The 226664-nt window shown below is 73.1% G+C and carries 221 protein-coding genes, 4 tRNA genes, 2 pseudogenes and 1 riboswitch (2 of these 228 cut by a window edge); of the genes and pseudogenes, 164 read left to right on the forward strand and 63 right to left on the reverse strand.

Translation table 11 applies throughout. From position 1 onward, the window contains the following. A protein-coding gene (locus NFX44_RS08145; protein WP_262282891.1) for a UDP-N-acetylmuramate dehydrogenase crosses the window boundary here: on the forward strand, positions 1-772 show its 3' portion. 320 nt of this gene lie to the left of the window's left edge; 772 of the gene's 1092 nt are visible here — the last part of the coding sequence; its start codon lies beyond the left edge, outside the window; the stop codon is at positions 770-772. Positions 773-791: 19 nt separating this feature from the next. On the opposite strand, the gene NFX44_RS08150 is transcribed toward NFX44_RS08145, so the two are convergent. Continuing rightward, a complete protein-coding gene (locus tag NFX44_RS08150; protein WP_262282892.1) occupies positions 792-1574 on the reverse strand; it encodes a class I SAM-dependent methyltransferase in 783 nt (260 codons plus the stop codon). After that, positions 1574-2338 carry an SDR family NAD(P)-dependent oxidoreductase gene (locus tag NFX44_RS08155; protein WP_262282893.1) on the reverse strand — a complete coding sequence of 255 codons (765 nt, stop codon included), beginning with the start codon at positions 2336-2338 and terminating at the stop codon, positions 1574-1576. Before NFX44_RS08155 ends, NFX44_RS08150 begins: the two co-directional genes overlap by 1 nt. Before the next feature lie 171 nt (positions 2339-2509). On the opposite strand from NFX44_RS08155, the gene mshA reads away from it, so the two are divergent. The 3 genes from mshA to NFX44_RS33240 all read left to right on the forward strand — a co-directional run bounded on the left by mshA (position 2510) and on the right by NFX44_RS33240 (position 5573). Next, positions 2510-3871 (forward strand): D-inositol-3-phosphate glycosyltransferase, encoded by a 1362-nt coding sequence (gene mshA, locus NFX44_RS08160; RefSeq protein WP_262282894.1) that lies wholly within the window; start codon positions 2510-2512, stop codon positions 3869-3871. 49 nt (positions 3872-3920) lie between these two features. Beyond that, positions 3921-4454, forward strand: coding sequence for a YbjN domain-containing protein (locus tag NFX44_RS08165; protein WP_262282895.1), 534 nt, complete (start codon positions 3921-3923; stop codon positions 4452-4454). Between the two features lie 75 nt (positions 4455-4529). Beyond that, positions 4530-5573 (forward strand): hypothetical protein, encoded by a 1044-nt coding sequence (locus NFX44_RS33240; protein WP_315974579.1) that lies wholly within the window; start codon positions 4530-4532, stop codon positions 5571-5573. A gap of 380 nt (positions 5574-5953) precedes the next feature. Here NFX44_RS33240 and NFX44_RS08180 read toward each other — a convergent pair whose 3' ends face one another. Continuing rightward, the gene (locus NFX44_RS08180; protein ID WP_262282898.1) at positions 5954-7210 is read right to left on the reverse strand and encodes an MFS transporter; all 1257 of its coding nucleotides are present in this window, start codon (positions 7208-7210) and stop codon (positions 5954-5956) included. 104 nt (positions 7211-7314) lie between these two features. Beyond that, positions 7315-8640, reverse strand: coding sequence for an MFS transporter (locus tag NFX44_RS08185; protein ID WP_262282899.1), 1326 nt, complete (start codon positions 8638-8640; stop codon positions 7315-7317). A gap of 151 nt (positions 8641-8791) precedes the next feature. On the opposite strand from NFX44_RS08185, the gene NFX44_RS08190 reads away from it, so the two are divergent. Next, positions 8792-9559, forward strand: coding sequence for a phosphoglyceromutase (locus NFX44_RS08190; RefSeq protein WP_262282900.1), 768 nt, complete (start codon positions 8792-8794; stop codon positions 9557-9559). A gap of 50 nt (positions 9560-9609) precedes the next feature. Here the strand turns inward: NFX44_RS08190 and phoU are convergent, their stop codons facing one another. Further along, positions 9610-10263: a phosphate signaling complex protein PhoU gene (gene phoU, locus NFX44_RS08195; RefSeq protein ID WP_262282901.1), complete on the reverse strand. Its 654-nt coding sequence runs from the start codon at positions 10261-10263 to the stop codon at positions 9610-9612. Between the two features lie 210 nt (positions 10264-10473). Here phoU and NFX44_RS08200 point away from each other — a divergent pair, with 210 nt between their 5' ends. The 3 genes from NFX44_RS08200 (at position 10474) to NFX44_RS08210 (ending at position 13697) form a co-directional block, all read left to right on the forward strand. Beyond that, on the forward strand, positions 10474-11769 hold the full coding sequence (locus tag NFX44_RS08200; RefSeq protein WP_262282902.1) for a cell wall metabolism sensor histidine kinase WalK: 1296 nt from the start codon (positions 10474-10476) through the stop codon (positions 11767-11769). 22 nt (positions 11770-11791) lie between these two features. Continuing rightward, positions 11792-12475, forward strand: a complete 684-nt coding sequence (locus NFX44_RS08205; protein ID WP_262282903.1) for a response regulator transcription factor — start codon at positions 11792-11794, stop codon at positions 12473-12475. Positions 12476-13151: 676 nt separating this feature from the next. Next, positions 13152-13697, forward strand: coding sequence for a hypothetical protein (locus NFX44_RS08210; RefSeq protein ID WP_262282904.1), 546 nt, complete (start codon positions 13152-13154; stop codon positions 13695-13697). A gap of 245 nt (positions 13698-13942) precedes the next feature. Here the strand turns inward: NFX44_RS08210 and NFX44_RS08215 are convergent, their stop codons facing one another. Beyond that, on the reverse strand, positions 13943-14617 hold the full coding sequence (locus tag NFX44_RS08215; RefSeq protein ID WP_262282905.1) for a response regulator: 675 nt from the start codon (positions 14615-14617) through the stop codon (positions 13943-13945). After that, positions 14614-16260, reverse strand: a complete 1647-nt coding sequence (locus NFX44_RS08220) for an ATP-binding protein (RefSeq protein WP_262282906.1) — start codon at positions 16258-16260, stop codon at positions 14614-14616. Before NFX44_RS08220 ends, NFX44_RS08215 begins: the two co-directional genes overlap by 4 nt. A gap of 99 nt (positions 16261-16359) precedes the next feature. On the opposite strand from NFX44_RS08220, the gene NFX44_RS08225 reads away from it, so the two are divergent. The 6 genes from NFX44_RS08225 to rraA are packed head-to-tail and all read left to right on the forward strand — an operon-like array spanning position 16360 to position 21640. Beyond that, positions 16360-17367: a tripartite tricarboxylate transporter substrate binding protein gene (locus tag NFX44_RS08225; RefSeq protein ID WP_262282907.1), complete on the forward strand. Its 1008-nt coding sequence runs from the start codon at positions 16360-16362 to the stop codon at positions 17365-17367. A gap of 5 nt (positions 17368-17372) precedes the next feature. Next, positions 17373-18044, forward strand: a complete 672-nt coding sequence (locus NFX44_RS08230; RefSeq protein WP_262282908.1) for a tripartite tricarboxylate transporter TctB family protein — start codon at positions 17373-17375, stop codon at positions 18042-18044. Further along, the gene (locus NFX44_RS08235; RefSeq protein WP_262282909.1) at positions 18045-19547 is read left to right on the forward strand and encodes a tripartite tricarboxylate transporter permease; all 1503 of its coding nucleotides are present in this window, start codon (positions 18045-18047) and stop codon (positions 19545-19547) included. Then, complete coding sequence (locus NFX44_RS08240; RefSeq protein ID WP_262282910.1) at positions 19544-19936, forward strand: universal stress protein; 393 nt, start codon at positions 19544-19546, stop codon at positions 19934-19936. The genes NFX44_RS08235 and NFX44_RS08240 overlap by 4 nt, the downstream gene beginning before the upstream one ends. Next, on the forward strand, positions 19937-21139 hold the full coding sequence (locus NFX44_RS08245; protein ID WP_262282911.1) for an MFS transporter: 1203 nt from the start codon (positions 19937-19939) through the stop codon (positions 21137-21139). A gap of 15 nt (positions 21140-21154) precedes the next feature. Further along, positions 21155-21640, forward strand: coding sequence for a ribonuclease E activity regulator RraA (rraA, locus tag NFX44_RS08250; RefSeq protein WP_262282912.1), 486 nt, complete (start codon positions 21155-21157; stop codon positions 21638-21640). Here the strand turns inward: rraA and NFX44_RS08255 are convergent. Continuing rightward, positions 21637-22446, reverse strand: coding sequence for a hypothetical protein (locus NFX44_RS08255; protein WP_262282913.1), 810 nt, complete (start codon positions 22444-22446; stop codon positions 21637-21639). The two genes, rraA and NFX44_RS08255, sit on opposite strands and share 4 nt — an antisense overlap. A gap of 74 nt (positions 22447-22520) precedes the next feature. Between NFX44_RS08255 and NFX44_RS08260 the strand changes: the two genes are divergently transcribed. Together NFX44_RS08260 and NFX44_RS08265 are read left to right on the forward strand one after the other, a co-directional pair. Beyond that, a complete protein-coding gene (locus NFX44_RS08260; RefSeq protein WP_262282914.1) occupies positions 22521-23465 on the forward strand; it encodes a Ppx/GppA phosphatase family protein in 945 nt (314 codons plus the stop codon). Between the two features lie 130 nt (positions 23466-23595). After that, positions 23596-24402: a sugar phosphate isomerase/epimerase gene (locus tag NFX44_RS08265; RefSeq protein WP_262282915.1), complete on the forward strand. Its 807-nt coding sequence runs from the start codon at positions 23596-23598 to the stop codon at positions 24400-24402. A 16-nt stretch (positions 24403-24418) separates the two neighbouring features. On the opposite strand, the gene NFX44_RS08270 is transcribed toward NFX44_RS08265, so the two are convergent. From NFX44_RS08270 to NFX44_RS08280, 3 genes are read right to left on the reverse strand one after another with little or no spacing between them, the layout of a single operon-like run. Beyond that, positions 24419-24994 (reverse strand): CGNR zinc finger domain-containing protein, encoded by a 576-nt coding sequence (locus NFX44_RS08270; RefSeq protein WP_262282916.1) that lies wholly within the window; start codon positions 24992-24994, stop codon positions 24419-24421. Positions 24995-25013: 19 nt separating this feature from the next. Further along, positions 25014-26180: a glutathionylspermidine synthase family protein gene (locus NFX44_RS08275; RefSeq protein WP_262282917.1), complete on the reverse strand. Its 1167-nt coding sequence runs from the start codon at positions 26178-26180 to the stop codon at positions 25014-25016. Between the two features lies 1 nt (position 26181). Further along, complete coding sequence (locus NFX44_RS08280; protein ID WP_262282918.1) at positions 26182-26457, reverse strand: hypothetical protein; 276 nt, start codon at positions 26455-26457, stop codon at positions 26182-26184. A 118-nt stretch (positions 26458-26575) separates the two neighbouring features. Here NFX44_RS08280 and NFX44_RS08285 point away from each other — a divergent pair, with 118 nt between their 5' ends. Beyond that, positions 26576-27496: a proline dehydrogenase family protein gene (locus tag NFX44_RS08285; RefSeq protein WP_262282919.1), complete on the forward strand. Its 921-nt coding sequence runs from the start codon at positions 26576-26578 to the stop codon at positions 27494-27496. A gap of 1 nt (position 27497) precedes the next feature. On the opposite strand, the gene NFX44_RS08290 is transcribed toward NFX44_RS08285, so the two are convergent. Continuing rightward, the gene (locus NFX44_RS08290) at positions 27498-27902 is read right to left on the reverse strand and encodes a VOC family protein (protein ID WP_262282920.1); all 405 of its coding nucleotides are present in this window, start codon (positions 27900-27902) and stop codon (positions 27498-27500) included. A gap of 77 nt (positions 27903-27979) precedes the next feature. Here NFX44_RS08290 and NFX44_RS08295 point away from each other — a divergent pair, with 77 nt between their 5' ends. From NFX44_RS08295 to NFX44_RS08345, 11 genes are all read left to right on the forward strand, one after another. Next, positions 27980-28774, forward strand: a complete 795-nt coding sequence (locus NFX44_RS08295) for an alpha/beta fold hydrolase (protein ID WP_262282921.1) — start codon at positions 27980-27982, stop codon at positions 28772-28774. Beyond that, positions 28767-29336, forward strand: a complete 570-nt coding sequence (locus NFX44_RS08300) for a TetR-like C-terminal domain-containing protein (protein WP_262282922.1) — start codon at positions 28767-28769, stop codon at positions 29334-29336. Before NFX44_RS08295 ends, NFX44_RS08300 begins: the two co-directional genes overlap by 8 nt. After that, entirely contained in the window at positions 29333-29668 is a 336-nt protein-coding gene (locus NFX44_RS08305; protein WP_262282923.1) for a YrdB family protein, read from the forward strand. The genes NFX44_RS08300 and NFX44_RS08305 overlap by 4 nt, the downstream gene beginning before the upstream one ends. A 494-nt stretch (positions 29669-30162) precedes the next feature. After that, on the forward strand, positions 30163-31704 hold the full coding sequence (locus NFX44_RS08310; protein WP_262282924.1) for a hypothetical protein: 1542 nt from the start codon (positions 30163-30165) through the stop codon (positions 31702-31704). Positions 31705-31741: 37 nt separating this feature from the next. Continuing rightward, the gene (locus tag NFX44_RS08315) at positions 31742-33127 is read left to right on the forward strand and encodes an efflux RND transporter periplasmic adaptor subunit (protein WP_262282925.1); all 1386 of its coding nucleotides are present in this window, start codon (positions 31742-31744) and stop codon (positions 33125-33127) included. Further along, positions 33124-34005: an ABC transporter ATP-binding protein gene (locus NFX44_RS08320; protein ID WP_262282926.1), complete on the forward strand. Its 882-nt coding sequence runs from the start codon at positions 33124-33126 to the stop codon at positions 34003-34005. The genes NFX44_RS08315 and NFX44_RS08320 overlap by 4 nt, the downstream gene beginning before the upstream one ends. After that, a complete protein-coding gene (locus NFX44_RS08325; RefSeq protein WP_262282927.1) occupies positions 34002-35186 on the forward strand; it encodes an ABC transporter permease in 1185 nt (394 codons plus the stop codon). The genes NFX44_RS08320 and NFX44_RS08325 overlap by 4 nt, the downstream gene beginning before the upstream one ends. Positions 35187-35414: 228 nt before the next feature. Continuing rightward, positions 35415-35624: a helix-turn-helix domain-containing protein gene (locus NFX44_RS08330; RefSeq protein WP_046564428.1), complete on the forward strand. Its 210-nt coding sequence runs from the start codon at positions 35415-35417 to the stop codon at positions 35622-35624. Positions 35625-35843: 219 nt separating this feature from the next. Further along, positions 35844-35945, forward strand: a complete 102-nt coding sequence (locus tag NFX44_RS08335; protein ID WP_007465623.1) for an AURKAIP1/COX24 domain-containing protein — start codon at positions 35844-35846, stop codon at positions 35943-35945. A 120-nt stretch (positions 35946-36065) separates the two neighbouring features. Further along, the gene (locus NFX44_RS08340) at positions 36066-37139 is read left to right on the forward strand and encodes an NAD-dependent epimerase/dehydratase family protein (RefSeq protein ID WP_262282928.1); all 1074 of its coding nucleotides are present in this window, start codon (positions 36066-36068) and stop codon (positions 37137-37139) included. Between the two features lie 233 nt (positions 37140-37372). Continuing rightward, complete coding sequence (locus tag NFX44_RS08345; RefSeq protein ID WP_262283167.1) at positions 37373-38344, forward strand: lysophospholipid acyltransferase family protein; 972 nt, start codon at positions 37373-37375, stop codon at positions 38342-38344. A gap of 22 nt (positions 38345-38366) precedes the next feature. Here the strand turns inward: NFX44_RS08345 and NFX44_RS08350 are convergent, their stop codons facing one another. From NFX44_RS08350 to NFX44_RS08360, 3 genes are all read right to left on the reverse strand, one after another. Continuing rightward, on the reverse strand, positions 38367-39299 hold the full coding sequence (locus NFX44_RS08350; RefSeq protein ID WP_262283168.1) for an HAD family phosphatase: 933 nt from the start codon (positions 39297-39299) through the stop codon (positions 38367-38369). Positions 39300-39355: 56 nt separating this feature from the next. Beyond that, entirely contained in the window at positions 39356-40216 is an 861-nt protein-coding gene (locus NFX44_RS08355) for a DUF5667 domain-containing protein (RefSeq protein ID WP_262282929.1), read from the reverse strand. A 291-nt stretch (positions 40217-40507) separates the two neighbouring features. Next, complete coding sequence (locus NFX44_RS08360; RefSeq protein ID WP_262282930.1) at positions 40508-41488, reverse strand: ECF subfamily RNA polymerase sigma factor, BldN family; 981 nt, start codon at positions 41486-41488, stop codon at positions 40508-40510. Between the two features lie 615 nt (positions 41489-42103). Here NFX44_RS08360 and NFX44_RS08365 point away from each other — a divergent pair. The 3 genes from NFX44_RS08365 to NFX44_RS08375 are packed head-to-tail and all read left to right on the forward strand — an operon-like array spanning position 42104 to position 44648. After that, on the forward strand, positions 42104-43735 hold the full coding sequence (locus NFX44_RS08365; RefSeq protein ID WP_262282931.1) for an AMP-binding protein: 1632 nt from the start codon (positions 42104-42106) through the stop codon (positions 43733-43735). After that, the gene (locus tag NFX44_RS08370; RefSeq protein ID WP_262282932.1) at positions 43725-43979 is read left to right on the forward strand and encodes a glutaredoxin family protein; all 255 of its coding nucleotides are present in this window, start codon (positions 43725-43727) and stop codon (positions 43977-43979) included. Before NFX44_RS08365 ends, NFX44_RS08370 begins: the two co-directional genes overlap by 11 nt. A 21-nt stretch (positions 43980-44000) precedes the next feature. Then, entirely contained in the window at positions 44001-44648 is a 648-nt protein-coding gene (locus NFX44_RS08375) for an HAD family hydrolase (RefSeq protein WP_262282933.1), read from the forward strand. 12 nt (positions 44649-44660) lie between these two features. Here NFX44_RS08375 and NFX44_RS08380 read toward each other — a convergent pair whose 3' ends face one another. Next, positions 44661-45323 carry a response regulator transcription factor gene (locus NFX44_RS08380; protein WP_262283169.1) on the reverse strand — a complete coding sequence of 221 codons (663 nt, stop codon included), beginning with the start codon at positions 45321-45323 and terminating at the stop codon, positions 44661-44663. 110 nt (positions 45324-45433) lie between these two features. Further along, positions 45434-46738: a sensor histidine kinase gene (locus NFX44_RS08385; RefSeq protein ID WP_262282934.1), complete on the reverse strand. Its 1305-nt coding sequence runs from the start codon at positions 46736-46738 to the stop codon at positions 45434-45436. 412 nt (positions 46739-47150) lie between these two features. Here NFX44_RS08385 and NFX44_RS08390 point away from each other — a divergent pair, with 412 nt between their 5' ends. The 5 genes from NFX44_RS08390 to hemB are packed head-to-tail and all read left to right on the forward strand — an operon-like array spanning position 47151 to position 52785. Beyond that, positions 47151-47888 carry a redox-sensing transcriptional repressor Rex gene (locus NFX44_RS08390; protein ID WP_262282935.1) on the forward strand — a complete coding sequence of 246 codons (738 nt, stop codon included), beginning with the start codon at positions 47151-47153 and terminating at the stop codon, positions 47886-47888. Then, entirely contained in the window at positions 47885-49246 is a 1362-nt protein-coding gene (locus NFX44_RS08395) for a glutamyl-tRNA reductase (protein ID WP_262282936.1), read from the forward strand. The genes NFX44_RS08390 and NFX44_RS08395 overlap by 4 nt, the downstream gene beginning before the upstream one ends. Further along, on the forward strand, positions 49243-50211 hold the full coding sequence (hemC, locus tag NFX44_RS08400) for a hydroxymethylbilane synthase (protein ID WP_262282937.1): 969 nt from the start codon (positions 49243-49245) through the stop codon (positions 50209-50211). The genes NFX44_RS08395 and hemC overlap by 4 nt, the downstream gene beginning before the upstream one ends. Continuing rightward, positions 50208-51788: a bifunctional uroporphyrinogen-III C-methyltransferase/uroporphyrinogen-III synthase gene (locus NFX44_RS08405; protein ID WP_262282938.1), complete on the forward strand. Its 1581-nt coding sequence runs from the start codon at positions 50208-50210 to the stop codon at positions 51786-51788. Before hemC ends, NFX44_RS08405 begins: the two co-directional genes overlap by 4 nt. Before the next feature lie 13 nt (positions 51789-51801). Beyond that, entirely contained in the window at positions 51802-52785 is a 984-nt protein-coding gene (gene hemB / locus NFX44_RS08410; protein ID WP_262282939.1) for a porphobilinogen synthase, read from the forward strand. On the opposite strand, the gene NFX44_RS08415 is transcribed toward hemB, so the two are convergent. Next, on the reverse strand, positions 52779-53939 hold the full coding sequence (locus tag NFX44_RS08415; protein WP_262282940.1) for a hypothetical protein: 1161 nt from the start codon (positions 53937-53939) through the stop codon (positions 52779-52781). The two genes, hemB and NFX44_RS08415, sit on opposite strands and share 7 nt — an antisense overlap. A gap of 2 nt (positions 53940-53941) precedes the next feature. After that, positions 53942-54373 (reverse strand): sigma factor-like helix-turn-helix DNA-binding protein, encoded by a 432-nt coding sequence (locus NFX44_RS08420; protein WP_262282941.1) that lies wholly within the window; start codon positions 54371-54373, stop codon positions 53942-53944. 605 nt (positions 54374-54978) lie between these two features. Between NFX44_RS08420 and NFX44_RS08425 the strand changes: the two genes are divergently transcribed. Continuing rightward, positions 54979-55518, forward strand: a complete 540-nt coding sequence (locus NFX44_RS08425) for a helix-turn-helix transcriptional regulator (RefSeq protein WP_262282942.1) — start codon at positions 54979-54981, stop codon at positions 55516-55518. 32 nt (positions 55519-55550) lie between these two features. On the opposite strand, the gene NFX44_RS08430 is transcribed toward NFX44_RS08425, so the two are convergent. The 3 genes from NFX44_RS08430 to NFX44_RS08440 all read right to left on the reverse strand — a co-directional run bounded on the left by NFX44_RS08430 (position 55551) and on the right by NFX44_RS08440 (position 61281). Beyond that, positions 55551-58823, reverse strand: a complete 3273-nt coding sequence (locus NFX44_RS08430) for a lamin tail domain-containing protein (RefSeq protein WP_262282943.1) — start codon at positions 58821-58823, stop codon at positions 55551-55553. A gap of 94 nt (positions 58824-58917) precedes the next feature. Continuing rightward, positions 58918-59934 carry a GNAT family N-acetyltransferase gene (locus tag NFX44_RS08435; RefSeq protein ID WP_262283170.1) on the reverse strand — a complete coding sequence of 339 codons (1017 nt, stop codon included), beginning with the start codon at positions 59932-59934 and terminating at the stop codon, positions 58918-58920. Between the two features lie 72 nt (positions 59935-60006). Next, positions 60007-61281, reverse strand: a complete 1275-nt coding sequence (locus NFX44_RS08440) for a lytic transglycosylase domain-containing protein (RefSeq protein ID WP_262282944.1) — start codon at positions 61279-61281, stop codon at positions 60007-60009. A 55-nt stretch (positions 61282-61336) separates the two neighbouring features. Here NFX44_RS08440 and NFX44_RS08445 point away from each other — a divergent pair, with 55 nt between their 5' ends. Both NFX44_RS08445 and NFX44_RS08450 read left to right on the forward strand, forming a co-directional pair. Continuing rightward, entirely contained in the window at positions 61337-61558 is a 222-nt protein-coding gene (locus NFX44_RS08445; protein WP_262282945.1) for a zinc ribbon domain-containing protein, read from the forward strand. Between the two features lie 156 nt (positions 61559-61714). Then, the gene (locus NFX44_RS08450; protein ID WP_262282946.1) at positions 61715-64513 is read left to right on the forward strand and encodes an adenylate/guanylate cyclase domain-containing protein; all 2799 of its coding nucleotides are present in this window, start codon (positions 61715-61717) and stop codon (positions 64511-64513) included. A 63-nt stretch (positions 64514-64576) separates the two neighbouring features. Here the strand turns inward: NFX44_RS08450 and NFX44_RS08455 are convergent, their stop codons facing one another. Further along, positions 64577-65116, reverse strand: coding sequence for a phospholipase (locus tag NFX44_RS08455; protein WP_262282947.1), 540 nt, complete (start codon positions 65114-65116; stop codon positions 64577-64579). Between the two features lie 175 nt (positions 65117-65291). Between NFX44_RS08455 and NFX44_RS08460 the strand changes: the two genes are divergently transcribed. Further along, a complete protein-coding gene (locus tag NFX44_RS08460) occupies positions 65292-65939 on the forward strand; it encodes a PadR family transcriptional regulator (RefSeq protein WP_262282948.1) in 648 nt (215 codons plus the stop codon). Positions 65940-66102: 163 nt separating this feature from the next. After that, entirely contained in the window at positions 66103-66789 is a 687-nt protein-coding gene (locus tag NFX44_RS08465; RefSeq protein WP_262282949.1) for a class I SAM-dependent methyltransferase, read from the forward strand. Between the two features lie 53 nt (positions 66790-66842). On the opposite strand, the gene NFX44_RS08470 is transcribed toward NFX44_RS08465, so the two are convergent. Then, positions 66843-68504, reverse strand: a complete 1662-nt coding sequence (locus tag NFX44_RS08470) for a glycoside hydrolase family 10 protein (RefSeq protein WP_262282950.1) — start codon at positions 68502-68504, stop codon at positions 66843-66845. A gap of 305 nt (positions 68505-68809) precedes the next feature. Here NFX44_RS08470 and NFX44_RS08475 point away from each other — a divergent pair, with 305 nt between their 5' ends. Continuing rightward, positions 68810-70303 (forward strand): amino acid permease, encoded by a 1494-nt coding sequence (locus NFX44_RS08475; RefSeq protein WP_262282951.1) that lies wholly within the window; start codon positions 68810-68812, stop codon positions 70301-70303. A gap of 50 nt (positions 70304-70353) precedes the next feature. Here the strand turns inward: NFX44_RS08475 and NFX44_RS08480 are convergent, their stop codons facing one another. The 5 genes from NFX44_RS08480 to NFX44_RS08500 are packed head-to-tail and all read right to left on the reverse strand — an operon-like array spanning position 70354 to position 76048. Further along, positions 70354-71367, reverse strand: a complete 1014-nt coding sequence (locus NFX44_RS08480; protein ID WP_262282952.1) for a glycoside hydrolase family 43 protein — start codon at positions 71365-71367, stop codon at positions 70354-70356. Beyond that, a complete protein-coding gene (locus tag NFX44_RS08485; RefSeq protein ID WP_262282953.1) occupies positions 71364-72188 on the reverse strand; it encodes a carbohydrate ABC transporter permease in 825 nt (274 codons plus the stop codon). Before NFX44_RS08485 ends, NFX44_RS08480 begins: the two co-directional genes overlap by 4 nt. A gap of 10 nt (positions 72189-72198) precedes the next feature. Beyond that, positions 72199-73161, reverse strand: coding sequence for a carbohydrate ABC transporter permease (locus NFX44_RS08490; RefSeq protein WP_262282954.1), 963 nt, complete (start codon positions 73159-73161; stop codon positions 72199-72201). 6 nt (positions 73162-73167) lie between these two features. After that, positions 73168-74499, reverse strand: a complete 1332-nt coding sequence (locus tag NFX44_RS08495; protein WP_262282955.1) for an ABC transporter substrate-binding protein — start codon at positions 74497-74499, stop codon at positions 73168-73170. Between the two features lie 37 nt (positions 74500-74536). Then, positions 74537-76048, reverse strand: coding sequence for an alpha-N-arabinofuranosidase (locus tag NFX44_RS08500; protein WP_262282956.1), 1512 nt, complete (start codon positions 76046-76048; stop codon positions 74537-74539). A 149-nt stretch (positions 76049-76197) separates the two neighbouring features. Between NFX44_RS08500 and NFX44_RS08505 the strand changes: the two genes are divergently transcribed. Next, positions 76198-77199, forward strand: coding sequence for a LacI family DNA-binding transcriptional regulator (locus tag NFX44_RS08505; RefSeq protein ID WP_262282957.1), 1002 nt, complete (start codon positions 76198-76200; stop codon positions 77197-77199). Positions 77200-77204: 5 nt separating this feature from the next. On the opposite strand, the gene NFX44_RS08510 is transcribed toward NFX44_RS08505, so the two are convergent. The 3 genes from NFX44_RS08510 to NFX44_RS08520 form a co-directional block, all read right to left on the reverse strand. After that, positions 77205-77930 (reverse strand): BON domain-containing class I SAM-dependent methyltransferase, encoded by a 726-nt coding sequence (locus NFX44_RS08510; protein WP_262282958.1) that lies wholly within the window; start codon positions 77928-77930, stop codon positions 77205-77207. An 86-nt stretch (positions 77931-78016) separates the two neighbouring features. Beyond that, positions 78017-78334 (reverse strand): hypothetical protein, encoded by a 318-nt coding sequence (locus NFX44_RS08515; RefSeq protein WP_262282959.1) that lies wholly within the window; start codon positions 78332-78334, stop codon positions 78017-78019. Between the two features lie 38 nt (positions 78335-78372). After that, a complete protein-coding gene (locus tag NFX44_RS08520; RefSeq protein ID WP_262282960.1) occupies positions 78373-80010 on the reverse strand; it encodes an ABC-F family ATP-binding cassette domain-containing protein in 1638 nt (545 codons plus the stop codon). A gap of 78 nt (positions 80011-80088) precedes the next feature. Between NFX44_RS08520 and NFX44_RS08525 the strand changes: the two genes are divergently transcribed. The 4 genes from NFX44_RS08525 to NFX44_RS08540 all read left to right on the forward strand — a co-directional run bounded on the left by NFX44_RS08525 (position 80089) and on the right by NFX44_RS08540 (position 82850). Further along, on the forward strand, positions 80089-80859 hold the full coding sequence (locus NFX44_RS08525) for an ROK family protein (RefSeq protein ID WP_262282961.1): 771 nt from the start codon (positions 80089-80091) through the stop codon (positions 80857-80859). Positions 80860-80950: 91 nt separating this feature from the next. Continuing rightward, the gene (locus NFX44_RS08530) at positions 80951-81316 is read left to right on the forward strand and encodes a M48 family metallopeptidase (RefSeq protein ID WP_151465422.1); all 366 of its coding nucleotides are present in this window, start codon (positions 80951-80953) and stop codon (positions 81314-81316) included. Between the two features lie 59 nt (positions 81317-81375). Then, on the forward strand, positions 81376-81630 hold the full coding sequence (locus tag NFX44_RS08535; RefSeq protein ID WP_046564396.1) for a Smr/MutS family protein: 255 nt from the start codon (positions 81376-81378) through the stop codon (positions 81628-81630). A gap of 134 nt (positions 81631-81764) precedes the next feature. Beyond that, the gene (locus NFX44_RS08540) at positions 81765-82850 is read left to right on the forward strand and encodes an acyltransferase family protein (protein WP_262282962.1); all 1086 of its coding nucleotides are present in this window, start codon (positions 81765-81767) and stop codon (positions 82848-82850) included. Between the two features lie 480 nt (positions 82851-83330). Here NFX44_RS08540 and NFX44_RS08545 read toward each other — a convergent pair whose 3' ends face one another. Then, a complete protein-coding gene (locus NFX44_RS08545) occupies positions 83331-84038 on the reverse strand; it encodes a DUF4386 domain-containing protein (RefSeq protein ID WP_262282963.1) in 708 nt (235 codons plus the stop codon). A 212-nt stretch (positions 84039-84250) separates the two neighbouring features. Between NFX44_RS08545 and NFX44_RS08550 the strand changes: the two genes are divergently transcribed. Next, a complete protein-coding gene (locus tag NFX44_RS08550; RefSeq protein WP_262282964.1) occupies positions 84251-85426 on the forward strand; it encodes a low temperature requirement protein A in 1176 nt (391 codons plus the stop codon). Positions 85427-85445: 19 nt separating this feature from the next. On the opposite strand, the gene NFX44_RS08555 is transcribed toward NFX44_RS08550, so the two are convergent. Next, complete coding sequence (locus NFX44_RS08555) at positions 85446-86048, reverse strand: dihydrofolate reductase family protein (RefSeq protein ID WP_262282965.1); 603 nt, start codon at positions 86046-86048, stop codon at positions 85446-85448. An 85-nt stretch (positions 86049-86133) separates the two neighbouring features. After that, entirely contained in the window at positions 86134-88557 is a 2424-nt protein-coding gene (locus NFX44_RS08560; protein ID WP_262282966.1) for a M28 family peptidase, read from the reverse strand. A 269-nt stretch (positions 88558-88826) separates the two neighbouring features. Between NFX44_RS08560 and NFX44_RS08565 the strand changes: the two genes are divergently transcribed. The 7 genes from NFX44_RS08565 (at position 88827) to NFX44_RS08595 (ending at position 97616) form a co-directional block, all read left to right on the forward strand. Next, positions 88827-90065 (forward strand): PP2C family protein-serine/threonine phosphatase, encoded by a 1239-nt coding sequence (locus NFX44_RS08565; protein WP_262282967.1) that lies wholly within the window; start codon positions 88827-88829, stop codon positions 90063-90065. A gap of 55 nt (positions 90066-90120) precedes the next feature. After that, a complete protein-coding gene (locus NFX44_RS08570; RefSeq protein ID WP_262282968.1) occupies positions 90121-91851 on the forward strand; it encodes an ATP-binding protein in 1731 nt (576 codons plus the stop codon). Next, on the forward strand, positions 91848-92300 hold the full coding sequence (locus tag NFX44_RS08575) for a response regulator (protein WP_262282969.1): 453 nt from the start codon (positions 91848-91850) through the stop codon (positions 92298-92300). The genes NFX44_RS08570 and NFX44_RS08575 overlap by 4 nt, the downstream gene beginning before the upstream one ends. Then, positions 92293-93102 (forward strand): inositol monophosphatase family protein, encoded by an 810-nt coding sequence (locus tag NFX44_RS08580; protein WP_262282970.1) that lies wholly within the window; start codon positions 92293-92295, stop codon positions 93100-93102. The genes NFX44_RS08575 and NFX44_RS08580 overlap by 8 nt, the downstream gene beginning before the upstream one ends. A gap of 192 nt (positions 93103-93294) precedes the next feature. Then, complete coding sequence (locus tag NFX44_RS08585) at positions 93295-94335, forward strand: hypothetical protein (protein ID WP_262282971.1); 1041 nt, start codon at positions 93295-93297, stop codon at positions 94333-94335. A gap of 36 nt (positions 94336-94371) precedes the next feature. After that, entirely contained in the window at positions 94372-95925 is a 1554-nt protein-coding gene (locus NFX44_RS08590) for a fused MFS/spermidine synthase (RefSeq protein WP_262282972.1), read from the forward strand. Between the two features lie 71 nt (positions 95926-95996). Then, complete coding sequence (locus NFX44_RS08595; protein WP_262282973.1) at positions 95997-97616, forward strand: serine/threonine-protein kinase; 1620 nt, start codon at positions 95997-95999, stop codon at positions 97614-97616. 50 nt (positions 97617-97666) lie between these two features. Here NFX44_RS08595 and NFX44_RS08600 read toward each other — a convergent pair whose 3' ends face one another. The 3 genes from NFX44_RS08600 to NFX44_RS08610 all read right to left on the reverse strand — a co-directional run bounded on the left by NFX44_RS08600 (position 97667) and on the right by NFX44_RS08610 (position 100333). Further along, on the reverse strand, positions 97667-98335 hold the full coding sequence (locus tag NFX44_RS08600) for a TrkA family potassium uptake protein (RefSeq protein ID WP_262282974.1): 669 nt from the start codon (positions 98333-98335) through the stop codon (positions 97667-97669). Continuing rightward, a complete protein-coding gene (locus tag NFX44_RS08605; protein WP_262282975.1) occupies positions 98325-99659 on the reverse strand; it encodes a TrkH family potassium uptake protein in 1335 nt (444 codons plus the stop codon). Before NFX44_RS08605 ends, NFX44_RS08600 begins: the two co-directional genes overlap by 11 nt. A gap of 344 nt (positions 99660-100003) precedes the next feature. Beyond that, positions 100004-100333, reverse strand: a complete 330-nt coding sequence (locus NFX44_RS08610) for a winged helix-turn-helix domain-containing protein (protein ID WP_262282976.1) — start codon at positions 100331-100333, stop codon at positions 100004-100006. Between the two features lie 135 nt (positions 100334-100468). Between NFX44_RS08610 and NFX44_RS08615 the strand changes: the two genes are divergently transcribed. The 6 genes from NFX44_RS08615 (at position 100469) to NFX44_RS08640 (ending at position 106006) form a co-directional block, all read left to right on the forward strand. Next, positions 100469-101671: a substrate-binding domain-containing protein gene (locus tag NFX44_RS08615; RefSeq protein WP_262282977.1), complete on the forward strand. Its 1203-nt coding sequence runs from the start codon at positions 100469-100471 to the stop codon at positions 101669-101671. 3 nt (positions 101672-101674) lie between these two features. Continuing rightward, positions 101675-102418, forward strand: a complete 744-nt coding sequence (locus NFX44_RS08620; protein WP_262282978.1) for an ABC transporter ATP-binding protein — start codon at positions 101675-101677, stop codon at positions 102416-102418. Continuing rightward, entirely contained in the window at positions 102415-103143 is a 729-nt protein-coding gene (locus NFX44_RS08625) for an ABC transporter ATP-binding protein (RefSeq protein WP_262282979.1), read from the forward strand. Before NFX44_RS08620 ends, NFX44_RS08625 begins: the two co-directional genes overlap by 4 nt. Next, positions 103140-104030 (forward strand): branched-chain amino acid ABC transporter permease, encoded by an 891-nt coding sequence (locus NFX44_RS08630; RefSeq protein WP_262282980.1) that lies wholly within the window; start codon positions 103140-103142, stop codon positions 104028-104030. The genes NFX44_RS08625 and NFX44_RS08630 overlap by 4 nt, the downstream gene beginning before the upstream one ends. Then, positions 104027-105145, forward strand: a complete 1119-nt coding sequence (locus tag NFX44_RS08635; protein WP_262282981.1) for a branched-chain amino acid ABC transporter permease — start codon at positions 104027-104029, stop codon at positions 105143-105145. Before NFX44_RS08630 ends, NFX44_RS08635 begins: the two co-directional genes overlap by 4 nt. A gap of 111 nt (positions 105146-105256) precedes the next feature. Then, entirely contained in the window at positions 105257-106006 is a 750-nt protein-coding gene (locus tag NFX44_RS08640; protein ID WP_262282982.1) for an SDR family NAD(P)-dependent oxidoreductase, read from the forward strand. 60 nt (positions 106007-106066) lie between these two features. Here the strand turns inward: NFX44_RS08640 and NFX44_RS08645 are convergent, their stop codons facing one another. Beyond that, complete coding sequence (locus NFX44_RS08645; protein ID WP_262282983.1) at positions 106067-106885, reverse strand: hypothetical protein; 819 nt, start codon at positions 106883-106885, stop codon at positions 106067-106069. Positions 106886-107026: 141 nt separating this feature from the next. Between NFX44_RS08645 and NFX44_RS08650 the strand changes: the two genes are divergently transcribed. The 4 genes from NFX44_RS08650 (at position 107027) to NFX44_RS08665 (ending at position 112344) form a co-directional block, all read left to right on the forward strand. Next, positions 107027-108865, forward strand: coding sequence for an AfsR/SARP family transcriptional regulator (locus tag NFX44_RS08650; protein WP_262282984.1), 1839 nt, complete (start codon positions 107027-107029; stop codon positions 108863-108865). Between the two features lie 9 nt (positions 108866-108874). Continuing rightward, entirely contained in the window at positions 108875-110995 is a 2121-nt protein-coding gene (locus tag NFX44_RS08655; protein WP_262282985.1) for a RecQ family ATP-dependent DNA helicase, read from the forward strand. A 109-nt stretch (positions 110996-111104) separates the two neighbouring features. Beyond that, positions 111105-111335 carry a heavy-metal-associated domain-containing protein gene (locus NFX44_RS08660; protein WP_262282986.1) on the forward strand — a complete coding sequence of 77 codons (231 nt, stop codon included), beginning with the start codon at positions 111105-111107 and terminating at the stop codon, positions 111333-111335. Next, positions 111328-112344 carry a hypothetical protein gene (locus NFX44_RS08665; protein ID WP_262282987.1) on the forward strand — a complete coding sequence of 339 codons (1017 nt, stop codon included), beginning with the start codon at positions 111328-111330 and terminating at the stop codon, positions 112342-112344. Before NFX44_RS08660 ends, NFX44_RS08665 begins: the two co-directional genes overlap by 8 nt. A 4-nt stretch (positions 112345-112348) precedes the next feature. On the opposite strand, the gene NFX44_RS08670 is transcribed toward NFX44_RS08665, so the two are convergent. Then, positions 112349-112768 carry a helix-turn-helix domain-containing protein gene (locus NFX44_RS08670; RefSeq protein WP_262282988.1) on the reverse strand — a complete coding sequence of 140 codons (420 nt, stop codon included), beginning with the start codon at positions 112766-112768 and terminating at the stop codon, positions 112349-112351. A 193-nt stretch (positions 112769-112961) separates the two neighbouring features. On the opposite strand from NFX44_RS08670, the gene NFX44_RS08675 reads away from it, so the two are divergent. Beyond that, the gene (locus NFX44_RS08675; RefSeq protein ID WP_262282989.1) at positions 112962-113393 is read left to right on the forward strand and encodes a hypothetical protein; all 432 of its coding nucleotides are present in this window, start codon (positions 112962-112964) and stop codon (positions 113391-113393) included. Here NFX44_RS08675 and NFX44_RS08680 read toward each other — a convergent pair. Beyond that, positions 113390-114538, reverse strand: a complete 1149-nt coding sequence (locus NFX44_RS08680; protein WP_262282990.1) for an SAM-dependent methyltransferase — start codon at positions 114536-114538, stop codon at positions 113390-113392. The two genes, NFX44_RS08675 and NFX44_RS08680, sit on opposite strands and share 4 nt — an antisense overlap. A 259-nt stretch (positions 114539-114797) precedes the next feature. Next, a complete protein-coding gene (locus NFX44_RS08685; RefSeq protein WP_262282991.1) occupies positions 114798-116465 on the reverse strand; it encodes a DEAD/DEAH box helicase in 1668 nt (555 codons plus the stop codon). Between the two features lie 297 nt (positions 116466-116762). On the opposite strand from NFX44_RS08685, the gene NFX44_RS08690 reads away from it, so the two are divergent. Next, on the forward strand, positions 116763-117404 hold the full coding sequence (locus tag NFX44_RS08690; RefSeq protein WP_262282992.1) for a ferritin-like domain-containing protein: 642 nt from the start codon (positions 116763-116765) through the stop codon (positions 117402-117404). 81 nt (positions 117405-117485) lie between these two features. On the opposite strand, the gene NFX44_RS08695 is transcribed toward NFX44_RS08690, so the two are convergent. Then, positions 117486-117713 (reverse strand): DUF3107 domain-containing protein, encoded by a 228-nt coding sequence (locus tag NFX44_RS08695; protein WP_262282993.1) that lies wholly within the window; start codon positions 117711-117713, stop codon positions 117486-117488. 65 nt (positions 117714-117778) lie between these two features. Beyond that, positions 117779-118417 carry a TetR/AcrR family transcriptional regulator gene (locus NFX44_RS08700; protein ID WP_262282994.1) on the reverse strand — a complete coding sequence of 213 codons (639 nt, stop codon included), beginning with the start codon at positions 118415-118417 and terminating at the stop codon, positions 117779-117781. A 149-nt stretch (positions 118418-118566) separates the two neighbouring features. Between NFX44_RS08700 and NFX44_RS08705 the strand changes: the two genes are divergently transcribed. The 6 genes and pseudogenes from NFX44_RS08705 to NFX44_RS08730 all read left to right on the forward strand — a co-directional run. Continuing rightward, positions 118567-121584: a hypothetical protein gene (locus NFX44_RS08705; protein WP_262282995.1), complete on the forward strand. Its 3018-nt coding sequence runs from the start codon at positions 118567-118569 to the stop codon at positions 121582-121584. Between the two features lie 39 nt (positions 121585-121623). Further along, positions 121624-122667 carry an alpha/beta fold hydrolase gene (locus tag NFX44_RS08710; RefSeq protein WP_262282996.1) on the forward strand — a complete coding sequence of 348 codons (1044 nt, stop codon included), beginning with the start codon at positions 121624-121626 and terminating at the stop codon, positions 122665-122667. 5 nt (positions 122668-122672) lie between these two features. Continuing rightward, positions 122673-123551: a DUF3152 domain-containing protein gene (locus tag NFX44_RS08715; protein ID WP_262282997.1), complete on the forward strand. Its 879-nt coding sequence runs from the start codon at positions 122673-122675 to the stop codon at positions 123549-123551. An 87-nt stretch (positions 123552-123638) separates the two neighbouring features. After that, positions 123639-124523 carry a DUF3152 domain-containing protein gene (locus NFX44_RS08720; RefSeq protein WP_262282998.1) on the forward strand — a complete coding sequence of 295 codons (885 nt, stop codon included), beginning with the start codon at positions 123639-123641 and terminating at the stop codon, positions 124521-124523. Between the two features lie 41 nt (positions 124524-124564). After that, entirely contained in the window at positions 124565-125812 is a 1248-nt protein-coding gene (gene moeZ, locus NFX44_RS08725; protein WP_262283171.1) for an adenylyltransferase/sulfurtransferase MoeZ, read from the forward strand. Positions 125813-125885: 73 nt separating this feature from the next. Further along, positions 125886-126755, forward strand: a pseudogene (locus NFX44_RS08730) (hypothetical protein); the annotation flags it as partial. A 199-nt stretch (positions 126756-126954) separates the two neighbouring features. On the opposite strand, the gene NFX44_RS08735 reads toward NFX44_RS08730, so the two are convergent. Together NFX44_RS08735 and proB are read right to left on the reverse strand one after the other, a co-directional pair. Next, a complete protein-coding gene (locus NFX44_RS08735; protein WP_262282999.1) occupies positions 126955-128196 on the reverse strand; it encodes a glutamate-5-semialdehyde dehydrogenase in 1242 nt (413 codons plus the stop codon). 11 nt (positions 128197-128207) lie between these two features. Next, complete coding sequence (gene proB, locus NFX44_RS08740; RefSeq protein ID WP_262283000.1) at positions 128208-129365, reverse strand: glutamate 5-kinase; 1158 nt, start codon at positions 129363-129365, stop codon at positions 128208-128210. A gap of 13 nt (positions 129366-129378) precedes the next feature. Between proB and NFX44_RS08745 the strand changes: the two genes are divergently transcribed. From NFX44_RS08745 to NFX44_RS08760, 4 genes are all read left to right on the forward strand, one after another. Next, positions 129379-129690, forward strand: coding sequence for an MGMT family protein (locus tag NFX44_RS08745; protein ID WP_262283001.1), 312 nt, complete (start codon positions 129379-129381; stop codon positions 129688-129690). A gap of 32 nt (positions 129691-129722) precedes the next feature. Beyond that, the gene (locus tag NFX44_RS08750; RefSeq protein ID WP_262283002.1) at positions 129723-131093 is read left to right on the forward strand and encodes an MFS transporter; all 1371 of its coding nucleotides are present in this window, start codon (positions 129723-129725) and stop codon (positions 131091-131093) included. A 52-nt stretch (positions 131094-131145) separates the two neighbouring features. Next, on the forward strand, positions 131146-132621 hold the full coding sequence (locus NFX44_RS08755) for an aminotransferase class V-fold PLP-dependent enzyme (RefSeq protein ID WP_262283003.1): 1476 nt from the start codon (positions 131146-131148) through the stop codon (positions 132619-132621). Between the two features lie 180 nt (positions 132622-132801). After that, positions 132802-134187 carry a D-glucuronyl C5-epimerase family protein gene (locus NFX44_RS08760; protein WP_262283004.1) on the forward strand — a complete coding sequence of 462 codons (1386 nt, stop codon included), beginning with the start codon at positions 132802-132804 and terminating at the stop codon, positions 134185-134187. Positions 134188-134251: 64 nt separating this feature from the next. On the opposite strand, the gene NFX44_RS08765 is transcribed toward NFX44_RS08760, so the two are convergent. The 3 genes from NFX44_RS08765 to NFX44_RS08775 all read right to left on the reverse strand — a co-directional run bounded on the left by NFX44_RS08765 (position 134252) and on the right by NFX44_RS08775 (position 136954). After that, on the reverse strand, positions 134252-134884 hold the full coding sequence (locus NFX44_RS08765) for a hypothetical protein (protein ID WP_262283005.1): 633 nt from the start codon (positions 134882-134884) through the stop codon (positions 134252-134254). A 317-nt stretch (positions 134885-135201) separates the two neighbouring features. Then, entirely contained in the window at positions 135202-136401 is a 1200-nt protein-coding gene (locus NFX44_RS08770; RefSeq protein ID WP_262283006.1) for a hypothetical protein, read from the reverse strand. Continuing rightward, positions 136394-136954 carry a SigE family RNA polymerase sigma factor gene (locus tag NFX44_RS08775; protein ID WP_262283007.1) on the reverse strand — a complete coding sequence of 187 codons (561 nt, stop codon included), beginning with the start codon at positions 136952-136954 and terminating at the stop codon, positions 136394-136396. The genes NFX44_RS08770 and NFX44_RS08775 overlap by 8 nt, the downstream gene beginning before the upstream one ends. 139 nt (positions 136955-137093) lie before the next feature. Here NFX44_RS08775 and NFX44_RS08780 point away from each other — a divergent pair, with 139 nt between their 5' ends. Continuing rightward, positions 137094-137669, forward strand: a complete 576-nt coding sequence (locus NFX44_RS08780; RefSeq protein WP_091317803.1) for an NADH-quinone oxidoreductase subunit B — start codon at positions 137094-137096, stop codon at positions 137667-137669. A 35-nt stretch (positions 137670-137704) separates the two neighbouring features. After that, entirely contained in the window at positions 137705-139021 is a 1317-nt protein-coding gene (locus NFX44_RS08785) for a DUF2252 domain-containing protein (RefSeq protein WP_262283008.1), read from the forward strand. A gap of 38 nt (positions 139022-139059) precedes the next feature. Here the strand turns inward: NFX44_RS08785 and NFX44_RS08790 are convergent, their stop codons facing one another. Further along, positions 139060-140106: a glucose 1-dehydrogenase gene (locus NFX44_RS08790; protein WP_262283009.1), complete on the reverse strand. Its 1047-nt coding sequence runs from the start codon at positions 140104-140106 to the stop codon at positions 139060-139062. A 113-nt stretch (positions 140107-140219) separates the two neighbouring features. Here NFX44_RS08790 and NFX44_RS08795 point away from each other — a divergent pair. Both NFX44_RS08795 and nuoH read left to right on the forward strand, forming a co-directional pair. Continuing rightward, positions 140220-140786: pseudogene (locus NFX44_RS08795) on the forward strand (NADH-quinone oxidoreductase subunit C); the annotation flags it as partial. A 311-nt stretch (positions 140787-141097) separates the two neighbouring features. Beyond that, entirely contained in the window at positions 141098-142060 is a 963-nt protein-coding gene (nuoH, locus tag NFX44_RS08800; protein WP_262283010.1) for an NADH-quinone oxidoreductase subunit NuoH, read from the forward strand. Between the two features lie 12 nt (positions 142061-142072). Here the strand turns inward: nuoH and NFX44_RS08805 are convergent, their stop codons facing one another. Continuing rightward, positions 142073-143128: a glutathione S-transferase family protein gene (locus NFX44_RS08805; protein ID WP_262283011.1), complete on the reverse strand. Its 1056-nt coding sequence runs from the start codon at positions 143126-143128 to the stop codon at positions 142073-142075. A 96-nt stretch (positions 143129-143224) separates the two neighbouring features. On the opposite strand from NFX44_RS08805, the gene NFX44_RS08810 reads away from it, so the two are divergent. The 9 genes from NFX44_RS08810 (at position 143225) to NFX44_RS08850 (ending at position 152565) form a co-directional block, all read left to right on the forward strand. Continuing rightward, entirely contained in the window at positions 143225-143647 is a 423-nt protein-coding gene (locus NFX44_RS08810; RefSeq protein ID WP_262283012.1) for an ester cyclase, read from the forward strand. A 77-nt stretch (positions 143648-143724) separates the two neighbouring features. Further along, positions 143725-144309 (forward strand): NADH-quinone oxidoreductase subunit I, encoded by a 585-nt coding sequence (locus tag NFX44_RS08815; RefSeq protein WP_262283013.1) that lies wholly within the window; start codon positions 143725-143727, stop codon positions 144307-144309. Next, positions 144306-144905 (forward strand): NADH-quinone oxidoreductase subunit J, encoded by a 600-nt coding sequence (locus NFX44_RS08820; protein WP_262283014.1) that lies wholly within the window; start codon positions 144306-144308, stop codon positions 144903-144905. The genes NFX44_RS08815 and NFX44_RS08820 overlap by 4 nt, the downstream gene beginning before the upstream one ends. Continuing rightward, the gene (gene nuoK / locus NFX44_RS08825; RefSeq protein ID WP_262283015.1) at positions 144902-145258 is read left to right on the forward strand and encodes an NADH-quinone oxidoreductase subunit NuoK; all 357 of its coding nucleotides are present in this window, start codon (positions 144902-144904) and stop codon (positions 145256-145258) included. The genes NFX44_RS08820 and nuoK overlap by 4 nt, the downstream gene beginning before the upstream one ends. Further along, entirely contained in the window at positions 145255-147180 is a 1926-nt protein-coding gene (locus NFX44_RS08830; protein WP_262283016.1) for an NADH-quinone oxidoreductase subunit L, read from the forward strand. The genes nuoK and NFX44_RS08830 overlap by 4 nt, the downstream gene beginning before the upstream one ends. Next, positions 147177-148685, forward strand: a complete 1509-nt coding sequence (locus NFX44_RS08835) for a NuoM family protein (RefSeq protein ID WP_262283017.1) — start codon at positions 147177-147179, stop codon at positions 148683-148685. Before NFX44_RS08830 ends, NFX44_RS08835 begins: the two co-directional genes overlap by 4 nt. Then, positions 148682-150145: an NADH-quinone oxidoreductase subunit N gene (locus NFX44_RS08840; protein ID WP_262283018.1), complete on the forward strand. Its 1464-nt coding sequence runs from the start codon at positions 148682-148684 to the stop codon at positions 150143-150145. The genes NFX44_RS08835 and NFX44_RS08840 overlap by 4 nt, the downstream gene beginning before the upstream one ends. Positions 150146-150292: 147 nt before the next feature. After that, a complete protein-coding gene (gene htpX, locus NFX44_RS08845) occupies positions 150293-151171 on the forward strand; it encodes a zinc metalloprotease HtpX (RefSeq protein ID WP_262283019.1) in 879 nt (292 codons plus the stop codon). A gap of 134 nt (positions 151172-151305) precedes the next feature. After that, positions 151306-152565 (forward strand): MFS transporter, encoded by a 1260-nt coding sequence (locus NFX44_RS08850; RefSeq protein WP_262283020.1) that lies wholly within the window; start codon positions 151306-151308, stop codon positions 152563-152565. A 150-nt stretch (positions 152566-152715) separates the two neighbouring features. On the opposite strand, the gene NFX44_RS08855 is transcribed toward NFX44_RS08850, so the two are convergent. Together NFX44_RS08855 and NFX44_RS08860 are read right to left on the reverse strand one after the other, a co-directional pair. Then, positions 152716-153015 carry a putative quinol monooxygenase gene (locus NFX44_RS08855; RefSeq protein WP_262283021.1) on the reverse strand — a complete coding sequence of 100 codons (300 nt, stop codon included), beginning with the start codon at positions 153013-153015 and terminating at the stop codon, positions 152716-152718. A 70-nt stretch (positions 153016-153085) separates the two neighbouring features. Further along, positions 153086-153580, reverse strand: a complete 495-nt coding sequence (locus NFX44_RS08860; RefSeq protein WP_151462534.1) for a YajQ family cyclic di-GMP-binding protein — start codon at positions 153578-153580, stop codon at positions 153086-153088. Positions 153581-153726: 146 nt separating this feature from the next. Between NFX44_RS08860 and NFX44_RS08865 the strand changes: the two genes are divergently transcribed. After that, a tRNA-Tyr gene (locus NFX44_RS08865) sits at positions 153727-153810 on the forward strand. 82 nt (positions 153811-153892) lie between these two features. Then, complete coding sequence (locus NFX44_RS08870; RefSeq protein WP_262283022.1) at positions 153893-154546, forward strand: bifunctional 2-polyprenyl-6-hydroxyphenol methylase/3-demethylubiquinol 3-O-methyltransferase UbiG; 654 nt, start codon at positions 153893-153895, stop codon at positions 154544-154546. Positions 154547-154560: 14 nt separating this feature from the next. On the opposite strand, the gene NFX44_RS08875 is transcribed toward NFX44_RS08870, so the two are convergent. After that, the gene (locus NFX44_RS08875; protein WP_262283023.1) at positions 154561-154941 is read right to left on the reverse strand and encodes a VOC family protein; all 381 of its coding nucleotides are present in this window, start codon (positions 154939-154941) and stop codon (positions 154561-154563) included. A gap of 660 nt (positions 154942-155601) precedes the next feature. Between NFX44_RS08875 and NFX44_RS08880 the strand changes: the two genes are divergently transcribed. The 56 genes from NFX44_RS08880 to truA all read left to right on the forward strand — a co-directional run bounded on the left by NFX44_RS08880 (position 155602) and on the right by truA (position 198717). Beyond that, complete coding sequence (locus NFX44_RS08880; RefSeq protein ID WP_262283024.1) at positions 155602-158130, forward strand: bifunctional diguanylate cyclase/phosphodiesterase; 2529 nt, start codon at positions 155602-155604, stop codon at positions 158128-158130. Between the two features lie 96 nt (positions 158131-158226). Further along, a tRNA-Thr gene (locus NFX44_RS08885) sits at positions 158227-158299 on the forward strand. 25 nt (positions 158300-158324) lie between these two features. Continuing rightward, positions 158325-158397, forward strand: a tRNA-Met gene (locus NFX44_RS08890). 131 nt (positions 158398-158528) lie between these two features. Beyond that, positions 158529-158696: a 50S ribosomal protein L33 gene (gene rpmG, locus NFX44_RS08895; RefSeq protein WP_151462530.1), complete on the forward strand. Its 168-nt coding sequence runs from the start codon at positions 158529-158531 to the stop codon at positions 158694-158696. Between the two features lie 119 nt (positions 158697-158815). Next, complete coding sequence (locus tag NFX44_RS08900; protein WP_262283025.1) at positions 158816-159262, forward strand: MaoC family dehydratase N-terminal domain-containing protein; 447 nt, start codon at positions 158816-158818, stop codon at positions 159260-159262. A 3-nt stretch (positions 159263-159265) separates the two neighbouring features. Then, entirely contained in the window at positions 159266-159658 is a 393-nt protein-coding gene (locus NFX44_RS08905; RefSeq protein WP_262283026.1) for a MaoC/PaaZ C-terminal domain-containing protein, read from the forward strand. 127 nt (positions 159659-159785) lie between these two features. Then, positions 159786-159858, forward strand: a tRNA-Trp gene (locus NFX44_RS08910). Positions 159859-160072: 214 nt separating this feature from the next. After that, on the forward strand, positions 160073-160465 hold the full coding sequence (gene secE, locus NFX44_RS08915; RefSeq protein WP_262283027.1) for a preprotein translocase subunit SecE: 393 nt from the start codon (positions 160073-160075) through the stop codon (positions 160463-160465). 35 nt (positions 160466-160500) lie between these two features. Next, a complete protein-coding gene (nusG, locus tag NFX44_RS08920) occupies positions 160501-161223 on the forward strand; it encodes a transcription termination/antitermination protein NusG (RefSeq protein WP_151462526.1) in 723 nt (240 codons plus the stop codon). Between the two features lie 185 nt (positions 161224-161408). Further along, positions 161409-161840: a 50S ribosomal protein L11 gene (gene rplK, locus NFX44_RS08925; protein ID WP_212831294.1), complete on the forward strand. Its 432-nt coding sequence runs from the start codon at positions 161409-161411 to the stop codon at positions 161838-161840. Positions 161841-161925: 85 nt separating this feature from the next. After that, positions 161926-162642, forward strand: coding sequence for a 50S ribosomal protein L1 (gene rplA / locus NFX44_RS08930; RefSeq protein WP_262283028.1), 717 nt, complete (start codon positions 161926-161928; stop codon positions 162640-162642). Positions 162643-162721: 79 nt separating this feature from the next. After that, entirely contained in the window at positions 162722-163624 is a 903-nt protein-coding gene (locus tag NFX44_RS08935; protein WP_262283029.1) for an ATP-binding cassette domain-containing protein, read from the forward strand. Beyond that, on the forward strand, positions 163621-164310 hold the full coding sequence (locus tag NFX44_RS08940) for a hypothetical protein (protein ID WP_262283030.1): 690 nt from the start codon (positions 163621-163623) through the stop codon (positions 164308-164310). Before NFX44_RS08935 ends, NFX44_RS08940 begins: the two co-directional genes overlap by 4 nt. Before the next feature lie 311 nt (positions 164311-164621). Then, a complete protein-coding gene (rplJ, locus tag NFX44_RS08945; protein ID WP_091198320.1) occupies positions 164622-165167 on the forward strand; it encodes a 50S ribosomal protein L10 in 546 nt (181 codons plus the stop codon). Positions 165168-165221: 54 nt separating this feature from the next. Next, the gene (gene rplL, locus NFX44_RS08950) at positions 165222-165608 is read left to right on the forward strand and encodes a 50S ribosomal protein L7/L12 (protein WP_091317960.1); all 387 of its coding nucleotides are present in this window, start codon (positions 165222-165224) and stop codon (positions 165606-165608) included. Positions 165609-166182: 574 nt separating this feature from the next. Then, positions 166183-169614 (forward strand): DNA-directed RNA polymerase subunit beta, encoded by a 3432-nt coding sequence (locus NFX44_RS08955; protein WP_262283031.1) that lies wholly within the window; start codon positions 166183-166185, stop codon positions 169612-169614. A gap of 81 nt (positions 169615-169695) precedes the next feature. After that, on the forward strand, positions 169696-173583 hold the full coding sequence (locus tag NFX44_RS08960; RefSeq protein ID WP_262283032.1) for a DNA-directed RNA polymerase subunit beta': 3888 nt from the start codon (positions 169696-169698) through the stop codon (positions 173581-173583). A gap of 100 nt (positions 173584-173683) precedes the next feature. Beyond that, on the forward strand, positions 173684-174052 hold the full coding sequence (locus NFX44_RS08965; RefSeq protein ID WP_262283033.1) for a hypothetical protein: 369 nt from the start codon (positions 173684-173686) through the stop codon (positions 174050-174052). A gap of 521 nt (positions 174053-174573) precedes the next feature. Then, entirely contained in the window at positions 174574-174996 is a 423-nt protein-coding gene (locus NFX44_RS08970; protein ID WP_262283172.1) for a hypothetical protein, read from the forward strand. Positions 174997-175529: 533 nt separating this feature from the next. After that, the gene (gene rpsL, locus NFX44_RS08975) at positions 175530-175904 is read left to right on the forward strand and encodes a 30S ribosomal protein S12 (RefSeq protein WP_007465318.1); all 375 of its coding nucleotides are present in this window, start codon (positions 175530-175532) and stop codon (positions 175902-175904) included. Between the two features lies 1 nt (position 175905). After that, positions 175906-176376, forward strand: coding sequence for a 30S ribosomal protein S7 (gene rpsG, locus NFX44_RS08980; RefSeq protein WP_088647009.1), 471 nt, complete (start codon positions 175906-175908; stop codon positions 176374-176376). Positions 176377-176451: 75 nt separating this feature from the next. Continuing rightward, positions 176452-178548: an elongation factor G gene (fusA, locus tag NFX44_RS08985; protein WP_262283034.1), complete on the forward strand. Its 2097-nt coding sequence runs from the start codon at positions 176452-176454 to the stop codon at positions 178546-178548. Between the two features lie 222 nt (positions 178549-178770). After that, positions 178771-179964: an elongation factor Tu gene (gene tuf, locus NFX44_RS08990; RefSeq protein WP_262283035.1), complete on the forward strand. Its 1194-nt coding sequence runs from the start codon at positions 178771-178773 to the stop codon at positions 179962-179964. Between the two features lie 353 nt (positions 179965-180317). Then, the gene (gene rpsJ, locus NFX44_RS08995; RefSeq protein ID WP_007073037.1) at positions 180318-180626 is read left to right on the forward strand and encodes a 30S ribosomal protein S10; all 309 of its coding nucleotides are present in this window, start codon (positions 180318-180320) and stop codon (positions 180624-180626) included. An 11-nt stretch (positions 180627-180637) separates the two neighbouring features. Further along, positions 180638-181303, forward strand: a complete 666-nt coding sequence (rplC, locus tag NFX44_RS09000) for a 50S ribosomal protein L3 (protein ID WP_262283036.1) — start codon at positions 180638-180640, stop codon at positions 181301-181303. Continuing rightward, entirely contained in the window at positions 181300-181950 is a 651-nt protein-coding gene (gene rplD / locus NFX44_RS09005) for a 50S ribosomal protein L4 (RefSeq protein ID WP_151463675.1), read from the forward strand. The genes rplC and rplD overlap by 4 nt, the downstream gene beginning before the upstream one ends. Continuing rightward, positions 181947-182249: a 50S ribosomal protein L23 gene (gene rplW, locus NFX44_RS09010; RefSeq protein WP_091317975.1), complete on the forward strand. Its 303-nt coding sequence runs from the start codon at positions 181947-181949 to the stop codon at positions 182247-182249. Before rplD ends, rplW begins: the two co-directional genes overlap by 4 nt. 12 nt (positions 182250-182261) lie before the next feature. Continuing rightward, on the forward strand, positions 182262-183101 hold the full coding sequence (gene rplB, locus NFX44_RS09015; RefSeq protein WP_262283037.1) for a 50S ribosomal protein L2: 840 nt from the start codon (positions 182262-182264) through the stop codon (positions 183099-183101). Positions 183102-183113: 12 nt separating this feature from the next. Further along, positions 183114-183395 carry a 30S ribosomal protein S19 gene (gene rpsS / locus NFX44_RS09020; protein ID WP_007073032.1) on the forward strand — a complete coding sequence of 94 codons (282 nt, stop codon included), beginning with the start codon at positions 183114-183116 and terminating at the stop codon, positions 183393-183395. A gap of 40 nt (positions 183396-183435) precedes the next feature. After that, the gene (rplV, locus tag NFX44_RS09025; protein WP_073834929.1) at positions 183436-183891 is read left to right on the forward strand and encodes a 50S ribosomal protein L22; all 456 of its coding nucleotides are present in this window, start codon (positions 183436-183438) and stop codon (positions 183889-183891) included. Beyond that, positions 183891-184760: a 30S ribosomal protein S3 gene (gene rpsC / locus NFX44_RS09030; RefSeq protein ID WP_262283038.1), complete on the forward strand. Its 870-nt coding sequence runs from the start codon at positions 183891-183893 to the stop codon at positions 184758-184760. Before rplV ends, rpsC begins: the two co-directional genes overlap by 1 nt. A 3-nt stretch (positions 184761-184763) precedes the next feature. Then, positions 184764-185189: a 50S ribosomal protein L16 gene (gene rplP / locus NFX44_RS09035; RefSeq protein ID WP_007465292.1), complete on the forward strand. Its 426-nt coding sequence runs from the start codon at positions 184764-184766 to the stop codon at positions 185187-185189. After that, positions 185189-185425 carry a 50S ribosomal protein L29 gene (gene rpmC, locus NFX44_RS09040; RefSeq protein WP_007073028.1) on the forward strand — a complete coding sequence of 79 codons (237 nt, stop codon included), beginning with the start codon at positions 185189-185191 and terminating at the stop codon, positions 185423-185425. The genes rplP and rpmC overlap by 1 nt, the downstream gene beginning before the upstream one ends. Further along, positions 185422-185697 (forward strand): 30S ribosomal protein S17, encoded by a 276-nt coding sequence (gene rpsQ, locus NFX44_RS09045; protein ID WP_088991889.1) that lies wholly within the window; start codon positions 185422-185424, stop codon positions 185695-185697. Before rpmC ends, rpsQ begins: the two co-directional genes overlap by 4 nt. 97 nt (positions 185698-185794) lie before the next feature. After that, entirely contained in the window at positions 185795-186163 is a 369-nt protein-coding gene (rplN, locus tag NFX44_RS09050) for a 50S ribosomal protein L14 (protein ID WP_007465279.1), read from the forward strand. Beyond that, positions 186160-186480: a 50S ribosomal protein L24 gene (rplX, locus tag NFX44_RS09055; RefSeq protein ID WP_192579888.1), complete on the forward strand. Its 321-nt coding sequence runs from the start codon at positions 186160-186162 to the stop codon at positions 186478-186480. Before rplN ends, rplX begins: the two co-directional genes overlap by 4 nt. Next, positions 186480-187049 (forward strand): 50S ribosomal protein L5, encoded by a 570-nt coding sequence (rplE, locus tag NFX44_RS09060; protein ID WP_091317981.1) that lies wholly within the window; start codon positions 186480-186482, stop codon positions 187047-187049. Before rplX ends, rplE begins: the two co-directional genes overlap by 1 nt. 1 nt (position 187050) lies before the next feature. Continuing rightward, the gene (locus tag NFX44_RS09065) at positions 187051-187236 is read left to right on the forward strand and encodes a type Z 30S ribosomal protein S14 (protein ID WP_007073023.1); all 186 of its coding nucleotides are present in this window, start codon (positions 187051-187053) and stop codon (positions 187234-187236) included. 96 nt (positions 187237-187332) lie between these two features. After that, entirely contained in the window at positions 187333-187740 is a 408-nt protein-coding gene (gene rpsH / locus NFX44_RS09070) for a 30S ribosomal protein S8 (protein ID WP_262283039.1), read from the forward strand. Between the two features lie 16 nt (positions 187741-187756). Further along, a complete protein-coding gene (gene rplF, locus NFX44_RS09075) occupies positions 187757-188299 on the forward strand; it encodes a 50S ribosomal protein L6 (RefSeq protein ID WP_262283040.1) in 543 nt (180 codons plus the stop codon). Beyond that, positions 188296-188685 carry a 50S ribosomal protein L18 gene (gene rplR / locus NFX44_RS09080; RefSeq protein ID WP_151463669.1) on the forward strand — a complete coding sequence of 130 codons (390 nt, stop codon included), beginning with the start codon at positions 188296-188298 and terminating at the stop codon, positions 188683-188685. The genes rplF and rplR overlap by 4 nt, the downstream gene beginning before the upstream one ends. A 33-nt stretch (positions 188686-188718) precedes the next feature. After that, positions 188719-189333 carry a 30S ribosomal protein S5 gene (rpsE, locus tag NFX44_RS09085; RefSeq protein ID WP_091262790.1) on the forward strand — a complete coding sequence of 205 codons (615 nt, stop codon included), beginning with the start codon at positions 188719-188721 and terminating at the stop codon, positions 189331-189333. Further along, positions 189333-189515: a 50S ribosomal protein L30 gene (gene rpmD / locus NFX44_RS09090; RefSeq protein WP_013473693.1), complete on the forward strand. Its 183-nt coding sequence runs from the start codon at positions 189333-189335 to the stop codon at positions 189513-189515. The genes rpsE and rpmD overlap by 1 nt, the downstream gene beginning before the upstream one ends. Next, positions 189515-189958, forward strand: a complete 444-nt coding sequence (rplO, locus tag NFX44_RS09095; protein WP_262283041.1) for a 50S ribosomal protein L15 — start codon at positions 189515-189517, stop codon at positions 189956-189958. The genes rpmD and rplO overlap by 1 nt, the downstream gene beginning before the upstream one ends. Before the next feature lie 233 nt (positions 189959-190191). After that, a complete protein-coding gene (gene secY / locus NFX44_RS09100) occupies positions 190192-191517 on the forward strand; it encodes a preprotein translocase subunit SecY (RefSeq protein ID WP_262283042.1) in 1326 nt (441 codons plus the stop codon). Then, positions 191518-192171 carry an adenylate kinase gene (locus tag NFX44_RS09105; RefSeq protein WP_151463666.1) on the forward strand — a complete coding sequence of 218 codons (654 nt, stop codon included), beginning with the start codon at positions 191518-191520 and terminating at the stop codon, positions 192169-192171. An 89-nt stretch (positions 192172-192260) separates the two neighbouring features. Next, a complete protein-coding gene (map, locus tag NFX44_RS09110; RefSeq protein ID WP_262283043.1) occupies positions 192261-193112 on the forward strand; it encodes a type I methionyl aminopeptidase in 852 nt (283 codons plus the stop codon). A gap of 90 nt (positions 193113-193202) precedes the next feature. Continuing rightward, positions 193203-193703 (forward strand): DUF1707 domain-containing protein, encoded by a 501-nt coding sequence (locus NFX44_RS09115; RefSeq protein WP_262283044.1) that lies wholly within the window; start codon positions 193203-193205, stop codon positions 193701-193703. A gap of 257 nt (positions 193704-193960) precedes the next feature. After that, positions 193961-194182: a translation initiation factor IF-1 gene (gene infA, locus NFX44_RS09120; protein ID WP_007073013.1), complete on the forward strand. Its 222-nt coding sequence runs from the start codon at positions 193961-193963 to the stop codon at positions 194180-194182. Positions 194183-194273: 91 nt separating this feature from the next. Then, on the forward strand, positions 194274-194387 hold the full coding sequence (gene rpmJ, locus NFX44_RS09125; protein ID WP_088982067.1) for a 50S ribosomal protein L36: 114 nt from the start codon (positions 194274-194276) through the stop codon (positions 194385-194387). Between the two features lie 264 nt (positions 194388-194651). Continuing rightward, complete coding sequence (rpsM, locus tag NFX44_RS09130) at positions 194652-195032, forward strand: 30S ribosomal protein S13 (protein ID WP_262283045.1); 381 nt, start codon at positions 194652-194654, stop codon at positions 195030-195032. Positions 195033-195050: 18 nt separating this feature from the next. After that, positions 195051-195458, forward strand: coding sequence for a 30S ribosomal protein S11 (gene rpsK / locus NFX44_RS09135; RefSeq protein ID WP_148430066.1), 408 nt, complete (start codon positions 195051-195053; stop codon positions 195456-195458). A gap of 13 nt (positions 195459-195471) precedes the next feature. Continuing rightward, on the forward strand, positions 195472-196098 hold the full coding sequence (gene rpsD, locus NFX44_RS09140) for a 30S ribosomal protein S4 (RefSeq protein WP_262283046.1): 627 nt from the start codon (positions 195472-195474) through the stop codon (positions 196096-196098). 96 nt (positions 196099-196194) lie between these two features. After that, complete coding sequence (locus NFX44_RS09145) at positions 196195-197217, forward strand: DNA-directed RNA polymerase subunit alpha (protein ID WP_262283047.1); 1023 nt, start codon at positions 196195-196197, stop codon at positions 197215-197217. Positions 197218-197251: 34 nt separating this feature from the next. Next, positions 197252-197812 carry a 50S ribosomal protein L17 gene (rplQ, locus tag NFX44_RS09150; protein WP_262283048.1) on the forward strand — a complete coding sequence of 187 codons (561 nt, stop codon included), beginning with the start codon at positions 197252-197254 and terminating at the stop codon, positions 197810-197812. 71 nt (positions 197813-197883) lie between these two features. Further along, entirely contained in the window at positions 197884-198717 is an 834-nt protein-coding gene (gene truA / locus NFX44_RS09155; RefSeq protein WP_262283049.1) for a tRNA pseudouridine(38-40) synthase TruA, read from the forward strand. Positions 198718-198775: 58 nt separating this feature from the next. Here truA and NFX44_RS09160 read toward each other — a convergent pair whose 3' ends face one another. Then, complete coding sequence (locus NFX44_RS09160; RefSeq protein WP_262283050.1) at positions 198776-200008, reverse strand: hypothetical protein; 1233 nt, start codon at positions 200006-200008, stop codon at positions 198776-198778. A 126-nt stretch (positions 200009-200134) separates the two neighbouring features. On the opposite strand from NFX44_RS09160, the gene NFX44_RS09165 reads away from it, so the two are divergent. From NFX44_RS09165 to thiC, 10 genes are all read left to right on the forward strand, one after another. After that, on the forward strand, positions 200135-200740 hold the full coding sequence (locus tag NFX44_RS09165; protein ID WP_262283173.1) for a class I SAM-dependent methyltransferase: 606 nt from the start codon (positions 200135-200137) through the stop codon (positions 200738-200740). A gap of 41 nt (positions 200741-200781) precedes the next feature. After that, positions 200782-202458, forward strand: coding sequence for an ABC-F family ATP-binding cassette domain-containing protein (locus NFX44_RS09170; protein ID WP_262283051.1), 1677 nt, complete (start codon positions 200782-200784; stop codon positions 202456-202458). Positions 202459-202479: 21 nt separating this feature from the next. Further along, on the forward strand, positions 202480-203442 hold the full coding sequence (locus tag NFX44_RS09175) for an aldo/keto reductase (protein ID WP_262283052.1): 963 nt from the start codon (positions 202480-202482) through the stop codon (positions 203440-203442). A 198-nt stretch (positions 203443-203640) separates the two neighbouring features. After that, positions 203641-203750, forward strand: a riboswitch (TPP riboswitch). Then, positions 203745-204371 (forward strand): thiamine phosphate synthase, encoded by a 627-nt coding sequence (locus NFX44_RS09180; RefSeq protein ID WP_262283053.1) that lies wholly within the window; start codon positions 203745-203747, stop codon positions 204369-204371. It overlaps the preceding riboswitch by 6 nt. After that, positions 204365-205453, forward strand: a complete 1089-nt coding sequence (gene thiO, locus NFX44_RS09185) for a glycine oxidase ThiO (protein ID WP_262283054.1) — start codon at positions 204365-204367, stop codon at positions 205451-205453. The genes NFX44_RS09180 and thiO overlap by 7 nt, the downstream gene beginning before the upstream one ends. Continuing rightward, positions 205444-205644 carry a sulfur carrier protein ThiS gene (gene thiS, locus NFX44_RS09190; protein ID WP_262283055.1) on the forward strand — a complete coding sequence of 67 codons (201 nt, stop codon included), beginning with the start codon at positions 205444-205446 and terminating at the stop codon, positions 205642-205644. Before thiO ends, thiS begins: the two co-directional genes overlap by 10 nt. Before the next feature lie 4 nt (positions 205645-205648). Further along, positions 205649-206419 carry a thiazole synthase gene (locus tag NFX44_RS09195; RefSeq protein ID WP_262283056.1) on the forward strand — a complete coding sequence of 257 codons (771 nt, stop codon included), beginning with the start codon at positions 205649-205651 and terminating at the stop codon, positions 206417-206419. Beyond that, entirely contained in the window at positions 206416-207105 is a 690-nt protein-coding gene (locus NFX44_RS09200; RefSeq protein ID WP_262283057.1) for a thiamine phosphate synthase, read from the forward strand. Before NFX44_RS09195 ends, NFX44_RS09200 begins: the two co-directional genes overlap by 4 nt. Continuing rightward, the gene (gene thiD / locus NFX44_RS09205) at positions 207102-207890 is read left to right on the forward strand and encodes a bifunctional hydroxymethylpyrimidine kinase/phosphomethylpyrimidine kinase (RefSeq protein ID WP_262283058.1); all 789 of its coding nucleotides are present in this window, start codon (positions 207102-207104) and stop codon (positions 207888-207890) included. Before NFX44_RS09200 ends, thiD begins: the two co-directional genes overlap by 4 nt. 17 nt (positions 207891-207907) lie before the next feature. After that, a complete protein-coding gene (gene thiC, locus NFX44_RS09210; protein ID WP_262283059.1) occupies positions 207908-209500 on the forward strand; it encodes a phosphomethylpyrimidine synthase ThiC in 1593 nt (530 codons plus the stop codon). Between the two features lie 45 nt (positions 209501-209545). Here thiC and NFX44_RS09215 read toward each other — a convergent pair whose 3' ends face one another. The 4 genes from NFX44_RS09215 to NFX44_RS09230 form a co-directional block, all read right to left on the reverse strand. Further along, complete coding sequence (locus NFX44_RS09215) at positions 209546-212848, reverse strand: hypothetical protein (RefSeq protein WP_262283060.1); 3303 nt, start codon at positions 212846-212848, stop codon at positions 209546-209548. Between the two features lie 75 nt (positions 212849-212923). Continuing rightward, entirely contained in the window at positions 212924-213232 is a 309-nt protein-coding gene (locus NFX44_RS09220) for a cupin (RefSeq protein ID WP_262283061.1), read from the reverse strand. Continuing rightward, positions 213229-214179 carry an LLM class F420-dependent oxidoreductase gene (locus tag NFX44_RS09225; protein ID WP_262283062.1) on the reverse strand — a complete coding sequence of 317 codons (951 nt, stop codon included), beginning with the start codon at positions 214177-214179 and terminating at the stop codon, positions 213229-213231. Before NFX44_RS09225 ends, NFX44_RS09220 begins: the two co-directional genes overlap by 4 nt. 2 nt (positions 214180-214181) lie before the next feature. Next, entirely contained in the window at positions 214182-214967 is a 786-nt protein-coding gene (locus NFX44_RS09230; RefSeq protein ID WP_262283063.1) for an ABC transporter ATP-binding protein, read from the reverse strand. Between the two features lie 286 nt (positions 214968-215253). Here NFX44_RS09230 and NFX44_RS09235 point away from each other — a divergent pair, with 286 nt between their 5' ends. Then, the gene (locus tag NFX44_RS09235; RefSeq protein WP_262283064.1) at positions 215254-216282 is read left to right on the forward strand and encodes an ABC transporter substrate-binding protein; all 1029 of its coding nucleotides are present in this window, start codon (positions 215254-215256) and stop codon (positions 216280-216282) included. A 143-nt stretch (positions 216283-216425) separates the two neighbouring features. Further along, the gene (locus tag NFX44_RS09240; RefSeq protein ID WP_262283174.1) at positions 216426-217223 is read left to right on the forward strand and encodes an ABC transporter permease; all 798 of its coding nucleotides are present in this window, start codon (positions 216426-216428) and stop codon (positions 217221-217223) included. A 52-nt stretch (positions 217224-217275) separates the two neighbouring features. On the opposite strand, the gene NFX44_RS09245 is transcribed toward NFX44_RS09240, so the two are convergent. After that, entirely contained in the window at positions 217276-218457 is a 1182-nt protein-coding gene (locus NFX44_RS09245) for an ABC transporter substrate-binding protein (RefSeq protein ID WP_262283065.1), read from the reverse strand. 447 nt (positions 218458-218904) lie between these two features. Here NFX44_RS09245 and NFX44_RS09250 point away from each other — a divergent pair, with 447 nt between their 5' ends. From NFX44_RS09250 to NFX44_RS09265, 4 genes are all read left to right on the forward strand, one after another. Next, complete coding sequence (locus NFX44_RS09250) at positions 218905-221958, forward strand: sensor histidine kinase (protein ID WP_262283066.1); 3054 nt, start codon at positions 218905-218907, stop codon at positions 221956-221958. Continuing rightward, on the forward strand, positions 221955-222362 hold the full coding sequence (locus NFX44_RS09255) for a roadblock/LC7 domain-containing protein (RefSeq protein WP_151463699.1): 408 nt from the start codon (positions 221955-221957) through the stop codon (positions 222360-222362). The genes NFX44_RS09250 and NFX44_RS09255 overlap by 4 nt, the downstream gene beginning before the upstream one ends. Before the next feature lie 65 nt (positions 222363-222427). After that, on the forward strand, positions 222428-222790 hold the full coding sequence (locus tag NFX44_RS09260) for a DUF742 domain-containing protein (RefSeq protein ID WP_091262733.1): 363 nt from the start codon (positions 222428-222430) through the stop codon (positions 222788-222790). Continuing rightward, positions 222771-223388 carry an ATP/GTP-binding protein gene (locus NFX44_RS09265; RefSeq protein ID WP_151463698.1) on the forward strand — a complete coding sequence of 206 codons (618 nt, stop codon included), beginning with the start codon at positions 222771-222773 and terminating at the stop codon, positions 223386-223388. The genes NFX44_RS09260 and NFX44_RS09265 overlap by 20 nt, the downstream gene beginning before the upstream one ends. Positions 223389-223406: 18 nt before the next feature. Here NFX44_RS09265 and NFX44_RS09270 read toward each other — a convergent pair whose 3' ends face one another. The 3 genes in view from NFX44_RS09270 to nirB are tightly spaced (each overlapping or abutting the next) and all read right to left on the reverse strand, a layout consistent with a single transcriptional unit that may run on beyond the window. Continuing rightward, the gene (locus NFX44_RS09270) at positions 223407-224495 is read right to left on the reverse strand and encodes a uroporphyrinogen-III synthase (protein ID WP_262283067.1); all 1089 of its coding nucleotides are present in this window, start codon (positions 224493-224495) and stop codon (positions 223407-223409) included. Next, positions 224495-224833, reverse strand: coding sequence for a nitrite reductase small subunit NirD (gene nirD / locus NFX44_RS09275; RefSeq protein ID WP_262283068.1), 339 nt, complete (start codon positions 224831-224833; stop codon positions 224495-224497). The genes NFX44_RS09270 and nirD overlap by 1 nt, the downstream gene beginning before the upstream one ends. Continuing rightward, positions 224830-226664: the 3' portion of a nitrite reductase large subunit NirB gene (gene nirB / locus NFX44_RS09280; RefSeq protein WP_262283069.1), read on the reverse strand. It continues 688 nt past the right edge of the window; the window shows 1835 of its 2523 coding nt (coding positions 689-2523); its start codon lies off the right edge, out of view — the gene reads right to left on this strand; its stop codon occupies positions 224830-224832. The genes nirD and nirB overlap by 4 nt, the downstream gene beginning before the upstream one ends.

The following is a 226664-nucleotide window of genomic DNA, read 5'->3' on the forward strand; positions in this document are numbered from 1 at the left end:
CGACCTGGTCGCCGCCACCGTCGAGCGCGGCTGGTCGGGGCTGGAGTGCCTCTCCGGCATTCCCGGCTCGGCCGGCGCCACCCCGATCCAGAACGTCGGCGCGTACGGCCAGGAGGTGGCCGAGACGATCACCGCTGTGGCGGCGTACGACCGCACCCGGCGCACGGTGGTCCGCATCCCGGCGGCGGACTGCGGGTTCGCCTACCGGGGCAGCATCTTCAAGTACAGCGACCGCTGGGTGGTGCTCTCGGTCGACTTCCGGCTCACCCGTTCCCCGCTCTCCGGCCCGGTCCGCTACGCCGAGCTGGCCCGCGCGCTCGGCGTCGAGGTGGGCGACCGGGTGCCGCTGGCGGACGCCCGGGCCACCGTGCGGCGGCTGCGCGCCGGCAAGGGCATGGTGCTCGACCCGCAGGACCCGGACACCTGGTCGGTGGGCTCGTTCTTCACCAACCCCGTACTGGAGCCGGAGGCCTACGAGCGGCTCCGGGAGCGTGCCGCCGACCTGGGCGAGCCGCCGTCCTGGCCGTGCCCCGGGGACATGGTCAAGGTGAGTGCGGCCTGGCTGATCGACCGCGCCGGCTTCGGCAAGGGCCACACCGGCCCCGAGGGCGTCGCCATCTCCACCAAGCACACCCTCGCCCTCACGAACCGCACCGGTGCCGCCAGCACCGCCGCCCTGATCGCCCTGGCCCGCGAGATCCGCGACGGCGTGCAGACCCGCCTCGGCGTGACCCTCCACCCCGAACCCGTCCTGATCAACTGCGCCATCTGACCCCCGGGGTGCCCACGGGTCAGGTGGGGGCGATGGCGGGCCAGGGAACGGTGAGTTCGCCCAGGCGCCAGCGGCGGGGGCGGTCCAGGACCGGCCAGCCGGCCGCCCGCACCGCGGCGACCGTTCGGGTCCAGCGGTCGCGTGGGCCGAAGGGGGCGTAGCCGGCGGTGGAGTGCCAGGCGCTCTCCAGGGCCTGGATCAGGTCGTGGATCGGTTCGCCGGGAACGTTGCGGTGGATGAGCGCCTTGGGCAGCCGCTCGGCGAGCTGGGCCGGGCTCTCCAGGGTGGTGAGCCTCGCGGCCAGGGTCAGCGTGCGCGGGCCCGTGGCGTCGAGCAGCACCCAGGCGCCGAGCCGGCCCAACTCGTCACAGGTGCCCTCGACCAGCAGCCCGCCCGGGGCGAGCCGCCCGGTGACCGTACGCCAGGCGTCGGCCACCTCGCTCTCGTCGTACTGGCGCAGCACGTTGAACGCGCGCACCAGGGCGGGGCGCAGCCCGGCCAGCTCGAAGCCGCCCCGGGCGAAGGTGAGCCCGGGCGGGTCGGCGGCCGGCTGGGCGGCGGCCACGCGTACCGGATCGATCTCCAGCCCGACCACCCGGACGTCGGCGCGGACCGCGGCGGCGAGCCGGGCCCGCAGCTCGACGGCGGTCACCGGGGTGGCGCCGTAGCCCAGGTCGACGACGACCGGGTCGGCGGCGGCGCGCAGCGCGTCGCCGCAGGTCGCGGCGATCCAGTTGTCGACCCGCCGGAGCCGGTTCGGATTCGTCGTGCCCCGGGTGACGAACCCGAGCGGCCGGACCATCAGGTTGTCCGGTGCACCTTGTGCTGGGCGGCCTGGGCCAGCGGGCGGACCACGAGCTGGTCGATGTTGACGTGGTGCGGGCGGGTCGCGCACCAGGCGACGCAGTCGGCCACGTCCTCGGCCACCAGCGGCTCGGCCACCCCGGCGTAGACGGCAGCGGCCCGGTCGGCGTCGCCGCCGAAGCGGACCAGGCCGAACTCCTCGGTCTTCACCATGCCGGGGTCGATCTCGATGACCCGGACCGGCCGGCCGCACAGCTCCAGCCGCAGCGTGCCGGCGATCGCGGTCTGCGCGTGCTTGGCGGCCGTGTAGCCGCCGCCGCCCTCGTAGACGACGTGCCCGGCGGTGGAGCTGACGATCACGATCGTGCCGGCGCCGGAGGACTCCAGCGCGGGCAGCAGCGCCTTGGTGACCCGGAGCGTGCCCAGCACGTTGACGTCGTACATCCACTGCCAGTCGCCGACGTCCGCCGACTCCACCGGATCGAGGCCGCGCGCCCCACCGGCGTTGTTCACCAGCAGGGTGACCGGGCCGGGCGCGGCGGCGGCCGCGGCGGCGAGGCCGGCGACCGACCCGTCCGAGGTCACGTCGCACTCCACCGCGGTGGCCGCGCCGCCGGCCGCCTCGATTTCGGCGACCAGGCCGGCCAGCCGGTCGGTACGCCGCGCGGCGGCGAGCACGTGGAAACCCTCGGCGGCCAGCCGGCGGGCGGTGGCCGCGCCGATCCCGCTGGACGCCCCGGTGACGATGGCGACTGAGCTCATCCGGTCATTCTCACCCGGCGCCACGCCCGGCGCGGTGATGAGGTCCGTCACGCCGGGGACCCGCCGCGGCGCATTTCCGAAGCCCGATGGGGAAGATGACATCCGGCGCGGAGGTTGACCGAGAAGCGCCGGTCGTGCGCGACGGCATCAACCGTGACAGAGGGAGCGGACGTGGCGGATTTGCACACCGGTGTCGGTCGTCAGCGAGGTGCCCTGCCGTGGCCGCGGCCGCGCCGGATCGCCACCCTCTCCGTGCACACCTCGCCGCTGCACCAGCCCGGCACGGGCGACGCGGGCGGCATGAACGTCTACATCCTGGAGATCGCCCGACGGCTGGCGGAGGCCGACGTCGAGGTGGAGATCTTCACCCGGGCCACCTCCGGCGACCTGCCGCCGGTGGTCGAGATGGCGCCCGGGGTGAGCGTCCGGCACGTCACGGCCGGCCCCCTGGAGGGGCTGACCAAGGAGGAGCTGCCCGGCCAGCTCTGCGCCTTCACGGCCGGGGTGCTCCGCGCCGAGGCGGCCCGCCCGCCGGGCCACTACGACCTGATCCACTCGCACTACTGGCTCTCCGGTCAGGTGGGCTGGCTGGCCAAGGAGCGCTGGGGCGTGCCGCTGGTGCACACCGCGCACACCCTGGCCAAGGTCAAGAACGCCCAGCTCGCCGCCGGTGACCGGCCCGAGCCCAAGGCGCGCGTCATCGGCGAGGAGCAGGTGATCGCCGAGTCCGACCGGCTGGTCGCCAACACCCGGGTCGAGGCCCGCGACCTGATCGACAGGTACGACGCCGAGCCCACCCGGGTGGCCGTGGTGGAGCCCGGCGTGGACCTCGACCGCTTCCGCCCGGCCCCCGGCGACCGGGACGCGGCGATGCTGGCGGCCCGCCGCCGCCTCGGCCTGCCGGCCCGCGGCTACGTGGTGGCCTTCGTCGGCCGGATCCAGCCGCTCAAGGCCCCGGACGTGCTGATCCGGGCGGTCGCGGCACTGCGCGAGCGGGAGCCCGCGCTCGCCGACGAGGTGACCGTGGTGATCTGCGGGGGCCCGAGCGGCACCGGGCTGGACCGGCCCACCGCCCTCATCGAGCTGGCCGGCTCGCTCGGCGTCGCCGACCGGGTGCGGTTCCTCCCGCCGCAGACCGGCGACGACCTGCCCGCCCTCTACCGCGCGGCCGACCTGGTCGCGGTGCCCTCGCACAACGAGTCGTTCGGGCTGGTCGCGCTGGAGGCCCAGGCGTGCGGCACGCCGGTGCTGGCCGCCGCCGTGGGTGGGCTGGTGACCGCCGTCCGGGACGGCGTCAGCGGGGTGCTCATCGACGGCCACGACCCGGTCGACTGGGCCCGTACGCTGGCCCGCCTGCTGCCCGAGCGCCGGCGCCGGGCCGCCCTGGCGCGGGGCGCCGAGCGGCACGCCCGAGACTTCTCCTGGAACCGCACGGTCTCCGGCCTGCTCGCCGTCTACGGCGAGGCGATGGCCGAGCACCGGGTGCGGCTGGCCGGCCGGCTCGGCGACCCCGCTCTCACCTGTTCCTGGTGAGCGCCGCCGTGCCCGGCGGCCTCCGCTGGGCGGCCGTAGAGTGGGTGCGATGAGCCGCAGGAGTGAGGTCGCCGCGCTGATCGAGGCCGTCTGCGCCGAGCGCGAGCTGGAGTGGGAGTCCACCGGCGAGACGTCGTACGCGGTCACCCTGCCGGGCACCCACAAGCTCAAGACGATCTGCAACCTGATCGTCGGCGAGCACGCGTTGCGGGTCGAGGCGTTCGTGATGCGCCAGCCCGACGAGCGACGCGAGGAGCTGTGGGCCTGGCTGCTCCAGCGCAACGCCCGGATGTACGGGGTGTCGTTCTCCATCGACGCGGTCGGCGACGTCTACCTGACCGGGCGGGTCAACCTGGCCGGGGTGGACTCCGACGAGCTGGACCGGCTGCTCGGCTCCGTGCTGACCTACGCCGACGAGTCCTTCGACAGCATGCTGGAGATCGGCTTCGGCACCGCCATCCGCCGGGAGTGGGAGTGGCGGGTCAAGCGGGGCGAGTCGACGGCCAACCTGGCCGCGTTCGCGCACCTCTTCGAGCCCACGGCCCCGGCCGGATCGGCCGCCGGAGGTTCGGACCCCTCCTGACGGGTATGCCGCACCGCGCGGTGCGGCATTGGGACCCACCGCGTGCCGAGGACGGACTGTCGAGGAGCGTGTCCCATGGCTCAGCGCAACAGCTCAAGTCGCGGCACGACTGCGACCAAACGCAAGCCGGGCAACCAGACGGCGAACACCCCGGGCATCAACGAATCCGAGATCTCCCGGATGAAGGTCGACGACATCCGGGGCCAGCTGCGCCGGCGCGGGGTCTCGGGGATCTCGACCATGCGCAAGCCGGACCTGGTGAAGACCATGGTCCGGACGCTGCGGTCCGAGCAGGGCGGGGCGGCCCGGAAGAGCACCGGCCCGGCCGGCCGCCCGTCGGCGACCAAGAAGACGGCCGCGGCGAAGAAGACGACCGCGGCGCGCCGGACCGCGCCGTCGCGGGCCAAGGCCGCGCCGGCCGCGAAGGCCACCGGTGCCCGCGCGAAGGCGGCCCCGGCGAAGAAGGCCGCGGGCACCCGGGCGAAGGCCGCCCCCGCGCGGAAGACGGCGGGTGCCCGGGCGAAGGCCGCGCCCGCGAAGAAGACGGCGGGCGCTCGCGCCAAGGCGGCCCCGGCGAAGAAGGCCGCGGGCACCCGGGCGAAGGCCGCGCCCGCGCGGAAGGCCACGGGTGCCCGGGCGGTGCCGGCGAGGAAGGCGGCCGGCACCCGGGCGAAGGCGGCCCCGGCGCGGAAGGCGGCCGCCGCACCAGGGCCGGCCCTGGCACGGGGTACGGCCGCGACGACCACCCAGATCCGGAGCGGGCGGTCGGCGTCCCGGTCGGTGGGTTCGTCCCAGCAGATCATGTCTCTGGACGATCGCCCCGAACGTCCCGGGCGGAGCCTGGTGACGACCAACCACGAGGTCATCCAGCGGTGGGCCCGGGCCCGCAACGCCAAGCCCGCCACGATCGCGGGCACGGAGCGCGACGATCGCCCCGGCGTGCTGACGTTCAACATCCCCGGATACCGGGAGAGCAGCCGGATCCGCGAGGTCAGCTGGGACGACTGGTTCCGGACCTTCGACCTGCGCGGACTGAACCTGATCTACCAGGAGCAGATGCGGGACGGCCGGCAGAGCAACTTCTTCCGGACCGAGAACCCGAATCGCGAGGACGGCTGAGGTTTAGGGGAATGGCCGGCGGGGATTCGCTTGTTGGCCAGGGAAGAGACCGGAGCAGGGACAGCCGGGTTTCCGACACGGGTGCTGTGACGGGCAAGACAGCGATCCGGGTTGAATCCGGAATCCGGGCGAACTAACTTTATTGCACCGCGCCACGCTTGGAATCGTTCGGGGGAGCGGCGGATCGATCAGATCCGCGCAAGCGAGGTGCGAGGGATCGGGTGGAGTTCACCGTTGGGGGACGGTGCCACCCGTGGACCGGCGGCGCGAGCGGGCGACGCTTACGGGGGTGAGGGTCGCCCGCCGCCGCCGGGCGTACGGTCCGAGCGCCCATCACGACGGGGGTCGTGGTGGGCGCTCGAGCCGTTTCCGGGGACGTTTCAGTGCCCCGCCGACACCGTCTCCGACCGCTGTGCCGCGGCGCGCAGCGCGGCCACCCGGCGCTCCCGGGGCGGCCCGGCGAGCAGGTGACCGGCCGCCGCGACCAGGCCCAGGGCACCCACCACCAGCCAGTGCCGCTCACCGAGGTGCTGGAGGCTGAGCCCGCCCAGCGCCGGCGCCACGAAGGACGCGGCCGGGAAGGTCAGGTAGAACACCGACTGGTAGCGGGCCCGCAGCTCGGGCGGGGCGAGATCCGCGTTGATCTGCGCGTTCGGCGGCGCGGCGAGCATCTGGCCGACCGTCCACACGACCGCCGCGCCCAGGTAGAGCGGCAGTCCGTCGGCGACGGTCAGCGCCCCGAAGCCGAGCGCCATCAGCCCGGTGGAGACCGCCAGGACCGTCGACTTCCGGTAGGGCTCGATGAGCCGGGGCACGAAGAGCTGCCCGACCACGATCAGCGCGCCGCCGAGCGCCACCACCAGCCCGTACGCCGAGGGGCGCAGCCCGTCGCTCCGCATCGCCAGCGGCATGATCGTCGAGGTCTGCATGGTGAGCACGGCCAGCAGGAAGGTCAGCCCCACGAAGGTCAGGAAGGTGCGGTCGGTCAGCGCGGTGTGCAGCCCTGGCCGCCGGCCCGCCACCGCCCGCAGGGTGACCGCCGGGCGGCGGGTCAGGGTCTCCGGGACCTTCAGCGCGATGACCACGGCGGCCGCCAGGGTCGTCGCGGCGTCGACCAGGAACAGCGCCAGGAAGCTGGCCTCGGCGAGCACCCCGGCCAGCAGCGAGGCCACCGCCATGCCCAGGTTGAACGCCCAGAACTGCAGGTTGAACGCGCGTGAGCGGCGGGCCTCGGGCACCACGTCCACGATGGCGGCGACGAACGCCGGGCTGGGCATCGAGTGCACCACCCCGACGAGCGCGGCCAGCACGGCGATCACCGCCAGGTGCCGGCTGAACGCCAGCGCCACCATCAGGCCGGCCGCGGCCACATGGGCGGCGAGCAGGGTGGACCGCCGGCCCCACCGGTCGGCCAGCACCCCGCCGAGCAGCGTGCCGGCCGCGCCACCGGCCCCGTACGCCCCGACCACCAGGCCGGCGAGCGACGGCGAGGCGCCCCGCGAGGCGGTCAGGTAGAGCGACAGGAACAGCATGGCGAAGGCGCCGGCCCGGTTGATGAGCAGGCCGGACCAGAGGTACCAGAAGGTGGCGGGAAGTCCGCCGGCCGTGTCGTCCCACCAGCGCCGCAGGCCGCGCACCCGTCCTCCTGGGAAAGTTTGTTAACCGATCCGCTCTGCTGACCGTAGTGGCCCGTCCCGGCGTTCGCCTGGTGGCGCTGATCACGACCGCCGGACGGCGTACCTCAGGAGGCGGCGCGGACCGGCTCGGCCGGCGCGGTGGCCGCCGCCTCGGCCGCCTCCGGCACCGGGGTCCGGACCACGGTGACCGGCGTGACCAGGGCACCCGCGCCGCGGAGCCGGGCCGCGCGCCGCTCCCGGGCCGGGCCGGAGATCAGGTGGGCCACCGCCATCACGGCGCCGACCACGGCGCAGCCCAGCCAGAGGGCGGTGTTGCCGGCGTGCTCCCGGAGCAGGCCGCCGAGGACCGGCGCGGTCGCCCCGGCGAGCTGCCAGGAGAGCGAGAACGCGCCCTGGTACCGGCCGCGCAGCGCGGCGGGGGACAGCTCGGCGATGAGGGTGGCGTTGGACGGCGAGTTGAGCATCTCGCCGACCGTCCAGATGAGCACGGTCAGGCCGTAGAGCCAGGCGGTGTCGGCGAACGCGGTCAGCCCGAACCCGAGGCCCATGACCAGCGCGGCGAGCGCCAGCACGTGCGAGCGGCTCCGGCCCTTGATCAGCTTGGGCACGAAGAGCTGGCCGACCACGATGAGCACCCCGTTGAGCGCGATCACCGAGCCGTAGGTCGCCGGGCTCAGCCCGGAGTCGCCCATGGCGATCGGCAGCATCGAGATGTGCTGGAGGAAGACCAGCGCGCCGAACAGGTTGAGCGCCACGAAGCCCAGGAACACCCGGTCGCGGAGGATGGTCCGCAGGGCCCCCGCGGGGGCGGCCGCACCCTTGCTCACCGGGCCGGCGTGCGCCGACCGGGTCTCACCGACCCGGGTGAAGATGATCAGCGCGGTGATCAGCGTGGTCGCCGCGTCGACGAGGAAGAGCAGCAGGTAGCCGGACTGGGCGGCGACACCGGCCAGCACCGCGGCGCAGGCGAACCCCAGGTTGATCGCCCAGTAGTTCAGCGAGAAGGCGCGCAGCCGGTCCTTCTCCGGCACCACGTCGACCATCATGGCGCCGAACGCGGGACGGGCGGCCTCGGCGAAGGTGCCGAGCAGCAGCGCGCCAAGCGCCACCGCCCAGAGCGGCCGGGCCAGGCCGAGCGCGACCATCATGGTGGCCGCGCCGAGGTGCGCCGTGAGCAGGGTGGGTCGGCGTCCCCACCGGTCGGTCAGGGTGCCGCCGATCGTGGTGCCGACCGCGCCGCCCACGCCCCAGAGCCCGATGACCAGGCCGGCCTGCGAGGCGGAGAAGTCGCGCTCCTGGGTGAGGTAGATGGCCAGGAAGACCAGGACGAACGAGCCGAGCCGGTTGATCAGGGTGCCCGTCCAGAGGTACCAGAAGGTCCTCGGCAGCCCGCCTGTGGTGTCCCCGAACCAGCCCCGCACCGACCGCATCCCCGCGCCCCCGTTTTGGTAATGACCGAGCTATCCTCAGCGCCTTACAACCTAGTCCCGCCCCGGAACGCCGGTCATCAGCTTTTCCACGTGGTGGTCGTCACGACCCGTCCCCGCGTGTCCGCCGACGCGGTACGGCAGGATGATCCGCATGACTGCGAGCGAGGGGCCCACCGTCGGGACGCTGGTCCTGCTGCGGCACGGTGAGAGCGACTGGAACGCCAAGAACCTCTTCACCGGCTGGGTTGACGTCGACCTGACGGCCAAGGGCGAGACCGAGGCGCGGCGCGGCGGTGAGCTGCTCCGCGAGCACAACCTGCTGCCCGACGTGGTGCACACGAGCGTCATGCGCCGGGCCATCCGCACGGCCGAGCTGGCGCTGAACGCCGCCGACCGGCACTGGATCGCGGTGCGCCGGTCGTGGCGGCTCAACGAGCGGCACTACGGCGCCCTGCAGGGCAAGAACAAGAAGCAGACCCTGGACGAGTACGGCGAGGAGCAGTTCATGCTCTGGCGCCGGTCCTACGACACCCCGCCGCCGCCGATCGACGACGCCGACGAGTGGTCGCAGGTCGGCGACCCCCGCTACGCGCTGCTGCCGACCGAGCTGATGCCGCGTACGGAGTGCCTCAAGGACGTCGTCGAACGGATGCTGCCCTACTGGTACGACTCGATCGTGCCGGACATCCTGGCCGGCCGGACCGTGCTCGTGGCGGCGCACGGCAACTCGCTGCGCGCCCTGGTCAAGCACCTCGACGAGATCTCCGACGAGGCGATCGCCAAGCTGAACATCCCGACCGGCATCCCGCTGCGCTACGACCTGGACACGAACCTGCGCCCCCAGGTCCTCGGCGGGACCTACCTGGACCCGGACGCGGCCAAGGAGGCCGCCGCCGCGGTCGCCAACCAGGGCCGCTGACGCCGACGACGAAGGCCCCCGGGTGACCGGGGGCCTTCGTCGTGTCCGGCTCAGCTCGCCGAGGGCGCGGTCTCGCCGGTGATCAGGTAGACCACGTGCTCGCCGGCGTTCACCGCGTGGTCGGCGAAGCGCTCGTAGAAGCGGCCCAGCAGGGTCGCGTCGATCGCGGTCTCCACCCCGTACGGCCAGTCATCGCCGAGCAGCACGCCGAAGAGGCTCTTGTGCAGGTCGTCCATGGTGTCGTCGTCGCGGTCCAGCTCGGCGGCCAGGTCGGCGTCGGGCTTCGCCAGCACCGAGGCGATCTTCTCGGCCATCCGGTCGGCGATGGCGGCCATGTCGGTGAAGACCGGGCGCAGCTCGGCCGGCACCGCCGGCGACGGGTGCCGGCGCAGCGCCGTCTTGGCGACGTGGTCGGCGAGGTCGCCCATCCGCTCCAGATCGGCGGCCACGTGCAGGGCGGTGATCATGGCGCGCAGGTCGGAGGCGACCGGCGCCTGCCGGGCCAGCAGGTCGCAGACCCGCTCCTCCACGTGCCGGTACAGCTCGTCGATCTCGGCGTCCCGCGCGATCACCGTCTCGGACGCGGAGCGGTCCGCGGTGAGCAGGCCCCGGGTGGCCTGTCGCATGGCCGCCCGCACCCCCTCGGCCATGTCCACCAGCAGTTGGCTGACAATCTGCAGGTCGGCCCGGAACTCGTCGCGCATCGTCACTTCCTGGGGTCGGTGTTCGCCCTTCCGACCGGATGGCCGGATACGGCGTGAGCAGGTGCGCGACCCACGGTAGGCCCGGGGAGCCGGCGTCAAGATGAACGCGGGTGAACGACGCGGGGCCCGCGAGTGAACATTCCCGAAAGTGAGAGTGGTTCGTCCCGTTCTGCCCGATGGCCGGGTTAACAATGACCCTACGATCGCCGGGTGGAATGGGCGGTGGCGGTCGCGGTGGCCGTGGCGTTGGTGACCGGACTGGTCGCCGGCCTGCTGCTGTCCGGACCCGTCCAGGAATGGCGGCGGCGCCGGCCGGTGTCGCCGGGAGGCAGCGCCTCCCGCCGCAGCTCAGGGAGGCTCGCAATTCCCGACGACCAGCAGGGCGGGCTCTCCGGGCTCGGCCGCAAGACGGTCGACGCGCTGCGCGCCGGCGTGGTGGTGCTCGACGCGGACGACATGCCGGTGCTGGTGAACCCGGCCGCCCGGGCGATGGGCCTGCTCCGCACCGGGGCGACACCCGGCTCCATCGCCGCGCACCCCTTGATCCGTACCCTCGCCGGGCAGGTCCGCCGCACCGGCGTGCGCCGCGAGATCGAGCTGGACCTGCCCCGCGGTCGCGACAGCGCGGGGGACAACCCGCTCGGTGTGCACCTGCGCGCCATGGGGCTGGGCGCCGGTTACATCTCGATCGAGGCCGCCGACGTCACCGAGTCGCACCGACTGGCCCGGGTCCGGCGCGACTTCGTGGCCAACGTGAGCCACGAGCTGAAGACCCCGATCGGCGCCCTCCAACTGCTCGCCGAGGCGCTTGTCGACGCCACCGAGCCGACGGGCGACGGGCCGGCCGAGCTGTCCGAGGACATGGTCGCCGCCCGGCGGTTCGCCGAGCGCATCCAGCACGAGTCGACCCGGCTCGGCCGGCTCGTGCAGGAGCTGCTGGAGCTGACCCGCCTCCAGGGCGCCGAGCCGCAGCCCGCCCCCGAACCCGTCTCGCTGGACTGGGTGATCGCCGAGGTGATCGACCGGACCCGCACCGCGGCCACCGCCCGGCACGTGGAGATCGTCGTCGACGGGCAGCGGGGGCTCACCGCGTACGGGAGCGACAGCCAGCTCGCCACCGCCGTGGCGAACCTGGTGGAGAACGCCGTCAACTACTCGGGCGAGGACACCACGGTCCGGGTGACCGCCCAGGCCACCGACGAGCACGTCGAGGTCGCCGTCGCCGACCAGGGCATCGGCATCGCCCCGAACGAGGTCGACCGGATCTTCGAGCGGTTCTACCGGGCCGACCAGGCTCGCTCCCGGGCCACCGGGGGCACCGGCCTGGGCCTGGCCATCGTCAAACACATCGCCAGCAACCATGGCGGCCGGGTGGATGTGTCGAGCACTCTTGGTGGGGGGTCGACGTTCACCCTCCGGCTGCCCGCCCGCCCCCCGGACGACCTGGAGGCGACACTCTCCTCCGCTGAGATCGAGGCCGGCCCGGCCGAGCTCCGGCAGGTCTGACCACAGGAAAGGAAACACCCCGTTGAGCCGCGTACTGGTGGTGGAGGACGAGGAATCGTTCTCCGACGCCCTGTCCTACATGCTCCGCAAGGAGGGCTTCGAGGTCTCCGTCGCCGCGACGGGTCCCTCCGCCCTCACCGAGTTCGACCGGACCGGCGCCGACATCGTGCTGCTCGACCTGATGCTGCCGGAGATGTCGGGCACCGAGGTCTGCCGCCAGCTCCGGCAGCGGTCCCACGTGCCGATCATCATGGTCACCGCCCGGGACAGTGAGATCGACAAGGTGGTCGGCCTGGAGATCGGGGCCGACGACTACGTCACCAAGCCGTACTCGCCGCGCGAGCTGGTCGCCCGCATCCGGGCCGTCCTGCGCCGGCAGACCGCCGACGCGACCGAGTCCGGTGCGCCGACCCTGGCGGCCGGGCCGGTCCGGATGGACATCGAGCGGCACGTGGTGACCGTCGACGGCGCCGCCGTGCAGCTCCCGCTCAAGGAGTTCGAGCTGCTGGAGCTGCTGCTTCGCAACGCCGGCCGGGTGCTCACCCGCGGGCAGCTCATCGACCGGGTCTGGGGCGCCGACTACGTGGGCGACACCAAGACGCTGGACGTGCACGTCAAGCGGCTGCGCTCCAAGGTCGAGCCGGAGCCGTCCGCCCCGCGCTACATCGTCACGGTCCGGGGCCTGGGCTACAAGTTCGAGCCGTGACCGCCGCCCGCTGACCGATTGTCCGTTTGATCCGCACCGGCTCTGCCGGGCGGCAGGTGCGCCACCACCGCCTTCGCTCTGCAGCCATCCACGCAGCGGCTGCGGAGCGGAGGGTGGTGCGTGGATGGCTGCAGAGCAAAGCGGGCCGGGCTGGGTCGCCCGTGGTGGGGCTGGCGCGGACGCGCCGATCCGTCCACGTCGTCACGTTGCGCCGACGCGGGCAGTCAGCCTGGGCCGGATGTCCGGTTCATGCCCGGTCTCGGGTGGTGGGTGGAACGCCATGGGTGTCTCCGGGGCCCGGATGCACCCATGGCGTTCCACCGATCGTGCGCGGGTGGGCGGAGTGTCCGGTTCGCGGGGTGACCGGCGGCATCCCGGCGGCGGAATGGCCGGCCGGTGGGGGTCGTTATACCCGGTGAACGACCGAGGACCACGCCCCGCCCGACGGGGTGACCGGCCCCCCTACCCGCCCGTCGAGGCGGGTGCCCCAGCCGCCGGGAATGATGGTGGCCGGCCGGTCGTTGTACATGGTCCCGGCGCGACGAAGAGGCCCCCGCCCCGTCCGCCTGGATGATCCCCCCAAGACTTTCTTGAGCGCCTGACGTGGTGCTTGCGCACACCCCCAGCCGACCCCCGTCGGTGCGTGTGCGCCAACCCCCGAACGGAGCTACCCCTCATGAACACGATCTTCCGTAAGAGCGTGCTGGGTATTGCTGGTCTGGCCTTCACCGGTGGCGTCTTCGCCGGTCCCGTCGCCGCCCACGCCGCCGAGCCGGTGAACAGCACCAAGCCGGTCGCGGTGAGCGTGCAGGGCGCCCAGTCGCACATCGACCTGAACGACGAGCAGACCGCCAACGCCAAGGCGATCATCGCGGCGACGAAGAAGGCCGGCCTGCCCGAGCGGGCCGCGGTCATCTCCATCGCCACGAGCCTGCAGGAGTCGAAGCTGGAAAACCTCGGCCACCTCGGCGACGCCAACGACCACGACTCGCTGGGCCTGTTCCAGCAGCGCCCCTCCAGTGGTTGGGGTACGCCGGAGCAGATCACTAACCCCGAGTACGCGACCCTGGCGTTCGAGAAGGGCCTCAAGCAGGTCGACGGCTGGGAGACCATGCCGCTGACCGAGGCCGCGCAGACCGTGCAGGTGTCGGCCTACCCGGACGCCTACGCCCAGTGGGAGCAGCAGGCCACCGACATCGTCCACCAGCACTGGAACAGCTGACCCACACACAACCACCGCTGGCCGGCACCCCGAAACCCGGGGTGCCGGCCAGCGGCGTATCCGGACCTTGGACAGTTGCCGTTCCAGGCGAACGGCAACTCTCCAAGATCTCGGAGTGGGGCGCAGGAACCGTGACGTCGTGCCCCAGCTCCCGGCGGTCGCCGAGGCGGCCAAGCACACCGCCCGCGCCCAGGTCGACGCCGCCGCCGGCTAAGCCCGCACCGGCCCTGGTCGATGCGGACCGGTCAGGCCACCCAGGTGTAGCGGCGCTCGGGGCGGCCGGCGGCCCCGTATTTGAGGGTCACCTCAGCTCGGCCGGTGCCGGAGAAATGCTCCAGGTAGCGGCGGGCGCTGACCCGGGAGATGCCGACCTGGTCGGCGCACTCGCTGGCCGAGAGCGTCCCCTCATGCTCGCGCAGGGCGCGTTCCACCAGCTCGGCGGTCTCCGGGCTGAGGCCCCGGGGCATGGGCGCGGTGGCGGCGGGCGAGCCGCTGCGGGACAGCACCCGGTCGACGTCGGCCTGGTCGGCGACGACGGCCGCGCGCAGCGCGGTGCGGCGGGCGGCGTACTGCTCCAGCCGGCTGCGCAGCTCGTCGAAGCCGAACGGCTTGAGCAGGTAGTTGACGGCGCCGTAGCGGACCGCCCGGCGGACCGCCTCGGCCTCCCGGGCGGCGCTGATCACCAGTACGTCGCAGTCGTGCCCGGCGGCCCGGATCCGGGTCACCACGTCCAGGCCGAACATGTCGGGCAGGTAGAGGTCGAGCAGGACCAGGTCGGGGCGGAGCTGGTCCACCGCGGCCACGGCCTGCTCGCCGGTGCTGGCGGCGCCGACCACCCGGAAGCCGTCGATCCGCTCGACGAAGCCACGGTGGATCCGGGCCACCATGAAGTCGTCGTCGACGACGAGTACGTCGATCATCGCGCCTCCTGCCGCACGTTCGCGGGCACCGACATCCGCGCGGTGAACATCGCGCCCTCGTCGGTGTTCGCCACGGCCACCTCGCCGCCTCGGCGGTGGCAGACCAGCCGGGTGAGCGCGAGGCCGATGCCGCGCGCGCCGCCTTCGGCCGCCTTGGTGGTGAAGCCGTGGGTGAACACCTCCTGCGCCAGCTCCGGCGCGACCCCGGGGCCGGAGTCGCGGACCACGATCTCCACCGAGGCGGCGTCCTGGCGAAGCTCGACCTCCACCCAGGCGGGGCGGTCGGACGAGTCGCCGGCCACCGCCTCGACCGCGTTGTCCACCAGGTTGCCGAGCACGGTGGCCACGTCCGCCGCCAGCTCCGGCGGCAGCCGGTCCAGCCCGGTCCGGTCGGAGACCCGCAGCTCCACCCGGCGCTCGGCGGCCACCGCCGATTTCGCCATCAGCAGCGCCGCCACCGCCGTGTCGTGGATCCGGCTGGTCACCGTGAGGTCGAGCGAGGCGCGGTGCCGGCTCAGCGCGTCGACGTACCGGACCACCTCGTCGTGCTCGCCGATCTGGATCAGCCCGGAGATCGTGTGCAACTGGTTGGCGAACTCGTGGGTCTGCGCCCGGAGCAGCTCGGTGGTGCTGCGGAACGAGCCGATCTCCTGCTCCAGCCGGGTCAGCTCGGTCCGGTCCCGCAGCGTGGTGACGGAGCCGAGCCGGTGGCCGTCCTTGCGGACCGTCATCCGGTTCATCACCAGCACCCGGCCGCCCCGGACCACCACCTGATCCCGGGCCTCCGGGCCGCTACCCGCGCCGGCCAGGACGTCCCGCAGCCGGCCGTTGATCCGCAGCTCGGCGAGGCTGCGGCCGAGGCAGTGTTCGGGCAGGTCGAGCAGCCGTCGGCCGACCGCGTTGACCAGGGTGATCCGGTGCTGCGGGTCCAGCGCGATCACCCCCTCGGCGATGCCGTGCAGCAGCGCCTCCCGGTGCTCGGCCAGCCCGGCGATCTCCCGGGGCTCCAGGCCGAGGGTCTGCCGCTTGATCCGACGGGCCAGCAGCCACGATCCGACCACCCCGAGGCCGCAGGCGATGCCCAGGTAGGTGAGCAGGTAGGACGAGGCGCCGACGAGCCGCTCCGACCAGGTCGGCGCCGCCTCGCCGACCACCACCACGCCCAGGTACCGCCCGAGGTTCTTCTTCGTCTTCGGGTCGTCGCCGAGCACCGGCACCTGTGCCACCAGCTGCCGCGACCCGTCGATCTCCAGCTCGCCGAACCAGCTCCGGCCGTCCGCCACCCTTGGGTCGCCGAGCACCACCAGGCTGCCCACGAGCGTCGGGTTGGTCGAGGCGACCACCCGACCCCGGGCGTTCGCGACGGTCACCGAGGTGACGCCGTACTGGGTGAAGGTGTTCTGCACCAGCGGAGCGATGGCCTCGCCCGGCGCGGGCTGGTCGAGCTGGTCGCGGAGCAGGGGGCTGCCGCCGAGCCGTTCGCCGAGGGTGGCGACCCGGCGCCCCTCGACCCGGTTGAAGGTTGCCGCGGACTGGGCCAGCGAGACGGCGGCGACCGCCACCAGCACCACGACGATGATCGCGAGCTGGAGGATCAGCAGCTGCCCGGCGAGCGTGCGGCGCCGGGACGTGACCGCGACCACAAAGACCTCAACTTCCGCTGGTGACACAACGCAGACAAGCTGCCCGGGTGGAGGCCACCATCTTGCCGCTGGACTCATTCGAAACGGAAGAGAAACAAGATGGCAACTAGGAGAAACGTGCTGGTCATGGGGGTCGCCGCCGCCACGGCGCTGGCCCTGGCTGCCTGTGGCGCCACCGCCGACAAGAACGAGGGCGGCTCCAGCAACGACGGCAAGCCGGTCAGCGGACTGCGGATCATGGTCCCGAACACCCCCGGTGGCGGCTACGACACCACCGCCCGGACCGCCGCGAAGGTGATGGAGGACGCCAAGATCGCCACCGGCGTCCAGGTGTTCAACCTGCCCGGCGCGGGCGGCACGGTCGGCCTTCAGCGGACCGTGAACGAGAAGGGCAACGGCAAGCTGGCCATGCAGATGGGCCTGGGCGTGGTCGGTGCCTCGTACACCTCCAAGTCGGCGGCGACGCTGACCCAGACCACCCCGCTGGCCAAGATGATCGAGGAGGCCGGCGCCATCGTGGTGCCGAAGAACTCCCCGTATAAGACCATCAACGACCTGGTCGCGGCGTGGAAGGCCAACCCGAAGGGCATCGCGGTCGGCGGCGGCTCCTCGCCCGGCGGCCCGGACCACCTGCTGCCCATGCAGCTCGCGAAGACCGTCGGCATCGACCCCAAGCAGGTCAACTTCGTCTCGTACGACGGCGGCGGCGAACTGCTGCCCGCCGTGCTCGGCGGCAAGGTGGCCTTCGGCGCCAGCGGGTTCGGCGAGTTCCTCGACCAGGTCGAGGCCGGCCAGATCCGGGTCCTCGCGGTGACCAGCGAGGCCCCGATCGAGGCGCTCAAGGAGGTGCCGACCCTGAAGTCCGCCGGCATCGACCTGGTCTTCACCAACTGGCGGGGCATCGTGGCGCCGCCCGGCATCAGCGACGCCGACAAGAAGGTCTGGATCGACGTGCTGACGAAGATGCACGACTCCGAGGAGTGGAAGGCCGAGCTGACGAAGCGCGGCTGGACCGACGCGTTCGTCACCGGCGACGAGTTCGGCACCTTCCTCACCGAGCAGGACAAGGCAGTCGCCGACGTGCTCAAGCAGCTCGGGTTGGCATGAGCGGCATGACGACGCGACCGGACCGGGGCGGCGACCCGCCGCCCCGGCCCCCGGCCGTACCCGCCATCCCGGCGCAGCTCGGCCCGGAGGCCGCCGCAGCCGGACCGCCCCCGGCCGCGGCGACGGCGCCGGCAGCGGAGGAGCCGGCAGCCGCCGACCCGGCGGTGGACGCCGTAACGGAGCCGGCCCGGCGGCCCGACCGGGCGCAGTACGGCGTGGTGGCGTTTCTCGCCCTGGTCGGCGGGTTCGTCATCTTCGACGCGACGACCCGGATCGGGAGCGCGATCAACACGGCCGACCCGATCGGCCCGAAGCCGGTGCCGATCCTGCTCGGCGTGCTGCTGCTCGTCATCGCGGTGATCTACGCGGTGGACGTGGCCCGCGGCGGCGCGGGCGAGCCGGAGGCCGGCGAGGACGTCGACCTGAGCCTTCCGATCGACTGGCGCACCGTGCTGCTGCTGGTCGGCGCGTTCCTGGTCAACGCCGTGCTCATCGACCGGCTCGGCTGGGTGATCAGCGGGACGATCCTCTTCTGGGGTTCGGCCTACGCGCTGGGCAACCGCCACTACGTGCGCAACCTGCTGATCGCCGTCGCGCTGTCGTTGATCACGTTCTACACCTTCGCCATCGGGCTCGGCGTCGACCTGCCCGCCGGCGTGCTGCAAGGGATCCTGTAGATGGACAACTTCGCCAACCTGCTCGACGGGTTCGCCAACGTGCTGACCCCGATGAACCTGCTGTTCGCGCTGATCGGGGTCACCATCGGCACCGCCGTCGGCGTGCTGCCCGGCATCGGCCCGGCCATGACCGTGGCGCTGCTGCTGCCGGTCACCTACGGAATGGAGCCGGCCCAGGCCTTCATCATGTTCGCCGGCATCTTCTACGGCGGCATGTACGGCGGTTCGACCACCTCGATCCTGCTGAACACCCCCGGCGAGTCGTCGTCGGTGGTGACCGCCATCGAGGGCAACAAGATGGCGAAGGCGGGCCGGGCCGCCCAGGCGCTGGCCACCGCCGCGATCGGCTCGTTCGTCGCCGGCACCATCGCCACCGTGCTGCTGGTGGTGGTCACGCCGCCGGTGGTGCAGTTCGCGATCAGCCTCGGCGCACCCGACTACTTCGCGTTGATGCTGCTGGCGTTCGTGTCCGTCACCGCGGTGCTCGGCGCGTCCCGGGTACGTGGCTTCGCCGCGCTGCTGCTCGGCCTGGCGATCGGTGTGATCGGCATCGACCAGTCCGGCCAGCAGCGGCTCACCTTCGGGCTTCCGCAGCTCGCCGACGGCATCGACGTGGTCGTGGTGGCGGTCGGCATCTTCGCCGTGGGCGAGGCGCTCTGGATCGCCGCGCACCTGCGCCGAAAGTCCGGCGAGGTGATCCCGGTCGGCCAGCCGTGGCTCGGGAAGCAGGACTGGAAGCGGTCCTGGAAGCCGTGGCTGCGCGGCACGGCGCTAGGGTTCCCGTTCGGCGCGGTGCCGGCGGGCGGGGCGGAGATCCCCACCTTCCTGTCGTACGTCACCGAGAAGAAGCTGACGAAGCACCCGGAGGAGTTCGGCCGGGGCGCCATCGAGGGCGTCGCCGGGCCGGAGGCCGCGAACAACGCCTCGGCCGCCGGCACGCTGGTGCCGATGCTGGCGATCGGCCTGCCGACCAACGCGACCGCCGCCGTGATGCTGGCCGCCTTCGAGGGGTACGGCATCCAGCCCGGCCCGCTGCTCTTCACGCGGGAGTCCAGCCTGGTCTGGACGCTGATCGCGAGCCTCTTCGTGGGCAACCTGCTGCTGCTGGTGCTCAACCTGCCGCTCGCCCCGGCCTGGGCGCGGCTGCTGCGGATCCCGCGCCCCTACCTCTACGCCGGGATCCTCTTCTTCGCCTCGATGGGCGCGTACGCGGTCAACGCGCAGCCGTTCGACCTGTACCTGCTGCTCGCCCTCGGTCTGCTCGGCTTCGGCATGCGCCGCTTCGGGCTGCCGATCCTGCCGCTGATCGTCGGCGTCATCCTCGGCCCGCGTGCCGAGTTGCAGGGCCGGCGCGCGTTGCAGCTCTCCGGCGGTGAGCTGCACGGGCTGATCGGCGGCTGGGTGTCCTGGCTGATCTACGCCACGGTCGCCGTGGTGCTCCTCTGGCCGCTGATCGGCCGGTTCGTGGTCCGTCCGCTGCGCGGAAGGTCGGTGACGGCATGACGGTGCTGGTGGGGTACGTCCCCTCGCCGCTGGGCGAGGCGGCCCTGCGGGCCGCGATCGAGCAGGCCCGGTTCCGCGACGAGCCGGTGCTGGTGGTGAACACCTCGCGCGGCGACGCGTACGTCGACCCGCGCCTGGCCCAGGAGCCGGACCTGGACCGGGTGGTCCGCGAGCTGGTCGCCGCCGGGGTGCCGCACGACGTCCGGCAGCTCATGCGGGGGCGGGACGCGGCGGAGGAGATCGCCGAGATCGTCGACACGGAGGACGTGTCGCTGGTCGTGATCGGCATCCGGCACCGCACGCCGGTCGGCAAGCTGATCATGGGCTCGACCGCGCAGGAGATCCTGCTCCGGGTGCCCTGCCCGGTGCTCGCCGTGAAGGCCGACTGAGTGGCGCCCGGGGGCCCCGGGGTCCCCGGGCGCGCCCAGACCGGCCTGCTGCTCACGCACACCGTCGCGGTGCAGGCGGTCACCTTCATGCTCCGGCCGGCGTCCGCGTACCGGGCGTTGGAGCTGGACGTGCCGGGGGCCTGGCTGGGTGTGCTCGGGGCCAGTTTCGCCGTCGTACCCCTGGTGCTGGCCGTGCCTTCCGGGCACGCCGTGGACCGGCTCGGCGAGCGCCGCGTCGCGCTCGCCGGGTCGGCCCTGCTGGTCGCCGCCGGCCTCGGCTTCGTGCTGCTCGCCGGCTCGGTGATCGGCCTGGTCCTGGCCAGCATGGCGCTCGGCACCGCGCACCTCTGCGCGGTGGTCGCCCAGCAGGCGCTGGTCGCCAACCGCACCCCGGCCGACCGGTACGACGCCGCGTTCGGCTACTACACCTTCGCCGCCTCGCTGGGGCAGGCGCTCGGTCCCGGCCTGATCGTGCTCTTCGGCGGGGACCGCCCGATCCCCGACACCCGGGCCATCTTCCTCGGCGCCACGGTGGTGGCGCTGCCGTTGCTGGTCGTCGCACTGTTCCTGCGCCCGTCCGGACACCACCGGCGGGCCGCCGACGGTTCCGGCGCCGGGGGCCTGCGCGACCTGCTCCGCCGGCCCGGCGTGGTCCGCGCCCTCACGGTGAGCTGCGTCGTCCTGGCGGCGGTCGACATCACCCTGGTCTACCTGCCCGCGCTCGGCGCGGAACGCGGCATCGCCGCCGGTTCCATCGGCGTCCTGCTCGGGATCCGGGCGATCGCCTCGATGGCGTCCCGGCTGCTGCTCGGCCGGCTCGTGGCGGCCCTCGGCCGGCGGGTCGTGCTGGTCGGCACCGTGGTGCTCTCCGCCGTCGGGCTGGCCCTGCTGCTGCCACCGCTGCCGTTCGCGGTGCTGCTGGTGGTGGTCGCGGTGGCCGGGCTCGGGCTGGGTGCGGGCCAGCCGCTGACCATGTCGTTCCTGGCCGAGGTGGCCCCGCCCGGGCTGCGCGGCCGGGCGATGTCGCTGCGGCTCACCGGCAACCGGCTCGGTCAGGTGCTCATCCCCAGCGCGGCCGGCGCGCTCGCGGCCGGGACGGGCGCGGCCGGCGTCCTCGCCTGCACCGCGGCCGGCCTGGCCGGCGCGGCCGTCGCCGCCACCCGTCTGCACCGGTCATCGCCCGCGGACCCCTTCACCGAGTGAGAGAGAAGGACGACCATGGAGACCCTCACGACCGCCGACCTCTACGACCGGCACGGCGACGCCCTCGGCTCGTGCGACACCCAGTTGCGTCAGTTCGGCGGGGTCCGGGCCTTCGCCGGTCCGGCCGTCACGGTGCGCTGTTTTCAGGACAACGCCCTGGTCAAGTCGATCGTGGCCGAGCCGGGGGAGGGCCGGGTGCTGGTCGTGGACGGCGGCGGCTCGCTGCACACCGCCCTGATGGGTGACCTCATCGCGGGAACGGCGGTGGCGAACGGCTGGGCCGGCGTGGTGATCAACGGCGCGGTCCGCGACGTCGCCGCCCTTGGTGCCCTGCCGATCGGCATCAAGGCGCTCGGCACGAACCCGCGCAAGAGCGCCAAGACCGGCGCCGGCGAGCGGGACGTGCCGGTGTCGTTCGGCAACTGCGTCTTCGCGCCCGGTGCGGAGGTGCACAGCGACGACGACGGCGTCGTCGTGCTGCCGGCCGTCGGGCGGGACTAGCCTTCGGTGGCCGGGTGCGGGGCGACCTGGCCCTGGCGGAGCCGGGCGGCGCAGAGCTCGGCCAGCTTGGCGTACGCGGGGGCGCCGATCAGGGCGGTCAGCTCGGGACCGTAGGAGACGTACATGGGCTCGGTGCCGACGTGCGCGTCGGTGGAGGAGGTGCACCACCAGTCCAGGTCGTGACCGCCCGCGCCCCAGCCGCGCCGGTCGAACTCGGCGAGCGTGGAGACCAGCACCTTGGTGTTGTCCGGCCGCTTGTGCCAGTCCTGGTCGCGGCGGATCGGCAGCTGCCAGCAGACGTCCGGCTTGTATTCCAGCGGGTGCACCCCGTCGCGCAGCGCCTGGGCGTGCAGCGCGCAGCCGCCACCACCGGGGAAGTCGACGTCGTTGAGGAAGACGCAGGGCGCGTCGACGGCGCGGGTGGCCGTCCGGCGGGCCGGGTTCTTCCCGTCGATCGTGTCGTTCTCGGTCCAGTTCTTGAAGCCCCGGCGGAAATGCTGCCAGGTCTCCGGGGTGAGTCGCTTGACCGCCGCCCGGACCCGCTTCTCGTCGTCGCCGTCGGTGAAGAACGCGCCGTGCGAGCAGCAGCCGTCCGCGGCGCGGCCCGCCACGATGCCGTGGCAGCCCTGGCCGAAGATGCACGTCCAGCGGGAGAGCAGCCAGGTCAGGTCGGCGCGTACGACGTGCTTGGCGTCGGCCGGGTCGACGAACTCGATCCACTCCCGGGGGAAATCCAGCCCGACCTCCCGGCTACGGGGGTCGTCAGGGTCGTCCACCAGCACGTGAAGCTCGATCTGCCCAGTCACCCGGACCAGCGTACGCGCGGTGACCCCGCCCGGCTGGCGAGCCGGCGAAACGTGTTGGCCCTAGGGTCGTCACCATGCGACTGGGTGTCCTCGACGTCGGTTCCAACACGGTGCACCTGCTGGTGGTCGACGCCCATCACGGCGCACACCCCTGGCCGGCCCACTCGGAGAAGGTGGTGCTGCGGCTGGCCGAGCAGATCGGCCCGGACGGCGCGCTGACCGACGTGGGCGCCGACGGGCTGGTCAAGGCCGTCAGCATGGCCCGCGCGGCGGCGGACGGGCTGGACGTCGACGACCTGCTGGCGTTCGCCACCAGCGCGGTCCGCGACGCCACCAACGCCGGCGAGGTGCTGGCCCGGGTGCGGGACGAGACCGGCGTACGCCTGGAGGTGCTCTCCGGCGCGGACGAGGCGCGGATGACCTTCCTGGCGGTGCGGCGCTGGTTCGGGTGGTCCGCCGGCCGGCTGCTCGTCATGGACATCGGGGGCGGCTCGCTGGAGCTGGCCGCCGGCATCGACGAGGGCCCCGACGTGGCGGTCTCGCTGCCGTTGGGTGCGGGGCGGCTGAGCCGGGAGCGGCTGAAGGTCGACCCGTCCGGCGCCGTGCCGCCGTCGGCCGAGGCCGTGGAGGAGCTGCGGGAGTACGTCGACGCCCAGCTCGATCCGGTGGTCGAGCAGCTCACCGAGGTCGGCTGGGAGCGTCCGGTGGCCACCTCGAAGACGTTCCGGACGCTGGCCCGGCTGGCCGGCGCGGCGCCCTCCGGGGCCGGGCTGTGGGCGCGGCGCAGCCTGACCCGCACCGGCCTGCGGCAGGTGCTCGGGTTCATCCGGCACATCCCGCCGGCCCAGCTGCCCGAGCTGGAGGGGGTCAGCGCGCAGCGGGCCCACCAGCTCCTCGCCGGGGCGGTGGTGGCCGAGGCGGTGCTGCGCCGGCTCGACGTGGACAGCCTGGACATCTGCCCCTGGGCGCTGCGCGAGGGCGTCATCCTGCGCCGGCTGGACCAGCTCGCGCCGATGTGATCCCGGCCTGCGGTTCTCCGCGACGGCGCCGGGTCGTCGCGCGGCGTCGTGCGGGCCGAGCGGGAGTTGTCGTCCGCTTTGCGGATGCTCGTCCCGATGCGCCGTGGCGGGGGCGGCTACCCTGAGGGGCGTGACTTCCCGCGTTCCGGTGCTCCTGTCCACGTCCTCGGTCTTCCCTGAGCGGACCGCGGCGGCGTTCCAGCTGGCCTCGACGCTCGGTTACGACGGCATCGAGGTGATGGTCTGGACCGACCCGGTCAGCCAGGACCCGGGCGCGCTGCGCGGCCTCGCCGACCACTACGGCGTTCCGGTCCTGTCGGTGCACGCGCCCTGCCTGCTGGTCACCCAGCGGGTGTGGAGCCCCGACCCGTGGGAGCGGCTGCGGAAGGCCGCCGAGCTGGCCGAGACGCTGGAGGCGCCCACCGTCGTGGTGCACCCGCCGTTCACCTGGCAGCGCGACTACGCCCGCAACTTCGCCGACGGCCTCGACCAGATCGCCGGCCGCTTCGGCGGGCTGCGCTTCGCCGTGGAGAACATGTACCCGGTGCGGATGGCCGGCCGGCAGTTCGTCCCGTACGTGCCGGGCTGGGACCCGACCGACACCGGCTACGCCGCGTACACGCTGGACCTGTCGCACTGCGCGGCCTCGCACACCGACGCCCTGGCCATGGCCGACCGGATGGGGTCCGCCCTGGCCCACGTCCACCTGGGCGACGGCACCGGCGAGGGACGCGACGAGCACCTGGTGCCCGGGCGGGGCGGCCAGCCCTGCGCCGAGCTGCTCCGCTCGCTGGCCGGCCGGGGCTTCGCCGGCTCGGTGGCGGTCGAGGTCACCACCCGGGGCGCGAAGAGCCGCGCGGTCCGCGAGGCGGACCTGCGCGAGTCCCTCGAGTTCGCCCGGGCCAACCTGACCGCCCCCTCCCCGGTCGAGGCCTGACCAGGGGGCCGGCGGGTCAGCTGACCGGGGCGAGCGGTTCGGGCTGGGTCGGGACGGTCACCTGCTCGCCGACGGCGGCCCGCTTGCGGGCCCGGTGCGCGGCCACGTGCGAGCGGGTGGCGCAGCGCTCCGAGCAGAACCGCCGGCAGCAGTTCGACGAGGTGTCCAGGTAGACGTTGCCGCAGCGCTCGTCGGCGCACACCCCGAACCGGGCGCTGCCGTACTCGCAGAGCCAGACCGACAGGCCCCACACCGCGCCGGCCAGGTATTCGGCGCTGACCGAGGCGCCCCGGCTGGTCACGTGCATGTGCCAGTCGGAGGAGTCGTGGCCGGAGATGCGCGGCTGGACGGGGAACGCCTCCAGCAGCGTGTTCAGCTCGGTCACCGCCTCCGCGTCCCGGCCCGAGGTGCCGTACTCGAAGACGTCGCGCAGGCGCTTCTGCGCCCGCCGGAAGATCGCCAGGTCCCGATCGGCGACCTCGTCGCGCATCCACGCGTTGTCGTCCGGGAAGATGGCCCGCAGGTCGTCGAGGTCGTCCAGGCGGGCGTTGACGAGATCAACACCGGTCCGGGCGTACGCGTCGAAGTTCACGACCCCAACGGTAGACGACTCACGGGGTACGCGGCGCGTCGATGTAGTGGGGCAGGAACCGCGCGTATCCGTCCGTGATGAGGCTCTCGCTCTCCCGGAGGCCCGCCCCGGCCGATTCGCCGTCCACGATCCAGCTGCCCAGCACCATCCGGCTGCCCGCGAATTCGGGCAGCGCCCGGAACTCCTGGTAGCAGAAGCCCTCGTCGCCGTAGATCCCCGGACTGGTGATCTCGGTGCCGCCGGTGACGATGCGCACCGACCCGCCCTCCCGGCCGAGCAGCGGCTTGGCCACGTATTCGGTCATCCCGCGCGGCGAGTCCAGGTACGCGGGCAGCAGGTAGTCATGGCCCGGGTAGAGCTCCCAGAGCACCGCCAGCAGCGCCTTGTTCGACAGCAGCAGCTTCCAGGCCGGCTCGATCCACGTCGTCGGGGTGCCCGGCTCCAGCGCCGGCGGCCCGTACGGCTCGGCCAGCATCCACTCCCACGGGTAGAGCTTGAAGCAGGTGGTGATCGGCTGGTCGTCGGCGTCGACGAAGCGCCGCCCGTCCCAGCCGACCCGCTGGATCGGCAGGAGCGTGACGTCGAGCCCGGCCTGGCGGGCCGTCTCGGCCAGGTAGCCGGCGGTGATCTGGTCCTCGCCGGACTCCTCCTCGGCGGACCAGACCACGTGCACCCGCGGGTCGTGCAGGCCGGCGCCGATCTTGGCCCAGGCGCCGACCAGCCGCTCGTGCAGGCTGTTCCACTGGTCCGCGTCCGGCCGGGTGTGCTCCAGCCAGTACCACTGCACGATGCTCGCCTCGACCAGCGCGGTCGGGGTGTCGGCGTTGTACTCCAGCAGCTTCGGCGGCCAGCTGCCGTCGTACCAGAGGTCGAAGCGGCCGTAGAGGGTCGGCGGGCCCTCCCGCAGCGACCGGGCGACCGCCTCGGCGGCCCACTCCGGGATACCGAACTCGGCGTACCGGTTGCGGGCCACGACGTGCTCGGCGGCGGCCACCGACATCCGGTGCAGCTCCTCGGTCGCCTCCTCCAGCCGGAGCACCTCGTCCAGCTCGAAGGCGTACGCGGCGGTCTCGTCCCAGTACGACATGACGCCGCCGTCGGGCAGCTCGGTGTCGACGTACACCAGGCCCTGGGCCCGGACGGTGGCGTCCCAGTCCGGGCGCGGCGTGCTGGTCTCGCGGCGCACGTCAGCCGCCGCAGGAGGCGAGGTGGGTGCCGAAGCCGCCGCGCTCGGGCAGCGCAGCGGCGACCGGCGCCGGGGTGTCCCAGGCGGCGGCGGCCGGCGCGGGAAGCCGCAGGGCCACGGCGACCGTGTCGCCGCCCCCGCCGGCCGGACCCAACGCGCAGTCGTCATCGTCGTCGTCGTAACCGTTGTTGCAGCCGGACAGGGCGAGGGCCAGGGCGGTCAGGGCGCCGAGCTGCACGGTGGCCGACCGGAGCCGGCGTCGGGGGCGTCGTTCCACGTGATCGTTGTAGCGGATCCCCGCCAGCCGGGCCGCCCCGCGGTGCCCGCCGGAACGCTGCGTGACGTTGCCCGCCGCCCCCCGGCGGGGGCCCACCGCCGGGCGTTACGCTCGGCTCATGCTCCGTTCCGTCATCCTCGCCGCCTCCCGGTCATCCCAGGTCGAGCGGCTCGTCGCGACGGCCCCGTTCACCCGGGACGTCGTCCGCCGGTTCGTCGCCGGCGCCGGCACCGACGACGCGCTGCGCGCGACCCGCGCACTCGTCGCCGACGGTCAGGCCGTCACCCTCGACAACCTGGGTGAGGACACCGTCACCCCGGAGCAGGCGAACGCCACCCGGGACGAATACCTCAAGCTGCTGCGACTGCTGGGCGCCGCCGCGCTCACCCCGGCCGCCGAGGTCAGCGTCAAGCTCTCCGCGCTCGGGCAGATGTTCGACGAGCAGCTCGCGTACGACAACGCGCGGGCGATCTGCGCGGCGGCCGACGCGGCCGGCACCACGGTCACCCTGGACATGGAGGACCACACCACCACCGACTCGACCCTGGACATCCTGGCCAAGCTGCGCAAGGACTACCCGTCGACCGGCGCGGTGCTCCAGGCGTACCTGCGGCGGACCGAGTCGGACTGCCGCGAGCTGTCCGGCGCCGGGTCCCGGGTGCGGCTCTGCAAGGGCGCGTACAAGGAGCCCGAGTCGGTGGCGTACCAGTCCGCCCGCGAGGTCGACAAGTCGTACGTGCGCTGCCTGAACGTGCTCATGTCCGGCGACGGCTACCCGATGCTGGCGACCCACGACCCGCGCCTGATCGCCATCGGCGAGGACCGGGCCCGCTGGTTCGACCGCGGCCCGGACCGGTTCGAGTTCCAGATGCTCTTCGGCATCCGCCCCGAGGAGCAGAAGCGCCTCGTCGGCGACGGCTACACCGTGCGCACCTACGTCCCCTACGGCGACCAGTGGTACGGCTACCTCATGCGCCGGCTGGCCGAGCGCCCGGCCAACATGATGTTCTTCGGCCGCGCGCTGATGTCGAAGAAGTGAGTCAGGCGTTCGACCAGGTCCGGGTGCAGAGCACCAGCCGGTAGCCGTCCGGATCGGCGAACGTCACCCCCCAGTGGTCCCAGTACGGGCCGGCGGAGACCCTGGTCCCGCCGGCTCGTTCCAGTCGGGCGGCCAGTTCGTCGTCGACCGGCCCGTCGACGTAGAGCACGAACAGGTCCTCCGCGGTGGAGCTCGGCGTGACGGCCAACTGCGCGCCGCCGACCAGTTCCAGGTGCCAGCTCGCGCCCGGCCAGCCGAGCATGACCAGGTCGTGCTCGCCGGGCCCGTCGGCGGCGCCCCGGTAGAGCACGTCCAGGCCCAGGCCGTCGGCCCAGAACCGCTCGGCGGCGGCCAGGTCGCGGCTCGGGCGGGCCAGGCGTACGTGGGTGTCTGCGGTGAGCGGCATGTGCGGGATCCTCCGACCTCCACCCGACTTGAGGTCAACCCTTGACGGTTGAAGCTAAGGGCATTAGCTTTACGGCTATGACTGTTAGCCAGGTGGCACGGGACGGTGGGACCATCTCCTACGAGGTGCACGGGGAGGGGCCGCTCGTGGTCCTCTCGCACGGCATGGGGGAGAACCGGGGGAGCTTCCGGCACCTGGTGCCCCGGCTGGTGTCGGCCGGCTACCGGGTCGCGTCGGTCGACGTGCGCGGGCACGGCGACTCCAGCCCGCACTGGCCCGGCTATGCCCCCGCCGAGGTGGGCGGCGACCTGCTCGCCGTGGTCCGGGCGCTCGGCGGTGGCCCGGCCACCCTGGTCGGCAGCTCGTCCAGCGGCGCCGCCGTGGTCTTCGCCGCCGCCGACGCCCCCGAGCTGGTCAACGGCATCGTGCAGGTCAGCCCGTTCGTCACCCCGCCGAAGCCGAACCCGGTGCTGCGGGCCGCCCAGGCGGTCGTGCTGCGCAGCCCGCGGCTGTTCGGGATGTTCCACCGCTCCCTGTTCCCGTGCGGGCGGCCGGCCGACGACGCCGCGTACCGGAAGGAGCTGGTCGTCAAGCTGCGCGGCCGGATGGACGCGGTGCGCGGGGTGGTGGCCCCGGTCGACCCGCACTGGACCGCGCGGGCCCGGGAGGTGCGGCAGCCGGTCCTGGTGCTCATGGGCACGAAGGACCCGGACTTCCCGGACCCGGGCGCCGAGGCGCGGGCCGCCCGCCGGCACTTCGCCACCGCCGAGGCGCGCATGATCGCCGACTCCGGCCACTACCCGCACGCCGACCAGCCCGAGACCACCGCCGCCGACCTGCTGGAATTCCTGGCGGTGACCACCCGTGCCTAGGGCCGGCCTTACCCCGCAGACCGTGGTCCGCGAGGCGGCCGTGCTCGCCGACGAGGTCGGCCACGACCGGCTCACCCTGGCCGCGCTCGCCGCCCGGCTCGGCGTCGCGCTGCCCAGCCTCTACAAGCACGTCCGGGGCGCGGACGCGCTGCACCAGAAGCTGGCCGTGCTGGCCACCGCGGAGGTCGCCACCGAGCTGACCACCGCCGCCGCGGGCCGGGCCGGCGGCGACGCGCTGCGCGCCGCCGCCACCGCCTTCCGGGAGTACGCCCGCCGGCACCCCGGCCGCTACCCGGCCACCCAGCGAGCGCCGGACCCCGACGACCCCGAACACCTCGCCGCCGCCGAGCGGGCCGTCGGCGCCATCTACGCGATCCTGCGCGGGTACGACCTCAGCGGCGACGCGGCCGTCGACGCCACCCGGATGTTCCGGGCCGCCGTGCACGGGTTCATCACCCTCGAGGCGGCCGGCGGGTTCGGGCTGCCCCGGGACATCGACCGTTCCTTCGACGAGATGGTGGCCGCGCTGGACACCGCGTACCGAAACTGGGGGTCCCGGTGAAGGCAGCCCTGCTCACGCTCATCTTCCTGCTGGAGTTGGCCATGCTCGCGGCCGCCGGCTGGTGGGGGTTCACCCTCGACGCCGGCTGGCCGGTACGGCTGCTCGCCGGGCTCGGCGCGCCGCTCGCGATCGCCGTGGTCTGGGGGCTGTTCTGCTCGCCCCGGGCCAGCGTGGCACTGCCCGCACCGGCCAAGCTGGGCGTCCAGGCCGCCTGCTTCGTCACCGGTGGGCTGCTGCTCGCCCTGGCCGGGCGGCCGGTGCCCGGCGCGATCCTGGTGGGCCTATGGGCTCTCGACAAGGCCCTCCTCACCCTCTCCGGCGACAAGATCTAGCCCGGCCAGAGGTGCCCGCCGCCGTCCGGCCGGACGACTACCCGGTCGCCGCGGCCGACCTGTCGACCTGATGTCGCAGACGACTCACGCCCGGTCCGGACCCCTTTGCGGGTCGGACCGGCCCCGGCCCCAACCCGGCGGGTCGCGTCCGCCGACTGTCGACCTGATGTCGCAGGCGATTCACCACCCCGACCCTGCCGCCCGCCGTCTGCCGCCCGCCGAAGCCCAGTCCTGGATCTTGGACGATTCCGGCCCCTACAGGGGCCGTTTCCTACCAAGATCTCGTCGCGTGGGTCGCGGCTGTAGGCGGATGGCGGCGAACGGGGGCGGCCGAATCGGGGCGGCCGAATCGAGCTGGCCGGCGGCGGAACTGAGCTGGCGGGCGGGTCTCAGTCGTTGGTGACATCAGGTCGCGGAGTGACGGGGAGCGTGGGCCGGCTCGGATGGCGCGCGGGACGCTTCCCGGATCGCCCGATTGGTCGTACCCTTCGCCGGTGACCGACGGCGACGAGCAGCCCGCCGGGGCGGCGGCGAGCGGCGCCGGGCAGCCCGCCGAGCAGCCCGCCGGGCCGACGGCGTGCGGCGGCGAGCAGCCGCCTGCCGTGCCGCGCGACGGCGACCGTTCGGCGGAGCGGACGACCGCGGTCGAAGCCGACGAGATCGCCCCGGCGCCCGGGACGGGTCCGACCGGTCACCTGCCCACGGCTGCCGGCATCCCTTCGCCCGTCGCTCCCCACGGGCCGCCGCTAGAGGGCGCACCGCCGGAGGGCGCACCGCAGCGTCCGGCGGGGCGGCGGCGGTGGCGGCTCTGGGCCGCCTTCGGCCTCGTTCTCGTGCTGGTGGCGTGCGGCGTTCCCGGCGTACTCCTGCTCGGGCTGGTGCGCGACGCGGCCGGACGGCCGGCGGCGGAGCGGGGCGACCGGGGCACGCCGGCCGAGCAGCGTCTCGCCGAGCGGATGGTGGCCCAGCTCGACCGGCAGGCCGCGGCGCTGCTCGACGGTGACCGCACCGGCTTCCTCGCCGTCGCCGAGCCCGCCGCCCGGCCGGCGCTCACCCGGCGGTACGCGGCGCTGCGCGCGCTGCGGGTCACCGCCTGGCGGCCGGCGGCGGACGGGGTGCCGGTGGCGGTGGACGGGCGGCCGGGGGAGTGGCGGCTGGCGGTGACCGTCGGCTACTGCTTCGTGGTGCCGGGTTGCACGCCGGGCAGCGTCGGGATGGGCACCCGGTGGCGGGTCGCGGGCGACGGGGAACCCCGGCTGACCGCTGTCGAGGAGTCCCGGGCGACGCCGGCCGGCGCGCGGCCCTGGGAGGTCAGCGACCTGGCCGTGGCGGTCGGGAAGCGGGCCGTGGTCGCCACCACCCCGGCACTGCGGGGCAAGCTGCCCGGCCTGCTCGCCCAGGCCGAGGCCGCCGCGAAGGTCGCCGACCTGTACGCGGTGGCCGGCGCGCCGCCCGACCGCTATCTCGTCTACTACGCCGGGCGGGCCGAGTGGCAGCGCTGGTACGGCGGTGGCCGTCCGAAGTGGACCGCGGGGTACGCGGTCGGCGTCGGCGGCGGGCACCACGACGTCGTGCTCAACGCGCAGAGCCTGACCCCGACCGGTGTCGACGACCTGCTGCGGCACGAACTGACCCACGCGGCGTCGCTGCCGGACCGGGGCTACGCGGACCGGTCGAACTGGTGGCTGGTGGAGGGGCTGGCCGAGTACGCGGGCGCGGACGGCCAGCCGGTGGACCGCTACGAGGGCCTGGCCGAGGTGCGCAAGCTCGTCCGGGGCGGGTGGAACGGCCGGCTCGACGCGCTGGCCCCGGCCGACGACGCGGCCGACGACCGGGTCGGCGGGGCCTACGGCATCGGTTACCTGGCCGTGCGCCACCTGGTCGACCGGTACGGGGAGCAGCGGGTGCTGGACTTCTTCCGGGCCGTGGTGCACGAGCGGCGGCCGATGGCCGCGGCCGCCGACGAGGTGTTCGGTGACCCCTGGCCGGCGCTGCACGACGACTGTGTCGCGTACCTCCGGGCGGTCGCCGGCTGAGACGTCGACGCTGGTCGACGGGTCGTAGCATGGCCGGGTGGCCCGCACCCCCTCGCCGCGGCTGCCCGCGGCCCGCCGCCCGCGCCTCCTCGTCGCCCTGCTCGCCGTCGTCGCACTGACCGGCACCACGGCCGCCTCGTGCGGCGACGATCCGCCCGCCGTCACGGTGGCCGAGGCGGGCCGCTCCCCGGTGGCCGAGGTGATCGACGCGCCGGCCACGGTGACCGCCCGGGCCGCCGCCACCCTCACCGCCCCGGCCGACGGCACCCTGGCCAGCCTGCGCGTCCAGCCCGGGCAGCGGGTCGCCCGGGGGCAGGTGCTCGCCGTGATCGACTCGCCGTCCGCGCAGGACCGGCTCAAGCAGGCCCGTGAGGCGCTCCGCGCCGCGAAGCGGGCCGGCCGGGGCGTCGGCGCCGGTGACCTGGGCGGGAGCCGGCGGGACACCGACCGGGCCGCCGACGAGGCGTTCGCCGCCGCCCGCAAGGCCGCCGGGAAGATCGGCGATCCGCAGCTGCGGTCCGCGCTGCTGCTCCAGGTCGAGTCGGCGCAGCAGCAGTACGCGTCGGCCGCCCGCGCCGCCGACCGGGCGGTCAACGCCGTGCAGCGCGGGGTGGCCGGGCTGAACAGCGCCGTCGGCGCGCTGTCGACCGCGCAGCGCCTCCAGGCCCAGCAGGCGTACGACCTGGCGAAGGCGACGGTGGACGCGCTGACCCTGCGCGCCCCGGTCGCCGGGGTGGTGCAGCCGGGCGGGACCCGGGCGGCCACCCCGACCGACCTCAGCGGGCTGCTCGGCGCGGCCGGGGGCGGGGTGCCCGGTCTCGACCCGTCGGCCCTGGGCGCGGCCGGGCAGGGCGGCCCGCCGGCCGGGGTGGACGACGCGGTGCCGGCCGGTGGTCGGGTGACCGCCGGCACGCCGGTGCTGACCGTGGTGGACACCGGGCAGCTGGGCCTGCTCGCCGAGGTGGACGAGACCGACGTGCTGCTGGTCCGGGCCGGGTTGACCGCCTCGGTCGAGCTGGACGCGGTGACCGGCGCGTCGTACGACGCCACGGTCCGCTCGGTGGACGTGCTGCCGACCAGCTCGGCCCGGGGCGGGGTCACCTACCGGGTCCGGCTCGGGCTCGGCGCCGGGCGGCTCGGCGAGGGGGAGCCGGCGCCGGCGCCCCGCCCCGGCATGAACGCCGTGGTCCACCTCCGGGTGCGCGAGGCGGCCGACGCGGTGACCGTGCCCGCCTCGGCGGTCTTCTCCGCCGACGGGCGGGAGGCGGTCTGGCTGCTGCGGGACGGGAAGGCCGACCAGGTGCCGGTGACCGTGGGCGTGCAGGGCCAGGACCTGGTGCAGATCGTCAGCGGGGTGAACGCCGGCGACCGGATCGTGGTGCGCGGCGCCGACCAGGTGCACGACGGCCAGGAACTCCGGTGACCGTCGCCGCGATCGAGGCGGTCGACGTGTCCCGCACGTACGAGCTGGACGGGGTGTCGGTGCCCGCGCTGCGCGGGGTGTCGCTCACCATCGGGCAGGGCGAGTACGTGGCGGTGATCGGGCCCTCCGGCTCGGGCAAGTCCACGCTCATGCACCTGCTCGGCGGGTTGGACCGCCCGACCGGCGGCCGGCTGGTGATCGGTGGCCGGGACGTGGCCACCCTGACCGCGCCGGAGCTGGCGACGCTGCGCAACGAGACCATCGGCTTCGTGTTCCAGGCGTTCCACCTGCTGCCCCGGACGTCCGCGGTGGACAACGTGGCGCTGCCCCTGGTCTACCGGGGCGTCGGGGCGCGGCAGCGGCGGGAACGCGCCGCGGCGATGCTCGGCCGGGTCGGGCTGGGGCACCGGCTGGGTCACCGCCCCAACCAGCTCTCCGGCGGCGAGCAGCAGCGGGTGGCGATCGCCCGGGCCCTGGTCACCGATCCGACGGTGCTGCTCGCCGACGAGCCCACCGGCAACCTGGACAGTGCCACCGGCGAGGCGGTGCTGGAGCTGCTGGAACAGCTCAACGCCGAGTCCGGTGTGGCCCTGGTGATGGTGACCCACGACCCGGAGGTGGCGGCCCGGGCCCGCCGGCGGATCGCCGTCCGGGACGGGCTGATCCGCTCCGACACCGTTCATGATCGACCGCTGTCGGGCGGCCACGGTCGACCTGAGACACTGGACGCCGCTCCCAGCGCGGAGCCCCGGTCCGCGTCCGGAAGCGGCCCGGGGCACCCGTCCGGTGGCTCCGGTGGCGCCACCGGAGCCACCGGACGCCTTCCGCGTGCGGGCGGCACCGGCGGCACCGGCGGCGAACGCGGGGGTGCCGGGTGAGGGTGGCCGAGGCCTGGCGGGTGGCGCTGGACGCGCTGCGGGCCAATCGCATGCGCAGCGCGCTGACCATGCTCGGCGTGATCATCGGGGTTGCCTCGGTGGTGCTCCTGGTGGCCATCGGCACCGGGACGAAGCAGAAGGTCGAGCAGCAGGTCGAGGGGCTCGGCTCGAACCTGCTCCTCGTGGTGCCCGGCAAGCTCGACGTCGGCACCGCGCCGGTGGTATCGCCGCTGGACCTCAAGGACGTGGACGCCGTCTCCCGGGTGGTCGGCGACCCCGGCCGGGTGGCCGTCACCATCGCCTCCGGCGCGACCGCCCGGGCCGGCACCCGGTCCGACTTCACCACCGTCCAGGGGGTGCTGGAGACCACGCCCGCGGTCTTCACCCGCTCGCTGGCCCGCGGCCGCTACCTGACCGGCGCGGACGTGGACACCAGCCGCCGGGTGGCGGTGCTCGGCGCGTCCGTGGCGCGGGCGCTCTTCCCCGACCGGGACCCGCTCGGCCAGCAGGTCACCCTGGCCGGGGTCCGGTTCCGGGTGATCGGCGTGTTCACCCCGCTGGGCCAGAGCCTCGGCGTGGACCGGGACGACGAGGTGCACATCCCGGTGACCGCGGCACAGCGGCTCTGGGGCACCCAGCGGATCGACGGCATCGCCGTCAAGGCGCCCGACCGGGAGCGGATCGACCAGCTCGGCGAGCGGATCGTCGCGGAGCTGTCCCGCCGGCACCCCGACACCGAGTTCAGCGCGGTCACGCAGCAGCAGATCCTCGGCGTGCTCGGCGACATCCTCGGCGTGCTCACCGGGGTGCTGGCCGCCATCGCCGGCATCTCGCTGCTGGTCGGCGGCGTCGGCGTCTCCAACATCATGCTGGTCTCGGTGCGTGAGCGGACCCGCGAGATCGGCCTGCGCAAGGCGGTCGGCGCGCGGCCTCGGGACATCGGCGTGCAGTTCCTGCTGGAGGCGGTGCTGCTCACCTCGATCGGGGGGCTGACCGGGATGGCGCTCGGGGTGGGCACCGCGCTGCTGGTGGACGCGGTCTCGCCCATCCCGGCGGCCATCACCTGGTGGTCGCTGGCGCTCGCCTTCGGGGTCTCGGCGGCCGTCGGCATCGTCTTCGGGGTGGTGCCCGCCCAGCGCGCCGGCCGGCTCGATCCCGTGGTGGCGCTGCGCGCCGAGTGACGTCCCGGCGACGAGGCAGGCTCCGGTGAACGGGACAGGCCACCCGTCCGGGCGAAAAACGCCAGCTCAACGCGGGGTGAACGGGGAGTCGTCCATGATCAAAGGGAGGAAGGGATCGCGCCGGTCACAGCCGTCCCGCTACCGTACTGGTAACACGCGCGTCGCTCGTCGTGGCGGGAGCAACCTGCCCGGCGGCACGCGCCGGGCATGGGAATGGGTCGGTGAGCCATGGCCGGGTCGCAGTCCGACGCTCGACTGTCGGATGTCAGGTTCCTGACCGTCGCCGAGGTGGCGACGGTCATGCGGGTGTCCAAGATGACGGTCTACCGTCTCGTGCACAGCGGTGAGCTGACCGCGGTGCGGGTCGGGCGGTCGTTCCGGGTGCCCGAGCACGCCGTGCACGAATACCTCCGGGGCGCGTTCCAGGAGACCGCCTGACACGTCGCCGGCCAGCCGGCGAGTGCGACGTAACGGGCATCGACGGGGGCGCGTTGGTCCTGCTGACGCACTCCGGCTACCCTGGACCCCGATCGTGACCGCACTCTGGTGTGCCCTGCCCACCACGCTGGTCCGGTCCGTTGTCCGCAAGCGGTCACCGACACCACCCCCTGTGGTGTCTACCGGTCCGCCCCGCACGTTGCATCGAAAGGCTGTCGTATGGGCTCGGTGGTCAAGAAGCGCCGCAAGCGCATGGCTAAGAAGAAGCACCGCAAGCTGCTGCGCAAGACCCGCGTCCAGCGTCGCCGTCTCGGCAAGTGACCGGGGCCGGGCTTCGGCCCGGCACCCGGCACCACTTGCCTTCTGTCGACCCCCGGAGGCTCAGGTGATCAGGCCGCGGACGTCCCGGCTCGATCCCACCTGCCGGCCAAGGCGCACGGCATGACCCCCGGTGGCACCTCAGGTGCTCCGGGGGTCGTCGTCGTGACCGGGGTCGGCCGCTATCTCGGCGCGCACGTCGCCGCCCGGCTCGCCGCCGACCCGCGCATCGACCGCGTCATCGGGGTCGACCCGGCCAGCCCCAATCCCGAGCTGGCCGACCTGCTGTCCGGGGTTGAGCGGGTGCGCCTCGACCTCGACTCGCTCGGCGGCCTCCTGGTCGACCTCGACGTCGACGCCGTGGTGCACCTGGCGCTGGTCACCGCCCCCGACCCCCAGCAGGGCGGCCGGGCGGCCATGAAGGAACAGAACGTCATCGGCACCATGCAGCTCCTCGCCGCCTGCCAGCGGGCGCCCCGGCTGCGCAAGCTCGTGGTCCGCTCGTCGACCGCCGCGTACGGGGTGTCGTTCCGGGATCCGGCCGTCTTCACCGAGGAGACCGAGCCGCGCGAGGTGCCGCGCGGCGGTTTCGGCCGCGACATCCTCGACATCGAGGGGTACGTCCGCGGGTTCCGCCGCCGCCGGCCCGACGTCACCGCGACCGTGCTGCGCTTCGCGCCGTTCATCGGCTCGACCGCCGACACCACGCTCACCCGGTACTTCGCCCAACCGGTGGTGCCCACCGTCTTCGGCCGGGACCCGCGGTTGCAGTTCGTCCATTTCGACGACGCCCTGCAGGTGCTGCACCGGTCGGTCGCCGAGGAGCACGCCGGGACGTACAACGTCGCCGGGCCGGGGGTGCTCTCGCTGTCCCAGGCCATCCGCCGCTCCGGCCGGGTGGCCGTGCCGGTGCTGGAGCCGGGCCTCGCCGGGGTGGCCGCGATCGCCCGCAGCATGGGCTTCGGCCGCTACGGGCTGGACCAGGTCGACCTCTTCGTGCACGGTCGGGTGGTGGACACCACGAGGCTGGAGCGCGAGTACGGCTTCACGCCGCGCTCGACGGCGGCCGCCTTCGACGACTTCATCCGCGCGCACCACGGCGGCGTGGTGGTGACCCGGGACCAGTTGGCCACGGCCGAGCAGTTGGTGCTGGAGGGCATCCGGCAGGTCCGGGCGGCCGTGCGGGAGCGCTCGTGAGCGCGGCCGAGGAGCGGGGCGACGCCCGCTACGACGTACCGCTGACCGTGCCCCGGCCGGACGCGGAGCCGGCGCGGCGCAACGGACACCGGCGGGCCGCGGCGGCCGCCACCGAGCCGACGATGAAGGCGGCGCCGGCGGCCGGCGACGAGCCGGACACCTCCACCGACGAGCCGGCGCCGGCCCCGCGGACGGGCGACGCCGCCCCGGAGAAGCCCGCCGCGAAGAAGGCCATGGCCAAGAAGGCCGTCGCGAAGAAAGCCGTCGCGAAGAAGGCCGTCGCCGGAAAGCCGGCGGGCGGGCCCGCCGAACGGGAGGCGGGCGACCCGACTCCACCCGGCCCGGCGGTGACGGATCGGCCGGGGGACCACTGGGACCGGAAGGTCGCCAAGGGGCTGGCCTTCCTGCGGCGGCGGTTGGCCGGCGACTACGAGGTGGACGAGTTCGGCTTCGACCCGGACCTGACCGACGCCGTCTTCCATCCGCTGGTGCGGCTGCTCTACCGCGACTGGTTCCGCACCGAGGTCGGCGGCGTCGAGCACGTGCCCGCCGACGGGGCCGGCCTGGTGGTCGGCAACCACTCCGGCACGGTGGCGCTGGACGCGCTGGTGCTCGCCACCGCGCTGCACGACCGGCACCCGGCGCACCGCTACCTGCGGCTGCTCGGTGCCGACCTGGTCTTCCGGATGCCGGTGGTCTCCGAGATCGCCCGCAAGACCGGCGGCACGGTGGCCTGCAACCCCGACGCGGAACGGCTGCTCGGCAACGGCGAGCTGGTCGGCGTGTTCCCCGAGGGCTTCAAGGGGGTCGGCAAGCTCTACTCCGACCGCTACAAGCTCCAGCGCTTCGGCCGGGGCGGTTTCGTCTCGGCGGCGCTGCGCACCGGCACGCCGATCGTGCCGGTGGCGATCGTCGGCGGCGAGGAGATCTATCCGATGCTCGCCGACATCAAGCCGCTGGCCCGGCTGCTCAAGCTGCCCTACTTCCCGGTCACGCCGACCTTCCCCTGGCTGGGGCCGCTGGGCATGGTGCCGCTGCCGAGCAAGTGGCTGATCGAGTTCTGCCCGCCGATCCCGACCGCGCACCTGCGCGACTCGGCCGACGACCCACTGGTCGTGTTCAACCTCGCCGACCAGGTGCGGGAGACCATCCAGCAGACCCTGCACCGGCTGCTTGAACGCCGCCCGGACCCGTTCGGCCCCTGACCCTTCGAGCCGGGGGGCGGCGTCAGTCGACGCGCTGGCGGCGGCGGTGCAGAGCCAGCCCGGCGGTGACCGCGCCGGCGAGCAGCCCCGCGGCGGCCGTGGACGGCACGGCGATCTTCGCGGCCCGCCGCCCGGTGCGGAAGTCACGGACGTCCCAGCCCCGCTCACGGGCCCGCCGGAGCAGCGCCGGATCCGGGTTGACCGCCACCGCACGCCCCACCGTGGAGAGCATCGGCAGGTCGTTGGCGGAGTCGCTGTAGGCCGCGCAGCGGCCCAGCTCCAGCCCCTCCACCGCGGCGAGCTGGGTGATCGCCTCGGCCTTGGCCGGCCCGTGCATCAGCTCACCGACCAGCCGGCCGGTGTAGGCCCCGTCGACCACCTCGGCCACCGTGCCGATCGCGCCGGTCAGGCCGAGCCGGGTGGCGATGACCCGGCCGATCTCCACCGGGGCGGCGCTGACGAGCCAGACCCGCTCGCCCACGTCGAGGTGGCGCTGGGCCAGCTTGCGGGTGCCGGCCCAGATGCGCGGGGCCATCAGCTCGTCGAAGATCTCCTCGGCGAGGCGTTCCACGTCGTCCACCCGCCAGCCCTGGATGAAGGCGAGCGCCGCCTCCTTGGCCTGCGACATGTCGCCGGCGTGCTCGGTGGCGAGCAACCGGAACTTCGCCTGCTGCCAGGCGAACCGGGCCAGGTCACCGGTGGTGAAGTAGTTCCGGGCGGCCAGCCCGCGGGCGAACCAGTAGATCGACGCGCCCTGCATCATCGTGTTGTCCACGTCGAAGAACGCGGCGGCCGTCGGGTCGGGGGTGACGGTGACCGGGGGCGCCTCGGGAGTCTCCGCCCAGCCGGCGGTGTGCCCGTGGACGTCGGTGCTGACCGTCACCTTCCGGCTCCGGGTCACGACGACCTCCCCTCGACTACCGCGTACGCCACATCCGAGCCTATCCGGCGGTATGTGACGGACGGGTGTCCGGCGGGAGAAGTGTGGCGTGGACGGCTGCCCGGACCGGGTCAGCGGTCGCTGGGGCAGGTGGTCGGCGCGGGCCCGAGCGCGTCGCTGGCCGCCGGGGCCGGCAGCCCGCAGGCGATCGCCTCGCGGAGGGCGTCGGCGCGCTGGCCGGCCGCGTCGAGCAGGGCCAGGGAGCGGCGGGTGCGGTCCCGGTCGGCGTGGTCCGATCGGTCGAGCAGCCCGCTGACCGCCCGGCGCTGGCCGCCGAGGAACGTGTCGACGGCGTCCAGCGCCGCCGGGTCGGAGCGCTGCGCGGCCACCGTGGTCAGCAGGCGTACGCCCTGCCGGGTGTCGGCGTCCATGTCGTCGAGCACGGCGCTGAAGCCCAGCCGGTCGTCGCGGACCGTGGCGGCCTCGTCGAGCCGGGTGCGGGCGAAGTCGAGGAAGAGCTGCCCGCGGCTGATGTCGGAGCTGGCCAGGGCGAGCTGGGCGCGCTCGGTCGAGCGCTTCATGCCGTAGAGGGCGTCGCCGGGCAGCGCGTTCTCGCTGGCGGCGGAGATGCCGGAGAGGGCGATCGCACCGGCGGCCACGCCGACCAGGATCGCGCCCCGGGCCCGGGCCCGTCGCCCGGTCATGGCCGGCAGCAGCGAACCGCGGACGCCGCTGGCGGTGCCGGACTTCGCCGGGGCGCCGACGCCCTCGCGTTCCACGGTGGCCACGAGCATCGCCCGCAGCCCGGTGCGGAATTCGCCGTCCACCTCGACGTCGGGCCGGTCGGCGGTCAGTCGCCGGCTCACCGCGACGAGCGCGGTGAGTTCGTCGTCGGCCCGGGAACGGACGTGGTGCCGCCGACCGCCGTTGGCCTCGTCGAGGAGCTGCGCGAAGCGCTCGGCACGCCGACGGGAGAAGAGGTCGCTGTCCACCGCAGGCACCCCCTCTCGCTGGTCACGGCCGTGCTGGCCGTCGTCGTCACCAGCGACCGGTGGCAGCGTGAGGCCGAGGATCGACCGGAACGGCCGACCTGACCCGCCGGACCGGGTGGCCCGGGGGACGCCGAGACAACCACTGGTCGCACCCGGAGAAACGGTTCGCGGCGGTCGCCGGTTACGGCCCGGTCGGTGGCGAAATCACCAAGAGTGATCGCGTCACGAGCTGCGGAGGGTACGTTCGCCCGCGCCCGGGCGGGGGTCGCCGGGCGGATGGGACGGGTCGGGTCAGGGCTGGAAGCCGTCGGGCAGCAGCCGGGCCAGAGCCCGGACCGCCCGGTACTGCAGCGCCTTGATGGCGCCCTCGTTCTTGCCCATGGCGCGGGCCGTCTCGGCCACGGAGAAGCCCTGGAGGAAGCGGAGCACGATGCACTCCTGCTGCTCCGGGTTGAGCTGCTTCACGGCCGTGAGCAGGGCGACGTTGGTGATGTGCTCGACCACCGCGGCCTCCGGGCTGCCCTCGGGGCCCCGGTCCTCCCGGTCGGCGTCGAGCACGTCGCCGGTGGTCACCTCCAGCCGGTAGCGGCCGGACTTGAAGTGGTCGGCGACCAGGTTGCGGGCGATGGTGACCAGCCAGGCGCCCAGGTCGCGGCCCTGCCAGGTGAAGCTGCCGATCCGCTTGAGCGCCCGGAGGAACGTGTCGGAGGTGAGGTCCTCGGCGAGCTGCCGGTTACCGACCCGGAAGTAGACGAACCGGAACACGGTGTCGACGTAGCGGTCGTAGATGAGGCCGAACGCCTCGGCCTCGCCGGCCTGCGCCCGCTCGACCAGCGCCCAGACCTCGGTGGCCGGGTCGGACGGGTCCGGGCGGCTCGGAAAGCCGGTGGCCGGGGCGGTGGCGGCCGGGACAGCCGGCAGCACGGCCGTGTCGCCGGCGGCCACCGCGGGCAGCACGGCGGTCTCGGCGGCCGAGGGCTCGCTGTTCGCCGCTGCCTCGCCGCGCCGGCCCTGGGCCGGCATGGTCGGCCGGGACGGGGCGCCGAGCCGGCCGGCGGCCGGCATCGCGTTGCCGCCGGGCACCGCCGGGCGCGCCGGCGCCTCGTTGTGGTGCGTGCGGTTGCGGACGCGCCGTCCCTCACCGCGGACGGCGAGACCGCGGGTCCCGTCGGCGGCGACACGTGGAGCGGGCTCCAGGCGTTCGTTCAGGGGTGTTCGCTGGGTCGGGCCGGTCACCCCGGCCGGTCGGTCCGCGTAACCGAAGGTGGTCACCGCACCTCCCCGATCCAGGCGGGGCAGGGCCGCACCGGGCGCCGCGGCGTCGCGGCGGGACCGGGTACGCCCCGGTCGGGCGCGGCGGTTCCGGGACGGGCCGACGGGCGGCACGTCCGCTTGAGGTGCTGGTCCAATGCGCTCACAGGCACGGGGGCCTCCTCGGGCTGAGGGGTGTCGACTCACGGCAAATGGGGTGAGCCGACCCGAGTGATGATAGGGCCAACGTCACCCGCGCGTGGCAAGTCCGTTACACAGAGCGGAAGTATTTCCGGTCCCGTCGCACAAATGGCGGACGCCTTGTCCGTCGTGTGTGGTTGACTTTCGCGTCGCTACCTGGTCCGGAGTGGAAGGTCCTGGTCGGAGGCATTTTTCTCGCGCCTCGGCGTGTCGTGGCGCCGGCCCGGCCCGGCCGGTTCCGGCTGCCCGGCGGACCCGGTCCGCCGTCCGGTGGAGGCCACCGTCCCGCATTCGGGAATCCCGCATGCCGGGGTGGACAGTCCCGTGCAGGGGACGCCGGGCCGGCGTGTCCGGCGCGCGGGTGCGCCACCGCGCGGCGCGCCCCCGGCGTTCGGGCGTGGCCGGGCGGACGCGGCTGTGCCAGACTCAGCCACCGTGCAGGACGCAGCCGACAGCTCCGCGCCGAACCTTGCCGACCGGCTCCGCCGGGCGGCCGCCGCCCACGGTGACCGTCCCGCGCTGCACTGGCGCGACCGGACGCTGACCTGGTCGGCCCTGGACACCTCGGTCACCGCGACCGCCCGCGCGCTGGCCGCCGCGGCGCCGCCGTCCGCTCCGGACGGCCCACCGGCCCGGGTCGCGATCGCCTTCGGCAACACCCCGGACTTCGTGGTCACCTACCTGGCCGTGCTCCGGGCCGGGCTGGTGGCGGTGCCGGTCAACCCGGGCTTCACCGCCCGGGAGCTGCGGCACGTGCTCACCGACTCCGGGGCCGCCGTGCTGGTCGCCGCCGCCGAGGTGGCCGACCGGGTGGCCGCCGACGACCTGCCCGCGCTCACCGCCGTGCACACCACCCCACCGGTCACCGACGGTGGCGAGGCGGCCGGGTTCCCGGCCCGGGGCGGGGACGACCTCGCCGTCCTGCTCTACACCTCCGGCACCGAGGGCCGGCCCAAGGGCGCCATGCTGTCGCACCGGGCCCTGGCCGCCAACCACGACCAGGTCGACCGGATCGACCCGCCGGTGGTCGGCCCCGGTGACACCGTGCTGCTCGCCCTGCCGCTCTTCCACGCGTACGGGCTGAACTCCGGGCTGGGGGCCGTCGTGCATCACGGCGCGACCGGCGTGCTGGTCGACGAGCCGGGCCCGACCGGGGCGCTCGGCGAGATCGCCCGGCACCGGGTCAGCGTGCTGGTGGGCGTACCGTCGATGTTCCTGGCCTGGGCCGACGCGGCGGGCGGCCGGCCCGCGGCGCTGGACTCGGTGCGGGTCGCCGTGTGCGGCGCGGCGCCGCTGCCGCCGGCCGTCGGGGCGCGCTTCACCGAGGTGACCGGGCACCCGGTGCACGTCGGGTACGGGCTCACCGAGACCGCCCCGGTGCTCACCTCCACGCTCGTCGGCGGCGAGCCGAAGCCGGGTTCCATCGGCCGGCCGCTGCCCGGCGTCGAGCTGCGCCTGGTCGGGGCCGACGGCGCCGAGCTGTGGCGCGACGGGGTACCCGCGGTCGAGGAGGACGCCGACGAGCTGGACCTCTCCGACGACCCGACCGGCACCGACCCGGGGCAGATCGTGGTGCGCGGCGCCAACCTGTTCGACGGTTACTGGCCGGACGGGCGGGGTGGCCCGGACCCGGACGGCTGGTGGCCCACCGGCGACGTCGCCTACGCCGACGGCGACGGCGACCTGTTCCTGGTCGACCGGCTCGGTGAGCTGATCCTCGTCAACGGCTTCAACGTCTACCCGCACGAGGTGGAGCAGGTGCTCCAGGCGCATCCCGGGGTGGCCGAGTCGGCCGTCCTGGGGGTGCCGCACCCGCGGACCGGCGAGACTGTCGGGGCGTACGTGGTGCGGGCGGCCGGCTCGGCGGTGACGGCGGAGGAGCTGCTCGGGCACTGCGCGCGTAACCTGGCCCGGTTCAAGTGCCCGACCGCCGTCGAGTTCGTCGACGACCTGCCCCACTCGGCGATCGGCAAGGTACGCAAGACCGAGCTCCGCCCGGTGGCGCACCGGGTGCCCGCGCCCGCGCCGCCGACCCAGATCCGCACGGAGGTTTCCGATGTCCAGTGACGCCCGGCTCACCCTCATCACCCGGCCCGGCTGCCACCTCTGCGAGGACGCGAAGGCGGCGCTCGACCGGGTGGTGGCGGTCACCGGGGACCGCTGGGTCGAGAAGGACGTGACGGGCGACCTCGAACTGGAGCGCGACTACGGCGACCGGCTGCCGGTGGTGCTGCTCGACGGCAAGGAGCACGGCTACTGGCGGGTCGAGGAGGAGCGGCTGCTGCGGGACCTGACCACCCCGCAGCTCTGAACGCCCCCTTACAGTGCACTGATGACCGCTGCGCGCCGCCACCTGGTGTGGGACTGGAACGGGACCCTCCTCGACGACCTCGACCTGGTGGTACGCGCCACCAACGTCGCCTTCGCCAGCGCCGGCGGCCCGGCGGTCACCGCCGACGAGCACCGGGTGCGGTTCCGCCGCCCGATCGCCGACTACTACGCCGAGATGCTCGGCCAGGCCATCGACGACGAGGCGTTCGGCCGGCTCGACCGGATCTTCCACGAGGCGTACCGGACCGGGTTGACGAGCTGCGCGCTGGCCGCCGACGCCACCGCCGCCATCGCCGCCTGGCCGGGCAGCCAGTCGCTGCTGTCCATGTGGTTCCACGACGAGCTGGTCCCCACCGTGCACACGTACGGGCTGACCCCGCACTTCGCCCGGGTGGACGGGCTGCGCGCCGCCGTCGGCGGCGGCCCGAAGGCGGAATGGCTCGAGAAGCACCTCGCCGAGCTGGGCCTCGACGGCCGGCACGTGGTGCTCATCGGCGACTCGCTGGACGACGCCGACGCCGCGCTCTCCGTCGGCGCGCGCTGCGTCCTCTACACGGGCGGCCTGTCCGACCCGGCCCGCCTGCGCACATCCGGGCACCCGGTGGCCGACACCCTCACCGAGGCGGTCACCCTCGCCCAGGTGTGCTGACCCGCGCGCGCCTCAGGCGCGGAGGTGGGTGAGGACCGCGAGGACCCGGCGGTGGTGGTTGGTGGCGTCCGGGGGCAGGTCCAGCTTGGTGAAGATGTTGCGGACGTGCTTCTCCACGGCGCCGTCGCTGACCACCAGGGCGCGGGCGATGGCCGTGTTCGAGCGGCCCTCGGCCATCAGAGCGAGCACCTCGCGTTCCCGGGGGGTCAGCTCGGCCAGCGGGTCGTTGCGGCGGCGCCGGACCAGGAGCTGGCTGATCACCTCCGGGTCCAGCACGGTGCCGCCGGCGGCCACCCGGGCCAGCGCGTCCAGGAACTCGTCGATGGCGGCCACCCGGTCCTTGAGCAGATAGCCGATCCCGCCACCGCCGGAACCGCCGCCGGTCGTGGCGAGCAGGTCGTCGGCGTACGACACCTCGACGTACTGGGAGAGCACCAGGACCGGCGTACGCGGCACCCGCCGGCGCGCCTCCACGGCCGCCCGCAGCCCCTCGTCGGTGTGCGACGGCGGCATCCGCACGTCCACCACCGAGACGTCCGGCCGGTGCGCCACCACGGCCTCGACCAGGGCGTCCCCGTCGCCGACGGCGGCCACCACCTCATGTCCCGACTCGGTCAGCAGCCGGACCAGCCCCTCCCGGAGCAGTACGGCGTCGTCCGCGATCACCACCCGCATGGGTCCGGTGTCTACCACGTCCAGGACCCACAGTGCGGCCTTCGTCCCGTCCGGAGCGCCGTCCGGAGCGCCGTCCGGCGGCGCGGAGGCCGGATTGTGGGCGTCGGAGGTCACCGGGGGAGTTCCGCGTGGATCCGGGTCGGCCCGCCGGTCGGGCTGGCCACCTCGAGCGTCCCACCGGCGGCCCGGACCCGGTCGGCGATGCCGCTCAGCCCGTGCCCCTTGGCCAGGTGGGCGCCGCCGATCCCGTCGTCGGCCACGGTGATCTCCAGCCGGCCGACCTTCCGGATCACCTCGACCCGGCAGGCGTCCGCCCGGCTGTGCTTCGCGACGTTGGTCAGCGCCTCGGCCACCACGAAGTAGGCGGTGCTCTCCAGCGCCGGGTCGAGCCGACCGGCGGCGGTGCCCAGCTCGTCGTCGACCACCAGCTCGGTGGGGACCAGGGCGCGGGCGGCGAGCGCGGCCAGCGCGCTGGGCAGGCCCCGGTCGACCAGGATCGGCGGGGCGATGCCCCGGGACAGGGCGCGCAGCTCGTCGAGGGTGTCCCGGGTCTGGGTGACCGCCTCGTCGAGGGTCCGCCGGGCCGCCTCGGGGTCGGCGGCGAGCTGCTGGCGGGCCCGGCTGAGGTCCATGGCGAGGCGGACGAGGCGCTGCTGCGGGCCGTCGTGGATGTCCCGCTCCAGCCGGCGCAGGGCGGACGCCTCGGCGGACGCGGCGGCCCGCTTCTGCTCCTCCAGCGTGGTGATCCGCTGCCGCATCTCGGCGACACCGGTCAGCAGCGAGTAGGCCAGGGCGGCCTGGATCCGGGCGCAGGCCCGGGCCACCAGGGGCAGGGTGAGCAGGGCGAACAGCCCGATGGCGCTGTTCAGGGCGATCCGCGCCCCGGCACCGTCGCCCATCCCGAGCAGCTGGCTCAGGTCCTGGTCGCCGGGACCCCGCGGGATGGCCCAGTCGTACGCGCCGTAGAGCGTGCCGGTGATCGCCAGCGCCCACCAGACCACCACCACCACGAAGGTGGGCAGGGTCACCAACAGCCGGATGAGGGCGTGCAGCAGGTCGAGCCAGGACTGCGGGTCGCGCATCGGGGTGAGGACCCGCCGCCAGAAGCCCGCCCCCCGCTCGGGCGCCAGGTAGACCGGGCGGACCCGGGGCTGGCGCAGCACGGCGGGCAGGCGCAGCCGCTCCAGGTCGGCCAGCCCCCGGGCCACGTACAGCGTGCCGGCGAGGACCGGCAGGCCGAGCGTGGTCACCAGCAGCCCGGCGGTGAGCGCGATCCCCGCCACGGCGAGCACGAAGCCGACGAGCGCCAGCGGGAGGCTGAAGAGCACGTAGCCGGAGTCGCGCGCGAGTTGGCGGAGGAGGCCCCGGACGGGTGTGGTGGGGGTGGGCGCGGTGGCCAGCGGTACGGCGGTCATGCTCCGAGGCTATGGGCCCGGGACGGCCCGACCCATCCCGTGCGCGGGCCTCTCCGGGGTGGGGTTCTCCCTACCTCCGTCGCCGACGCCGGGCTCTCCGGACGTGAGACGCGCCTCTCCCCGACGGTGACACAGCGCTACTAGGCGCGCGCGATTGGTCAGAGAAGTCGGGATTGAGCAATAATCGCCACGCGGTGCCGAGGGAGCTCGGTCTATCGATCTTGCAGGAATGGAGTGGCAGGTGGAGGCGCGTCGCGAGCTAGCAAGATCGCGATTTGTGCACCTCTTCACAAGCGCCTACTCTGTAGTTCCGACGCGCCCTGCTAGCACAGCCGGCAACATCGGTCGCAAGCGGGAGTCCCGGAACGACCTGCCACCGTCGCTGGTCGAGGATCGCACCGCACGGAGTCTCATGAGTCAGCACCGTCACCCAGGCGCGCCCGGCCGCGCCGGTGCCGTACCGGCGCTCCCGGACCTCCCGGAGGCGACCGTCGCGCGGCTCCCGGAATACCTTCGCGCGCTGCACGCGCTCGCCGACACCGGCCACGAGACGGTCTCCAGCGAGGGGCTGGCCAACGCCGCCGGGGTCAACTCGGCGAAGCTCCGCAAGGACCTCTCCCACCTCGGCTCGTACGGCACCCGGGGCGTCGGCTACGACGTCACGCTGCTGATCGACCAGATCGAGTCGGTGCTCGGGCTCACCCAGTGCCGCTCGGTCGCGCTGGTCGGCGTGGGTAACCTCGGTCACGCCCTGGCCGGCTACGACGGCTTCGCCAGTCGCGGCTTCCGGATCGCCGCGCTCTTCGACGCCGACCCCTCCCGGGTCGGTGAGGAGATCAACGGGCTGGTCGTCCGGCACGTCGACGAGCTGGCCCGGGTCGCCGTCGAGGAGTCGATCTCGATCGGCGTGATCGCCACCCCGGCGCCGGCCGCGCAGGCGGTCGCCGATCAGCTCGTCGCGGTCGGCGTGACGAGCATCCTCAACTTCGCACCCTGCGTACTCTCGGTTCCGGAAGGGGTCGACGTGCGCAAGGTCGACCTCGCCATCGAGCTGCAGATCCTGTCCTTCCACGAACACCGCAAGGCGTCGCTGACCGCACTCCCCGGCGGGCTCGCGGCCACCGACACCCAGGAGGCGATCGGCACGTGAAACTGCTCGTCGTCGGCGCGTCCTACCGCACCGCACCGGTCGCCACGCTGGAGCAGCTGGCGGTCCCGCCCGCGGACCTCACCCGCACCCTGGACCGCCTCGTCGCCCAGCCGTACGTCGCCGAGGCCGTGCTCGTCTCCACCTGCAACCGCGTCGAGGTGTACGCGGCCGTCACCGGCTTCCACGGCGGCCTCGGCGACATCTGCGCGGTGCTGGCCGAGCAGGCCGGCGCGCCGCCGGCGGCGCTCGCCGCCCACCTCTACGTGCACTACGACGCCGCCGCCGTGGACCACGTGTTCCGGGTGGCCAGCGGGCTGGACTCGATGGTGGTCGGCGAGGCGCAGATCCTCGGCCAGCTCCGCGACGCCTACCACTCGGCCAGCGGCGCCGACTCCGCCGGCCGGCTCCTGCACGAACTCATGCAGCAGGCGCTGCGCGTGGGCAAGCGCGCGCACGCCGAGACCAACATCGACCGGGCCGGGCAGAGCGTGGTCACCGCCGCCCTCGACCTGGCGGCCGACCTGCTCGACGGTGACCTGACCGGCCGGCCCGCCATGGTGATCGGCGCCGGGGCGATGGGGTCGCTGGGCGTGGCCACCCTCTCCCGGCAGGGCGCCGGCCCGCTCACCGTCACCAACCGCGGCGCCGCGCGGGCCGTCCGGCTGGCCGAGTCGTACGGCGCGACCGCCGTGCCGATGGCCGAGCTGGTCGACGCGCTCACCACGGTGGACATCGTGGTGGCCGCCACCGCGGCCACCGAGCCGGTCCTCACCCGCGACGTGGTGAGCCGGGCGCTGGCCCGCCGGGACGCCGCCCGCGGCCCGCTGGTCCTGCTCGACCTGGCCGTCCCGCGCGACGTCGAGGAGGGCGTCGCCGCGCTGCCCGGCGTCGAGGTGATCGACATCGACCGGATGGCGGGGATCCTCGCCGACGGCCCGGCCGCCGCCGACGCCGCCGAGGTGGCCCGCATCGTGGCCGGCGAGGTCGAGGCGTTCCTGAGCTGGGTGCGCGGCGCCGACGTCGCCCCCACCGTGGCGGCCCTGCGCGGGCGCGCCGACGACGTGGTCACCGCCGAGCTGCGCCGGCTGGCCCAGCGCCGCCCGGACTTCACCGACGACCAGCGCGCCGAGGTCGCCCGCACCGTGCACCGGGTGGTGCAGCGGCTGCTGCACCAGCCCACCGTCCGGGTCCGCCAGCTCGCGGCCGAGCCCGGCGGCGACCAGTACGCCGCACTGCTGCGCGAGCTGTTCGACCTCGAGGTGCCGCAGACCTCCCCGGTCGACATCGTTCCCGACGTGGTGGAGGCGGAGATCGTCCTGCCGGCCGACACCACCCCGCCCACCGGAGGTGCGCGATGACCGCCCCCCTGCGCCTCGGCACCCGGGGCAGCGCCCTGGCGATGGCCCAGTCCGGCCACGTCGCCGAGGCGCTCACCGCGGCCACCGGCCGCCCGGTCGAGCTGGTCGAGGTGGTGACCGCCGGCGACCGCTCCACGGCCCCGGTGCACCGGCTCGGCGTCGGCGTCTTCGTCTCCGCGCTGCGGGACGCGCTGACCGCCCGGGAGATCGACTTCGCCGTCCACTCGTACAAGGACCTGCCCACCGCGGGGGCGCCCGGCCTGCACATCGCCGCCGTGCCGCTGCGCCAGGACCCGCGGGACGCGCTGATCGCCCGGGACGGCCGCACCCTCGCCGAGCTGCCGCCCGGCGCCCGGGTCGGCACCGGCGCGCTGCGCCGCATCGCCCAGCTGCACGCCCTCGGCCTGCAACTGGAGGTCACCCCGATCCGGGGCAACATCGACACCCGCCTCGGCCGGGTGCTCGGCCCCGACGCCGACCTCGACGCCGTCGTGCTGGCCCGGGCGGGGCTCGCCCGCATCGGCCGGACCGATGCCATCACCGAGACCCTCGATCCGATGCTGATGCTGCCCGCGCCCGCACAGGGCGCGCTGGCCGTGGAGTGCAGGATCGACGACCATGACCTGGTCGAGCTGCTCGGCGTGCTCGACCACGCACCGTCCCGCGCCGCGGTCGTCGCGGAGCGGGCACTGCTGGCCACCCTGGAGGCCGGGTGCAGCGCACCCGTCGCCGCCTATGGCGAACTCGCCGAGGGTGACGCCGGTGAGGAGATCTACCTGCGCGGGGCGGTGATCAGCCCGGACGGCACCCGTGACCTCCGGCTGTCCCGCACCGGAACGCCCGCCGACGCGGCGGAGATCGGCAAGGCACTTGCCGCCGAACTCCTCGAACTCGGCGCCGACTCGATCCTCGGCCAAGAAGGACACACCGGCCCGGGGACCCAGCAATTTGGGAGCACAGAATGACCCGCACCCGTAAGCCCGTAGGCCGGATCGCGTTCGTCGGGGCCGGTCCCGGCGACCCGGGCCTGCTGACCCGCCGGGCGCTGGACGCCCTGGTCGACGCCGACCAGGTGGTGTACGACCGGGGAGTCCCCGAGTCGCTGCTCGAACACGTCCGCGCCCAGGCCAGGTCCGACGCCGAGTTCAGCCCCGCCGAGGGCGTGCCGGGGGACGTGGCGAAGGTGCTGATCTCCGCGGCCCGGTCCGGCCAGAACGCCGTGCACCTGGTCGCCGGTGACCCGTTCGGCCACGACTCGGTGGTCAAGGAGGTGCAGGCGGTGGCGCGTACCGCCGCGCACTTCGAGGTGGTGCCGGGCGTCGGCCAGGCCGAGGGTGTGGCCACTTACGCCGGGGTGCCGCTGCCCGGTGTGCGTACCGCCGCCGACGTCGAGGACGTCACCACGCTGGACTTCGACGCGCTGGCCGCCGCCGTGGGCCGGGGCTCCCTGGCCGTGGCCGTGGACGCCGGTGACCTGGCCGCCATCCGGGACGGCCTGCTGGCCGCCGGGGTGGACGGGGCCACCCCCGTCGCGGTGACCGGCGACGGCACCGGCGAGACGCAGTACACCACCACGTCGACCGTGGACTCCTTCGTGGCGGCGGCGCTCGGCTTCACCGGCCGGGTCGTGCTCACCGTCGGCGCGGGCGTCTCCGAGCGCGACAAGCTGAGCTGGTGGGAGAACCGGCCGCTGTACGGCTGGAAGGTGCTCGTCCCCCGCACCAAGGAGCAGGCCGGCGCCATGAGCGCGCGGCTGCGCGCGTACGGGGCCATCCCGTGCGAGGTGCCGACCATCGCGGTCGAGCCGCCGCGCACCCCGGCCCAGATGGAGCGGGCGGTCAAGGGCCTGGTCGACGGCCGGTACGCCTGGGTGATCTTCACCTCGGTCAACGCGGTCCGGGCGGTCTGGGAGAAGTTCGCCGAGCACGGGCTGGACGCCCGCCACTTCGGCGGCGTCAAGATCGCCTGCATCGGCGAGGCCACCGCCGAGGCGGTCCGCGCCTTCGGCATCCAGCCGGAGCTGATCCCCTCCGGGGAGCAGTCCTCCGAGGGCCTGCTGGCCGAGTTCTCGCCGCACGACGAGATCCTCGACCCGGTCGGCCGGGTGCTGCTGCCGCGCGCCGACATCGCCACCGAGACCCTGGCCGCCGGGCTCACCGAGCGGGGCTGGGAGGTCGACGACGTGACCGCGTACCGGACCGTCCGGGCCGCGCCGCCGCCCGCCGAGATCCGCGACGCCATCAAGTCGGGCGGGTTCGACGCGGTGCTCTTCACCTCCTCCTCGACCGTCCGGAACCTGGTCGGCATCGCCGGGAAGCCGCACGCGCGTACGGTTGTTGCGGTTATCGGGCCCAAGACGGCGGAGACCGCCACGGAGTTCGGCCTGCGGGTCGACGTGCAGCCGCCGCACGCCTCGGTGCCCGACCTGGTGGAGGCGCTCGCCGCCTACGCCGTCGAGCTGCGCGAGAAGCTCGCCGCCATGCCGGCCAAGCAGCGCCGCGGCTCGAAGGTGCAGGGCCCGACCGCCCTGAGGTTCCGCTGACAGGAGGCCCCCTATGTCGTACCCCGAGATCCGGCCCCGCCGGCTGCGCCGCACCGCGGCCATGCGGCGGCTGGTCTCCGAGACCCGCGTCGACCCGGCCGAACTGGTCGTGCCGATGTTCGTCAAGGAGGGGCTGACCGAGCCGCGGGCCGTGGCGTCGCTCCCGGGGGTGCTCCAGCACTCCCGGGACTCGCTGCGCAAGGCCGCCGTCGAGGCGGTCCAGGCCGGGGTCGGCGGGATCATGCTCTTCGGGGTGCCGGCGACGCGGGACGAGACCGGGTCGGGCGGCATCGACCCGGACGGCATCCTCAATGTGGCCATCCGGGACGTGATCGCCGAGGTCGGCGACTCCACCGTGGTGATGAGCGACCTCTGCCTGGACGAGTTCACCTCGCACGGGCACTGCGGCGTGCTCACCCCCGACGGTGACGTGGACAACGACGCCACCCTCGCGGCCTACGCCCGCATGGCGGTCGCCCAGGCCGACGCCGGGGTCCACGTGGTCGGGCCGTCCGGGATGATGGACGGCCAGGTCGGCGTGGTCCGCCGGGCCCTGGACGCCGCCGGGCACCAGGACGTCTCGGTGCTCGCGTACGCCGTCAAGTACGCCTCGGCCTTCTTCGGCCCCTTCCGGGACGCCGTCGAGTCGGCGCTCGACGGCGACCGGCGCACCTACCAGCAGGACCCGGCGAACCTGCGGGAGTCGCTGCGCGAGGTCGAGCTGGACGTCGCCGAGGGCGCCGACATGGTCATGGTCAAGCCGGCCCTGCCCTACCTCGACGTGGTGACGGCGGTCCGGGCCGCGGTCGACGTGCCGGTCGCCGCCTATCAGGTCTCCGGCGAGTACGCGATGGTCGAGGCGGCCGCCGCGAACGGCTGGATCGACCGCGAGCGGGTGATCCTGGAGACGCTCACCTCGATCCGCCGGGCGGGCGCGCAGATCATCCTCACCTACTGGGGTGTCGAGGCGGCCCAGCTCCTCCGCCAGCGCTACTGAACTCCGACCGTCACCACCCGGGCCAGCTCCGCGACGGAGTAGACCTTCCGGGGTGGGTCCGGTAGCTGCGCCCACACCACACGGACGGTGGTGTCGTCGACCCAGGCGGCACCCCAGGTCCCGCCGCCCGTCATGCCGTAGGTCGGGCTGGCCGTTCCGAGCGGCTGGTCAGCCCGGAGCTGCCCGGTAGCGGTCTCCAGGATCGCCAGCCGGTAGTCGAGGTCCCGACCGTTCGGGCGGCGGTAGGGGACCGCGACGAGGCTGCCGTCCGGGGAGAGCCGGACCGACGGGGCACACTCCCCGGCCACGGTCAGCCGCGACAGCCGGCTCCCGCCGGCGAGTCGACGCACGTCGAGCTGGCAGCGGGTCATGTCGGCCGGGCCGGTCACCGACACCACGCGGCCAGCCGTCACGTCGGCCGCGCGGAACGGCAGCTCGTCATCGGCGCCGGCCGGCACGGGAATCAGCGTCCTCTCCCGGCCGGTGGTCAGCTCGTGGGCCACCAGGCCCACACCGCCTCGGACCAGGTAGGCGTACCGCAGGTCGGCGCCGGCCAGCTTCAGGCCCTGTCCCTTGATCCGGACCTCCCGGCTGATCTCGACCCGATCGTCCGCGCTGAGCACCATGAGCCGGATCGAGAGGCCGGCCACGTCCGGGCCGTCCCTCCGTCGCGTACCGGGCATGAGGTCGGTGAGCTTGAGGCCGACGAGCCGTCCGTCGGACAGCGCGACGCTCTCCTGCCAACCGGCGGGCACCCGGTGCCGGACCACCGAGCCGTCGCCGCGCAACTCGTCCGCGACGCCGCCGACCAGACCGATCTCCGGGCCCGCCCGGTGCGGTCGCACCGTGCCGCCTTCACCACTCAGCATCAGCCGCTGCGCCGGCTCCACGGTCGGTGGCGTCCGGTCGGGAGCGGCCGGTGACGTCGACGGCGCGGCCACCGGTGGGGCCGGCCGGTGCTCGCGGACCAGCAGCGGCGCGGCGCCCCCGGTCAGGGCGATCAGCGCCACCAGACCGGCCACGCCGGTCAGGCTCCGCCGGCGACGCCGGACTCGGGCTCGACGGCGAATGGTCGCCAGGTCCGCCGGGTGCGGTCCGGTGGCGCGAGCGGCGCGGTGGACCAGCTCGGCCAGGTCCTCGGGTACGGCGTCCACGGTCACTCCTCCTCGGCCAGCGCGGCGCGCAGCTCGGCCAGCCCTCGGGAGAGGCGGCTGCGGACGGTGCCCTCGGTCAGATCCAGCACGGCGGCGGTCTCGGCGGTGGAGAGATCCAGCAGCACGCGGCAGACGATCACGGTGCGCCGGCTCAGGGGCAGCAGTTCCAGGGCCGACCGGGCGGCCAGCCCGGCGGGGTCCGGGGCGGCGGCCGCCGGATGCCGGTCCTCGGCGGGCGGCCGTTCCCGGCGCACCTTCCGCCACCAGGAGGTGGCCCAGTTCAGCCCGACCCGGAAGACCCAGCCACCCGGGTTGTCCAGCCGGCGCACCCGGTCCCACCGGGCGTACGCCCGGGCCATCGCCTCATCGGTCGCCTCCCGGGCCACCGCGGTGTCCCCGACGGACAGCGCGAGCGCGCGGTGGATCCGGTCCACGTGGTCTCGATAGAACTGCTCGAACGGGAGGTGCGAGGGCGTGTCGCGGTGGCGCGGCAACACGTCCGGCGGACCAGCCGGCGCCGAGGGGTGGCTTCCCATGCCCGGTACACGCTCCGAGGGTGGATTTCGTTCCCGGATCATGGCGGATGGAATGGCCAGTACTCGCGTCGGAGCCCGTCGGCGCGGCGGGGCGCGGGACAGGCGGCCATGCCGTGTCGCTGTGCGTTCCGTGGATCCGGGCCCCCCGACCCTCACCCCCGCCCGCTTTGCTCTGCAGCCATCGGCGCAGCGGCAACCCTCCGTGTTCGCTGCTCATGTGGCTGCAGAGCAAAGCCGGGGAGAGGGTGGACCACGACGGCGAACGCGCGCCGCTACTCGTCCGGATTGCGGCCTTCGGCAGCGTGAATTGCCCGCACAGGTACCGAGCGCGTCTCACGCGGGCCGACGCTCGGCCTTCATTGCGTTCACCAGCGTTTCCCGGCCACGGGACAGGGATGGGGACGGATCGCCGGCGTCACGCGGCCTGTCCACAGCCACCGGGGTTGTCCACAGCCGGACCGGTCGGGGTTGCCGCCTTCGGGGCATGCGGAGAGTGTGGCCGCATGAGCGCCCCCACCCCTGCCGAGCCGCCCACGATGCTCACCGACCCCTTCGACATCCCGTGGCCCGCCCCGGGCATCGTTCGGGCGATCCGCCGTCGGGCCGACGTCAGCCAGCGGGAGCTCGGACGCGTTGCCCGGGTCCATCCATCGACCATCGGGCGGATCGAGGCCGGCACGCTGACCCCGAGCATCGCCATGCTGCGTCGGATCATCGGCGTGGCCGGGTTCCGTCTCGCCGTGGTCGACGAGTTCGGCCGGGTGCTTGCGCCGATGCGGGACCGCGACGACCTGCGAGACGGCGCCGACCGTCGATATCCGTCCCACCTGGATGTGATCGCCGACCCGGAGCCGGGGGAGTGGTGGGCCGACCTCTACGGGCTGGCTCGCCCGCCGGAGACCTTCTACCGGGACCGGGCATACCGCGACGCCCTCCGCCGGCGCAGTCAGTGGGAAGTGCGCGTGGCCAAGTACCGGGGTGTACCGCCGCCGCGCGACCCGCAGCGGTGCGGATATCGCAACGGCCCGCCGCCCGGCTGGTGAGCCGGACGACGGGCCGCTCAGCGGTACGACCGTCAGTCGTCGTCGCGGATGGTGCCGACGCCGGTCACGTCGGCGAGCCGGAGGCCCGGCACGCCCGCCACGTACAGCTTGAGCTGCTCGTCCGCCTCGCGCTTCCGGTCACCGCGGACGGTCACCGGGAAGGTCAGCGACGTCTGGCCGGCGGCCAGGGTCTTGCAGCCCACGTACGGGTCGTAGTCCGACCCGGCCTGCGCCGTGATGCCGTAGGTGGTGGCGCAGATCAGGGCCGGCGCGGAGAGCGGGCGGGAGACGGTCACCGTGAACGTCATGGTGCTGTCGCCCTTGTCGCCCTCGGCCACCGACGCGTCGGAGACGCGCAGCGACGCGCGGGAGTGGAACCGGGCCACCTGCGGGTCGTGGTCGCTGGCACCCCGGTCGCCCAGGCCCTCGGCGTCGGTGGGGTAGTCGGCGTTGATGTGGGCCGTGCGGACCTGGACCAAATCCTCGTGCAGCGGGTCGTTGACGAAGAGGTTGTCCAGCGTCTGGGCCTGCCCGTCGAAGGTGTACGAGTACGCCGCCGCCGGCACGTCCGCCACCAGGTCGTCCCAGAGGTTGTGCAGGCCGGCCTCGTACAGCGGGGCGAGCTGGTCCGACGGCGTCGGGTTCGCCCCCGTGGCGATCGGGTCGTCCGGGCGCGGGAAGACGTTCAGGTCGCCGCCGTAGATCACCCGCGCGTTCGGGTCGGCCGACTCGACGGCCTGCACCAGCGCCGCGCCGTACGCGGCCTGCTCCCGCCGCTGCCCGACCCGGCTGTCCGGTCCGGACGAGAAGTGGTTGGTGGCCGCCCAGAGCGTGAAGTGCTCCGCCGAGCCGGGCGCCGCCGCCACGGTGAACCTGGCCAGCTGGACGGCCCGGGTGTAGACGTTGTTGCCGTCCACCCCGGTCGAGCGGTCCACGTCGGCCGGCAGCACGGCGTTGAACCCCTTCGGGTTCTGCACGTCGGCGTTCGACGGCAGGGCCGCCGAGCGGTACTGCACGGTCGGCGCCGAGCCCAGCAGCGGGTCGGCTGCGCTCGCCTGGTCGAGCGTCAGCCGGTCGGTGCGGTAGAGGAACGCCGAGGCGATGCCCCGGGCGTCCGCGCCCGTCCGGTCGTACGCCGCCGCGTAGGCGGGACCGCCGTTGGCCGCGATGGCCAGCGCCAGCTCCTGGACGGTGTCCGGCGCGCCATCGGCGTTGTTCGTGTCGCCGCAGACCAGCTTGCCGTCGGCCACCGTGCAGATGTCCTGGTCCTCGGCCTCCTGCACGAGCACCAGGTCCGGGCTGTGCAGGGCGCCGGTGATCTGCCGGGCCTGCACGCCCAGCTTCTCGGTGTAGGCCGCCTCGCTGGCCGGCACGTAGTCGAACGGCGGGTTGACGCCCGTGCAGCCCGGGTTGCCGGTGAAGTCACAGCCGTCGAACGGATCGTCCCGGTAGTCGTACAGGTTCTCGACGTTGTAGGTGGCGACCGCGACCTCGCTGCCCCGGTCGGCCGGTCGCGGCGGGTTGTTCTCCGCCGGGTCCGCGCCGCCGGTCAGCGTGAGCTGCTCGGGCTGCACGCTGTACTTGCTGAACGCGTACGAGATGGCACCGTAGGCGTCCTCGGTCAGCGTGTCGTAGGTGCGCGCCTCAGGTAGCAGCGCCGTCGAGTCCCCGGCGGTCGCCTTCACGCCGCCGGCGCCCAGCAGGATCCGCTGGTTGTTGCCGTTGTCGAAGAGCGTGCCCGGGATGTCGTCGAGCGGGTGCGCGTCCCGGAACACCCGGCGGGCGTACGGGTCGGACCGCTTCATGATCGGGTCCTCGCGGTCCAGCACGTAGATCTCGGAGTCCAGGCTGGACGCGAAGATGTGGCGCGGGGCGGAAACCCCGCTGCCGGAACGGACCCGCATCCGCTCGCCCTCGTGCCGCTCCCAGAACAGCCCGGCGGCGGCCGCGTCGGCCGGCGGCCGGGCGTCGTCCACCCGGACGGCGGTGTCCACGTCGAGGCCGGAGTCGAGCTTGCGCACCAGGGAGGCGCTGGAGAGCTGGGTCTGGTTGAAGTACTCCGAAACCCGGCCGCGCAGCACCACCTCGTCGCCGACGGTCGGGGCGTAGCCGCCGATCAGCGTGGTGAACGAGCCCATGAAGACGAAGATGCCGTCCGAGGTGAGCGCGTCCCCGTCCTCGGTGCCGGTGCGGCTCTGCAGGTAGAAGCCCCACTGGTCGGCCCCGGCGGAGGTGCGGGTCAGCGACTTCTGGGTGATGACGCCGCGGACGTCGTACAGCAGGGAGCTGGTGCCGTTGCCGCTGGCCGGGGCGAGCGGCGACCGGTCGGTGCGGCCGTCCTCGTCGTCACCGGTGGGGCCCTGCACCTCGCCGACCGACAGCACGGCGGTGGCCTGCACGGTCAGCGTGCAGGTGGCGGTGCCGCCCTCGGCGTCCGTCGAGGTCACGGTGACCGAGTAGGCGCCGGCCGGCAGGCCGGTGGCGGTCAGCGTGGCGGTGGCCGTGCCGCCGGCCGCGGCGGCCGGCGTGAACGCGGTACGGCTGATCGAGCCGCTCGCCGGCGCCGGGTCGACCGCGGTGACCGCGAGGTCGGTGACGGTGTCGTCGGCGTCGGTGGCGGTGACCTGGCGGGTCGCCGTGGCGCCCGCCTCGACGGTCAGCGTGCCGCCGCAGGTCAGCGTCGGCGCCTGGTCGACCGGGCCGCCGTCGTCGGTGTGGTGGCTGCCCAACCCGTCGAAGGTGTCGGTGGCGAAGCCCTCCCACTGCACGGCCGGGTCGAACGCGTTCGACGGGTCGGTGTCGCCGGCGCTCACCGAGGGGAGCCGGCGCAGCGTGTTGTCGGCGGTGCTGGTGAGCCCGGTGCCCCACTCGCTGCCCGGGTCGACGCCGACCTGGCCGATCGAGTCGACCACCGTCGTGCCCCTGCGCAGCACGATCGCGTCGTCGCCGTTGTAGAGCGAGCCGCCGTAGGTCTGGTCGGCCTGGGCGAGGATCGCCGGCGCGGCCGTCGAGGCGGCGAAGACGAAGACGTCACCGGCGGCGACCGTGCCGGTCAGCGGCACGTTGGTCGACGTGGTGGCGCCGTTGAAGAACAGCTGGAGCTGGTAGCCGGCGGCGGCCAGGTCGATCGGCGCGCCGGTGCCGTTGTAGAGCTCGACGGCCTTGTTGTTGGACAGGCCCTCGACGTACTCGGAGATGAACAGGTCGGTGGGCGCGGCGCTGGCCGCGGGGGGTGCGATCCCGATGGCCGTGACGGAGACGGCGGCGGTGGTCGCGAGCGCGGCTAAGGTGCGGCGCGGGCGCATGGAGCCTCCACGATGGGTGGACAGGAACTAACGCACGTTAAGGGCCGTTCCGGTCCGCCGTCCATCCCCCGGGCAGCCGTTTGATGAATATCCGTCAGCGCTGGCTGTCGAGCCGGTGCACCAGCTCGGCCACGTCCACGCTGTATTCGCACCAGTCCCGGTCGGGCCGGTAGCCCAGCTCCGCGTTGACCTTCAGCATCGCCTCATTGGCCTGCGCGTTCCAGGTCTGCACCTCGGCCAGCTCCGGCTCGGCGGAACGCAGCTCCAGCAGCATCCGGGCCTTGATGGCGCGATCGATGCCGTAGCCCCGGTGGTCGCGGACCACGATGGTGTCGTACTGGTCGGCTCGGGTGGGGTGCTGCGCCGGCACCACGACCTCGGTGAGCCCGGCCACCTCGCCGGTCTGCTCGTGCAGGGCCAGCACGATGTACGGCTTCATGCCCCGCCGGTGCAGCGTGTCGAGGCTGTCCCGCAGCCGCTGGGGGTCGTAGGAGCTGGGCCGCAGCTCGCCGTCGTCCACGTCGCGCACCTCGGCCTTGGCCCGCGCGTACGCCTCGATGAGGTCGTCCGGCGGCCCGCCCGGGCAGAACTCGACGTGGTAGCCGGCGCCCACCTCGGTGGCCATCTCGGCCAGCACCGGCCACTCGACCGCGCCCAGGTCGAGCACGCTGCGGGTCTCGACGTATTCCCTGGTGAAGCCGAGCGCCTCGTAGAACGCCACGGCCGGGGTGTCGCCGACCACCTCCACGCCGATCGACTGGAAGCCCTCGTCCCAGACCCGGCGGGCGGCCACCCGCACCAGCTCACGGCCGAGCCCGGTGCGCCGCAGCGCCGGGTGCACCAGCACCTCCAGCACGCCGATGCCGCCGAGCAGCAGCACGTGCACGTGGCCCAGGATCGCCCCCGGCGTGCCGTCGGGCGCCGGATCGGCCTGGTAGATCCAGGAGATCCGTCGCTCACCGGGCATCACCTCGGAGAGGTATTCCCGCATGGAACTCTCCCGCCAGGGCGGATCCTGCGGCAGGTCGGTCGCCAGGACCGCGTTCAGCGTGTCCAGGAGCGACGCGATCTCAGCGGACGACGCGGTCCGGGGGTCCCACTCGCGCACCATCACCCGTCTAGCTTGCCGTCAACAGCAGCCCGGGGGAAGGGTCCAGTCCGCGAATGTATGCAACCGGTCACGTCACGTACCGCTCAGCCGTCCGTACTCGTCGGCCTTGTTGAAGACGTCCTGGGCGTAGCGGCGCACATCGTTGTAGGAGAGGATGGCGCCCCACCAGTCGCCCGGAATGGTCATGTTCCGGCCGCCCTTGCAGAGGTAACGGCCGGCGGCCAGGGCGGCGTCGTCGATGTCGTGGGGGTTCTTGACGCCGTCGTTGTCGGCGTCCGCGCCGATCTCCTGCCAGGTGCTCGGGATGAACTGCATCGGGCCGAGCGCCTTGTCGTAGACCGGGTCGTGGTCGAGCTGCCCCTGGTCGGTGTCGAGGATCTGGGAGCGGCCGCCCTGCCCGTCGAGCGGGGCGCCGACGATCTCCGGCGCGGCCACCCCGTCGGGCCGGAGGGTGGCCTTGTTGGCCGAGCCGTGGCGGGACTCGACGTAGCCGATCGCGGCCAGCGTGGTCCAGCTCAGCTGGCAGCTGCGGTTGGTCTGGGCGAGCACCAGCTCGGCGTAGCCGTACGCCTGCATGGCGACCGGCGGGATGCCGGTGGCGGCGCTGACCTGCTGCGCCCAGGTTGCCAGCGCGTCGGCCGGGCGGCCGGGGGCCGGAGCCACCGGCCCGGTCGGTGTGCCGGTGGGGACGGCCGTGCCGGTCGGGCCGAGGGTGCCCGGCAGCCCGGTCGCGCCGGGGCCCACCGGCACGCCGGTCGCACCGGGCACCACACCCGCCTGGGGTACGCCCTGGACCGGGGCGTTCGTGGTGGCGTCGACGGCCACCGGCTGCGGCTTGCGGACCGCCGCGGGCACGAGCAACGCACCGGCCGTGGCGGTGGCCGCGACCAGGGCGAGCAGGAAGAGGCCGGGCAGGGTCGTGCGCCCGCTGGGACGGCGCGACCAGGCGCGGGTGGCCCGGGCCGCGCCGACGGCGAGCCGCCGGGGCGGTGGCATCCGGACCGCGTGCGCGAACGGCACCCGCCGCCGCCGGCCGGCCGCCGGCTTGTCCGCCGAGGCGGCCTCCCCACCGGCCGGCGTCTTGTCCGGATCGGCCGACTCCGCCTTCGGCTCGGCCGACTCCGTTTTCGGCTCGACCGGCGTCGCCTTCGGGTCAACCGGCTCCGTCTCCGGCGCTGGCGGCTCGGTCTTCGGCTCGGCCGGCTCCGTCTTCGGGTCGGCTTCGGTGCGGCCGGCCCGGGCGGGTGTCGCGTCGCGGCGGGGGCGGGGCACGGGGCCGGCGCCGCCGTCGGGCGGCGCGGCCGGTCGCAGGGGCCGAATCGTCGATCGCTGCTCGCCGTCCGCCACCCGTCGAGTATCACCCATGACCGCCGGGGCGTCAGGTCCGCCGTACCCTGGTGGCATGCCCCGCTACGAGTTCCGCTGCCGCGCCTGCGGCGACACCTTCGAGGTCAACCGCCCGATGGCCGACGCCGGCCAGCCGGCCGCCTGCCCGCAGGGACACGCCGACACGGTGAAGCTGCTCTCCGCCGTCGCGGTCACCGGCCGGGGCGGGTCCGGTCCGGTCGGCGGGGCGTCCGCCCCGGCCGCCGGTGGCTGCTGCGGTGGCGCCTGCGGCTGCTGACCGGCCGCCCATCCTCGGCCCGCCGGTCGACCCGGCTTGCCGCCCGTGTGATCCTTTGGCACCTTGGGTCGGAATCTGCCCGGCCGTTCTCACGATGCGTGACCGCGTGACCATAGGGCAGCATGAGACCGACGTCACGGGGCGGAGGTTCCACGCATGTCGCCACGGATCCACCTCCCGAGCGGCTGGGTGACCTTCGTCTTCACCGACATCGAGGGCTCCACGCGACTGGCCCAGCTGCTCGGTCCGGGCTACCGCCCGGTTCTGCGGGAACACCGCCGGTTGCTGCGCCACACGCTGGCCGGCACCGACGGGGCTGAGCTGCTGACCGAGGGCGACTCGTTCTTCCTCGCCTTCCCGGACGCGGGCGCGGCGGTGCACGCCTGCCTCACCGCGCAACGCGCGCTGGCCGACCACGACTGGCCCACTCCGGAGGCCGCCCCCCGGGTCCGGATGGGGCTGCACACCGGTTACGCCGAGCCGCGCGACGGTGAGTACGCCAGCCCCGAGGTGCACCGGGCCGCCCGGGTGGCCGCCGCCGCCCACGGTGGACAGGTGCTCTGCTCGGCGGCGACCGCCCGGCACGCCGACCCGCTGCCCGACGGCGCGTCCCTGTTGGACCTCGGGCTGCACCGGCTGCGCGGCTTCGACGACCGGGAACGGCTGTTCCAGCTCGTCGCGCCCGGCCTGGAGCGGAGCTTCCCGCGGCCGCGTACCGCCGACGCGGTGGCGCACAACCTGCCCACCCAGGTCACCTCGTTCGTGGGCCGGCAGGCCGAGCGGACCGAGCTGCGGCGACTGGTCGAGACGTACCGGCTGGTGACCGTGCTGGGCGCGGGCGGGGCGGGCAAGACCCGGCTGGCCGTGGAGCTGGCCTCCGGGGTGGTCGAGGCGTACCCGGACGGGGTGTGGTTCGTCGACGTCGCCGCGGTGACCGACCCGGGGCTGGTGGCGTTCGAGATCGCCGCCGTGCTCGGGCTCCGTCCGGAGCCCGGCCGCCCCATGGTGGACACCCTGGTCGAGTACGCGGCGGCCCGGCGGATGCTGGTGGTGCTGGACACCTGTGACGCCCAGCCGGCCGCCTCGGCCGAGGTGATCTCCCGGCTGCTGGCCGGTGGGCGGGGCGTGCGGGTGCTGGCGACCAGCCGCGAGTCGTTCGGCGTACCCGGTGAGGTGGTGTGGCGGATCCCGCCGCTGTCGGTGGACCCGGGCCCGGACGGCGGGGCGAGCGACGCCGTGGCCCTGCTGCTGGACCGCACGGCGGCGGCCCGGGGCGGCCGGTCGCCGGAGCCCGCCGAGCAGGCCGACCTGCGCCGGGTGGTCCGCCGGCTGGACGGGCTGCCGCTCGCCATCGAGCTGGCCGCCGCGCGGCTGCGGGTGCTGTCGGCCGGGCAGCTCGCCGAGCGCCTCGACGACATGCTGGGCACGCTGGACGCCGGGCGGGAGGAACTGGACCCGCCCGTGGTGGAGGCCGGCTGGACCGGCAACCAGCAGGACACCGTCGACCTGGTGGCCGCCGCGATCGGGGCCGCTCCGGTCACCCCGGCCAGCCGCGCGGTGCAGCGGTCGGCGAACGAGCGACACCTGACCATGCAGGCCACGGTCACCTGGTCGTACCGGACGTTGGGGGCGCGCTCGGCCCGGCTGCTGCGGTGGATGGCCGTCTTCGCCGGCCCGGTGGACCTGCCGACCGTGCAGTGGCTGCTCGACGAGGACCCGCTGGACCCGCTGTCGGTGCTGGTGGACAAGTCGATGGTGCTGGCCGAGCCGCGCGCCTCGGGCAGCACCTACCGGATGCTGGACCCGATCCGGGCGTACGCGGCCCGGCGGCTGATCGAGGCCGGCGAGGAGCAGACCGCCCGGGACCGGCACGTCGCCTGGTCGCGGCACGCCCTGGAGCGCGCCCACCTGGGCCCGGACGGCCGCCCGGTCACCCTCTCCCTGTACGCGCTCGACCCGCTCGCCGGTGAGCTGCGGGCCGCGTTGCGCTGGTGCGCCACCGGTGGCAGCGCCCGGTCCGGGCTGCGGCTGGCCGGCGGGCTGGACCAGTGGTGGCGGGAGCGGGGGCTGGCCCGGGAGGGACGGCTCTGGCTGTTCCGGCTGTACGGCCGGATCGCCGAGACCGGGGAGTCGATCCCGGAGGCGGAGCTGGCGGCGGCGTACCACATGCACTCGTTGCACGCCGGGGCGGACGGCGAGTTCGCCGAGGAGCTGCGTTACTCGCAGCGGGCCGAGGCGGCCGCCCGGCAGGCCGGCGACCTGGGTCTGCTCGCCCGGGTGCTGGCGGGAAGGGCCGCGCCGCTGGTGGACATGGGCCAGTTCGTCGAGGCGGAACGGGTCTGCCGGGAGGTCATCGACTGGGCGTACGAGCAGAACGTGGTCTCCGACGCGCTGCTCGCCGTCTACAACCTCGCGGAGCTGTTGTGGCGCCGGGGCGCGCTGGACGAGGCGGCCGAGGTGCTCGGCGCGGCCCGCCCGGTGGAGGCGGCCCGCCCGGTCGAGCGGGGTCGCCGCTCGGTGGACATGCTGCTCGGCCTGGTCGCGCTGGCCCGGGGTGACCTGGTCGCCGCGCACGAGCATCTGCTGGTGGCGCTCCGCTCCCGGATGAACCACGGCTACCTGGGCCGGGCCTGCGACACCTTGAACGCGATCGCGGTGCGCTGCGCGTTGGGCGGCGAGCCGGTGACGGCGGCCCGGCTGTTCGGCGCGGCCCAGGCCACCCGGGCGAGCCTGCGTGCCACCCCGGGGATCCACGGACCCTACTGGCTGGCCCGGCAGGCGGACCTGCGGCGCTCCCTCGGTGACGCCGCGTTCGACGCCGCCTGGGCCAGCGGCGCCGCCCTCCGCCTGGAGGAGGCTGCCGCCCTGGCCCTCGACCTGGAACACCCCGACCTGACCACCCCGCACAGCCCTCGCTTCACGACCCCCGCGCCGCGGCGCTCCACCGCGAGTTGACCGGGAGGTTCGCGTCGCGGTCGGGCTCCGCGGCGACGCGAACCTCCTGATCGGCGGGGCGGGTCAGTGCCGGGCGGCCGCGCGTTCGGCGTCGGTCTTCATCCGCGCGGCGCGGTCCAGGTCGGACTGTTGGACGGCGGCGACCGACCCGAAGACGCTCACTGCCTGGTAGTAGGTCCAGGCCAGGCTGTAGCAGGCCGGCCGCACCACGGTGTTGTAGGTGGCGCAGACCCGCTTCAGGTCCGCGTAGAAGGCGCTGTCGAGCCGGGACTTGTTGGCCGGGAAGATGCCCATGGCCTTGTGGTTGCGGTAGCCGAAGTCGTGCCGGTAGCAGGAGAGGCTGAAGTTGAAGCCGAGCGGGTTGTCCGGGCTGGACGAGCAGTAGTCGGTCGACCAGTCGAAGGCGTACTCGGTCCAGGGGGCCCGGTTCACCCGGGCGGAGTTCCAGGCGGTGTAGCTGCTGGCGCTGGTCTGGGTCCAGCTGGAGAGCACGGCGAGCTTCTGCTCGCGGCTCACCGCGGCGGCGGCGGGGGTGGCCACGCCGATGGCGGTGAGCAGGGCGATCGTGCCGGCGGCGAGCAGGGTGGTGAGACGTCGGGACACGGTTACCTCCCCGGGGATGTGGGGCCTCGTGTCGACGATTGTCGATCAATGGCGGAACCGCGGGCGATGCCTCGGGTGACGTGTTGGTGACATGCGTCGAAACAGACGAATGCCTTGCGCCCGGGTTCACCGGCCATATACTCGTCTACGAGTAATCGCTCACGAGGAGGCGGCGGTGCCGAAGCGACGCCCGGTCGGGAACCTGCTGGCCCTCGCCGTGCTCGCGGCGCTGGTCGAGCGGCCCCGCCACCCCTACGAGATCGCCGCCGTGCTGCGCGCCCGCGGCAAGGACCAGGACATGCCGATCAAGTGGGGCTCGCTCTACACGGTGGTGGCGAACCTGGAGCGGCACGGCCTGCTCGCGGCGGTGGAGAGCGGCCGGCAGGGGCGGCGTCCCGAACGCACCGTCTACCGGATCACCGAGGCGGGGCGCGCGGAGCTCGTCGACTGGACCCGGGAGCTGGTCGCCGTCCCGGAGCGGGAGCAGCCCCGGTTCGAGGCCGGCCTGTCGGTGCTGGGTGTCCTCGGGCCCGACGAGGCCCTGGATCTGCTGCGGCAGCGCCTCGACCGGCTGGAGGGCCAGCTCGACGCGCAGCGTGCGGCGCTGGCCGGGCACGCCCGTGAGGTGCCCCGGATCTTCCTCATCGAGGCCGAGTACGACCTGGCCGTCCGGGAGGCCGAGGCGACCTGGGTGCGCGGCCTGCTCGACGAGCTGACCACCGGCGCGCTGCCGGGGCTGGCCGAGTGGCGGGCCTGGCACGAGACCGGCGCGGTGCCGCCCGAGTGGGTGGACCTGGCGGAGAGGGGGACCGAGCCGCATTGACAGCAGGCCCCGGCGGGGTGCGGGAACACCGCCGCCGGGGCCCTGACCTGCGAACCGAGACCGCGGGAACGGCAACCCGGCCGCAAGGTGGCAACCGTAACGATAACCGGGCTTCCGTCCCCGGTTCGGTTCGTGCCCGTACGACCCGAGACCGGAGGAAGAGATGAGCACGAAGGACCTGCGCGCGCCCAAGCGCAAGCTGCTGCCCGAGATGGAGGGGCGGACCGCCCGCTGGTACGCGCGAAACCGCGGCTCCGCCGCGCAACTGGCCGAGTACCGGCGGCAGGCCGCCCGACTGGCCGAGGGGCTGCCCGCCGGGGCGGCGGTGCTGGAGGTGGCGCCCGGCCCCGGCTACCTGGCGATCGAGCTGGCCCGGTTGGGGGCCTACCGGATCACCGGGCTGGACGTCAGCCGCACGTTCGTGGAGCTGGCCGGGGAGTCGGCCCGGCGCGCCGGGGTCGAGGTGACCTTCCGCCGGGGCGACGTTCACGAGCTGCCGTTCCCGGCGGACTCGTTCGACCTGGTGGTCTGCCAGGCCGCGTTCAAGAACTTCGTCCGCCCGGTGCGGGCGCTGGACGAGCTGCACCGGGTGCTCCGGCCGGGCGGCCGGGCGGTGATCCACGACCTGCGCGCCGACGCCTCACCGGCGGACATCGAGCGGGAGGTGGCCCGGATGGGGCTGAGCGGGCTGGACGCCCTCTGGACCCGCTCGGCCCTGCGGATGCTGCGGCGGCGGGCGGTCACCGGTGACGCCTTCGCCCGGCTCGCCGCGGCGAGCGCCTTCGGCGGCGCCGAGGTGGACCGGGACGGGCTGGTCGGGCTCGAGGTGCGGTTGCACAAGGCCGCCTGAGGACGGCGGGACGCCCGGGGCGAGAAGCCCCGGGCGTCCCCTGTCGTGACGGGTCAGCGCACGAAGCGCGGCGGGCTCGCCGCGCTCTCGTTCCAGACCCGGTCCAGCGCGGTCACGTAGTAGGTGTAGCCCGCCCCGGGCGCCGCCGTGGTGTCCACCCAGGACTGCACGTCACCGTCCGCGCGGACGGTGGCGACCAGGTGGGAGGCGTCGGCGAAGTCGCAGCGGCCGGCCAGATCGGCGCCGTCGAACCGGTAGATCGCGTACGACGTGGCCTTGCCGAACGGGCCCTTGCCGTCGGCCGGCTGCCGCCAGCTCAGCCGCACCCCGTCGGCCTGCCGCTCGGCGCCGGTCACCACCGGGAAGAGCAGCGGCTTGGCCGGAAGCTGCGACATGGTCGGCACCAGAGCCGGCCGGGAGTAGTGCTCGGCCGCGTAGATGTCGGTGGCGCCCAGCCGGTTGGCCCGCACCTGTACGGCGGAGAAGTGCACGTTGCCGAGCACCTCCGGGTACGAGCGGTTGAGCGTCAGGTGGTTCGACAGCTCCTGCGGGTTCATCCAGAACGAGCCGTACGCCGGGTCGCCGCTCTTGTAGTCGGCCTGTCCGATGTAGAGCTGGACGTTCGTGCCGCGCACGGTCTCCGCCCACCACGGCACGAGCCGGGCGTAGTCGGCGGCCGGGTACTGGCCGATGTACCAGTAGAGCTGAGGCACGATGTAGTCGATCCACTCCTCCTTGACCCACTTGCGCGTGTCGGCGGAGATGATGTCGTACGACTGCGAGCCGGTGGTGTCCGAGCCGTTCGGGTCGGCCGACTTGTTGCGCCAGATGCCGAACGGGCTGACGCCGAACTTCACATACGGCTTGACCGCCTTGATCTTGGCGTTCATCTCCTGGATCAGCAGGTTGATGTTGTCCCGCCGCCAGTCGGCCTTGTCCGTGAAGCCCCGGTTGTACTCGGCGAAGGTGGCGTCGTCCGGGTACTGGTAGGTGCCGCTCGGGTACGGGTAGAAGTAGTCGTCGAAGTGCAACCCGTCGATGTCGTACCGCTTGACGGCGTCCATCATCGCGGTCTGCACGAACTCCCGGACGGCGGGAATGCCGGGGTTGTAGTAGAGCCGGCTGCCGGCGACCCCGGCCGGCGGGTAGGCGAACACCCAGTCCGGGTGCTGGCGCACCGGGTGGTTCGGTGCGAGCTTCGAGATGTCGGCGCCCGCGCCGCCGGGGGCCGGCATGGAGACCCGGTACGGGTTCATCCAGGCGTGGAACTCCAGGTTGCGCTTGTGCGACTCCTCGACGAGGAAGGCCAGCGGGTCCCAGCCCGGGTTCTGGCCACGGACCCCGGTCAGGTACTCCGACCAGGGCTCGACCTCCGAGGGCCAGAACGCATCGGCGGTCGGGCGGACCTGGACCACGACGGCGTTGTGGTTGAGCTTCTGGGCCAGGTCGAGCCAGGCCAGGTATTCGGCCTTCTGCTTGGCGACCTGGTCCGGTGCGGTCCAGGAGTCCTTGCTGGGCCAGTCGATGTTCGTCACCGAGGCGATCCACATGGCCCGGAACTGCCGCTTCGGGACGGCCGGGTCGGTGACGCAGGAGGTGGTCGCGGTGGAATCGGTCGCCGTGTTGCTCTCCGCGGCGCTCGCGGGGGTGCCGGCGACGAGCGCGCCGAGCAGCGCCAGGGCCAGCCCGGCGGCTCCGAGCCGAGTTGCCTTCATGCGGTGCGGTCCCTTCGTTGGGGCTCACGGGGGGCGTGTCGGGTGGCGGCGGACGGGCGGCGCATCCGGCAAGATTCGCCGCACTGTATCTGTCCCCGGTAGAAAACTTTCATCAATCCGGATGCGACGCAAGACCTCCGGACGGATCGATGCGCAGGTGGGGCCGAACGTCCGAGGGTGAGCCGGGCCACAGCCCGGTCCGTGACGCGTCCGACACCTCCCGTACCCGATTAGCGGTCGGAGGGCCTGGGTAGCTTGCCCGGTCACGGACCGCCAGCGTGGTGGTCGCACGGTGGGAGGTGTCAATGTCCGTCCTGCGGACCAAACCGATCCGGGACGTGCTCGCCCAGGGTGAGGCCGACGGCGAGGACGGCCGCCCCGGACTGCGCCGTCGCCTCGGGGCGATCGACCTCATGGGCTTCGGCATCGGCATCGTGATCGGGACCGGCATCTTCACGCTGACCGGGATCGAGGCGAAGAACCACGCCGGCCCCGGCGTGGTGATCTCGTTCGCGATCGCCGGCGCCGTCGCGCTGCTCGCCGCCCTCTGCTACGCCGAGCTGGCGTCCAGCGTGCCGACCGCCGGCAGCGCCTACACCTACGCGTACGCGACCATGGGCGAGATCGTCGCCTGGATCATCGGCTGGGACCTGCTGCTGGAGTTCGCGCTCGGCTCGGCGGTGGTGGCCCGCGGCTGGTCCGGCTACCTGGCCGAACTCCTGAACCTGCCCAGCGCCTGGTTCGCCGAGGAGGGCAGCGTGGTCAACCTCGGCGCGATCGCCATCGTGCTGATCCTCGGCGCGATCGGCATCGTCGGCATCCGCGAGTCCGCCCGGGTGACCAACCTGCTGGTCCTGGTCAAGGTCGCCATCTGCGTGTTCATCGTGGTCGCCGGGGCGTTCTTCGTGAAGGCCGCCAACCTCAGCCCGTTCATCCCCACCACCGAGCCCGCCGGGGGCGGCGAGGACGGCATCCGGCAGCCGGTCACCCAGGCCGTCTTCGGGCTCGAACCGTCGATCTTCGGCTTCGCCGGGGTGCTGACCGCCGCCGCCGTGGTGTTCTTCGCGTACACCGGTTTCGAGGCCGTGGCGAACCTCGGCGAGGAGACCCGCAAGCCGCGCCGGGACCTGCCGCTGGGCCTGCTCGGCACGCTGGGCATCTCTACCGTGCTGTACATCGGCGTCTCGCTGGTGCTGGTCGGCATGGTCCGCTACACCGACATCGACGAGGGCGCCCCGATCGCCTCGGCCTTCGAGGCGGTCGGCGCCGGCTGGGCCGCCATCCTCGTCTCCATCGCCGCCGTCGCCGGTCTGACCAGCGTGATCCTGGTCGACCTGGTGGCCATGGGCCGGATCGGCTTCGCCATCGCTCGGGACGGGCTGATCCCGCCGTCCATCGCCAAGATCCACCCGCGCTGGGGCACCCCGTACCGGATCTCGGCGATCATGACGGTCGGCGTGGCCCTGCTCGCCGGTTTCCTGCCGCTGAGCGCGCTGGCCGACCTGGTCAGCATCGGCGCGCTCTGCGCATTCGTGCTGGTCTCGATCGCGGTGCCGATCCTGCGCCGGCGGCGTCCGGAGCTGGAGCGGCCGTTCAAGGTGCCGTTCTCGCCGGTGCTGCCGATCGTGTCCGCGCTGGCCTGCCTCTACCTGATGGTGAACCTGTCGGTGGAGACCTGGCTCCGGTTCCTCGCCTGGATGCTGCTCGGTGGGCTCATCTACTTCGGCTACGGCCACCGGAAGAACCGGCTGGCCCGCCGCGAGGCGGCCACCGACGAACCGGCCCCCGCCGCCCACTGACCTGGTGCGATGAGGGCCCCTTCGGTTGCGAAGGGGCCCTCACCTTGCGCTCAGGGGCGGGGCTGGGGCTCCGCCGTCGGGCCCTTCACCACCGGCCGGCCGTCGGCCCAGACCACCTCGTCGAGCCACACCTGGCGGCCCGGGTCGGTGCTGCCCTCCTGGCCGGGCGGCCAGGCGTGGTACAGCAGCCAGGTGCGGCCGTCCTTCTCGATCATCGACGCGTGCCCCGGGCCGGAGGCGACCGCGTTCGACTTCAGGATCGGATTCTCGGCGGCCTTCACGCACGGCCCGGTGGGGCTCTCGCAGACCGCGTAGCCCTCGGCGTAGGTGTCCCGGTCGTAGGCGTTGGCGGCGAAGAAGAGCAGCAGCTTCCCGTCGTGCCGGTGGAAGAACGGCCCCTCGATCAGCGTGCCCTCCCAGGGCTCGGTCTGCTTGAGCAGCTTCGACGGGGCGCCGACCAGCCGGAGCCCGTCCGGCGAGAGGCGCTGCGACCAGAGCCAGGTGTCCACCCCGATGGCGTTGCCGTCGTTCTTCCAGAGCAGCCAGAGGCTCCCGTCCGTGTCCCGGTACGGGCTGGCGTCGATCGAGCCGCCCAGCTCCGCCTGGCAGACCAGCGGCCCCGCCGCGTCGTCCCGGTACGGCCCGAGCGGGGTGGCCGCCACGGCCCGGCCGAGGCACTGCCGGCCGGAGGCGCGGTCGGCCACCGTGTAGTAGAGGACGAACCGGTCCGCGGCGAGCGGAATGACCTCCGGCGCCCAGGTCTTCCCGGCGTCGGCCCAGGCCGGCAGCTCCGGCAGGGCGTCACCCGCCTCGGTCCACTCGACCAGGTCGGGCGAGGTGAGCACCGGGACGTTCCGGCCGCCCGAGTTGGTGTGGAACAGGTACCAGGTGTCGCCGACCCGGATCGCCTGCGGGTCGGGGGCGTCGGTCCGGATGACCGGGTTGGTGTACACGGGGGCGCCCTCCGGCGTACTCGACGGGGTTTCTCCGCTGCCGCAACCGGCGACGAGCAGCGCGGCGGCCAGGGCCGCCGCGCCGCGTCGCCGGATCCGCCGGTCGGTCATCCCTTCAGGCCGCTGCGCGACACGCCCTGGATGACGTGCCGCTGGGCGAGCACGAAGAGGATCAGCACCGGCACGCTGGCCAGCACCGCCCCCGCCATGATCACCGGGTAGTCGGTCACGTAGGCGCCCTGGAGCAGGCCCAGGCCCGCCGGCAGGGTGAGCCGCTCCGGGCTGAACAGCACGTAGACCGGCCACAGGAAGTCGTTCCAGTTGGTCAGGAACGACAGCACCGCCAGGGTGGCCAGCGCCGGCTTCGACAGCGGCAGCAGCACCTGGGAGAAGACCTGCCAGTGGTTCGCCCCGTCCAGCACCGCCGCCTCCTCCAGCTCGGCCGGGATGGAGAGGAAGAACTGGCGCAGGAAGAAGACCCCGAACGCGCTCGCCGCGCCCGGTACGACGATCACCGTCAGGGTGTCGATCCAGCCCAGCTGATCGGCGATCACGAAGTTCGGAATGATCAACGAGGTGGGCGGCAGGAACAGCGTCCCGACGATCAGCGCGAAGCTCACCTTCCGGCCGCGGAACCGCAGCCGGGCCAGGGCGTACGCGGCCATCGACGCGGTGACCAGCACCAGCAGCGTGTGCAGGCTGGCCGCCAGCATGCTGTTGAGGAACCAGCGCAGCACCGGGTTGGCGGTGTTGTTGAGGATCTGGTCGAAGCCGTACGTGGAGAACGGGTGCGGCAGCCAGCTCGGCGGGTCCTGCTGCGCGTCCTCGTACGTCTTCAGCGAGGTGAGGGCCATCCAGACCAGCGGGGTCACGAACACCGCGGTGATCAGGAGCAGCGCGCCGTAGCGCGCCACCCGACGCACGTTCGTCATGGTCGTCCCCTCAGTCTTCCCGGTAGCGGAACAGCCGGAAGTTGACGATGCTGACCACCGCCAGCAGCAGCGCGAAGAGCACGCTCATGGCGGACGCCTGGCCGACGTCGTAGTTGCGCAGCCCCTCGTCGACGATCCGCCAGACCACGGTCCGGGTCTGCTCGCCCGGCGCGCCCTGGGTGATCAGGAAGGACTGCCCGAAGACGTTCGCCGAGGCGAGGATCGTCGTGGTGAGCACGAAGAGCAGCACCGGGCGCAGCCCGGGAAGGGTGACGTGGCGGAACCGGTCCCAGGCGGTCGCGCCGTCGACCCGGGCCGCCTCGTACAGCTCGGCCGGGATGTCCTGGAGCCCGGCCAGGTAGATCACCGCGTTGAAGCCGCAGGTCCACCAGACCGTCACGCCGACCAGGGAGACCCAGGCCCACGGCACGTCGGTCACCCAGGGGGTGTCCGCGGGCAGCCCGACCGCGCCGAGCAGCCGGTTGACCAGGCCGAGGTTCGCGTCCAGCAGGAAGCGCCAGAGCAGGCCGATCACCGCGACGCCCAGCACGTACGGGGCGAAGAACGCGGCCCGGAAGAACGTCCGGCCGGGGAACTTCTCGTTCAGCAGCAGGGCCAGCCCCAGCGGGACGACCACCAGCAGCGGCACCGACAGCACGGTGAAGATCGCGGTCGCCCGGACGCTGGACCACCAGTCCGCGTAGTCGGCCGACTCGCTGGAGAACAGGTCGCGGTAGTTCTCCAGGCCGATGAACGGCCGGTTCGGCAGCTGGAGGTCCCACTGGTGCAGGCTGATCCAGATCCCGAACAGGATCGGCGCCAGCCCGAAGACCAGGAAGAGAACCAGATACGGCGCGAGGAAGAGGTAGGGCGTCGCCCGGTGCCCCCGTTCCGTCGCGCCCCGGCGGCGGTTGCGGCCCGCCGGGGGCGGCGCGTCACCACGCGCCGCCCCCACCTCGATCACGTCCGCCACGGCGGATCAGCTCCCGTACTTCTTGCGGTTGTCCTCGAGCTGCTTGTTCGCCTTGGCCACACCGTCGTCCATTGCCTGCTTCGGCGACTTCTTGCCGAGCGCGGCCTCGTTGAACGAGTTGTAGAAGGTGGTCATGACCTCACCGAGGCCCGGCGAGGCCGGCGGGAAGGCCGCGTACTCCAGCTCCGGCGCGAGCGTGCTGATCTCCGGCAGGGCCTTGAACTCGGCGCCCTCCCGGACCTCCTTGCGGGCCGGGATCTGACCACCCTTGGCCCAGTCGAGCGAGTGCTGGCTGAGCCAGTTGATGAAGACCTTCGCCCCGGAGACCTTGTTGTTGTCGGCGCTGCGCTGCTTGACGATCGTGAAGTTGTGCGAGTTCGCCCAGGTGGCCTTCTGGCTGCCGATCTGCGGCAACGGGGCGACGCCCCACTGCACCTGGGGGCTCTTCTTCAGGTCGTTGATCTGCCAGATGCCGTTGAAGTTGAAGGCGTTCTTGCCGCTCTTGAGCGCCAGGTAGTCGGCGTCCTGGCCGACGTTGGCGGGGGAGAAGCCCTGCTTGATCATGTCGACCAGCCAGGTGCACGCCTCGACGGCCGGGTCCGAGTTGAAGGTCGCCTTCGCCACCTCGCCGTCGAACAGCGTCCCACCCCACTGGTGCAGCAGGCTGTAGAAGGTCATGCCGCCGGTGAACTGGAACGGGCTGACCCAGAAGCCCTGCACGCCGGACTTCTTCAGCTCGGTCAGCGCCGCCGTGTACTCGTCCCTGGTCGCCGGCGGCTTGTTCGGGTCCAGGCCGGCCTTCTGCATGACGGCCTTGTTGTAGTAGAAGCCCATCGGGTGCATGTCCAGCGGGATGCCGTACCGCTTGTCGTGGTAGATGCCGCCCTTCCACACCGTCGGGGCGAAGTCGCCCTCGCTCAGCCCCAGCGCCGTGGCCACGTCGTCGAGCTCGGTGATCACGCCGCGGGCGGCGAAGGTGGCCAGCTGGTCCATGTGCATGACCGCGATGTCCGGGCCGTTGCCGCTCGTGACCGCGCCGGGGAGCTTGCTGTAGTAGTCCTGCCACTCGTAGGTGATCACGCTCACGGCGATGTTCTGGTGCTCGCTGTTGAACTGCTCGACCAGCTTCTTGAAGATGTCGCCGTCACCGCCGGTGAAGCCGTTCCAGAGCTTCAGGTCGACCTTCGGGCCGGTGTAGTCCTTGCCGCCGTTCCCGGCCGCGGTGGACCCCTTGGTGCTGCTGCCGCCGCCGCAGCCGGCCAGCGTCAGCGTCGCCGCCGCGCCGAGCCCGACGCCGAGGCCGAGCAGCCGGCGCCGGCTCATCTCGTTCTGGATCATGCTCACTCCTTGGGGGACGGGTTGAAGTATTGCCTGGTCACGATTGGGACGCGAAGCGCAGCAGGTTCCAGGAGCAGGCGGGCAGCGCCACGGAGCACCGGCCGCCGTCGAGGGTGGGGGTGGTGACCTCCCGAGGCGTGACCCGGTCGGGCTCCGCCTCGGTGTTCGCGGCGGCCGGGTCGGCGCCGGCCGCGAGGGTGACGTGTTCCACGGCGCGCAGGCCCGGCAGCCCGCGCAGGTCCAGGTCGAGCGGGAGGTCGTTCGGGCCGCGGTTGACCGCGAAGACCGCCAGCTCGCCGGTCTCCTCGTCGTGCACGGCGACGGTGTCCAGCACCGGCACCTCGCCGTACCGCTTCGTCTCGTACGTGGGGCCGACCGGCTCGGTGCGCAGCACCGTGCCCCGGGCGTGCCGGGCGGTCAGGGCGAACGGGTGGAAGATGCTCTGCCGCCAGGCCGGCCCGCCGGTGCGGGTGCGGATCGGGGCGATGACGTTGGCGAGCTGCGCCTGGCAGGCCACCCCGACCCGGTCGGCGTGCCGGAGCAGGGTGATCAGCAGGTCGCCGACCACCACGGCGTCGACCGCCGTGAAGTCGTCCTCGATGAGGGCCGGCGCCTCGACCCAGCCGCGCCGGTCCAGGTCGGCCTGGAGGCGGGACTGGTACCAGACGTTCCACTCGTCGAAGGAGATCTTCAGCTTGCGCTTGTGCCGCTGCCGGGCGGCCACGTGGTCGGCGGTGGCGACCACCTCGCGGATGAAGCTGTCCATGTCCACGGCCGAGGCCAGGATGCTGGCCCGGTCGCCGTCGGACGGGTCGTAGTAGGTGTGGGCCGAGATGTAGTCGACGTGCTCGTAGGTGTGCTCCAGGACGGTCGCCTCCCACGAGGCGAAGGTCGGCATCCCGCGGTTGGAGCTGCCGCAGGCGACCAGGCTGATCGAGGGGTCGATCATCTTCATGGCGCGGGCGGTCTCGGCGGCGAGCCGGCCGTACTCGTCGGCCGTCTTGTGGCCGACCTGCCACGGCCCGTCCATCTCGTTGCCGAGGCACCAGAGCCGGACCCCGTACGGGTCCTCGGCGCCGTGCTTGCGGCGCAGGTCGGACAGTTGGGTGCCGCCCGGGTGGTTGGTGTACTCCAGCAGGTCGCAGGCCTCCTGGACGCCGCGGGTGCCGAGGTTGACGGCCATCATGGGCTCGACGCCGGCCTCGGCCGCCCAGGTCATGAACTCGTCCAGGCCGAACGCGTTGGTCTCGATGGTCTTCCAGGCCAGGTCGAGCCGGCGCGGACGGTCCCCGACCGGGCCCACGCCGTCCTCCCAGCGGTAGCTGGAGACGAAGTTGCCGCCCGGGTAGCGGACCACCGAGACGCCCAGCTCGCGGGTCAGCTCCAGCACGTCGCGCCGGAAGCCGCGCGGATCGGCGGTGGGGTGGCCGGGTTCGTAGACACCGCCGTAGACGCAGCGCCCCATGTGCTCGACGAACGAACCGAAGAGGCGACGGTCGGCCGCGCCGATGGTGAAGGTCGGGTCGATCGTGAGCTGCGCGTTCGGCACGGGTGCCACCCTTTCCTCGGTGCTGTCCCGGTGACCTGGGTCACCGGGTGTCCCTGGTTTGTACAACGTTGTAAGCGACGCTGTAAAGCGATCGTTACGTCGTCGTGACGCGGTAGAGTGCGCCCCAGCAGTCACCGGGAGGAAGCGCAGTGCGGCACAGGCTCAAGGACGTGGCCGAACGGGCCGGTGTGTCGGTGAAGACGGTCTCCAACGTCGTCAACGGCTACCAGCACGTCCGCGCCGACACCCGGGCCCGGGTCGAGGCGGCCATCGTCGAACTCAACTACCGCCCCAACCTCTCGGCCCGCAACCTCCGCAAAGGCCGCACCGGCGTGATCGCCCTGGCCGTGCCCGAGCTGGACATCCCCTACTTCGCCGAGCTGGCCCGGCACGTCGTCACCGCCGCCGCCGAGCACGGCTGGACGGTGCTGATCGACCAGACCGGCGGCGGCCCGGAGCAGGAACGCAAGGCCGCCAGCGGCATCGGCGACCACATGATCGACGGCCTGATCTTCAGCCCCCTCGCCCTCACCGCCGACGACCTCGTCGGACTCGACGGCATGCCCATGGTGCTGCTCGGCGAGCGGGTCGACCACGGCCCCGCCGACCACGTCGTGGTCGACAACGTGGCCGCCGCCCGGGAGATCACCGCCCACCTGGTCGGGCTCGGCCGCCGCCGGATCGCCGCCATCGGCTCGCAGCGCACCCCCGAGGGCGCCAGCGCGCGCCTCCGCCTCGCCGGCTACACCGCCGCCCTGGCCGAGGCCGGCATCGCCTACGACGAGCGCCTGGTGGCGCCCGCGCCGGCCTGGCACCGCGCGGACGGCGCGGCCGCCATGCGACACCTGCTCACCACCGGGGTACGCCCCGACGCCGTCTTCTGCTTCAACGACACCCTGGCCCTCGGCGCGCTGCGCGCCCTGCACGAGTCCGGCCTGCGGGTGCCCGACGACGTGGCGGTGGCCGGCTTCGACGACATCGAGGACGGCCGCTTCTCCATTCCCACCCTGAGCACGGTGGCCCCCGACAAGGAGCGCATCGCCCGCCTGGCGGTGGAACTCCTCGCCAACCGCCTCACCGCAGACCCGGAAACCCCACCGAGGGAACTGGTCGCCCCCCACCGCCTGGCCCTCCGCGAATCGGCCCCCTGACCGGGTCAGTCGAAGAAGCGGGCCAGGTGGGAGCTGGGCGGGGGTGGGGCGTCCGGCGGGAGTGGGGTCAGGTCGGCGAAGATGGAGGCGCCGTCGCAGCCCACGTGCAGCGGGTACCAGCGCGGGGTGCCGGGCGGGCGCTGACCGCAGATGCCCTTGAACGTCTGCACGTCGAGCAGGCGGACGTGGGTCGGGTCGGCCACCGCGTTCACGTGCCGCCACCAGGGGCTCATCACGTGCAGCACCCCGCCCGGGCGCAGCGCCCGGTGGCACTCGTCCAGCAGCGGCAGGAAGTCGATCAGGTGCTCCAGGATGTGCACGGCGAAGAGCACGTCCACCGAGTCGTCGGCCAGCGGCAGCGAGCCGGACAGGTCGGCCACCGCGTTGACCCCGGGCGCCGGGTAGATGTCCAGGCCCAGGTTGCCCGGCCACTGCTTGGTCGCCCCGCAGCCCAGGTCCACCACGACCGGCGCCCGGCCGGCGACGCTCACCCGGCACCAGACGCCCAGCACGCCGTCGAGGCGGCCCACCAGGTCCCGGACCAGCCGCAGCTGCGCCGGGTCGGCGACCGCGCCGTCGAGGTGGGCGACGCCCCGGTCGAAGCGCACCTCCACGGTCAGCCCGCGCAGCCGCTCGTCGTGCCGGGCCTGATCGGCCCACGCCTCGGCGAGGAAACCGTCGACCTCCCGCAGCCGCTCGCCCGAGAGTGCGGATTGCGCCACCGCCACCATGCGCCCACCTCCGGGCGGCGCGATACCCGCATCCCCGCCCGATATGCCTCTCCCGCCGGGACCGGACGGCGCCGGCCGGCGCGGGGTCAGCCGGCGATGGTGCGGCGGGCGGTGCGGGAACCGCGCATCCGCTGGCGCGGCTGCGGGGCGGGCGCCTTCGGCCGTTTCAGGTGGTAGCGGTGCAACTCGTTGTTGCCCGGCAGGGACGGGTCCTCGCTCATCGCGACCAGTTCCCAGCCCTGGTCACCGGCCCGGTTCAGGTGGGCCAGCGCGGTGTCGCCGTACGGCGTGACGTCGATCATGGAACCGTCGGGGCCGTACCAGATGAAGACGACCTCCCACCCGATGTCGGTGGTGGCGGCCTGCCGCCGGCGGACCAGCAGCGCGTACTCCCACTTGAGCATGGGTTCATTCTCACCCCGCGCCACCGGGTCGGCACGGATCAATCTTCGGTGATCCGCCCGTCCGCCACCCGCAGCCGCCGGTTCACGCTCACCGCGTCCAGCATCCGCCGGTCGTGGGTCACCAGCAGCAGCGTCCCCGGATAGCTCGCCAGGGCCGATTCGAGCTGCTCGATCGCCGCCAGGTCCAGGTGGTTGGTCGGCTCGTCGAGCACCAGCAGGTTCACCCCGCGGCCCTGCAGCAGGGCCAGCGCGGCCCGGGTGCGCTCGCCGGGGGAGAGGGTCGCGGCCCGCCGCAGCACGTGGTCGGCCCGGAGGCCGAACTTGGCCAGCAGCGTCCGCGCGTCCGCCGGGCTCAGCTCGGGTACGGCGGCGCCGAACGCGTCCAGCAGCGGCTGGTCGCCGAGGAAGAGCCCCCGGGCCTGGTCCACCTCGCCCACCACCACGCCCGGGCCGAGCGCGGCGTGCCCCTCGTCCAGCGGCAGCCGGCCGAGCAGCGCCGCCAGCAGGGTGCTCTTGCCGGAGCCGTTCGCCCCGGTGATCGCCACCCGGTCGGCCCAGTCGATCTGGAGGTCCACCGGGCCGAGGGTGAAGTCGCCCCGGCGTACCCGGGCGCCCCGGAGCGAGGCCACCACGGCGCCGGCGCGGGGCGCGGCGGCGATCTCCATCCGCAGCTCCCACTCCTTGCGCGGCTCGTCGACCACCTCCAGCCGTTCGATCAACCGCTCGGTCTGCCGGGCCTTGGCCGCCTGCTTCTCGCTGGACTCGGAGCGGAACTTGCGGCCGATCTTGTCGTTGTCGGTGGCCTTGCGGCGGGCGTTCTTCACGCCCTTCTCCATCCAGGACCGCTGCGTCCGGGCCCGCGCCTCCAGCTGCGCCCGGGTGCCGGCGTACTCCTCGAACTCCTCGCGGGCGTGCCGGCGGGCCACCTCCCGCTCCTCCAGGTAGGCCGCGTAGCCGCCGCCGAAGTGGTTGACCTGGCCCTGGTGCAGGTCCAGCTCCACCACCCGGGTGACCGTCCGGGTGAGGAACTCCCGGTCGTGGCTGACCACCACGGTGCCGGCGCGCAGACCGGTGACGAAGCGTTCCAGCCGGTCCAGGCCGGCCAGGTCCAGGTCGTTGGTGGGCTCGTCGAGCAGGAAGACGTCGTAGCGGCTGAGCAGCAGCGAGGCCAGCCCGGCCCGGGCCGCCTGACCGCCGGAAAGGCCGGTCATCGAATGGTCCAGGTCGACGCGGAGCCCGAGCTCGGCGGCCACCTGCTCGGCCCGCTCGTCCAGGTCCGCCCCGCCCAGGTCGAGCCAGCGCTCCAGCGCCGTGGCGTACGCGTCGTCCGCACCCGGCGCCCCGGCGGTCAGCGCCTCGGTGGCGGCGTCCAGCGCCGCCTGCGCCGCGGTCACCCCGGTGCGCCGGGCCAGGAAGCCGCGGACCGTCTCGCCCGGCCGGCGCTCCGGCTCCTGCGGCAGATAGCCGACGGTAGCGGTGGGCGGGTTCGACACCACCGACCCCTGCTCCAGCGGCTGGAGGCCGGCGAGGGTGCGCAGCAGCGTGGACTTGCCGGCGCCGTTCACGCCGACCAGCCCGATCACGTCGCCGGGGGCGACCACCAGGTCCAGGTCGGTGAAGAGGAGGCGGTCGCCGTGCCCGGCGGTGAGGTCCTTGGCGATCAACGTGGCGCTCATGAGAGATCAAGCCTACCGGCGGCCCGGATCGGACGACCCGGGCTCGAGGCCCGACCGGGGTGAGGGAGACTCACAGCCGTGGTGACCACTCTGGCGATCGACTGCGGGGGCGGCGGGATCAAGGCCTCCGTGCTGGACGCGGCGGGGACCATGCGCGCCCGGCCGCTGCGCGTCCCCACGCCGTACCCGCTGCCGCCCGCCTTGTTCGTCAAGACGCTGCTGGACCTCGGCGGCCGGCTGCCCCCGGCGGACCGGCTCACCGTCGGGATGCCCGGCATGATCCGGCACGGTGTGGTGGTGGCCACCCCGCACTACGTGACCCGCTCCGGCCCGCGCAGCCGCGTCGACCCCGAGCTGGTCGCCGAGTGGTCCGGGTACGACGCGCGCAGCGCCCTGGCCGAGGCGTTCGGCGTGCCGGCGCTGGTGCTCAACGACGCCGAGGTGCACGGCGCGGGCGTGGTCGCCGGGACCGGCTGCGAGCTGGTGCTGACCCTCGGCACCGGGCTGGGCAGCGCGCTCTTCGACGGCGGGGTGCTCGCCCCGCACCTGGAGCTGTCGCACGCCCCGGTGCGCTGGAACACCACCTACGACACGTACGTCGGGGAGCCGGAACGGCGCCGCCTCGGCGACGCGTTCTGGTCCCGGCGGATCCGCCAGGTGGTGGACGGCCTGCGGCCGGTGTTCCGCTGGGACCGGCTCTACCTGGGCGGCGGCAACTCCCGACTGATCCGGCCGGACCAGCTGACCCGGATGGGCGACGACGTCGTGGTCGTCCCGAACACGGCCGGAATCGTCGGCGGTGTCCGGGCCTGGGAGCTGGTCGGGGACCGGTACGACCCGACCTCCTGAGCACGATCTTCCCCGAAGGAACACTCGCGGTACGGCTGGTGTTGTGCCAGCGTCGGAGGAAGGGCTGGCGCGACACGAGGAGGTGGGTCGAGTGGATCTTCTGGCGGAGTACCGGCGGGCGACCATGTTCTTCGAAGCGGGTGACCCGACCGGAGCGGCCCGGCTGCTCGAACCGATCGTCGAGGCCGAGCCCGGCAACTCCTCGGTCCGGCAGCTGCTGGCCCGGGCGTACTTCCAGTCGGCCCAGCTCAACCGGGCCGAGGAGCAGCTGCGCGAGCTGGTCGACCGGGACCCGAGCGACCACTACGCGCACCACGTGCTGGGCCGCACGCTGGAGCGGATGAACCGCCCCGTCGACGCGCTGCGGCACCTGCGCATCGCGGCGGCCATGTACTCGACCAACGCCGACTACACCACGGCGCTGCGCCGGGTGGAGGGCAAGGTCGGCGGCCGCTGACGGACGACCTCGAAGGGCAGCCCTGCCGGGCTGCCCTTCGGCGTACCTACGATGGGCTGGTGAAGCTCAAGCTCGATCTCCACGACATCTACAACCGCGGCCACGACATCGACCGCGCGCTGCGCGGCATCATGGACGAGGCCGTGGCGAAGAAGGCCACCCTCGTGGAGATCATCCCCGGCAAGGGGTCCGGCCAGCTCAAGAAGAAGGTGCTGCGCTTCCTCGACCAGAAGGACGTCAAGCAGCTCTACCACCGGGTCGAGAAGGACTCGAAGAACTTCGGCCGCCTCTTCGTCCACTTCCGCTGGAAGTAAAGCCTCGGCCTTCCGGCCCCCCACGTGACCCCTGGCGTGCATCTCGACCTGCGGATCCTGTCGGTTCCCGGCGGCCTTGGTGATCCTGCTCACCCCGGCTGGATCGGGTATGGGCCGACCGGCAGCCTGGCCAGGTGTCAACCACGGTGATGCCTGAGAGCCCTACGGTCGCTGTCGCGCCCAGCAGGCGCGATCCGTACATCGACAACGTCAAAGGCCTGTTGATCGTCCTGGTCGTGCTTGGCCACCTGCTGGGTCAAGCGGTCGGCTCCGTGCCAGGTGGCAAGACGATCTACACATTCATCTACCTGTGCCACATGCCGGCCTTCGTCATGCTTTCGGGGATGCTCTCGGCAGCCGAACTCACCGGCCGTCGCGCGGCGTCGCTGATCCGGGATCTGCTCGTGCCGTACGTGGTATTTCAGCTGCTTTACATGAGCTTCTACACGGTCATGGACAAGCCGATGTACTGGACGGTCAACGGGTTCCTCTCCCCGATCTATCACCTGTGGTTCCTGCCCGCTCTGTTCATCTGGCGGATGCTCGCTCCGCTCTTCGCCCAACTTCGTGGAGCGGTCGTCATCGCGATCGTGGTGTCCCTGTCCGCCGGAGCCGCCACGGTGCTCGGCCGCGCCCTGGCATTGGACCGGGTGGCAGGAATGCTGCCCTTCTTCGTCCTCGGTGTCTGGCTCGGTCGCGGCAGGCTCACGTACCGCCCGTCTCCGCGCGTGCGGTTAGCGGCGACCGCCGTGCTCCTCGCTGCCGCGCCGCTTTCCTATCTGGTCGCCTCGCGCCTGTCGGGCCTCTGGCTGTACTGGAACCGCGCTTACCAGCAGCTCGGGGTGGGGGTGACCGAAGGCGTCCTGATCCGGCTTGGACTGATGGCCGTCGGGTTGGCGATGACCTGGGCGATCATGATGCTCGCTCCGCGCCGCCAGACGTTTTTCACGGGTTGGGGGGTCAACTCCATGTACCCGTATCTGCTGCACGTGTTCGTCGTCATGGCCTTCGCCTGGTCACCCCTCGTCAACCACGTCGACAACATCCCAGCCTTGCTGGTGCTCATCGTCGCGGCCGTCTCGCTGGTCTGGCTCACCGCCAGCCGGCCCGTGGTGTGGGCGTTGCGTCCGCTGGTCAGCCCTCCGGTCCGCTGGCTGCTCAGGGACGTCGTCCCAGCGGGGAGTCATCAGTCCACGGCGGGCCGGGGCCCGCTGCGGTGACTTCCGTATCCTGCCGCAATGCGTCAGACGTGGCGGGTGTCGTTGCTGGGGCGGGTTTTCGGCATCGCCGTTCTGGTGGTGGCCGGCCTCGTTGCCTTGGCCATCGTCGTCAGCCGGCTCGATCTCGTCTCGAAGGTCTTTTCCGTGGTGCTGCTCGGTGGCCTGGCGGCTTTCGCCTACGTGAACGCGCTGCGCCCGTCGATCACGTTGACCGAGTCCGAGCTGGTGATCCGGAACAGGTTCAGGACGTACCGGATCGATCTCCACTCGATCGTGCGCGTGGACGCCGGCTATCACGGCATCGCCGTGTGGACGAGGCGCGGTCAGGTGGTCCACGGGTGGGCAGTCCAGAAGTCGAACCTTGCCCGCTGGCTCGGCCGGCTCACCCGCGCGGACCTCGTGGTCGAGGCCATCGAGAAGGAGGTGAAGGCGCGCGTGGCGCCGGCCGTGCCTCCGATTGCGCGGCGGCGCCCTCGACGGTCAGACGGCGGCGCTCTGGGCGGGCAGGGAGCTGGGGGAGGCGACCATTCCCGCGGTGACCGGGGAGGTCCGGAAGCCTTTGACGATCAGGTAGACGCCCAGCGAGAACTCCCACACGGCGATGGGGATGGCCGCGATCGCCGCCACCGGGGACAGGCGGTCCCAGAGGCCGAACAGTACGCCGGCGTCGGAAACGACGAGCAGGGGCGCCCCGAGGAGGCCGAGCACCGGGAGAATCCGCGGCACGAGGCGTGACTGGTACAGCAGGGAACCCAGCAACAGGGCGTTCACGGCCGGAAGGAAGCCCTGGCTGATGAGGAAGATCGAGTCGTAGAAGGCGACCAGCGCCTGACCGGTGACCAGGGCATCTGTTCCGGCTCCGGCCCGCCGCAGGGCCACGACCGTCAGTAGGCTCGCGACGCCCACGAAGATGCCGGCGGCTTCGAGGACCCGGGCGCCGATGAAGCTCAGCGCTCGGGCTTCCCCCTGCCGCTTGACCACCGGATACAGCGCGACGGCGGTGCCGATACAGGCGAGGGCAACGATCACCTCAAGGACCCCGCCGATGACGACCGGTGTCTCCGACGTGGTGCCGACGATGTAGTCCGCGTCGTGCACCGCACCGTACAGGCCGACGGTCGGGATCGAGACAAAGGTCAGCACGTAGAACCCGCCCGCGACCAGCGAGGTCCTCCTCAGTGAGTCCATCGGGCTCCTTTCGTTGCTGCCGGTCAGTCGACGATGGTCATGAGGTCACCCTCCTGCGGATCGGTGGGACGGCGAATCGGCCGCTCGGGCAATCCTCGCGGCGTCGGCCGGTGCCCCGGTTGGTGCACTTCGGCGGGAAGCAGGCCCGGCGGAGCCGCTCAGCCCAGACAATTGCCGGAAAGGCAGCGCCCCGGGGCGGCGGGAGGCCGGGCATGACGAGCGGAGGCAGCAGCGAGCTGGTGCGCCCGCCGAACGCTTCGACCCGCGCCACCCTGCTGGAGCTGCTCTTCGACGTCGTCTTCGTGGCGGCGCTGGCGCTGGTCTCGATGCTGATCGCGAACCGGGCCTCGTGGAACGGCGTCGCGCCCGTCGTGATCATGCTGATGGCGGTCTGGTGGACCTGGTCGATCACCTCGACCACCACCGATTTCTACAACCCGGATCAGCGACCCATCCAGGCCATCCTCATGGTGACAATGCTCGGAGCCGTGGTGACGGCGGCGGCGCTGGCCGTCGACTCGCACGCGCTGGTCTTCGCGGCCGGCTACGTGATTCCGCACCTGGTGCGCGGGGTGGTGCTGGTGACCGTGCTGCACCGGCAACACCCCATGGCCGAGCGGCGGGCCGCCCGCTTCCTCTTCTGGTTCGTGATCTCCAGCTTCTTCTGGGTCGGCGGGGCGCTGCTGCCGCACGACTGGTCGTGGGCGCTCTGGGCCGTCGCCGTGACGATCGACTACGTCTCGGCCGCGGCGCGGTACCCGACGCCCGGTCTCGGCCGGGTGCCGTTCGCCCAGTACGAGAAGACGACCGACCACCTGGGTGAGCGCTACCAGCAGTTCATCATCCTGGCGCTCGGCGACGTCATCCTGGTGCCGACCCTGGAGATCAACAGGTCCGAGTTCACCCTGGCCCGGTCGGCCGCCTTCGTGACCGCCTTCGCCTCGATGCTGCTGCTCTGGCAGATCTACGTGCTGCGGGCCGGTTCCATCGTGCGGACCACCGCGCCGGGGCTGCTCCGACGGGCGACCCGGCTGGCGCCGTACACCCACCTGGTCATGCTGACCGGCGTGGTCTTCACCGCCGCCGCGTTCGACCTGGTCGTCGAGCGGCCCACCGGTGAGACGCCGGGCCGGTGGATCGGCTTGATCCTCGGCGGGCCCGCGCTCTTCCTGGTGGGACGCACCCTGTTCACCTACCGGATCGTCGGCACGTTCCCGTTGCACCGGGTGTTCTGGCTGGTGGTCCTGCTGGCCGCCATGCCGCTGGTGGGCGGCTGGCCGCCGGTGCTGGTCGCCACGCTCGTCGTGCTGGTGCTGGTCGGGGTGGTGGCCGGGGACACGATGGGTGGGCGGTCGGCCCGTCCCCCGCTGCGGGGACGCCCCGGCTGACGGGGGACGGGCGCGGGCGTCAGCCGTCCCTGCGGACCCGGTAGGCGAGGTGGGTGACCTCCGTGCCCTGGACGACCCGGGTGGGCCCCTCCAGCTGGACGGGCGCGATCCGCAGGCCGGCGAAGAACGGGATGCCGTCGCCGAGCAGGACCGGGACGAGGTCGACGTGGACCTCGTCGAGCAGGCCGGCCTCCAGGACCTGGGTCGCGATGGTGCCGCCGTTGACGCCGACCTCCTTGTCGCCGGCGAGGGCCTTCGCCCGCGCGACCGCGGCCTCGATGCCGTCGGTCACGAACACGAACGAGTCGCCCTCCCGGTCCCAGCCCTCCGGCACGTGGTGCGTCACCACGACCACCGGCACGTCCATGGGGTGCCGGCCGCCCCAGCCGTTCGTCATGTCGAACAGCCGCCGGCCGACGACGAGCGCACCGGTCCGCTCGGTCAGCTCGCGCACGTGCTTCGCGCTCGCCGCCGACGTGCGGAAGGTCATGCCGGGAGTGGCCGTCGGGATCTCCACGTCACCGTTGCCGTACCACTGGAAGAGGTGTTCGAACCCGCCGTGGGACGTGTCGGCGATGTAGCCGTCCAGCGACATGGTGGCTCCGGTCGTCACCTTCGTCATCGGTCTGCTCCTCGGATCGTGGGCCTGCTTTCACCCAGGAGTAGAAGCTGGACCGCTCCTCTCGACATCCGTCCCGGAACTTCTTCTACAGGGGATACGTCCGGGCCACCGCCAGCATCTCCGAGCTGTGCGAACCGACCACGCCGACGTCCGCGGGCCGGGCCCGGAACCCGGGCAGCGCGTCCAGCCCGTCGCTCGCGTCCATAACGCGCAGGTTCACCTGCCCCGCCTTCGGCACCAGGGTCAGGGTGACCTCGACGCCCTCCGGCGGCGGGGCGTGGAAGACGACGCCGAAGCCCCACCGGCCGTCGCGCGCCTTCACCGGCACGTCCCGCCCGGCCACGGTCGCCGACCGCACCTCGGCGGTGGACGTGTCCACGTGCAGGGAGAGCAGCCGGACCGGCCGCTGCGGCAGCACCCGGACCCGCAGCACCCGCTGGTCGCCCGAGCGGGTGTCGGAGAGGGTCTCCAGCTTCGGGGCGGGCAGGTTCGCCGCCGGGGCCGCGCCGCTCCGCAGCTCCGCGTCGCCCAGCCCCGGGAAGTCGTCGGCCACCGAGACGGCCCGGTCGACGTACCCGTCGGTCCAGGGCTGGGGGTCCTCCTCGTGGCTGAGCCACTGCGCCTTGCCGGTGCCGGCGTCGAGGGCGTACATGAGGTGGGTCGGCACGGGGTGCGCGGCGTCGAAGCGGTCCACGGCCAGGCCGACCCCGGCGAGCACCACGGCCGCGAGGGCGGCGGCGCCGGCGGGCAGCGCGCCGAGCCGGCGGGCCCGGAGCGCGAGCAGGCCGCGCTGGCCGCCGGCCTGCGGGTGCAGCAGGTCCACGACGGGCAGCGCGGCCAGGCCGAGCAGCACCGCGACGAGCGCCGCCACGCCACCCATGCCCATGCCGAGCGCCGGGAAGAGCAGCACGACGGTGGGCAGCAGGATCACCACGGCGACCGCGCCGGCCAGGGTCACGGCGACCACCGGCCACGGGCCGTCCCGGCGGGTGGCCAGCGCCGCCAGGCCGGCCAGCGCACCGGCCAGGGCGGGCAGGGTCGTCAGGTACGCGCCACCGGGCACCAGCACGGCGAGGAGCACCCCGAACAGGGCCAGCCAGACCAGGCCACCGAAGGCCAGGGCGGCCGGGCCGGCCCAGCGGCGAAACAGCGCGTACCAGGCGAACAGGATCGCGGCGGCGAGCGCCACCACGGCGAGCCGGTACCAGACCGGGCGGTACGGGTCGAGCAGCTCGGCGTAGCCGGGGCGGACGGTGGTGACCGCGGTCCAGAGCAGCCACGCGCCCAGCGGGGCGGTGACGACCGGGACGAGGGCCAGCGCGACGCCGGCCGCGAGTCGCCCGGTGGTGGCCCGGCCGCGCCGGCGCAGCAGAGCGCCGAGCACGCCGACAGCGAGCAGGGCGGCCAGCGCCAGCGGCAGGGTCAGCCAGCCGGGGTAGCGGACCAGCCCGCCGGGCACCGGGAAGTAGGTGTCGTCGTGACCGGAGCCCAGGTCGCGCAGGTCGGTGCGGCCGAACTCGCGGGCCAGGCCGAGCGCGTTGTCGCCGTGCATCTGGAGGCTGCCGCGGTTCATGGCGGCCGGCACGTCGAGCGGGGTGTGGTAGACCGCGCCGCCGTCGATGTACGCGGAGTTCAGCCCGACGAACCGGTGGTCGAGGAAGGCGGTGAAGTCGGTGTCGTTGGGCAGCGCCCGGTAGATCTCCACGGCGAACGAGGTGCCCACCGGGTGCGGGGCGGCCCGGCCGAAGGCCTCCACGAGCTTCGCGTTGTTCCGGGACGTCTCGAACATGATCACCGGGCCGGTGGAGCCGCGGGCCTCCAGGTTGAGCACCACGCCGCCGTCGGCGGCCAGCGGGTGGTCCGCGGCGAAGCCGGCGGCCCCGCACAGGCACGCCTCCTCCGCGTCGGTGAGCACCAGGACCACGTCGTTGCGGGGGCGTGGGCCGGCGGCCAGCGCCCGGGCCACCTCAAAAATCGTGGAGGTGCCGGCCGCGTCGTCGTTGCCGCCCGGCCCGGTCTGCACCGAGTCGTAGTGGGCCACCAGGAACACCCGTCCGGTCGGGTCGGTGCCGGGCAGCCGGGCCACCACGTTGCGGACCCGGGCCAGGGTCGCGCCACCTGCCGCCCCGCTGAGCTGCCCGGCCTCCGGGGCCACGGTGTCCTGCACCTCGGTCTCCAGGCCCAGCCCGCGCAGCACCCCCACGACGTGCTCCCGGACCTGGTCGTTCGCGGCGCTGCCGGCCACGTGCGGCCGCGCCGCGATGACCTTGACCTGCTGGTACGCCCGCTCGGCGCTGAACGCGTCCGCGGGCGCGTCGGCCGGGCGGGGCGCCGGGGTGGCCAGGTCGACCAGGACGACGGCGCCGACGGCGAGCAGCGCGGCGAGCGCGGCCAGCGCGGCGGGCAGCCGCCGGCGCGGCCGGGCCAGCGCCCGGTCGGCCGGTCGGGTGGGGGGCGGGCCCGGCCGGGCCGGCGCGCGGTCGGCGGCGCGGGTGGGGGGTACGCCCACGGGTGACTCCTCGGGGTGCTTCGGGGGTGGGCATCATCCTGCACCCCCGCGGCCTGCGGCGGCACTCCCGCCCGCCGATGCGCTCCCGGCCGGACGCCCGCACCGGCGTAACATCGGGCGTCGGCCGTGCCGCTGTTCGTCGGGTGGACTCGCTCACCCCGCCCGCGCCGACTCCGGTCGTGTTGTGTGCGACCGTTGTCTGATACAGGATCAGCAGCGCACTCGGAAGGAGCCCCGACATCACCAGCGAACTCCCGCGTCTCGCGGCGGTGACCCGGCCGCACCGGGGCGTCGGTCTGCCCGGCGTCCCCGTCGCGCCGCAGGCCGGGCTGGGGCACTACGGCCGGGTGCCGCCCGGCGAGCGACTGCGGGTCCTGCTGGTCGAGGACGACGAGGGTGACGCCTTCCTGGTCGGCGAGCTGCTCGCCGAGACCAACTCGATGATCGACCTGCTGGTCGCCACCAGCCTCAGCGAGGCCCGGCAGCGAGTGATGGGGGTCGACTGCGTCCTGCTCGACCTGGGCCTGCCCGACGCGCAGGGCCTCGACGGGCTCCGCCAGGTGCTGGAGATGGCCAGCGGGGCGGCGGTCTGCGTGCTCACCGGGCGCTCCGACGAGCACCTGGGCATCGTCGCGGTCGCCGAGGGCGCGCAGGACTACCTGGTCAAGGGGCAGGTCGACGGCGTCCTGCTGACCCGGGCGCTGCGCTACGCCGTGGAGCGCAAGCGGGCCGACGAGAACGCCCGCCGGCTGCGCGAGGTGGAACTGCGCCAGGCCGAGTCGGCCCGCCTGGAGCGCGGCCTGCTGCCCCAGCCGCTGATGACCACCGACCAGGTGGCGGTGCACACCTTCTACCGCCCCGGCCGGCACGCCGCGCTGATCGGCGGTGACTTCTACGACGTGGTGCAGACCCGGCCGGACCGGATCGACCTGATCGTGGGCGACGTGTGCGGCCATGGTGTGGACGAGGCCGCCCTCGGCGTCGAGCTGCGGGTGGCCTGGCGGGCCCTGGTCCTGGCCGGGGTGCCGGACGACGAGGTGCTGCCCGCGCTGGAGCAGGTGCTCATGAGCGAGCGCCGGCTCCAGGAGATCTTCGCCACGGTGGCCACGGCCCGGCTCGACCTGGCGGCCAACCGGGCCACCGTGCGACTCGCCGGTCATCCGCCTCCGCTGCTGCTCAGCGGAGGTAAGGTCGCCCCGGTGCCGGCCCGGGGCGGTCTCCTGCTGGGCGTACGGCCGCGCCGACCCGTTGCCTTCGACCTGGAGTTCGACGCCGATGACTGGTCCCTGCTGATGTACACCGACGGCCTCATCGAGGGTCGGGTGGACAGCGGTGACGACCGGCTGGACGTGCCGGGGTTGACCGACCTGCTCGCCGACCCCGCCAACCGCGCGGTGTCCCTGGCCGAGCTGCCCGCCTGGCTGGTCGGCCGGGCCGAGCAGCTCAACGGCGGCCCGCTCGCCGACGACGTCGCCATGCTGCTGGTCACCCGCGGCGGTGGCCGGTGAGCGCGGCGAGTGAGCCGCTCCTGCGAGCCCGGCGGTCGCGAACGGAGAGGGTTCTGTGAAGGCGTACGAGCAGGGGTGGACCCTGCGGCGGCGCGTGGTCGTGCTGCTCGGCGTGGTGCTGGTGCTGCTGCTCGGGCTGGCCGCGGCCGAGGCGACCCTCGCCGCCAAGAACCGGCAGAACATCGACGCGGTGCTGCTCAAGACCGGCCCGTTGCGGGTCCAGGCGCAGGAGCTGATGAGCGCCCTCCTCGACCAGGAGACCGCCGTCCGCGGCTACGCGGTGAACGCCGACCGCAACGACCTGATGCCCTATCAGGACGGCCTGCGGCGGGAGCGGGACACGGTCGCCGAGATGCGGAAGCTGGCCGTCAACTACCCGGACGTGCTGCGCGAGATGGGGGTCGTCGAGCAGCGGGCCGCCGAGTGGCGGACCGCCGTCGCCGAGCCGGTCATCGCCACGACCGAGCGCAGCGGCCCGTCCGCCGGCCAGGCGCTGATCACCGACCAGACCCGGCAGCAGTTCGACAGCATCCGGACGGCGGTCGACGCCCTCCAGGCCGAGATCCTGGAGGTCCGGCAGGAGACCGCCGACAAGGTCAACGCGACCAGCAACGTGCTGGTGGTGCTCCTGGTCATCGCGGCCCTGGTGGTGGCGGTGGCCGGCGCGGTCCTGCTGCTCTCCCTCGACCGGATCCTCATCCGGCCCCTCTCCGGTCTGGTCAGCCAGGTCCGGAAGGTCGCCTCGGGTGACTACCGGCACCACATCGAGGGGTCCGGGCCGCCGGAGTTCCGCCTGCTCGCCGACGACATCGACCTCATGCGGCAGAAGATCGCCCGGGAGCTGGACGAGGTACGCGAGGCGCGCGAGCGCATCGAGTGGGTCAACAGCCAGCTGCAGAAGCAGGCCGAGGAGCTCACCCGGTCCAACCGTGACCTTGAGCAGTTCGCCTACGTCGCCTCGCACGACCTGCAGGAGCCGCTGCGCAAGGTGGCCAGCTTCTGCCAGCTCCTCCAACGACGCTACGCGGGCCAGCTCGACGAGCGGGCCGACCAGTACATCGCGTTCGCGGTCGACGGCGCGCAGCGGATGCAGCGGCTGATCAACGACCTGCTCGCGTTCTCCCGCATCGGCCGGCTCACCACCGGCTTCACCGAGGTCGACCTCAACAAGGTGATGGGCGACGTGGCCGGGCAGACCGAGGCGGCCCGGCAGTACGCCCACGCCGAGCTGAGCTGGGACAAGCTGCCTGTGATCCGCGGCGAGGAGCCGCTGCTGACCAACCTGCTGGCCAACCTGGTCAGCAACTCGATCAAGTTCCGCCGCCCCGACCTTCCGCCGAAGGTGCACGTCTCGGCCCGGCTGGTCGACGACGAGTGGGAGATCAGCTGCCGTGACAACGGCATCGGGATCGAGCCGGAGTTCGCCGACAAGATCTTCGTGATCTTCCAGCGGCTGCACTCCAAGGACGCCTACCCGGGCACCGGCATCGGGCTGGCCATCGTCAAGAAGATCGTCGAGTACCACGGCGGCCGGGTGTGGGTGGACACCGACACCCCGGAGGGCACCACGATCCGGTTCACGCTTCCCGCCCTGCCTGAGGACGTCGCGGCGGCGGAGCCGGCCGGGGACGAGGAGTCGACCGGGGACGGGGCGGCGACCGGGGACGGCGTCGAGGACGCCGCGGTGAGCGTGACCCGGCAGCCGGACGGCACGGCCCGGGAAGAGACGCCCGAGGGGGCGGCCCGAGACAGTGAGACGGGTGGCATGAAGGAGACGGTGGGATGACCGCGCCGGCGGACGGCAAGAGCCCGATCGAGGTCCTGCTCGTCGAGGACGATCCGGGCGACGTGCTCATGACCCAGGAGGCGTTCGAGGAGCACAAGCTCCGCAACCGCCTCACCGTCGTCTCCGACGGCGCGGAGGCGCTGGCCTACCTGCGCCGCGAGGGCCAGTACGCGGAGGCCGTGACCCCCGACCTGATCCTGCTCGACCTGAACCTGCCCCGCCGGGACGGCCGGGAGGTGCTGGAGGAGATCAAGAAGGACGAGCAGCTCTGCCGGATCCCGGTCGTGGTGCTCACCACCTCCCAGGCCGACGAGGACATCCTGCGCAGCTACCAGCTGCACGCCAACGCCTACGTGACCAAGCCGGTGGACTTCGAGCGCTTCATCTCGGTGGTCCGCCAGATCGACGAGTTCTTCGTCAGCGTGGTCAAGTTGCCGCCGCGTGGGTGACCCGCTGCTGGAGGAGGTCGGCGCGCTGCTGCGGGAGGCCGCGGCCGACATCGTCGTGCCGCTGTTCCGCCGCCTCGACGACTCCGACATCTCCGAGAAGGCTCCCGGCGAGGTGGTCACCGTCGCCGACCGGAAGGCCGAGGCGCTGATCTCCGCCGGGCTGCGGCGACTGCGCCCCGGCTCGGTGGTGGTCGGTGAGGAGGCGGTCGCCGACGACCCGACCCTGCTGCGGCACCTGCGCGGCGCCGGTGACGTCTGGCTGGTCGACCCGGTGGACGGCACCGCCAACTTCGCCGCCGGCCGGCGGCCCTTCGCCCTCATGGTGGCGCTGCTGACCGACGGGGTGCCGGTCGCCTCCTGGGTCTACGACCCGCTGGACGGCGCGCTGGCCACCTGCCGGGTGGGCGACGGCACCCGGCTGGACGGCGAGTCGGTGCGTACCGCCGGGCGGGAGCCCGAGGTCGGCGCGCTACGCGGCACGGCGATGACCCGTTTCCTGCCCCCGGACTTCCGGCGGAGCGTGGAGGCGGGCGGCGAGCGGCTCGGCGAGCTGCTGCCCGGCCAGCACTGCGCCGGCCGGGAATACCTGGACATGCTCACCGGCGCGCAGCAGTTCGTGCTCTTCTGGCGCACCCTGCCCTGGGACCACGCCCCCGGCACCCTGCTGGTCCGGGAGGCCGGAGGGGTGGCCCGCCGCTTCGACGGCACCGACTACCACCCGGCCGACGAGGGCAAGGGCCTGCTGGTCGCGGCCAGCGAGGAGACGTGGGAAGAGGTCCGGGCCGCCCTCCTGGGCGGCTGAGCGAGCGGTCCGCGACAGCCCCGGCACGCTCCGTCGACGATCCGCGTCCTCCGAGGTCGGGGGCGTGGCGCGCGGCCCGCGGTCCGGTATCGTGACCGGCGGTCTCCGCCCGCAGGCCGCCGCCCGGCGCCGGTGGAGCCGCCGCCGCGCAAGGTCGACTCGGGGGCCGGCGGTCGACGGAAGGACCCTCACGTGCCCAGGACCAGGCTCACCCGCCGGCCCATCGGCCGCTCGCTGGTCGCCCTGCTCGCCGCGACGGCCCTGCTGCTGGGCGCCGCTCCCGCCCCGGCCGGGGCGGCCGCCGCCGCGCCCACCCCGAGCGCCCCCGACGAGGGCGGCAGCAAGCAGCTCCGCGAGGCACTGGAGGCGGCGGCGAAGGGCCACATCGACGCCAAGAACCGGCTCGACAACTCCAAGCGGCGGCAGGTCGCGCTGGCCAACCAGCTCAAGCAGGTCGAGGGCCGCCTGGTCGAGCTGTCCGCGCAGGTCGGCGAGGTGGCCGCACAGTCCTACCGGCTGGGCCGGTTGACCCCGGTGTCGATGCTGCTGGGCAGCTCGGACCCGGACGACTTCCTGAAGCGGGTCGCCGAGCTGGACGTGATGGCCCAGCGGGACAGCAAGCGCCTGCACGACCTCAACGAGGCGAAGGCCCAGGCCGCCGAGGCGAAGGTGGCCATCGACATCGAGGTGCGGGAGCAGCAGAAGCAGCTCGCCGTGCTGGCCAAGAAGAAGCGGGACGCCGAGGTGGCGCTCGCCAAGGTCAGCTCCGGCTCCGGCTCCGGCTTCGGCGGCACCTCGTCGTCGGCCAAGCCGGCGCCGCGCAACCCGGACGGCTCGTGGCCGTCGGAGTCCTGCTCGGTGACCGACCCGACGCCGGCCGACGGCTGCATCACCCCGCGCACCCTGCACATGCTCCAGCAGGCCAAGGCGGCCGGCTACAAGCGCTACGTCTCCTGCCACCGCAGCGGCGGGGGTGGCGAGCACCCAAAGGGCCGGGCCTGCGACTTCGCCGCCGCCACGGGGGGCTTCGAGGACGTCTCCGCCACCGGGGGCGACAAGGCGTACGGCGACAGCCTCGCCAGCTGGGCCAAGAACAACGCCAGCCGGCTCGGCATCATGTACGTCATCTGGTATCGGCAGATCTGGATGCCGAACACCGGCTGGCGGTCGTACAGCGGGGGCGGGAGTCCCGCCGCCGACCACACAAACCATGTTCACATCTCGATGTATTGACCCCTGCCGCGGGAGACGCTGCGTAGCATCGCCACGGTGAGCAGCACATCGTCCGACGTCGTCGCGGAGCCGGCGCCGAGCGCGCCGGTCCCGCCCCGGGCCCTGCCGAACGGGCTCGCCGCGTTCCTGGTCTTCCTCTCCAGCGGGGCCGTGCTGGTGTTGGAGACGGTCTCGCTCCGCCTGGTCGGCCCGTACGTCGGGGTGACCCTCCAGGTGACCAGCTCGGTGATCGGCATGGCTCTCGCCGCCATCGCGTACGGGGCGTGGATGGGCGGCTGGCTGGCCGACCGGCGGGACCCGCGCACCCTGCTCGCCCCGGCCCTGGTGCTGGCCGGCATCGCCACCGCGGTCACCCTGCCCATCGTCCGGTACGCCGGTGAGGCGTTGCGCGGCGGCGCGGCGAGCGCGGTGCTGCTGCTGACCGCGCTGGCGGTGCTGCTGCCGGCGGCGTTGCTGGCCGGGGTCACGCCGCTCGTGGTGAAGCTCCAGCTCGCCGACCTGCGCCGCACCGGGCAGGTGGTCGGCCGGCTCTCCGGCATCGGCACCCTGGGCGGCATCACGGCCACCCTGGCCACCGGCTTCGTGCTGGTGGCGGCGCTGCCCAGCACCGTGATCGTGCTGGCGCTGGCCGGCGTGCTGGGGGTGACCGGGCTGGTGCTCGGGGCGTACCTGCGCCGGCAGGCGGGGGCGGCGCTGCCCGGTCCGGCCCGCGCCAGGGCCGCCCTGGGGGTGCTCGGCCTCGCCGCCGCCGGCCTCTCCGCGGTCGCCCCGAACCCGTGCGACGTGGAGACCGCCTACCACTGCGCCCGCGTCGAGGCGGACGGGCAGTGGGCCCAGGGGCGCACGCTCTACCTGAACTCTGCCGAGCACTCCTACGTGGACCTGGCCGACCCGACCCACCTGAAGTACGCGTACACCCAGTGGATCGGCCTGGTCGCGGACGTGGCGCGGCCGGCGAAGCAGCCGGTGGACGCGCTGCACCTGGGCGGCGGCGGCTTCACCGTGCCGCGCTACCTGGCCGCGACCCGGCCGGGCAGCGACAACCTGGTCTTCGAGATCGACGGCGGCCTGGTCGAGCTGGACCGGCGGGAGCTGGGCGTGCGCACCGGGCCGCAGCTGCGGGCCCGGGTGGGGGACGCGCGCGTGCTGCTCGGCGCCGAGCCCACCGACAGCCGGGACCTCATCGTCGGCGACGCGTTCGGTCACCTGGTGGTGCCGTGGCATCTGGCCACCCGGGAGATGGCCGCCGACATCCGCCGGGTGCTCCGGCCGGACGGGATCTACGTGCAGAACGTCATCGACTACCCGCCGGACCGGTTCATCCGCGCCGAGCTGGCCACGGTGGCGGCCGAGTTCCGCAACGTGGCGCTGATCGCCCCGCCCGGCGCGATCGCCGGGCAGCACGGCGCGAACTTCCTCATTCTGGCCTCCGACGCGGCGCTGCCGCTGGCCGACGTCCCGGCGCGGCTGCGGCTGCTCCCGAAGCCGGCGAAGCTGCTGGACGGGGGAAAGGTGGCCGAGTTCGTCGGGGACGCGCTGGTGCTCACCGACGACTACGCGCCGGTGGACCAGCTCCTCGCGACCGCCTGATCGGGTGACTTTGCTGACCGATTTCGACCCATGAGGTGTACGAGGGCCGACCTCGGGCAACTGGACCGACCATGGGTGCAGCGGTCAGGAACGGCGCGCAGCTGCTCGGCGAGCGGTACCGGCTGGTCGAGCAGCTCGGCGCGGGGGGCATGTCGGTCGTCTGGCGCGGCTACGACGAGGTGCTCGGCCGGCAGGTGGCGATCAAGGTGCTGGCGTCGCGGCTGGCCAGTGACAAGGCGTTCCGGCACCGGATCCGGATCGAGGCGCAGGCCGCCGCGCGGCTCTGCCACCCCAACATCACCAACGTGTACGACTACGGGGAGTCCGAGCAGGTCGGGCTGACCGTCCCGTACGTGGTGATGGAGCTGGTCGACGGCGGCCCGCTGAGCAGCCGGCTCGGCCGGGGCGGGCAGCTGCCCTGGCGGGAGGCGCTGACGATCGGCGCGGAGGTCGCGTCCGCGCTGGCCACCGCGCACGCCCGGGGCGTGGTGCACCGGGACGTCACCCCCGGCAACGTCATGCTCACCTCGACCGGGGTGAAGGTCGTCGACTTCGGCATCTCGGCGCTGGTGGGGGAGAGCGAGAAGGGCCCGGACGGCGCCCTGCTCGGCACGCCCGCCTACCTGGCGCCGGAGCGGCTGGACAACGGCCAGGTCTCCCCGGCCACCGACGTCTACGCGGTCGGCCTGCTGCTCTACCGGATGCTCACCGGCCGCCTGCCCTGGCAGGCCAGCACCACCACGCAGATGCTCCGCGCCCACATGTACAACGAGCCGGACCCGATGCCGCCCGTGGTGGGACTTCCCGACGAGGTCGCCGAGCTGGTCCGGCGCTGCCTGGCGAAGCGCCCGGAGGACCGCCCGGCCACGGCCGAGGTGGCCCGTACGCTCGCCGACGCCGCCGGGATCGCGGCGATCGTGCCGGTCTCCCCGGCGCTCGGCCAGTTCGACCCGACGCTCATGGAGAACGCGGGCACCACCATCCTGCCGTGGTCGGCGGCGACCGACGCGCTGCCCTTCTCGGCGATCCGCACGAAGACCCGCCGGGCCGCGGCCCGGCGGCGCAGGGTGGAGGCCGGGGTGGCCGCCGCCGGCCTGATCGCGGTGACCGCCGCCCTGTGGGGGGTCACCTCGAAGAGCCCGGCCAGCGGCGGGGTGGAGCCGACCGAGGCCCGGATGGGTCTGCCCGAGTCGGCCCCGTGCGCGGTCGACTACGTGCTGCGCCGCGACTCCGGCAAGGACTTCACCGCGGACCTGACCCTCACCAACACCGGCAGCCGCGAGCTGCGGGACTGGACCATGAGCTTCACCTTCCCGGGCCGGCAGACGGTCGGCGCGGCCCAGCCCGCGGTCCGCCAGCAGGGCAAGACCGTGCTGGTGCAGGCCCCGGCAACCGACGCCGCGCTGGCGCCGGGCGCCTCGAAGAAGGTCTCCCTGACGGGCAGCTACACCGGAGGCAACCCGCTGCCGGTGGAGTTCAAGGTCGGCGGGAGCACCTGCGGCGTGCAGGTGTCCGGTGTCGCCGGGTCGGCGCCCACCACGGCGCCGCCGCCCACCACGGCGCCCGCCAAGCCGCCGGCCAAGGCACCCGCGAAGGGGCCGGCGGCCAAGGCGCCGGCGAAGGCGCCCGCGAAGCCCGCCGCGAAGGCCAAGCCCAAGGGCAAGGAGGACGGCAAGGGAAAAGGCAGGTAGACCGGCCGAAGGGGGGTGGGTCCGGCGGCAAGGGTAAGAAGAAGTGACAGTCAGGTCAGCCCGGCGAACTGCTGCACCCGATCGATCGGGCCCTCCACGATGAGGACGCTCTCCGGCTCGAGGACGGTGTCCGGGTCCGCGTAGCGGAACGGCTCACCGGCGGGTTTCGCGCCGACCACCATCACCCCGTACCGGTCGGTCGGGGTCAGCTCGCGCAGCGACCGGCCGACCAGCGACGGGGGCACCCGGACCTTGGCGATCGCGAAGTCGTGGCCGAACTCCATGAAGTCGAGCATCCGGCTGACGATGAGGTGCGCCACCCGATCGCCGGTCTCCGCCTCCGGGAAGATGACGTGGTGCGCGCCCACCGAGTTGAGGATCTTCGCGTGCTTCTCCGAGGTGGCCCGCGCCCAGATCTGCGGGATGCCCAACTCGGCCAGAGCGAGCACGGTGAGCACGCTCGCCTCGACCGACGCGCCGATGGCCACCACCACCCGCCGGAAGTCCGCGACGCCCACCTGGCGCAGCACGTTCTCCTCGGTGGTGTCCGCCTGTACCACCCGGTCCAGCCGGGACGCCCAGTGCTGCACCCGGTCCTGCTCGTGGTCGATGGCGAGCACGTCCTGGTCGAGTTGCAGCAGCGAGCCGGCCAGCCGGGAGCCGAACCGGCCCAGGCCGATCACCACGACGCTGCTGTCGTCCGTCCTCCTAGCCGACAACGGGTTGCTCCTCCGGGTAGCGGTACAGGTGACGCCGGGTGTTCAACGCGATCGCCGACCCGAGGGTGAGCGGGCCGACCCGGCCGATGAACATGAGCACGATGAGCACGTACTTGCCGGGCTGTGACAGCTCCGGGGCGAGGCCGGTGGACAGGCCCGTGGTGCTGAACGCGGAGGTCACCTCGAACAGCGCGGCGAAGTTGCGCAGGTTGTCGGTGAACAGGATCAGCAGGATGGTGCCGAGGACCACCAGCGCCACGCTGAGCAGCGTCACGGTGAGCGCCTGGCGTTGGCTGGCCGTGGCGACCCGCCGGCCACCCACGTTCACGTCCGGCTCGCCGCGCAACTCGGCCCAGATCACGAAGGCGAGCAGGAAGAACGTCGAGACCTTGATGCCGCCCGCGGTGCTGGCGCTGCCGCCGCCGATGAACATGAGGACGATCAGCAGCGGGTAGCTCTCGTCGGCGAGCCGGTCGGTGTTGATCACGTCGAAACCGCCGGTGCGGCTCAGCGCGATCTGGGTGAACGACGCCAGCACCTTGCCCGGCGCGTCGTAGGTGCCGATGGTGGCCGGGTTGGTCCATTCGGCGAGCAGCAGGAACAGGAAGCCCAACCCGATCAGCACGACGCTGCCCCAGATGGTCAGCTTGGTGGCGACCGCCCATCGGCGCGGCCGCCGCCAGAGCCGGGCGGCCTCGAACAGCGCCGGAAAGCCGAGGCCGCCGACGATCGCGCCGAGGCCCAGCGGCAGCGCGACCCAGGGGTCGCGGGAGAAGGCGACCAGGCCGTCGGAGTAGAGGGTGAAGCCGCCGTTGTTGAACGCCTGGATGGCGTGGAAACTGGCGTACCAGAGCGCCCGGCCCGGGGAATAGTCGTAGACCAGCCAGAGCCGCCCGGTGATCACCACCGTCATCAGGGCCTCGGTGACGAGGACCGTGGCGACGATCCGGACCAGCAGCCAGCTCACGTCGCCGACGCCGAACTCGGCGGTCTCGGCCTGCACGAGCAGCCGGTTGCGCAGGCCGAGCTGCCGGGAGACCACCAGGATCACCAGCGCCGCGACGGTCAGGATGCCCAGGCCGCCGAGCTGGGTGAGCACCGTGATCATGGCCAGGCCGAAGTTGTTCCAGTAGTTCGGCGTGTCGTTGACGGCGAGCCCGGTCACCGAGACGGCCGAGGTCGAGGTGAACAGCGCCGTGACGAACGGGGTGTAGCGGCTCTCGCTGGTGGCCCAGGGCAGCATCAGCAGGACGGTGCCGAGCAGGATCACCGCCAGGAACCCGAACGGCACCAGCCGTACGGGGTTCCGGAGCAGGCGGCGCACCAGGTCATCTTCCGTCCGGAGATTCACCGGCAGGTCGGGAACCGACCAACTGGCGACCAACCCGGGCCGGTCTCATGTCCGTACGAACTTGATGACGTGGATGGATCGGACGGACCATGTCACTCTGCCGGCGCCGGCGCGGCGTGCCGATGTCGGTGACCGTGTCCTCGTGGATGCCTGTCGAGCTGATGTCGGAAACGACTCAGGAACGGACGGCTGAGTCAGCCGGCCGGGACGGCCCGGGCCGGCCGGATCCCTGTTCGCAGCGGGCGGCGACGGCAGGCTGGATCGGGCACGGGTGGACGTGAGTCGTTCACGACATCAGGTCCGTAGCGGCTCGCGAGTTACCGCCCGGGTCGCTCGGCGACGTAGGTGCCGCGCCCCGGTCGGCCGGTGATCAGCTCACGGCCGTGCAGCAACGACACTGCGCGGGAGGTCATGTTCATGTGGACGCCGTGGGCCTCGGCCAACGCCCGGGTGGCGGGCAGCGTGTCATCCGGATCCAGCTCCCCGACCCTGATCTTCGCGGCGAGTTCGTCGGCGATCCGGCGCTGCCCGCTCCCGGCCGACCATGAAGGCGACTGCCGACCGCGCGGCTGGCGGTGGCGGGGCGCGACACAGTGGCGTCCCGCCCGGTGGTGGCGGCGGCCACCGGGACCGGGGGACGGATCCACCGTTCCGGGGTGCTTGTAACGGCGGGCCACCCCACCTGGGTTACTTGTGTGTTTCGGCCACATAGCCCGTGCGTGACGTCACTTCTAGCGTGAGCCGACAACTGACACTTCCCCCTGTCCCCACCTGGAGTCGCAATGACGATCCGGCACACGCGACGGGTGTTCCTTTCCGCCGCCACGGTGATGGCGGCCGCGCTCGCGGCCACGGCCTGTGGCAGCCCGCAGGACACCGCCTCCGGCGGCGGCGACGCCGCACCGGTCAAGGTCGGCCTGGTGTATTCCCAGTCCGGGCCGCTGGCCAGCTACGGCAAGCAGTACATCGAGGGCTTCAAGGCCGGCCTCGACTTCGCCACGAAGGGCACCGGCAAGGTCGGCGACCGGAAGGTCGAGCTGACCGAGGTCGACGACGCGGGCGACCCGGCGAAGGCGGTCTCCGCGGCCAAGGACCTGATCGGCAAGGGCACGAAGATCATCGCCGGGTCCACCTCGTCCGGCGTGGCCCTCCAGGTCGCCCCGATCGCGGCGCAGAACAAGGTGCTGTTCATCTCCGGTCCGGCCGCCACCGACGCGGTGACCGGCGCGAACAAGTACACCTTCCGCTCGGGCCGGCAGTCGTACCAGGACGTGGTGACCGCCAAGTCGTTCATCGGCGACGCCGCCGGCAAGAAGGTGGTCGTCTTCGCCCAGGACGGTGCCTTCGGTGACGCCAACGAGGCCGCCGTCAAGGCCGTCATCGGCGGTGCCGGTGCGACCGTGAGCAGCGTGCGGGCCCCGGCCAGCGCGACCGAGTTCACCCCGTTCGCCAGCCAGATCAAGGCCGCCAAGCCGGACCTGCTCTTCGTCGCCTGGGCCGGCACCACCGCCCCGGCCATGTGGCAGACCCTCGACCAGCAGGGTGTGCTCTCCTCCACGACGGTCGTCACCGGCCTGGACATCCGCGCCTCCTGGCCCACCTTCGGGGCGGCCGGCAGCAAGATCTCCTTCCTGTCGCACTACTTCGACGGGGCCAGCGACACCGAGGCCGCCAAGGCCGCCAAGGCGAAGATCCCGGGCGGCACGCTCGACCTGTTCCACCCGGACGGCTTCGCGGCCGCCCAGATGGTCGTCCGCGCCGTGCAGGAGGGTGGCGACGACGTGGACAAGATGGTCAAGGCGCTGGAAGGCTGGCAGTTCGACGGCGTCAAGGGCAAGATGACCATCCGCGCCGAGGACCACGCGCTGCTCCAGCCGATGTACCAGGCGAAGCTGTCCGGCAGCGGCACCGCCTTCACGGCGTCCGCGCAGAAGACCCTGACCGGTGACGAGAGCGCGCCGCCGGTCGCGCAGATGAAGGGCTGACCAGTGCTCGCCACCCGCGGTCTGACCTGGCGGATCGGTGAGGTCGCCATCGTCGACTCCGTCTACCTCGACCTCGCATCCGGGGAGTTCCTCGGCGTGATCGGGCCGAACGGCGCCGGCAAGACCTCCCTGTTCAACCTGATCACCGGCCTGCGCCGGCCCACCGAGGGACGGATCCTGCTGGACGGGGCGGACGTCACCGAACTCCCGACGCACCGGCGGGCCCGCCTCGGTCTGGGGCGTACCTTCCAGGCGTCCTCGGTCTTCGGGTCGCTGACGGTGCGGGAGAACGTCCGGCTCGCCGTACAGGCGCACCGGGGTGGCTCGATGAAGCTGTGGCGGCGGGCGGCGGCCGACCGGGAGGTGGCCGCCGCCGCCGACGCGGCGCTCGACCGGGTGGGCCTGGCCCACCGGGGTACGGCGCTGGCCGGCACCCTGGCCCACGGCGAGAAGCGCAAGCTGGAGATCGCCCTGCTGCTCGCCGGTGAGCCCCGGGTGATGCTGCTGGACGAGCCGATGGCCGGGGTGAGCGCCGAGGACGTGCCCGAGCTGGTCAGCGTGATCAAGTCGCTGACCGGCGACAGCGGCCGGTCGGTGCTCATGGTGGAGCACCACATGGACGTGATCCTGGAACTGGCCGACCGGATCGCCGTGATGCACCACGGCGCGCTGCTGGCCTGCGACACCCCGGACACGGTGATGGCGAACGCCACCGTGCAGGAGGCGTACCTGGGGGAGGCGCTGTGACCGAACCTGTCCTGAGCGTCGAGAACCTGTCGGTGCGTATCGCCGGGCTGCACATCCTCCAGGGGGTGTCGTTCGAGGTCGCCCCGACCGGGGTGACCGTGCTGCTCGGCCGCAACGGCGTCGGCAAGACCACCACGCTGCGCGCGATCGTCGGGCTCACCCCGCGCAACGGCGAGGTGCGCGGCACCGTCCGGATGGGGGCGCAGAGCCTGCTGGCCCGCCCCACCCACCGGCTGGTCCGCGGCGGGCTCGGCTACGTGCCGGAGGACCGCTGCGTCTTCGCCGGGCTCACCGTCACGGAGAACCTGCGGCTGGCCGAGCGGCGGGGCACCACCCCGGCGTACGACAAGGTCTACGCCCTCTTCCCCGAGCTGGACCGGCGCGGGCGGCAGCGGGCCGGCTCGCTCTCCGGCGGGCAGCAGCAGATGCTCGCGATCGGCCGGGTCCTGCTCAACGACAACCGGCTGCTGCTGGTCGACGAGCCGACCAAGGGGTTGGCGCCGAAGGTGGTGACCGAGGTGGCCGAGGTGCTGGAACGGGTCGCGGAATCCGTGCCGGTGCTGCTGGTCGAGCAGAACCTGGCCGTGGTGCGGCGGCTGGCGCGCGACGCCGTGGTGCTCTCCGCCGGCCAGGTCGCCTGGACCGGCAACGCGCAGGACCTGCTGCTGGAGACCGCGCTGACGAAGTCGCTGCTGGGTGTCGGTTCCGGGGAGGTGCACGCGTGAGCACGGTGATCCTGTTGACGCTGACCGGGCTGGGCCTGGCGGCGCTCTACTTCCTGGTCGCCTCCGGCCTCTCCCTGGTCTTCGGCCTGGCCGACGTGCTCAACTTCGCGCACGGCCTCTTTCTGGGCGTCGGGGCGTACGCGACCTGGTGGGCGGCGGGCAACCTGCCCGGGGCCGGCTCGGACGGCCTCGGGTTCCTGGTGGCCGTCGCGTTCGGCGTGCTCGCCGGATCGGCCGTGGCCGTGCTTGTCGAGCTGGTGCTGATCCGGCCGCTCTACTCCCGCACCATCGAGCAGGTGCTGGTCACCGTCGGCCTGTCGCTGGCCGGGGTGGCGCTGCTCCAGGCCACGTGGGGCGCCGACGCGCGGCCGTTCCCGCGCCCCGGCTGGACCCGGGACGTGACCTCGGTGCTGGGCGCCCAGGTGCCGAACGCCGGGCTCCTGCTGATCGTCGCCGCCGCGGTGGTGCTCGGCGCGCTGCTCGCGTTCCTGCGGTTCACCCGGTACGGCCTGATCATCCGGGCGGGTGTGGAGAACCGAGAGATGGTGACCGCGCTCGGCATCGACGTGCGCAAGGCGTTCACCCTGGTCTTCGCGATCGGCGGGGCGGCCGCCGCGCTGGCCGGCGCGCTCGGCTCGGTCTACTTCGGCACCGTCTCGCCCGGGCAGGGCGGCTCACTGCTGATCTTCGCGTTCATCGTGGTGGTGATCGGCGGCATGGGCTCGGTGGTCGGGTCCGCGTACGCGGCGGTCGCGGTGGGGCTGCTGCAACAGTTCGTCAACTACTACGGCACGTCCGGGCTGGGTGACCTCTGCGTGGTCGGTCTGCTCGCCGTGGTGCTGCTGCTGCGTCCGCAGGGCCTGGCCGGAAAGGTGGCTCACGCATGACCGAGGTCAAGAGCGCCGAGGTGGCGGCGCCGCCCGCCGCGGTGCCCGACGAGTTGACCCCCGGCCACGCCCGCTGGCACGGCCTGCGCCCGTACGCGCCGCTGGTCGCCCTCGTGGTGGCGGCGATCCTGCCGTACTCCACGGTGAACCTGCCGGGCATCTTCGAGGGGCCGCTGAACTCGCCGGGCACCCTGCAACTGCTCGCCATCTGCCTGGTCTTCGGCGGCCTGGCGGCCGGCTACGACCTGCTGTTCGGGCGGACCGGCATGCTCTCCTTCGGGCACGCCCTCTACTTCGCCGCCGGCGTCTACGGCACCGACGTGCTGGTGACCCGGGCCGGTCTGCCGCTCTGGCAGGCCGCGCTGCTGACCGTCACCGGCGGGACGATCCTCGCCGCGCTGCTCGGCGCGGTCGCCCTCCGCACGGTCGGCATCGCGTTCGCCATGGTGACGCTCGCCTTCGCGCAGGTCGGGGCGATCCTGGTGGCCCGGGACTTCGGCGGCCTCACCGGCGGCGAGGAGGGGCTGCCGCTGGACGTCTCCGGGCTGCCGGCCGCCCTGGTCGGGGTCACCAACACGGTGAACCTGTACTGGCTGGCGCTGGCGTACCTGGCTCTGGTGGTCCTCGTGGTGCACCGGGTGAGCGGCTCGCCGACCGGGCGGGTGCTGGCCGGGCTGCGCGACGACGAGCGGCGGATCGGGGTGCTCGGGCTCGACCCGTACCGGTTCAAGCTGGTCGCGTTCACCCTGGCCGGCGGCCTGGCCACGGCCGGCGGGGTGGTCTACTGCCTGATCGTCGGCGGCGCCAGCCCGCACGTCACCTCGTCGGAGCTGACCCTGTCCCTGCTGGTCATGGTGGTGCTCGGCGGTCCCGGCACCCGCTGGGGCCCGGTCCTCGGCGGCATCCTCTACATGTACCTGGACCACCGCCTCACCGCCTTCGGCACCAGCGACGCGGTGAACAGCCTCCCGGCGTTCCTGAGCCATCCGCTGAGCCAGCCGCTGTTCGTCCTGGGCACGGTGTTCATCCTGGCGGTGTACTTCTTCCCCGGCGGCCTGGCCAGCCTCCGCACCCGCCTGCAACCCCTCCTGACGGCCCTGTCCCGCCGCCGCTGACCCGCCCGCCCCGCCGGGCCCCACCGGCGTTGATCATGAAGTTATTGTCACGACACGCCGTGGTCGATGGCGATAACTTCATGATCAACGGAAGTCGAGCGGGAGGTGGGCATGGCGGAGAGCAGGCTGGCCGTGGTCAGCGGGGGTGGCACCGGGATCGGGGCCGCCGTCGCGCGAGGGCTCGTTGACGACGGGTACGACATCGTGATCGTCGGGCGGCGCGGGGACGTTCTCGCCGAGGCCGCCGCGCGGATCTCGGAGGAGGCCGGGCGGGCGGGTGCCGTCACCGCAGTGGCCGCCGACCTGACCGATCCGGCACAGGTCGCGGCGGTGGTCGAGGCGGTCGGGGAGCGGACCGTCGACGCGGTGGTCAACAACGCCGGCGGTTACCTGGGCGGGCCGACCGACACCCTGGCCGACGTGGCCGGCTGGTGGCGGGCCAACCTGGACGCCAACGTGCTCACCGCGGTCCTCCTCACCGAGGCGCTGCTGCCCGCCCTCCGCCGGCCCGGTGGCCGGGTGGTGCTGCTCAGTTCCATCGCCGCGCAGCGGGGCGGCGGCGGGCCGTACTCGGCGGCGAAGGCCGCCCTGCACGGCTGGGCGTACGACCTGGCCGCGCAGCTCGGTCCGGAACAGATCACGGTCAACGTGGTCAGCCCCGGGTACGTGGCCGAGACCGAGTTCTTCGGCGACCGGATGACCCCGGAGGGGCACGCCAAGCGGGTGGCCGCCACGCTGGTCGGCCGGGCCGGCGTGCCGGACGACATCGCGGCGGCTGTCCGCTACCTGGTCGGCCCGTCCGCCGGCTACGTCACCGGCCAGGTGTTCGGCGTGAACGGCGGTTCCGTGCTGGGCCGCTGACGGATACGCGAGCAGGGGCGGCGGCCCCCCGTGTGGCCGCCGCCCCTGTCCACGTCGCGGTCAGCCCTTCAACATCTCGTACGCCGACGCGGGCGCCTTCTGCACCTGGTCCCCGGCGGGCGCGGTGAGCTTCGGCGCCTTGCCGAAGTCGTAGTACCGGGCGACCAGCTTCGTGGCCTTCTGCTTGCCGACCGCCGGGATGTCCAGCGTCAGCGTGGTCAGGTTGCCGTCCGGGCCGACCACCGCGGTGAACGGCACCTTCTTCGCCGCCTCACCCAGCGCGGCCACGTCCACCCCGCTGAAGGAGTTCTGCACATCGACGTTGTCGGCCAGGTCGGCGAAGCCGGTGTACGTCCCGTTGCCCTTGTCCTCGACCGTCTCCGCGGTCCGGATGATCGCCGCGGTGTTGGCCGGGTCGGCGCCGTCGTAGACCGGGATCTCCGAGGCGTCGTCCAGCTTGGTCCGGTCCAGCGCCATCCAGCGCTTCGGCAGCTTCAGCATGTCGTGCAGGCCGGCGGCGCCGGTCAGCTTCACCCGCATCCAGACGTCCTCGTCGATGAGCCGGAACGTGATGTTCATGGTGAACTCCGGGTCGTCGTTCTTCTCCGACATCCCCAGCTCCACGGCGTGCGCGGCCGGGTCCACCACGCCGGTCAGCTTGTCGGCGCCGTCGACCGTGGAGAAGCGGAAGGCCGGATCCTTCTCGTCCGGCACGGCGGCCAGCAGCGCGGCCTTCGGGTCGGCCGACGGGGACGGGGTCGGGTCGGAACCGGTGCTCGCGCCGGTGCCGCACCCCGCGGCCAGTGCGGTGGTGGCCAGCACGGCGGTCGCGAGGGCGACCCGCCGGAAGGTGGCGGCGGTGCCGGTACGCTGCGTCATCTCGTTTGACTCACTTTCCCAGGTGGCTGTTGCACCTGGATCAGATCGGCCGCCACGGCCGTCCCGCTGCCGTTATGCTGCCGTCCGACTGCCGCGGGCCGGCGCGGCGGGGCGACCGGGGGTACAGGAGCGGAAACTCGCATGTCAGAGGCGTTGCGCTTCGAGATCCTCGGCCCGCAACGGGCCTGGTACGCGGACCGCCCGCTCGACCTCGGCCCCGGCAAGCAGCGGGCCGTGCTGGCCGTGCTGCTGCTCGCCGCGGGCCGTCCCGTCCCGACCGGGCAGATCGTCGACGCGGTCTGGCCCGAGGAACCCCCGGCGAACGGCCCGAACGTGGTGCAGAAGTACGTTGCCGGGCTGCGCCGGGTGCTCGAACCCGACCGGTCGCCGCGCACACCGGGGCAGGTGCTGACCCTCACCGACGCCGGCTACCTGCTGCGGATCCCACCGGAGGCGGTGGACGCCGTCCGCTTCGAGCGGGGCGTGCACCGGGCCCGCCAGTGGCACGCGGCCGGGCGTACCGAGGACGCGCTCGCCGAGGTGACCGCCGCCCTGGAGCGGTGGCAGGGTGAGCCGTTCACCGGGTTCGCCGGCCCGTACTTCGACGCGGCGCGGCACCGGCTGGTGGAGCTGCGGGCCGTCGCCCTGGAGACGCGCACCGATCTGGAGCTGGCCGGCGGCCGGCACGGCGAGCTGGTCGGCCGGCTCGTCGAGCTGGTGGCCGAGTTCCCGGTCCGGGAGCGGCTGCGCCACCAGCTCATGCTGGCCCTGCACCGCAGCGGCCGGCAGGCCGAGGCGCTCGCTGCCTACCGCGACTTCGCCGACCTGCTCCGCGAGGAGTACGGCATCGAGCCCGGCGAGGCCCTCCAGGATCTGCACCGGCGCATCCTCCGCTCCGATCCCACCCTCCTCCCGCCGTCGGCGCCCACCGCCCCGGCCCCGACAACCGCCCCGCCCGCGCCGTCCGCGGTCCCGCCCGCCCCGCCCGCCGCCCCGCCCGCGCCGGAGGCCGTGCCGGCTCCCCGGGCCGGTGGCGTCCCCGATGCCGGCGGGCCGGTCCCGCCGGACGGGGCGCTGGCGCCCGCGCCGGAAGCGGCTCCCGTCGGGACGGTGCCCACCGCCTCGACCCGGGACGCCCCCGGACCGGCCCCCGCTCCCACCCCGACCCCGCCGGCCCCGCCGGGCTGGGGCGGCGCCGGGCCGGTGGCCCCGGTCCCGCACGCCCTCCTGGTCGCCATGAACCAGCCGACCGATGCGCCGGCCGAACGACGGTCACCCGGGTGGGTTCGGCTCGCCGCGACGGTCGCCGGCACCGCGACCGTGCTCGTGTCGTTCGGCTCGCTCACCTGGGCGGTGGTCCTCGGGTACGCGCTGTGGCGGCGGAGCTGGCGGCTGGCGCTGGCCGGCCTGGGCTACTTCCTGCTCGTCCTCAGCGTGTTCGTCCTCGCGGTCACGACGCCGGAAAACGAGGAGCCGACCGACGGCGAGACGCTCTACTTCGTCATCGCGATGGGCATCTGCTGGCTGCTCGGCGCGGCGCACGTGGTGCTGCTCAACCCCACCCTCTGGGCGGCCATCGGCGAGCTGTTCTGGACCGGCCGGCAGCGCACCGACGCGCAGCGGCGGTTGCGCCGCGAGCAGGCCCGCTACCTGCTGCACCATTACCCGGCCGCCCGGGCGGAGCTGCGTATCGGCCGCCCGGACCTGCCCCGCGGCTACGACGACGGCGGCCTGGTGGACGTCAACGCGGTGCCCGAGCCGGTGCTGGCGACGCTGCCCGGGCTGACCGTCGACCAGCGCCGCCAGATCGCGGTCGACCGCTGGCTGCGCGGCCCGTACGGGTCGCTGGAGGAGTTGGCCGGGCGGTGCCACCTGCCGCCCGGCGCGACCGAACTGCTCCGCGACGTGCTGCTCTTCCTGCCGCCCGAGCTACCGCCCGCCCGGCCCTCGACACTCGGCTCCCCGCCGGTCGCCTGGTAGAAATGCCGGATGGGTCAGGATCGGATGGCTGTCCGGGAGCGCGCCGAGGCGGTGCTGCGGCGGCTGGCGGGTGAGCACGCCCGGCTCCGCGAGGACCAGTGGCGGGCCATCGAGGCGCTGGTGGTCGACCGGCGGCGGGTGCTCTGCGTGCAGCGCACCGGCTGGGGCAAGTCGGCCGTCTACTTCGTGGCCACCGCGCTGCTGCGCGAGGGCGGCGAGCACGGCCCCACGGTGATCGTCTCGCCGCTGCTGGCGCTCATGCGCAACCAGGTCGAGTCGGCGGCCCGGGCCGGCATCCGGGCCCGCACCATCAACTCGGCCAACCTCGACGAGTGGGACGAGATCACCGCCGAGATCCACGCCGGGTCGGTGGACGTGCTGCTCATCAGCCCGGAACGCCTCAACAACCCGGACTTCCGGGACGGCGTGCTGCCGAAGCTCGCGGCCACCACCGGGCTGCTCGTGGTGGACGAGGCGCACTGCGTCTCCGACTGGGGGCACGACTTCCGCCCCGACTACCGCCGGCTGCGCACCTTCCTCGCCAACCTGCCCGAGCGGACCCCGGTGCTCGCCACCACGGCCACCGCCAACGCCCGGGTCACCCAGGACGTCGCGGAGCAGCTCGGTGACGCTCTGGTGCTGCGCGGCACCCTCGACCGGGAGTCGCTGCGGCTGGGCGTACTGGATCTGCCGAGCCCGGCGCACCGGCTGGCCTGGCTCGCCGACCACCTGGACCGGCTCCCCGGCTCCGGGATCATCTACACGCTCACCGTGGCGGCGGCCGGCGAGACCGCCGAGTTCCTCCGCGCCCGGGGCTGGTCGGTGGCCGCCTACACCGGTCAGGCCGAGGACGCCGACCGGCGGGCCGCCGAGCAGGACCTGCTCGACAACAAGATCAAGGCGCTGGTGGCCACCAGCGCACTCGGCATGGGCTTCGACAAGCCGGACCTCGGCTTCGTGGTGCACCTGGGCGCGCCGCCCTCGCCGATCGCCTACTACCAGCAGGTCGGCCGGGCCGGCCGGGCCGTCGAGCACGCCGAGGTGCTGCTGCTCCCCGGGGTCGAGGACGCGGCCATCTGGCGGTACTTCGCCTCGCTCGCCTTCCCGCCCGAGGAGCAGGTCCGGGCCGTGCTCGCCGCCCTGGACAGCGAACGGCCGATCTCCACCCAGGCCCTCGAACCGGTGGTCGACCTGCGCCGCGCCCGGCTGGAGCTGATGCTCAAGGTGCTCGACGTGGACGGCGCGGTCCGCCGGGTGCGCGGCGGCTGGCTCGCCACCGGCGAGCCCTGGGTCTACGACGAGGCCCGGTTGCGCCGCGTCGCCGAGGCGCGCACCGCCGAGCAGCAGGCCATGCGGGAGTACGCGGCCACGACCGGCTGCCGGATGCGCTACCTGCGGGAGTGCCTGGACGACGCGGGGGCGGGGGACTGCGGCCGGTGCGACAACTGCGCCGCCCCGCTGTTCGGCACGGACGTGTCCGACGCCGCGCTCACCGCCGCGCAGACCTTCCTGGGCCGCCCCGGCGTGGAGATCGCGCCGAAGAAGCTCTGGCCCACCGGGTTGGAGGCGGTCGGCGTACCCCTGAAGGGGCGCATCGCCCCGGCGGAGCAGGCGCTGCCCGGGCGGGCCGTGGGGCGGCTGTCCGACCTGGGCTGGGGCGGACGGCTGCGCGGCCTGGTCGGGCCGGACGCGGCGGACGGCCCGGTCCCCGACGACGTGGCGGCTGCGGTGGTCGAGGTGCTGAAGGCGTGGGCGCACGGCGACGACCCGTGGCCGCGCAGCCCCGTCGGGGTGATCGCGGTCGGCTCCCGCACCCGGCCGCTGCTGGTCGGTTCGCTCGCCGAGCGGATCGCCGCGGTGGGCCGGCTGCCGCTGCTCGGCCGGGTCGTTCCCACCGGCCCGTCGGGGCTCGGCGGGCCGCGCGGCAACAGCGCCCAGCGGGTACGCGCGCTGCACGACGCCTTCGCGGTGCCCGCCGACCTGGCCGACGCGCTGCCCGGGCTGGACGGGCCGGTGCTGCTCGTCGACGACCTGGTCGACTCGGGCTGGACCATGAGCATGGTGGCCCGCCTGCTGCGCCGGGCCGGCGCGCCAGACGTGCTGCCGCTGGCCCTCGCGGTGGCCGGCTGAACCGTCGCCCGGCGGGTGCGGAAAGTTCCGGCCGGTCCGGGAATGCGAGCGTCGCCACCGTCGGCGGACCACCGGCGGGCCGGGGGCCCGACGGCGGTACCGTGGGCGCATGACCGAGCAGCGACCCGTCGTCCAGACGTACGCCGTCACCGGGATGACCTGCGAACACTGCGTCCGTGCGGTCACCGAGGAGCTGTCCGCCCTGCCGGGCGTCGAGGAGGTCCGGATCGACCTCACCGCCGGCACGGCCACGGTCACCAGCGCCGCGCCGCTGGGCATCGACTCCGTCCGCGCCGCCGTCGACGAGGCGGGTTACGAGCTGGTCTCCGGCGTTGCCTGAGTCACCGCCCCTCGCCGGCCCCGACACGACGGTCACCGACGCGCCGGTCACCGACGACGCGCCGGTCGCCGGTGCGCGGGCGGCCGGCGGGCCCGTCGAGGTGGACCGGTCGACGCTGCGGCTCGCCCTCGTGGTGGGTGGACTGGTGCTCGCCGTGCTGCTCGGCTTCGGTCTCGGCCGGCTCAACCCGCCGCCGAACCCGACCCGCACCGGGGCGGCGGCGGTGGCCGCCGAGCACAGCCACGCCCCCGGCACCGGGGCGCACTCGCACGGCGGGGCCACCGTCACCCAGGGCGGCGACGCCGACGCGGCCGGGCTGTCGATCAGCTCGGCCGGCTACACGCTCGCCCCGTCGGGCGTGGAGTTCACCCCCGGCCGGGCGGGTGAGCTGCGGTTCCAGATCAAGGACGAGCGGCGGCGGGCGGTCACCCGGTTCGCCGTCGTGCACGACAAGCCGATGCACCTCATCGTGGTGCGCCGCGACCTCACCGGCTATCAGCACCTGCACCCGACGATGGCCGCCGACGGCACCTGGTCGGTGCCGCTGACGCTGGCCGAGCCGGGCGCCTGGCGGGCGTACGCGGACTTCACCGCGGTCGCCGACGACGGCCGGCAGACCGCCGTGACCCTCGGCGCCGACCTGGCCGCGCCCGGCGGGTACGCGCCCCGGCCGCTGCCCGCCCCGGCCACCTCGGCCACGGTCGACGGGTTCACGGTCGGCTACGCGGGCACCCCCACCGTGGGGCAGTCGGTGCCGCTGCGGTTCCGGGTCACCGGGTCCGGCGGCGCGGCCGCGCCGCTGCAGCCCTACCTCGGCGCGTACGGTCACCTGGTCGCGCTCCGCGAGGGCGACCTCGGCTACCTGCACGTGCACCCCGAGCCGGTGCGGGACGGCGACGCGGTGACCTTCTGGCTGACCGCGCCCGGGCCGGGCCGCTACCGGATGTTCCTCGACTTCCAGGTCGGCGGCGTGGTGCGCACGGCCGCGTTCACCGTGACGGTGGCCTGAGCCGTCAGCCCGCCCGGCGGACCGGGCGGCGGGCCAGGTAGCGGAGCAGGTCGCGGATGTGGTGCTTCTCCTCGGCGGGGACGTTCGGATCGGCCAACCGTTCCAGGATCACCCGGACGTCGGCCTCCACCGGGCCGTCCTCGGCACCCCGGCGGCGCGGGGCGGCGCCGGCGTCGGGCAGGCCCAGCGCGCGGAACGCGGCCGCCACCGGCAGGTCGAGGGCGGCGCAGAAGCCGCGCACCTTGGCCAGTTCGGGGTAGTCCTGCCAGTCGCCGGCCAGCCAACGGAACACGGTCGACCGCCCCACGCCGGTGTGCGTGGCGAGATCGGTCACCGTCCAGCCGCGTTCCTCGCGGGCGTCATCGATGGCGCGTCGCACGAACCGCGCGAAGGCCATCTGCGGCGAAACCTCTGCGGAGCCCATCCCCGGGGTCAGTCCCTTTCCGCCGGAGCACCCGACTATGGGCACCGAGCCTAGTACGCCCGCACGGATAAGTAACTGACTGATCGGTCGGAAGGTCCCGTGGGCGGGACCGCTACGGGCATAGACAGTTGTGAGTCGTCAACTAAACTCGACGGACCCGTTGAGCAGCGAATGACCGACGACGAGGAGCAGCATGGCCGAGCCGGACCGTCCCGTGCCCTACCGCCCGGGCGCGATCAGCCTCTTCTTCGTGGCCAAGGCCGGCGTGTTCGCTCTCGGCTTCTGGATCTGGCTGCTGGTGCTGGCGGTGCGCGGCGGCCCGGCGACCGGCGTGCACCTCATCGCCGCCACCGGAGCGATCACCACGACGCTTGTCGGCGTGGTTCTGGGCGCGCGGATGGCGCTCCAGCACAGCGCCGCCGTCCGCCACGCCGAGCTGAAGCGGTTGCTGGTCGACATCTCGTGGAACGCGTTCGCCGCCGCCGGAAACGCCGACGAGTCGGGGAAGGTGGTGCCGTTCCCGACCGGGTCGCCGGAGGCCGACCGGTCCGGCAACCGGGGGCCCGGCGACCGGGTGCCCGCGTTCGAGCGGGGGGAGCGCAACCGGGGTGACCGCCGCCGCTAGCGGCGGTCGGCGAGCAGCGTCTCCAGCCGGGGCGTCACACCCCACTGGTCGACGAGCTGGCGATATTCGGCGCGCTGGTCGTCGGTCGGCGCGCCACCGGTGCGCCGCGCCCGGATCAGCAGGTTGCGCGGGGTGTGCCGGGAGTCGACGAACTCCACCACCTCGGCGCGGTAGCCGTTCAGCCGGAGCAGGCCGGCGCGCAGCGCGTCGGTGAGCACGTCGGCGAACCGCTCGCGCAGGATGCCCTGCCGGGTGAGCAGCTCGTACGGCGTCGGGGCGGGGCGGGACCGGAGCTGGGCGGCCACGTCGTGGTGGCAGCACGGCGCGGCGAGCACCCAGCGGGCGTCCCAGCGCAGCGCGCGGGCCAGCGCCTCGTCGGTCGCCGTGTCGCAGGCGTGCAGCGCCAGCACCAGGTCCGGAGCCGGCTCGACCTGCGCGTCGGCGATCGTGCCGGCCACGAAGCTCACCCGGTCGGCCCAGCCCAGCCGCTCGGCCAGCTCGGTGTTGCGCCGGCGCTGGTCCTCGCGGACGTCCACCCCGACCAGCGTCACGTCCAGCCCCCGCTGGGTCAGGTAGCGGTGCGCCGCGAAGGTCAGGTAGGCGTTGCCGCAGCCGAGATCGACCACGCGCAGCGGCCCGGTGAGGTCGTCCGGCAGGGTGGCCGCCAGCGCCCGGAGGAACGCGTCCACCTGCCGGCGCTTGGCCGCCGAGCCGCCGATCTCGGCGAAGATCGGGTCGCCCGGGTCGAGCAGCCAGTCCTTGGCCCGGTCGTGGCCGCCCGGCTCCGGTGCCGGCCGGCTCGCCGCCGCCCGGTGCACCTGCGCCTCGCCCGACTTGGTCACCCGGAGCTGGAGCGTGCTGTCGGCGGTCTCCACGTGCCAGTTGCCGAAGGGCTCGGCCAGCAGCGCGTCGACCGCCACGTCGGCCTCCGCGCCCGGTGCCACGTTCCGGGTGTACGGGCGGGCCCCGTCGGAGGTCGAGATCTGGAGCCGCGGGCCGCCCTTCAGGGTGACCGGACGCAGCTCGGCGCGGACCACCGAGGGGCGCTGGCCACGGCGACGCCCGGCGGCGACCGCCCGGGTCAGGGCGGGGTCGAGCAGCAGCGCCCGCACCTCGCTCAGCGCGGCGTCCAGCGGTTCCGGCATGGCTTCCTCTTCCTTCTCTCGGCCGCCGCCTTCCGGGCCGGCCGGCCGTGCGTGGTCCCGCCGCCCGCCCGGCAGCGGAGGACGGTCGCCTCCCGGGCCCGGCCCGGGTCAGGCGGCGCGCTTCCGCTCTCTGCCCTGGAGGCGACACCGGACGGCCGACAGTGTGGCGCCGGCCGCAGCGGAGCGAAGGCGGTGGCTACAGGCGACGATCCCCCCGCACCGGAGGCCGGTGCGGGGGGATGTCAGGGTCTCGCGCAGGTCAGTCGGCGGTCGCCTCGGCCGGCGTACCGGTGCCACCGCCACTGCCACCACGGCGGCGCCGGCGGCGGCGCGGCTTGGTGGCCGACTCGCCCTCGACGGCCGCGGCGGCCGGCTCGGCACCACCCTCGGCGGAGATCACCGCGGTGGGCTCGCCGGCGACCGTCTCGCCGGCCCGGCGGCGCCGGCGGCGACGCGGGCTGCGGGCACCCTCCTCGGCGGACGCCTCGGTGGGCGCGCCCTCGGCGGGGGCGTCGGCGTCGTCGCCGCGACCCCGGCGGCGCTCCCGGCTCCGGCCGTCGCCCCGGCTCTCGCCCCGGCCGTCGCTACGCCGCGAGCCGCGCTCGCCGCGCCGCGACCGGCCACCGCCCAGGTCCTCCTCGGCCTCGGCCGACAGGCCGGCGCGGGTGCGCTCGGCGGTCGGCAGGGTGCCGCTGACGTCCCGGGAGATGTCCAGGTCGGTGTAGAGGTGCGCGGAGGTGTGGTAGGTCTCCGGCGGCTCGGGCATGTCGAGCCCGAGGGTCTTGTCGATGATCCGCCAGCGGGGCATGTCGTCCCAGTCGACGAAGGTCACCGCGACACCGGACGCCCCGGCCCGGCCGGTGCGGCCGATCCGGTGGGTGTAGGTGTCCTGGTCCTCGGGGCAGTCGTAGTTGATGACGTGCGTGACGCCGGTGACGTCGAGGCCGCGGGCCGCCACGTCGGTGGCGACCAGGATGTCGATCTTGCCGGCCCGGAACGCCCGCAGCGCCCGCTCCCGCGCCCCCTGACCCAGGTCACCGTGGACGGCGGCGACCGCGAAACCGCGGAAGTCGAGGTCCTCGGCCACCCGGTCGGCGGCCCGCTTGGTGCGGGTGAAGATCATGGTCAGCCCGCGGCCCTCCGCCTGGAGGATGCGCGCCACGATCTCGACCTTGTTCATCGAGTGGGTGCGGTAGACCAGCTGCTGGGTCTGCGGCGACGGGCCGGTCTCGGCGGTGTGCCCGGCGTGGATCGTCACCGGCCGGCGCAGGAAGCGCCGGGACAGCGCGACGATCGGGTCCGGCATGGTGGCCGAGAAGAGCATGGTCTGCCGGTCCTCCGGCAGCATCGCCAGGATCTTCTCGACGTCGTCCAGGAAGCCCAGGTCGAGCATCCGGTCGGCCTCGTCGAGCACCAGCGCGTGCACCCGGTCCAGCCGGAGGTGCTTCTGCTTGGCCAGGTCCAGCAGGCGGCCGGGGGTGCCGACCAGGATCTCGACGCCCTTGCGCAGCGCGTCGATCTGCGGCTCGTACGCGACGCCGCCGTAGATCGGCAGCACGCGGACGCCCCGGGTGCGGCCCGCGGCGTCGAGGTCCTTGGCGACCTGCAGGCCCAGCTCACGGGTGGGGACGACGACCAGTGCCTGCGGCACGCCGTCGCTGCCCTCGGAGGGCGCGAAGACGCGCTCCAGCAGCGGGATGCCGAAGCCGAGGGTCTTGCCGGTGCCGGTCGGCGCCTGGCCGATCAGGTCGACGCCGCGCAGCCCGATCGGCAGCGCGTACTCCTGGATGGCGAACGCGCGGGTGATGCCGGCGGCGGCCAGCGCCTCGACGGTCTCCTGTCGGGCGCCGAGTTCGGCGAAGGTGGGAGCCTCCGGACGGACCGGAGCGGTGGGGGCCAGTTCGTGGCCCTGAATCTGCTCGCTCATATGGATTTGGGGGTGCCCTCTCGTGGTGCGCCCCGTCATGTCCTCAGGGCGCGAACGGTATGGCGCGGGCCACACGGTCGGCGGCGGTTACGCCGAGCCGGACCGGGCCGCACGCGCTCCGGGGGCCGGTGCTGATCAGCTGAGCTGACCGGATCGGTGCCCACGGCAACTGTCTCATCCTACCTGAACTGCCCGGGAGCCGTCCTGATTCCGGGTGACGGCATCGCGCCCGGGGGTGACCGGTGTGACCTGAGTCACTGAAAAGGCTCTCTTGCGTACGGGCGGTAGCCTGCGCTCGTGTCCGCCCCCGACCCCGCCCTGGTCGACCTGCTCGGCCTCGTCGCCTACGGCGAACTGCTCGCCTTCGACCGGCTGGCCGCCGACGCCCGCCTCGCCCCCAACCTGCGCCGCCGGGCCGCGCTGAGCGAGATGGCCGCCGCCGAGATCGCGCACTACCGGTGGATCGCCGACCGGATCACCGCGCTCGGCGTGACACCCGACGAGGCCATGGCCCCCTACGTCGAGGCGTTGCAGGCCTACCACGACTCGACCGAGCCGAAGGACTGGCCGGAGGCGGTGACCAAGGCGTACGTGGGCGACGCCATCAGCGACGACTTCCTGCGCGGGATCGCCGACGGCCTCGACGGACCTGACCGGCGGTTGATCCTCGACGTGCTGCACGACTCGCGGTACGCCGAGTTCGCCGCCGCCGAGATCCGGGCCGCCATCGAGGCCGAACCCCGGGTGGCCAACCGGCTCTCCATGTGGGCCCGGCGGCTGGTCGGCGAGGCCCTCTCCCAGGCCGGTCGGGTCGCCGCCGCCGACCGGGGCGCGCTCACCGCGCTGATCTCCCGGGAGGGCGTGGACGTGCCGGCGCTGTTCCGCCGACTGACCGACGCGCACACCGCGCGAATGACCGCCGCGGGGCTGAACAACTGAACGCCGGGCGCCGCCGTGACGGGCTTCCCGCCACGGCGGGCCGGCCGGGGATGGCAGCCCGCGAGGGCGGGCCGACCGGTATCAGCGGACGGTGAACCCGACCGCGCGGGGCGAGGCCTCCGCGATCTCGACGTAGGCGACCTTCGTGATCGGCACGATGACCCGCCGGCCCTTCTCGTCGGTCAGGGAGAGGGCGCCCTCACCCTTGGCGACGGCGTCGGTCACGATCTGCTCGATCTCGGCCGGCGACTGCGCGCTCTCCAGGACCAGCTCCCGCGGCGCGTACTGCACGCCGATCTTGACCTCCACTGTGCCTCCTCAACTGGGGCGAAAAAGCCACCGTGGGAAGGCTATCCGATCTGGCGGCCCGATGTTCAGGCTGACTCACCTTGCAGCGGGAAGCTGGCGATGCCCCGCCAGGAGAGGGCCGCGACCAGCGCCTCGGCCTCCGCCTTGGGCACCTGGCGACCGCCGGCCAGCCAGAACTGGGCCGCGGTCTCGGCGGCGCCGACCAGGCCGGAGGCGAGCAGCTCGGCGTGGGCCCGGCTCACCCCGGTGTCCGAGATGATGGTGTCGGTGATCGCCGCGATGCAGCCCTGCTCGACCCGCTCCACCCGCTGCCGCACGGCCGGGTCGTTGCGCAGGTCCGACTCGAAGACCAGCCGGAACGCCTCGCTCTCGTGGTCGACGAAGTCGAAGTACGCACGCACCGAGGCGCCGACCCGCTCCTTGTTGTCGTTGGTGCCGCGCATGGCGTCGTGCACCTTCGCCACGATGGCGTCGCAGTGCGTGTCCAGCAGCGCCAGGTAGAGCTCCATCTTGCCCGGGAAGTGCTGGTAGAGCACGGGCTTGGAGACACCTGCCCGCTCGGCGATGTCGTCCATCGCGGCGGCGTGGTAGCCCTGCGCGACGAACACCTGCTGGGCGGCGGCGAGCAGCTGCTTGCGCCGCGCCGAGCGGGGCAGGCGGGTGGGCCGGCCGGCGGTCTGCGCACCGTTCCCCACAGCGGTCATGGGAACCTCCGAGTTTCTGTGTACGAGCCGGCACTTATCACCCGAACCGGTCCGGGTTCGTGAACCCGTCGCGGAATTGGCCCGCCGCTGTAACTTATCGCCACTGTCACCACACGGTAGCCTCAGCGGGGGCGACCAAGGAGCGCACGGTGAGTGAATCAGGGCAACCCGGAGCCGCCACCCCGGGAGAGCACGGCGACGGCACGGGTCAGCAGGACGACCTTGCCCACGCCGGCAGCGGGTGGGCGCCCCCGGCGACCGGCTGGGCCCGGGGCGCGCCGGCGCCCGGCAGCTGGCCCCGCACCGACCTCACCACCGGCTGGGGCGCCTCGTCCCCCCGGCACGGCGACCTCCCGGCCCCGCTGCCCGGCCTGACCGCCGAGGAGCCGCCCGGACGGGCCAACGGCCGCCACGTCAACGGTGTGCACCACGCCGGGGAGGAGCCCCCCGTGACCCGCCAGGCGCCGGTGAGCGCCCCGCCCGCGGACGAGCCGCCGCGGGAGACCGGCGGCGACCGGCTCATCGTGCCGGCCCAGCGGCCGGCGCCCGCGGTCGAGCAGCCGGCCGCCGAGGCGGATCCCGGCCCCTCCCGGCACGTCTCCGACGATCCGCCCGGGCGCGCCGCGCGCTGGGCGGACAGCGGCCCGATCTCCGGGCCGCCGGCCCTCCAGGTGCCGCCGGTCGGCGCCGCCGCCTCCGGCTTCGAGGTGCCCCCCGGTTTCCACGCCCCGACCGCCGACCGGTCCGAACCCGCACCCTCGCTGTCCCGCGGCTGGGCCGACCGCCTCCCGCCGGAGCAGCCCCCGACCGAGCCGCCGCCCGCCGCCGGCCGGGCCGATCACTTCCCCCGGGAACAGCCCCCGGCCGAGGCGCCGTCGCTCTCCCGGGGCTGGGCCGACCGGCCCACCTCTGCGCCGCCCGCCGGCCCCGACGCCGGTGCCGCCGAGGAGCGCCGGCCGGCCGCCGAGCAGCCACGCGCCGCGGCCGGCGACCGGGCCGCCGGGCCGGCCGGGGAACCGCCGTGGTCCGGCCCGGCCTGGAACCGGTCGAGCTGGGGCGAGGGCTGGGCGCCGCCGTGGGCGCGCGAGGACGGGCCGACCGGCCGCCCGGCCGGCGAGGAGGAGCCCGCCGGCCGCCGCGCCGCCCGCGAGGACGAGCCGACCGGCCGCCGCGCCGCCCGCGAGGAGTGGACGCCCGAGCCGGTCCGGCCCTACGAGCCTGCCCGGGTCGAGCCCCCCGCCGGCTACGAGCCGCCGCGCCCGGAGCCGGCCCGCCCCTACGAGCCCGCCCGGGTCGAGCCGCCCGCGGGCTATGAGGCGCCGCGTCCGGAGCCGTCCCGGCCGTACGAGGCGCCCGAGGCCCGCCCCGCGCCCGAGCCGGCCGTCCGGGAGTTCCCCGACCGGCCAACCTGGGCCGGACCGCCCGTGCCGGTGACCCCGTTCAGCGCACCCCCGCACACCACGCCGACCAGCGCGCCGCCCGTGCCCCACGAGGCGCCCACCGGCCCGCCGCCCACCGGCTACCCACCCGCGCCGCCCGTCCGCGCCGCCGAGGAGCGGGAGGCCCGGCCGTACCGGCTGCCGGGCGGGGCCGAGCGGTCGCCCGCCGAACCGGCCGGCCCACCGCCCGTCCCCGTCGACCGCGCCCCCGCACCCACCCCGACCAGCGCGCCTCCGTACGCGGCCCGCCGGTCCGCCCCGGAGCCGCCGCCGGCCGCCGAGGCGGCCGACCTCACCCCGGTGCTGCCGCAGCGCGTCCCCGCCGAGCCGGATGTGCCCGTCGTGCCGGAGCCGCCCGCCGTGGAACCACCCGCCGAGACCCCGGAACTCGCCCGCATCGCCACCCACCTGCGCCGGGACGACGAACCCGCGCCGCTGCGCGAGCGGCCGGAGGGCTTCGACGTCAACGCCATCCTCGACGCCGTCCGCGAGGTGGCCGGCGTGCGGGACGCGGCGCTGCGCCGCACCCCGGCCGGGGCGCATAGCCTCCGGCTGGACCTCGCCGACGGCGCGGACCCGGCCGAGGTGAGCCGGGTGGTCGCCCGGCTGCTCCAGGAGCGGATGGGGCTGGCCGCCGCCCCGCAGAACCTGCCCGGCGCCCCGTCGACCCCGCCGCCCCCGGTCCGCCGCCGGTCGGCCCAGCCGCGCGCCGACCGTCCCGCGGAGCCCCGCCCGGCCGAGGACCGGCCGGACCCGGCGCGACCCGGCCCGCAGTCCCGTCCGGCGGAGGAGCCGCCCGGCCCGGCCCGGTCGGCCCCGCAGTCCCGCCTCGCGGAGGACGTGCCCGGCTCGACCTGGTCGGCTCCGCAGTCCCGTCCGGCGGAGGACGTGCCCGGTCCGGCCTGGTCCACCGCGCGGTCCCGCCCGGCCGGAGACGTGGCCGACCCGAGGCCCGGCCCGGTGGAGGAGTTGACCGGTCCGCAGTCCCGACCGTCCGGAGACCCGGCCGGCCCGCGGTCCGGCCCGAACCGGCCGGCCGAGAACCGGTCCGGTGAGGGCCGGTTCGCGGGGCCCGAGGCGCGCCCCGGCCGGCTCGCCGAGGCGCCGGCCGAGGACACCGACGCGGGGGTCGAGCCGCTGCGCCGCCGCCGGCAGGCCGGCGGCCACCGGGGCCGCGCCGCGGTCGAGGAGTCCTCGCTCGCGACCGCCCCGGCCGGCACACCCACCGGCAGCCCGGCCACGCTCGGCACCTCGTACTCCGGCGGGCAGATGAGCACGACGGAGACCGCGCCGTCGCGACCGCTGGACACCGGCGGCCTGCCCGGGCCCCGGGTGGTGATCGACCACGTCCAGGTGAGCACCTTCGGCCTCGACGCCACCGTGGAGGTCCGCCTGATCGCGGGGGACCACACGGCGGAGGGGCACTCCACCGGGCCGGCCGTCGACGGCTACGTGCTGCGGCTCTGCGCCGTGGCCGCGGCCGCCGCGGTGGACGAACTGCTCGGCCAGGCCGCACCGGCGGGCGAGCGGGGGCGGTGCTTCGTCGAGCACACCGCCGTGGTGCCGTTCGGCAACTGTGAGGTGGCGACCGTCGTCGTGCTGCTGGTCTGCGACGGCTGGGTGGAGCAGTTGGCGGGTTCCGCCCTGGTCGCCGGGGATCCCCGGCAGGCCGTGGTCCGGGCCACCCTGGCCGCGGTGAACCGCCGGCTGGAGGCGCTGCTCGCCTGAGGCGGTGTCGGGCGGGCTCGGTCCGGGAAGACTGGTGTCATGAAGCCCGCCGCTCTCTGGCCGGACCATCTCCTGCCCGCGCACCACGTCCCGCCGCCCTGGCCTGGCCGGAACGTCCGTCTCGACGGCACGGTGACGTACGTGCGGGACACCCCGGCCACCGCGCCCGGCGCGGAGCCGGCGCTCTACGTGCACGGCCTCGGCGGCTCGTCGCAGAACTGGACGGACCTGGCCGGCCTGCTCGCCGACCGGCTCGACGGGCAGGCGATCGACCTGCCCGGTTTCGGGCGCAGTGAGCCCGGGCAGCGCTACACGGTGCCGTCCTTCGCCGACCGGGTCGTGCGCTGGATCGAGCACAGCGACCGGGGGCCGGTGCACCTGTTCGGCAACTCGCTCGGCGGCGCCGTCTGTGTCCGGGTGGCGGCGCTGCGGCCGGACCTGGTCCGGACGCTGACCCTGATCTCCCCGGCCCTGCCGTTCCTGGACTTCCGGCGCTCGTTGCAGGGGCGGATGCTGCCGCTGCTGGCGATCCCCCGGGCCGAGCGGCTGGCCGCCCGGCGGCTGGTCCAGCTCGCTCCCGAGGCGATGGCCCAGCAGGTGATGGAGGCGTGCATCGCCGACCTGACCCGGATCAGCGAGCAGCGCCGGCAGGAGGCGGTCGAGGAGATCCGGGTCCGCTACGAGGCGGCCCACTACGCCGCGGCCTACGTCCGCACCTTCCGGGGCCTGGTCTCCAGCTTCCTGCGGTCGTACCTGCCGGGGTCGGGGTCGCTGTGGCGGTTGGCGGCGGCGGTGCGGGCGCCGACGCTCGTGGTGGGCGGGCGGCAGGACCGCCTGGTCGACGTGCGGGTGGCGCCGCAGGCCGCCCGGGTGATCCCGGACAGCCGGCTGCTGGTGCTCGACGGTGTCGGGCACGTGGCCCAGCTGGAGGTGCCCCGGACCGTGGCGCGGGCGGTGCTGGCCCTGCTCGCCGAGGCGTCCCCCGACGGGTCACCGCCGGGTGGGGAGCAGGCGCAGGCGCAGGCCAGGGCACTGATCACCGAAACGGGGGAGAGCGGGCGGCGCCGCGACATGGCAGGCTGACCCGGATGCCCACCTCCGTCCGTCCGCGTGCCGCGCGGCCCACCGCCCGGCCCGCCGGCCGCTGGCGTTCCGCGGTCGTCATCGGCGCCTTCCTCGTCGCCGCCGCGGTCGGCATCGGGGCCGCGCTGCAACATCCGTCGGTCGGGGCCGAGGCGCTCGTCAACGCCGGTGCGGCGGCCCAGCCGTCCGAGCCGGCCGGCGGGCCGCCGTCGAGCGGGCCGCCGTCGCCGTCGGCGTCGCCGTCGGTGTCGGCGGATCCGGTACCGAGCGCGCCCGTTCTGCGGTTGCCCGGTCCGGTGCCCGCGCACGGCCGGGGGAGTTTCGGCTACGACGACCGCCCCGGCGGGGTGCTGGGCCGGGCCGGGGAGCTGCGCCGGTTCCGGGTGGCGGTGGAGAACGGCTCCGGGGAGGACGCGCACGCCTTCGGTGACGCGGTGCAGCGGGCGCTGGCCGGGCCGGGCAGCTGGGTGGACAGTGGCCGGCTGCGGTTGCGGCGGGTCGGGCCGGGCAGCCGCTCGGACTTCACGATCTACCTGGCCACCCGGGACACGGCGGGTCGCCTCTGCCGCGCCGGGGGCATCGACATCCGGGTGGGCGGGGTGCCGTACACGTCCTGCCGGGTCACCGGCAAGGTGGTGATCAACCTGGACCGGTGGCGGACCTCGGCGCCGCATCTGGTCGCGGCGAAGCTCCCGCTGGACACCTACCGGCTCTACGTTGTCAACCACGAGGTCGGTCACCAGTTGGGCCACCATCACGAGGCGTGCCCCGGGAAGGGCCGGGTCGCGCCGGTGATGCAGCAGCAGACCCTGTTCCTGGACGGCTGCCGGGCGAACCCGTGGCCGTACGTGGGCGGGAAGCGGTACACGGGCCCGCCAGTGTGAAGGACCTGATCGTGGCGATGAGAAGTATTCCGCGGGAGAAGCGGTAAAAAGCGCTAATTGCCCGAATTGACGTGGCACGCTGAGAGCATGACGTCGTCGTCCCCTTACGACCCGCCTGACGAGCCCCGACCGCCCCGGCTCGACTTCGACCGTCCGCCGGCCCATCCGGGAACGGCCCCGCCGGCCCGTCCCGGCCTGCGCCGGATGCGGCGCCGCCGGCGGCGTGCCGTGCTGCTCCTCGTCGCGCTGCTCGTCGGGGGCGCCGGCGCGGCCGCGGTCAGGTGGCCGGCCGGACCGGACGGATCGCTGGCCCTGTCCGGCCGGCACCTGCTCCCCGCCGTCGACCCGTCGCTGGCCAACGACGTCGGCGACGGACCCCGGACCGAGCCGAGCGGCTACCCCACCGTCGGACCCGGCAGCTTCGCCGCCGCCGACGGCCGCTCGCCGGTACGCGGCAAGGACGGCCCGCTGCGCCGCTACCGGGTGGAGGTCGAGCAGGATGCCGGGCAGGACGTGGACGAGTTCGCCGCCACCGTGGACGCGGTTCTCGGCGACCCGCGCAGCTGGATCGCCTCGGGCGAGCTGCGGGTGCAGCGGGTGCCCGAGGCGGCCGCCGCCGACTTCACCATCTACCTGGCCACCCCGGCCACGTCCGAGCGGATGTGTGCCGAGGGCGGGCTGAGCACCGAGCGGTACACCTCCTGCCGGCTGCCCGGCCGGGTCGTCATCAACCTGGCCCGCTGGATGGAGGCGGTGCCCGACTACGGCGCCCCGCTGGAGGTCTACCGGACGTACGTGGTGAACCACGAGGTCGGGCACGAGTTCGGCGAGCTGCACCAGGCCTGCCCCGAGCCCGGCGCGCCGGCCCCGGTGATGCAGCAGCAGACGTACGGGCTGGACGGGTGCGTGGCGAACGCCTGGCCGTACGTCGACGGGGTTCGCTACGAGGGCGAGCCGACCGACGGGGTCTGAGTTATTCCCGCTCCCGCATGTCGGGCGACGTGGCCCTCATCATGGCCGATCCCTACCGGGTCGAGCGACAATGGCGCGGTCCCACCGCCGATCCCGGGGAGTCCACCGTGTCGTTGCCCCCGCTCGTCGAGCCCGCCGCCGAGCTGACCGTAGACGAGATCCGTCGCTACTCCCGCCACCTGATCATCCCGGACGTCGGAGTCGAGGGGCAGAAGCGGCTGAAGAACGCCCGGGTGCTCTGCGTCGGCGCCGGTGGTCTCGGCTCACCGGCCCTGATGTACCTCGCCGCCGCCGGTGTCGGCACCCTCGGCATCATCGATTTCGACACCGTCGACGAGTCCAACCTCCAGCGCCAGATCATCCACGGCGTCTCGGACGTCGGCCGGTCCAAGGCCGAGTCCGCGGCCGCCTCGATCCGCGAGATCAACCCGCTGGTCAACGTGGAGATCCACAACACCGCGCTGGACCGGGACAACGTCCGGGACATCTTCTCCGGCTACGACCTGATCGTCGACGGCACCGACAACTTCGCCACCCGCTACATGGTCAACGACGCGGCGGTGCTACTCGGCAAGCCGTACGTGTGGGGTTCGATCTACCGGTTCGACGGCCAGGCGTCGGTGTTCTGGGCCGAGCACGGGCCCTGCTACCGCTGCCTCTACCCGGAGCCGCCGCCGCCCGGCATGGTGCCGTCCTGCGCCGAGGGTGGCGTGCTGGGCGTGCTCTGCGCGTCCATCGGGTCGATCCAGGTCAACGAGGCGATCAAGCTGCTCGCCGGCATCGGCGAGCCGCTGGTCGGCCGGCTGATGGTCTACGACGCCCTGGAGATGAGCTACCGCAAGATCAAGGTCCGCAAGGACCCGAACTGCGTGCTCTGCGGCGAGAACCCGACGGTCACCGACCTGCTGGAGGACTACGAGGACTTCTGCGGCGCGGTCTCCGACGAGGCGCAGGAGGCGGTGGTCGACTCGACCATCACCGCCCTGGAGCTGAAGGAGTGGCAGGACGCCGGCAAGGACATCTTCCTCGTCGACGTCCGCGAGCCGGCCGAGTACGAGATCGTCCGGATCCCCGGCTCCACGCTGATCCCCAAGGGCGAGATCATCTCGGGCGACGCGCTGGCGAAGCTCCCGCAGGACAAGCAGATCGTGCTGCACTGCAAGTCCGGTGTCCGCTCCGCCGAGGCGCTCGCCGCGCTCAAGGCGGCCGGATTCAAGGACGCCGTGCATGTCCAGGGCGGCGTGCTCTCCTGGATCAAGCAGATCGACCCGGCGCTGCCGGCGTACTGAGGTCCCCGTCGAAGGGCCCTCCCGGGTGTGCCGGGAGGGCCCTTCGCGCACCCGCCGGTGGGCCGGGCCACCCCTGGCCGAGCTACCGAGGCGTAACCACGTTTGCGCCGGTAGCGTGACCGGCGTGGTGGATCTGGACGCGGCGATCGGGTTCGTCGTGGCACACGGCGACGCGGTGGACCGCGCCCGCCTCTCCCGGCTACGCACCGGCGCCCCGGTGCCGCCCGACCTGCTCGACGCGGCCGAGTCCGGGCAGGCGCCCGGCGGCGGCTGGCCCGCGGTGCTCGACGGCGAGGTCGCCTCGGTCGACGCCACCTGCTACCGCCTGTCGGAGCTGGACGACCTCGGGGCGCTGGGCCGACCCGCCGCCCGGCACGCGCTGGACTGGCTGGCCGCCCGCCAGCTCGCCGACGGCGGCTGGGACGAGGACCCGTCGCTGGCCGGGTTCGCCCCCGAGTGGGCCACCCCGGGCGACCCGGAGGCCCGGCTCTTCCTCACCGCCAACGCCGGGTTCTGGCTCACCGTGGCCGGGCTGGACGCCCGCGCCGCCGGGCCGCTCGACCACCGGGTCGGCGGGGCGTACGCCGGGGTGGTGCAGGCCGCGGCGCAGGCGCTCGCCGCGCAGCTCGCGCCGGACGGCAGCTGGCCGTCCTTCCTCCCGGCGGGCTGGCTCGCCGCGGCCGTGCTGCACCGCCAGCAGCTCTACTACGAGTCCGCCCGCATCCAGGCGGTGCTGGCCGAGCGCATCCCGCAGATGTCCCCGGGCGACGTGGCCTGGCTCGCCGCCACGTTGCGGCGGGTCGACGTGGGCGAGGAACAGTGGCTGCTCGTCTCGGCCCGGCGGCGGCTCGCCGAGACCCAGCGCAGCGACGGCGGCTGGGACAGCGACGACGGCCACCAGTTCGACGTGCACACCACGCTGCGGGCGATCCGCGCCTGCCGCCCGACCACCCCGGAGGCGCCGGTCTCCGGCGCGCCGTTCGTCGCACCGCAGCCGGCCGCGCCGCCGCTGGTGCCCGCGCCGCGCCCGGCGCCGCTGTCCGACCGGGTCCTGCCGCCCGCCGTCCCCCTGCCGAAGCCGGCTCCGCCGCCGGAGACGGCACCGCCCGAGCCGGCCGCGCCCACCGCCTGAGCCGGCCCGCTCAGCGCAGGTGGCCGTCGCCGGTGACGACGTACTTGGTGCTGGTCAGCTCGGGCAGCCCCATCGGGCCGCGGGCGTGCAGCTTCTGGGTGGAGATGCCGATCTCGGCGCCGAAGCCGAACTCGCCCCCGTCGGTGAACCGGGTGGAGGCGTTCACCATGACCGCGGCGGCGTCCACCCGGGCCACGAACTCGCGGGCCGCCGGTTGGGAGTCGGTGACGATCGCCTCAGTGTGGCCGGTGCCGTGCCGCCGGATGTGCGCGACGGCCGCGTCCAGGGAGTCGACCACGGCGACCGAGATGTCGGCGGAGAGGTACTCGGTGTCGAAGTCCTCGTCGGTGGCCGGCACCACCGCGTCCGAGTACGCGGCCACCCGGGCGTCGCCGTGCACCGTCACCCCGGCGTCGGCGAAGGCGGCCAGGACGGCCGGCAGGAAGGCGTCCGCGATGCCCGCGTGCACCAGCAGGGACTCGGCGGTGTTGCAGGTGGACAGGCGCTGCGTCTTGGAGTTCAGGGTGAGCGCCACGGCCTTGGCCAGGTCGGCGGCGGCGTCCACGTAGACGTGGCAGTTGCCCACCCCGGTCTCGATCACCGGCACGGTCGACTCCTCGACCACGGTGCGGATGAGCGACGCGCCGCCGCGCGGGATCAGCACGTCGACCAGGCCCCGGGCGCGCATCAGCTCCTTGACCGAGTCGCGGGTGCTGGCGTCGAGGAGCTGCACCGCGTCGGCCGGCAGGCCGGCCCCGGCGACCGCGTCGCGGAGCACCGCGACCAGGGCGGCGTTGGAGTGTGCCGCCGAGGAGGAGCCGCGCAGCAGTGCCGCGTTGCCGGACTTCAGGCAGATCCCGGCCGCGTCGACGGTCACGTTGGGGCGGCCCTCGTAGATGATGCCGACCACCCCGAACGGCACCCGGACCTGGCGCAGCTCCAGCCCGTTGGGGAGCGTCGCGCCGCGGACCACCTCGCCGACCGGGTCGGGCAGCGCGGCCATCTGCCGCAGCGCGCCGGCGATGTCGGCCACCCGGGCCTCGTCGAGGGCCAGCCGGTCCAGCACGGCCGCGCTCAGCCCGGCCTCCCGCCCGGCCGCCAGGTCCGCCGCGTTCGCCGTCAGGATCTCGGAGGTACGCGCCACCAGCGCGTCGGCCATCGCGTGCAGCGCGGCGTCCTTGGCCGTACGGGTGGCGACCGCCAGGGCCTCCGCCGCGTCCCGGCCCCGACGGGCCTGCTCAACCACGCTCATGCCAGCACTCCTCACAGCAGGACGAGGTCGTCGCGGTGGACGACCTCCCGTTCGTACGCCGGGCCGAGCGCCGCGGCGAGTTCCGAGGTGGAGCGGCCGAGCAACCCGGGCAGTTCGACCGCGTCGTAGTTGACCAGCCCGCGGGCGACCGGCGCGCCCTCGGTGTCGACCAGGTCCACCGGATCCCCGGCGGTGAACGCGCCGTCCACCGCGGTGATCCCGGCCGGGAGCAGGGACTTGCGCCGCCCGACCACGGCCTGCACGGCACCCGGGTCGAGGTGCAGCCGGCCGCGCGGCGCGGTGGCGTGCGCCAGCCAGAAGAGCCGGGCGGCGGGGCGCCGGCTGCTCGGGTGGAAGAAGGTGCCGACCGGCTCGCCGGCCAGCGCCGGCCCGGCCAGCGGCGCGGCGGTGAGCACCACCGGGACGCCGAAGCCGGTGGCGATCCGGGCCGCCTCGACCTTCGTCACCATGCCGCCGGTGCCCACCCCGGCCCGGCCGGCGCCGCCGATGTCCACGCCGGCCAGGTCGCCCTCGCCGTGTACCTCGGTGATCCGGGTGCTGCCGGCGCGTGCCGGGTCGCCGGTCCAGAGCGCGTCCACGTCCGACAGCAGCACCAGCAGGTCGGCGTCGACCAGCGCGGCGACCAGCGCGGCGAGCCGGTCGTTGTCGCCGAACCGGATCTCCTCGGTGGCGACCGTGTCGTTCTCGTTGACGATCGGCACGGCCCGCAGGTCGAGCAGCTTGCGCAGGGTCCGGTACGCGTTGCGGTAGTGCGCCCGCCGGGTCACGTCGTCGACGGTGAGCAGCACCTGCCCTACGGTCAGCCGGTGCCGGGCGAAGGCCGCCGCGTAGCGGCCGATGAGCAGGCCCTGCCCGACGCTGGCGGCGGCCTGCTGGGTGGCCAGGTCGCGGGGGCGCCGGGGCAGCCCGAGCGGGGCCAGGCCGGCGGCGATCGCGCCGGAGGAGACCAGCACGACCTCGCGCCCCTCGGCGGCCAGCGCGCCGAGCGTGTCGACCAGCGCGTCGACCCGGGCGTCGTCCAGGCCGCCCGCCGGGGTGGTCAGCGAGGACGAGCCGATCTTGACGACGATCCGGCGGGCCGAGGTGACTGCTTCGCGCACCGGACCATTCTGCGCGCTGCGGTCCGCCGCGCCCCGGCGCGTTCCCATATCGTGGCAGCCCGTGACACCTGACGAGTACGTCGAGGCGGTGCTGGACCTGGTCGAGCGGATCCCGCCGGGCCGGGTGATGTCGTACGGGGCGGTGGCCGACGCCCTCGCCGAACGGTCGGGGCGGTCCTCGGCCCGGCTGGTCGGTTCGATCATGGCCCGGCACGGTGGCGGGGTGCCGTGGCACCGGGTGGTGAACTCGGCCGGCCGGCTGCCGCCGGGGCACGAGGCGGAGGCGCGGGCCCGGCTGCGTGCCGAGGGCTGCCCCCTGCGCCCCTCCGGGGTGGACATGACGGCGGCCTGGTCGCCCGACGAGGGGATGTGACCGCCGACATAACGTGAGTAGCATTCGGCTCCATGACAGGAACGGGCGGGAGCCTGCCCCGCCGGGTGCACGCCGGATACGCGCTGGGCTCGCTGGTCACCGGCGCGTTCGGCACGGTGCCCGGGCTGCTCCTGCTGCCGTACCTCACCGACACGCTGGGCGTCGCGGCCGGGGTGGCCGCCCTGCTGGTGCTCCTGCCCAAGGCCTGGGACGTGCTGGTCAACCCGGTCGCCGGGCGGATCTCCGACCGGACCCGGTCCCGCTGGGGCGCGCGCCGGCCCTGGCTGCTCGGCGGCGGGCTCGCGCTGGCCGTGCTTTTCGCCTCGATCTTCGCGGCACCGTTCGGGTCCGGCCCGGCCGCCGGGACGTACGTGGCCGTGGCGTTCCTGGCCACCGCGACCGCGTTCGCGTTCTTCCAGGTGCCCTACGTGGCCATGCCCGCCGAGCTGACCGACGACCCGGCGGAGCGTACCCGGCTGATGAGCTGGCGGATCGCGGTGCTCGCGCTGGCCATCCTGGTCTCCGGCGCGGTGGCCCCGGCCGTGGTGAGCGCCGGCGGCGACGGCGTGCCCGGACACCGCTGGATGGGCCTGTTCGTGGCGGCGCTGATCGTCGCCGGCACGGTCGGCGCGTTCCTCGGCACCCGGTCCGCGCCGACCGGCACGGTGGGGGAGAGCGAGCCGAGCCTGCGCGCCCAGCTCGCGGTCGCCGGCCGGAACCGGCCCTTCCGGGCGCTGCTGGTCTGCTTCGTGATCCAGTCCGCCGGGGTGGCGACCGTGCTGGCCGGGGTGAAGTACTTCGCCGACCAGGTGCTCCGCGCTCCGGACAGCGGGCCGACCCTGCTCTTCGCCTGCTTCGTCGGCCCGGCGCTGCTGGTCATGCCGTTGTGGACCCGGGCCGGCGCCCGGCTGGGCAAGCGCGCCGCGCTGGTCGCCGCCTCGCTGATCTTCGCGGCCGGCGCGCTCGCCCTGGTCGCCGCCCCCGCGCTCCCGCCCGCCGGGGTCTACGCCGTGGTCGCCCTGATCGGGGTCGGCTACGCCGGCCAGCAGGTCTTCGCGCTGGCGATGCTGCCGGACTGCATCGCCTACGACACGGCCCGCACCGGCCGCCGACAGGCCGGCGTGTTCACCGGGCTCTGGACCGCGGGGGAGACCTTCGGCCTGGCCCTCGGCCCCGGCATCTACGGCCTGGTCCTCCAGCTCTCCGGCTACGTGTCCTCGTCCACCGGGGTCGCGGCGGCCCAGTCCGCGACCGCCCGGCTCGGCGTGCTGCTCGGCTTCAGCGTCCTGCCGGCCCTGCTCGTCGCCGCCCCGGTGGTGCTGCTGCGCGGCTACACCCTGACCCCGGCCCAGCTGGCCGCCGCGTCCACCCCCGGCGGGGTCGCGCCGGCGGCGCGGGCGTGAGCCAAGTGAGCCCGTCCGCCCGGACCGTCACGAGAGGAACCACCCGAGCACCATGACCGACACGGCAGGGACGGGCGCGCTGCCCGTCGAGGGGGTGCCCGCCGCGCGGGTGCTCGACGAGATCCGGGCGCTGCGGGCGGCCGACCGCCCGACGCACGGCGGCCGGCTGTTCGCCTACGTCTACGACCCCGGTGTGGCCGGGCTGGACGAGCTTGCGCAGGCCGCGCACGCCGAGAGCGCCCACGTCAACGGCCTGGACCCGACCGCCTTCCCGTCCCTGCTGGCCATGGAGAACGCGGTGGTCGCGGCGGCCGCGCGGCTGCTCGGCGGCGGCCCCGGCACGTCCGCGCCGGACGTGGTCGGCAGCGTCACCAGCGGCGGCACCGAGTCGCTGATCCTGGCCGTCAAGGCGGCCCGGGACGCCCGGCCCGACCTCGCCGAGCCGCGCATCGTGGTGCCGGTCAGCGGGCACGCCGCCTTCGCCAAGGCGGCCCACTACCTGCGGGTGGCCCTTGACCCGGTGCCGGTCGACCCGGTGACCCTGCGCCCGGCCGTCGCCGACGTGGCCGCCGCGATCCGGCCGGAGACCGTCCTGGTCGTGGCCTCCGCCCCGTCGTACGCCCACGGCGTCGTCGACCCGGTGGCGGAGATCGCGGCCGTGGCGGCGGCGGCCGGCGTGCGCTGCCACGTGGACGCCTGCTTCGGCGGCTGGACGCTGCCGTGGCTGCGCCGGCTCGGCACCCCGGTGCCCCCGTTCGACTTCACCGTGCCCGGGGTCACCTCGATCTCCGTCGACCTGCACAAGTACGCGTACGCCCCGAAGGGCGTGTCGGTGCTGCTGCACCGGGACGCGGGGCTGCGCGCGCCGCAGTTCTTCGCGTACGCCGACTGGCCCGGCTACACGATGGTCAACCCGGTGATCGCCTCGACCCGGTCGGGCGGGCCGATCGCCGCCGCGTACGCCACCCTGCGGCACCTCGGCGAGGACGGCTACCTGCGGCTGGCCGCGCTGACCCGGGACGCGGTCGCCGGGCTGGCCGACGCGGTCCGCGCGGTCGACGGGCTGCGGCTGGTGGCCGAGCCGGAGTCGACGGTGGTCTGCTTCACCGCCGACGACCCGGGGCTGGACCTGTTCGTGCTGGTGGACGAGCTGACCGCCCGGGGCTGGCACACCCAGCCGCAGCTCGCGTACGCCGGCCTGCCGGCCAGCGTGCACCTCACCGTGACCGCGGCGGTGGCCCCGCGGGTGGCCGAGTTCGGCCCGGCGCTGGCCGAGGCGGCGGCGGCCGCCCGGGCGGCCGGGCCGGTCGTGCTGCCGCCGGAGCTCCTGGCGCTCGCCGGCAGCCTCACCCCGGAGGCGCTCACCCCCGACCTGATCGCCGGGCTCGCCGCCGGCCTCGGACTCGGCGCGGGAGCGGCGCCGGACCGGATGGCGGCCGTGAACACGCTGCTCCAGGCGGCTCCGGTCCGGCTGCGCGAGCGGCTGCTCGTGGAGTTCGTCGGGCTGCTGCAACGGCCGGCCTGGTAACCCGGGGTCCGGCCGTTCGGCCCATCGCGCCGCGACACGAGGCCGGGCAGGTCGACCGATCCGGTGGTGCGTGATCAGCCGAGGGTCCGCTAGCGTCCCAACGTTGAAGATACGCGGGGGATTTTGATGATTAAGCTGCGTTGGTCGCGCCCTGCCCGTTGGACGGCTGCCGTCCTTTTTGTGGGCCTGCTCGCCGGGGTGGTGCCGATGCTCGCCGCCTGCAACCGGTCGGACGGCGACCTGGAGTTCAAGCGGGACGGCTATCAGCTGTACGGCGTGTCCGCCGAGGCCCTGCCGTCCAAGGAAGAGGAGCCGGCGCTGCTGGTCGACGCGGGGCAGCACGACGACCAGGGCGTGCGGATGTTCAAGAAGGACGACAAGCTCTGGGACCACCCGGTCGCGCAGGCGCAGTGGGCGCTGCGCAACCTCACCAGCTGGGAGGCCACCAAGGACCGCCGGTACCTGGACCGGGCAATCGCGAACGCCCAGCGGAACCTGGACCGGCGGGTGGAGTCGCGCGGCGCCTGGTGGTACCCCTATGAATTCGATCTCACTCGATGCAAGGGGCGCCCGGTCATCAAGGCCACCTGGTACAGCGGCATGTCGCAGGGGCAGCTGCTCAGCGTCTTCGTGCGGCTGTTCGAGGAGACCGGCGACGCCAAGTGGAAGGAAGCGGCGGACAAGACCTTCCTCAGCCTCACCCTGCCCCCGGACGAGAAGGCCCCCTGGGCCGTCTGGACCGACCCCGACGGTTACCTCTGGCTCGAGGAATACCCGGAGAGCGATGCCCTCCGCGGCGAGCGGGTGATGAACGGCCACATCTTCTCCATGTTCGGCGTCTACGACTACTGGCGGATCACCAAGGACAGCCGCGCGGTCACGATCTTCGACGGGGCGGCCAGCACCGTCCGCCGATACCTGCCGTCGAAGATCCGGGTGGAGGACTGGGCGAGCCGGTACTCGATCAAGTGCACCCACAACCACGTGAAGTACCACCAGGTGCACACCCGGCAGACCCTCAGCCTCTACGGGGTGACCCACGCGCCGGCCTTCGCCGAGTTGGCGTACAACCTCCGCTCCGACTACCCGGTGCCGGACCTCAAGGGCACCGTGCAGTTCGAGGCCGGCACCCACAAGGGCTACACCTTCGACGTCAAGGGCGCCGTCACCGGGGAGAAGTCGGCGTCCTTCAGCAAGCCGACCCGGGCGGCCGCCGACCAGCGGATCCGGGTCCGCAACCGGGGCATCTACTACCGGATCACCGGTGGGCCACTGGCCGGGTACCTGGTGCCGGAGGAGTACGGCCAGCGGGTCCTCCTCGGCAAGGCGGTGGAACACCGGTACGCCCCGGCCCGGGAGATCACGGTCGCACCGGGCAGCTACACCGGGTACGCCTACGACGACGCCGGCAAGGTCGTCGGCTCCAAGGAGATCAAGACCGACGGCGAGTCGACCCTGTCCGTGCAGGCCAGCGCCTGGATGAACGGCCGGCTCAGCTACGAGGTCACCTCCGGCGACCTCACCGGCTACTGGCTGCCGCACGGCACGGGGATCGCCTTCTCCTGACCGCGCGCACGGAAGCGACACGAGGCCCGTCCGGGGAACCCCGGACGGGCCTCGCCGGCTCCGGTCAGCTCGCGCCGACCGCCGTGACCGTGAACGAGGTGCTGTTGTCCGCCGGGTCCACGTCCTGCGCGTCGGCCCCGCCGAAGTAGCTCCCCACCAGGGTGAACGTGCCGGTGCCCAGGTCACCGGCCGGCGTGCCGGCGGGCGCGCTGAGGAAGACGTCGAACGTGCGCTCCTCGCCCGGCATGAACCGGCCACCGGGCACCGTGAACCAGTCCGGGAAGCTCGGCAGGTCCGGCGGCTCGACGTGGTGGACCGTCACCCCGCTGGGCAGGGCGGCGGCGACGTCGAGCAGGAAGGTCGGTGCGTCGTTGCCGTACCGCACGGTGACCGGCATCCGCCCGAGCAGCCTGCCGTCCGGCTGCCGGCTCAGCACGGCCGTGCCGCTCCGGATGCCGAGGTCGGTCCGCGTCGCCTGGACGTACGGGCGGGGCGTGCGCAGGCTGCCCGTGGTGGAACGGAAGAGAGTGGTGAAGCCGGTGGCGTCGGAGGCCCGGGTGGCGCCGTCGGGGCGCACCTCGATCCGCCCGCCGCCGGCGACCATCGCGTGGTCGCGGGTGGTGGTCCAGACGTGGAAGCCGAGCCGGAAGGTGACGCTGCGCCCGGCCTCGATCCGGTCGCCCGCGCAACCGATCACGAGCCGGTTCTCGACGAGCCGGTCGTAGAGGCAGGCGCCGCCCGGCTCGATGGTGGCGAACGACGCGCCGGCCGGCTCGGTGATCGTTGCCGCCGGTTGTCCCGGCCGGCGCGGCGGCGGCCGGTGCGGCCAGGGTGAGCAGGGCGACGGCCCCGCCGAGCAGCGCGGTGGCGGCCCGTGTCGTGCGTGTGGTCATGCTGGTCCTCCCGTGAATCCCCGTTTGGTGGACGGCGGCGCCTCCGCCGTCCGATGCCGGCTCCACGTCCGAAGTGGACGGTCGGTTGCGCCCTGCTCTGTCGCCAACACGACGGGTGTGTCTAGCCGGTCGTGCGCAGCCTGACGTGGTTGTCCTTCCCGCTCAGGTCGTTCCAGTACCGCTCCTCCGAGTCGTAGTGGACGACCCCGAGGGCCGGTTGGCCGTCGGCGACCTCCGGCGGGTCGCAGCGGAACGTGAAGGTGTACGTCCTCCGCTTGCCGGCCGGCAGGCCGTCCAGGAGGCACGCTTCCGACCCCTCCGACAGCACGGTCCGGCACCGGCTCAGGTCCCCGCCCGCCGGCTCCCCGATGGTGTAGAAGTCGGAGAAGCCCAGCTGCGCCACGTCCACCGGTCCCTTGTTCACCACCGTGACGGTCACCGTGGCGGTGCGGTTGCCGGTCCCGTCGGCCGGCCCGACGACGAGGTCGCCGGCGGTCAGGGTGAGGTCGGTCAGGCGGGGGTCCACGCCGAACCTCGTCGGCCCGGCGGTCTGGCTGAACCGCTCGCCGGTCCAGGCGTACGTCCGCCACTGCCGCTGCGGCGACCACGCCGGCGTGTCGCAGCAGGGCTGGATGTCGGCCACGTACGCGCGGATCCTCCCGTCGTCCTGCACCGAGAAGTCGGTGATGTCGTCCATCCCCTCGCGGGTGCCGACCACCCGGCCCATGGTGACGATCCGGCCGGCGGCGTCCCGGTCGAAGGCCAGCACCTGCTTGGCGAAGACCTCGCCGTAGCGGCAGGCGATCAGGGCCACCGTCTCGGTCGCGCCGTCACCGTCCAGGTCGCCGTGACGGGGACCGGCCAGCAGCGTCGGCACCGAGTCCCTCAGCGGCCCGGACCGGAGCCGGACGTTGTCGCTCACGCAGGTCTTCGGGGCGTACCCCGGCCAGGCCGCCAGGTCGACCCGGGCGGCGAGCAGCTGCGACCGGGTGATGCGCCCGTCCGGGGCGGCCGAGGTGGGGCTGGCCGTGCTCGGCGCCGGCGGGGGCGGGGTCGGCGAGACGGACGTCTCCGACGGGGTCGGGGTGGCGGTCTGCGCCGGCCCGGGTGCCGGATCGGGCCGGTGCAGGGCGGCGTTCGCGCCCACCGGGATGACCACCGCGAGCACCGCGGCCGCCGCCGTCACCACGGCGGCACGCCGGCGCCGGCGGCGGACCGTCTCCCGCACCGCCGCCGTCCCGGCCGGGTGCACCGCCGGTGCGTACGCCTCACGGAACGCGGCGAACTCGCCGCCGACCAGGATGTCGTCCCGCTCACTCATGGTGGTTCACCTCGTTCGTGGTGGTGAGCTGGGCCGCCAACGCGGCCCGTCCCCGGTGCAGCCAGGACTTCACCGTGCCCTCCGGCACCCCCTCCTGCTCCGCGATCTGCCCCACCGTGAGATCGGCCAGGTAGTGCAGCACCACGGCGCGCCGCTGGGTGGTGGGCAGCTGGGCCAGCGCGGCGGTCAGCGCCACCCGGTCCGGGCCCGGACCCGGCACGTGCTCCTCGCGCTGCCGGTGCAGCCAGGACTGGGCCGTGCGCAGCCGCCGCCACCGGCTGGTGGCCAGGTTCCAGGCGACCCGGCGGACCCAGGCCACCGGGTCGTCGTAGCGGGACACCCGCGACCACCGGGCGAACGCCCGGCAGAACGCCTCCTGCACCAGGTCCTGCGCCTGCGACAGGTCACCGCAGTACGCGGCGAGCTGGAGCGTCAGGGGCCGGAAGTGCGCGTGGTAGACCCCGTCGAAGTCGACCGCCCCGCGTTCGTCCGGGCGCCCCGCCGTCCTCCCGGGTGGCGGCTCGTCGAGCCGCGGCTCCCTCGTCACCGTCAAGTGGTCCTCCCCGTGCGGGTGCCGCGAACGCGGTCACGCCCGTCACACGCCCCGACGCGACCCCAGGTTGCGCCGGTTGCCCCCTCCGGCGCTGTGGTTGACTGTCAACTCGGAGACAGGCGAGGGAGGGAGGCCCGAGGTGCAGTTGCCGGCCGTGCTCGGCGAGCCGATCCGGTTCGTGCTGAACTGGGGCCGCCGCTACTCCCTCTGGGTGTTCAACTTCGGGCTGGCCTGCTGTGCCATCGAGTTCATCGCCACCAGCATGGGCCGGCACGACTTCATGCGGCTCGGCGTGATCCCGTTCGCCCACGGCCCCCGCCAGGCCGACCTCATGGTGGTCTCCGGCACGGTCACCGACAAGATGGCTCCGGCGATCAAGCGGCTCTACGACCAGATGCCCGAGCCGAAGTACGTCATCTCGTTCGGCGCCTGCTCGAACTGCGGCGGACCCTACTGGGACTCCTACTCGGTGACGAAGGGTGTCGACCAGCTCATCCCGGTCGACGTCTACGTGCCCGGCTGCCCGCCCCGCCCGGAGGCGCTGCTGCACGGCATCCTCCGCCTCCAGGAGAAGATCGCCGCCGAGGAGTCCGGCGTCGGCGGCGTGCCCCGCCCCGACCGGCTCGCCCCGCCGGTCGACCCCCGGCCCGCGGAGAGCACCCCCCGGCCGGTGGAATCCCTCACGGCGCCACCGGTACGTCCCCCGGCCGGCTGAGCCGCGAGGTGGCGACGCGGGGCTAGCCTGCGATCATGACCGACTCCGCGGACAAGCGTTCCGCCTTCATCGTCGACGTGCTCACCGAGGAGTTCGGCGCGTCGATGGCGATCGACCCGGCGGCGTTCCGCCGCAAGTTCCGCAAGATGGCCGCCTCCCCGTTCGCCTTCTACCGGGGCAGCGCCTCGCTCTTCTACGCCGACCAGCGCGGCGACTTCGCCAGCGACCGGTTCCTCGACGACCGGACCAGCCGGGTGTGGATCCACGGCGACCTGCACGCCGAGAACTTCGGCACCTACATGAACGCCTCCGGGCAGCTCGTGTTCAACGTCAACGACTTCGACGAGGCGTACGTCGGGCCGTTCTCCTGGGACCTGAAGCGCTTCGCCGCCAGCGTGGCCCTGCTCGGCTACGCCAAGGCGCTCTCCGACCGGGTGATCGGGGAGCTGGTCGCCGGCTTCGCCCGGTCGTACCTGGCCGAGCTGCGGGCCATCGCGGCCGGCGGGGACGACGCGATCGGTTCGATCACGCTGGAGAACGCCGACGGGGTGCTGCGCCGGGTGCTCCAGCAGGCCCGGCTGAACACCCGTGTCGACCTGCTCGCCACGCAGACCACCATCGACAACTACGAGCGCCGGTTCTCCGTCGGCGACGGGGTCTTCGAGGTCGACGCCGCGACCCGGGAGCAGGTGTGCGCCGCGTTCCAGGACTACCTGGGCACCCTGCCGTCGGCCACCGCCCGGCTCCGCCCGGTCGCCACCAACATCAAGGACGTCGTGCTGCGCAAGGGAGTGGGCATCGGCTCCGCCGGGCTGCCCTCGTACAACCTCCTGCTGGAGGGGCACACCCAGGCGCTGGAGAACGACGTCGTCATCTACATGAAGCAGGCGCAGGTGCCGGCGGTGGCGCGGCACATCGACGACGAGCGGGTCCGCTCGTACTTCCTGCACCAGGGGCACCGGACCGCCGAGTCGCAGCGGGCGTTGCAGGCGCACGCCGACCCGTGGCTGGGTTTCACCGAGCTGGACGGGGCCGGGCAGCTCGTCGCCGAGGTCTCCCCGTACGCGGCCGACCTCGACTGGGCCGACGTCAACGAGCCCGAGGAACTCGCCGGGGTGCTCACCGACCTGGGCCGGGCGGTGGCCCGGATGCACTCGGTGGCCGACGACGAGTCCAGCCACGACCTGGTGGACTACTCCACCGAGGAGGCGATCGTCGCCGTGGTGGACGCCGACGCGGAGGGCTTCGTCGACCACCTGATCGACTTCGCGCACAGCTACGGCATCCGGGCCCGCGAGGACCACCAGCTGTTCGTGGACCTGTTCCGCAACGGCCGGCTGCCCGGCATCTGAGGTTCCGGGGCGCCGGTGCCCGTGCCCGGTGCCCCGCCTCACTGCTCGAAGTCGAGCACCACCTTGATGTCCGAGCCGGTGGAGGTGTACGCGTCGGCGTACGAGGAGACCGGCACCCGGCGGGTGATCAGCGAGTTCAGCCAGGCCTGGTCGGCGCGGGCGAGCGCCTCCGCCGCCAGCTCCCAGTGCCGCCGGTTGGCGTTCACCGAGCCGAACACCACGTTGTTCTCCAGCACCAGCTCCCGGTTCATCGCCCCCGCGTCGAGTTCGATGGTCCGGCCGCCGCTGGACACCCCGGTCAGGCAGACGATGCCGTTCGTCCCGGCCTTGCTCATCACGTCCAGCACCACGACCGGGGCGCCGGTGCACTCCACCACCACGTCCGGCGCGAAGTCCAGCTCCGCCACCGTCGAGGTGTGGTAGGTCGCGCCGAGCGAGCGGACCAGCTCCGGTTTCGGACCGGTCTTGTTCCGGTCCAGCACGTGCACCGACAGCCCGCGCTGGATGCCCAGCAGCGCGGCCAGCAGGCCGATCGGGCCGGCCCCGGTGACCAGCACGCTCTGCGGCTGCCACACGGCCCGGCTGGCGATCCGCTCGATGTGGTCCCACGCCTTCGCCACCACGCTCGTCGGTTCGAGCAGCATGCCGACCGGGGCGAGCGCCGGGTCCAGGCCGACGGCGAACCTCGGCTGCACCCGCCAGCGGTCCCGGGCGAAGCCGGGCAGCCCCTTGATGCCGTGCTCGGTGTAGCGGCCGTTGCGGCACATGTCCCACTCGCCGGCCGCGCAGTTCACGCACGGCACCGGGTCGGGGTGCCGAACGATCCCCACCACGAGGTCGCCGGGCTTGAGCGTGCCCGTCGGGTCCTCCAGGACCCGGCCGAGCGACTCGTGCCCGAGCACCAGCCGGTCCTGGCCGGGCGGGGCCTCGCCGTACTCGCCCGCGATGATCTCCTGATCGGTCCCGCAGACGCCGACCGCGACGGCCTGGACCAGGATCGCGCCCTCGTCCGCGGCCGGCTCGGGCCAGTCCTCGTCGAGGCGCAGCGAGTCGGAAACTCCGGGAGCCACAGTGACAGCGCGCACGGGTTCATCCTTCCCCGCGGGAGGCCGGACCGCCCGGCAAAGCGGCGGATCCGGCCCGGGGGAGCGCGGACGGCCCGACACGCCTCCCGGTCGACGGCCCTAGGATCAGCGGCATGACTCCGGAAGAGGTCGGCCGGCGGGTGGTCGCGCTGCTCGCGCCCGTGGAGGCCACCGCGTCGGTCTCCGGCGGTCAGGGGCACGCCCGCGCCACCATCGACGTACCCCCGGCGAGCTGGCGCGACGCGGTGCGCGCGGCGCGCGACGACGCCGAGCTGGACTGCGACTTCTTCGACTGGCTGTCCGCGGTCGACGAGCTGGCCGACGGCTTCGACGTGGTGGCCCACCTCTGGTCGATCCGGCACCGGCACGGGCTGCTGCTGCGCACCCGGGTGCCCCGGGAGACGCCGGTCGTGACGTCCGTGGTCGACGTCTTTCCCGGTGCGGCCTGGCACGAGCGGGAGACCCACGAGATGTTCGGCATCGGCTTCGACGGGCACGGCGAGCTGCGGCCGCTGCTGCTGCCGCCGGAGTTCGAGGGCCACCCGCTGCGCAAGGAGTTCGTGCTCGCCTCCCGGGTCGCCAAGCCGTGGCCGGGCGCCAAGGAACCCGGCGAGTCGGAGGCCGGCGGCGGCCGCCGGCCGATCCGGCCCCCGGGCGTGCCCGCGCCCGGCGAGTGGGGGACGACGCCCACGCCGGCCGGCGCGGCCGGGGCGGGCGAGGGCCCCCGCGGGGGTACGCCGGCCCGTCCCGCCCGGGAACGCCCGGCGCGCCCCGCCCCGGGCGAGCGTCCGGCGCGCCCCGCCGCGGGCGAGCGTCCCGCCGCGGGCCGGCCGACCGGCCCGGCCCGCCGGGAGCCCGCCCCGCCGCCGGAGGAGCCCGGTCCGCTCGGGCGTCCGGTGCCCGGGGAGCGGCCGACCGGACCCGCGCGGGAGGAGCCGTCGCCCGGCGCCCGGCCGGCGCCGGGCGCCGACGCCGAGGAGGGGGAGGGCTGATGCCGGACTGGTTGGAGCTGGTCCTCCGGGTGGTGGGCGTGCTGGTCGCGTTCCTCACCCTGCCGCTGATCGTGGGCCAGGCCGAGCACAAGGTGATGGCCCACATGCAGGGCCGGCTCGGCCCGATGTACGCGGGCGGCTTCCACGGCTGGGCGCAGCTCGTCGCCGACGGCATCAAGTTCGTGCAGAAGGAGGACGTCACCCCGCGCGAGGCGGACCGGGCGGTGTTCCGGCTGGCCCCGGCCGTCTCCCTGGTGCCCTACCTGCTCGCCCTGCTGGTGATCCCGCTCGGCCCGGGCGACCTGGTCGGGCAGCCGCTGGACATCGGCCTGTTCTTCGTGCTCGCCGTGGTGGGCATCGGGGTGCTCGCCGTGCTCATGTCGGCCTGGGCCTCGGCCAACAAGTACAGCCTCCTCGGCGGGCTGCGCGGGGCGGCCCAGCTGCTCGGCTACGAGCTGCCGCTGGTGCTGGCCGCCGCCTCGGTGGCGATGGCGGCCGGCACGCTCAGCCTGCCCGGCATCGTGGAGGCGTGGCGCCCCTGGTGGCTGCTCTGGCAGGCGCCAGCCATGGTGATCTTCTTCGTGGCCGGGCTGGCCGAGATCCGCCGGCCCCCGTTCGACATGCCGGTGGCCGACTCCGAGCTGGTCTTCGGCTACATGACCGAATACACCGGCCTGCGCTTCGCGTTCTTCCTGCTCGCCGAGTACGTGGGCATCGTGGTGATCGCCGCGCTGACCACGGTGCTCTTCCTCGGCGGCTGGCAGGGCCCGTTCGCCGACGCCCAGCTCGGCTGGCTCTGGACCCTGCTCAAGGTGTTCGCCGTCGCGTTCGTGATCATCTGGCTCCGGGTGAGCTACCCGCGGCTGCGCGAGGACCAGCTCCAGCGCCTGTGCTGGCTGGTGCTCGTCCCGCTGGCCCTGGCCCAGCTCGTGCTGACCGCCGCCGTCCGCCTGGCGATCTGAGGACGGGCGGGTTCAGGCCGCGTCGCGCAGCGGGGTGTGGTCCGGGTCGACCCGCTCGTCCGGCGGCGCGGGCAGCGGCGGCGTGCCGTCGCCGAACGGGCGGCCGCCGAGCTGCTCCCGCCCGTGCGGGGTGAGCCAGTTCGCCAGGTCCGGGCCGAGCGGCACCACCCCGGTCGGGTTGATGTCCCGGTGCACCTCGTAGTAGTGCCGCTTGATGTGGTCGAAGTCGACGGTGTCGCCGAAGCCCGGCGTCTGGAACAGGTCCCGCGCGTACGCCCAGAGCACCGGCATCTCGGTCAGCTTCTGCCGGTTGCACTTGAAGTGGCCGTGGTAGACGGGGTCGAAGCGGACCAGCGTGGTGAACAGCCGCACGTCCGCCTCGGTGATCGTGTCGCCGACCAGGTAGCGCTGCCCGGTCAGCCGCTCGGTCAGCCAGTCCAGCCGGTCGAAGAGCCGGTGGTACGCCCGCTCGTACGCCTCCTGGCTGCCGGCGAAGCCGCACCGGTAGACGCCGTTGTTCACGTCCGCGAAGACGACCGCGTTGACCTCGTCGATCTCGCCGCGCAGCCGCTCCGGGTAGAGCTCCGGCGCGCCCGGCCGGTGGTGGGCGGTCCACTCCGTCGACAGGTCCAGGCTCATCTGCGCGTAGTCGTTGGTGACCACCTGACCGGTCGGCACGTCCACCATGGCCGGCACCGTGATGCCCCGCTCGTAGCCGGGAAAGCGCGCGAAGTAGGCGTCGGCCAGCCGCTCGATGCCGAGCACCGGGTCCCGGCCGCCCGGGTCGAGGTCGAAGGTCCAGCTGCGCTTGTCGTGGGTGGGGCCGGCCACCGCCATCGAGATGGCGTCCTCCAGCCCGAGCAGCCGCCGGACGATGATCAGCCGGTTGGCCCACGGGCAGGCCCGGCTGACCGCCAGCCGGTACCGGCCCGGCTCCACCGGCCAGCCGCTCGACCCGTCCGCGGTGATCCGGGTGGCGATGTACCGCTGGTCCCGGGTGAACTCGCCGCCCGGCTCGACGTACTTGCCACCGGTCCGGTCGAGGATCTCGTCGCCGTTGCCGCCCACGCCGCCTCCCGAGGATGTCGCGTTCCGCGTCCCATCATGGTCGCTCCGCCGGCTTCCGGCAGGCCGACCCCGGATGACCGGGGCTAGGCTGCCGCGGTGACGGATGTGGAGGCGGCGGCCCGACGCTTCATCGCCGACGTGTGGAACGCCGGCCGTGAGGAGAGCGCGTACGACCTGGTCGCCGAGAACTGCCCGGGGCTGGGCGGGACCGGTCCGGAGGCCACCCTGGCCTGGCACCGCGACCGGCGGGCGTCCTTCCCCGACCTGCGCTACAAGGTCGTCGAGGTGGTGGCCGCCGGCAACCGGGTGGCCGTGCACTGGCGGGCCGCCGGCACCCAGGCCGGGCAGTTCGGCCCGGTGCCGCCGACCGGCCGGGTGGTGAGCTACTCGGGGGCGAGCTTCCTCCGCTTCGACGAGACCGGCCGGATCGTCGACGTGTGGAGCGTGAACGAGCTGTTCCAGGTCCTCCAGCAGCTCGGCGTCGAGATGCTCCCGCCGCTGCCGGCCACCGACGCCTGACCGGCCCGGCGGTCCGCTGCGGTCGATCCGCCGGGTGGTGGTCGCGCGCGCCGGGGGCACAGGGCAGGATGGGCCCCATGAGTGAGCGCAGCGGGGTGCCCGGCGAGGGGCTGGTGAAGGGGCTGGCGGTCACGCTGAAGACGATGACCCGCCGCTCGACCACGCAGCAGTACCCGGACGTCGTCCCCGAGCTGCCGCCCCGCTCCCGCGGCGTGATCGCGCTGCTGGAGGAGAACTGCACGGTCTGCATGCTCTGCGCGCGCGAGTGCCCGGACTGGTGCATCTACATCGACTCCCACAAGGAGGAGGTGGCGGTCCCCGGCGCCGCCCGCCCCCGCCAGCGCAACGTGCTCGACAAGTTCGACATCGACTTCTCGCTCTGCATGTACTGCGGCATCTGCATCGAGGTCTGCCCGTTCGACGCGCTCTACTGGTCGCCCGAGTTCGAGTACGCCGAGTACGACATCAAGGACCTGCTGCACGACAAGGACCATCTCGGCGAGTGGATGGTCACCGTCCCGCCGCCGCCGGCCCACGACCCGCACGGCGACCCCTCGAAGGAGGAGACCACCGCCGCCCGCAAGGCCGCGGCCCCCGCCGCGCGTCCGGCCCCGGCCCGCCCGGAACCCGGCGCGGAGCAGGGCGGGGGCGCGCCGTCATGACGGGTGCGGACGTGCTGCTGCTCGCCCTCGGCGCGGTGGCGGTGGGCGCGGGCGCGCTGGTGGTGGGCACCCGGCACCTGGTCCGGGCCGGGCTCTGGCTGGTGGTCTGCCTGGGCGCGCTGGCCGGCGACTACCTGGTCCTGAGCGCCGAGCTGGTGGCCTGGGTGCAGGTGCTCATCTACGTCGGCGCGGTCGTGGTGCTGCTGCTGTTCGCGGTGATGCTGACCCGGGCGCCGATCGGCCCCTCCGACGACCTCGACCGGCCCGGCTGGCCGGCCGCCCTGATCGGCGCCGGCACCGGCCTGGGCCTGGCCGTGCTGCTGGTCGACGCGTTCCGCTGGGTCCGGGTGGAGCTGCCCGCAGCGGGCACCGCCGAGCGCCTCGGCGAGCAGGTGTTCCGCTCCTGGGTGCTGCCCTTCGAGGTGCTGTCGGTGCTGCTGCTCGCCGCCCTGGTCGGCGCGATCGTGCTCTCCCGCCCCGACATCGGCCGCCCCGGTGCGGGTCCGGCCGCGGGCCCGGCCCGCCCCGGCCGCCCGGCCGGCCCCGTCGAGCCGGCCCGCCCGGTCGTCGCCGCCGACGAGGGCGGGCGCGCGTGAGACCGGTCATCCCGTACGTCACCGCCGCGCTGCTGTTCGGTCTCGGCGTCTACGGCGTGCTGCGCCGCCGCAACGCCGTCCTCGTGCTGATGGCCGTCGAGCTGATGCTCAACGCGGTCAACCTCATCCTGGTCACCGCAGACACCACGGTCCGGGCGGCGCTGCCGCACTCCGGCCAGGTCTTCGCGCTCTTCGTCATCGTGCTGGCCGCCGCCGAGATCGGCGTGGGGCTGGCCATCGTGCTCCAGCTCTACCGGCTGCGGGCCAGCGTCACGGTGGACGACGTGCCGCTCACCGAGGCGCCGGCGCCGGCCGCCGGGATCGCCGCCGACCGGGGCGAGGGGGCGAGGTGACCGGACTGCTCGCGGTGGCGCTGCCCGGCGTACCCCTGGTCGCCGGCCTGCTCGGGCTGCTGCTGCCGCCGTCGCCGCGCGGTACGGCCACCGGGGAGAGCCCGGCCCGGCGGGCGGCCATCGCGCTCGGCGTGGCCGGCGCGGCGGTCGCGCTGCTCGCGGCGGTGGCCCTGCTGCTGCGGGTGGACGGGCCGGTCGAGGGCGGCACCGACTGGGTCGACCTGGGCGGGCTGCGGGTGACCCTCGGCTGGCGGCTGGACGGGGTCGCCACGCTGGTCGCCGTGGCGGTGGCCGCGGTGGCCCTGGCCGTGCAGGTCTACTCGATCGGCTACCTGCGGCGCGGCCCGCACGACGACGTCGAGGTGGACCACCGCTACCCGCCCTACGCCGCCCAGATCAGCCTGTTCACCGCCGCCATGCTGACCGTGGTGGTCTCCGGCGACCTGATCCTGCTGCTGGTCGGCTGGGAGGTGATGGGCATCTGCTCGTACCTGCTCATCGCCCACGACCGGCGGCTGCCCGAGGCGCCGGCCGCTGCCGTGAAGGCGTTCCTGGTCACCCGGGTGGGCGACGTCGGCTTCCTGCTCGGCATCGCCCTGCTCGGCGTCGGCGCGGGCAGCTTCCGGATCGCCGACGTGCTGGCCCACGACTACTCCGCCGGCACCCTCACCGCGGCCTGCCTGCTGCTGCTCGCCGGGGTGGCCGGCAAGAGCGCGCAGTTCCCGCTGCACACCTGGCTCCCGGACGCCATGGCCGGCCCCACCCCGATCTCCGCGCTGATCCACGCGGCCACCATGGTCGCCGCCGGGGTCTACGCGGTGGCCCGGCTCTTCCCGCTCTTCGCGCAGGCCCCGGCCGCCCTGGCCGTGCTCGGGGTGATGGCGGCGGTCACCCTGCTGCTCGGCGCGTTCGCGGCCACCGCCCAGGACGACATCAAGCGGGTGCTGGCCTGGTCGACGGTCTCCCAGATCGGCTACATGACCGGCGCGCTCGCCGTCGGCGCTCCGGCGGCGGCCCTGTTCCACCTGCTCACCCACGCCGCGTTCAAGGCGCTGCTGTTCCTCGCGGCGGGCGTGGTGATCCACGCCGTCGGCACCACCCTGATGTCGCGGATGGGCGGCCTGCGCGCCGCCATGCCGGTGACCTTCTGGTGCATGCTGATCGGTCTCGGCGCGCTGGCCGGGGTGCCGCCCCTGTCCGGCTTCTGGAGCAAGGACGGGGTGCTCGCCGCCGCGCAGGCCGCCGCGCTGGACGGCGCCGGCCCGGCCCCGGCCTGGGTGGGCTGGCTGGTCTGGCTGGCCGGGCTGCTCGGCGTCGCGGTCACCGCCTGGTACGCGACCCGCCTGCTGCTGCGCACCTTCTTCGGCGCGACCCGGATCCCGCTGGCGCACCCGCACGACCCGCCGGCCGTGCTGCGCTGGCCGGTGCTGCTGCTCGCGGTGCCCGCCGCGCTGCTCGGCCTGGCCGCCATCGCGCCCTGGTTCGCCGACCGGCTGCGGGTGCCGGCCGACGCCTCCGACGAGGCCGTCGAGCTGGTCCACCTCGCGCCGAACCTGGTCCTGCCGTTCCTGCTGCTGCTGGTCGGCGCGGGCGTGGCCTGGGCCGGCTGGCGCCGCGACCCGGCCGCCGACCCGGCGCGCTTCCTGGGTCCGCTGCGGCCGGTCTTCGCCCGGGCGTTCCGGCTCGACGACGTCCAGCACACCCTCGTCGTACGCCCGACCACGGCCCTGGCCCGAGCCGTGCGCACGGGGGACGAGCTCGGGGTGGACGGCCTCGTGGAGGGCAGCGGCCGGGCCGCGGTCGAGCTGGGCGGCGGGCTGGCCGCGCTGCACCGGGCCGCGCTGCCCCGGGCGGCGGCCGGGGTGCTGGCCGGTGCGCTGCTCATCGGCCTCGCGGTCGCCCTGATCGGAGTGACCTCATGACGTTCGGGCAGTTCCTGCTGGTGGCGGTCCTCGCGGTTCCCGCGCTGGGCGCGGTCGCGGCCGCCGCCGTCCCCGGCGACCGGGCCGGCCGGCTGGTCGGCACGGCCGCCGCCGCGCTGGCCCTGCTCGCCACCCTGCCGCTGGCCGGCGGCGACCACGGCTGGTTCGGCTACGGACCCCGGCCGGCCGTGCAGGCCTGGCATCAGGTGGACGTGTCCTGGGTGCCCGGCCTCGACCTGCGCTTCCACCTCGGAGTGGACGGCATCTCCTGGCCGCTGGTGGTGCTCACCGCGCTGCTCACCCTGCTCTGCTGCGGCTACACGCTCTGGCGGGTGCCCGCCGGCGGCGGCAGTGGGCGGGCCCTCGTGGCACTGCTGCTGGTGGTCGAGGTGGGCATCCTGGGCACCTTCCTCGCCCTCGACCTGGTGCTGTTCTTCCTGTTCTTCGAGGTCGTCCTGCTTCCCATGTACGCGATCATCGCGGGCTGGGGTGGCGACGACCGGCGCCGGGCGGCCCGCAAGTTCGCCCTCTACACCCTGTTCGGCTCGGTGCTGCTGCTGGTCGGCGTCTACGTGGTGGTCGCCGCCGCGGGCACCGCCGACCTGGTGACGCTGACCGGTGGCGCCGGGCTGTCCCGGGGCACCCAGCTCGCCGCGTTCACACTGCTGGCGCTGGCCTTCGCGGTGAAGAGCCCGCTCTGGCCGCTGCACTCCTGGCTGCCCGACGCGCACACCCAGGCCCCCACGGTGGGCAGCGTGATCCTGGCCGGGGTGCTGCTCAAGATGGGCACGTACGGGCTGATCCGGGTGGCGGTCGGGGTGGCCCCGGAGGGCGCCCGCTGGGCCGCGCCGGTGCTCGGGGTGCTGGCCGTCGCGGCGATCCTGGTCGGCGGGCTGGTCTGCCTGGCGCAGTCCGAGCTGAAGCGGCTGATCGCGTACTCCAGCGTGGGGCACATGGGTTTCGTGCTGCTCGGGGTCGCCACGCTCACCGCCACCGGCCTCCAGGCCGCGCTGATCGGCAACATCGCGCACGGCGTCATCACCGGGCTGCTGTTCTTCCTGGCCGGGGCGATCAAGGACCGCACCCGCACCGGGTCGCTCGCCGAGCTGTCCGGGCTGCGCGAGACCGCGCCCCGGCTGGCCGGGCTGCTCGGTTTCGCGGCGGTCGCCTCGCTCGGGCTGCCCGGGCTGGCCGGCTTCTGGGGTGAGGCGTTCGCCGTGGTGGCCGCCGTCCGGCGGGGCGGCGGGCTGTGGACCACCCTCGCGGTGCTGGCCGCGCTGGGCGGGGCGCTGACCGCCGCGTACCTCCTGCGGTTGCTGCGCCGGGTCACCCACGGGCGGCCCAGCCCGGCGGTGGCCCCGCTCGCGCCGGGCCTGGCCGGGGCGGAGCTGGCCGCCTGGGCGCCGCTGGTGTTGCTCGCCCTCGCCGTCGGCCTGGCCCCGGCCCTGGTCCTGTCCTACGCCTCCGGCCCGGTCGGCGCCCTGGTGGGAGTGGTCACCAAATGAGCCTGGTGCAGAGCGTGGACAACGTGGCGCTGCTGCCGGCCTACCTGGCCGCCGGCACGGCCGTGCTGGTGCTGCTGGTCGACCTGCTGGCGGCCCGGGCCGCCGCCACGGTGGCCGTGGCCGCCCTCGGCGCGGCGGGCACCGCCGCCGGTGCGGCGCTGGTCGGCGCGGCCGGCGAACGCCGCACCTTCTGCGTGGGCGCGGACTGCTCCTGGCTCTGGACCGGGCGGGCCGCGCTGGTCGCGGTGGTCATCGCGCTGCTCACCCTCGGCGTGCTCGCGCTCTCCGGCCCCCTGCTGCGCGCCGGGCGGGTCCCGGTCGGTGAATACTGCTTCCTGCTCGCCTGCGCGATGACCGGCGGCGTGGTGCTCGGCGCGGCCGGCGACCTGATCACCCTGGTCGTGGCGCTGGAGACGCTCACCCTGCCGCTCTACGTGCTGGTCGGGCTGCGCCGGGGCAGCCTGGCCGGCGCCGAGGCGGCGGTGACCTTCTTCGTGGTCAGCGTGGTGGCCACCACGGTCACCCTGCTCGGCGCGGCGCTGCTCTACGCGGTGACCGGCAGCGTCCACCTGGACCGGCTCGGCGCGACCTTCGCCGGCGCGGAGGGCCTGCTCGACGTGCCGCTCACCACGGTCGCGGTGGCGCTGGTGGTGGCCGGGCTGGCCTTCAAGGTCGCCGCGGTGCCGTTCCACGCCTGGGCCCCGGCAACCTACGACGGCGCCCCGCTGCCGGTGGCCGCGTACCTGTCGACGGCCTCGAAGCTGGGTGGCGTGGTGGCGCTGCTCGCCGTGGTGCAGCGGGCGCTGCCGGCGACCGTGACCGGCCCGGTGCTGGCGCTGCTGGCGGTGCTCACCATGACCGTGGGCAATCTGGTGGCGCTGCGCCAGCGGCGTACGGTCCGGCTGCTCGCCTGGTCCTCGGTGGCCCAGGCCGGCTACATCCTCGCCCCGCTGGGCGCGCTCGCGCTGGCCGCCGGACGCACCGCCGACGCCCGCGCCGGGGCGTACGCCGCGGCCGTCGCGTACACCGTCTTCTTCGTGCTGCTGGAACTGGCCGCGTTCGCCGCGGTGGTGGCGCTGCGGCCGGGTGACGGTGACGGCGGCACGCTGGCCGACCTGCGCGGCGCGGCGCGCCGGCACCCGTGGGTGGGTGGCGCGTTCGCCCTGGCCCTCATCGGGCTGGCCGGGCTGCCTCCCGGCCTGGCCGGCCTGTTCGCCAAGGTGACCGTGGTCCGCGCGCTGGTGGCCGGGCACGCCGGCTGGCTGGCCCTGGTGGTGGCGCTGAACGCGGTGCTCGGTCTGGCCTACTACCTGCGGCTGGCCGCCACCCTCTACGCCGCTCCGGGCGGGGTCGCGGTCCGCCCCGGCCGGCTCGTGGTGGTCGCGCTCGGGGTCGCCACCGCGCTGGCCGTGGTGCTCGGCTTCGCCCCGCAGTTGGTCCTCGACGTGGCGGCCCGCTGACGGTTTCGTGCCCTGGTGGGCGGCCGGCACAGCGCGCTTACAGGAATCCCCAGCCAACTTTCAGCCATGAGCAGGATGGTTGGCGGGTACCGGTGTTGTTGAACCGGTCAGCGGGCCCCGCACGGCCCGCGCACCGAAGGAGCGATCGTGCATCACAACCGTCTCAAGACCGTAGCGCTGCTCGGCCTGTTGACCTCGCTGATCCTCGCGGTCGGCTACTGGTTCGGCGGTAGCGGCGGTCTCGTCATCGCCGTCGTCGTCTCGTTGCTGATGAACGGTGTGACCTACTTCTACTCCGACAAGCTCGCGTTGCGCTCGATGCGGGCGCAACCGGTCAGCGAGGCACAGTTCCCCGAGCTGTACCGGATGGTCCGCGAGCTCTCCACCCAGGCGGGCAAGCCGATGCCCCGGCTCTACGTGAGCCCGACGGCGCAGCCGAACGCGTTCGCCACCGGGCGTAACCCGGAGCACGCGGCGGTCTGCGTCACGCAGGGGATCGTCGAGATCCTCGACTACCGGGAGCTGCGGGGCGTGATCGGCCACGAGCTGTCCCACGTCTACAACCGGGACATCCTGATCTCCAGCGTGGCGGCCGGCCTGGCCGGCATCATCACCGCGCTGGCGAACATCGCCTGGTTCATCCCGCTGGGCTCCTCGGACGACGAGGACGGCCCGAACCCGGCCGTGCTGCTGCTCACCCTGATCCTCGGTCCGATCGCGGCCACCCTCATCCAGCTGGCGATCAGCCGGAGCCGGGAGTTCCAGGCCGACCAGTCCGGCGCCGAGCTGAGCCGGGACCCGCTGGCGCTGGCCAGCGCCCTCCGCAAGATCCACGTGGGTACGCAGGCGCGCCCGCTGCCGCCGCAGGGCCAGCTCACCAGCACCGCGCACCTGATGATCGACAACCCGTTCAAGCGGGGCGGCGGCCTCGCCGCCATGTTCGCCACCCACCCGCCCATGGAGCAGCGGGTGGCTCGGCTGGAGCAGCTGGCCCGCAACGCCGGGCCCGTGCAGTTCCAGCGCTGACCCGCACCGACCGACTCCGCCCGCGTCCAGCCGGACGCGGGCGGAGTGGTGTGTCCGGGCACAAACCGTTTCCCCCGGATACGCGCCGGCGTTAGGGTCGAAACGTCTCTCACCCGTTACCTGGAGGTTCACCCGTGGCCGCACTGCGCCAGTACCTGGGCGTCTGGCGGATCCCCGGCGCCCCGATGCTGCTGATCCTCGGCGTCATCGGGCGGCTCGGGATCGGCATGACCCCGCTGGCGCTGCTGCTGGTGGTCGCCGAGGTCACCGACCGGTACTCGCTCGCCGCCGTCGCCGGCGGCATCTACGCGCTCTCCGGCGCCGCGCTCAGCCCGATCGCCGGGCGCATCGCCGACCGGGTCGGCCCCACCCCGGTGCTGCTGGCCACCGCCCTGGCCCACCCGCTCGCCCTCTTCGGGCTGCTCGGGGCCAGCCGGTCCGGCTCCGGCAGCCTCGCCCTGATCTACCTGGCCGCGGGCGTCGCCGGCGCCACGTACCCGCCGCTCACCGCCGCGATCCGGGGCGCCTGGAACGACCTCACCGCCCCCGCCACCGGCCGGACCCACCTGCGGAACACGGCGCTCGCCGCGGAGACCTCCCTCTTCGAGGTCGTCTTCGTGCTCGGGCCGCTGCTGGTGGCCGGCTTCGTCCTCGTCGCCGACGCCGCCGCCGCGCTGGTCGGCGCCGCCGTGGTCACCCTGGCCGGCACCACCGCCGTCGCACTCGGCCGGGTCATGCGCGGCTGGCAGCCGCACCCGCGCGAGCACCACGCCAAGGGCCTCGGCCCGCTGCGGGTCGGCGGCTTCCCGGCCCTGCTGTTCTGCGTCGCCAGCATCGGCATCGCCTTCGGCGCCGCCGGCGTGATCGTCCCGGCCTTCGCCGGGAACTCCACCACCGGCGACCCGGAGAGCCTCGCCGGTGTGCTGCTCGCCGTCTGGGGCATCGGCAGTGCCCTGGGCGGCTTCTGGTTCGGGGTACGCAAGCCCGCCGCCAACATGACCCGCCAGTTCGCCTGGCTGCTCGGCGCGGTCGCGGCCAGCTTCGCCGTCTTCGCCGTGATGCCCACCCCGGCGGCGCTCGGCGCCGCGCTGGTGCTGGGCGGCGCCACCATCGCGCCCGCGCTGACCCTGGAGAACACCCTGGTCGGCCGGATCGCACCGGCCGGCATGCTGAACGAGGCGTACACCTGGGTGGTGACCATGTCGGTGGCGGCGAGCGCCGCCGGGGGAGCGGTGGCCGGGCTCATCGTCGACCACGCCGGCGGCGTGCCCTGGGCCTTCCTCTTCGCCGGAGCCGCGGTCGCCGTCGGCGCCACGGTCGCCGCGCTGCCGACCGGCCCGATCGCCCGCGCCGAGGCCACCGCGGTACGCGCCGAGCAGTCGCTCGTCGCCTGAGCCGCGGGGATCAAACCGGCGCGGGCGGGTACCGACCCGACATGTTCCTCTTCTTCTCGAACCGGGTCGGCTGCCTCGGCTCGATCCTGGTCAGCGCCGTCGTGACCGTCATCCTGCTGCTGATCTTCTCGCGCTGACCGGGGCCGGCGCTCAGAGGCCGAGCCCACCGACCACCGTGAGCTCCTGGCTGGTGAACTCGCCGGTGAGCATCGGCATGGCCCGGCCGATGGCGGCCCTCGTCTCGGGAAGTCGCAGGGACGCGTCGTGGTGTTCCCTGCTCCGCCACACCTCGGTGACCCAGATCGTGACCTCGTCCTGGTCGGAGACGCCCACCACGTACAGCTCGCAGCCGACCTCGCGGAGCCCGTCGACGCCGCTCAACAGGATGGCCACGACGTCGTCCCGGCAACCGGCCCGGGTCTTCATCGACCCGAGGTAGCCGTAGGGCATCTGCGCTCCCCGCTCTCGGTGGGCCGGGCCGCCGCCGGATGCTCGTCGGGGCGGCGGCCCGTGGCCTGTGCTACCGGTAGTTGGTGAACTGGAGGGCCACGCCGAAGTCCTCGCCCTTGAGCAGCGCGATGACGGCCTGCAGGTCGTCCTTCTTCTTGCCGGTGACCCGGAGCTGGTCGCCCTGGATCTGCGCCTGGACGCCCTTCGGGCCCTCGTCACGGATCTTCTTGCTGATCGCCTTGGCCTTGTCCGAGTCGATGCCCTGGATCACCTTGGCGTCGATCTTGAAGATCTTGCCCGAGGAACGGGGGTCGCCGGCGTCCAGCGACTTCAGCGAGATGTTCCGCTTGACCAGCTTCTCCTTGAACACGTCCAGAGCTGCCCGGACCCGCTCCTCGGTCTCCGCCTGGAGGCTGATCGCCTCCTCGCCCGACCAGGAGATCTCGGCGCCGGTGCCGCGGAAGTCGAACCGCGTCGAGAGCTCCTTCTCCGCCTGGCGGAGGGCGTTGTCGACCTCCTGCCGGTCGACCTTGCTCACGATGTCGAACGACGGGTTCGCTGCCATGCTCATGCTCCTGCTGTCCGGAGGTCTGTCCTGGTCCGTCCCCCACTGGCCAGCGTGGGACCCCCTGACGGTACCCGCTTGCGACGGCCCGGGGGACAACCGCTATCCTTGCTTCCGCCGCCGCGTCCAACGCGGTGGTATGCCCTGGCGGGTTGCCCGAGCGGCCAATGGGAGCGGACTGTAAATCCGTCGCGAAAGCTACAGAGGTTCGAATCCTCTACCCGCCACCAGGGATCGGCAAGGCCCTTGACCTGCGGAAACGCTGGTCAGGGGCCTTCGCCGTTTCGCGGTGACCAAGGCGAGGAGGCGTCCGTGCGCGACCACGATCCGGCCCACCGGTTGCCCTCCCCGGCCACCGCCGAAGACGATCCGATCGGCCGGTTCGAGCGGCTCTACGCCGACGCCGAGCGCGGCGAGGCGGTCGTCCCGTGGGACCTCGACCGGGCGCACTCCCTGCTCAGCGAGTGGACCGACCGGACCCGGCCGGACGGCTCCGGCCGGCGCGCCGTGGTCGTCGGGTGCGGCTTCGGCCGCGACGCCGAACATCTGGCCCGCCTCGGCTTCGCCACCGTCGCCTTCGACATCTCGCCCACGGCGGTACGGACGGCCCGCCGCCGCCACCCGGACTCGCCGGTGCGGTACGAGACCGCCGACCTGCTCGATCCGCCGCAGGACTGGCTGGGTGGGTTCGACTTCGTGCTGGAGAGCATGAACGTGCAGGCGCTGCCGGCCGAGCTGCGGCAGCGGGCGATCCGGGCGGTCGGCCGGCTGGTCGCGCCGGGCGGGACGCTGCTGGTGATCGCGGCCGGCCGGCGGGACGACGAGGTCGTCGAGGGCCCGCCCTGGCCGCTGGCCCGGGCCGAGGTCGACGCCTTCGCGGTCGGCCCGCTGGCCCCGGCCGGGGTCGAGGAGATCGTGGCCCCGGACGGTGGGCTCCGCTGGCGCGCGGAGTTCCGCCGCGCCTGAGGGAGCCCCTTGGCCTACGCGGACGTCTCCCGCTCGGCGTCGCTGCGCAGGACGCAGAACTCGTTGCCCTCCGGGTCGGCCAGCACGACCCAGCCGCTGCCGTCCGGGTTGCGCCGGTCGGCGACGACGGTGGCGCCCAGGGCGCGGATGCGCTCGACCTCCTGATCGCGGAGCACCTCGGGCTGCAGGCAGATGTGCACGCGGTTCTTGACGCTCTTCGGCTCGGGCACCCGCTGGAAGTAGAGCGTGGCGCCCGTGGGCGGCTCGATGGCCACCTCCTCGTCGTCGGGCCTGACCTGCGGGTCGACCGGGCAGTCGAAGACCCGGCCCCAGAAGTGCGCCAGCTCGTACGGGTCGGCGCAGTCGAACGCGACGTTGCGGATGACGGTCCCCATCCGGTCAGCCTCTCATGCCGCCCGGCGACGGCCCGCTGCCGTCGAGGCCGGCGGGGCGCGTGGATCGGACAGCCGAAACCCTTGCCCGGGGCATCGATGATGGTGGAGTCTGTTCGACGGGGCCGCCGCGGCTGCCCGGTTCGCCGTCCAATGTGGTCAAGGTGACCGATCATGATGGCTGGTAGGCGAATCTGCTCTTACGCGCGGTTTAACCGAGAAGTCGTTGTGCGCGCCTTCCGTAGCGGCGCCGGGACCGATCGTGACAGCACGCTGGGCCGGAGGGGCGGGCGAGCCGGTCGAACGGATGATTTCCCCGTCTGCCCCTGCCAGGTGGGCCCTCCACCGCTTTTCCGCCTGCTCCCCGTGTGGCACGATCGTGGAACCTCCACCATCGCTGAAACTCTCTCGACAGGAGCAATCATGTCTGGTCGAAGGTTGGGCCGGCTGCTTGGCTCACTTCTCATTCTTGCCGCCCTCGTCGGTGGCGTCGGCGGTTTCGATTTCGATGGCAGCACGGGGGCGCAGACCCAGGACTACGTGTGGCAGTGACCGGTTCTCCCGGTCTGTCTTCTTGAGCCCGGCTGCCGGCCCACCGTGTTCCGGTCGGGTGACGCCCCGCGTCGGTGATCGAGCGGCGTGCCGCCAAGTCGAAGGAGCGGCATGATCGGTCGCGGTCAGCCACGACGCCGGTCGTCCGAGGACGCCTGGATCATCACGGCCCCGATGGCCCTCATCGCGGTGGCCTGCGCCACGGTCACCGGCCTGCTCGCCGAACACCCCGTCGGCAGGTGGCCCCAGGCGGCACTCATCCTCGCCCTGATGGTCGTGGCGGGGCTGCCCTTGCTCAGCTTGGTGGTCAACCGGCAGTCGGTCGGCGTCACGCTCACCGAGCTGCCCCTCGTCCTGGCGCTCTTCTTCCTGCCGCCGCTGACGGTCGTGGTCATCTACACGATCGCCACGCTCGTCACGCACATCCGGCACCGGTTCTCGGCGCCGAAGGTCTGGTTCAACGTGGCCCGGGCCGCGGCCGGCACCTCGCTGGCGGTGCTGCTTCTCCAGGCGTTGCCGCCGATGGAGGGGGTCGGGCCACGGACGTGGCTCAGCATCTTCTCCGCCGTCAGCATGGTCCTGCTCGTCAGCGTCACCAGCGTGGTCGCCGTGCACACCCTGTTGAACGGCTGGCAGACCGGTCGAGCGGCGTTGCGCAACGCCAAGACGGCGCTGCTCACCGCCGGGATCAACGTGTCCATCGGGCTGATCCTGCTGATCCTCGTGAGCAGCAACTGGTGGTCGGTGTTGCTGCTGACCGGGCTCGGCGTCGGTCTGGTGCCGGTCTACCGCTCGTACGCCCAGTTCTTCCGGCAGCACCGCACCCTGACCGACCTCTACGAGTTGACCCGGGCCGTGGTGGAGAGCGGGCAGAGCGGCACGCTGGCGGACGCCCTCCTCGGTCGGGTGCGGTCCCTGATGGAGGCCGAGTACGCCACACTCTGGCTCCCGGCCCAGGGCCGGCACCCGGAGACGCTGCTGACCGCCCGGGCCGACGACCCGGGTCTGCTCGACATGGCGCGCACGCCGCAGGCGCTGCGGGAGAAGGTGCGGGCGCTCCGGCGTACCGTCGCCGTCGGACACGGCGTGACGACCGACGACGAGTTCCGCGCGGAGTTCGCGGAGCGGCGGGTCAAGGACGCCGTGGTGGTGCCGTTGCGCTCCGGCCCGGTCGTGATCGGCACCCTGGAGGTGGCCAACCGGCTCGGTGACGGCAACCACTTCACCCCGGCGGACATCGCGGTCTTCGAGACCGTGGCCGCCCACGCCGCGGTGGCTCTGGAGAACACCCGCCTGGTCGACCGGCTCCGGCACGACGCCGAGCACGACACGCTGACCAAGCTGCCCAACCGCCGGCGTATCACCGCGGCGGTGGCCGAGGCGGTCCGGATCGCGGCGCCCGGCGAGGTGGTGGCGCTGCTGCTCTTCGACGTCGACCGGCTGCGCCAGGTCAACGAGTCGCTCGGCCATGCGGCCGGCGACAAGGTCCTGGTCGAGGTCGCCGAGCGGCTGCGCGCCAGCGCGCCCTCCTCCGCCCTGGTGGGCCGGGCCGGTGGCGACGAGTTCCTGGTGACGCTGCGGCTGGAGAGCACCGAGGCGGCGCTCGAGCTGGCCGGCCAGCTGCGCGAGCAGATCCGCGACGAGATGGTCTTCGACGCGCTCACCCTGGACGTGGACACCGCGGTCGGGGTGGCGGTCCACCCGGACCACGGCAGCGACGCGGTGGCTCTGCTCCAACGGGTCGACCTGGCCGCCACGGCCGCCAAGTCGGTCCCGGGCAGCGTCCAGCTCTACAGCCCGGCGCTGGAGTCCCGGTCGCTGCGCCGGCTGGGCCTCGCGGGCGACCTGCGCCGGGCGCTGGACGACGGTGCGCTGGAGGTCTACTTCCAGCCCAAGGTGACGCTGCGGGACCGGCGCCTGGTCGGGGTGGAGTGCCTGGCCCGCTGGGAGCACCCGGCGCACGGCACGGTGGCCCCGAACGACTTCGTGGCGGTCGCCGAGCACACCGGCCAGCTCGGCCGGCTCACCGAGTTTGTGCTGCGGGAGAGCCTGCGGCGCAGCCGGGACTGGAGCCACGGCGAGCAGGCGCTCGCCATCTCGGTCAACCTGGCCGCCCGGACGCTCACCGACCAGCACTTCCCGGCCCTCGTGCGGGATCTGCTGGAGGAGTACGGCGTGCCGGCGCAGCGCCTCACCCTGGAGATCACCGAGGCCGGGGTGCTGGACGGCACCGAACGTCCCATCCCGACCCTGAAGCGCCTCGGCGAGCTCGGTGTCCGGCTCTCCGTGGACGACTTCGGCACGGGCAACTCGTCCCTGGCCCAGCTGCGCCGGCTGCCCGTGCACGAGGTCAAGGTCGACCGTTCGTTCGTGCAGGGCATGGCGACCGACCCGGGCGACCTGGCCATCGTCAACGCGGTGGTGACGCTCTCGCAGCAGTTCGGCCTGACCGTGGTGGCCGAGGGTGTGGAGAGCGAGCTGACCCTGGAGCTGCTCCAGGACATCGGCTGCGAGATCGGCCAGGGCTTCCTGTTCAGCCGGCCCCTGCCGTACGAGCGGTTGGAGGCCTGGTTCGGCGCCCAGGTCGACCCGGAGACGATCGTGGCGGGCGAGTTGCCGCGCCTGCGCGTCGTTCCCTGAGCTGCGGGAACACCGCAACCGGGGATCCGATTTCACCTCGCCCACGGGGTCGTGTACTGTTTCCTCTGCGCGACACCCCACGGGGTGATCGGGTAGGCCCCCTTAGCTCAGTCGGCAGAGCGTCTCCATGGTAAGGAGAAGGTCTACGGTTCGATTCCGTAAGGGGGCTCAGAGGGTCCGGCTGGACCCGCCACGGCGGTGTAGCTCAGATGGCAGAGCAAGCGGCTCATAATCGCTGTGTCGCCGGTTCAAGTCCGGCCACCGCTACTCTCGTCCTCCGGGCCCGCCCGGTGGTCGGTGGGATGGGCGCCACAGGCGCCCACTTTGCATGTCCGCGTATTCAGCGCGTAGTCTGATGCGCCGTAGTTGTTATCCGTGAGCGAGGAAGGCACTCCGCCGTGGCGAAGGCGACCGATGTCCGGCCGAAGATCACTTTGGCGTGTGTGGAGTGCAAGGAGCGCAACTACATCACGCGCAAGAACCGCCGCAACGACCCGGACCGCATCGAGATGAAGAAGTTCTGCCCCCGGGACGGCAGGCACACCATCCACCGCGAGACGCGCTGACCCGCGGCCGGCCCGGCCGGCCCGCAGACAGCTTCCGAACGCCGATCCGCATGGACGGCGGCCTCCGAGCCGCCCGACCGTACGGATCGGCGTTCGTGTTTTCCGTGTAGGTTCGCGGCATGTCCCTGGACCCGTCCTTCGTCGGCCGGACCTATCCGCCGACCGCCCCCTACCAGGTGGGCCGAGAAAAGATCCGCGAGTTCGCCTCCGCCATCGGCGCGACCGACCCGGCGCACCACGACCCGGCGGCCGCCCGGGCGCTCGGCCACCCCGACGTGGTGGCCCCGCCGACCTTCCCGGTGATCGTGACCATGGCCGCCAGCCAGCAGATCGTGGAGGATCCGGCGCTGGGCGTCGACTACAGCCGGGTGGTGCACGGCGACCAGCGCTTCGCGTACAACCGGCCGGTGGTGGCCGGTGACGAGCTGGTCTGCGTGAACACCATCGAGGAGGTCACGAACCGGGGCGGGCACGGCTTCCTGACCACCCGCACCGACGTGAGCACCGTCGCCGGTGAGCCGGTGGTCGCCGTCTGGTCCAAGATCGTCGTACGCGGGGAGGCCTGAGAGATGGAACTGCCCACCCAGACGTACCGGGTGACCCGCGCGGACCTGGTCCGCTACGCGGGCGCCTCGGGCGACTTCAACCCGATCCACTGGAGCGAACGGACGGCCACCAAGGTCGGCCTGCCCGGGGTGATCGCCCACGGCATGTTCACGATGGCTCTGGTCGGCCGGGCGGTGACCACCTGGGCCGGCGCACCGGACGCGGTGGTCGAACTCAACGTCCGCTTCACCCGCCCGGTGGTCGTGCCGGACACCGACGAGGGCACCGAGGTCGAGGTCGCCGCGGTGGTCAAGGAGGTCACCGAGGACGGCCTGACCAGGCTCGACATCACCGCGACCTGCCTGGGGGAGAAGGTGCTGTCGCAGGCTCGGGCGCTCGTGCGGACGCCGCGCTGAGGATCCGTTCGACGCGCGAGGGGTGGACCGGTTGGGAAAGTCGCACGACTACCCGTACACTGGTCCGCCGTGGGGCAAGTGACCCCTGCTCGGCACCTCGTGTCCGGGTGAGGGTGAGTTGCCGCACAGGGGTGTAGCTCAATTGGCAGAGCAGCGGTCTCCAAAACCGCAGGCTGCAGGTTCAAGTCCTGTCACCCCTGCGCCTCAGGCCTGACCGTTCCCGTGGGTCGCGCCGCCGCAGGGCGGCGCCCGGCCCGTGGTGGTGGCATCGGCGGGGTTGGTTCCGAGGCATTCGGGGCCCTCCCGGTCGATCCGCCGGCCGCGGCCCGTCGCGGGACGGTTGGTCCGGCCGGCGTGACCACACGCCGCGCACGCCGCCCGGCGTGCGACCCGATATCCCGCACGGAGGGCGAAGTGGCCGAGAGCAAGCGGCGCGGCGAGGACGCCGGCGACGAGCGTCTGGACGACGACGCGACCGTCGACGGCGTGGCCGACGACGACGCCACCGACGCGGACGAAGCGGTCTCCCGGGGCGGCACCGCCACCCGTAAGCGGGCCCGCACCGATTCGACCGAGGGCCGGAAGACCCGGAAGGACACCGAGCGGATCGGGCTGTTCGCCCGCATCGCGCGGTTCTTCCGCGAGGTCGTGGCCGAACTGCGTAAGGTCATCTGGCCGACCCGCAAGGAGCTGCTGACCTACACGGCGGTGGTGGTCACCTTCGTCGCGGTGATGTTGGCGATCGTGGCCGGCCTGGACTACGGCTTCGCGAAGGCGGTGCTGTGGGTCTTCGGCAACCCCAGCTGACCTGCGGACAGCGATAGTGACGGAAGTGAGCGAGCGTGCCTGAGTACGACGAGACCGCCGAGACCACGGACGAGCAGTCCACGGTCGCGACGGCGGCCAACGATGAGTCGGTCGAGGCCGCCAGCGAGCCGGAGTTCCCGACCACCGAGCCGGCCCCGGACGAGGACTTCGACCCGGTCGCCGAGCTGCGCCAGAAGCTGCGCTACGCCCCCGGCGACTGGTACGTGGTGCACTCCTACGCCGGCTACGAGAACAAGGTCAAGACCAACCTCGAGACCCGGATCACCTCCCTCGACATGGAGGACTTCATCTACCAGGTCGAGGTGCCGACCCGGGAAGAGGTCGAGGTCAAGAACGGCAAGCGGTCGCAGGTCCAGGCGAAGGTCTTCCCGGGCTACATCCTGGTCCGGATGGAGCTGACCGCCGAGTCCTACTCCTGCGTCCGGAACACCCCGGGGGTCACCGGCTTCGTCGGCGCGACCGACCGGGCCGACCGTCCGGCGCCGCTGAGCCTCGACGAGGTGCTCAAGTGGCTGGCCCCGGCGGTCGAGACCGAGCAGAAGAAGGCCAAGCCCGAGGTCAAGGTCCTCGACTTCGAGGTCGGCGACTCGGTCACCGTCACCGACGGCGCCTTCGCCTCGCTGCCGGCGACGATCAGCGAGATCAACGCCGACCAGCAGAAGCTCAAGGTCCTGGTGTCGATCTTCGGTCGGGAGACCCCGGTCGAGCTGAACTTCAACCAGGTCGCCAAGATCTGACGCACGTCCGCACCGGCGGTGGGCCTCCGGCCGGCCGCCGGTGCGTCGTTTTCGCCGTCCGCCGGACCTCGGCGGGGAGGGTGGCGCGAGGCTGCGCTACCCTAGAACGTCGGCTGTCCGCACCGCGCTGACCGTGCGCGCCCGCGGGCCGGCGAAAATCCCAGTTCCAAGCCCCAGGAAGAGACATGCCTCCGAAGAAGAAGCTCGTCAAGACGTTCACGCTTCAGCTGCCGGCGGGCCAGGCCACCCCGGCGCCGCCGGTCGGCCCCGCGCTCGGCCAGCACGGCGTGAACATCATGGAGTTCTGCAAGTCCTACAACGCGCAGACCGAGTCGCAGCGGGGTGACATCGTCCCCGCCGAGATCAGCGTCTACGAGGACCGCACCTTCACCTTCGTGCTGAAGACCCCGCCCGCCGCCCGGCTGCTGATCAAGGCCGCCGGCGTGCAGAAGGGCTCGGGCGTCCCGCACACCCAGAAGGTCGGCTCGGTGACCCGCGCCCAGCTGCGCGAGATCGCCGAGAAGAAGATGGCGGACCTCAACGCCAACGACATCGAGCAGGCTGAGAAGATCATCGCCGGCACCGCCCGGTCGATGGGCCTGACCGTCGCCGACTGACCTCGGTCGACCGCTCCACCCGGATCAGTTCGTGGGAGGGCCGCGCAGGTCGCCGGCCCGCCATAGACCACAGGAGTTACGAGAAATGCAGCGCAGCAAGAGCTACCGCAAGGCCGCCGAGGTCATCGACCGGTCGAAGTTCTACTCTCCCGCCGAGGCCGTCAAGCTGGCCAAGGAGACCACCAACGTCAAGTTCGACGCCACGGTCGAGGTCGCGATGCGCCTCGGCGTCGACCCCCGCAAGGCGGACCAGATGGTCCGCGGCACGGTCAACCTGCCGCACGGCACCGGTAAGACCGCCCGCGTGATCGTCTTCGCCGCCGGCGCGAAGGCCGAAGAGGCCGCCGCCGCGGGTGCGGACGAGGTGGGCACCGACGAGCTGGTCGCCCGAATCCAGGGCGGTTGGCTGGACTTCGACGCGGCGATCGCCACCCCGGACCAGATGGCCAAGATCGGCCGGATCGCGCGGATCCTGGGCCCGCGCGGCCTGATGCCGAACCCGAAGACCGGCACGGTGACCATGGACGTCACCAAGGCCGTCGCCGACATCAAGGGCGGCAAGATCACCTTCCGGGTGGACAAGCACTCCAACCTGCACCTGATCATCGGCAAGGCCTCGTTCTCCGAGTCCCAGCTGATCGACAACTACGCGGCGGTGCTGGACGAGGTCCTGCGCGCGAAGCCGTCCGCCGCCAAGGGCAAGTACCTGAAGAAGGTCACCCTCACCACCACCATGGGCCCGGGCGTCCCGGTCGACCCGAACGCGGTGAAGAACCTGACCGAGGCCTCGGCCGAGGCCTGAGCACGACTGCCCGGACGGGGCCCCGCCACCAGCTGGTGGCGGGGCCCCGTCCGTCTGTCCGGTGTGGCAGGCTCGGCACATGCGGCTCGAAGGGGTCTGGCTGCGATACCACCGGCGCGGTCCGTGGGTGCTCCGGCAGACCGACGTGGCGATCGGCCCGGGCGAGGTGGCGGTGGTGCTCGGGCGCAACGGGGTGGGCAAGTCCACCCTGCTCCAGCTCGCCGCCGGCGTGCTCCGGCCGACCCGGGGCCGGGTGGTCGACCGGCCGCCGGCCGTCGGCTGGGTGCCGGAGCGCTTCCCGGCCGACCAGCCCTTCACCGTGGGGGCCTACCTCGCCGCGATGGCCCGCATGGTCGGCCTCCCGGGCGCCGAGGCCGACCGGGCGGTGCGGCACTGGGTCGACCGGCTCGGCCTGGCGCGCTTCCACGCGGTGCGGCTGCCGGAGCTGTCCAAGGGCACCGCGCAGAAGGTCGGCCTGGCCCAGGCGCTGCTCCGCCCGCCCGGCCTGCTCGTCCTCGACGAGCCCTGGGAGGGGCTGGACGCCGCCACCCGCGACCTGGTGCCCGAGATGATCGGCGAGGTGCTGGCCGAGGGCGGCGCGGTGCTGGTCAGCGACCACCGCGGCGAGACGGTCCGGCTCCCCGGCGCCCGCCACTGGTCGGTCGCCGACGGCGCGGTCACCGAGGCGACGCCGTCCGGCGCCGGGGCCACCGTCGTGGTCGAGGTGTCGGTCCCGGCCGCCGCGGCCGCGGCCGCCGTCGCCCGGTTGCGCGCCGAGGGCCACCACGTCCTGCGGATACGCGACCACGCCGTCGCGCCCCCCGCCACGCGACCCGGGTCCGACTCCCCGTCTCCCGTCACCCGACCGGCGCCCGACTCCCCGTCCGCCACCGCTCGACCTGAGCCCGACTCCCCGTCCGTCGCCGTGGACCCGGCGTCCGGCGCCGGCCGGTCCGGCCCCGCGTCCGAGGTGGCCCGGTGACCGCCCTGGTCCGGCTGCGGCTGGCCGGCTTCCTGCGTACCGGGCGGGCGCTGGCACCGGTGCTGGCCGGCCTGCTGGCCCTCGGCGTCCTCTACGGCGGCGGCCGGGCCCAGCCCGCGGAGGCCTACGGCGTCTCGGCGGTGGTGCTGTTCCCGGTGCTGGCCTGGCAGACCAAGATCCTCCTCGACGTCGAGCCCGACGTGCAGCGCCGGCTGGCCCGGGTGGTGGTCGGCCCGGCCCGGGAGCGCGCCGCCGGCCTGCTCGCGGCGGCCGTGGCCGGCCTCGCCACGATCGCCGTCGCGCTGGTATTCCCCTGGCTGGTCGGCGGGGTGACCGGTCCCAGCGGGCCGGGGGACCGGCCGCTGGTCCAGGGGCTGGCGCTCGGCCTCTGGGCCCACCTGCTGGCCCTGCCGGCGGCGGTGGCGCTGGGCGCCCTGGCCAGCCGGGCGATCACCCGCACCGCCGGCTACGGCGTCGCCGTGCTCACCGTCGGTGCGGTGGCCGCCGTGGTCCTCGGCCTCTCCCGCTCGGTGGCTCCCTGGCTCGTGCCGCCGGTGCTGCCCACCGCCCGGGCGCTGGCCGGCCCGCTGGCGGCACCCACCGGCGTGCTGCTGACCGCCTGGGCGCTGGCCTGGGCGGCCGTGGCGCTGGCCGGCTACGCCTGGGGCCGCCGGAGCCGCGCCTGAGTGACCGGGCGCACTCCGGGGGCGATTTGGTGGTTCGGGACGGGTCGCGTAACCTAGTCGCGTAGTTCCACCCAAAGACCGCTGGTCACCGTGCCCCGGCACGGTCGAAGGTCCCGCGACGACGGGCGACCCGCGCAGGGCGGCAAGCGAAATTCGGTGCAGTGCGTGGTCCGCCGACCGCGCCCGTCGCGCCGGCCCTCGCCCCGTGCGCCCTGCGCCGGGGCTTTTCTCGTTGTCGTGATGCCTCCGCCGCCGTCGCGAGCCCTGCTCGTCGCCGGCGTACCAGCTCCGAGCAACGAGAGAGGAGGGACATGGCGGACAAGCCGATCCGGGCCGACAAGGCCACGGCCGTCGCCGAGCTGACCGAGAGCTTCCGCAACGCGGGAGCGACCGTGCTGACCGAGTACCGCGGGCTCACGGTTTCGCAGCTCACGCAGCTGCGGCGCTCGCTCGGCAAGGAGACCAGCTACACGGTCGCGAAGAACACGCTGGCCAAGCGTGCCGCGACCGAGGCGGGCATCTCCGGCCTCGACGAGCTGTTCACCGGTCCTACCGCGCTGACTTTCGTTTCGGGCGACGTCGTCGAGGCGGCGAAGGGGCTTCGCGAGTTCGCGAAGGCCAACCCGAAGCTCGTCATCAAGGGCGGTGTCTTCGAGGGCAAGGCCATTTCCGCGGCCGAGGTCACGAAGCTCGCCGACCTGGAGTCCCGCGAGGTGCTGCTGGCGAAGCTGGCCGGCGCCATGAAGGGCAACCTGAGCAAGGCCGCGGCCCTGTTCCAGGCTCCGCTCGCCAAGACCGCGCGTCTGGCGGCCGCTCTGCAGGACAAGCGCGAGAAGGAGGGCGCCGAGGCGGCCTGAGGCCACCCGGCGCACCCACGTTCTTAGTTTTCACTTTCAGAAAGGACGCCAGACATGGCGAAGCTCAGCACCGACGAGCTGCTCGACGCGTTCAAGGAGATGACGCTGATCGAGCTCTCCGAGTTCGTGAAGCAGTTCGAGGAGACCTTCGAGGTCACCGCGGCGGCTCCGGTCGCCGTTGCCGCCGCCGGCGGCCCCGCCGGCCCGGCCGCCGAGGCCGAGCCGGAGAAGGACGAGTTCGACGTCATCCTCGACGCCGACGGTGGCAAGAAGATCCAGGTCATCAAGGTCGTGCGCGAGCTGACCGGCCTGGGCCTCAAGGAGGCCAAGGACCTGGTCGAGGCCGCTCCGAAGGCCGTCCTGGAGAAGGCCAACAAGGAGACCGCCGAGAAGGCCAAGGCCAAGCTCGAGGGCGAGGGCGCCAAGGTCACCCTCAAGTGACCTTGAGTTCGACCTGACGCGCGTCCGGCTCACGTGAGTCGGGGCACACCGCGTCTCGGCGGGCGGTGATCCGGGGAACCGGATCGCCGCCCGCCGTGTTGGTGGTACCCGGGGGCGGCGGTGTGAGCAGGGCGTCCGCAGCCCGGGGACCGGTGTCGCGCCGGTCCCTGTCGGTAGCCCGTCGGTGGGAAAGACACCCCGAGGGGTAACCGGCCCTTGACGCGACACGGGCCCGACAGGCACGCTGACACCAGCAAGACCTTCCGCGCTTGCAACGGCCGCCTCTCGGGTAAGGCAACGGCAGCACCACCGCCGCTCCACCCGAGCGGACCGGCAGGAACGTCGCGTTCCGAGCAGCCCGGTTGACCCGGTTTTCCGAGGTCCCGAGGCAAGTTCCGCGATGACCTGCGGGGTGGGCTGGACAGCGGTTAGCCTCTCGGCTACACTGCTAGTTTGCGCTGCCTTCCGACTTGACCCCTGCTCGGAAATGTCCGTTTACGGATATTTCTGGTGGGGTCATTGGAGTGCACGCGTACCAGCCGTTCTGCAGCACCGGTCCTCGGAAGGACGCATCTTGGCAGCTTCCCGCCCTGCGAAGACCAGTCGTACGTCGAGCGCATTCGCGCCCCGCCGAGTTTCTTTCGGTCGGATTACCGAACACCTCGAGGTCCCCAACCTCCTTGCCATCCAGAACGAGTCCTTCGACTGGCTCGTCGGCAACGAGGCTTGGCAGGGCCGGTCGTCGGACGACCCGCACGCACGCTCGGGTCTCGCGGAGATCCTCGACGAGATCAGTCCCATTGAGGACTTCTCCGGCACCATGTCGCTCTCCTTCTCGGCTCCGCGCTTCGACGAGGTCAAGGCCTCGATCGAGGAGTGCAAGGAGAAGGACCTGACCTACTGCGCCCCGCTGTTCGTGACCGCGGAGTTCACCAACAACACCACCGGCGAGATCAAGAGCCAGACGGTGTTCATGGGTGACTTCCCGATGATGACGCCGAAGGGCACCTTCATCATCAACGGCACCGAGCGCGTCGTGGTCAGCCAGCTCGTCCGCTCGCCGGGCGTGTACTTCGACAAGCAGCCGGACAAGACCTCCGACCGCGACCTCTCCAGCGTCAAGGTGATCCCGAGCCGGGGTGCCTGGCTGGAGTTCGACATCGACAAGCGCGACACGGTCGGCGTCCGCATCGACCGCAAGCGTCGGCAGGCCGTCACCGTCCTGCTCAAGGCCATCGGGTGGTCCGCGGAGCAGATCCGCGAGAAGTTCGGCTGGTCCGAGCTGATGATGACCACGCTCGAGAAGGACCACATCGCCGGCCAGGACGAGGCGCTGCTCGACATCTACCGGAAGCTCCGCCCTGGCGAGCCGCCGACCCGTGAAAACGCCCAGACCCTGCTCGACAACCTCTTCTTCAACCCGAAGCGGTACGACGTCGCCAAGGTCGGTCGTTACAAGTTCAACAAGAAGCTCGAGCTGGACGTGCCGATCACCACCGGCACGCTGACCGAGGACGACATCGTCGCCACCGTGGAGTACCTCTGCCGGCTGCACGCCGGTGAGGACGGCTACGAGGCCGACGACATCGACCACTTCGGCAACCGGCGCCTGCGCACCGTGGGCGAGCTGATCCAGAACCAGGTCCGGGTGGGTCTCTCCCGGATGGAGCGGGTCGTCCGCGAGCGGATGACCACGCAGGACGTCGAGGCGATCACGCCGCAGACCCTGATCAACATCCGCCCGGTGGTGGCGGCGATCAAGGAGTTCTTCGGCACGTCGCAGCTGTCCCAGTTCATGGACCAGACCAACCCGCTGGCGGGCCTGACCCACCGGCGCCGGCTGAGCGCGCTCGGCCCGGGTGGTCTGTCCCGGGAGCGGGCCGGCTTCGAGGTCCGCGACGTGCACCCGTCCCACTACGGCCGGATGTGCCCGATCGAGACGCCGGAAGGCCCGAACATCGGCCTGATCGGCGCGCTCTCCACCTTCGCCCGGGTCAACCCGTTCGGCTTCATCGAGACGCCGTACCGGAAGGTCATCGACGGTCGGGTCACCGACCAGATCGACTACCTGACCGCGGACGAGGAGGACCGGTTCGTCAAGGCGCAGGCCAACGCCCCGCTGAAGTCGGACGGCACGTTCGCCGAGGACCGCGTCCTGGTCCGCCGTAAGGGCGGCGAGACCGAGGACGTGGCGCCGGGTGCCGTCGACTACATGGACGTCTCGCCGCGGCAGATGACCTCGGTCGCGACCGCGATGATCCCGTTCCTCGAGCACGACGACGCCAACCGCGCGCTCATGGGCGCGAACATGCAGCGCCAGGCGGTGCCGCTGGTCAAGGCCGAGGCCCCGCTGGTCGGCACGGGCATGGAGTACCGGGCGGCCGTGGACGCCGGTGACGTCGTCGTCGCCGAGGTCGGCGGTGTGGTCGAGGACCTCTGCGCGGACTACATCACCGTCCACCAGGACGACGGTCACCGCCGGACGTACCTGCTGCACAAGTTCCGCCGCTCCAACGCCGGCTCCTGCGTCAACCAGAAGCCGGTCGTCTTCGAGGGCGACCGCGTCGAGGCCGGCCAGGTCATCGCCGACGGTCCGTGCACCGACGAGGGCGAGATGGCGCTCGGGCGCAACCTGCTCGTGGCGTTCATGTGCTGGGAGGGCCACAACTACGAGGACGCGATCATCCTGTCGCAGCGCCTCGTGCAGCAGGACGTGCTCACCTCGATCCACATCGAGGAGCACGAGGTCGACGCCCGGGACACCAAGCTCGGTCCGGAGGAGATCACCCGCGACATCCCGAACGTCAGCGAGGAGATGCTCGCCGACCTCGACGAGCGCGGCATCATCCGGATCGGCGCCGAGGTCGTCCCCGGCGACATCCTGGTCGGCAAGGTCACGCCGAAGGGCGAGACCGAGCTGACCCCCGAGGAGCGGCTGCTCCGCGCGATCTTCGGTGAGAAGGCGCGCGAGGTCCGCGACACCTCGCTGAAGGTGCCGCACGGCGAGACCGGCACGGTCATCGGTGTGCGTACCTTCTCCCGCGAGGACGGCGACGAGCTGCCCCCGGGCGTGAACGAGCTGGTCCGGGTCTACGTGGCCCAGAAGCGCAAGATCCAGGACGGTGACAAGCTCGCGGGCCGCCACGGCAACAAGGGCGTCATCTCCAAGATCCTGCCGATCGAGGACATGCCGTTCCTGGAGGACGGCACCCCGGTCGACATCGTGCTGAACCCGCTCGGTGTGCCGTCCCGGATGAACATCGGCCAGGTCCTGGAGACCCACCTCGGGTGGGTGGCCAAGACGGGCTGGAGCGTGGACGGCGACGACACCGAGTGGAAGCGCCAGCTCCGCTCGATCGAGGCGCACGAGTCCGAGCCGGACACCAACGTGGCCACCCCGGTCTTCGACGGTGCCCGCGAGGAGGAGATCTCCGGTCTGCTCGAGTCGACCCTGCCCAACCGGGACGGCAAGCAGCTGATCGGGCGCACCGGCAAGGCGCAGCTGTTCGACGGTCGCTCCGGCGAGCCGCTGCCGGACCCGATCGCGGTCGGCTACGTCTACATCCTGAAGCTCAACCACCTGGTCGACGACAAGATCCACGCCCGGTCGACCGGCCCCTACTCGATGATCACGCAGCAGCCGCTGGGTGGTAAGGCGCAGTTCGGTGGCCAGCGCTTCGGTGAGATGGAGTGCTGGGCCATGCAGGCGTACGGCGCCGCCTACGCCCTGCAGGAGCTGCTGACCATCAAGTCCGACGACGTCCTCGGCCGGGTGAAGGTCTACGAGGCGATCGTCAAGGGCGAGAACATCCCCGAGCCGGGCATCCCGGAGTCGTTCAAGGTGCTGCTCAAGGAGCTGCAGTCGCTGTGCCTCAACGTCGAGGTGCTCTCCAGCGACGGTGTGGCCCTGGAGATGCGCGAGACCGACGACGAGGTGTTCCGGGCCGCGGAGGAGCTGGGCATCGACCTGTCCCGGCGCGAGCCGAGCTCGGTCGAAGAGGTCTGAGGCGAGCGGTCGGGAGCCGGTCCGCCGGCTCCCGACCCCGCCCGTTAGCTAGGCAGTACAGACGACGACATAGGGGACATAGTGCTCGACGTCAACTTCTTCGACGAGCTGCGCATTGGCCTCGCCACCGCCGACGACATCCGTCAGTGGTCCCACGGCGAGGTCAAGAAGCCCGAGACCATCAACTACCGCACCCTGAAGCCGGAAAAGGACGGGCTCTTCTGCGAGAAGATCTTCGGTCCGCAGCGGGACTGGGAGTGCTACTGCGGTAAGTACAAGCGGGTCCGTTTCAAGGGCATCATCTGCGAGCGCTGCGGCGTCGAGGTGACCCGCTCCAAGGTTCGCCGGGAGCGGATGGGTCACATCGAGCTTGCCGCTCCGGTGACCCACATCTGGTACTTCAAGGGCGTGCCGAGCCGGCTGGGCTACCTGCTGGACCTCGCCCCGAAGGACCTCGAAAAGATCATCTACTTCGCCTCGTACGTCGTGACGAGCGTGGACGCCGAAGCGCGTCACCGTGACCTCTCGACGATCGAGAACGAGATCCTGGCCGAGAAGCGGCAGGCCGAGAACAGCCGCGACTCGGAGATCGAGAAGCGGGCCGCCAAGCTCGAGGCCGACCTGGCCGAGCTGGAGGCCGAGGGCGCGAAGGCGGACGTCCGGCGCAAGGTCAAGGAGGGCGGAGAGCGCGAGATGCGCCAGATCCGCGACCGGGCCCAGCGCGAGATCGACCGCCTCGACGAGGTCCTCGACACCTTCCGCAAGCTCGAGCCGAAGCAGCTGGTCACCGACGAGCTGCTCTACCGCGAGCTGCGCGACCGCTTCGGCGAGTACTTCACCGGCAGCATGGGCGCCGAGGCCATCAAGGCGCTGGTCCAGAACATGGACCTGGAGGCCGAGGCCGAGAGCCTGCGCGAGACCATCCGGTCCGGCAAGGGCCAGCGGAAGATCCGGGCGCTCAAGCGGCTCAAGGTCGTGGCGGCGTTCCAGAACACCCGCAACTCGCCGCTCGGCATGGTGCTGGACTGCGTCCCGGTCATCCCGCCGGACCTGCGTCCGATGGTGCAGCTGGACGGTGGCCGCTTCGCGACCTCCGACCTGAACGACCTGTACCGCCGCGTGATCAACCGGAACAACCGCCTCAAGCGGCTGATCGACCTCGGCGCGCCCGAGATCATCGTCAACAACGAGAAGCGGATGCTCCAGGAGGCCGTCGACGCGCTGTTCGACAACGGCCGTCGTGGCCGGCCGGTCACCGGTCCGGGCAACCGCCCGCTGAAGTCGCTCTCCGACATGCTCAAGGGCAAGCAGGGCCGGTTCCGCCAGAACCTGCTCGGCAAGCGCGTCGACTACTCCGGCCGTTCGGTCATCGTCGTCGGCCCGAAGCTCAAGCTGCACCAGTGCGGCCTGCCCAAGCAGATGGCGCTGGAGCTGTTCAAGCCGTTCGTGATGAAGCGGCTGGTGGACCTCAACCACGCACAGAACATCAAGTCCGCCAAGCGGATGGTCGAGCGGCAGCGGCCGGTCGTGTGGGACGTGCTGGAAGAGGTCATCGGCGAGCACCCGGTCCTGCTGAACCGGGCGCCGACGCTGCACCGGCTGGGCATCCAGGCCTTCGAGCCGCAGCTGGTCGAGGGCAAGGCCATCCAGATCCACCCGCTGGTCTGCACCGCGTTCAACGCCGACTTCGACGGTGACCAGATGGCGGTCCACGTGCCGCTGTCCGCCGAGGCCCAGGCCGAGGCGCGGATCCTGATGCTGTCGTCGAACAACATCCTCAAGCCGGCCGACGGCAAGCCGGTCACCATGCCCACCCAGGACATGGTCATCGGCCTCTACCACCTCACCCACCTCACCCCCGGTGGGCAGGGCGAGGGCCGGGCGTTCAGCTCGGACGCCGAGGCGCGGATGGCGTACGACAACGGCGAGCTGCACCTGCAGACGCCGGTCAAGATCCGCCTGCGCGGCATCGTCGGGGTCGACAACGGCGCCGGCGCCGAGCCGTGGGTCGCGCCCGAGGGCTGGGTCGAGGGCGAGCCGGTGACGGTGGAGACCACCCTGGGCCGGGTCCTGTTCAACGAGACGCTGCCGCAGGGCTACCGCTTCGTGAACTACGAGATCCGCAAGGGCCAGCTCTCCGCGATCGTCAACGACCTCGCCGAGCGCTTCCCGAAGGTGGCCCTGGCGGCCACCCTGGACGGGCTCAAGGAGGCCGGCTTCCACTGGGCCACCTGGTCCGGCGTCACCATCGGCATGGAGGACGTCATCGCCCCGCCGCGCAAGCGGGAGATCCTGGACAAGTACGAGAAGGAAGCCGACCGGATCGACAAGCAGTACCAGCGTGGTCTGATGACCGCCGAGGAGCGTCGCGGCGAGCTCATCGAGATCTGGACCAAGGCGACCAACGAGGTCGCCAAGGAGATGGACACCGCGCTGCCGCAGGAGAACCCGCTGTGGAAGATGATCAACTCGGGTGCCCGCGGTAACCTGCTCCAGCTCCGGCAGATCGCGGCGATCCGTGGTCTGGTGGCCAACCCGAAGGGCGAGATCATCCCGCGGCCGATCAAGGCCTCGTACCGGGAGGGTCTGTCCGTGCTGGAGTACTTCATCTCCACGCACGGCGCCCGGAAGGGTCTCGCGGACACCGCCCTGCGTACCGCCGACTCGGGTTACCTGACCCGGCGTCTGGTGGACGTCTCGCAGGACGTCATCATCCGCGAGGAGGACTGCGGCACCGACCGTGCCATCCCGATGCAGATCGGCGAGCGGATCGACGGCAAGCTGGTCGTGCACGAGCACGCCGAGACCAGCGTGCACGCCCGGACCCTGGCCGACGACATCAAGGGCCCGGACGGCAACGTCGTCGCCCACCGCGGCCAGGACATCAACTCCATCCTGGTCGACGCGATCGTCGCCGCCGGGGTGGAGACGGTGCGGGTGCGCAGCGTGCTCACCTGCGAGTCGAAGCTGGGCGTCTGCGGTGCGTGCTACGGCCGCTCGCTGCCGACCGGCAAGACCGTGGACGTCGGCGAGGCGGTCGGCATCATCGCCGCCCAGTCGATCGGTGAGCCGGGTACGCAGCTGACGATGCGTACCTTCCACACCGGTGGTGTCGCGGGTGAGGACATCACCCAGGGTCTGCCCCGTGTCCAGGAGATCTTCGAGGCCCGGGTCCCGAAGGGTAAGGCGCCCATCGCCGACACCCCGGGTCGGATCCGGATCGAGGACGGCGAGCGGTCCCGCAAGATCGTGGTCATCCCGGACGACGGCAGCGACGAGATCGTCTACGACAAGATCTCGAAGCGGGTCCGGCTCCGGGCGCACGACGGCGACCACGTCGAGGTCGGCGAGAAGCTCACCGAGGGCACCATCGACCCGCACGAGCTGCTGCGCATCCTCGGCCCGCGCGCGGTCCAGGTCCACCTGACCCAGGAGGTCCAGGAGGTCTACCGCTCGCAGGGTGTGCTCATCCACGACAAGCACATCGAGATCATCATCCGCCAGATGCTCAAGCGGGTGACGGTCATCGACTCCGGCTCGACCGAGTTCCTGCCGGGCGTGCTGGTCGACCGGGCGCTGTTCGAGTCGGAGAACCGCCGGCTCGTCGGCGAGGGTGGCGAGCCCGCCGCCGGTCGCCCGGTGCTGATGGGTATCACCAAGGCCTCGCTGGCCACGGACTCCTGGCTCTCGGCGGCCTCCTTCCAGGAGACCACCCGGGTGCTGACCGACGCGGCGATCAACTCGCGCAGCGACTCGCTGGTCGGCCTCAAGGAGAACGTGATCATCGGTAAGCTCATCCCGGCCGGTACGGGCATCAGCAAGTACCGCAACGTCCGGGTCGAGCCGACCGAGGAGGCGAAGGCCAAGGTCTACTCGATGACCGGCTACCCGGAGACGGACTACGGCTTCGGGCCGGCCAGCGGCCAGGCCGTGCCCCTGGACGACTTCGACTTCGGGTCGTACCGCTAAGCAGTAGGAAACGACGAGGCCCCCGGCATCCGCCGGGGGCCTCGTCGCGTTCCGGGACGTGTCGAGCCGCCGGGGGGCGCGTCGGGGCATGATGGTGGGCATGACGACCGTGCCCGGGCAGGTGCCCGTCGTTGCGCAGGGGCACCGCCACCCGCTCGACCCGGAGCCGGTCCGTTCGACCAAGGCCCGCGCCGTCTTCGCCCTCGGGCTGATCGGGGCACTCACCGGCTTCTTCCTCGGCGGGGTGGTGCCCGCGACCATCGCGCTCACCCTCGCCCGGCAGGCCCGCCGGGAGGCGTACGTGTCGGGTGGTTTCCTCACCGGCGCCGGCTGGCTGCGCCGGGGGGAGCAGCTGGCCTGGACGGGCCTGCTGCTCGCGGCCGTCGCGATGGTGGCGGCCGTGGTGATCGGCCTGGTCCGGCTGGCGGGCGCCCCGTTCGGGCACGACTTCGCCCCGAACGTCGACTGACCGGGCGGGGGAGCGCCCTCGCGCCCGACCCCGCCGGCGCGACGCGCGACGGTAGCCTGGCCGGTGTCCGCCGCGCGGTGGGCGAGCCACGTCGACAGGAGGACCCCGTGACGGAACCGGCCCCGCCGCCGGGAGGCGACCCGACCCGCCCCGGCACCGGGCCGGACGCGGCCGGGCCGCCGCAGTCGGCCCCGCCCGGGTCCTGGCCGCCCGCCGGGCCGTATCCGCCGGCGCCGCCCGGCTCCCCGTCACACCACGCCGGGCACCCGGCTCCGCCCGCCGCCGCGGCGTGGGGCTCCCCGTCACCTCACCCGGGGTACGCGGCCGGACCGTCGGCTCCGTCCGGTTCCCCGTCGCAGCACGCCGGCTACCCGGCCCCTGCCGCCCCCGGACCGGTGACTCCGGCCGGGTGGCCGGCGGCCGGGGCGTACCCGGGGAACCAGCCGGCGACCGGCGGTGGGTGGGCGGCGCCGGGGAGCGCACCGGCCGGCGGTGGCTGGGGTCCGGTGCCTCCGGCGTCGGTGCCGCCGCCCCCGCGCGAGGAGCCGCGCCCGCCGAAGCGCGTCGACGCGGTCCCGGGCACCCCGTTCGGGGTGGTCCACCTGGACGTGCCGCCGGTCACGTCGGGGCTCGCCATCGGGTCCCTGGTGATCGGGGTCGCCTCGATCCTGGTGTCGCTGCTGGTCCTCTGCTTCGGCGTCGCCGGGCCCAACTACGGCGGGGCCTGGGCCGCCGGGGCGTTCACCGTGCTGGGGGTTATCGCGGGTACGGCGGCCGTCGTGGCGGGGCTGCTGGCCCGGCGGCAGATCCGGCGTCCGGCGCCGCCGCCGGCCGTGCGGTTCACGGGGCGCGGCCTGGCCATCGCCGGGCTCAGCTGCGGGGGAGTGGGCCTGCTGGTGAGCCTGGGCGGGCTGGTGCTGGCCCTGGTGGTGCAGATCACGTGACCCGGTCGACCGGTCCGGCCGCGCATTGACCGGCTATGACCGGTATGCCGGGATGTCCAGTGCGCGGGTGGAACCGGGGCCGCCGGGCCGAGCGCCGGGGAAGCCGGTACACTTGTCACCGTAGGTGCCCATGACGGGCGCGTGGGCACGATGCGATCGGCCGGCGGACCGCGATGCGGTTCTCCCGAGCCGCTCCGTTTTGACCCGCGCGGCTGTGGTAGGTACTCTTTCCCCTTGTGCCCGGGCCAGCCCGGGCAATGCGTGCGTGCGCTGGAGCCGGTGAACCGGTGATCGCGCGGCCGCACGACAGAGCCGCAAGACCTGGCGTCGGGAGTTTCCTGCGCCGGTGACAAAAACCCGGTAGGACACGCGAGTGACCGTGCCGGGACCGTGACTTGGGCGACACGCCCGACCGCGGGTGCTGGGACCCCCGTCAGGTGGCCCTGGTTGCAAGGTAGGAGAGCCGTCCATCAGGCCGGCTAGAGCAGACGGCGCGGTCGCCTCGCAGCGGCCGAAGGGAGCGGAGAAACCCGGTGCCCACCATTCAGCAGCTGGTCCGAAAGGGCCGTCAGGCCAAGACGACCAAGACCAAGACCCCGGCGCTCAAGGGGTCTCCCCAGCGTCGCGGCGTGTGCACCCGCGTGTACACCACCACCCCCAAGAAGCCGAACTCGGCGCTGCGCAAGGTCGCTCGTGTCAAGCTCAGCAGCCAGATCGAGGTGACCGCCTACATCCCGGGCGTCGGCCACAACCTGCAGGAGCACTCGATCGTGCTCGTCCGCGGCGGCCGTGTGAAGGACCTCCCCGGCGTGCGGTACAAGATCGTTCGCGGCTCGCTGGACACCCAGGGTGTCCGCAACCGCAAGCAGGCTCGCAGCCGCTACGGCGCGAAGAAGGAGAAGAGCTGACATGCCGCGTAAGGGACCCGCTCCGCGGAAGCCGCTGGTCGCTGACCCGGTGTACAACTCGCCGCTGGTCACCCAGCTGGTGAACAAGATCCTGATGCGCGGTAAGCGCCAGCTCGCCGAGCGCATCGTGTACGCCGCCCTGGAGGGCTGCCGCGAGAAGAGCGGCACCGACCCGGTCGTCACGCTCAAGCGCGCCATGGACAACGTCAAGCCCACCCTCGAGGTGCGCAGCCGCCGGGTCGGTGGCGCCACCTACCAGGTGCCGGTCGAGGTCCGCCCGGCCCGCGCGACCACCCTTGGCCTGCGCTGGCTGGTGACCTACTCCAAGGCCCGTCGCGAGAAGACCATGGTCGAGCGGCTGATGAACGAGCTGCTGGACGCGAGCAACGGCCTCGGTGCCGCCGTCAAGCGGCGCGAGGACACGCACAAGATGGCCGAGTCCAACAAGGCCTTCGCGCACTACCGCTGGTAACACCTTGGTTCCGGCGCCCACGAGGCGCCGGAACCGCCACCAGTTGTGTCTAGACGACGATAAGTAGGGATTGAAGTGGCCGCCGCAGACGCGCTCGCCAACGTACGCAACATCGGCATCATGGCGCACATCGATGCCGGTAAGACCACGACCACCGAGCGGATCCTGTTCTACACCGGCATCACGTACAAGATCGGTGAGGTCCACGAGGGCGCTGCCGTCATGGACTGGATGGAGCAGGAGCAGGAGCGTGGCATCACCATCACCTCCGCTGCTACCAAGTGTGAGTGGAAGGGCCACACGATCCAGATCATCGACACGCCCGGTCACGTCGACTTCACGGTCGAGGTCGAGCGGTCGCTGCGGGTGCTGGACGGCGCGGTCGCGGTCTACGACGGTGTCGCCGGCGTGGAGCCGCAGACGGAGAACGTCTGGCGGCAGGCCGACAAGTACCACGTCCCGCGGATGTGCTTCGTCAACAAGCTCGACCGGACCGGCGCCGACTTCTTCCGCTGCGTGCAGATGATGATCGACCGGCTCAACGCCACCCCGCTGGTGCTCCAGATCCCGATCGGGCTCGAGGGCGACCACATCGGCGTCGTCGACCTGATCGGCATGCGCGCCCTCACCTGGCGCGGGGAGACCCAGAAGGGTGAGGACTACGCGATCGAGGAGATCCCGGCCGACCTGGCCGACTCCGCGGCCGAGTGGCGCGAGAAGCTGATGGAGACCCTGGCCGACGTCGACGACTCGGTGATGGAGAAGTACCTGGAGGGCGAGGAGATCTCCGTCGAGGAGATCAAGGCCGCCATCCGGCGCGCGACCATCGCCAGCAAGGCCAACCCGGTGCTCTGCGGCTCGGCGTTCAAGAACAAGGGCGTGCAGCCCATGCTCGACGCCGTCGTCGACTTCCTGCCGTCGCCGCTGGACGTCCCGGCCATCGAGGGCACCGCGACCGACGGCGAGACGCCGATGCAGCGGAAGCCGTCGAAGTCCGAGCCGTTCTCGGGCCTGGCTTTCAAGATCCAGACCGACAAGCACCTCGGCAAGCTCACCTACGTCCGGGTCTACTCGGGTGTGGTCGAGACCGGTACCCAGGTGGTCAACTCCACCAAGGACCGCAAGGAGCGGATCGGCAAGATCTACCAGATGCACGCCAACAAGCGGGAAGAGCGTGGCTCGGCCCAGGCTGGCGACATCATCGCGGTGCAGGGTCTCAAGCAGACCACCACCGGCGACACGCTCTGCGACCCGGCCAACCCGGTCATCCTGGAGTCGATGACCTTCCCGGAGCCGGTCATCGAGGTCGCGATCGAGCCGAAGACCAAGGCTGACCAGGAGAAGCTCAGCACCGCCATCCAGCGGCTGGCCGAGGAGGACCCGACCTTCCGCGTCAAGCTGGACGAGGAGACCGGTCAGACGGTCATCTCCGGCATGGGCGAGCTGCACCTGGACATCCTGGTCGACCGGATGCGCCGCGAGTTCAACGTCGAGGCGAACATCGGTAAGCCGCAGGTGGCGTACCGCGAGACGATCCGCCGCAAGGTGGAGAAGATCGAGTACACCCACAAGAAGCAGACCGGTGGTTCCGGTCAGTACGCCCGGGTGATCGTGAGCGTGGAGCCGCTGCCGCTGGACAACGACTCGCCGACCTACGAGTTCGCGAACGCCGTCACCGGTGGCCGCATCCCCCGGGAGTTCATCCCGTCGGTGGACGCGGGCGCCCAGGACGCCATGCAGTACGGCATCCTGGCCGGCTTCCCGCTGGTGGGTGTCAAGCTGACGCTGCTGGACGGCCAGTACCACGAGGTCGACTCGTCGGAAATGGCGTTCAAGATCGCCGGTTCGATGGTGATGAAGGAGGCGGCCCGCAAGGCCGACCCCGCACTGCTCGAGCCGATGATGGCCGTTGAGGTCACCACCCCTGAGGAGAACATGGGTGACGTCATCGGCGACCTCAACTCCCGGCGGGGCATCATCCAGGCGATGGAGGAGCGCAGCGGCGCCCGCATCGTCCGGGCCCTGGTGCCGTTGTCGGAGATGTTCGGCTACGTCGGCGACCTGCGGTCGAAGACCCAGGGCCGGGCTAGCTACAGCATGCAGTTCGACTCCTACGCCGAAGTTCCGCAGAGCGTGGCGAAGGAGATCATCGCCAAGGCGACGGGTGAGTGACGCTCACCTGAGCTGACCCGATGATCCGGGGCGGTCGCGGGAGGGTCTCCCGCCCGCGGCCACCTCGGTCGAGTTGTGTGAATTCCGGGCCTGTAGGCTTCATCGCCGCAGAACCCACCAAAGGCTCTCCGGCCGTCAGGTCGGAAAGGCTGTCGACAGAGTCCTAAGCGCCGACCGGCGCACCGGGGCGAACGAACCAAGAAAGTCCACAGGAGGACACCAGTGGCGAAGGCGAAGTTCGAGCGGACTAAGCCGCACGTCAACATCGGCACCATTGGTCACATCGACCACGGTAAGACGACGCTGACGGCGGCCATCACGAAGGTCCTGCACGACCAGTTCCCGGACCTCAACCCGTACACGCCGTTCGACGAGATCGACAAGGCGCCGGAGGAGAAGGCCCGCGGCATCACGATCTCGATCGCGCACGTCGAGTACCAGACCGAGGCGCGTCACTACGCGCACGTCGACTGCCCCGGTCACGCCGACTACATCAAGAACATGATCACCGGTGCCGCGCAGATGGACGGCGCGATCCTGGTGGTGGCGGCGACCGACGGCCCGATGCCGCAGACCCGCGAGCACGTGCTGCTGGCCCGTCAGGTCGGTGTGCCGTACATCGTCGTGGCGCTCAACAAGAGCGACATGGTCGACGACGAGGAGCTCCTGGAGCTCGTCGAGCTCGAGGTCCGCGAGCTGCTCTCGTCGCAGGAGTACCCGGGTGACGACCTGCCGGTCGTCCGGGTCTCGGCGCTGAAGGCCCTCGAGGGTGACCCCGAGTGGACCGGCAAGCTCATGGACCTCATGAACGCTGTCGACACCGCGATCCCGCAGCCGGAGCGCGAGACCGAGAAGCCGTTCCTGATGCCGATCGAGGACGTGTTCACGATCACCGGTCGTGGCACCGTCGTCACCGGTCGCGCCGAGCGCGGCATCCTCAAGCCGAACGAGGAGGTGGAGATCGTCGGTATCCGCGAGAAGTCGCAGAAGACGGTCTGCACCGGTATCGAGATGTTCCGCAAGCTGCTCGACGAGGCCCGCGCGGGTGAGAACGTCGGTCTGCTGCTGCGTGGCATCAAGCGCGAGGACGTCGAGCGCGGCATGGTCGTCATCAAGCCGGGCACCACGACCCCGCACACGGAGTTCGAGGCGACGGTCTACATCCTCTCCAAGGAGGAGGGCGGCCGGCACACCCCGTTCTTCCAGAACTACCGTCCGCAGTTCTACTTCCGGACCACGGACGTCACCGGCGTCGTCACGCTGCCCGAGGGCACCGAGATGGTCATGCCGGGCGACAACACCACGATGTCCGTGAAGCTGATCCAGCCCATCGCGATGGAGGAAAACCTCAAGTTCGCGATCCGGGAGGGTGGCCGCACGGTCGGCGCTGGTCGCGTCACCAAGATCGTCAAGTGAGCTGGGTAACCCCGATTAGCGTCGCCGCCGGTCGTGCGGCATACTAGTCAGGTTGCGTAACGACGGTCAGTTACCTGCGTCTGGTTAACGCTGGACCTCCGGGTGACAGACAGTCTCGCGTAGGGTGGTTGATCGCCCCTGGCGGTCAACCACCCTCGCGCGGCGTCCAGGTCGCGGTCACCGCGATCGGCGCCATGACCCACCGCGTGGTCGGAAATCGCTCCGGAGCATCGGGGCGGAGCCCGGCCCACGGGCGCGACACGCCCGACCGCGGGGGTCGGCGAAGTGGGCCTGTGCCAGCCGGTACAGGCGCCCGCAACACAGCGGCATCGAGAGAAGGAACAGAAGCCACCATGGCGGGACAGAAGATCCGCATCCGGCTCAAGGCCTATGACCACGAGGTCGTCGACTCCTCGGCTCGGAAGATCGTCGAGACGGTGACGCGTACCGGGGCGCAGGTCGCTGGCCCGGTGCCGCTGCCCACGGAGATCAACCGTTTCTGCGTCATCCGCTCGCCGCACAAGTACAAGGACTCGCGCGAGCACTTCGAGATGCGCACGCACAAGCGTCTGATCGACATCATCGACCCGACCCCGAAGACGGTCGACTCGCTCATGCGCCTCGACCTGCCGGCTGGCGTCGACATCGAGATCAAGCTGTAGGGACCGGACAAATGGACAGGCAAGTCAAGGGGATCCTGGGCGCAAAGCTCGGCATGACCCAGGTCTGGGACAACAACCGCGTTGTTCCCGTGACCGTGGTTCAGGCCGGCCCGTGCGTCGTGAGCCAGGTTCGTAGCGCCGACAAGGACGGTTACTCCGCGGTCCAGCTGGCGTACGGGGCCATCGACCCGCGCAAGGTCAAGAAGCCGGTCGCCGGGCACTACGCCAAGGCGGACGTCGCGCCGCGCCGGCACATCGTCGAGCTGCGCACCTCCGACGCCGCGGACTACTCGCCGGGCCAGGAGGTCACGGTCGAGGAGTTCCCGGCCGGCGTGACCATCGACGTCACCGGCAAGACCAAGGGCAAGGGCTACGCCGGCCCGATGAAGCGGCACGGCTTCCACGGTCTGCGCGCGAGCCACGGTGTCGAGCGCAAGCACCGCTCGCCGGGCTCGATCGGCGCCTGCGCGACCCCGGGTCGCGTCTTCAAGGGCACCCGGATGGCGGGTCGGATGGGTGGCGTTCGCTACACCGTCCAGAACCTGACCGTCCAGGCGGTGGACACCGACAACAACCTCCTGCTCGTCCGCGGCGCCATTCCGGGCCCGAAGGGCGCGCTGGTCCTGGTCCGCACCGCGGCCAAGACCAAGGTCAAGAAGGGCGGTGCGGCCAAGTGACCACCGTTGACGTCCTCAACGTCGAAGGCAACAAGGCCGGCTCCGTCGAGCTGCCCGCCGACATCTTCGACGCTCAGGCCAACATCCCGCTGATGCACCAGGTCGTGGTGGCTCAGCTGGCGGCGGCCCGGCAGGGCACGCACAAGACCAAGACCCGCGGCGAGGTCTCCGGTGGAGGCAAGAAGCCGTACAAGCAGAAGGGCACCGGTCGTGCCCGCCAGGGCTCGATCCGCGCGCCGCAGTTCGCCGGCGGTGGCGTGGTCCACGGCCCGGTGCCGCGCGACTACAGCCAGCGCACCCCGAAGAAGATGAAGGCCGCCGCCCTGCGTGGCGCCCTCTCCGACCGGGCGCGCGCCGGCCAGGTGCACGTCGTCGAGGCGTTCGTCTCGGGCGAGAAGCCGTCGACCAAGGCCGCGCTGGCCACGCTGGCGAAGCTGACCGAGGCCCGTCGGGTCCTGGTCGTGCTGAGCAGCACCGACGAGCTGAACTGGGTGTCGCTGCGCAACGAGCCGCGCGTGCACCTGATCGAAGCCGGCCAGCTCAACACGTACGACGTGCTGGTGGCCGACGACGTGGTCTTCACGAAGGAGGCCCTGGACGAGTTCCTGGGCGTTCCCGCCGAGACCACCGAGGAGGGTGGCAAGTGAGCACGATCGCCGATCCGCGCGACATCATCGTCGCCCCGGTCGTCTCGGAGAAGAGCTACAGCGAGCTGAACCGGAACTGGTACACCTTCCTGGTGCACCCGGACGCCAACAAGACCGAGATCAAGATCGCTATCCAGCAGATCTTCAACGTCCGCGTCCTGACGGTCAACACGCTCAACCGCGAGGGCAAGCGCAAGCGCACCAAGACCGGCTTCGGTCAGCGCAAGTCCACCAAGCGGGCGATCGTGAAGCTGGCTGACGGTGACCGTATCGAGGCCTTCGGCGGCCCGGTCAGCTGAGGGGTGTAGACAATGGCTATCCGTAAGTACAAGCCGACGACGCCGGGCCGGCGTGGCTCGAGCGTCGCCGACTTCGCCGAGATCACCCGGTCGACGCCTGAGAAGTCGCTGCTGGCTCCGCTGCCGAAGAAGGGCGGACGCAACGCCCACGGCCGGATCACCACGCGTCACCACGGTGGCGGCCACAAGCGGCAGTACCGTCTGATCGACTTCAAGCGGGTCGACAAGGACGGTGTGCCGGCGAAGGTCGCGCACATCGAGTACGACCCGAACCGCACCGCGCGCATCGCGCTGCTGCACTACGCCGACGGCGAGAAGCGCTACATCATCGCGCCGAAGGACCTGAAGCAGGGCGACCGGGTGGAGTCGGGGCCGAGCGCCGACATCAAGCCGGGCAACAACCTGCCGCTGCGCAACATCCCGGTCGGTACCACCATCCACAACGTGGAGCTGCGTCCGGGCGGCGGCGCCAAGCTGGCCCGCTCGGCCGGCGTCGGCATCCAGCTGCTCGGCCGTGAGGGCGTGTACGCGACCCTCCGCATGCCGTCCGGTGAGATCCGGCGGGTCGACGTGCGCTGCCGCGCCAGCATCGGCGAGATCGGCAACGCCGACCAGTCGAACATCAACTGGGGTAAGGCCGGCCGGATGCGGTGGAAGGGCAAGCGCCCGACCGTCCGTGGTGTGGCCATGAACCCGGTGGACCACCCGCACGGTGGTGGTGAGGGTAAGACCTCCGGTGGTCGCCACCCGGTCAACCCGCAGGGTAAGCCCGAGGGCCGCACCCGTCGTAAGGGCCAGCCGAGCGACCGGCTGATCGTCCGCCGCCGCTACGCCACGCGTAAGCGCGGCTGAGGGAGATAAGACATGCCTCGCAGCCTGAAGAAGGGCCCGTTCGTCGACGACCACCTGCTCAAGAAGGTGGAGACGCAGAACGACAAGGGCTCGAAGAACGTCATCAAGACCTGGTCGCGTCGCTCGACGATCATCCCGGAGATGCTGGGTCACACGATCGCCGTGCACGACGGACGCAAGCACGTCCCGGTCTTCGTGACCGAGGCCATGGTCGGGCACAAGCTCGGCGAGTTCGCGCTGACCCGCACGTTCAAGGGTCACGAGAAGGACGACCGGAAGAGCCGCCGGCGCTGACGCCGCGGGCATACGGATAGAGGAACAAGGGGTTACAGCGATGCCAGGAAAGGGCGACGCTCCGGTGCTTCCGGGCGCGCGGGCGGTTGCGCGGCACGTGCGCATCTCGCCGATGAAGGCGCGCCGGGTGGTCAACCTCGTCCGCGGCCTGCCCGCGAAGGAGGCGCTCACGGTGCTGCAGTTCGCGCCGCAGGCTGCGAGCGAGCAGGTGTACAAGGTGCTCGCGAGCGCGATCGCCAACGCGGAGAACAACGAGCGGCTGGACCCCGATGCGCTGCTCGTCAGCGAGGCGTTCGTCGACGAGGGCCCGACGATGAAGCGGTTCCGGCCGCGCGCGCAGGGCCGGGCGTACCGGATCCGCAAGCGGACCTGCCACATCACCGTGGCGGTCGAGGCGGTCGCGCCGGCCGCGCCGAAGAAGTCGGCGAAGAAGGCCGCCCCGGCCAAGCAGGCCGAGGCCGCTGAGGGGCAGAGCACGACGGAAGGTGCCGAGTAATGGGTCAGAAGGTTCACCCCACTGGGTTCCGGCTCGGCATCTCGACCGACTGGAAGTCCCGCTGGTTCGCGGACAAGCTCTACAAGGACTACATCGGCGAGGACGTCAAGATCCGCCGGATGATGTCCAAGGGCCTCGAGCGCGCCGGTATCTCCAAGGTCGACATCGAGCGCACCCGGGACCGGGTCCGCGTCGACATCCACACCGCCCGGCCGGGCATCGTCATCGGCCGTAAGGGTGCGGAGGCCGACCGGATCCGCGGCGAGCTGGAGAAGCTCACCGGCAAGCAGGTCCAGCTGAACATCATCGAGGTGAAGAACCCCGAGTCGGACGCGCAGCTGGTCGCCCAGGGCGTCGCCGAGCAGCTGTCCAGCCGGGTCAGCTTCCGTCGGGCCATGCGCAAGGCGATGCAGTCCGCGATGAAGAACCCGGTCTGCAAGGGCATCCGGGTGCAGGTGTCGGGTCGTCTCGGCGGCGCCGAGATGAGCCGGACCGAGTTCTACCGCGAGGGCCGGGTCCCGCTGCACACGCTGCGGGCCAACATCGAGTACGGCTTCTTCGAGGCCCGTACCACCTTCGGCCGGATCGGCGTGAAGGTCTGGATCTACAAGGGCGACGCCGTCCCGGGCCGGGAGGCTCCGGCCGAGACCGGTCCGTCCCGCCCGCGCCGTGACCGCGGTGACCGCCCCGAGCGGCCGCGCCGTGGCCGGTCGGGTTCGTCGGGCACGACCGCCGGTGGCACCGAGGCCGGCCGGGCTGCCGCGACCACCATCGCGCAGCAGGCCGAGACGCCGAGCGGCGAGCCGGTTGACGCCGGCGCCGTCGCCGCGGCCGCCACTCAGCCGGCAGAAACGCAGCAGGAGGGCTGACAGATGCTGATGCCGCGCAAGCCCCCGAAGGGCTTCCGCAAGCCGCACCACCCGGACCGCAGTGGCGCGTCCAAGGGCGGTAACCGGGTGGTGTTCGGCGAGTTCGGGATCCAGGCTCTCGAGCCGGCCTACGTGACCAACCGCCAGATCGAGTCGGCGCGTATCGCGATGACCCGTCACATCAAGCGTGGCGGCAAGGTCTGGATCACGATCTTCCCGGACCAGGCCCTCACCAAGAAGCCGGCGGAAACCCGCATGGGTTCCGGTAAGGGTTCGCCCGAGTGGTGGGTCGCCAACGTCAAGCCGGGGCGGGTTCTCTTCGAGATGTCCTTCCCCAACGAGCAGATCGCGCGAGAGGCGATGCGTCGCGCGATCCACAAGCTCCCGATGAAGTGCCGCATTGTTACGCGCGAAGTGGGTGAATCCTGATGGCAGCGGGCGTCAAGGCCTCCGAGCTGCGTGAGCTCTCCGAGGAGGAGCTGGTCACGAAGCTGCGCGAGGCGAAGGCGGAGCTGTTCAACCTCCGCGTGCAGGCCGCAACCGGGCAGCTGGACAACAACCGGCGGCTGCAGGTCATCCGTCGGGAGATCGCCCGGATCTACACGATCATGCGTGAGCGTGAGCTGGGTCTCTCGGCCGCGCCGACTGAGGTGACTGCATCATGAGTGAGAACACGACCGCCACCGCGCGGGCCCGTCGCAAGGTTCGCGAGGGCCTCGTGGTCAGCGACAAGATGGAAAAGACCGTTGTGGTCGAGGTCGAGGACCGGGTCAAGCACGCGCTGTACGGCAAGATCATGCGCCGGACCAGCAAGCTGAAGGTCCACGACGAGCAGAACTCGGCCGGCATCGGCGACCGGGTCCTGATCATGGAGACCCGGCCGCTGTCCGCCACCAAGCGGTGGCGGCTCGTGGAGATCCTCGAGAAGGCCAAGTAGCGAAGGCTCGAGCTCGGCCGGGTTCGGTCGGGCGCAGGTTCCGCCAGGCTCCGGCCGCCCCCGGCGGCCGGAGAACCGGCAGACATAGGAGATAGACGTGATTCAGCAGGAGTCGCGACTGCGCGTCGCCGACAACACGGGTGCCCGGGAGATCCTGTGCATCCGGGTTCTCGGTGGCTCCGGTCGGCGCTACGCGAGCATCGGCGACGTCATCGTGGCCACGGTCAAGGACGCGATCCCCGGTGCCGGTGTGAAGAAGGGCGACGTCGTCAAGGCCGTCGTCGTTCGCACCGCCAAGGAGAGGCGGCGGCCGGACGGCTCGTACATCCGCTTCGACGAGAACGCCGCCGTCATCATCAAGGACGGTGGGGACCCGCGCGGTACCCGCATCTTCGGCCCGGTGGGCCGGGAGCTGCGGGACAAGCGGTTCATGAAGATCATCTCTCTCGCGCCGGAGGTGTTGTGACCGTGAAGGTCAAGAAGGGCGACACGGTCGTCGTCATCGCCGGCAAGGACAAGGGTGCCAAGGGCAAGGTCATCGCGGCCTACCCGCGGCAGGACAAGGTCCTGGTCGAGGGCGTGAACCGGGTCAAGAAGCACACTCGCATCAGCACCACCCAGCGTGGCGCCAAGACCGGTGGCATCGTCACCCAGGAGGCCCCGATCCACGTCTCGAACGTGCAGGTCCTGGACTCCGACGGCAAGCCGACCCGCGTCGGCTACCGGGTGGACGACAACGGCCAGAAGGTCCGCATCGCGCGTAGCACCGGTAAGGACCTCTGATGACCACGGCTACCGAAACCAAGACCCTGCCGCGCCTCAAGGAGCGGTACCGCAACGAGGTCGTGGCGAAGCTGCAGGAGCAGTACAGCTACGGCAACCCCATGCAGGTGCCCGGGCTCGTCAAGATCGTCGTCAACATGGGCGTCGGCGAGGCCGCTCGGGACGCCAAGCTGATCGACGGCGCCGTCCGCGACCTGGCCACGATCACCGGCCAGAAGCCGCTGGTGCGGCGGGCGACCAAGTCCATCGCGCAGTTCAAGCTGCGTGAGGGCATGCCGATCGGCGCCAAGGTCACCCTGCGGGGCGACCGGATGTGGGAGTTCCTGGACCGGCTGCTCTCGATCGCGCTGCCGCGTATCCGCGACTTCCGCGGCCTGGACGGGCGCAAGCTCGACGGCCACGGCAACTACACGTTCGGTCTGACCGAGCAGTCGGTGTTCCACGAGATCGACCAGGACAAGATCGATCGCCAGCGGGGCATGGACATCACGGTGGTCACGACCGCCACGACCGACGACGAGGGCCGGGCGCTGCTCAAGCTCCTGGGCTTCCCGTTCAAGGAGAACTGAGATGGCCAAGAAGGCGCTGATCCTCAAGGCGGCCGCGAAGCCGAAGTTCTCGGTTCGCGCGTACACCCGCTGCCAGCGGTGCGGGCGTCCGAAGGCGGTCTACCGCAAGTTCGGTCTCTGCCGGGTGTGCATCCGGGAGATGGCCCACCGCGGTGAGCTGCCCGGCGTGTCCAAGGCTTCCTGGTAATAGCCCGGCGCGCTTCGCGCGTCAGCTGAACTGTCTCTTCGCCGTAGGCCCCGGGCCTGGCCCGGGGAACCCCGGCGAGAAAGGTTGACGAATTTCATGACGATGACCGACCCGATCGCAGACATGCTCACGCGTCTGCGTAACGCCAACCAGGCGTACCACGACCGGGTGACGATGCCCTACTCGAAGATCAAGGCGAACATCGCCGAGGTCCTCAAGGCCGAGGGTTACATCGCCACCTGGGCCGTCGAGGAGCCCGAGGAGGGCGTCGTCGGCAAGCGACTGGTCGTCGAGCTGAAGTACGGCCAGAACCGGGAGCGGAGCCTGGCCGGCATCAAGCGCGTGTCCAAGCCCGGTCTCCGGGTGTACGCCAAGTCGGACGGGCTCCCGCGGGTGCTCGGCGGGCTGGGCGTGGCGATCATTTCGACGTCCCAGGGGCTGCTGACCGACCGGCAGGCCCGCAAGCGGAGCGTTGGCGGGGAAGTCCTCGCCTTCGTCTGGTAACGGGAGACAGGTAGAAATGTCGCGTATTGGACGTAAGTCGATCCCGGTGCCAGCCGGCGTCGACGTCACCATCGACGGCCAGACCGTCAAGGTCAAGGGCCCCAAGGGCGAGCTGAGCCACGTACTGGCCGAGCCGATCAGGGCGGAGCGGGGCGAGGACGGCACGCTGCACGTCAACCGGCCCAACGACGAGCGCAAGGCCAAGGAGCTGCACGGCCTGAGCCGTACGCTGGTGGCCAACATGATCGTCGGCGTGACCGAGGGCTACCGCAAGAGCCTCGAGATCGCCGGCACCGGTTACCGCGTGACCGCCAAGGGCAAGGACCTCGAGTTCGCCCTCGGCTTCTCGCACCCGGTGCTGGTTCCGGCCCCGGAGGGCATCACCTTCACGGTGGAGCGGCCGACGCTGTTCCACGTGGCCGGCATCGACAAGCAGCAGGTCGGCGAGGTCGCCGCCAACATCCGGAAGATCCGCCCGCCGGAGCCCTACAAGGGCAAGGGCGTGAAGTACCAGGGCGAGGTCATCCGCCGCAAGGCTGGAAAGGCAGGTAAGAAGTGAGCGCCACGCTGCTCAAGCGCCGCCGCGGCGTCGCCGCCAAGCGGGCCGTCGGGCGTGCGCGCCGGCACTTCCGGGTCCGCAAGAACGTCAGCGGCACCACCGAGCGTCCCCGCCTGGTCGTCACCCGCTCCCTGCGGCACATCGTCGCCCAGATCGTGGACGACACCAAGGGTCACACCCTGGCGTCGGCCTCGACCATGGACGCCTCGCTGCGCGGCGCCGAGGGCGACAAGAGCGCCCTGGCCGGCAAGGTCGGCGCCCTGCTCGCCGAGCGCGCCAAGGCCGCCGGCGTCTCGAAGGTCGTCTTCGACCGCGGTGGCAACCGGTACGCGGGGCGGGTCGCCGCGCTTGCCGCAGCCGCCCGCGAAGCCGGGCTCGAGTTCTAGAAACCCCGTCACGAGAGAGAAGGAAGGCTGCTGATGCCAGGTCAACAGCGCCGTGGCGGCGGGTCCGGTGGCAACGAGGGTGGTCGCCGCGACAACCGCCGTGAGGGCGGCCGCGGAAACGCGCCCGTCGAGAAGACCCCGCACCTCGAGCGGGTCGTCGCGATCAACCGCGTCGCCAAGGTCGTGAAGGGTGGTCGTCGCTTCAGCTTCACCGCCCTGGTGATCGTGGGCGACGGCGACGGCACCGTCGGTGTGGGCTACGGAAAGGCCAAGGAGGTGCCCGCGGCGATCGCCAAGGGTGTCGAGGAGGCCAAGAAGCACTTCTTCAAGGTGCCGCGGATCGGCCAGTCGATCCCGCACCCGGTGCAGGGCGAGGACGCGGCCGGTGTGGTGCTGCTCAAGCCGGCTTCGGCCGGTACGGGTGTCATCGCCGGCGGTCCGGTCCGTGCCGTGCTGGAGTGCGCGGGCATCCACGACGTGCTCTCCAAGAGCCTCGGCTCGTCGAACCCGATCAACATCGTGCACGCCACGGTGGCGGCCCTGAAGGCGCTCGAGTCGCCGGAGCAGGTCGCGGCCCGTCGTGGTCTGCCGGTCGAGGACGTCGCGCCGGCCGCCATGCTGGCGTCGCGGGCGGGGGTGGCGTCCTGATGGCACGCCTGAAGGTCACCCAGGTCCGGTCCGAGATCGGGACCAAGAAGAACCAGCGTGACTCGCTGCGTTCGCTCGGTCTCAAGCGGATCAACGACGTGGTGGTCAAGGAGGATCGGCCGGAGATCCGGGGCATGATCTTCACGGTCAACCACCTCGTGAAGGTCGAGGAGGTCGAGTAATGACGATCAAGGTGCACCACCTGCGCCCGGCGCCCGGAGCCAAGACCGACAAGACCCGGGTGGGTCGCGGTGAGGGCTCGAAGGGCAAGACCGCCGGTCGCGGTACCAAGGGTTCCAAGGCCCGGAAGAACATCTCGGCGGCGTTCGAGGGTGGGCAGATGCCCATCCACATGCGCCTGCCGAAGCTGAAGGGCTTCAAGAACAAGTTCAAGGTCGTCTTCCAGGTGGTGAACCTGGACCGGCTCGCCGAGCTCTTCCCGAACGGCGGCCAGGTCGGCCCGGTCGAGCTGATTGAGGCCGGTGCGGTCCGCAAGGGCCACCCGGTCAAGGTGCTCGGCACCGGCGACCTCGGCGGTGTGGCGCTCCAGGTGTCGGCGCACGCGTTCAGCGCGTCGGCCAAGGAGAAGATCACCGCGGCCGGCGGCTCGGTCACCGAGCTGTAAGGCACTCATGGCGCCCGCTCAGTTGTCCGCAACTGGGCGGGCGCCGTGCTCTACCTGGCGAATGTGCGCCGGGTAACATCGGATTCGTTTTATGTAGCCGGGCGCATCTGCCCGGACCCGGGTCGGGCTGTTAGAGTCCCTTCCCAGCTATGGATATCGGGCGCTCCGCCCGGCACCCACCCCGCTCCGCCAGGGATCATCACCGGCGGCCCGCGTCGCGCAGGAGGAAGAAGTTGCTGTCCGCCTTTCTCAGTGCGTTCCGTACGCCTGACCTGCGCAAGAAGCTGCTGTTCACAGTAGGCATCATCGCGGTCTACCGGTTGGGCGCCACGCTGCCCAGCCCGGGCGTGTCGTACGGCAACGTGCAGAAGTGCCTCGACACCGTCCAGGGCGGCACCGGTGTGCTGGGCCTGCTGGACCTCTTCTCGGGTGGCGCGCTGCTCCAACTCTCGGTCTTCGCGCTGGGCATCATGCCCTACATCACCGCGTCGATCATCCTGCAGCTGCTGACCGTGGTCATCCCGCGTCTGGAGCAGCTCCGCAAGGAGGGGCAGGCCGGCCAGGCGAAGATCACCCAGTACACCCGCTACCTGACGCTGGGCCTGGGCATCCTCCAGTCCTCGGCGTTCGTGGCGCTGGCGCGCTCGGGTCAGCTCTTCAACAACCAGTGCGACCAGTTCCCGATCGTCCCGCGGGGCACCGGCATCCCGGACTGGCTGACGCTGACCATCCTGGTCATGACGATGACCGCCGGCACCGGCATGGTGATGTGGCTCGGTGAGCTGATCACCGACCGGGGCGTCGGCAACGGCATGTCCGTGCTGATCTTCACCTCGATCGCGGCCCGGCTCCCCAGCGAGGGCTGGAAGATCAAGACCACCAAGGGCTGGGGGATGTTCCTCCTCGTCATCGCCCTGGTCCTGCTGGTCATCACCGCGGTCACCTTCATCGAGCAGGCGCAGCGCCGGATTCCGGTGCAGTACGCCAAGCGCATGATCGGCCGGCGGATGTACGGCGGCACCTCCACCTACATCCCGCTCAAGGTGAACCAGGCCGGTGTCATCCCGGTCATCTTCGCCTCGTCGCTGCTCTACCTGCCGACGCTCGCCCTCCAGTTCTTCGACCAGAACAACCCGGGGAAGACCCAGGCCTGGATCCAGAACCACATCGTGAAGGCCGCCGCGCCGGAGCACATCGCGATCTACTTCCTGTTGATCATCTTCTTCACGTACTTCTACGTGTCGATCACGTTCAACCCGACCGAGGTCGCGGACAACATGAAGAAGTACGGCGGCTTCGTGCCGGGCATCCGCCCCGGCAAGCCGACCGCCGAGTACCTCGACTTCATCCTCAGCCGGATCACCCTGCCGGGCGCGCTCTACCTGGGCATCGTCGCGATCCTGCCGAACTTCTTCTTCATCTGGCTCGACAACCAGCAGTTCCAGAACTTCCCGTTCGGCGGCACCGCTGTGCTCATCATGGTCGGCGTCGGTCTGGAGACCGTGAAGCAGATCGAGAGCCAACTCATGCAGCGGAACTACGAAGGGTTCCTGCGGTAGATGCGACTCGTTCTGGTTGGCCCGCCGGGCGCGGGCAAGGGCACGCAGGCGGAGTTCATCGCCGCGCACCTCTCGGTGCCCAAGATCTCGACCGGTGACATCTTCCGGGCCAACGTCTCCCAGGGCACCCCGCTGGGGGTCGAGGCGAAGCGGTACATGGACGCCGGCAAGCTGGTGCCGGACGAGGTCACCATCAACATGGTGCGGGACCGGCTCGCCGAGCCGGACGCCGGCGAGGGCTTCCTCCTCGACGGCTTCCCGCGCACGACCCCGCAGGCCGCCGCGCTGGACAAGCTCCTGGCCGACCTCGGCACGGCACTGGACCTGGTGCTGGAGCTGGTCGTCGACGACGACGAGGTGATCCGGCGGCTCTCCGGCCGGCGCACCTGCCGGGGCTGCGGCAAGATCTGGCACGTCGAGTTCGACGCCACCACCCGCGAGGGTGTCTGCGACCGGTGTGGCGCCGAGCTGTTCCAGCGGGACGACGACAAGCCGGAGACCATCGCGGCCCGGCTGCGGGAGTACGCCGAGAAGACCGCGCCGCTCGTCGACTACTACGGCGCCCAGGGCAAGCTCGTCGGCATCGACGCGACCGGCCCGGTGGAGGACGTCACCGTCCGCGCCATCGACGCCCTTCGCTCGTACGGCGGCTGACGTCCCGCCGGACTGCGGCGGATAGAGTGCGAACAGCGGGGTACGTGCGACGTGCCCCGCTGGTCCGCGCAACGAAAGGTGTCGCCTCCATGCGTCGTCCCCAGCTGGACATCCAGCTGAAGACCCCTGAGCAGATCGAGCTGATGCGGGCCGCCGGTCTGGTGGTCGCCCGCGCGCTGCGCCGGATGCGGGAGGCGGTCGCCCCCGGCGTCAGCACCGCCGATCTCGACGCGATTGCCGAGGCCACCATCCGGGAGGCCGGCGCGGTCCCGTCGTTCAAGGGCTACCACGGCTTTCCGGCATCGATCTGCTCGTCGGTCAACGAGCAGGTGGTGCACGCCATCCCGTCGTCCGAGCAGGTGCTCCGCGAGGGCGACCTCATCTCGATCGACTGCGGTGCGGTGCTCGACGGGTGGCACGGCGACGCGGCCATCACGGTCGGCGTCGGCGAGGTCGAGCCGGCCCTGCTGAAGATGGCCGCGGTCGCCGAGGACGCCATGTGGGCCGGCATCGCCGCCGCCGCACGGGGCGCGGCGAGCGGCAAGGGCCGGCTCACCGACATCTCGCACGCGGTGGAGACCACGGTCCGCAAGGGCGGCCGGTACGGCATCGTCGACGGCTACGGCGGGCACGGCATCGGCACCGAGATGCACCAGGACCCGCACGTGCTGAACCACGGGCGCCCGGGCAAGGGCCCGCGTCTGGTGGCGGGCATGGCGCTGGCCATCGAGCCGATGATCACCATGGGCTCCGCGCGTACGGTCGAGCTGGCCGACGGCTGGACCGTGGTGACCCGCGACCGGTCGATGGCGGTGCACGTCGAGCACTCGATGGCGTTGCTGGACGACGGCGTCTGGGTGCTGACCGCCGAGGACGGCGGCCGGGCCCGGCTCGGCGACCTGGTCACCGCACGCCAGCCCGCCGACTCGCCGGCCGTCTGACCGGAATCGGTCCGCTCGGGCGGTCGGGGCCTCGCCGTCCCGCCCGCGGGCGGTTCCCCGCGTTGGCGGGACGGTGTCATGCTTGCCGGCATGGACGGGCGGAGCGGAATGCGGGCGGCCGACGCCGACCGGGAGGCCACGGCGGAGCGGCTCCGGGTGGCGCTGGAGGAGGGCCGGCTCGGCCTGCACGAGTACGACGAGCGGCTGGCCCGGGCGTACGGCGCCAAGACCTACGCCGACCTGGACGAGGTGGTGGCGGACCTGCCCGGCCCGGCGCCGGCGCAGCGCTCCGCGGTGGCGCCCGTGCCACCGCCGCCGTCACCGGTGACCGGGGACGGTGGGCCGGTGGCCGGGGGCGCGCGGTCCCGGCTGCTCGGGCTCTGGACGCCGTGGCTGCGGGTCGCCGGGATCCTGGTCCCGATCTGGGTCCTCGTCTCGATCGGCTCCCGGGACCTGGCGAACTTCTGGCCGGCCTGGGTGCTCGGCCCGTGGGGCGCCCTGCTGGTGATGCAGTCGGTCGGGCTGATCGGCGGCGGCCATCCGGGGCACCCGGGCCGACCCCGTCGCCGGGAGCGGCGCGGCCGGCGCTGACCGGTTGCCTGTGGCGGTGGTCACAGCGGGCGCGGGATTTCCTGCGGCCGGGGGACCGGCCGGGTGGCCGGTTTGGCGACGGCGCGCAGGCGGGCGTACACTTTCAGATCGGCGCACAGCGTCCACTCCGGCATGCCCACCCTGCGCTTCGGTGGGAGTCGGAGCCGCGGCTGGCTCGGGCTCGGCGAATCCTCGCCGGAGCCCGTGTAAGACGTTGTGGGCCGTCCGGAGCAACCGACGTCAGGACAGCGGAGGACATGCCGAAAAAAGACGGAGCCATCGAGATCGAGGGTCGGGTCATCGAGCCCCTGCCGAACGCCATGTTCCGGGTGGAGCTCGCGAACGGCCACAAGGTGCTGGCTCACATCAGCGGCAAGATGCGGCAGCACTACATCCGCATCCTGCCGGAGGACCGGGTTGTCGTCGAGCTCTCGCCGTACGACCTGACCCGCGGGCGCATCGTCTACCGCTACAAGTAAGCCTGACGACGGCCGGGACGTCCCGTGTCCGTCTTCGACGTCCGGGTCGCGCACCGTCGCGTCTCCGGGCCAGATGGGAAGTAAGGCAACCGTGAAGGTCAAGCCGAGCGTCAAGAGGATCTGCAACAAGTGCCGGGTGATCCGCCGGCACGGCCGGGTCATGATCATTTGTTCTGACCCGCGCCACAAGCAGCGCCAGGGCTGAACCGTTCCCGCCGACCGTGACGAGCGGCGGCGGAACCGGCCCGGGTTCGCAGATCCCGCACACACATCACCAGCTCGTCCCAGCCGCGAGCGGTACGCAGCGCGTACTTCCTCGTGGTTGACCCCCGGTCGGAGGCCGGGGCCCGCTCGGGCAGCGACCGATCCCGGTCGCCGGCGCTGAACGCGCCGGAAGGACAGGGACGGACGGTAGCGGGGTGGGACGGGTCCACACCTCCGCACAACATCACGAGGAGTACGCCCGCACATGGCACGTCTAGTCGGCGTGGACCTCCCCCGCGACAAGCGGTTGGAGATCGCGCTCACCTACATCTTCGGGGTCGGTCGCACCCGTGCCCTGGAGACGCTCGCCGCCACCGGCATCTCGCCGGAGAAGCGCGCTCGGGACCTCACGGACGAGGAGCTCGTGCAGCTCCGCGACCACATCGAGGCCAACTACCAGGTTGAAGGTGACCTTCGCCGCGAGGTCGCCGCAGACATCCGCCGCAAGGTCGAGATCGGCTGCTACGCGGGCATCCGGCACCGCCGGGGCCTGCCCGTCCGTGGCCAGCGGACCAAGACCAACGCGCGGACCCGGAAGGGCCCGAAGCGGACCGTCGCCGGCAAGAAGAAGCCCGGCAAGAAGTAACTAGGAGCGCACAGACTTATGCCACCGAAGGCTCGTGCCGGAGCCGCCGTCAAGAAGGTCCGGCGCAAGGAACGCAAGAACGTCGCCCACGGGCAGGCGCACATCAAGAGCACCTTCAACAACACCATCGTGTCCATCACGGACCCGACCGGTGCGGTCATCTCCTGGGCCTCCTCGGGCCAGGTGGGCTTCAAGGGCTCGCGCAAGTCGACCCCGTTCGCCGCGCAGCTGGCCGCCGAGGCCGCCGCGCGCCGGGCCATGGATCACGGCATGCGCAAGGTCGACGTGTTCGTCAAGGGCCCCGGCTCCGGCCGGGAGACCGCCATCCGTTCGCTGCAGGCCGCCGGGCTGGAGGTCGGGCAGATCTCCGACGTCACCCCGCAGCCGCACAACGGATGCCGTCCGCCGAAGCGTCGTCGGGTCTGAGAGGTAGAGAGAGATGGCTCGTTACACCGGTGCTGACTGCCGCCGTTGCCGGCGGGAGAAGATGAAGCTGTTCCTCAAGGGCAGCAAGTGCGATGGCCCGAAGTGCCCGTTCGAGTCCCGGCCGTTCCCGCCCGGGCAGCACGGCCGCGGCCGCACCAAGGAGACGGAGTACCTGCTCCAGCTCCGTGAGAAGCAGAAGGCTCGCCGGGTCTACGGCGTGCTGGAGAAGCAGTTCCGCGGTTACTACGAGGAGGCCGTGGGCAAGCAGGCGAAGACCGGTGAGGTCCTCCTGCAGATCCTTGAGTCGCGGCTGGACAACGTGGTCTACCGGGCCGGCTACGCCGGTTCCCGGGACATGGCCCGCCAGCTGGTCAAGCACGGTCACTTCACGGTGAACGGCAAGAAGGTCGACATCCCGTCGTACCGCGTCAAGGAGCACGACATCATCGAGGTGCGGGAGAAGAGCAAGCAGCTCACCCCGTTCGTGGTGGCGCAGGCTCAGGCCGGTTCGCGGTCGGTTCCGGCCTGGCTCGAGGCGATCCCCAGCCAGATGAAGATCCTCGTGCACTCGCTCCCGGCCCGCCAGGTGATCGACACCCAGGTCCAGGAGCAGCTGATCGTCGAGCTCTACTCCAAGTAAGGGCTCGTTGCGGTGGCCCGCCCTCCGGGGCGGGCCACCGGAACAGTTTGTGTCGTGGGCGTCAAATAGCGGGCGCCCCGGAAGAGAAGAGAAAAGATGCTCATCAGCCAGCGACCGTCTCTCTCCGAAGAGTCGATCAACGAGACCCGCTCCCGGTTCACCATCGAGCCGCTGGAGCCGGGCTTCGGCTACACCCTGGGCAACTCGCTGCGGCGCACGCTGCTGTCGTCCATCCCGGGTGCGGCGGTCACCTCGATCAAGGTCGACGGTGTCCTGCACGAGTTCACCACCATCCCCGGTGTCAAGGAGGACGTGGTCGAGCTCGTCATGAACATCAAGGAGCTCTGCGTCAGCTCCGAGCACGACGAGCCGGTCAGCATGTACCTGCGCAAGCAGGGCCCGGGCGACGTGACCGCCGGTGACATCCAGCCCCCGGCCGGTGTCTCGGTGCACAACCCGGACCTGAAGCTCGCCACCCTGAACGGCAAGGGCCGGCTCGACATGGAGCTGACCGTCGAGCGGGGTCGTGGCTACGTCACGGCGGCGCAGAACAAGCAGTCGGGTGCCGAGATCGGCCGGATCCCGGTCGACTCGATCTACTCGCCGGTGCTCAAGGTGACCTACCGGGTCGAGGCGACCCGTGTCGAGCAGCGGACCGACTTCGACCGGCTGATCATCGACGTCGAGACCAAGCCGTCGATGGGCCCGCGCACCGCGCTGGCCTCGGCCGGCTCGACGCTGGTGGAGCTGTTCGGGCTGGCCCGGGAGCTGGACGAGACCGCCGAGGGCATCGACATCGGGCCGTCCCCGCAGGACGCCCAGCTGGCGGCCGACCTGGCCCTGCCGATCGAGGAGCTGGACCTCACCGTCCGCTCCTACAACTGCCTCAAGCGCGAGGGCATCAACTCCGTTGGTGAGCTGATCGGGCGTACCGAGGCCGACCTCCTCGACATCCGCAACTTCGGCCAGAAGTCGATCGACGAGGTCAAGATGAAGCTCGCCGGGATGGGCCTGGGGCTGAAGGACTCGGCTCCGAACTTCGACCCGGCGCACGTCGTGGACGCCTTCGGCGAGGCCGACTACGACACCGACGACTACCGCGAGACCGAGCAGCTCTAGTCCGCGCTGCCGCCACACCTGAGGAGCACCAAGCATGCCCACGCCCACCAAGGGCCCCCGCCTCGGCGGCAGCCCCGCGCACGAGCGGCTGATGCTGGCCAATCTGGCCACCGCGCTGTTCCAGCACGGCAAGATCCAGACCACCGAGACGAAGGCCCGGCGGCTGCGTCCGCTGGCCGAGCAGCTGATCACCAAGGCCAAGCGGGGCGACCTCGCCGCGCGGCGTCGGGTGCTCGGCGTCGTCAAGGACAAGGACGTGGTCTACGCCCTGTTCGACCAGATCGCGCCCCGGTACGCCAACCGCAACGGTGGCTACACCCGGATCGTGAAGACCGGCCCGCGCAAGGGTGACGCCGCTCCGATGGCGATCATCGAGCTGGTGGAGGAGCTTCAGGTCGCCGAGCCCAAGGCGAACAAGAAGACCGCCGCCCGCAAGGCCGCCCAGCAGGACAAGGTCGAGGCCCTGGCCCCGGCCGAGGAGACCCCGGCGTCGGCTCCGGCCGACCAGGACTCCGAGCCGCCGGTGCACGCCTCCGGCGACACCGCTGAGTCGCGCGAGGACAGCGACGAGGCCGGCGAGAACGACAAGGCCTGAGCACAGGCTGCAACGTCGGGCCCGGTACCCCCTCGCGGGGTGCCGGGCCCGACGGCATGAGGAGGTACGAGGTGGACGAGCGGATCCGGCTGCGGCTGGACGTCTCGTACGACGGCACCGATTTCTCCGGCTGGGCCGCCCAGCCCGCCCGCCGCACGGTCGCCGGGGTGCTCATGGAGACCCTGGACCTGGTCCTCGGCGCGGGCACCGCGACCGGGCTGACCGTGGCCGGCCGCACCGACGCCGGTGTGCACGCCACCGGGCAGGTCTGCCACCTCGACCTGCCGGCCGAGGTGTGGCGGCAGTACGACGGGAGGCTGCTGCGCCGGCTGGCCCGGCTGCTCCCGCCCGACGTGCGGGTGCGGGCGATGACCGAGGTGCCGGCCGACTTCGACGCCCGCTTCTCGGCCACGTTCCGCCGCTACGAGTACCGGGTGACCGACGCGCCGTGGGGCGCCGAGCCGCTGCGCCGCACCGACACCCTCGCCTGGCCGAAGCCGCTGGACCTGGCGGCGCTGAACGCCGCCGCGGCCGGCCTGGTGGGGGAGCACGACTTCGCCGCGTACTGCCGGCGCAAGGAGAACGCCACCACGCTGCGCGAGGTGACCCGGCTGGACTGGCGGCGCGAGCCGGACGGGATCCTGGTCGCCACGGTGCAGGCCGACGCGTTCTGCCAGAACATGGTGCGCAGCCTGGTCGGCGCCATGCTGGTGGCCGGGGACGGCCGCCGGCCGGTCGAGTGGCCGGCGGGCCTGCTGGACCGCCGGGAACGCGCCAGCGAGGTGACCGTGGCGCCCGCGCACGGGCTGGCCCTGGTCGAGGTCGGCTACCCGGCCGACCCGGCCGAGTACGCCCGCCGCGCCGACCTCACCCGCCGGCTCCGGGTGCCGGTCGCCGAGGGCTGAGCACAGCGGAACGGCCCGCCGCCCCCGGAACGGAGACGACGGGCCGTGGTGGCCAAGCTCAGTTGCGGGTGCTGTCCTGGCCGGCGGTGCCCTCGGTCGGACCGTCGGTGGGCTGGCTGGCCATACCGCCGCTGGCCCGATGCTCCAGCACGCCCCGGTTCAGGTAGACCTCGATCATGTCGTACAGGATGTCCCGGGCCTTCGTGTCGCCGGAGCTGATCCGTTCCCCGTCGGCCCGGGTGACGACGCAGTAGGCGAGGTAGTGGCCGCGGACCTGCCAGCCGACCCGGGCGGCGGCCGTGGCCACCACCTCGGTGTCCTTGTCCGCCGCCATGCCGCGGAACCGGCCCTGCCGTTCGTCCAGCATCGGGCGGATCCGGTCGCGCGCCCGCTGCGCGCTGGCCACGTCGGTGAGGTTGAACAGGCCGGCGGTGAGCAGGTGGTCGCCGTCGGGGGAGCGGAGGGTGGCCCGGACCACCTGGTTGCAGCCGAGACGGACCAGCAGGTCGGCGATCTCGCCGGTGGCCGCGACCGCGCAGCTGGCGCTGGAGTGCGTCTTCAGCACCCGGTATGCCGGCTGCCCGTCGGCCACCACGAGCTGCTGGCCGGGGAAGACCTCCTTGGCGGTGAGCGCCGCCTGGTCGGTGTCCCGGGAGTCCAGGTCGGTGCCGTCGGGGGCGGCGGACTGCTCCACCACCGGCTGGCTGCTCTGCTGGCTGGCCGGTGGCGTGGCGGTCCGGTCCTCCAGGAGGGCGGCGACGGCCAGCCCGGTGAGGGCGAGCAGCATCAGCACGGCGGCGCCGCCGATCAGCACCTGCCAGGCCCGGCCGCCGCGCCGGCGATCGGCCCGGCGGGACCGGGTCAGGTCCAGCGGATCGGTGGTCCGGACGATCGGGTCGGCCGGCGTCGACGTCGTGGGGGTCGACGCCGCGTGGGTCGATGCCGCGTGGGTCGATGCCGCCGGCCTCGGCGCCGCGGCCGGCGTCGGCTGCGGTGCCGGTGCCGGTGGCGCGGGCGATGGCACGGCGGGCGTGGGCTGCGGCACGGGAGCGGGCTCCCGGGGCGGTGCGGGCCGGCTCGGCGCCGGAGCTGGGGGCGCCGGGGCCGGCGCCCGGGCGACGTCGGCGGCCGGTCGGGTGGGCCGGACCGGTGGCGGCAGCGACGGGGTGGGGAAGCGGGACGGCGAGGGACCCGCAGGCGGAGCCGCCGCGTCCCCGGGCACGGACGGGTCCGACCCGGGCCGCGGGTACTCCAGGAAGGCGTCCTCATCGGACTCGTACCGATACACCATGTTGGCTACAGTAGGGGCCATTGTCCCTTTCGTGGGTAATATCGGCAAAATCTCGCGGAGTGGCGTCCCGTCCTGCCCGCCGTACCGTCGCGGGCGCCGCTCCCGGCCGGTGCGACAATGCCCGACGTGACCGGCGACCACTACTTCACCGCTGAACCCACGACCCCCGCCCAGCCGCGCGAGGTCGAGTTCTCCGTCGCCGGGCGCGACTACACCCTCGCCTCGTCCGCCGGCGTCTTCTCCGCCGCCCGGCTGGACCCCGGGACCGCGGTGCTGCTGCGCAAGGCCGACCTGCCCGCGTACGACGCCACCGGTCCACTGCTCGACGTCGGATGCGGCTTCGGGCCGATCACCTGCGTGCTGGCCAGCAGCGCGCCGGCCGCCACCGTCTGGGCGGTCGACGTCAACCAGCGGGCCCGCGACCTCACCGCCGCCAACGCCACCCGGGTCGGCGCTGCCGACCGGGTCCGGGTGGCCGCGCCCGACGACGTACCCGCCGACGTCGAATTCGCCGAGATCTGGTCCAACCCGCCCATCCACATCGGCAAGGCGGAGCTGCACGAGCTGCTGCGGCGCTGGCTGCCCCGGCTCACCCCGGACGGGGTGGCCTGGCTGGTCGTCGCCCGGCACCTCGGCGGCGACTCGCTGCACCGCTGGCTGGTCGAGCAGGGCTGGCGGGTCGAGCGGCACGCCAGCCAGAAGGGCTACCGGGTGCTCCGGGTCACCCGGTAATCCGGTGTCGCTCGCCCCCGCCCCTCGGGGAGGATGCCCGCGTGGGATACGTGGACGTGGCAGGGGTCAGGCACATCCTCCCGGACGGCCGGGAACTCTTCGCCGAGGTGTCGTTCCGGGTCGGTGAGGGCGCCAAGGTGGCGCTCGTCGGCCCCAACGGCGCCGGCAAGACCACCCTGCTGCGCATGGTCGCCGGCGACCTGCCGGTGAAGACCGGCGCCGTCGCCCGCGCCGGCGGGCTCGGCGTGATGCGCCAGTTCATCGGCATGATCGGTGACGAGTCGACCCTCGCCGACCTGGCGCTGTCGCTCGCCCCGCCCGCGCTACGGGACGCAGGTCGCCGCCTCGCCGACACCGAGGCGGCCATGCGGGCGGCCGAGGTCCGCGGCAAGTTCAGCAGCGCCGCCGGCAAGGCGCAGCTCGCGTACGCGGACGCCCTGGCCGCCTGGGGCGAGACCGGCGGGTACGACGCCGAGGTGCTCTTCGACACCGTCGCCACCATCGTCCTCGACCTGCCCTGGGACGCCGCCCGGGAGCGACCGGTGCGGACCCTGTCCGGCGGCCAGCAGAAGCGGTTCGCGCTGGAACTGCTGCTCCGCGGCCCCGACGAGGTGCTCCTCCTCGACGAGCCGGACAACTTCCTCGACGTACCCGGCAAGCGCTGGCTGGAGGCCCGGCTGCGCGAGTCCGGCAAGTCCGTGCTCTACGTCTCGCACGACCGGGAACTGCTCGCCCAGACCGCCGACCGGGTGGTCGCCGTGGAGGGCGGCAGCGCGTGGGTGCACCCGGGTGGCTTCGCCAGCTGGCACGAGGCCCGCGTCGCCCGGCACGCCCGACTCGACGAGCTGCGCCGCCGCTGGGACGAGGAGCACCAGAAGCTGCGCGAGCTGATGCTCATGTACAAGCAGAAGGCCGCGTACAACGACGGGCTGGCCTCCCGCTACCAGGCCGCGCAGACCCGGCTGCGCAAGTTCGAGGAGGCCGGGCCGCCGCCCGTACCCCCGAAGGAGCAGGACATCCGGATGCGCTTGACCGGCGGGCGGACCGGGAAGCGCGCGGTGATCGCCGAGCAGCTCGAACTGGACGGCCTGACCTACCCCTTCGACCTGGAACTCTGGTACGGCGACCGGGTCGCGGTGCTCGGCGCGAACGGGACCGGGAAGTCGCACTTCCTGCGCCTGCTCGCCCGCGGTGGCACCGACCCGGACCCGGCCAACATCCCGGTCGACGGGGCGAAGCTGACGCCCGTGGCGCACGGCGGCCAGGTGCGCCTCGGCGCGCGGGTCCGGCCCGGCCACTTCTCGCAGACCCACGACCGGCCCGAGCTGATGGAGAAGACGCTCGTCGACATCCTGTGGCGGGGCGACGAGCACCGGGCCGGCATGGACCGGCACGCGGCCATGGCCGCACTGTCCCGGTACGAGCTGGCCGGGCAGGGTGACCAGCGGTTCGGCACCCTCTCCGGCGGCCAGCAGGCGCGCTTCCTCGTGCTGCTGCTGGAGCTGTCCGGGGCGACCCTGCTGCTGCTCGACGAGCCGACCGACAACCTCGACCTGGCCTCCGCCGAGGCCCTCGAAGCGGGGCTGGACGCGTTCGCCGGGACGGTGGTGGCGGTCACCCACGACCGGTGGTTCACCCGCTCCTTCGAGCGGTTCGTGCTGTTCCGCGGCGACGGTGAGGTGGTGGAGACCCCGGAGCCGGTCTGGGACGTCGGGTGAGGGCGCGCCGACCGGCATAGGGTGGATCTCGTGACTGAGATGACCTACCGCCGGCTCGGCGACTCCGGACTCGTGGTGTCCGTCGTCGGCATCGGCTGCAACAACTTCGGCCGCAAGCTCGACCTCGACGGCACCCGCGCGGTCGTGGACGCCGCGCTCGACGCCGGGATCAACTTCTTCGACACCGCCGACATCTACGGTGAGCCGCAGGGCAGCTCCGAGGAGCTGCTCGGGCAGGCGCTCAAGGGCCGCCGGGACGACGTGGTGGTCGCCACCAAGTTCGGCATGGACATGCACGGGTTGAACGGGCCGGACCACGGCGCCCGGGGCGCCCGCCGCTACATCGCCCGGGCGGTCGAGGCGTCCCTGCGCCGCCTCGACACCGACCACATCGACCTCTACCAGATGCACGAGCCCGACCCGGGCACCCCGATCGACGAGACCCTCGCCGCGCTGGACGACCTGGTCACCGCCGGCAAGGTGCGCTACCTCGGCAACTCGAACTTCGCCGGCTGGCAGATCGCCGACGCCGACTGGACCGCCTCCTCCCAGGGCCGCACCCGCTTCATCTCCGCGCAGAACCACTACTCGCTGCTGGAGCGGAGCGTCGAGGCCGAGGTGATCCCGGCGTGCGAGCGGTTCGGCCTCGGCATGCTGCCGTTCTTCCCGCTGGCCAACGGCCTGCTGACCGGCAAGTACAAGCGGGACGAGGCCCCGCCCGCCGGCAGCCGGCTCTCCGGCGGCGGCCGGTACGCCGAGCGCCTCGCCGCCGCCGACTGGGACACCATCGAGGCCGTCGAGGCGTACGCGGCCGAGCGCGGGATCAGCATGCTCCAGGTGGCCATCGGCGGGCTCGCGGCCCGGCCCGCGGTGACCTCGGTGATCGCCGGCGCCACCACGCCCGAGCAGGTACGCGCCAACGCCGAGGCGGGCACCTGGCAGCCCACCGACGAGGACCTCGACACCCTCGACGCGATCCTCTGACCGACCCCACGCTGCCCCGGCCCGCCTCTCCGGCTGCCGGGGCAGCATGCTGTCCGCCCCCGGTCACACCGTCTGAACGGACAGCATGACGTGAGTGAGAGGTCACGCGCTGTCCCCGTGCTCCATCTGGGACGGTCGGTGGGAAATTCCCCATCCGCCCCTTGGCGGATCCGCGCCCACGTCGTACGGTAGGCCCGCAAGTGACCCACGGGAGCCCGGTGCCACCGGGCTGAGAGGGGGGCTGGAAGCCCCCGACCGTCGAACCTGATCCGGGTAATGCCGGCGCAGGGAGGAGAGTTGCCGTGCCGTCCCTGGGACGACTGCATCTGATCACCGACACCCGGCCGGGGCGGGAGCCCCTCGCTGTGCTGCGTGCCGCCCTGCCGGTGGCCCGCGCCGAGCTGGTCGTCCAGGTCCGGGTGGAGGACGACGCCACCGATCGGGAGGCGTACGAGCTGGCCGGCCGGGTGGTCGGGCTGTGCCGGCCGTACGGGGCGACGTGCCTGGTCAACGACCGGCTGCACGTGGCGCTGGCGGTCGGCGCCGCCGGGGGCCACGTCGGCGCGGAGGACCTGCCGGTGGCGGCCGCCCGCCGGGTGCTCGGCGTCGGCGCCGTGCTCGGCGCGACCGCGCGGGAGCCGGGCGGCGCCGCCGCGGCGGTCGCCGCCGGGGCCAGCTACCTGGGCGTGGGCCCCTGTCACGCGACCACCACCAAGTCCGGCCTGCCCGAGCCGATCGGCCCGGCCGGGCTGCGCGCGGTGGCCGGTGCCGTGGACGTGCCGGTGATCGCCATCGGCGGGGTGACCGCCGCGTCGGTGCCGGCGTTGCGGGCCGCCGGGGCGTACGGGGTGGCGGTGGTCGGTGCGCTGTCCGGCAGCCCCGATCCCGGCCGCACGACCGCCGAGCTGATCGAGGCGCTGGCGTGCTGACCCGACCGGACGTCGCCATCGTGGGGGCGGGACCGGTCGGGCTGGCGATCGCGTGGCGGTGCGCGTCCCGTGGGCTGCGCGTGACCGTCCACGATCCCGCTCCCGGCTCCGGGGCCTCGCACGTCGCCGCCGGGATGCTCTCCCCGGTCGCCGAGGCGTACTTCGGTGAGCACGAGCTGACCGCCCTGCTCGCCGAGTCCGCCGCCCGCTGGCCCCGCTTCGCCGCCGACCTGGCCGAGGCGGCCGGCGCCGACGTCGGCTACCGGGCCGACGGCACCCTGGTGGTCGGGCTCACCGCCGACGACCTGGCCGAGGCGCGGCGGCTCTGGTCGTACCAGCAGGGGTTGGGACTGCCGATCACGCTGCTGCGCCCCTCGGAGCTGCGCGACCGCGAGCCGGCGCTGGCCCCGCGCGTGCGTGGCGGCGCGGTCGCGCCCGGCGACCACCAGGTCGACCCGCGCCGGCTGGTCCCCGCGCTGCGGGCGGCGGCCGAGCGGGTCGGCGCGGTGCTGAGCCCGGCCCGGGTCGGCGCGCTGTCCGAGGTGGACGCGGAGGTCACCGTGGTGGCGGCCGGCTGCGGCGCCGCCGCGCTGACGGGGGTGCCGGTCCGGCCGGTCAAGGGCCAGGTGCTCCGGCTCCGCGCGCCCGGTCGCGGCGCGCCGGACTTCCGGCACGTGATCCGGGGGTACGCCGACGGCGAGTCGGTCTATCTCGTGCCCCGGGACAGCGGCGAGGTCGTGGTCGGGGCGACCGTCGAGGAGCGCGCCGACACCGAGGTGACCGCCGGGGCGGTGCTCCGGCTGCTCCGCGCCGCCGTCGACCTGGTGCCGGAGCTGGCCGAGTACGACCTGGTGGAGGCGACCGCCGGGCTGCGCCCCGGCACGCCGGACAACGCGCCGATCATCGGGCCGCTGCCCGGCCGGCCCGGCGTGCTCGTCGCCACCGGGCACCACCGGCACGGCATCGTGCTCACCCCGGTCACCGCCGACCTGGTCACCGAGCTGATCGTCACCGGCGAGCCGGACCCGATGCTCGCCCCCTTCACCCCGGACCGGTTCGGGAAGGAGCCCAGGTGGAACTGATCGTCAACGGCGCGGGACGGGACCTGCCCGGTGGCTCGACAGTCGCCGACGTGGTCCGCGCGGTCACCGCCCAGGAGCGCGGCCTCGCGGTCGCGGTGAACGGCGAGGTGGTGCCGCGCGGCGGCTGGGCGGCTGCCGTGCTGCGCGACGGCGACCGGGTCGAGGTGCTCAGCGCCGCCCAGGGCGGGTGAGCCGATGTCCTTCGCGATCGGTGGGGTGGCCTTCGGCTCCCGGCTCATCCTCGGCACCGGCGGCGCGGGCAACCTGCACGTGCTGGAGCAGGCCATCCGCGCCTCCGGCACCGAACTGGTCACCCTGGCGCTGCGCCGGGTGGACACCGCACCGGCCGCCGCCGGCGGCCTGCTCGACCTGCTGGACCGGTGCGGGGTACGGCTGCTGCCGAACACGGCCGGCTGCCACACCGCCTCCGAGGCCGTGAAGGTGGCGCAGCTGGCCCGGGAGGCGTTCGACACCGAGTGGGTGAAGCTGGAGGTGATCGGCGACGAGCGCACGCTGCTGCCCGACGGGGTGGAGCTGCTGCGCGCCGCCGAGGAGCTGGTGGCCGACGGGTTCACGGTCCTGCCGTACACCTCGGACGATCCGATCCTGGCCCGGCGGCTGGCCGACGTGGGCTGTGCGGCCGTGATGCCCGCCGGCGCGCCGATCGGATCCGGGCTGGGGGTCACCAACCCGCACCACATCCGGCTGATCCGGCAGGGGGTCGACGTGCCGGTGATCCTCGACGCCGGGATCGGCACCGCCTCCGACGCCGCGCTCGCCATGGAGCTGGGCTGTGACGCCGTGCTGCTGGCGAGCGCGGTCACCCGGGCCGTCGACCCGGTGGCGATGGCGACCGCCATGCGGCACGCGGTCGAGGCGGGGCGGCTGGCGTACGGGGCGGGCCGGATCGCCCGCCGCTTCCACGCGCTCGCCTCCACCCCCGACGAGGGGAGGCCGGACCTGTGACGGCACCCGCTTCCGTCGCTCTCGGCGCGCGGCCGGACCGCACCCTGCCGTCGGGCGTCGTGCTGCTGACCGACCGGCGGCTGGCGCGGCGGCCGCTGGCCGAGGTCGTCGAGGCGGCCGTGGCCGGGGGAGTGCGCTGGGTGGTGCTGCGGGAGAAGGACCTGCCCCGGGCCGAGCGGGCGGCGCTGGCCGCCGAGCTGCGCGCGATCCTCGCCGACGCCGGCGGCCGGCTCATCGTCGCCGGGCCCGACCCGCTCGACGGCGACGCCGTGCACCTGCCCGCCGCCGGCCCGTACCCGCCACCGGCCGCCGGACTGGTCGGTCGCTCCTGCCACGACGCCGCCGAGCTGGCCCGACTCACCACGGAGGACTACGTGACCCTGTCGCCGGTCTTCCCGACGCGGACCAAACCCGGCTACGGCCCACCCCTGCACCCCGCCGGGCTCCGCGAACTGATCGCGACCAGCCGCGTCCCGGTGCTCGCCCTGGGCGGCGTCGAAACCCCGGCACAGGTCCGGGAGTGCGTCGCGGCCGGCGCCGCCGGGGTGGCCGTGCTCGGCGCCCTGATGCGCGCCGAGGACCCCGCCGAGGTCGCCGCCGCGCTCACGGCGGCCCACGAATTCGCTGGTCGGGCCGGTCACGGGGCGGCCCGACCAGCCCCCACCGCAACCAGGGGAGAGCCATGACGCCGACGACCCTGCTCACGATCGCCGGATCCGATTCGGGCGGTGGCGCCGGCATCCAGGCCGACCTCAAGGTCTTCGCCGCCCTCGGGGCCTACGGCACCAGCGTGATCACCGCGGTCACCGCGCAGAACACCCGGGGCGTGGACGCCGTGCTGCCCCTGCCCCCGCAGACCGTGCGCGACCAGCTCGACAGCGTGCTCGGCGACTTCACCGTCCGCGCCGTGAAGACCGGCATGCTCGGCACTCCCGCGGTCGCCGACGCGGTGGTCGAGGCGGCGAAGGCGGGCCGCCTTCCCCACCTGGTCGTCGACCCGGTGCTCGTCGCCACCAGCGGGCACCGGCTCGGCGTGGTGTCGGCCGTCGAGCGGCTGCTCCCGTACGCCGAGGTGGCGACGCCGAACTGCGCGGAGGCCGCGGCCCTCACCGGACGCCCGGTGACCACGGTCGAGGAGCTGGTCGCGGCCGCCGAGGCGCTGGCGGCCGCCGGCCCGGCGCACGTGGTGGTGACCGGCGGCGACGTGGACGCGGCCGGCGAGTCGGTGGACGTGCTGGCCGGCGGCGGCGCGACCACGCTGCTGCGCGCGCCCCGGGTGCCGACCCGGCACCACCACGGCACCGGCTGCTCGTTCTCGGCGGCGATCGCCGTCCGGCTGGCGGCCGGTGACCCGGTGCCGGTCGCGGTGGCCGCCGCCAAGGAGTACGTGAGCCGCGCGTTGACCGGCGCGCGGCACTGGGAGCTGGGCGCGGGACACGGCCCGCTGGACCACTTCGGCTGGTCCGCATGAGCGACAGGGAGGCTGTCATGCACGCACGTCGCAAGGTCTGGGTCGAGGGGTCACGTCCGGACATCCGGGTGCCGTTCGCCGAGGTGGTGCTGACCGGGGACAACCCGCCGGTCCGGCTCTACGACACCTCCGGCCCGGGATCCGAGCCGGAGGTGGGGCTGCCACCGCTGCGCGGGCCATGGATCGCGGCCCGCGGGGACGTCGCACCCGTGCGCGGCGCCGGCACCCCGCTGGCCGGCGGGGACGGTCGCGGGCCCACGCAGCTCGCGTACGCCCGGGCCGGCATCGTCACGCCGGAGATGGAGTTCGTGGCGATCCGGGAGGGGGTCGCGCCGGCGTTCGTCCGGGACGAGATCGCGGCCGGCCGGGCCGTGCTGCCGCTCAACGTCAACCACCCGGAGTGCGAGCCGGCGATCATCGGCAAGGCGTTCCTGGTCAAGGTCAACGCCAACATCGGCACCTCGGCCGTGACCTCCTCGGTCGCCGAGGAGGTGGAGAAGCTGACCTGGGCCACCCGCTGGGGCGCGGACACCGTGATGGACCTGTCCACCGGCAAGCGGATCCACGAGACCCGCGAGGCGATCGTGCGGAACTCGCCGGTGCCGATCGGCACCGTCCCGATCTACCAGGCGCTGGAGAAGGTCGGCGGGGACCCGGTGAAGCTGAGCTGGGAGGTGTTCCGCGAGACGGTGGTCGAGCAGGCCGAGCAGGGCGTCGACTACATGACGGTGCACGCCGGGGTGCTGCTGCCGTACGTGCCGCTGGCGGTGGACCGGGTGACCGGCATCGTCTCCCGCGGCGGCTCGATCATGGCGGCCTGGTGTCTGGCGCACCACGAGGAGAACTTCCTCTACACCCACTTCGAGGAGCTGTGCGCGCTGCTCGCGCAGTACGACGTGACGTTCTCGCTCGGCGACGGGCTGCGGCCCGGCTCGATCGCGGACGCCAACGACGAGGCGCAGTTCGCCGAGCTGCGCACGCTCGGCGAGCTGACGAAGGTCGCCTGGGCGCACGACGTGCAGGTGATGATCGAGGGCCCCGGCCACGTGCCCATGCACAAGATCAAGGAGAACGTGGACCTCCAGCAGGAGTGGTGCCACGAGGCGCCGTTCTACACGCTCGGCCCGCTGACCACCGACATCGCGCCCGCGTACGACCACATCACCTCGGCCATCGGCGCCGCGATGATCGGCATGTTCGGCACCGCCATGCTCTGCTACGTCACCCCGAAGGAGCACCTCGGGCTGCCCGACCGGGACGACGTGAAGGCGGGCGTGATCGCGTACAAGATCGCGGCGCACGCGGCCGACCTGGCCAAGGGCCACCCCGGGGCGCAGGCCTGGGACGACGCGCTCTCCAAGGCCCGCTTCGAGTTCCGCTGGGAGGACCAGTTCAACCTGGCGCTGGACCCGGAGACCGCCCGGTCGTACCACGACGCGACGCTGCCGGCGGAGCCGGCGAAGACCGCGCACTTCTGCTCGATGTGCGGGCCGAAGTTCTGCTCCATGAAGATCACCCAGGAGCTGAAGGACTACGCGGCGCGCGGCATGAAGGACAAGTCCGAGGAGTTCGTGGCCGGCGGCTCGCAGGTCTACCTGCCGCTCGCCTGAGCGCCGCCGGGGGCCGGGCCGCTGGTCGACCCGGCCCCGGCAGGCTCAGTCGCGGTGGTGCCGGCCGGTACGCAGCGACCGGGCGTCGTCCGCGTTGTCGTCCGAGGCGAGCCCGGCGACCCAGTCGACGTACTCCTCGTCCTGGGCGGCGAGCGGTTCGGCTTCGCGGTCGACCTCGCCCGGCTCGGCACCCTTGCCGCGGTTACGTCGGAACAGGCTGCGCCGGGCCTTGGACTTCCCGCCGGCCGCCTCGGGGTCCGCGCCGGCCCCGGACCCGTCGGCGTGCCGGCCGCCGGATGCGCCGCCGGTCGCCTCCGGGACCGGACCGTCCCAGGCCGGAAGGACCGGGCTGGCGACCTCCGGGGCCCGGTCGGTGGCGCCGCCGGCCTCGGGGCCGGTGGTCTTCGGGAGCCGGCCCGTGGTCTCCGGGGCCGGACCGCTGGAGTCGGTGTCCGCCGGGACCGGGCCGGTGGGGGCGGTGGTGTCCGGGGTCCGGGGGGTGGGCGGCGGGGCGGTCGGGCCGGCGGGGCGGGCGCTGGCGAGGGCTTCCCAGCCGGTGCTCCGGCCCAGGTCGGGCAGGGCCCGGTGCCGGGGACGTGGCGCCGGCTCGGGCCGGGCGGGGCCGGCAGCCGGGGCGCCCTCGGCGCCGGCGTCCCGACCGGCGGCCGGGCCGTCCGGTGCTGCCGGCTGCGTGCCACCGCGCGGGGTGACCGGCCAGTTCGCGGCGGGCGCGACCGGCCAGGCCGGCCGGACGTTGCCCGGGGTCACGTCCTCGAAGATCGGGATCCGCGGCCGGGGTGACGCCGGGGGCTCGGGCAGGTCGGCCGGCACCGGCTCCGGGTCGAAGAAGAAGCTCCGCCGCTCGCCTGCGGCCGGCGTGCCGCCGCCGCTCGGGTTCGCCTCCGCCGGTGCCGGCGCCCCCGGCACGTCCGCGGGCCGCGCCGTCCCGGGCTCCTCGGCGCCGGTCGACGGGGTCTGCGCGGTGGTGGCCGGGATGCCTTCGGCCGGCGTGGAGGGGTGGTCGGGCCCGCTTCCGGCCGGCTCGGCGGCGGTGCCGTCCCGCCTGCTTCCGGCTCGCGCGGAGGTGCCGTCCACCGTGGCGGTGACCGGCGCAGCCGTGGTGTCCGCGGTGGTCGCGGTCGGCTCGGTGGTGCTGGCGGGTGCGGTGGTCGGGGTCGGCTCGGGCGCCTGGTCCGGGGCCGTCCGGGTGGTACGCGGCTTGCGGGTGCGCTTCGCGCGGCCGGCCGGAGCCGGCGCGGCCGTTGTGGAATCACTCGCCTCGGCCGCTGCCGCCGTGCCGGGGGCGCCCGCCAGGGTGGCATCGTCCGCCGATCGGGCCGCCGACGGAGCGTCGTCCGCCGGTCGGGCCACTGGCCGAGCGTCGTCCGCCGGCCGGGCCGGCGAGGGCGTGTCGTCCGCCGAGCGGGGCGTGGGTGTCGAGGAGGCGGCGGCGCGGCTCCGCCTGGATCGCGTCGGCCGCGTCGGAGTGGCCGTCGGCGCCGGCTCGGCGGGGACGGCCTCGGCCACCTCGGGCTCCGCCGCCGCTTCCGTCCGGTCCAGCGCCGGACGCGGCGCGACGGCCGAGGATTCGGTCCGGCCCGTGGTCCTCGTGGCCGCCGGGAGCACCGGCTCCGCCGTCGGCCCGGGAGGCGTGACCGGTTCCGCTGCGACGGCCGGTGCCTCGGTCCGGCCGGTGGCCCTCGTGCCCTCGGTGTGCGCTGCCGCCGGGAAGGCGGGCTCCGCCGGCGGGGTGGGACGCGTGACCGGCTCCGGTCCCGCCGGCGGGGTCGGGCGGCCGGCGGCGAGCACGTCGATGGCCGAGGTCCGCCGTCCCGGGGGCGGCGACCCGGGCAGCTTCCCGAGGCTGGTGTCCTCGGACGGCCGGTCCGGACGTGGGAAGTCCGAGCCCTGCTCCGGGGAGGGGGCGGACGCGGTCGGCTCGTCGAAACCGTGGCCGTCCGAGGTCACCTCGTGGGCCACGCCCGGCGCGACGGCCGCCGTCGCGGACGGTCCGTCCGGGGCCGGCGCCAAGTGCCGCGCGGCGATCTCGTCGGCCGTGCCGGGCCATGCCGGGGTGCCGGGCGCGACGGCCGGCCTGTCCGCACCGTGCGCGTCCGGGGCCGGACCGCTCGCCCCGGCGGCGTCGGAGGGAGGTGCCGCGTCGAACCGGTGTCGCATCGAGCCCGGCCGGGTCGCGTCGCGCTCGACGGCGAAGCCCGGCCCGTGCACCGGTGTCGCCTCGTCCGGGTCCGCCGGCCGCTCGGGGGCGGGACGACCCTGGGGCCGGCGGGTGAGCCCGGCCGGTACGGGTGCCGGGGTGAGCCCGCCGGCGGCCGGCCAGTCCCAGTGGGCGGGGCTGGGGGCCCCGGCGGGGCGCACGGGCAGCGGGGCGGCGGAAGCCGGGTCGGCCGGGTTGGGCGGGTCCGGAGTGGCCGGCGACGGCGGCAGGGCCTGGAGGATGTCGGTCGGTTCGATGGCGCCGGGCTCGTCGGCCGTGGTCACCGGTCGGGGCAGCACCGTGGTGGCGGTCGAGCCGAGCGCTCCGGCGGCGACCGCGATGAGCGCGCCGTAGTAGGGCGCGAGCTGGTAGCGGTCGGCCGCGGTGCCGGGGCCGGCGGTCAGGTAGGCGAAGGCCAGCAGGACCGGGCCGGCCGCGCCGGCCGCGCCGCCGACCAGCGGCAGGTAGCCGGCCCGGCGGGCCAGCGCGCCGACCGCCGCGCCGGCCAGCAGGGCCAGGGTGGGCAGCAGCAGCATGGCCAGGCGCTCGGCCGTGGCCGCATCCAGCCAGGACGGTTCGAGGACACCGAGACGTACGGTGGGCAGCGTGCCGGCCGACGCGACCGACGGCGCCACGGAGATCAGGGCGAGCAGCCAGACGGCCGCGGCGGTGAGCGCGATGCTCCAGCCGAACGGTGGCTTGAGCAGCACGGCGATCGCCGCGCCCGCCCCGACCACCGCGCCGAGGATGGCGCAGATGCCGACCGCCCACACCGGGTCGACGGTGCCGCCGAGCTCGGCGGCGCGGGCCGGCTGCATGCAGAGCGGGGCGACCACGATCGCGCCCAGCCCGCTGACGCCGGCGATGGAGAGCAGCTCGGTGGTGCCGGCCGGGGAGTCGTCCCGGCGGGCGAGGCGTTCGGTGAGGACGGCCCCGGCGACCGTGGCGACCGCGGCGAACCAGCCGACCCAGGCGAGCTGGGCGGGCCACCGGTTCACCGAGTCGTCGACGAACGCGCCGTCGAGGCGTACGGCGCCGAAGCCGTACGCGATGCCCAGCTGGCCGGCCCCGGCCAGCACGCTCACGCCGAGCGCCGTGAGCAGCAGCCTGCCCCACGTCCGAAAGGCCATGTCGGGCACGTTACGGCCCGGTGCACCCGATCGCCACCTTGCCACCCGTGGCGCGGCGAGATGGCGTCGGCGTGGCTACTTCAGCTCGACCAGCCGGGCCAGGTACGTGGTGTCGCCGACGTTGGTCAGCATGTGCACGGCGCCGGGGTCGCGGTAGACCACCCCGCCGGTCGGCTCGTCGGCGTCGATGGTGGTGCCGTCGATGGTCTGCACCACGTTCTTGGCGCCCTGGACCGCCACCACCAGGTACGGGTGGTCGTGCCGGTGCAGCGGCTGCCGCTCGCCCGGCTCCAGCCGGATGTGCCAGACGCGTACCCGGTCGTTCTCGAAGACGATCTCCTGGCCCACCGGACCGAGTTCGACGTCGGCGGAGAGGTCGGTCATCGTGGTCCGCCCAGCTGGGGGAGCACCTCGGCGGCGATGAGCTCCACGTGGTCGAGGTCGTCGAAGTCGATCAGCCGCAGATGCACCCGGGTGGCCCCGATCGCGGCGAACTCGCCGAGCCGGTCGACGAGCTGAGCGGGGGAGCCGACCACCGGGTCCTCCGGCGGGAGCGCGCTCTTGACGTGCAGCGGCGCGGCCCGGCGCTGCGCCTCCGCGTCGGTGCGCCCGATGGCCACCACGATCCCGGCGGAGAGCACGAGCGGCGCCCGTTCCGACGCGGCGCGGCCGGTCCGGTCGCACGCCTCGCGGACCCGTTCGTACGCGGCGGCCGTGTCGGCGACGGTCTTGAACGGCATGTTGAATTCGTCGGCGTACCGGGCGGCCAGTTCCGGGGTGCGCTTCGGGCCGCGGCCGCCGACGATCACCGGCGGGCCGGGCTGCTGCACCGGCTTGGGCAGCGCGGGCGCGTCGACCAGCCGGTAGTGGTCCCCGGTGAAGCTGTAGGTCTCGCCGAGCGGGGTGCGCCACAGCCCGGTGACGATCTCCAGCTGTTCGGCCAGCCGGTCGAACCGCTCGGTGACGGCCGGGAACGGGATGCCGTAAGCGGTGTGTTCGCGCTCGAACCAGCCGGCGCCGATGCCCAGCTCGACCCGGCCGCCGCTCATCTGATCGACCTGGGCGACCATCACGGCCAGCGGCCCGGGCAGCCGGAAGGTGGCCGAGGTGACCAGGGTGCCGAGCCGGATCCGGGAGGTCTCCCGGGCCAGCGCGGCCAGCGTCAGCCAGGCGTCGGTGGGGCCGGGCAGCCCGGGCTCGTCGCCCATGGCGCGGTAGTGGTCGGCCCGGAAGAAGCCCTCGAAGCCGGTCTCCTCGACCAGCCGGGCGAACCGGAGCTGGTCGTCGTAGCTCGCACCGCGGTGCGGCTCGGTGAAGACGGACACCCGCATGGTCAGACTCCTCCCGCGACGACGCCCTCGGTGGCGTCGCGCTCCATCAGCAGTTCGTGCAGCTCGGCGCTGATCCGGGCCACCTCGGCCAGGTGCGCGTGGCGGCCCAGGGTGCGGGGCCGGGGCACGGCCACCTCGACGACCTCGCGGATCCGGCCGGGGCGCGGGCTGAGCACGACGACCCGGTCGGCGAGCAGCACCGCCTCGTCGATCGAGTGGGTGACGAAGACGATTGTCGCCTTCGTCTCCATGTGCACCCGCTGGAGTTCGCCGGAGAGTTCCTCGCGGGTGAGTGCGTCGAGCGCGGAGAAGGGTTCGTCCATGAGCATCACCCGGGGCTCGCCGATCAGCGAGCGGCAGAGCGAGACCCGCTGCTGCATGCCGCCGGAGAGCTCGTGGGGGAGGCGCTTCTCGAAGCCGCCCAGCCCGGCCATCTCCAGCAGTTCGCGGGCCCGGTCGCGGTGCTTGGCCCGGCTCCAGCCGAAGATCTCCACCGGCAGCAGGACGTTGTCCAGAACGGTGCGCCAGGGCAGCAGCGCGGGCCGCTGGAACAGCATGGCGACGTCCTGGCGGGGCTTCGTGATCGGCGTGCCGGCCACGGTGATCTCGCCCTCGGTGACCGGGAGCAGGCCGGCGACCATGCGGAGCAGGGTGGACTTGCCGCACCCGGAGCGGCCGAGGACGGCCACGAACTCACCGTCGGCGACGTCGAGGTCGATGCCGCGCAGCGCCTCGACCCGCCCCGAGCGGCCGTCGAAGGTGCGGGACACCCCGGACAGTCGGATCATCTCCCGCCGGCTCCCTTCCACAGTCGCTGTCGTGAGCCGGGCTAGCGTAGCGGGCAGGCGTCCTTATAGCACCATCCAGGGTGGACGTCAGTCTCCTTTCCGTCAGGCACTTTCGTTTCCGTTCCGCAACCCGTACGCCCGCCTGACGTCATCGGCCTTCTCGTACGCTGTTGCGCGCGAAGAGTCCCCTCACGACGGTCCCGTCGGCGCCCCCTCCTGCCGACACCGTCGGACCCACGACCCGACCGGGCGAACATGCCCTGGTCGGAAAGGACATGGTGCACTGATGAGAAGGCTGACCCGTACGGTCGCCGCCGCCGCGCTGTCCACCGCCCTCGCCCTCGTCGGCGGTTGCAGCAGCGACTCGGACAAGTCGGAGGACGCCAAGGGCGGCAACGGCGCGGCGCTGGAGAAGGTGACCTACCTCACCTCGTTCGGCAACTTCGGCCGTGACTCCTATGCCTGGGTGGCGAAGGAGAAGGGCTTCTTCAAGGAGGCCGGCTTCGACGTCGACATCAAGCCCGGCCAGGGCACCGGTGGGGTGGTCCAGGTCGCCGGGGGTCAGGCGGACTTCGCCCCGGTCGACCTGACCGGCGCGATCCTCCTGTACGCCAACGGTCAGGCCAAGGACTTCGTCGCCGTGGCGGCGATCCAGCAGCGCACCATGGCCGCCATCGCCACGGTCGAGGGCAAGAACATCGCCACTCCGAAGGACCTCGAGGGTAAGAAGCTCGCCGACACCCCCACCTCCGTCGTGCGCATGCTCTTCCCGACGTACGCCAAGCTGGCCGGCATCGACGCCAGCAAGGTGACCTGGGTCAACGGTGAGGCGCAGGGTCTCATCGGCATGCTCGGCTCGGGCGCGGTCGACGGCATCGGCCAGTTCGTGGTCGGCCAGCCCACCATCCAGACGGTGACCAAGAAGACGCCGGTCGTGCTGCCGTACAGCAACGTGATGCAGGACCTCTACGGCAACGTGCTGGTCACGTCCAGCAAGATCGCCAAGGAGAAGCCGGAGATGGTCAAGCGCTTCACCACGGCGCTGCTCAAGGGCCTGGATTACTCGCTGGCCCACCCGGAGGAGGCGGGCGAGATCCTGAAGAAGAACGTGCCGGCCGCCAACCCGGCCGCGGCCGCCGCCGAGCTCCAGCTGATGGCCGCGTACGTCCGTTCCAACAACTCCGGCACCGCGATCGGCACCGTGGACAACGAACGGGTGGCCAAGACCATCGCCCTGCTCCAGGGCGCGGGCGCGCTCAAGCAGAATCTCACCCCCGACCAGATCATCGACTTCAACCTCGCGCCGAAGGCCTGACCGGTCGGCTCGGGCAACGGGGGTGCGGCCCGCCGGGACACCCGGCGGGGCGCACCCCCTTCGCGTGCCGGTCGTCGCGCCGGCCGAGAGAGGAGGACACGTTGACGCAGTTGACCGGGACCCGCACCGGGGCGCCGGCACCGGTGGAGCCCGCCACCGCTCCGCGCCGGCTCGTCGTACGCCCGGCGGCGGTGGGCCTGCCGGCGCTCGGGCTGGTCATCGCGGTGGCCGCCTGGTGGTTGGTCACGTCGGGGCTGCATCTGGTCCACCCGGCCGCGCTGCCCCCGCCGCAGGCGGTGTGGCGTTCGCTGGTCGGCACCACCGACGTGCTGCTGCCGGCGTTGGGCATCACCACCTGGATGACCCTGCTCGGCTTCCTGCTCTCGTCGCTCGCCGGGGTGCTGATCGGGATGGCGCTGGCCGCGTCCAGCCGGGTGGAGCGGATGTTCGCCCCGCTGCTCGTGGCGGTCAACGCGGTGCCGAAGATCGCCTTCGGCCCGCTGCTGGTGATCTCGGTGGGCTGGGGGCAGAAGCCCATCCTGACCATGGTGTTCCTGCTCTGCTTCTTCCCGATCGTGCTCTCCACGGCGACCGGGCTGACCACCACTCCCGCGGACCTGGCCGAGCTGGGCCGCTCGCTGAACGCGTCCTGGTGGCAGGCGTTCCGGAAGGTCCGCTTCCCGGCCGCGCTGCCGCAGATCTTCGTCGGGTTGAAGGTGGCCATGCCGCTGGCCGCGATCGGCGGGGTGATCGGGGAGTTCTACTCGGACCGGCCGGGGCTGGGCTACCAGATCCTCCAGTACAACGGCGCCGGCGACACCGCGACCGCGTGGGCGGCGATCGTGCTGGTGGCGGTGATGAGCATCGTGCTCTACTCGGCCCTCAGCCTGGTCGAGCGCCTGGCCCTGCCGTGGGTCCGCGCCACCACCTCGGCCCGCTGACGGCTGCTCCCGGCAGGAGGCGTCTCCGCCTCCTGCCGGGAAGCCGCCGCGACTAGCCGGCCAGGCGCCAGCGACCGCCGCGGGCGACGAGCGTGGTCAGCGCCTGCGGCATCAGGCCGGAGTGGTTGTCCGGGGTCATCCGGATCGGCCCGGAGAGGCCGTCGAGCTGCGCGGTCTCCAGGACCTCGCGCAGGGCGCCCCGGTCCACCTCGCCCGGCTCGCCGCCGGCCCGCAGTTCGGCGTCGGCGATGAGCTGGACGGCGTCGGCGGCGAACGACGAGAAGCCGTTGTAGCCGCCGAACCGGGCCGTGTACTCCTGGAACCACTGCCGCCGGGCGGCCTTGGCCGGGGTGGTGGCGATGACGTCGTCGATCACCATGGTCTGGGTGAAGATCAGGGTGGTCTGCTCGGTGGACCGGGCGGAGGCGCCCAGGAAGAGGTCACCGGCCGCCGAGGCGTCGAAGAAGAGCGCGCCCGGGTAGCGGCCCTGTCGGGCGGTGGCGGCCGCCAGGGACGCCTGCTCCGGCGGGGTCCAGACGACCATCGCGTCGGGCTTCTTGGCGGTCAGGTTGGCGATCTGGGTGCTGACCTCCGTGTCGGTGGTCCGCACCGACTCGGCGCGGGTCAGTTTGATGTCGGCCTTGTCGAACTGGCTGTCCAACGCGGCCAGCCCCTCCTCGCCGTACTTGTCGGCGCTGTGCAGCACGGCCACCTTGCGGATGTTGCGGCGGACCAGCTCGGTGGTGAGGGCCGCGGCGCTGTCCGCCGCATTCGGCGCCAGCTTGAAGACATAGCGGCGTTCGGCGACGGGTTCCGTGACCTCCCCGGAGGAGGCGAGCGCGATGGTGGGAATGAGCTTCTCACCGATCGTGCGGGCGGCCCCGATCGCACATTCGTTGCAGCCGCCCATGATGATGGCGCTGACCCGCGAGTCAGCGCTGAAATCGTTGATGTTCCGCAACGATTCCGCGGCGTCGGAGCGGTTGTCCTTCACCTTCAGTTCGATCTTCCGGCCACCCAGCGCGCCGGAGGAGTTCAACTGCTCCTTCTTCAGTTCCAGGGCCCGCTGGTAGACCTTGCCGATCGATGCGTAGGCGCCGGACAGTTCGAGGTCCGCGGCGATCACGATCGGACTGGTGTCCCGCGGTTCCCCGCCGATCCCGCAGCCGGTGAGCGTGGTGGCCAGCACGGCCGATGCGAGCACCGCGATGCTCGCGGAGCGGATGGGGCTCAACTCAGTCCTCCAGGTGCGGCGCGGGCCAGCGCCCGACCACCGCCGCTCGTCCGTCCTCAGTGGAGGATCGGGATTGGTGTGCCGTACGGTGTGCGCGAAGCCTGCAAAACCTTGCCAATGCCGGGCCCTGTGGTCAAGCGCGGATGCCGGGAGTCGTTTCGGGACAGCCGTCCCACATGCTGGGGACACGGAACGTTAACCGACAATTACTGCGCAGATGCATCCGACCACTCTGGAGTGACATGCCCTGTTCAGGGGGCTGGAGAAAAGAAGGTATTAGGTGATCGGATCACGGGTTGCGTCAGCCCCGACCGTTTCCTGCCTCACTGCCGCTTCCCAAACAGGATCTCGTCTGATGAAATCGCGGCCGTGCCGCGCGTGGCGCTGGCCGCTGCACCAGGCACGGGTCGGCGGGTCAAGCGTGGAAGAAACGACGGAGGCGATGTCGTGAGCACCGGACCTACGACCCTGCCCGAGAGCCCCGACGCCGATGGGCGGAACCGGCGCCGGCGCCTGCCTCGGCTGCGTGACGCGCGGATCCGCTCCAAGCTCGCCCTCATCCTCGTCGTCCCGGTCGCGGCCGTCATCGCACTGGCAACTATCCGACTCGTCTCGGTCGGCGAGGGCGCGTACGAGGCCAACCGGATCCGGTCGCTGACCGCGCTGTCGATCGACGTCTCGGCGCTCACTCAGGACCTGCACAAGGAGCGGATGGCGGCGGCGTCCTTCCTGGTCGCGCCCAACCAGAAGCCGGACGCCTACAACCTGCGGGTCCGCAGCACGGACGAGCGGATCGCGGCCTACCGGGACGAGCGGGGCAGGCTCGGCGACGTGCCGGCCTCGGTGCGCGACCGGCTCAAGGTGATCGACGACCACCTGGCGACGCTCAACGGCACCCGCCAGGAGGTGCTGGACCGGCAGCAGATGCCGGTCTCCGAGGCGAGCCTGCGCTACGGCATCATCCTCGACGACCTCGTCGCGTACGGCGACACGCTGGCCCAGCAGCCCGGCGCGGAGGCCCTGGCCGACGCCCGCCGCGCGGTGGCCGCCTTCGCCCACGCCAAGGCGGAGGTCGCCGAGGAGGAGGCGGTCGCCTTCACGGCGCTCTCCGCCGGCCGGATCGACGAGGAGCAGTTCTCCTCCTTCGTGGCCACCCTGACCGGCCAGCAGGAGGCCCTGCTGTCCTTCTCCCGGGCCGCCGAGCCGGCCCAACGGTCCCTGGTGGACCGCACCGTCTCCGGCGACGCCGTGCTGCTCTCCGACCGGGTCGCCAACGACATCTCCCGCTCGGTCGGTCAGGTCCCGCTGGTCACCCGGGACGAGGCCGCCGCGGCGGTCGGCGCGGTCGGCGACCTGATGCGGTGGGCCGAGATCCAGCTCCAGGACGAGCTGCTCGCCGACGCCGACGCGGTGCGCTCCGACGTCATCCGGCAGGCCGTCGTGGAGAGCCTGCTGGTGCTGCTCACCCTGGCGATCGCCGTGACGCTGGCCGTGGTGCTGGCCCGCTCGCTCAACGACTCGCTGCGCCGGCTGCGCGAGGGCGCGCTGGCGGTGGCGAACCACGACCTGCCCGATGCGGTGAGTCGGCTGCAGAACGTCAACGCCATCGGCGACGGCGGCGTGGACGAGATCGTCCAGCAGGTCCGGGACCCGATCAAGCTGACCAACCGCGACGAGGTCGGCCAGGTGGCGTCGGCGTTCAACGTGGTCCACCGGGAGGCGGTCCGGGTGGCCGCCGAGCAGGCCGCCCTGCGGACCAGCGTCTCGGCGATGTTCCTCAACCTGGCCCGCCGCTCGCAGAGCCTGGTCGACCGGATGATCGGCGAGCTGGACGCGATCGAGCGCAGCGAGGAGGACCCGAAGCGACTGGCCCAGCTCTTCGAGCTGGACCACCTGGCCACCCGGATGCGCCGCAACGACGAGAACCTGCTGGTGCTTGCCGGAGCCGACTCGGCCGTGCCGCGCCGCGACGACGCGCTCCTGGTCGACGTGCTGCGCGCCGCCCAGTCCGAGGTGGAGCTCTACAACCGGATCGAGTTCGGCACGGTCGACACCGACATCTCGGTCGCCGCGCACGCGGTCAACGACGTGGTCCGTCTGGTCGCCGAGCTGCTGGACAACGCCACGCGGTTCTCGCCGCCGAACACCATCGTGGTGGCCGACGGCCGCCGGATCCGCGACTACGTGCTCATCCAGGTCGAGGACCGCGGCCTCGGGCTCAGCGACGAGCAGCTCGACTCGCTCAACCGCCGGCTGGCCGCCCCGCCCACGGTCGACGTGGCCGCGTTCCGGCTGATGGGTCTGGCCGTGGTCAGCAGGCTCGCCTCCCGCTACGGGATCCGGGTCGAGCTGCGCCGCAACGTCGAGGGCGGCACCGTCGCCCAGGTCACCCTGCCGAACGCCACGGTGGTGCTGCCGGCGAACCGGGGCCAGGCCCCGCTGACCCGCCCGCGCCAGCCGCTCGCCGTCGAGCAGTCCCCGCTCAGCCAGGTGGGTGCCTCCGACGCGCTGGCCGGCGCGGGCCGGGCCGGCACGGCCACCCTGGCCGACCAGTGGCGCAGCACCGCCACGCCGCCGCCCGCCCGCTGGCAGGCGCCGGCCGAGGCCCGGGATACCGCCCCGGCCGTCCAGCTCGGCGCGACCGGCGCGCTGCCCACCGTGCCAGCGCCGGTCGCCTCCGCCCCGCCGGCCCCCGTCGCCCCGGCCCCGGTCTCCGGCGCCGGCTGGTCGGCGGGCGGGCCGACGGTCGCGCACCCCGCGCTCGACCCGCTGCCCCACCGGACGCCGGGCGGCGAGGCGGCGACGGGCGCCCCGGCGGCGCCGCCGGCCTACCAGCCGGCCGCACCGGCCCCGGCCGTCGAGCCCACTCCGGCGGCCCCGGCGGCCCCGGTGGTGGCCCGCTCGGCCCGCCCGGCCGAGGCGCCGATCTTCCGGGAGATGGAGGCGGTGTGGTTCCGCTCGCACGGCGAGGACGAGACCACCATCTTCACCCGCCCCCGGTTCGACGAGGAGCCGCCGCCGGCGCAGCCCGCCGCCGCCGCGCAGCCCACCGCGGTCGCGCAGCCCGCCGGCGCGTCGCCGCTGCCGAAGCTGCCGACCCGCACCCCGGGCGCCCAGGCGGGCGGGCTCAGCACGCCACCGCCGTACACCCCGCCGGCGGTGCCGTCCCCGGCGCCCGCCGCGGCCGTACCCCCGCCGGCACCGACACCGCCGCCGATCGACCCGGAGGCGTGGCGCACGGCGGCCGATGAGGGGTGGTCGCGGGCCAGCAAGGCCGCGGAGCCCAGCAACGGCGGCACCACCCGTTCCGGCCTGCCCAAACGGGTGCCGCAGGCGCAACTCGTGCCCGGCGGTATCGAGCCGAAGGGCAGCCGGGCCTCCGCCCGGCGCACCCCGGACGAAGTACGTGGCCTGCTGTCGGCCTACCACCGCGGTGTCCAGCGGGGTCGGACGGCCGGCGCGGACCTGAACAGCACCTCGACCAAGGAGACGAACCGATGAACAGGCCAGCGGCCATGCAGGACATGGGTTGGCTGCTCACCAACTTCGCCGACAGCGTGGCGGGCATCGCCCACGTGGTGGCGGTGTCCGCGGACGGGCTGCTGCTCGCCTCCTCCCGCGACCTGCCGACGGATCGGGCCGACCAGCTCGCCGCGATCACGTCCGGCGTGGTGAGCCTGACCGAGGGTGCCGCCCGGATGTTCAGCGCCGGCGGGGTGCTCCAGACCGTCATCGAGATGGACAGCGGATACCTCTTCCTCATGTCGATCAGCGACGGCTCGTCGATGGCCGTACTGGCCGCGCGGAGCTGCGACGTCGGTCAGGTGGGCTACGAGATGGCGCTGCTGGTGGAACGGGTCGGCCAGGCGCTGGTCCCGCTTCCGAGGGACGCCGTCCGGCCCTGACCGGCCGTCCGGTGACCTGGTGATCCGGAGCCCGTCGGCTCCGTACGAGGGGAGGTGATCGCGAGATGGAACCACGACGAGATCCGCGTGGCGCGCTGGTGCGGCCGTACGCGGTCACCCGTGGCCGCACCGAGCCGTTGCAGAACATCGCGCTCGAGGCGGTGCTGTCGTGCACGCCCACCCAGTCGGCCGAGGCGCGGTTCGCCGGGCACGACAAGTACCGCATCGCCTCGGTCTGTGAGGGCCGGGCACAGTCGCTGGCGGAGATCGCCGCTTACACCCGGATGCCGCTGGGCGTCACCCGGGTGCTGGTCGCCGACATGGTGGCCGAGGGCCTGCTGACGCTACACACTGCCGCTCCCGCGACGGGGTTCGCGGCGCGCATGAACCTGCTTGGAAGGGTGCTAAGTGGACTTCGCGAACTATGACCCCGCCGGGGCGAACCGCAGCCGGGAGATCATCTCCGCGAAGATCGTCATCGCGGGCGGCTTCGGGGTGGGCAAGACCACCCTGGTCGGCGCGATCTCCGAGATCCAGCCGCTGACCACCGAGGCGCTGATGACCGCGGCGGGTGTCGGCATCGACGATCCGTCGAAGGTGCCCGGCAAGGAGACCACCACGGTCGCCATGGACTTCGGCCGGATCACCATGGCCGAGGACCTGATCCTCTATCTCTTCGGCACGCCGGGCCAGACCCGCTTCTGGTTCATGTGGGACGAGATCATCCGGGGTGCGGTGGGCGCCGCAGTGCTGGTGGACACCCGCCGGATCACCGACGCCTTCGCGCCGCTGGACTACTTCGAGAACCGGAACCTGCCGTACGTGGTGGCGCTCAACCGGTTCGACGACGCGCCGCAGTACGAGCTGGAGGAGGTCCGCGAGGCGCTGGCCATCTCGCCGGACGTGCCGCTGGTGATGTGTGACGCGCGGCGGCGCGAGTCGGTCAAGCAGGTGCTGGTGACGGTGGTCGAGCACGCCATGCTCCGGCTCCAGGCCGAGCACGGCTTCGCGGCGCCGGTCGGCTGACGCGGCGCCGGCTGCGGGTCAGTCGACCCGCAGCCGGTAGCCGCGCTTGACGACGGTCTGCACCACGCGGGGGGCGTCGAGCCCGACCCGCAGGCGGGCGACCGCCATCTCCACCGCGTGCTCGTCCGCGCCCCGGGGCAGGGTACGCAGCAGGGCGGTGCGGGACAGCACCTTCCCGGGCGCGGCCGCCAGCGCCCGCAGCACCGCCATCGGTGCGGGCGCGAGCGGGCGCAGCTCGCCGTCCACGACCGCGGCGTGCCCGCGCAGGGTCAGCAGGTGCCCGCCGGCCTTCACGGTCACCGTCCGGCGGGGCAGCTCGTCGACGATCGTCCGCACCAGGGCGCCGAGCCGGGCCCGGGTCGGGGCGCTCACCGGCACGCCCCGCCGCACCAGGGGCTCGGCCGTGACCGCGCCGACGCAACTGGCCAGCACGTCACCGCGCAGCGCCGCCAGCACCGTCTCGGTCCGGTCCCCGGCCGCCCGCAGCAGCGCCTCGGCCGCCGGGGCGGAGGTGAACGTCACGGCGTCGACCATCCGCCCGGCGACCAGGTCGATCAGCCGGTGCAGCGGCGCCGGGTCGGTCGGCGGCGCCCAGCGGTAGACCGGCACCTCGATCACCGTGGCCCCGGCCGACTCCAGCGCCTCGGTGCACTCCGGCTGCCGCTCGCCGTGCAGTTGCAGCGCGACGACCTGGCCGGCCACCCCGCGCCGGACCAGGTGCTCGACCACCTCGTCGCAGCTCTCCGAGGCGGGGGACCAGTGCTCGCGCAGCCCGGCCGCCCGGATCGCGCCGGTCGCCTTGGGCCCGCGGGCCACCACGTACGAGCGGGACAGAACGCCGCGCAGCGGCTCGGCCAGCCCCCAGCCCTCGGCCGCCTCCAGCCACCCGCGCATCCCGATCCCGGTGTTCGCCATGAGGACGTCCGGCGGGCGCTCCAGGCAGGTGCGGGTGGCCTCGCGCAGATCGGTGTCGTCGGCCAGCGGCACGATCCGCAGCGCGGGGGCGAGCACCACGCGCGCGCCGCGCCGCTGGAGCAGCGCGGCCAACTCGTCGCGCCGCCGGTCCGCGGTAACCCCGATGGTGAAGCCGGCCAGTTCCTCCCGCATCACTCCTCCTGCCGCAGCCGCACCTCGACCAGGCCGTCCCGGCAGCGCACCTCGTGCCGCCGCAGCGCCACGCCCGGGAGGTCCAGGCACCGCCCGGTGGTCAGGTCGTAGACCTGCTTGTGCAGCGGCGACGCGAGCGTCGGCAGGCCACCCCGGCTGCCCACGATCCCCCGGGACATCACCTGCGCGCCGCCGACCGGGTCGAGGTTGTCGACCGCGTACAGCTCGCCACCGGTGCGGAAGAGCGCCACCTGCACCCCGTCGACCAGGGCGGCCACGCCCCGGTCCGGGTCCAGCCGGTCCAGCGGGCAGACCGCCGTCCAGTCCAGCGTCCTCATCGCCGTACCTCCGGAAGGCCCAGCGCGACCGGCCGGCGGCGATCGTCGGCGCCCGGCGGCGCGCCGCGGGCCGGCACCGGCTGGCCGCGCTCGACGGCGAAGGTGATGGACGGGTCGGGCACGTCGGGGGCGTTGACGAAGGAGGTGAAGCGGCGCAGCCGCTCCGGGTCCTCCAGCACGTCCCGCCACTCGTCGGAATATCCGGCGGCGTGCCGGGCCATGGCCGCGTCGAGGTCGGCGCAGAGCCCCAGCGAGTCGTCCACGAGCACCGACCGGAGGTGGTCGAGCCCGCCGTCCATCGCCTCGATCCAGGCGGCCGTGCGCTGCAACCGGTCGGCGGTGCGGACGTAGAACATCAGGAACCGGTCGATGAGGGTGACCAGCTCGGCGGTGCTCAGGTCGGTGGCGAACAGGTCGGCGTGCCGGGGCCGGAAGCCGCCGTTGCCGCCGACGTAGAGGTTCCAGCCGCTCTCGGTGGCGATGACGCCGAAGTCCTTGCTGCGGGCCTCGGCGCACTCGCGGGCGCAGCCGGAGACCGCCGACTTGAGCTTGTGCGGGGCGCGCAGGCCCCGGTAACGCAGTTCCAGCGCGACGGCCAGCCCGACCGAGTCCTGCACCCCGTACCGGCACCAGGTCTCACCGACGCACGACTTCACCGTGCGCAGCGCCTTGCCGTACGCGTGGCCGGACTCGAAGCCGGCGTCCACCAGCCGGCGCCAGATCTGCGGGAGCTGCTCGACCCGGGCGCCGAACAGGTCGATCCGCTGCCCGCCGGTGATCTTGGTGTAGAGCCGGAAGTCCCGGGCCACCTCGCCGATCACGATGAGCTTCTCCGGCGTGATCTCGCCACCGGGGATCCGCGGCACCACCGAGTAGCTGCCGTCGCGTTGCAGGTTGGCCAGGAAGTGGTCGTTGGTGTCCTGGAGGGACGCCTGCTCGCCGTCGAGCACGTGCCCGGTGCCGAGCGAGGCGAGGATCGAGGCCACCACGGGCTTGCAGATGTCGCAGCCGCGCCCGCGGCCGTGCTCGGCGATGAGCTGGGAGAAGGTGCGGATGCCGCGGACCCGGACGATGTCGAACAGCTCCTGCCGGCCGGTGTCGAAGTGCTCGCAGAGCGCGCGGGACTGCCGCACCCCGGCCGCGTCGAGGAGCTGCTTGAGCATCGGCACGCAGGAGCCGCAGCTCGTCCCGGCCCGGGTGCACGCCTTGAGCGCCGGCACGTCGGTCGCCCCGCCGGCGATGGCCGCGTCCAGGTCGGCCCGGGTCACCGCGTTGCAGGAGCAGACCTGCGCGGCGGCCGGCAGCGCGCCGGCCCCGGCGCCCGCACCGCCCGCCGGCGCCAGCAGCGCCAGCGGGGGAGCGGGCAGCGGCCCGCCGACGCTCGCCCGCAGCGTCGGGTACGCGCTCGCGTCGCCCACCAGCACGCCGCCGAGCAGCGTCTTCGCGTCGTCGGAGAGGACCAGCTTCGCGTACGCCCGGGTGGCCGGGTCGGTGAAGGTGACGTCGAGGCAGCCCGGGGTGACGCCGTGCGCGTCGCCGAACGAGGCCACGTCCACGCCGAGCAGCTTGAGCTTCGTGGCGGTGTCCGCGCCGGGGAAGGTGGCCGCCCCGCCGAGCAGCCGGTCGGCGACCACTTCGGCGGTCGCGTAGCCGGGGGCGACCAGCCCGTGGCAGGTGCCGTCCACGGCGGCGCACTCGCCGACCGCCCAGATGCGCTCGTCCGCCGTCCGACAGCCCGCGTCGACAAGCACCCCGCCGCGCGGGCCGAGCGGCAGCCCGGCGGCGCGGGCCAGCTCGTCCCGGGGCCGGATGCCGGCGGCCACCACGACCA

The organism is Micromonospora sp. MA102 (genome assembly GCF_025460765.1).
Classification (GTDB): domain Bacteria; phylum Actinomycetota; class Actinomycetes; order Mycobacteriales; family Micromonosporaceae; genus Micromonospora; species Micromonospora halotolerans.

Bases quoted from the DNA above. Each gene is read 5' to 3' on its own strand.
- NFX44_RS08445 (WP_262282945.1), top strand. From the start codon at position 61,337: ATGCCCCGCTACGAGTTCCGCTGCCGCGCCTGCGGCGACACCTTCGAG.
- NFX44_RS08675 (WP_262282989.1), top strand. From the start codon at position 112,962: ATGGCCGAGCCGGACCGTCCCGTGCCCTACCGCCCGGGCGCGATCAGC.
- rpmD (WP_013473693.1), top strand. From the start codon at position 189,333: ATGGCACGCCTGAAGGTCACCCAGGTCCGGTCCGAGATCGGGACCAAG.
- rpsE (WP_091262790.1), top strand. From the start codon at position 188,719: ATGCCAGGTCAACAGCGCCGTGGCGGCGGGTCCGGTGGCAACGAGGGT.
- NFX44_RS08345 (WP_262283167.1), top strand. From the start codon at position 37,373: ATGGCCAAGAAGGCCGTCGCGAAGAAAGCCGTCGCGAAGAAGGCCGTC.
- NFX44_RS33240 (WP_315974579.1), top strand. From the start codon at position 4,530: ATGGCTCAGCGCAACAGCTCAAGTCGCGGCACGACTGCGACCAAACGC.
- proB (WP_262283000.1), bottom strand. From the start codon at position 129,365: ATGGGAACGCGCCGGGGCGCGGCGGACCGCAGCGCGCAGAATGGTCCG.
- NFX44_RS08840 (WP_262283018.1), top strand. From the start codon at position 148,682: ATGAGCCTGGTGCAGAGCGTGGACAACGTGGCGCTGCTGCCGGCCTAC.
- rplV (WP_073834929.1), top strand. From the start codon at position 183,436: ATGCCAGGAAAGGGCGACGCTCCGGTGCTTCCGGGCGCGCGGGCGGTT.
- rplK (WP_212831294.1), top strand. From the start codon at position 161,409: ATGCCTCCGAAGAAGAAGCTCGTCAAGACGTTCACGCTTCAGCTGCCG.
- NFX44_RS08635 (WP_262282981.1), top strand. From the start codon at position 104,027: ATGACCGAGGTCAAGAGCGCCGAGGTGGCGGCGCCGCCCGCCGCGGTG.
- rplA (WP_262283028.1), top strand. From the start codon at position 161,926: ATGCAGCGCAGCAAGAGCTACCGCAAGGCCGCCGAGGTCATCGACCGG.
- NFX44_RS08235 (WP_262282909.1), top strand. From the start codon at position 18,045: ATGGACAACTTCGCCAACCTGCTCGACGGGTTCGCCAACGTGCTGACC.
- rplO (WP_262283041.1), top strand. From the start codon at position 189,515: ATGACGATCAAGGTGCACCACCTGCGCCCGGCGCCCGGAGCCAAGACC.
- NFX44_RS08855 (WP_262283021.1), bottom strand. From the start codon at position 153,015: ATGCCCTACGGCTACCTCGGGTCGATGAAGACCCGGGCCGGTTGCCGG.
- NFX44_RS08555 (WP_262282965.1), bottom strand. From the start codon at position 86,048: ATGACGAAGGTGACGACCGGAGCCACCATGTCGCTGGACGGCTACATC.
- NFX44_RS08295 (WP_262282921.1), top strand. From the start codon at position 27,980: ATGACTGTTAGCCAGGTGGCACGGGACGGTGGGACCATCTCCTACGAG.
- rraA (WP_262282912.1), top strand. From the start codon at position 21,155: ATGGAGACCCTCACGACCGCCGACCTCTACGACCGGCACGGCGACGCC.
- NFX44_RS08715 (WP_262282997.1), top strand. From the start codon at position 122,673: ATGCCCACCTCCGTCCGTCCGCGTGCCGCGCGGCCCACCGCCCGGCCC.
- NFX44_RS08290 (WP_262282920.1), bottom strand. From the start codon at position 27,902: ATGCCGCTCACCGCAGACACCCACGTACGCCTGGCCCGCCCGAGCCGC.
- rpsK (WP_148430066.1), top strand. From the start codon at position 195,051: ATGCCACCGAAGGCTCGTGCCGGAGCCGCCGTCAAGAAGGTCCGGCGC.
- NFX44_RS08480 (WP_262282952.1), bottom strand. From the start codon at position 71,367: ATGACCGACCGGCGGATCCGGCGACGCGGCGCGGCGGCCCTGGCCGCC.
- NFX44_RS08430 (WP_262282943.1), bottom strand. From the start codon at position 58,823: ATGCGCCCGCGCCGCACCTTAGCCGCGCTCGCGACCACCGCCGCCGTC.
- NFX44_RS09235 (WP_262283064.1), top strand. From the start codon at position 215,254: ATGAGAAGGCTGACCCGTACGGTCGCCGCCGCCGCGCTGTCCACCGCC.
- NFX44_RS08670 (WP_262282988.1), bottom strand. From the start codon at position 112,768: ATGGGCTCCGCAGAGGTTTCGCCGCAGATGGCCTTCGCGCGGTTCGTG.
- NFX44_RS09145 (WP_262283047.1), top strand. From the start codon at position 196,195: ATGCTCATCAGCCAGCGACCGTCTCTCTCCGAAGAGTCGATCAACGAG.
- NFX44_RS08935 (WP_262283029.1), top strand. From the start codon at position 162,722: ATGCGGCTCGAAGGGGTCTGGCTGCGATACCACCGGCGCGGTCCGTGG.
- thiC (WP_262283059.1), top strand. From the start codon at position 207,908: ATGCACGCACGTCGCAAGGTCTGGGTCGAGGGGTCACGTCCGGACATC.
- NFX44_RS08210 (WP_262282904.1), top strand. From the start codon at position 13,152: ATGAACACGATCTTCCGTAAGAGCGTGCTGGGTATTGCTGGTCTGGCC.
- NFX44_RS08545 (WP_262282963.1), bottom strand. From the start codon at position 84,038: ATGGACTCACTGAGGAGGACCTCGCTGGTCGCGGGCGGGTTCTACGTG.
- NFX44_RS09065 (WP_007073023.1), top strand. From the start codon at position 187,051: ATGGCCAAGAAGGCGCTGATCCTCAAGGCGGCCGCGAAGCCGAAGTTC.
- rpsJ (WP_007073037.1), top strand. From the start codon at position 180,318: ATGGCGGGACAGAAGATCCGCATCCGGCTCAAGGCCTATGACCACGAG.
- NFX44_RS09215 (WP_262283060.1), bottom strand. From the start codon at position 212,848: ATGGCCTTTCGGACGTGGGGCAGGCTGCTGCTCACGGCGCTCGGCGTG.
- NFX44_RS09105 (WP_151463666.1), top strand. From the start codon at position 191,518: ATGCGACTCGTTCTGGTTGGCCCGCCGGGCGCGGGCAAGGGCACGCAG.
- NFX44_RS08595 (WP_262282973.1), top strand. From the start codon at position 95,997: ATGGGTGCAGCGGTCAGGAACGGCGCGCAGCTGCTCGGCGAGCGGTAC.
- rplE (WP_091317981.1), top strand. From the start codon at position 186,480: ATGACCACGGCTACCGAAACCAAGACCCTGCCGCGCCTCAAGGAGCGG.
- rpsH (WP_262283039.1), top strand. From the start codon at position 187,333: ATGACGATGACCGACCCGATCGCAGACATGCTCACGCGTCTGCGTAAC.
- NFX44_RS08680 (WP_262282990.1), bottom strand. From the start codon at position 114,538: ATGCCGGAACCGCTGGACGCCGCGCTGAGCGAGGTGCGGGCGCTGCTG.
- NFX44_RS08510 (WP_262282958.1), bottom strand. From the start codon at position 77,930: ATGGTGGCGGTGGCGCAATCCGCACTCTCGGGCGAGCGGCTGCGGGAG.
- NFX44_RS08240 (WP_262282910.1), top strand. From the start codon at position 19,544: ATGACGGTGCTGGTGGGGTACGTCCCCTCGCCGCTGGGCGAGGCGGCC.
- NFX44_RS09160 (WP_262283050.1), bottom strand. From the start codon at position 200,008: ATGGTGTATCGGTACGAGTCCGATGAGGACGCCTTCCTGGAGTACCCG.
- NFX44_RS08710 (WP_262282996.1), top strand. From the start codon at position 121,624: ATGAAGCCCGCCGCTCTCTGGCCGGACCATCTCCTGCCCGCGCACCAC.
- NFX44_RS08685 (WP_262282991.1), bottom strand. From the start codon at position 116,465: ATGAGCGAGCAGATTCAGGGCCACGAACTGGCCCCCACCGCTCCGGTC.
- NFX44_RS08215 (WP_262282905.1), bottom strand. From the start codon at position 14,617: ATGATCGACGTACTCGTCGTCGACGACGACTTCATGGTGGCCCGGATC.
- NFX44_RS08425 (WP_262282942.1), top strand. From the start codon at position 54,979: ATGAGCGCCCCCACCCCTGCCGAGCCGCCCACGATGCTCACCGACCCC.
- NFX44_RS08225 (WP_262282907.1), top strand. From the start codon at position 16,360: ATGGCAACTAGGAGAAACGTGCTGGTCATGGGGGTCGCCGCCGCCACG.
- NFX44_RS08340 (WP_262282928.1), top strand. From the start codon at position 36,066: ATGACCCCCGGTGGCACCTCAGGTGCTCCGGGGGTCGTCGTCGTGACC.
- map (WP_262283043.1), top strand. From the start codon at position 192,261: ATGCGTCGTCCCCAGCTGGACATCCAGCTGAAGACCCCTGAGCAGATC.
- rplQ (WP_262283048.1), top strand. From the start codon at position 197,252: ATGCCCACGCCCACCAAGGGCCCCCGCCTCGGCGGCAGCCCCGCGCAC.
- NFX44_RS08475 (WP_262282951.1), top strand. From the start codon at position 68,810: ATGTCCGTCCTGCGGACCAAACCGATCCGGGACGTGCTCGCCCAGGGT.
- NFX44_RS08385 (WP_262282934.1), bottom strand. From the start codon at position 46,738: ATGACCGCCGTACCGCTGGCCACCGCGCCCACCCCCACCACACCCGTC.
- NFX44_RS08260 (WP_262282914.1), top strand. From the start codon at position 22,521: ATGCGACTGGGTGTCCTCGACGTCGGTTCCAACACGGTGCACCTGCTG.
- NFX44_RS08150 (WP_262282892.1), bottom strand. From the start codon at position 1,574: ATGGTCCGGCCGCTCGGGTTCGTCACCCGGGGCACGACGAATCCGAAC.
- rplP (WP_007465292.1), top strand. From the start codon at position 184,764: ATGCTGATGCCGCGCAAGCCCCCGAAGGGCTTCCGCAAGCCGCACCAC.
- NFX44_RS08185 (WP_262282899.1), bottom strand. From the start codon at position 8,640: ATGCGGTCGGTGCGGGGCTGGTTCGGGGACACCACAGGCGGGCTGCCG.
- NFX44_RS08660 (WP_262282986.1), top strand. From the start codon at position 111,105: ATGACCGAGCAGCGACCCGTCGTCCAGACGTACGCCGTCACCGGGATG.
- NFX44_RS08905 (WP_262283026.1), top strand. From the start codon at position 159,266: ATGGAACTGCCCACCCAGACGTACCGGGTGACCCGCGCGGACCTGGTC.
- NFX44_RS08375 (WP_262282933.1), top strand. From the start codon at position 44,001: ATGACCGCTGCGCGCCGCCACCTGGTGTGGGACTGGAACGGGACCCTC.
- NFX44_RS08720 (WP_262282998.1), top strand. From the start codon at position 123,639: ATGACGTCGTCGTCCCCTTACGACCCGCCTGACGAGCCCCGACCGCCC.
- phoU (WP_262282901.1), bottom strand. From the start codon at position 10,263: ATGCGCGACGAGTTCCGGGCCGACCTGCAGATTGTCAGCCAACTGCTG.
- NFX44_RS08515 (WP_262282959.1), bottom strand. From the start codon at position 78,334: ATGCTCAAGTGGGAGTACGCGCTGCTGGTCCGCCGGCGGCAGGCCGCC.
- NFX44_RS08900 (WP_262283025.1), top strand. From the start codon at position 158,816: ATGTCCCTGGACCCGTCCTTCGTCGGCCGGACCTATCCGCCGACCGCC.
- NFX44_RS08650 (WP_262282984.1), top strand. From the start codon at position 107,027: ATGTCAGAGGCGTTGCGCTTCGAGATCCTCGGCCCGCAACGGGCCTGG.
- NFX44_RS08230 (WP_262282908.1), top strand. From the start codon at position 17,373: ATGACGACGCGACCGGACCGGGGCGGCGACCCGCCGCCCCGGCCCCCG.
- rpsM (WP_262283045.1), top strand. From the start codon at position 194,652: ATGGCACGTCTAGTCGGCGTGGACCTCCCCCGCGACAAGCGGTTGGAG.
- NFX44_RS08755 (WP_262283003.1), top strand. From the start codon at position 131,146: ATGACCGACACGGCAGGGACGGGCGCGCTGCCCGTCGAGGGGGTGCCC.
- NFX44_RS08770 (WP_262283006.1), bottom strand. From the start codon at position 136,401: ATGAGTGAGCGGGACGACATCCTGGTCGGCGGCGAGTTCGCCGCGTTC.
- NFX44_RS09260 (WP_091262733.1), top strand. From the start codon at position 222,428: ATGGAACCACGACGAGATCCGCGTGGCGCGCTGGTGCGGCCGTACGCG.
- nuoH (WP_262283010.1), top strand. From the start codon at position 141,098: ATGCCGGACTGGTTGGAGCTGGTCCTCCGGGTGGTGGGCGTGCTGGTC.
- NFX44_RS08370 (WP_262282932.1), top strand. From the start codon at position 43,725: ATGTCCAGTGACGCCCGGCTCACCCTCATCACCCGGCCCGGCTGCCAC.
- NFX44_RS08380 (WP_262283169.1), bottom strand. From the start codon at position 45,323: ATGCGGGTGGTGATCGCGGACGACGCCGTACTGCTCCGGGAGGGGCTG.
- NFX44_RS08820 (WP_262283014.1), top strand. From the start codon at position 144,306: ATGACGGGTGCGGACGTGCTGCTGCTCGCCCTCGGCGCGGTGGCGGTG.
- NFX44_RS08495 (WP_262282955.1), bottom strand. From the start codon at position 74,499: ATGATCCAGAACGAGATGAGCCGGCGCCGGCTGCTCGGCCTCGGCGTC.
- hemB (WP_262282939.1), top strand. From the start codon at position 51,802: ATGTCGTACCCCGAGATCCGGCCCCGCCGGCTGCGCCGCACCGCGGCC.
- NFX44_RS08965 (WP_262283033.1), top strand. From the start codon at position 173,684: ATGACGACCGTGCCCGGGCAGGTGCCCGTCGTTGCGCAGGGGCACCGC.
- NFX44_RS08785 (WP_262283008.1), top strand. From the start codon at position 137,705: ATGACCGACTCCGCGGACAAGCGTTCCGCCTTCATCGTCGACGTGCTC.
- rplF (WP_262283040.1), top strand. From the start codon at position 187,757: ATGTCGCGTATTGGACGTAAGTCGATCCCGGTGCCAGCCGGCGTCGAC.
- NFX44_RS08615 (WP_262282977.1), top strand. From the start codon at position 100,469: ATGACGATCCGGCACACGCGACGGGTGTTCCTTTCCGCCGCCACGGTG.
- rplJ (WP_091198320.1), top strand. From the start codon at position 164,622: ATGGCGGACAAGCCGATCCGGGCCGACAAGGCCACGGCCGTCGCCGAG.
- NFX44_RS08405 (WP_262282938.1), top strand. From the start codon at position 50,208: ATGACCCGCACCCGTAAGCCCGTAGGCCGGATCGCGTTCGTCGGGGCC.
- NFX44_RS08165 (WP_262282895.1), top strand. From the start codon at position 3,921: ATGAGCCGCAGGAGTGAGGTCGCCGCGCTGATCGAGGCCGTCTGCGCC.
- NFX44_RS09220 (WP_262283061.1), bottom strand. From the start codon at position 213,232: ATGACCGACCTCTCCGCCGACGTCGAACTCGGTCCGGTGGGCCAGGAG.
- rpsQ (WP_088991889.1), top strand. From the start codon at position 185,422: ATGAGTGAGAACACGACCGCCACCGCGCGGGCCCGTCGCAAGGTTCGC.
- NFX44_RS09115 (WP_262283044.1), top strand. From the start codon at position 193,203: ATGGACGGGCGGAGCGGAATGCGGGCGGCCGACGCCGACCGGGAGGCC.
- infA (WP_007073013.1), top strand. From the start codon at position 193,961: ATGCCGAAAAAAGACGGAGCCATCGAGATCGAGGGTCGGGTCATCGAG.
- rpsD (WP_262283046.1), top strand. From the start codon at position 195,472: ATGGCTCGTTACACCGGTGCTGACTGCCGCCGTTGCCGGCGGGAGAAG.
- NFX44_RS08190 (WP_262282900.1), top strand. From the start codon at position 8,792: ATGACTGCGAGCGAGGGGCCCACCGTCGGGACGCTGGTCCTGCTGCGG.
- rplB (WP_262283037.1), top strand. From the start codon at position 182,262: ATGGCTATCCGTAAGTACAAGCCGACGACGCCGGGCCGGCGTGGCTCG.
- nirD (WP_262283068.1), bottom strand. From the start codon at position 224,833: ATGAGGACGCTGGACTGGACGGCGGTCTGCCCGCTGGACCGGCTGGAC.
- rplC (WP_262283036.1), top strand. From the start codon at position 180,638: ATGGACAGGCAAGTCAAGGGGATCCTGGGCGCAAAGCTCGGCATGACC.
- rplL (WP_091317960.1), top strand. From the start codon at position 165,222: ATGGCGAAGCTCAGCACCGACGAGCTGCTCGACGCGTTCAAGGAGATG.
- NFX44_RS09195 (WP_262283056.1), top strand. From the start codon at position 205,649: ATGTCCTTCGCGATCGGTGGGGTGGCCTTCGGCTCCCGGCTCATCCTC.
- NFX44_RS08335 (WP_007465623.1), top strand. From the start codon at position 35,844: ATGGGCTCGGTGGTCAAGAAGCGCCGCAAGCGCATGGCTAAGAAGAAG.
- NFX44_RS08655 (WP_262282985.1), top strand. From the start codon at position 108,875: ATGGGTCAGGATCGGATGGCTGTCCGGGAGCGCGCCGAGGCGGTGCTG.
- moeZ (WP_262283171.1), top strand. From the start codon at position 124,565: ATGGCCGATCCCTACCGGGTCGAGCGACAATGGCGCGGTCCCACCGCC.
- NFX44_RS09255 (WP_151463699.1), top strand. From the start codon at position 221,955: ATGAACAGGCCAGCGGCCATGCAGGACATGGGTTGGCTGCTCACCAAC.
- NFX44_RS08390 (WP_262282935.1), top strand. From the start codon at position 47,151: ATGAGTCAGCACCGTCACCCAGGCGCGCCCGGCCGCGCCGGTGCCGTA.
- NFX44_RS08575 (WP_262282969.1), top strand. From the start codon at position 91,848: ATGACCGCGCCGGCGGACGGCAAGAGCCCGATCGAGGTCCTGCTCGTC.
- NFX44_RS08435 (WP_262283170.1), bottom strand. From the start codon at position 59,934: ATGGTGCGCGAGTGGGACCCCCGGACCGCGTCGTCCGCTGAGATCGCG.
- NFX44_RS09225 (WP_262283062.1), bottom strand. From the start codon at position 214,179: ATGCGGGTGTCCGTCTTCACCGAGCCGCACCGCGGTGCGAGCTACGAC.
- NFX44_RS09230 (WP_262283063.1), bottom strand. From the start codon at position 214,967: ATGATCCGACTGTCCGGGGTGTCCCGCACCTTCGACGGCCGCTCGGGG.
- NFX44_RS08645 (WP_262282983.1), bottom strand. From the start codon at position 106,885: ATGACGCAGCGTACCGGCACCGCCGCCACCTTCCGGCGGGTCGCCCTC.
- NFX44_RS08285 (WP_262282919.1), top strand. From the start codon at position 26,576: ATGCTCCGTTCCGTCATCCTCGCCGCCTCCCGGTCATCCCAGGTCGAG.
- NFX44_RS08815 (WP_262283013.1), top strand. From the start codon at position 143,725: ATGAGTGAGCGCAGCGGGGTGCCCGGCGAGGGGCTGGTGAAGGGGCTG.
- NFX44_RS08640 (WP_262282982.1), top strand. From the start codon at position 105,257: ATGGCGGAGAGCAGGCTGGCCGTGGTCAGCGGGGGTGGCACCGGGATC.
- NFX44_RS08835 (WP_262283017.1), top strand. From the start codon at position 147,177: ATGACGTTCGGGCAGTTCCTGCTGGTGGCGGTCCTCGCGGTTCCCGCG.
- NFX44_RS08520 (WP_262282960.1), bottom strand. From the start codon at position 80,010: ATGAGCGCCACGTTGATCGCCAAGGACCTCACCGCCGGGCACGGCGAC.
- NFX44_RS08735 (WP_262282999.1), bottom strand. From the start codon at position 128,196: ATGAGCGTGGTTGAGCAGGCCCGTCGGGGCCGGGACGCGGCGGAGGCC.
- NFX44_RS08875 (WP_262283023.1), bottom strand. From the start codon at position 154,941: ATGGGGACCGTCATCCGCAACGTCGCGTTCGACTGCGCCGACCCGTAC.
- NFX44_RS08700 (WP_262282994.1), bottom strand. From the start codon at position 118,417: ATGACCGCTGTGGGGAACGGTGCGCAGACCGCCGGCCGGCCCACCCGC.
- NFX44_RS08880 (WP_262283024.1), top strand. From the start codon at position 155,602: ATGATCGGTCGCGGTCAGCCACGACGCCGGTCGTCCGAGGACGCCTGG.
- NFX44_RS08330 (WP_046564428.1), top strand. From the start codon at position 35,415: ATGGCCGGGTCGCAGTCCGACGCTCGACTGTCGGATGTCAGGTTCCTG.
- rpsG (WP_088647009.1), top strand. From the start codon at position 175,906: ATGCCGCGTAAGGGACCCGCTCCGCGGAAGCCGCTGGTCGCTGACCCG.
- NFX44_RS08860 (WP_151462534.1), bottom strand. From the start codon at position 153,580: ATGGCAGCGAACCCGTCGTTCGACATCGTGAGCAAGGTCGACCGGCAG.
- NFX44_RS08155 (WP_262282893.1), bottom strand. From the start codon at position 2,338: ATGAGCTCAGTCGCCATCGTCACCGGGGCGTCCAGCGGGATCGGCGCG.
- rpsC (WP_262283038.1), top strand. From the start codon at position 183,891: ATGGGTCAGAAGGTTCACCCCACTGGGTTCCGGCTCGGCATCTCGACC.
- rpmC (WP_007073028.1), top strand. From the start codon at position 185,189: ATGGCAGCGGGCGTCAAGGCCTCCGAGCTGCGTGAGCTCTCCGAGGAG.
- rpsS (WP_007073032.1), top strand. From the start codon at position 183,114: ATGCCTCGCAGCCTGAAGAAGGGCCCGTTCGTCGACGACCACCTGCTC.
- NFX44_RS08450 (WP_262282946.1), top strand. From the start codon at position 61,715: ATGTCGCCACGGATCCACCTCCCGAGCGGCTGGGTGACCTTCGTCTTC.
- NFX44_RS08485 (WP_262282953.1), bottom strand. From the start codon at position 72,188: ATGACGAACGTGCGTCGGGTGGCGCGCTACGGCGCGCTGCTCCTGATC.
- NFX44_RS08470 (WP_262282950.1), bottom strand. From the start codon at position 68,504: ATGAAGGCAACTCGGCTCGGAGCCGCCGGGCTGGCCCTGGCGCTGCTC.
- NFX44_RS08465 (WP_262282949.1), top strand. From the start codon at position 66,103: ATGAGCACGAAGGACCTGCGCGCGCCCAAGCGCAAGCTGCTGCCCGAG.
- NFX44_RS08750 (WP_262283002.1), top strand. From the start codon at position 129,723: ATGACAGGAACGGGCGGGAGCCTGCCCCGCCGGGTGCACGCCGGATAC.
- NFX44_RS08550 (WP_262282964.1), top strand. From the start codon at position 84,251: ATGACGAGCGGAGGCAGCAGCGAGCTGGTGCGCCCGCCGAACGCTTCG.
- NFX44_RS09270 (WP_262283067.1), bottom strand. From the start codon at position 224,495: ATGCGGGAGGAACTGGCCGGCTTCACCATCGGGGTTACCGCGGACCGG.
- hemC (WP_262282937.1), top strand. From the start codon at position 49,243: ATGACCGCCCCCCTGCGCCTCGGCACCCGGGGCAGCGCCCTGGCGATG.
- thiD (WP_262283058.1), top strand. From the start codon at position 207,102: ATGACGCCGACGACCCTGCTCACGATCGCCGGATCCGATTCGGGCGGT.